This window comes from Niabella beijingensis, from assembly GCF_020034665.1.
In the GTDB taxonomy this organism is placed as follows: domain Bacteria; phylum Bacteroidota; class Bacteroidia; order Chitinophagales; family Chitinophagaceae; genus Niabella; species Niabella beijingensis.
Genome location: NZ_JAIQDI010000001.1, coordinates 2,875,337 through 3,106,022, shown reverse-complemented (window position 1 = coordinate 3,106,022; position 230,686 = coordinate 2,875,337). Strand labels below are relative to the sequence as shown.

At 47.4% G+C, this 230,686-nt stretch carries 204 protein-coding genes (2 of these 204 cut by a window edge); 84 read left to right on the top strand and 120 right to left on the bottom strand.

What is annotated here, in order from left to right:
* Positions 1-749: the 5' portion of a polysaccharide deacetylase family protein gene (locus tag K7B07_RS13025; protein ID WP_223710261.1), read on the bottom strand. It extends 25 nt beyond the left edge of the window; only the first 749 of its 774 coding nucleotides appear in the window; the start codon lies at positions 747-749; its stop codon lies beyond the left edge, outside the window.
* Complete coding sequence (locus tag K7B07_RS13020) at positions 743-1,828, bottom strand: beta-ketoacyl synthase N-terminal-like domain-containing protein (RefSeq protein ID WP_223710259.1); 1,086 nt, start codon at positions 1,826-1,828, stop codon at positions 743-745. The genes K7B07_RS13025 and K7B07_RS13020 overlap by 7 nt, the downstream gene beginning before the upstream one ends.
* A 239-nt stretch (positions 1,829-2,067) precedes the next feature.
* Here K7B07_RS13020 and K7B07_RS13015 point away from each other — a divergent pair, with 239 nt between their 5' ends.
* Entirely contained in the window at positions 2,068-3,354 is a 1,287-nt protein-coding gene (locus tag K7B07_RS13015) for a glucuronyl esterase domain-containing protein (RefSeq protein WP_223710257.1), read from the top strand.
* Positions 3,355-3,378: 24 nt separating this feature from the next.
* Here K7B07_RS13015 and K7B07_RS13010 read toward each other — a convergent pair whose 3' ends face one another.
* From K7B07_RS13010 to K7B07_RS12950, 13 genes are all read right to left on the bottom strand, one after another.
* A complete protein-coding gene (locus tag K7B07_RS13010) occupies positions 3,379-4,575 on the bottom strand; it encodes a beta-ketoacyl-[acyl-carrier-protein] synthase family protein (RefSeq protein ID WP_223710255.1) in 1,197 nt (398 codons plus the stop codon).
* A gap of 41 nt (positions 4,576-4,616) precedes the next feature.
* Positions 4,617-4,889, bottom strand: coding sequence for a phosphopantetheine-binding protein (locus K7B07_RS13005; protein ID WP_223710254.1), 273 nt, complete (start codon positions 4,887-4,889; stop codon positions 4,617-4,619).
* Positions 4,879-5,466 carry a hypothetical protein gene (locus tag K7B07_RS13000; protein ID WP_223710252.1) on the bottom strand — a complete coding sequence of 196 codons (588 nt, stop codon included), beginning with the start codon at positions 5,464-5,466 and terminating at the stop codon, positions 4,879-4,881. The genes K7B07_RS13005 and K7B07_RS13000 overlap by 11 nt, the downstream gene beginning before the upstream one ends.
* Positions 5,467-5,513: 47 nt before the next feature.
* Positions 5,514-6,785: an NAD(P)/FAD-dependent oxidoreductase gene (locus K7B07_RS12995; RefSeq protein ID WP_223710251.1), complete on the bottom strand. Its 1,272-nt coding sequence runs from the start codon at positions 6,783-6,785 to the stop codon at positions 5,514-5,516.
* A 142-nt stretch (positions 6,786-6,927) separates the two neighbouring features.
* Positions 6,928-8,025: a class I SAM-dependent methyltransferase gene (locus tag K7B07_RS12990; protein ID WP_223710249.1), complete on the bottom strand. Its 1,098-nt coding sequence runs from the start codon at positions 8,023-8,025 to the stop codon at positions 6,928-6,930.
* A 74-nt stretch (positions 8,026-8,099) separates the two neighbouring features.
* Positions 8,100-9,230, bottom strand: coding sequence for a beta-ketoacyl-[acyl-carrier-protein] synthase family protein (locus K7B07_RS12985; RefSeq protein ID WP_223710247.1), 1,131 nt, complete (start codon positions 9,228-9,230; stop codon positions 8,100-8,102).
* Positions 9,231-9,234: 4 nt separating this feature from the next.
* Positions 9,235-9,654, bottom strand: coding sequence for an acyl-CoA thioesterase (locus K7B07_RS12980; RefSeq protein ID WP_223710245.1), 420 nt, complete (start codon positions 9,652-9,654; stop codon positions 9,235-9,237).
* On the bottom strand, positions 9,654-10,292 hold the full coding sequence (locus tag K7B07_RS12975; protein WP_223710243.1) for a hypothetical protein: 639 nt from the start codon (positions 10,290-10,292) through the stop codon (positions 9,654-9,656). The genes K7B07_RS12980 and K7B07_RS12975 overlap by 1 nt, the downstream gene beginning before the upstream one ends.
* A gap of 33 nt (positions 10,293-10,325) precedes the next feature.
* Positions 10,326-10,742: a hotdog family protein gene (locus tag K7B07_RS12970; RefSeq protein WP_223710241.1), complete on the bottom strand. Its 417-nt coding sequence runs from the start codon at positions 10,740-10,742 to the stop codon at positions 10,326-10,328.
* Between the two features lie 167 nt (positions 10,743-10,909).
* Positions 10,910-11,800: an LpxL/LpxP family acyltransferase gene (locus K7B07_RS12965; RefSeq protein ID WP_223710239.1), complete on the bottom strand. Its 891-nt coding sequence runs from the start codon at positions 11,798-11,800 to the stop codon at positions 10,910-10,912.
* A gap of 261 nt (positions 11,801-12,061) precedes the next feature.
* Positions 12,062-12,313: a phosphopantetheine-binding protein gene (locus K7B07_RS12960; protein ID WP_223710237.1), complete on the bottom strand. Its 252-nt coding sequence runs from the start codon at positions 12,311-12,313 to the stop codon at positions 12,062-12,064.
* An 18-nt stretch (positions 12,314-12,331) separates the two neighbouring features.
* Complete coding sequence (locus K7B07_RS12955; RefSeq protein WP_223710235.1) at positions 12,332-13,549, bottom strand: beta-ketoacyl-[acyl-carrier-protein] synthase family protein; 1,218 nt, start codon at positions 13,547-13,549, stop codon at positions 12,332-12,334.
* 277 nt (positions 13,550-13,826) lie between these two features.
* Complete coding sequence (locus K7B07_RS12950) at positions 13,827-14,342, bottom strand: DUF2911 domain-containing protein (protein WP_223710233.1); 516 nt, start codon at positions 14,340-14,342, stop codon at positions 13,827-13,829.
* Between the two features lie 269 nt (positions 14,343-14,611).
* Between K7B07_RS12950 and K7B07_RS12945 the strand changes: the two genes are divergently transcribed.
* A complete protein-coding gene (locus K7B07_RS12945) occupies positions 14,612-14,788 on the top strand; it encodes a hypothetical protein (protein WP_223710232.1) in 177 nt (58 codons plus the stop codon).
* Between the two features lie 62 nt (positions 14,789-14,850).
* Here K7B07_RS12945 and K7B07_RS12940 read toward each other — a convergent pair whose 3' ends face one another.
* Positions 14,851-16,569 (bottom strand): M3 family oligoendopeptidase, encoded by a 1,719-nt coding sequence (locus tag K7B07_RS12940; protein ID WP_223710230.1) that lies wholly within the window; start codon positions 16,567-16,569, stop codon positions 14,851-14,853.
* A gap of 161 nt (positions 16,570-16,730) precedes the next feature.
* Positions 16,731-17,321 (bottom strand): DUF5606 family protein, encoded by a 591-nt coding sequence (locus tag K7B07_RS12935; protein ID WP_223710228.1) that lies wholly within the window; start codon positions 17,319-17,321, stop codon positions 16,731-16,733.
* A 201-nt stretch (positions 17,322-17,522) separates the two neighbouring features.
* Here K7B07_RS12935 and K7B07_RS12930 point away from each other — a divergent pair, with 201 nt between their 5' ends.
* The 5 genes from K7B07_RS12930 to K7B07_RS12910 all read left to right on the top strand — a co-directional run bounded on the left by K7B07_RS12930 (position 17,523) and on the right by K7B07_RS12910 (position 22,416).
* Positions 17,523-20,414, top strand: a complete 2,892-nt coding sequence (locus tag K7B07_RS12930) for an outer membrane beta-barrel family protein (protein ID WP_223710226.1) — start codon at positions 17,523-17,525, stop codon at positions 20,412-20,414.
* A 50-nt stretch (positions 20,415-20,464) separates the two neighbouring features.
* A complete protein-coding gene (locus tag K7B07_RS12925) occupies positions 20,465-21,040 on the top strand; it encodes an RNA polymerase sigma factor (protein WP_223710224.1) in 576 nt (191 codons plus the stop codon).
* An 89-nt stretch (positions 21,041-21,129) separates the two neighbouring features.
* Positions 21,130-21,456 carry a hypothetical protein gene (locus tag K7B07_RS12920; protein ID WP_223710222.1) on the top strand — a complete coding sequence of 109 codons (327 nt, stop codon included), beginning with the start codon at positions 21,130-21,132 and terminating at the stop codon, positions 21,454-21,456.
* Positions 21,457-21,461: 5 nt separating this feature from the next.
* On the top strand, positions 21,462-21,947 hold the full coding sequence (locus K7B07_RS12915) for a hypothetical protein (RefSeq protein WP_223710221.1): 486 nt from the start codon (positions 21,462-21,464) through the stop codon (positions 21,945-21,947).
* An 82-nt stretch (positions 21,948-22,029) separates the two neighbouring features.
* Entirely contained in the window at positions 22,030-22,416 is a 387-nt protein-coding gene (locus tag K7B07_RS12910) for a hypothetical protein (RefSeq protein ID WP_223710219.1), read from the top strand.
* A gap of 13 nt (positions 22,417-22,429) precedes the next feature.
* Here the strand turns inward: K7B07_RS12910 and K7B07_RS12905 are convergent, their stop codons facing one another.
* The 6 genes from K7B07_RS12905 to K7B07_RS12880 all read right to left on the bottom strand — a co-directional run bounded on the left by K7B07_RS12905 (position 22,430) and on the right by K7B07_RS12880 (position 33,344).
* A complete protein-coding gene (locus K7B07_RS12905) occupies positions 22,430-23,587 on the bottom strand; it encodes a hypothetical protein (protein WP_223710217.1) in 1,158 nt (385 codons plus the stop codon).
* Positions 23,588-23,790: 203 nt separating this feature from the next.
* Positions 23,791-24,609 carry an HAD family hydrolase gene (locus K7B07_RS12900; protein ID WP_223710215.1) on the bottom strand — a complete coding sequence of 273 codons (819 nt, stop codon included), beginning with the start codon at positions 24,607-24,609 and terminating at the stop codon, positions 23,791-23,793.
* A gap of 111 nt (positions 24,610-24,720) precedes the next feature.
* Positions 24,721-26,760: a M13 family metallopeptidase gene (locus K7B07_RS12895; protein ID WP_223710213.1), complete on the bottom strand. Its 2,040-nt coding sequence runs from the start codon at positions 26,758-26,760 to the stop codon at positions 24,721-24,723.
* A gap of 88 nt (positions 26,761-26,848) precedes the next feature.
* Complete coding sequence (locus tag K7B07_RS12890) at positions 26,849-28,882, bottom strand: M13 family metallopeptidase (RefSeq protein ID WP_223710210.1); 2,034 nt, start codon at positions 28,880-28,882, stop codon at positions 26,849-26,851.
* A gap of 685 nt (positions 28,883-29,567) precedes the next feature.
* Positions 29,568-32,189, bottom strand: a complete 2,622-nt coding sequence (locus K7B07_RS12885; RefSeq protein ID WP_223710208.1) for an MGH1-like glycoside hydrolase domain-containing protein — start codon at positions 32,187-32,189, stop codon at positions 29,568-29,570.
* A 90-nt stretch (positions 32,190-32,279) separates the two neighbouring features.
* Positions 32,280-33,344 (bottom strand): N-acetylmuramoyl-L-alanine amidase, encoded by a 1,065-nt coding sequence (locus K7B07_RS12880; protein ID WP_223710206.1) that lies wholly within the window; start codon positions 33,342-33,344, stop codon positions 32,280-32,282.
* 162 nt (positions 33,345-33,506) lie between these two features.
* On the opposite strand from K7B07_RS12880, the gene gndA reads away from it, so the two are divergent.
* The 4 genes from gndA to K7B07_RS12860 all read left to right on the top strand — a co-directional run bounded on the left by gndA (position 33,507) and on the right by K7B07_RS12860 (position 39,082).
* On the top strand, positions 33,507-34,925 hold the full coding sequence (gene gndA / locus K7B07_RS12875; RefSeq protein WP_223710204.1) for an NADP-dependent phosphogluconate dehydrogenase: 1,419 nt from the start codon (positions 33,507-33,509) through the stop codon (positions 34,923-34,925).
* Positions 34,926-35,818: 893 nt separating this feature from the next.
* Positions 35,819-37,357 (top strand): glucose-6-phosphate dehydrogenase, encoded by a 1,539-nt coding sequence (gene zwf / locus K7B07_RS12870; RefSeq protein WP_223710202.1) that lies wholly within the window; start codon positions 35,819-35,821, stop codon positions 37,355-37,357.
* Complete coding sequence (pgl, locus tag K7B07_RS12865) at positions 37,354-38,079, top strand: 6-phosphogluconolactonase (protein WP_223710200.1); 726 nt, start codon at positions 37,354-37,356, stop codon at positions 38,077-38,079. Before zwf ends, pgl begins: the two co-directional genes overlap by 4 nt.
* A 67-nt stretch (positions 38,080-38,146) precedes the next feature.
* Complete coding sequence (locus K7B07_RS12860; RefSeq protein ID WP_223710198.1) at positions 38,147-39,082, top strand: hypothetical protein; 936 nt, start codon at positions 38,147-38,149, stop codon at positions 39,080-39,082.
* A 102-nt stretch (positions 39,083-39,184) separates the two neighbouring features.
* Here the strand turns inward: K7B07_RS12860 and K7B07_RS12855 are convergent, their stop codons facing one another.
* From K7B07_RS12855 to K7B07_RS12830, 6 genes are all read right to left on the bottom strand, one after another.
* Complete coding sequence (locus K7B07_RS12855; RefSeq protein WP_223710196.1) at positions 39,185-39,535, bottom strand: Rieske (2Fe-2S) protein; 351 nt, start codon at positions 39,533-39,535, stop codon at positions 39,185-39,187.
* Between the two features lie 1,785 nt (positions 39,536-41,320).
* Positions 41,321-42,508: a GTPase HflX gene (hflX, locus tag K7B07_RS12850; protein ID WP_223710194.1), complete on the bottom strand. Its 1,188-nt coding sequence runs from the start codon at positions 42,506-42,508 to the stop codon at positions 41,321-41,323.
* Between the two features lie 61 nt (positions 42,509-42,569).
* On the bottom strand, positions 42,570-43,784 hold the full coding sequence (locus K7B07_RS12845; protein WP_223710192.1) for an alanine dehydrogenase: 1,215 nt from the start codon (positions 43,782-43,784) through the stop codon (positions 42,570-42,572).
* A 70-nt stretch (positions 43,785-43,854) separates the two neighbouring features.
* Complete coding sequence (tsaE, locus tag K7B07_RS12840) at positions 43,855-44,280, bottom strand: tRNA (adenosine(37)-N6)-threonylcarbamoyltransferase complex ATPase subunit type 1 TsaE (protein WP_223710190.1); 426 nt, start codon at positions 44,278-44,280, stop codon at positions 43,855-43,857.
* 133 nt (positions 44,281-44,413) lie between these two features.
* The gene (locus tag K7B07_RS12835) at positions 44,414-46,870 is read right to left on the bottom strand and encodes a TonB-dependent receptor (protein ID WP_223710188.1); all 2,457 of its coding nucleotides are present in this window, start codon (positions 46,868-46,870) and stop codon (positions 44,414-44,416) included.
* 299 nt (positions 46,871-47,169) lie between these two features.
* The gene (locus tag K7B07_RS12830; protein ID WP_223710186.1) at positions 47,170-49,608 is read right to left on the bottom strand and encodes a TonB-dependent receptor domain-containing protein; all 2,439 of its coding nucleotides are present in this window, start codon (positions 49,606-49,608) and stop codon (positions 47,170-47,172) included.
* A 293-nt stretch (positions 49,609-49,901) separates the two neighbouring features.
* Here K7B07_RS12830 and gcvH point away from each other — a divergent pair, with 293 nt between their 5' ends.
* On the top strand, positions 49,902-50,279 hold the full coding sequence (gene gcvH / locus K7B07_RS12825) for a glycine cleavage system protein GcvH (RefSeq protein WP_223710184.1): 378 nt from the start codon (positions 49,902-49,904) through the stop codon (positions 50,277-50,279).
* 94 nt (positions 50,280-50,373) lie between these two features.
* Positions 50,374-50,763 (top strand): VanZ family protein, encoded by a 390-nt coding sequence (locus K7B07_RS12820; protein WP_223710182.1) that lies wholly within the window; start codon positions 50,374-50,376, stop codon positions 50,761-50,763.
* A 206-nt stretch (positions 50,764-50,969) separates the two neighbouring features.
* Here the strand turns inward: K7B07_RS12820 and K7B07_RS12815 are convergent, their stop codons facing one another.
* The 3 genes from K7B07_RS12815 to typA form a co-directional block, all read right to left on the bottom strand.
* Positions 50,970-51,566 (bottom strand): hypothetical protein, encoded by a 597-nt coding sequence (locus K7B07_RS12815; protein ID WP_223710180.1) that lies wholly within the window; start codon positions 51,564-51,566, stop codon positions 50,970-50,972.
* Positions 51,567-51,625: 59 nt separating this feature from the next.
* Complete coding sequence (locus K7B07_RS12810) at positions 51,626-51,847, bottom strand: hypothetical protein (RefSeq protein ID WP_223710178.1); 222 nt, start codon at positions 51,845-51,847, stop codon at positions 51,626-51,628.
* Positions 51,848-52,000: 153 nt separating this feature from the next.
* Positions 52,001-53,806, bottom strand: a complete 1,806-nt coding sequence (gene typA, locus K7B07_RS12805; RefSeq protein WP_223710176.1) for a translational GTPase TypA — start codon at positions 53,804-53,806, stop codon at positions 52,001-52,003.
* A 307-nt stretch (positions 53,807-54,113) separates the two neighbouring features.
* Here typA and K7B07_RS12800 point away from each other — a divergent pair, with 307 nt between their 5' ends.
* The 6 genes from K7B07_RS12800 (at position 54,114) to K7B07_RS12775 (ending at position 59,107) form a co-directional block, all read left to right on the top strand.
* Entirely contained in the window at positions 54,114-55,163 is a 1,050-nt protein-coding gene (locus K7B07_RS12800; protein WP_223710175.1) for a 3-oxoacyl-ACP synthase III family protein, read from the top strand.
* Between the two features lie 10 nt (positions 55,164-55,173).
* Positions 55,174-56,070, top strand: a complete 897-nt coding sequence (locus K7B07_RS12795) for a diacylglycerol/lipid kinase family protein (protein WP_223710173.1) — start codon at positions 55,174-55,176, stop codon at positions 56,068-56,070.
* Positions 56,071-56,072: 2 nt separating this feature from the next.
* Complete coding sequence (locus tag K7B07_RS12790) at positions 56,073-56,714, top strand: ribonuclease HII (protein WP_223710171.1); 642 nt, start codon at positions 56,073-56,075, stop codon at positions 56,712-56,714.
* Between the two features lie 24 nt (positions 56,715-56,738).
* Positions 56,739-56,981, top strand: coding sequence for a hypothetical protein (locus K7B07_RS12785; RefSeq protein ID WP_223710169.1), 243 nt, complete (start codon positions 56,739-56,741; stop codon positions 56,979-56,981).
* Positions 56,982-57,075: 94 nt separating this feature from the next.
* Positions 57,076-57,504, top strand: a complete 429-nt coding sequence (locus K7B07_RS12780; protein ID WP_223710168.1) for a hypothetical protein — start codon at positions 57,076-57,078, stop codon at positions 57,502-57,504.
* 64 nt (positions 57,505-57,568) lie between these two features.
* On the top strand, positions 57,569-59,107 hold the full coding sequence (locus K7B07_RS12775; protein ID WP_223710167.1) for a sulfatase family protein: 1,539 nt from the start codon (positions 57,569-57,571) through the stop codon (positions 59,105-59,107).
* A 47-nt stretch (positions 59,108-59,154) separates the two neighbouring features.
* Here K7B07_RS12775 and K7B07_RS12770 read toward each other — a convergent pair whose 3' ends face one another.
* The 8 genes from K7B07_RS12770 to K7B07_RS27805 form a co-directional block, all read right to left on the bottom strand.
* The gene (locus K7B07_RS12770; RefSeq protein WP_223710166.1) at positions 59,155-60,033 is read right to left on the bottom strand and encodes an NAD kinase; all 879 of its coding nucleotides are present in this window, start codon (positions 60,031-60,033) and stop codon (positions 59,155-59,157) included.
* Between the two features lies 1 nt (position 60,034).
* The gene (locus K7B07_RS12765) at positions 60,035-61,525 is read right to left on the bottom strand and encodes a POTRA domain-containing protein (RefSeq protein WP_223710165.1); all 1,491 of its coding nucleotides are present in this window, start codon (positions 61,523-61,525) and stop codon (positions 60,035-60,037) included.
* 25 nt (positions 61,526-61,550) lie between these two features.
* Positions 61,551-62,210: a CBS domain-containing protein gene (locus K7B07_RS12760; protein ID WP_223710164.1), complete on the bottom strand. Its 660-nt coding sequence runs from the start codon at positions 62,208-62,210 to the stop codon at positions 61,551-61,553.
* Positions 62,211-62,243: 33 nt separating this feature from the next.
* Complete coding sequence (locus K7B07_RS12755) at positions 62,244-63,026, bottom strand: alpha/beta fold hydrolase (protein WP_223710162.1); 783 nt, start codon at positions 63,024-63,026, stop codon at positions 62,244-62,246.
* 128 nt (positions 63,027-63,154) lie between these two features.
* Positions 63,155-63,670, bottom strand: coding sequence for a CvpA family protein (locus K7B07_RS12750; protein WP_223710160.1), 516 nt, complete (start codon positions 63,668-63,670; stop codon positions 63,155-63,157).
* Between the two features lie 10 nt (positions 63,671-63,680).
* Positions 63,681-64,133, bottom strand: coding sequence for a GatB/YqeY domain-containing protein (locus K7B07_RS12745; protein ID WP_223710159.1), 453 nt, complete (start codon positions 64,131-64,133; stop codon positions 63,681-63,683).
* A gap of 66 nt (positions 64,134-64,199) precedes the next feature.
* The gene (gene gldC / locus K7B07_RS12740; RefSeq protein WP_223710158.1) at positions 64,200-64,547 is read right to left on the bottom strand and encodes a gliding motility protein GldC; all 348 of its coding nucleotides are present in this window, start codon (positions 64,545-64,547) and stop codon (positions 64,200-64,202) included.
* Between the two features lie 41 nt (positions 64,548-64,588).
* Entirely contained in the window at positions 64,589-65,641 is a 1,053-nt protein-coding gene (locus K7B07_RS27805; RefSeq protein ID WP_223710156.1) for a glycosyltransferase, read from the bottom strand.
* A gap of 129 nt (positions 65,642-65,770) precedes the next feature.
* Between K7B07_RS27805 and K7B07_RS12730 the strand changes: the two genes are divergently transcribed.
* Together K7B07_RS12730 and K7B07_RS12725 are read left to right on the top strand one after the other, a co-directional pair.
* Positions 65,771-66,463 (top strand): DUF4290 domain-containing protein, encoded by a 693-nt coding sequence (locus K7B07_RS12730; protein WP_223710154.1) that lies wholly within the window; start codon positions 65,771-65,773, stop codon positions 66,461-66,463.
* Between the two features lie 121 nt (positions 66,464-66,584).
* On the top strand, positions 66,585-67,064 hold the full coding sequence (locus tag K7B07_RS12725) for a hypothetical protein (RefSeq protein WP_223710152.1): 480 nt from the start codon (positions 66,585-66,587) through the stop codon (positions 67,062-67,064).
* 103 nt (positions 67,065-67,167) lie between these two features.
* Here the strand turns inward: K7B07_RS12725 and K7B07_RS12720 are convergent, their stop codons facing one another.
* Genes K7B07_RS12720 through K7B07_RS12710 form a run of 3 tightly spaced genes read right to left on the bottom strand, consistent with a single transcriptional unit; the run spans position 67,168 to position 70,041 of the window.
* Positions 67,168-68,184: a hypothetical protein gene (locus K7B07_RS12720; RefSeq protein ID WP_223710150.1), complete on the bottom strand. Its 1,017-nt coding sequence runs from the start codon at positions 68,182-68,184 to the stop codon at positions 67,168-67,170.
* 26 nt (positions 68,185-68,210) lie between these two features.
* Complete coding sequence (locus K7B07_RS12715) at positions 68,211-69,320, bottom strand: hypothetical protein (RefSeq protein ID WP_223710148.1); 1,110 nt, start codon at positions 69,318-69,320, stop codon at positions 68,211-68,213.
* Positions 69,321-69,327: 7 nt separating this feature from the next.
* On the bottom strand, positions 69,328-70,041 hold the full coding sequence (locus tag K7B07_RS12710; protein WP_223710147.1) for a hypothetical protein: 714 nt from the start codon (positions 70,039-70,041) through the stop codon (positions 69,328-69,330).
* A gap of 213 nt (positions 70,042-70,254) precedes the next feature.
* Here K7B07_RS12710 and K7B07_RS12705 point away from each other — a divergent pair, with 213 nt between their 5' ends.
* The 4 genes from K7B07_RS12705 to K7B07_RS12690 all read left to right on the top strand — a co-directional run bounded on the left by K7B07_RS12705 (position 70,255) and on the right by K7B07_RS12690 (position 75,449).
* Positions 70,255-70,773 carry a DUF2975 domain-containing protein gene (locus tag K7B07_RS12705; RefSeq protein ID WP_223710145.1) on the top strand — a complete coding sequence of 173 codons (519 nt, stop codon included), beginning with the start codon at positions 70,255-70,257 and terminating at the stop codon, positions 70,771-70,773.
* 30 nt (positions 70,774-70,803) lie between these two features.
* Positions 70,804-70,989: a helix-turn-helix domain-containing protein gene (locus K7B07_RS12700; protein ID WP_245562268.1), complete on the top strand. Its 186-nt coding sequence runs from the start codon at positions 70,804-70,806 to the stop codon at positions 70,987-70,989.
* A gap of 77 nt (positions 70,990-71,066) precedes the next feature.
* Complete coding sequence (locus tag K7B07_RS12695; RefSeq protein ID WP_223710144.1) at positions 71,067-71,939, top strand: ABC transporter ATP-binding protein; 873 nt, start codon at positions 71,067-71,069, stop codon at positions 71,937-71,939.
* Positions 71,940-71,942: 3 nt separating this feature from the next.
* Positions 71,943-75,449 carry an ABC transporter permease/M1 family aminopeptidase gene (locus K7B07_RS12690; protein ID WP_223710142.1) on the top strand — a complete coding sequence of 1,169 codons (3,507 nt, stop codon included), beginning with the start codon at positions 71,943-71,945 and terminating at the stop codon, positions 75,447-75,449.
* A gap of 98 nt (positions 75,450-75,547) precedes the next feature.
* On the opposite strand, the gene K7B07_RS12685 is transcribed toward K7B07_RS12690, so the two are convergent.
* The 13 genes from K7B07_RS12685 to K7B07_RS12625 form a co-directional block, all read right to left on the bottom strand.
* Entirely contained in the window at positions 75,548-77,905 is a 2,358-nt protein-coding gene (locus K7B07_RS12685) for an outer membrane beta-barrel family protein (protein WP_223710141.1), read from the bottom strand.
* 118 nt (positions 77,906-78,023) lie between these two features.
* Positions 78,024-78,926 carry a DUF4097 family beta strand repeat-containing protein gene (locus tag K7B07_RS12680; RefSeq protein WP_223710139.1) on the bottom strand — a complete coding sequence of 301 codons (903 nt, stop codon included), beginning with the start codon at positions 78,924-78,926 and terminating at the stop codon, positions 78,024-78,026.
* Between the two features lie 26 nt (positions 78,927-78,952).
* A complete protein-coding gene (locus K7B07_RS12675; RefSeq protein ID WP_223710138.1) occupies positions 78,953-79,648 on the bottom strand; it encodes a hypothetical protein in 696 nt (231 codons plus the stop codon).
* A complete protein-coding gene (locus tag K7B07_RS12670) occupies positions 79,635-80,183 on the bottom strand; it encodes an RNA polymerase sigma factor (protein ID WP_223710136.1) in 549 nt (182 codons plus the stop codon). Before K7B07_RS12670 ends, K7B07_RS12675 begins: the two co-directional genes overlap by 14 nt.
* Before the next feature lie 244 nt (positions 80,184-80,427).
* A complete protein-coding gene (gene tsf / locus K7B07_RS12665; protein ID WP_223710135.1) occupies positions 80,428-81,264 on the bottom strand; it encodes a translation elongation factor Ts in 837 nt (278 codons plus the stop codon).
* 199 nt (positions 81,265-81,463) lie between these two features.
* Positions 81,464-82,366, bottom strand: a complete 903-nt coding sequence (gene rpsB / locus K7B07_RS12660) for a 30S ribosomal protein S2 (RefSeq protein ID WP_223710133.1) — start codon at positions 82,364-82,366, stop codon at positions 81,464-81,466.
* Positions 82,367-82,447: 81 nt separating this feature from the next.
* Positions 82,448-82,837 carry a 30S ribosomal protein S9 gene (gene rpsI / locus K7B07_RS12655; protein ID WP_223710131.1) on the bottom strand — a complete coding sequence of 130 codons (390 nt, stop codon included), beginning with the start codon at positions 82,835-82,837 and terminating at the stop codon, positions 82,448-82,450.
* 39 nt (positions 82,838-82,876) lie between these two features.
* On the bottom strand, positions 82,877-83,320 hold the full coding sequence (gene rplM / locus K7B07_RS12650) for a 50S ribosomal protein L13 (protein WP_223710130.1): 444 nt from the start codon (positions 83,318-83,320) through the stop codon (positions 82,877-82,879).
* 199 nt (positions 83,321-83,519) lie between these two features.
* The gene (locus K7B07_RS12645; RefSeq protein ID WP_223710128.1) at positions 83,520-83,819 is read right to left on the bottom strand and encodes a protease inhibitor I42 family protein; all 300 of its coding nucleotides are present in this window, start codon (positions 83,817-83,819) and stop codon (positions 83,520-83,522) included.
* A gap of 92 nt (positions 83,820-83,911) precedes the next feature.
* Positions 83,912-84,280: a hypothetical protein gene (locus K7B07_RS12640; RefSeq protein WP_223710127.1), complete on the bottom strand. Its 369-nt coding sequence runs from the start codon at positions 84,278-84,280 to the stop codon at positions 83,912-83,914.
* A gap of 27 nt (positions 84,281-84,307) precedes the next feature.
* Positions 84,308-85,423, bottom strand: coding sequence for a C1 family peptidase (locus tag K7B07_RS12635; protein ID WP_223710125.1), 1,116 nt, complete (start codon positions 85,421-85,423; stop codon positions 84,308-84,310).
* A gap of 141 nt (positions 85,424-85,564) precedes the next feature.
* Positions 85,565-86,344, bottom strand: coding sequence for a C1 family peptidase (locus tag K7B07_RS12630; protein WP_223710123.1), 780 nt, complete (start codon positions 86,342-86,344; stop codon positions 85,565-85,567).
* Positions 86,345-86,472: 128 nt separating this feature from the next.
* Entirely contained in the window at positions 86,473-87,333 is an 861-nt protein-coding gene (locus tag K7B07_RS12625; protein ID WP_223710121.1) for an AraC family transcriptional regulator, read from the bottom strand.
* A 125-nt stretch (positions 87,334-87,458) separates the two neighbouring features.
* On the opposite strand from K7B07_RS12625, the gene K7B07_RS12620 reads away from it, so the two are divergent.
* On the top strand, positions 87,459-88,289 hold the full coding sequence (locus K7B07_RS12620) for a phytanoyl-CoA dioxygenase family protein (RefSeq protein ID WP_223710120.1): 831 nt from the start codon (positions 87,459-87,461) through the stop codon (positions 88,287-88,289).
* A gap of 102 nt (positions 88,290-88,391) precedes the next feature.
* Here K7B07_RS12620 and K7B07_RS12615 read toward each other — a convergent pair whose 3' ends face one another.
* The 4 genes from K7B07_RS12615 to K7B07_RS12600 all read right to left on the bottom strand — a co-directional run bounded on the left by K7B07_RS12615 (position 88,392) and on the right by K7B07_RS12600 (position 94,837).
* Positions 88,392-89,423, bottom strand: coding sequence for a SusE domain-containing protein (locus K7B07_RS12615; protein ID WP_223710118.1), 1,032 nt, complete (start codon positions 89,421-89,423; stop codon positions 88,392-88,394).
* 10 nt (positions 89,424-89,433) lie between these two features.
* A complete protein-coding gene (locus K7B07_RS12610) occupies positions 89,434-91,017 on the bottom strand; it encodes a RagB/SusD family nutrient uptake outer membrane protein (protein WP_223710116.1) in 1,584 nt (527 codons plus the stop codon).
* A 20-nt stretch (positions 91,018-91,037) separates the two neighbouring features.
* Entirely contained in the window at positions 91,038-94,004 is a 2,967-nt protein-coding gene (locus tag K7B07_RS12605; RefSeq protein WP_223710114.1) for a SusC/RagA family TonB-linked outer membrane protein, read from the bottom strand.
* 128 nt (positions 94,005-94,132) lie between these two features.
* Positions 94,133-94,837: an NUDIX hydrolase gene (locus K7B07_RS12600; RefSeq protein ID WP_223710112.1), complete on the bottom strand. Its 705-nt coding sequence runs from the start codon at positions 94,835-94,837 to the stop codon at positions 94,133-94,135.
* Between the two features lie 185 nt (positions 94,838-95,022).
* On the opposite strand from K7B07_RS12600, the gene K7B07_RS12595 reads away from it, so the two are divergent.
* The 5 genes from K7B07_RS12595 to K7B07_RS12575 all read left to right on the top strand — a co-directional run bounded on the left by K7B07_RS12595 (position 95,023) and on the right by K7B07_RS12575 (position 104,108).
* A complete protein-coding gene (locus tag K7B07_RS12595) occupies positions 95,023-96,273 on the top strand; it encodes a 6-bladed beta-propeller (RefSeq protein WP_223710110.1) in 1,251 nt (416 codons plus the stop codon).
* On the top strand, positions 96,270-99,143 hold the full coding sequence (locus tag K7B07_RS12590) for an outer membrane beta-barrel protein (protein WP_223710109.1): 2,874 nt from the start codon (positions 96,270-96,272) through the stop codon (positions 99,141-99,143). The genes K7B07_RS12595 and K7B07_RS12590 overlap by 4 nt, the downstream gene beginning before the upstream one ends.
* Positions 99,144-99,227: 84 nt before the next feature.
* Complete coding sequence (ligA, locus tag K7B07_RS12585) at positions 99,228-101,324, top strand: NAD-dependent DNA ligase LigA (protein ID WP_223710107.1); 2,097 nt, start codon at positions 99,228-99,230, stop codon at positions 101,322-101,324.
* A 143-nt stretch (positions 101,325-101,467) separates the two neighbouring features.
* Positions 101,468-102,136: a DUF2461 domain-containing protein gene (locus K7B07_RS12580; protein WP_223710105.1), complete on the top strand. Its 669-nt coding sequence runs from the start codon at positions 101,468-101,470 to the stop codon at positions 102,134-102,136.
* A 124-nt stretch (positions 102,137-102,260) separates the two neighbouring features.
* Positions 102,261-104,108: an amidophosphoribosyltransferase gene (locus K7B07_RS12575; protein ID WP_223710103.1), complete on the top strand. Its 1,848-nt coding sequence runs from the start codon at positions 102,261-102,263 to the stop codon at positions 104,106-104,108.
* 245 nt (positions 104,109-104,353) lie between these two features.
* On the opposite strand, the gene K7B07_RS12570 is transcribed toward K7B07_RS12575, so the two are convergent.
* Together K7B07_RS12570 and K7B07_RS12565 are read right to left on the bottom strand one after the other, a co-directional pair.
* Positions 104,354-106,078, bottom strand: a complete 1,725-nt coding sequence (locus K7B07_RS12570) for a RagB/SusD family nutrient uptake outer membrane protein (protein WP_223710101.1) — start codon at positions 106,076-106,078, stop codon at positions 104,354-104,356.
* A gap of 24 nt (positions 106,079-106,102) precedes the next feature.
* A complete protein-coding gene (locus K7B07_RS12565; protein WP_223710100.1) occupies positions 106,103-109,345 on the bottom strand; it encodes a SusC/RagA family TonB-linked outer membrane protein in 3,243 nt (1,080 codons plus the stop codon).
* Positions 109,346-109,567: 222 nt separating this feature from the next.
* On the opposite strand from K7B07_RS12565, the gene K7B07_RS12560 reads away from it, so the two are divergent.
* Positions 109,568-110,059, top strand: a complete 492-nt coding sequence (locus tag K7B07_RS12560) for a SixA phosphatase family protein (protein ID WP_223710098.1) — start codon at positions 109,568-109,570, stop codon at positions 110,057-110,059.
* Positions 110,060-110,075: 16 nt separating this feature from the next.
* Here K7B07_RS12560 and K7B07_RS12555 read toward each other — a convergent pair whose 3' ends face one another.
* Positions 110,076-111,167 (bottom strand): glycosyltransferase, encoded by a 1,092-nt coding sequence (locus K7B07_RS12555; protein WP_223710097.1) that lies wholly within the window; start codon positions 111,165-111,167, stop codon positions 110,076-110,078.
* Between the two features lie 109 nt (positions 111,168-111,276).
* Here K7B07_RS12555 and K7B07_RS12550 point away from each other — a divergent pair, with 109 nt between their 5' ends.
* Positions 111,277-111,519 carry a hypothetical protein gene (locus tag K7B07_RS12550; protein ID WP_223710095.1) on the top strand — a complete coding sequence of 81 codons (243 nt, stop codon included), beginning with the start codon at positions 111,277-111,279 and terminating at the stop codon, positions 111,517-111,519.
* Positions 111,520-111,609: 90 nt separating this feature from the next.
* On the top strand, positions 111,610-112,104 hold the full coding sequence (locus K7B07_RS12545; RefSeq protein WP_223710093.1) for a YqgE/AlgH family protein: 495 nt from the start codon (positions 111,610-111,612) through the stop codon (positions 112,102-112,104).
* An 11-nt stretch (positions 112,105-112,115) separates the two neighbouring features.
* Here K7B07_RS12545 and K7B07_RS12540 read toward each other — a convergent pair whose 3' ends face one another.
* The 3 genes from K7B07_RS12540 to K7B07_RS12525 all read right to left on the bottom strand — a co-directional run bounded on the left by K7B07_RS12540 (position 112,116) and on the right by K7B07_RS12525 (position 115,286).
* A complete protein-coding gene (locus K7B07_RS12540; protein ID WP_223710091.1) occupies positions 112,116-113,669 on the bottom strand; it encodes an Rne/Rng family ribonuclease in 1,554 nt (517 codons plus the stop codon).
* A 340-nt stretch (positions 113,670-114,009) separates the two neighbouring features.
* Complete coding sequence (locus K7B07_RS12530; protein ID WP_223710088.1) at positions 114,010-114,885, bottom strand: tetratricopeptide repeat protein; 876 nt, start codon at positions 114,883-114,885, stop codon at positions 114,010-114,012.
* A 65-nt stretch (positions 114,886-114,950) separates the two neighbouring features.
* The gene (locus K7B07_RS12525) at positions 114,951-115,286 is read right to left on the bottom strand and encodes an HU family DNA-binding protein (protein WP_476739338.1); all 336 of its coding nucleotides are present in this window, start codon (positions 115,284-115,286) and stop codon (positions 114,951-114,953) included.
* 166 nt (positions 115,287-115,452) lie between these two features.
* On the opposite strand from K7B07_RS12525, the gene mutY reads away from it, so the two are divergent.
* The 6 genes from mutY to K7B07_RS12495 all read left to right on the top strand — a co-directional run bounded on the left by mutY (position 115,453) and on the right by K7B07_RS12495 (position 120,229).
* Positions 115,453-116,502: an A/G-specific adenine glycosylase gene (gene mutY, locus K7B07_RS12520; RefSeq protein ID WP_223710085.1), complete on the top strand. Its 1,050-nt coding sequence runs from the start codon at positions 115,453-115,455 to the stop codon at positions 116,500-116,502.
* Positions 116,503-116,644: 142 nt separating this feature from the next.
* Complete coding sequence (locus K7B07_RS12515) at positions 116,645-117,049, top strand: single-stranded DNA-binding protein (protein ID WP_223710084.1); 405 nt, start codon at positions 116,645-116,647, stop codon at positions 117,047-117,049.
* Positions 117,050-117,093: 44 nt separating this feature from the next.
* Entirely contained in the window at positions 117,094-118,443 is a 1,350-nt protein-coding gene (gene gldE / locus K7B07_RS12510) for a gliding motility-associated protein GldE (RefSeq protein ID WP_223710082.1), read from the top strand.
* Positions 118,444-118,504: 61 nt separating this feature from the next.
* The gene (locus K7B07_RS12505; protein WP_223710081.1) at positions 118,505-119,101 is read left to right on the top strand and encodes a DUF3109 family protein; all 597 of its coding nucleotides are present in this window, start codon (positions 118,505-118,507) and stop codon (positions 119,099-119,101) included.
* Positions 119,102-119,111: 10 nt separating this feature from the next.
* Positions 119,112-119,861 (top strand): ABC transporter ATP-binding protein, encoded by a 750-nt coding sequence (locus K7B07_RS12500; protein ID WP_223710079.1) that lies wholly within the window; start codon positions 119,112-119,114, stop codon positions 119,859-119,861.
* 140 nt (positions 119,862-120,001) lie between these two features.
* On the top strand, positions 120,002-120,229 hold the full coding sequence (locus K7B07_RS12495) for a YtxH domain-containing protein (protein WP_223710077.1): 228 nt from the start codon (positions 120,002-120,004) through the stop codon (positions 120,227-120,229).
* Between the two features lie 148 nt (positions 120,230-120,377).
* On the opposite strand, the gene K7B07_RS12490 is transcribed toward K7B07_RS12495, so the two are convergent.
* Genes K7B07_RS12490 through K7B07_RS27645 form a run of 3 tightly spaced genes read right to left on the bottom strand, consistent with a single transcriptional unit; the run spans position 120,378 to position 123,256 of the window.
* Positions 120,378-121,631 carry a DUF1501 domain-containing protein gene (locus K7B07_RS12490; protein ID WP_223710075.1) on the bottom strand — a complete coding sequence of 418 codons (1,254 nt, stop codon included), beginning with the start codon at positions 121,629-121,631 and terminating at the stop codon, positions 120,378-120,380.
* Between the two features lie 10 nt (positions 121,632-121,641).
* Complete coding sequence (locus K7B07_RS12485; protein WP_223710073.1) at positions 121,642-123,117, bottom strand: DUF1800 domain-containing protein; 1,476 nt, start codon at positions 123,115-123,117, stop codon at positions 121,642-121,644.
* 10 nt (positions 123,118-123,127) lie between these two features.
* On the bottom strand, positions 123,128-123,256 hold the full coding sequence (locus K7B07_RS27645; RefSeq protein ID WP_262903505.1) for a hypothetical protein: 129 nt from the start codon (positions 123,254-123,256) through the stop codon (positions 123,128-123,130).
* A 46-nt stretch (positions 123,257-123,302) separates the two neighbouring features.
* Between K7B07_RS27645 and K7B07_RS12480 the strand changes: the two genes are divergently transcribed.
* Positions 123,303-124,079 (top strand): enoyl-CoA hydratase/isomerase family protein, encoded by a 777-nt coding sequence (locus tag K7B07_RS12480; RefSeq protein WP_223710072.1) that lies wholly within the window; start codon positions 123,303-123,305, stop codon positions 124,077-124,079.
* Positions 124,080-124,103: 24 nt separating this feature from the next.
* On the opposite strand, the gene K7B07_RS12475 is transcribed toward K7B07_RS12480, so the two are convergent.
* On the bottom strand, positions 124,104-125,129 hold the full coding sequence (locus tag K7B07_RS12475) for a WG repeat-containing protein (RefSeq protein ID WP_223710070.1): 1,026 nt from the start codon (positions 125,127-125,129) through the stop codon (positions 124,104-124,106).
* Positions 125,130-125,282: 153 nt separating this feature from the next.
* Between K7B07_RS12475 and fumC the strand changes: the two genes are divergently transcribed.
* Positions 125,283-126,680, top strand: a complete 1,398-nt coding sequence (gene fumC, locus K7B07_RS12470) for a class II fumarate hydratase (RefSeq protein ID WP_223710068.1) — start codon at positions 125,283-125,285, stop codon at positions 126,678-126,680.
* 81 nt (positions 126,681-126,761) lie between these two features.
* On the opposite strand, the gene K7B07_RS12465 is transcribed toward fumC, so the two are convergent.
* From K7B07_RS12465 to K7B07_RS12445, 5 genes are all read right to left on the bottom strand, one after another.
* Positions 126,762-127,112, bottom strand: coding sequence for a DUF6370 family protein (locus K7B07_RS12465; protein ID WP_223710066.1), 351 nt, complete (start codon positions 127,110-127,112; stop codon positions 126,762-126,764).
* Positions 127,113-127,121: 9 nt separating this feature from the next.
* Entirely contained in the window at positions 127,122-127,835 is a 714-nt protein-coding gene (locus K7B07_RS12460; protein WP_223710064.1) for a lipoprotein signal peptidase, read from the bottom strand.
* A gap of 114 nt (positions 127,836-127,949) precedes the next feature.
* Positions 127,950-130,433 carry a bifunctional UDP-N-acetylmuramoyl-tripeptide:D-alanyl-D-alanine ligase/alanine racemase gene (locus K7B07_RS12455; RefSeq protein WP_223710062.1) on the bottom strand — a complete coding sequence of 828 codons (2,484 nt, stop codon included), beginning with the start codon at positions 130,431-130,433 and terminating at the stop codon, positions 127,950-127,952.
* Between the two features lie 2 nt (positions 130,434-130,435).
* Complete coding sequence (locus tag K7B07_RS12450; RefSeq protein ID WP_223710061.1) at positions 130,436-131,407, bottom strand: TerC/Alx family metal homeostasis membrane protein; 972 nt, start codon at positions 131,405-131,407, stop codon at positions 130,436-130,438.
* Between the two features lie 41 nt (positions 131,408-131,448).
* Complete coding sequence (locus tag K7B07_RS12445; RefSeq protein ID WP_223710059.1) at positions 131,449-131,814, bottom strand: HesB/IscA family protein; 366 nt, start codon at positions 131,812-131,814, stop codon at positions 131,449-131,451.
* 315 nt (positions 131,815-132,129) lie between these two features.
* On the opposite strand from K7B07_RS12445, the gene mqnC reads away from it, so the two are divergent.
* The 5 genes from mqnC to K7B07_RS12420 all read left to right on the top strand — a co-directional run bounded on the left by mqnC (position 132,130) and on the right by K7B07_RS12420 (position 137,651).
* Entirely contained in the window at positions 132,130-133,254 is a 1,125-nt protein-coding gene (gene mqnC, locus K7B07_RS12440; RefSeq protein ID WP_223710057.1) for a cyclic dehypoxanthinyl futalosine synthase, read from the top strand.
* 88 nt (positions 133,255-133,342) lie between these two features.
* The gene (locus K7B07_RS12435) at positions 133,343-134,635 is read left to right on the top strand and encodes an NAD(P)/FAD-dependent oxidoreductase (protein WP_223710055.1); all 1,293 of its coding nucleotides are present in this window, start codon (positions 133,343-133,345) and stop codon (positions 134,633-134,635) included.
* 223 nt (positions 134,636-134,858) lie between these two features.
* Positions 134,859-136,466 carry a Na+/H+ antiporter gene (locus K7B07_RS12430; protein WP_223710054.1) on the top strand — a complete coding sequence of 536 codons (1,608 nt, stop codon included), beginning with the start codon at positions 134,859-134,861 and terminating at the stop codon, positions 136,464-136,466.
* Entirely contained in the window at positions 136,463-136,969 is a 507-nt protein-coding gene (locus tag K7B07_RS12425) for a GNAT family N-acetyltransferase (protein ID WP_223710052.1), read from the top strand. Before K7B07_RS12430 ends, K7B07_RS12425 begins: the two co-directional genes overlap by 4 nt.
* Before the next feature lie 193 nt (positions 136,970-137,162).
* Complete coding sequence (locus K7B07_RS12420; RefSeq protein WP_223710050.1) at positions 137,163-137,651, top strand: asparaginase domain-containing protein; 489 nt, start codon at positions 137,163-137,165, stop codon at positions 137,649-137,651.
* A 6-nt stretch (positions 137,652-137,657) separates the two neighbouring features.
* Here K7B07_RS12420 and K7B07_RS12415 read toward each other — a convergent pair whose 3' ends face one another.
* From K7B07_RS12415 to K7B07_RS12380, 8 genes are all read right to left on the bottom strand, one after another.
* The gene (locus K7B07_RS12415; RefSeq protein WP_223710048.1) at positions 137,658-138,083 is read right to left on the bottom strand and encodes a hypothetical protein; all 426 of its coding nucleotides are present in this window, start codon (positions 138,081-138,083) and stop codon (positions 137,658-137,660) included.
* A 94-nt stretch (positions 138,084-138,177) separates the two neighbouring features.
* Positions 138,178-140,745 (bottom strand): glycoside hydrolase family 3 C-terminal domain-containing protein, encoded by a 2,568-nt coding sequence (locus K7B07_RS12410; protein ID WP_223710047.1) that lies wholly within the window; start codon positions 140,743-140,745, stop codon positions 138,178-138,180.
* Positions 140,746-140,958: 213 nt separating this feature from the next.
* Positions 140,959-142,719, bottom strand: coding sequence for a SusD/RagB family nutrient-binding outer membrane lipoprotein (locus tag K7B07_RS12405; protein WP_223710045.1), 1,761 nt, complete (start codon positions 142,717-142,719; stop codon positions 140,959-140,961).
* A gap of 33 nt (positions 142,720-142,752) precedes the next feature.
* Complete coding sequence (locus K7B07_RS12400) at positions 142,753-146,082, bottom strand: SusC/RagA family TonB-linked outer membrane protein (RefSeq protein WP_223710043.1); 3,330 nt, start codon at positions 146,080-146,082, stop codon at positions 142,753-142,755.
* Positions 146,083-146,392: 310 nt separating this feature from the next.
* Entirely contained in the window at positions 146,393-147,598 is a 1,206-nt protein-coding gene (locus K7B07_RS12395; RefSeq protein ID WP_223710041.1) for an ROK family protein, read from the bottom strand.
* A gap of 178 nt (positions 147,599-147,776) precedes the next feature.
* Positions 147,777-149,426 carry a SusD/RagB family nutrient-binding outer membrane lipoprotein gene (locus K7B07_RS12390; RefSeq protein WP_223710040.1) on the bottom strand — a complete coding sequence of 550 codons (1,650 nt, stop codon included), beginning with the start codon at positions 149,424-149,426 and terminating at the stop codon, positions 147,777-147,779.
* A gap of 39 nt (positions 149,427-149,465) precedes the next feature.
* Entirely contained in the window at positions 149,466-152,915 is a 3,450-nt protein-coding gene (locus K7B07_RS12385) for a SusC/RagA family TonB-linked outer membrane protein (RefSeq protein ID WP_223710038.1), read from the bottom strand.
* 28 nt (positions 152,916-152,943) lie between these two features.
* Entirely contained in the window at positions 152,944-154,167 is a 1,224-nt protein-coding gene (locus K7B07_RS12380) for an ROK family protein (RefSeq protein WP_223710036.1), read from the bottom strand.
* A gap of 210 nt (positions 154,168-154,377) precedes the next feature.
* Between K7B07_RS12380 and K7B07_RS12375 the strand changes: the two genes are divergently transcribed.
* Positions 154,378-155,607: a TCR/Tet family MFS transporter gene (locus K7B07_RS12375; protein ID WP_223710034.1), complete on the top strand. Its 1,230-nt coding sequence runs from the start codon at positions 154,378-154,380 to the stop codon at positions 155,605-155,607.
* Here the strand turns inward: K7B07_RS12375 and K7B07_RS12370 are convergent.
* Positions 155,594-155,953 (bottom strand): arsenate reductase family protein, encoded by a 360-nt coding sequence (locus K7B07_RS12370; RefSeq protein ID WP_223710033.1) that lies wholly within the window; start codon positions 155,951-155,953, stop codon positions 155,594-155,596. The two genes, K7B07_RS12375 and K7B07_RS12370, sit on opposite strands and share 14 nt — an antisense overlap.
* A gap of 209 nt (positions 155,954-156,162) precedes the next feature.
* Between K7B07_RS12370 and K7B07_RS12365 the strand changes: the two genes are divergently transcribed.
* The 4 genes from K7B07_RS12365 (at position 156,163) to K7B07_RS12350 (ending at position 158,844) form a co-directional block, all read left to right on the top strand.
* Complete coding sequence (locus K7B07_RS12365; RefSeq protein ID WP_223710031.1) at positions 156,163-156,759, top strand: NifU family protein; 597 nt, start codon at positions 156,163-156,165, stop codon at positions 156,757-156,759.
* Positions 156,760-156,812: 53 nt separating this feature from the next.
* Entirely contained in the window at positions 156,813-157,421 is a 609-nt protein-coding gene (locus K7B07_RS12360; RefSeq protein WP_276225266.1) for a M23 family metallopeptidase, read from the top strand.
* A gap of 45 nt (positions 157,422-157,466) precedes the next feature.
* Entirely contained in the window at positions 157,467-158,003 is a 537-nt protein-coding gene (locus K7B07_RS12355; RefSeq protein ID WP_223710029.1) for an AAA family ATPase, read from the top strand.
* Between the two features lie 67 nt (positions 158,004-158,070).
* Positions 158,071-158,844 (top strand): M48 family metallopeptidase, encoded by a 774-nt coding sequence (locus K7B07_RS12350; RefSeq protein ID WP_223710027.1) that lies wholly within the window; start codon positions 158,071-158,073, stop codon positions 158,842-158,844.
* 355 nt (positions 158,845-159,199) lie between these two features.
* Here the strand turns inward: K7B07_RS12350 and pdxA are convergent, their stop codons facing one another.
* Both pdxA and K7B07_RS12340 read right to left on the bottom strand, forming a co-directional pair.
* A complete protein-coding gene (pdxA, locus tag K7B07_RS12345; protein WP_223710025.1) occupies positions 159,200-160,285 on the bottom strand; it encodes a 4-hydroxythreonine-4-phosphate dehydrogenase PdxA in 1,086 nt (361 codons plus the stop codon).
* Between the two features lie 106 nt (positions 160,286-160,391).
* Entirely contained in the window at positions 160,392-160,874 is a 483-nt protein-coding gene (locus tag K7B07_RS12340) for a YcxB family protein (protein ID WP_223710024.1), read from the bottom strand.
* A gap of 158 nt (positions 160,875-161,032) precedes the next feature.
* On the opposite strand from K7B07_RS12340, the gene K7B07_RS12335 reads away from it, so the two are divergent.
* Complete coding sequence (locus K7B07_RS12335; protein WP_223710022.1) at positions 161,033-161,473, top strand: DUF1572 family protein; 441 nt, start codon at positions 161,033-161,035, stop codon at positions 161,471-161,473.
* Positions 161,474-161,522: 49 nt separating this feature from the next.
* On the opposite strand, the gene carB is transcribed toward K7B07_RS12335, so the two are convergent.
* The 3 genes from carB to K7B07_RS12320 form a co-directional block, all read right to left on the bottom strand.
* A complete protein-coding gene (carB, locus tag K7B07_RS12330) occupies positions 161,523-164,381 on the bottom strand; it encodes a carbamoyl-phosphate synthase large subunit (protein WP_223710021.1) in 2,859 nt (952 codons plus the stop codon).
* A 136-nt stretch (positions 164,382-164,517) separates the two neighbouring features.
* Positions 164,518-166,125 carry a S8 family serine peptidase gene (locus K7B07_RS12325; protein ID WP_223710019.1) on the bottom strand — a complete coding sequence of 536 codons (1,608 nt, stop codon included), beginning with the start codon at positions 166,123-166,125 and terminating at the stop codon, positions 164,518-164,520.
* Positions 166,126-166,166: 41 nt separating this feature from the next.
* On the bottom strand, positions 166,167-166,841 hold the full coding sequence (locus K7B07_RS12320; protein WP_223710017.1) for a proline and serine-rich protein 1 family protein: 675 nt from the start codon (positions 166,839-166,841) through the stop codon (positions 166,167-166,169).
* 142 nt (positions 166,842-166,983) lie between these two features.
* On the opposite strand from K7B07_RS12320, the gene K7B07_RS12315 reads away from it, so the two are divergent.
* Both K7B07_RS12315 and bcp read left to right on the top strand, forming a co-directional pair.
* Positions 166,984-168,828 carry a M23 family metallopeptidase gene (locus K7B07_RS12315; protein WP_223710016.1) on the top strand — a complete coding sequence of 615 codons (1,845 nt, stop codon included), beginning with the start codon at positions 166,984-166,986 and terminating at the stop codon, positions 168,826-168,828.
* A 22-nt stretch (positions 168,829-168,850) separates the two neighbouring features.
* Positions 168,851-169,318 carry a thioredoxin-dependent thiol peroxidase gene (bcp, locus tag K7B07_RS12310; protein WP_223710014.1) on the top strand — a complete coding sequence of 156 codons (468 nt, stop codon included), beginning with the start codon at positions 168,851-168,853 and terminating at the stop codon, positions 169,316-169,318.
* Between the two features lie 30 nt (positions 169,319-169,348).
* Here bcp and K7B07_RS12305 read toward each other — a convergent pair whose 3' ends face one another.
* Together K7B07_RS12305 and K7B07_RS12300 are read right to left on the bottom strand one after the other, a co-directional pair.
* A complete protein-coding gene (locus K7B07_RS12305; protein WP_223711366.1) occupies positions 169,349-169,663 on the bottom strand; it encodes a Uma2 family endonuclease in 315 nt (104 codons plus the stop codon).
* Positions 169,615-169,767: a hypothetical protein gene (locus K7B07_RS12300; protein ID WP_223710013.1), complete on the bottom strand. Its 153-nt coding sequence runs from the start codon at positions 169,765-169,767 to the stop codon at positions 169,615-169,617. The genes K7B07_RS12305 and K7B07_RS12300 overlap by 49 nt, the downstream gene beginning before the upstream one ends.
* Positions 169,768-169,830: 63 nt before the next feature.
* Between K7B07_RS12300 and K7B07_RS12295 the strand changes: the two genes are divergently transcribed.
* Positions 169,831-170,172, top strand: coding sequence for a DUF4157 domain-containing protein (locus tag K7B07_RS12295; protein ID WP_223710011.1), 342 nt, complete (start codon positions 169,831-169,833; stop codon positions 170,170-170,172).
* Between the two features lie 18 nt (positions 170,173-170,190).
* Here the strand turns inward: K7B07_RS12295 and K7B07_RS12290 are convergent, their stop codons facing one another.
* Positions 170,191-170,799: a zinc-ribbon domain-containing protein gene (locus tag K7B07_RS12290; RefSeq protein WP_223710009.1), complete on the bottom strand. Its 609-nt coding sequence runs from the start codon at positions 170,797-170,799 to the stop codon at positions 170,191-170,193.
* 51 nt (positions 170,800-170,850) lie between these two features.
* Positions 170,851-171,618, bottom strand: coding sequence for a biotin--[acetyl-CoA-carboxylase] ligase (locus K7B07_RS12285; protein WP_223710007.1), 768 nt, complete (start codon positions 171,616-171,618; stop codon positions 170,851-170,853).
* A 91-nt stretch (positions 171,619-171,709) separates the two neighbouring features.
* Between K7B07_RS12285 and rsfS the strand changes: the two genes are divergently transcribed.
* Complete coding sequence (gene rsfS, locus K7B07_RS12280; RefSeq protein ID WP_223710005.1) at positions 171,710-172,123, top strand: ribosome silencing factor; 414 nt, start codon at positions 171,710-171,712, stop codon at positions 172,121-172,123.
* A 68-nt stretch (positions 172,124-172,191) separates the two neighbouring features.
* Positions 172,192-174,264 carry an ATP-dependent zinc metalloprotease FtsH gene (gene ftsH / locus K7B07_RS12275; RefSeq protein ID WP_223710004.1) on the top strand — a complete coding sequence of 691 codons (2,073 nt, stop codon included), beginning with the start codon at positions 172,192-172,194 and terminating at the stop codon, positions 174,262-174,264.
* A gap of 1,036 nt (positions 174,265-175,300) precedes the next feature.
* Here ftsH and K7B07_RS12270 read toward each other — a convergent pair.
* Together K7B07_RS12270 and K7B07_RS12265 are read right to left on the bottom strand one after the other, a co-directional pair.
* Positions 175,301-176,008, bottom strand: coding sequence for an SIMPL domain-containing protein (locus K7B07_RS12270; RefSeq protein ID WP_223710002.1), 708 nt, complete (start codon positions 176,006-176,008; stop codon positions 175,301-175,303).
* A 93-nt stretch (positions 176,009-176,101) separates the two neighbouring features.
* The gene (locus K7B07_RS12265; protein WP_223710000.1) at positions 176,102-176,695 is read right to left on the bottom strand and encodes a hypothetical protein; all 594 of its coding nucleotides are present in this window, start codon (positions 176,693-176,695) and stop codon (positions 176,102-176,104) included.
* Positions 176,696-176,815: 120 nt separating this feature from the next.
* Between K7B07_RS12265 and K7B07_RS12260 the strand changes: the two genes are divergently transcribed.
* Positions 176,816-177,457, top strand: a complete 642-nt coding sequence (locus K7B07_RS12260; RefSeq protein WP_223709998.1) for a LutC/YkgG family protein — start codon at positions 176,816-176,818, stop codon at positions 177,455-177,457.
* Positions 177,458-177,466: 9 nt separating this feature from the next.
* Positions 177,467-177,883, top strand: a complete 417-nt coding sequence (locus K7B07_RS12255) for a gamma-glutamylcyclotransferase family protein (protein ID WP_223709996.1) — start codon at positions 177,467-177,469, stop codon at positions 177,881-177,883.
* 30 nt (positions 177,884-177,913) lie between these two features.
* Here the strand turns inward: K7B07_RS12255 and K7B07_RS12250 are convergent, their stop codons facing one another.
* A complete protein-coding gene (locus tag K7B07_RS12250) occupies positions 177,914-179,440 on the bottom strand; it encodes a sulfatase family protein (protein ID WP_223709994.1) in 1,527 nt (508 codons plus the stop codon).
* A 196-nt stretch (positions 179,441-179,636) separates the two neighbouring features.
* Here K7B07_RS12250 and K7B07_RS12245 point away from each other — a divergent pair, with 196 nt between their 5' ends.
* The 3 genes from K7B07_RS12245 to K7B07_RS12235 all read left to right on the top strand — a co-directional run bounded on the left by K7B07_RS12245 (position 179,637) and on the right by K7B07_RS12235 (position 182,413).
* On the top strand, positions 179,637-180,416 hold the full coding sequence (locus K7B07_RS12245) for a UDP-2,3-diacylglucosamine diphosphatase (protein WP_223709993.1): 780 nt from the start codon (positions 179,637-179,639) through the stop codon (positions 180,414-180,416).
* A complete protein-coding gene (locus tag K7B07_RS12240; RefSeq protein ID WP_223709991.1) occupies positions 180,413-181,222 on the top strand; it encodes a hypothetical protein in 810 nt (269 codons plus the stop codon). The genes K7B07_RS12245 and K7B07_RS12240 overlap by 4 nt, the downstream gene beginning before the upstream one ends.
* A gap of 84 nt (positions 181,223-181,306) precedes the next feature.
* The gene (locus K7B07_RS12235) at positions 181,307-182,413 is read left to right on the top strand and encodes a mechanosensitive ion channel family protein (protein WP_223709989.1); all 1,107 of its coding nucleotides are present in this window, start codon (positions 181,307-181,309) and stop codon (positions 182,411-182,413) included.
* Positions 182,414-182,415: 2 nt separating this feature from the next.
* Here the strand turns inward: K7B07_RS12235 and K7B07_RS12230 are convergent, their stop codons facing one another.
* Both K7B07_RS12230 and K7B07_RS12225 read right to left on the bottom strand, forming a co-directional pair.
* Entirely contained in the window at positions 182,416-182,937 is a 522-nt protein-coding gene (locus K7B07_RS12230; protein ID WP_223709987.1) for a thioredoxin family protein, read from the bottom strand.
* Positions 182,938-183,064: 127 nt separating this feature from the next.
* On the bottom strand, positions 183,065-183,766 hold the full coding sequence (locus K7B07_RS12225; RefSeq protein WP_223709985.1) for a MerR family transcriptional regulator: 702 nt from the start codon (positions 183,764-183,766) through the stop codon (positions 183,065-183,067).
* Positions 183,767-184,367: 601 nt separating this feature from the next.
* Between K7B07_RS12225 and K7B07_RS12220 the strand changes: the two genes are divergently transcribed.
* From K7B07_RS12220 to K7B07_RS12205, 4 genes are read left to right on the top strand one after another with little or no spacing between them, the layout of a single operon-like run.
* Positions 184,368-185,078 (top strand): hypothetical protein, encoded by a 711-nt coding sequence (locus K7B07_RS12220; RefSeq protein ID WP_223709983.1) that lies wholly within the window; start codon positions 184,368-184,370, stop codon positions 185,076-185,078.
* A 12-nt stretch (positions 185,079-185,090) separates the two neighbouring features.
* Positions 185,091-185,729, top strand: a complete 639-nt coding sequence (locus K7B07_RS12215; protein WP_223709982.1) for a hypothetical protein — start codon at positions 185,091-185,093, stop codon at positions 185,727-185,729.
* Positions 185,711-186,520 carry a sensor histidine kinase gene (locus K7B07_RS12210; protein ID WP_223709980.1) on the top strand — a complete coding sequence of 270 codons (810 nt, stop codon included), beginning with the start codon at positions 185,711-185,713 and terminating at the stop codon, positions 186,518-186,520. The genes K7B07_RS12215 and K7B07_RS12210 overlap by 19 nt, the downstream gene beginning before the upstream one ends.
* Positions 186,510-187,142, top strand: coding sequence for a response regulator (locus K7B07_RS12205; RefSeq protein WP_223709979.1), 633 nt, complete (start codon positions 186,510-186,512; stop codon positions 187,140-187,142). Before K7B07_RS12210 ends, K7B07_RS12205 begins: the two co-directional genes overlap by 11 nt.
* 67 nt (positions 187,143-187,209) lie before the next feature.
* On the opposite strand, the gene K7B07_RS12200 is transcribed toward K7B07_RS12205, so the two are convergent.
* The 4 genes from K7B07_RS12200 to K7B07_RS12185 all read right to left on the bottom strand — a co-directional run bounded on the left by K7B07_RS12200 (position 187,210) and on the right by K7B07_RS12185 (position 192,263).
* Positions 187,210-188,139: a hypothetical protein gene (locus tag K7B07_RS12200; RefSeq protein WP_223709977.1), complete on the bottom strand. Its 930-nt coding sequence runs from the start codon at positions 188,137-188,139 to the stop codon at positions 187,210-187,212.
* Positions 188,140-188,150: 11 nt separating this feature from the next.
* Complete coding sequence (locus K7B07_RS12195) at positions 188,151-188,435, bottom strand: hypothetical protein (RefSeq protein ID WP_223709975.1); 285 nt, start codon at positions 188,433-188,435, stop codon at positions 188,151-188,153.
* Positions 188,436-188,637: 202 nt separating this feature from the next.
* Complete coding sequence (gene polA / locus K7B07_RS12190; RefSeq protein WP_223709973.1) at positions 188,638-191,484, bottom strand: DNA polymerase I; 2,847 nt, start codon at positions 191,482-191,484, stop codon at positions 188,638-188,640.
* A gap of 104 nt (positions 191,485-191,588) precedes the next feature.
* Positions 191,589-192,263 carry a TapB family protein gene (locus tag K7B07_RS12185; RefSeq protein WP_223709972.1) on the bottom strand — a complete coding sequence of 225 codons (675 nt, stop codon included), beginning with the start codon at positions 192,261-192,263 and terminating at the stop codon, positions 191,589-191,591.
* Between the two features lie 175 nt (positions 192,264-192,438).
* Here K7B07_RS12185 and K7B07_RS12180 point away from each other — a divergent pair, with 175 nt between their 5' ends.
* A complete protein-coding gene (locus tag K7B07_RS12180; protein WP_223709970.1) occupies positions 192,439-194,493 on the top strand; it encodes an OmpA family protein in 2,055 nt (684 codons plus the stop codon).
* A 114-nt stretch (positions 194,494-194,607) separates the two neighbouring features.
* On the opposite strand, the gene K7B07_RS12175 is transcribed toward K7B07_RS12180, so the two are convergent.
* The 4 genes from K7B07_RS12175 to K7B07_RS12160 all read right to left on the bottom strand — a co-directional run bounded on the left by K7B07_RS12175 (position 194,608) and on the right by K7B07_RS12160 (position 198,223).
* The gene (locus K7B07_RS12175; RefSeq protein ID WP_223709968.1) at positions 194,608-195,024 is read right to left on the bottom strand and encodes a hypothetical protein; all 417 of its coding nucleotides are present in this window, start codon (positions 195,022-195,024) and stop codon (positions 194,608-194,610) included.
* A 116-nt stretch (positions 195,025-195,140) separates the two neighbouring features.
* Entirely contained in the window at positions 195,141-195,533 is a 393-nt protein-coding gene (locus K7B07_RS12170) for a DoxX family protein (RefSeq protein WP_223709967.1), read from the bottom strand.
* Between the two features lie 46 nt (positions 195,534-195,579).
* Positions 195,580-197,616 (bottom strand): excinuclease ABC subunit UvrB, encoded by a 2,037-nt coding sequence (gene uvrB, locus K7B07_RS12165; protein WP_262903504.1) that lies wholly within the window; start codon positions 197,614-197,616, stop codon positions 195,580-195,582.
* Between the two features lie 145 nt (positions 197,617-197,761).
* Positions 197,762-198,223, bottom strand: a complete 462-nt coding sequence (locus tag K7B07_RS12160; protein WP_223709965.1) for a methylglyoxal synthase — start codon at positions 198,221-198,223, stop codon at positions 197,762-197,764.
* Positions 198,224-198,605: 382 nt separating this feature from the next.
* Between K7B07_RS12160 and K7B07_RS12155 the strand changes: the two genes are divergently transcribed.
* From K7B07_RS12155 to K7B07_RS12115, 9 genes are all read left to right on the top strand, one after another.
* Positions 198,606-199,505 carry a hypothetical protein gene (locus K7B07_RS12155; protein ID WP_223709963.1) on the top strand — a complete coding sequence of 300 codons (900 nt, stop codon included), beginning with the start codon at positions 198,606-198,608 and terminating at the stop codon, positions 199,503-199,505.
* A gap of 137 nt (positions 199,506-199,642) precedes the next feature.
* Entirely contained in the window at positions 199,643-202,279 is a 2,637-nt protein-coding gene (gene alaS / locus K7B07_RS12150) for an alanine--tRNA ligase (RefSeq protein WP_223709961.1), read from the top strand.
* A gap of 31 nt (positions 202,280-202,310) precedes the next feature.
* Positions 202,311-202,964 carry a hypothetical protein gene (locus K7B07_RS12145; protein ID WP_223709960.1) on the top strand — a complete coding sequence of 218 codons (654 nt, stop codon included), beginning with the start codon at positions 202,311-202,313 and terminating at the stop codon, positions 202,962-202,964.
* Positions 202,965-202,994: 30 nt separating this feature from the next.
* The gene (locus K7B07_RS12140; RefSeq protein ID WP_223709958.1) at positions 202,995-203,867 is read left to right on the top strand and encodes an ion transporter; all 873 of its coding nucleotides are present in this window, start codon (positions 202,995-202,997) and stop codon (positions 203,865-203,867) included.
* Between the two features lie 115 nt (positions 203,868-203,982).
* Positions 203,983-204,984 (top strand): PDZ domain-containing protein, encoded by a 1,002-nt coding sequence (locus K7B07_RS12135; RefSeq protein WP_223709956.1) that lies wholly within the window; start codon positions 203,983-203,985, stop codon positions 204,982-204,984.
* A gap of 147 nt (positions 204,985-205,131) precedes the next feature.
* On the top strand, positions 205,132-206,616 hold the full coding sequence (gatB, locus tag K7B07_RS12130) for an Asp-tRNA(Asn)/Glu-tRNA(Gln) amidotransferase subunit GatB (protein ID WP_223709955.1): 1,485 nt from the start codon (positions 205,132-205,134) through the stop codon (positions 206,614-206,616).
* Between the two features lie 69 nt (positions 206,617-206,685).
* Entirely contained in the window at positions 206,686-207,873 is a 1,188-nt protein-coding gene (locus K7B07_RS12125; RefSeq protein ID WP_223709953.1) for a TlpA disulfide reductase family protein, read from the top strand.
* A 211-nt stretch (positions 207,874-208,084) separates the two neighbouring features.
* Positions 208,085-208,612, top strand: coding sequence for a YceI family protein (locus K7B07_RS12120; protein WP_223709951.1), 528 nt, complete (start codon positions 208,085-208,087; stop codon positions 208,610-208,612).
* Between the two features lie 257 nt (positions 208,613-208,869).
* Complete coding sequence (locus K7B07_RS12115; protein WP_223709949.1) at positions 208,870-209,928, top strand: hypothetical protein; 1,059 nt, start codon at positions 208,870-208,872, stop codon at positions 209,926-209,928.
* Between the two features lie 619 nt (positions 209,929-210,547).
* On the opposite strand, the gene K7B07_RS12110 is transcribed toward K7B07_RS12115, so the two are convergent.
* The 4 genes from K7B07_RS12110 to K7B07_RS12095 form a co-directional block, all read right to left on the bottom strand.
* Positions 210,548-212,080 carry a S10 family peptidase gene (locus K7B07_RS12110; protein WP_223709948.1) on the bottom strand — a complete coding sequence of 511 codons (1,533 nt, stop codon included), beginning with the start codon at positions 212,078-212,080 and terminating at the stop codon, positions 210,548-210,550.
* A 95-nt stretch (positions 212,081-212,175) separates the two neighbouring features.
* Positions 212,176-213,084: a hypothetical protein gene (locus K7B07_RS12105; RefSeq protein ID WP_223709946.1), complete on the bottom strand. Its 909-nt coding sequence runs from the start codon at positions 213,082-213,084 to the stop codon at positions 212,176-212,178.
* Positions 213,085-213,159: 75 nt separating this feature from the next.
* A complete protein-coding gene (kbl, locus tag K7B07_RS12100) occupies positions 213,160-214,347 on the bottom strand; it encodes a glycine C-acetyltransferase (protein ID WP_223709944.1) in 1,188 nt (395 codons plus the stop codon).
* Positions 214,348-214,788: 441 nt separating this feature from the next.
* Entirely contained in the window at positions 214,789-216,321 is a 1,533-nt protein-coding gene (locus K7B07_RS12095) for a helicase HerA-like domain-containing protein (protein ID WP_223709942.1), read from the bottom strand.
* A gap of 259 nt (positions 216,322-216,580) precedes the next feature.
* Here K7B07_RS12095 and K7B07_RS12090 point away from each other — a divergent pair, with 259 nt between their 5' ends.
* From K7B07_RS12090 to K7B07_RS12075, 4 genes are all read left to right on the top strand, one after another.
* Positions 216,581-216,886, top strand: coding sequence for a hypothetical protein (locus K7B07_RS12090; RefSeq protein ID WP_223709941.1), 306 nt, complete (start codon positions 216,581-216,583; stop codon positions 216,884-216,886).
* Positions 216,886-217,953: a radical SAM protein gene (locus K7B07_RS12085; RefSeq protein WP_223709939.1), complete on the top strand. Its 1,068-nt coding sequence runs from the start codon at positions 216,886-216,888 to the stop codon at positions 217,951-217,953. The genes K7B07_RS12090 and K7B07_RS12085 overlap by 1 nt, the downstream gene beginning before the upstream one ends.
* Positions 217,954-218,092: 139 nt before the next feature.
* Positions 218,093-218,491: a hypothetical protein gene (locus K7B07_RS12080; RefSeq protein WP_223709937.1), complete on the top strand. Its 399-nt coding sequence runs from the start codon at positions 218,093-218,095 to the stop codon at positions 218,489-218,491.
* A 110-nt stretch (positions 218,492-218,601) separates the two neighbouring features.
* Positions 218,602-219,300, top strand: a complete 699-nt coding sequence (locus K7B07_RS12075) for a response regulator transcription factor (protein WP_223709935.1) — start codon at positions 218,602-218,604, stop codon at positions 219,298-219,300.
* A 167-nt stretch (positions 219,301-219,467) separates the two neighbouring features.
* Here K7B07_RS12075 and ruvB read toward each other — a convergent pair whose 3' ends face one another.
* The gene (ruvB, locus tag K7B07_RS12070; protein WP_223709933.1) at positions 219,468-220,505 is read right to left on the bottom strand and encodes a Holliday junction branch migration DNA helicase RuvB; all 1,038 of its coding nucleotides are present in this window, start codon (positions 220,503-220,505) and stop codon (positions 219,468-219,470) included.
* Between the two features lie 108 nt (positions 220,506-220,613).
* On the opposite strand from ruvB, the gene K7B07_RS12065 reads away from it, so the two are divergent.
* Complete coding sequence (locus tag K7B07_RS12065) at positions 220,614-221,096, top strand: hypothetical protein (protein ID WP_223709931.1); 483 nt, start codon at positions 220,614-220,616, stop codon at positions 221,094-221,096.
* Between the two features lies 1 nt (position 221,097).
* On the opposite strand, the gene K7B07_RS12060 is transcribed toward K7B07_RS12065, so the two are convergent.
* The 6 genes from K7B07_RS12060 to K7B07_RS12035 form a co-directional block, all read right to left on the bottom strand.
* Entirely contained in the window at positions 221,098-222,294 is a 1,197-nt protein-coding gene (locus K7B07_RS12060; protein ID WP_223709928.1) for an aspartyl protease family protein, read from the bottom strand.
* A 42-nt stretch (positions 222,295-222,336) separates the two neighbouring features.
* Entirely contained in the window at positions 222,337-223,515 is a 1,179-nt protein-coding gene (locus tag K7B07_RS12055) for a cysteine desulfurase family protein (RefSeq protein WP_223709926.1), read from the bottom strand.
* Positions 223,516-223,578: 63 nt separating this feature from the next.
* Positions 223,579-224,088, bottom strand: a complete 510-nt coding sequence (locus K7B07_RS12050; protein ID WP_223709924.1) for an LIC11966 family surface protein — start codon at positions 224,086-224,088, stop codon at positions 223,579-223,581.
* A 27-nt stretch (positions 224,089-224,115) separates the two neighbouring features.
* Positions 224,116-224,844: a ribonuclease III gene (gene rnc / locus K7B07_RS12045; protein WP_223709922.1), complete on the bottom strand. Its 729-nt coding sequence runs from the start codon at positions 224,842-224,844 to the stop codon at positions 224,116-224,118.
* 6 nt (positions 224,845-224,850) lie between these two features.
* A complete protein-coding gene (fabF, locus tag K7B07_RS12040) occupies positions 224,851-226,101 on the bottom strand; it encodes a beta-ketoacyl-ACP synthase II (protein WP_223709920.1) in 1,251 nt (416 codons plus the stop codon).
* 117 nt (positions 226,102-226,218) lie between these two features.
* A complete protein-coding gene (locus K7B07_RS12035; RefSeq protein WP_008587437.1) occupies positions 226,219-226,455 on the bottom strand; it encodes an acyl carrier protein in 237 nt (78 codons plus the stop codon).
* Between the two features lie 166 nt (positions 226,456-226,621).
* Here K7B07_RS12035 and K7B07_RS12030 point away from each other — a divergent pair, with 166 nt between their 5' ends.
* The gene (locus tag K7B07_RS12030; RefSeq protein WP_223709919.1) at positions 226,622-227,050 is read left to right on the top strand and encodes a GNAT family N-acetyltransferase; all 429 of its coding nucleotides are present in this window, start codon (positions 226,622-226,624) and stop codon (positions 227,048-227,050) included.
* A 3-nt stretch (positions 227,051-227,053) separates the two neighbouring features.
* Here K7B07_RS12030 and K7B07_RS12025 read toward each other — a convergent pair whose 3' ends face one another.
* Positions 227,054-227,530: a YcxB family protein gene (locus K7B07_RS12025; RefSeq protein WP_223709917.1), complete on the bottom strand. Its 477-nt coding sequence runs from the start codon at positions 227,528-227,530 to the stop codon at positions 227,054-227,056.
* 130 nt (positions 227,531-227,660) lie between these two features.
* On the bottom strand, positions 227,661-228,029 hold the full coding sequence (locus K7B07_RS12020) for a TraR/DksA family transcriptional regulator (RefSeq protein ID WP_223709915.1): 369 nt from the start codon (positions 228,027-228,029) through the stop codon (positions 227,661-227,663).
* A gap of 85 nt (positions 228,030-228,114) precedes the next feature.
* Here K7B07_RS12020 and K7B07_RS12015 point away from each other — a divergent pair, with 85 nt between their 5' ends.
* Entirely contained in the window at positions 228,115-228,687 is a 573-nt protein-coding gene (locus K7B07_RS12015) for a hypothetical protein (protein WP_223709913.1), read from the top strand.
* Here K7B07_RS12015 and ileS read toward each other — a convergent pair.
* Positions 228,658-230,686: the 3' portion of an isoleucine--tRNA ligase gene (gene ileS, locus K7B07_RS12010; RefSeq protein ID WP_223709911.1), read on the bottom strand. 1,358 nt of this gene lie beyond the right edge of the window; 2,029 of the gene's 3,387 nt are visible here — the last part of the coding sequence; its start codon lies off the right edge, out of view; the stop codon is at positions 228,658-228,660. The genes K7B07_RS12015 and ileS overlap by 30 nt on opposite strands.

Below are 230,686 nucleotides of genomic sequence, written 5' to 3'. Positions count from 1 at the left end.
AATTTATCCAGGGGTACCACTTCATACCCCTGCTCTTTAACATATTCTAAAAAACGGGGAAGTATCTGCACGGTAGCATGACTGGTGTCGTGAAACAAAAAAACCGCTCCCGGGCTCAGTCCCTTTTTCACCTTTGTCAATAATTTTTCTTCATCCCTGATCATCGTATCCAGCGAACGCACATTCCATCCCACAGCGGTATATCCCATGGCCTGCGCGGCCTTCCTTACATTGGGATTGGTGACGCCATAAGGAGGACGGAACCATTTCATCTGCTTCCCGGTTATATGATGCACTAGCACCTGCATCTGTTGCAACTCGGCCTGCATTCTTTTTGCGGAATGCATATCAAACCAGAAATCGTGATAATAAGAATGATTACCGATGATGTGTCCGCCGGCAATCATCTGCCGCAGCAGTTCTTCATGTTCCGCCACCCTGTAGCCGATGCAGAAGAACGTGGCAGGCGCCTGCTTTTCTTTTAAGATCGCTAATACTTCGGGGGTATATTTTTCAAGCGGTCCATCGTCAAAGCTGATGGAGATCTGCTTCCTGTCCGTTTTTCCCCGGCAGATCACCGGCATATAAAAACCGGAGCCGATGTAGAAGCTGCCATAGAAAAGCAGCAGGGTGTATGCAGAAAACCAGATAAAATATCCATACCAGGGCCAGTTGAGCCTTACCTGAAGATACACCAGTACGGCAAGCAGCAGGAGGAAAGCAACCGTGGTATTTCTGAACGTTAACATGCAGACAATAAGTAAAGCGATGGATAATGCTGCTTGTAATTATTGTAGATCAGGATCCTTTGGGGTGCAAGCCCTTCCAACCCGGGAACAATACCTTTGCTCAGGGCATGTGCTGCCAGCCAGAGCGCGAAGCCGGAGGCCGTCGGATATTCCCCGCAGAATTGTTTGTATGTAATGCAATTTGTTCCGGCAAAAACCGATTGTTTCAGCGCCGCATAATGGCGATCTGTAGCTGCATCGCCATTGTCACCGGTGATTACCAGGTCAGCCGGACCCAGCGATACCTGGTTGGTTTTCAGAAAGTCACCAATGAGCACAGCGATATCCGCAGCCGGTTTATAAAAAGTTTGCAGGGCATCCAGTCTGGCCAGCGCATCCGGCTGGTGGTTTTTTGTGAGTACAAAAAAAGCCGCACCCTCGCCCGCCATGGTGCCTTTTGTGTTGCTTCCGATCAGTGTTGCCGTATCTCCGTCCTTTTTATAGTGCCCGAACCGGTTCAGGATCGTATGGCTTTTTTCAATGATCTCATCAACCCCTCCTGCAAGCACGGTCCCGGCTTCGCCTTCCGCCATCAGTCCTATCCCATCCAGTAACGCCGCCTCAAAGGAAGAACCCCGGTGCACATAAGTGTTATTGTAGTGATGGCATTTCAGCATCAACGCGATCTGTGCGCCTACCGTATTGTGGGTAGACTGTATAAACGCGGTAGGAGACAGCAGCTCCTCGTTGAACTCGACCATACGGGTCAGGAACTGGTCCGTATCTGCCAGGCAACCGTAAGCCGTTCCGGTGATAATGGCATCCGTTAGGGGATTTCCCGCTGCGCGCAGGCATTCCGTCGCAGCTGCCGCACCCATTTTTATAATGCGGCTCATCCTCCGGATCAGTTTGGGATCAATATACGCGGAATAGTCCGGCTCCCGGCAAGCCAGCCGGTCACCCTGGTATTGTGCGGGGTGCTTCAGCAATGCATCAAACGTTTCCTGGGGCGATATTGCCCAGGCGGCCCGGATATATACCTGGCCCGTTCCGCTTTGCGGCATTGTTATAACATCCGCTGTATTTTTATTCTCCGACATTCAGGTTTATTAAATCGAGCTGCAGCTCTAAAGGTCAAAACTAATGTATTTCATGAAGAATCAGCGTGTATTGACCCGCCTCGTTCCAATACCCAGGCAGGGGTTTTTCCATTTCTTGTTTTTCATTTTTTATATCTTCGCACTTACCGGCAGCAGAAGGGGTTGTGTTTATTTTTCCTGCCGGGAATGACCTCCTTTGAGCCCGGCTCCAATCAGAAACCAACCATTCATTATCTTGTATGCGAACTTGCAACATAAAAAGAATTAGTGCCACATTGCTGGTTGTTATTACCAGTCTGCATATTTCTCTTGCGCAAAAGGCGGCAAATTATGAGGAGGCAAAAGTTCCGGCTTATGTATTACCGGAACTAATGCAGACCGCCAATGGCACTGCAGTTACCCGTATTGATCAATGGGAGAAACAACGCCGGCCCGAATTGCTGGAGCTTTTTTCCGGAAAAGTGTATGGACGGACGCCGTCAGAAAAGATCGATGTAACATACGAGCTGCTTCAGGAAGATAAAAAGGCGCTTTCCGGAAAAGCCACCAGCCGGCAGGTACGGCTGACCTTTTCCAATGGAAAAAAACAGGTCAATGCGCTGCTCCTTTTATACCTGCCCAACAGCGCCAAAGGGCCGGTACCGGTATTTATTGGTTACAATTTTAAAGGCAATCACAGTCTTACAACCGATACTTCCATCCGTTATTCCTATAACTTTCCGCTGGTACGGAAGCCCGGGCATCCCGACTGGCAGCGAGGCTGTCAATCGGGTCGATGGCCGGTGGAGCTGATCATCGATAGCGGGTATGCATTGGCAACCATGTGTTATCATGATATTTTTCCTGATGCTCCGGGATTAAAAGACCACAGCATCGTATCCTTATTTTCCGGTTATAAAACAGGGCCGGACCGGCCGGATGAATGGCAGGCCATCGGCGCCTGGGCCTGGGGATCGAGTCGTATTGCCGACTACCTGGAAACTGTGAAGGAAATTGACAAACAGGCCCTGATGATCATGGGCCATTCCCGGCAGGGAAAAGCAGCATTGTGGGCGGGGGCACAGGATAAAAGATTCCGGATCGTTATCTCAAACGATTCTGGGGCAGGAGGCGCAGCACTATCGAAACGGATATTCGGCGAAACAATTGATATCGTAACCGCCATCAAACCTGCCTGGTTCTGCCCGGCATTCGATCAGTTCAAAAATAATGAGCAGCTCCTGCCCTTTGATCAGCATGAGTTGCTCGCCCTCATGGCTCCAAGACCGGTTTACGTGGCAAGCGCGCAGGAAGATCTGTGGGCAGATCCGAAGGGGGAGTACCTGGCGGCCTATTACGCCGGGCCCGCTTACGCCTTGTATGGGCTGACAGGATTGCCATCAAAAGAACCGCCGGCGGTAAACCAGCCGGTGATGCGGGATGTCGGCTACCATATCCGCACCGGCAAGCATGATGTTACCAATTTCGACTGGACCGCATTCATCCGGTTTGCCGGCATGCACTTAAAAAGAGACGGGAAACATTAACCGATCCGGCCGCAGGCATACGCCTCAGGAATTTTTACTGAACACGAGCGAACTGCAGTTTCCGCCAAAACCAAATGAATTGGATAATACATGGCGGATGACTTTGCGCTCCTGTTGGGAAGTGGCTTTAAAAGGCAGGTCTTTTATCGGTGTCTGCAGCCGCAGGTTGGGAAACACGATCCCTTCTTTTATTGCCAGAACGGAATAAACGGCTTCGATGGCACCGCTGGCGCCCAGGGTATGTCCGGTAAAAGACTTGGTAGAGCTCATCGGGGGATAGGGATCTTTGAACAACGCCGCAATGGCGGCACCTTCCGAGCTGTCATTGTTATTGGTTCCGGTACCATGCAGGTTAATATAGTCGATATCCGAAGGTTGCAATCCGGCTTTTTTAAGCGCCCCTTCCATTGCCAGCAGGTTCCCCTTCCCCTCCGGGGAGGAGGCTGTCTGGTGATGCGCGTCATTGGCATTTGCCCAGCCATTGATAATGCAATCCGGTTTTTTCTCAAGACCGGCGGCAACCCGCGCCGATACCAGCACCAGGTAGCCCGCGCCCTCTCCCAGGTTCAGTCCGCGCCGGTTTTCATCAAAGGGCTGGCAGTATTCCTGGTCCAGGATCATCAGGGTATTGAACCCGTTTAAAGTAAACCGGGTCAATGCGTCCGTACCACCCGCCACCACTACATCCAGTGTTCCCTGACGGATCAGACGCGCCGCCAGAAAAATACTGTTGGCAGAAGAAGAGCAGGCCGTGCTGATGGTAGTCACAAAATCTTTGATGCCCAACGCATCCGCCACGATCTCGGTAACCGCACCACATTCATGATTCACCACCATTTGCAGATCGCCCGCAGCCTCATCCTGAAGAAATTCCGGGAAAAAATCTTCGGTTTTATCCATCCCGCCTACCGAATTGGCTGAAATAAATCCTGTACGCCATTCCGAAAGATCGATCCCTGCACTGGCAACAGCTTCGCGGGCAGCCACCGCGCTGAGCAGGGCGGTGCGGCTTACGGCAACAGGAAGTCCGGCAAGGGCTGCCAGTTCTTCGTTGGATCGTTTTACTTCTGCTACAGGAAGCGTTTCCTTATGAACAGACTGTAACCGCTGCATGGTTTGTATCCCGGCCTGCCCGGATGTTAATGCCGCCAGGTTTTCTGTCACGTTATTCCCGATCGCAGAAATAACCCCTGTTCCCGCTATGTAAACTGAATTTTTCAAAACAATGCCGTTTAGCCTGCCCCGGGGGCAGTTATCATTTTTTAATGAGCCGCATTCTGGTGATCCAGGATATAGTCTGCCATTGTACTTACCGAGCGGAACACATCCTGTCCTTCTTCGGCATTCTTTAATTTAATCTGGTATTCCTGCTGTAATAGTACGATCAGCTCCAGCGCATCGATGGAGTCCAGTCCCAATCCTTCCACAAACAGCGGATCGTGATCGCCGATATCCTCCGGTTTTTTATCATCCAGTTTCAGTTGCCGGATGATCTGTTCTTTTAACCGGGTTATTAATTCTTGTTTATTTTCCATAATCTTTATTGTAAATACCGTTTAAGTTTTCTGTGGTAAAGGCAGCACCCGCCGCCGCTCCGGCCTCCACCAGGAACAGGCAAACATCCAGTCGATCCCCTATCGCATCGATCCAGCCGCAGATGCAGGTCTTCAGCAGGTTGCGCTGCATCAGGTCCGTCACGTACCAGTGCATCCAGTCCGCATCAAAAGTTTCAGATACAAAAAAGGCATTCTCTCCTTTAAATTTATAACGGATGCTTATCTCCCCGATAACAATATTCGGCAACGTGTACACAAATAACGCGGGACTCGGATACTCTTTTGATGCCTCCAGGTATTGCACATCCGCCTCAATGCTTGCATTCCGGTTGCTGAATACCAGGCCCGTGGTTTCCGGCCGGGCGGCCGCGAGATCCATACTACCCTTCAACAGCGCATCCACTGCAACTGTTCCCGCCTTGCTGAGCAGGTCCATCTTATAGAACCGGGGATAATCGACCCCCAGTCCTTCATAGGCCTCCTTTAAGAAAACACCTCCCTTTTCATTGTTCCTGAAAACAACGGTATCATCTTTAACAATGATCCCATTGCGCAAAACAACTGCTGCTGTTATATTATTGCTGCCCTGACCCAACTCCTTAGCTACTTGCTGTCCCTGAAGCCATTGTTAATATACTCGATGCTGTCTCTTAACTTGATCGTTTTTGCCAGCTTGTGCAAAGCGGTATCATGTTCTTTTACATAAGGATTATCTGTATCCCATACATATCCGGCCAGTACGGAACAGATCATCTTCTTGATATCAGGATTCTGGTCCTTCGCAAAGAAAATAGTGTGCAGAGTGGTATCGTACCAGCCCATCACATAGCTGCGGAAGGTATTCACTCCCTGCATCATCTCTTCTGTATATTCTTTATCCCAATCGACAGCTTCCCCTTTTAAATGCCGCACTACCAGCTTACCGGCGATCTGGCTCGACACCGTGGCCAGGGTCACACCCGAAGAAAAAACAGGATCCAGGAATTCTGTCACATTACCGGTGAGCACAAACCCATTTCCGTAGAATTTTTCTGTGGTGCTGGACCAGGACTGTAATATCTTGGGCTCCCATAAAAATTCAACATCTTTCATCCGCTCTGCGATATAAGGTTCATCGGCAATCACCGCACGCAGCTGCTCCTCCGGTGTTCCGGTATATTTTTCAAAGAAAGCAGGATCGCCCACAAATCCGACAGAAGTAACGCCGGTTGCAAAAGGGATGACCCATACCCAGATATCCGGTTTGTGCACGATCACCGTAATACGATCGGGCTCATCATCCATCTGCCGGTTCACGTCATTAATATGAACAAACAATGCCTTGCGTGGAGAAAGATTGGACGGCTTGTCTAACCCGAACAATCGCGGTATCACCCGCCCGTAGCCGCTTCCATCGATAATAAAGCGGGCTTCTATCTTTTTTTCGTTCCCGTTCGCATCAGTTACGGTGGTTATGGAAGAACCATCTTCCCGGAATTCAATGCCCGTTACAGTTGTTTCATATTCAATAGGCACTCCCTGCGCTTCCAGCCCGTCGGCAAGTGCCTGGTCAAAATCGGCACGGGTCACCTGGTAAGCATGATCCCAGCCATCGGTAAACTGGTCGGCAAAAGAATAATCACAAATAACGCCATCACGTACAAACTTCGCACCCGTTTTCCGCTGAAAACCCATCTTCAGCACGCTTTCCAGCAGTCCGGCCTCTTCCAGGGCTTCCATACATCGGGGCAGCAAACTTTCTCCTATCACAAACCGCGGAAATTTCATTTTTTCCACCACCCTGACCTTGTAACCTGCTTTATTTACGATGGCTCCGGCTACGGTACCGGCAGGACCGGCCCCGATCACAAGCACATCTGTTTGTTCTGTTTGCATATTTTTATCTGAGTTTTTAATTATCCGTTTTCGATTCCGGATATACTGCCGGTTCAGTAGTGCTGCTGCTTTGTTTTCAATTCAGCGCATCCATCCTATTCAGCGGCCAAAGTTAGCGCAAGGCACAGACCTGCTAAAGTTTTTATTTTCGCTTTCTGCATTTCAGCAGGGTATGACTGAGCCCGATGCCATCGATCTGCTCCACGATATCAAAACCCGCTTTGTCCACACAGGCTTTAAATACCCTTGAGTCATACATCTGGCTGTTACCATTGGCGATAGCCGTAAAATAGATCGACAATTGCTGGATGCAGAAGGCGGAGGTCTCGAACCGTTGTGTATCCCAGAACGCTTCCAGTATCAGCACCAGTCCATCATCATCAATGGCTCCGGCACAACGTTTCAGGATCGATACGATCTCATCCTCTGAAAAGCAATCCAGGAACTGGCTCATCCAGATGGCGTCAAACGATTTGCCCGTAGCCGGACTGGCTTTGGGGAAAGGAATGTTTTCATCCAGGATATTGCAGGGATAAAAAGAAACCTTATCGATAAGCCCCAGCTCTTCGATCCGCTTCTTTGCCATCTCTGCCTGACCGGGGAGATCCATAATGGTTACATGGATGTCTTCCCCATGTGTTGCTGAAGCAGAAGCCCATTTGCCGGTATTGCCGCCAATATCCAGAAGCGTTTTTATATTTTCAGAATACACCTGTTTGATCACTTCGGGAAAGGCGATGTCAGAAAAAAAGTGATCGTATTCAAACCAGCTTTTCTGGATTTCAGGAGGCAGCTGGGACAATCCTTCATATACTGTTGACCACTGGCCCAGTTCGCGCAGCCCTGCAGGTTTGCCGGTTTCTATGGCCTCTTCCAGGTGAAACATCCCTTTATAACATACATCCTGTACAAAATTCATATTCACATTGGTAAGGGGATCGTGTAAAATAAAATAGCCTGTTTTTGTAAGTACAAACTTTTCATCTTCCGTATACCGTACCAGGTGCATACCCAACCCTGCCTCAAGCAATACGCGGGCAGCATAAACCGAAAGCCCCGTTTCTTCACACACATCCTTTATGGAAGCTCCGGTGGTACGCGCCTCTTCAATTACCTTTAGAATATTCTTATCACGCAATACCCTCGCTACCTGGAAAACAATTGGTCCATGCGCAATGATCTGTGCCAGATGTTTTGCCTCCATGGCCGTTTTCTGGTCTTTCTTGTAGAAATCTAACATCGATCTTTCTTTTATTTTAATTTTTAGGGTCAACAGCCGGTATGCGCTGTTAACGACAAATTTCAGACAGGGTTTCAGTTCTTCTGCACCACGATGGCTGCATTACATCCACCAAAACCAGATGCGGTTTTCAAAAATGCGGATACCGGTGTTTCAACCAGCGCACTGCAAACATTCAGTGGTTTTACCGTACCGGGCACTTCAAATCCTTTGGTAGGAATAATCATCCCAGCCCGTAATGATTCCAGTCCGATCACTGTTTCCAGCAATCCTGCAGCCCCCAGCGTATGCCCGTAGTATCCCTTAAGACTGTTCACGGGCACTTCCTCCAATCCGGCCAGATTAATGGCCCGGCTTTCCATATCATCATTATAAACCGTAGCCGTTCCGTGCGCGGAAATAAATCCGATGGCAGCCGGTTCAATACCCGCCTCCTTCATGGCATGATCGATGGCCATAAACAACTCCTCGCCCGTGCGCGATGGTCCGGATATATGATTGGCATCATTGCTCACGCCGCCGCCGCTCACGGTTAAAACGGTCCCGCCTTGTGGCCGTTCTGTTGACAATACCACAGTTGCCGCCGCCTCTCCGAGGTTGATACCGTTCCGGTGCGCATCAAAGGGTTTGCAAAGCACATCGCTTACGGCATGAAATGACTGGAAGCCGGATAAGATGAACCGGGTGATCAGATCAGCACCTGCTACTACGATCGTTTTGTACCTGCCCGCTTCCAGCATCCGCCTGGCCGTGATAATGGCCAGGGTACCGGAGATACAGGCATGGGATACAATTAACGGCCTGTTCTTAAACCCAAAATGCCCGGCAATCTTTTCCGCGGAAACAGTCATTCCTACTTCCTTCTTCAATTCAACAGTAACCGTATGATCTTCCAGCAGGCTGATATTGCCTTTGGTGGAAGAAAGGATAAGCGCTGTATCCGGATCGGCGGGGTCGATACCTGCAAGCCGTATCGCATCTGCAACAGAGGCTTTTAACAGGGATTCAAAAGGAGTAAATGCTGTGGCTTCCTCATTAAAAAAGGAGGGACCGAACAGGGCTGCACAAAAGGGCACGTCACTTCTTGCTGCATCCTGATGCACTTTTACTGCTGTTCTGTCCGCGCACAGCGCATCAAAGTTCTCCTGCGCCGTGCTTCCCAGCGGGGACACAATATTCTGTGATAAAACAAATACGCTCCTCATCCTTTTACTTCAAAAATTTTTGTTTCCATTCCTCAAAAAAAGGAGGATTATTCAATAAAAGGGTTTGCGTATCCTTATCCAGGAAAACCTGTGTGGTGCTTCCTGTGGCTACCAGCGAGCGGTCGGACACTTTATAAAGGCGGTACCTGAAAATGATCTTGGCAGCCTCGCAGGGTTCATAGATCGTTTCCACCTGCACCTCATCTCCGAATTTCAGCGATTTTTTGTAATTGCACTCCACATGCACAATGGGTACCACTATATTTTCCCGGAAGAAGTCGAGATACCCGATCCCGTAGCTTTTTCCAAAAGCTTCTCTTCCGTCTTCAAAATAACGAATGTAATGACCATGCCACACAATACCCAGCGGGTCCGCTTCATTAAAGCGGATCAGCACTTCGGTTGTATTTTTTAATTCCTTCATTATCTCATTTTCCAGACAGCATATTTGCTGCTTTTAATATTGTCGATCACATTTTTCATTCCTGCAGCCCAGTAGTTCCGGAAGCTGAAGGCCATACCCACTTTCCCTTCCATCTTATCCGCCAGTAGTATTTTTTTTGATTTGATGTCAAACAGGGTTACCCAAACAGAGATGGCTTTTCTTGTTTTACTCATGCCATCCACTACAAACAGCAGACCGGTACCGGTTTTATCGCCTGTATTAAAACCCTTCACCAGTTTTTCTACATCGCTTTCTTCCAGGTGATGAAAGTCATCGGAGTCGGAAGAAAGCAGCTGATCGGGATCTGTTTTCTGATTTCTTTTTGAAACAAAGCTGAGATTGCTGCTGACCTCCGCTTTTTTAAACGCCCCGGCGATATCGTACTTACCGGATTCATTGATGATGACGTCGTTGATGCCGTCAAACTGGCGGGCCACGATATCATCGCTTTTTGCAGTGGCATCGCCGATCAGCTTTGCCTTTGTAAAATCAATGCCAAAATAATAAATGGGCAGCTCCTTATCGGTCAGTACTTCATTCAGTGTTTGCGCCTTCAGGCCGCTGATCAATAAAAGCGTAAAAAAAAGAAATAGAACTTTGGTTGAGATTTTTTTCATGGTCTGTTTTGATTTAAAAAAATATTGGGAATTTCATTCGGAAACAAAGATGCGCATTTCACAGGACGCGATCACCTCGCCATTTACAGCGATGGCTCCGTCTATGATCGTAGCATTGAATACCTGGTTCCTGATCCGGATCGAGGTGTTCAGCACTTCACCCGTTGCAGGCAGCCGGCTGATCTTTAACCGCTGAACGGCACCGATAAAACCTACCGGTACCGGTTTATTTTCTTTGTTACAAAGGTATCCGATCCGTGCAGCTGCTGTTTGGGCAATGTTCTCCACCAGGCCCGGCTCTCTGAAAAGTCCGTCTTCCACCAGGATATTATCGTCGGTTACGGTAAACCAGGTGGCAGCTCCGTCATCATCCGAATGTTCCAGCGTTTGTACCATTACAAACGGCGGCCGTTGCGGGATATAGGGTAAGATATCTGTGGCGATGCTCATAATCAATAAACAGTTGGCATTTCACAGGGCCAACGCGCTAAAATTACAGAAACTTTGGTTTGCAGCCCCGGTTTTTCTGCCTCCCGGCAGTTTGTGCCGGCGCCAGGCTGGTTATGTCTTATACAAAGGTAAAAAGAGCATATCGCGAGGCCGGAAACCGGGCCGGTTCAGCTTTTATCTTCACCCCAAAAGGGGTAATAATTATACCATTGTGCGGGATACCGGCGGACCTTGTCGGTCATTTCCTGTACAAAATCGTCCAGGATGGCCGCCGGGTGGCCTTTTTCCGGGTGGCCACGGTAGACGGTCCCCTCAGTAGCAAAAAAATGATAATGTGTTGCAGATTCCTTCAGCGCAAATACAAAACTCACCGGAACCGGCAATTTTGCAGCTATTGTAAAAGGGCCGGCCGGAAACTGTGCCGGAGCCCCCAGGAACAACGATGCAAGGGTCTTGTTTCCTTCCATAAACCGGTCGGAATGCATACAAACCAACTCGTTATTGTTCAGCGCCTCCATTATTTCATAGATATGCGAAATATTATCCTTTATAAGGATCAGGTTGGCATTGCGCTCACCGGTTACCCCATCCAGGTAGGCCTTTACCTGCTCGTGCTCCCCGTCATACATTACGATATTTATTTTGGTATTGAGCCGTTTCAGCAAGTGGCCGGCAATTTCCCAGTTGCCGATATGGGCGCTCAGCAGCAAGCCGCCCTTCCCGGCAGCTACCATATCATGCAGGTGTTGTTCGCCATCAAAGTGAAAACTGAACCGGTTGCGGATACCGCTCATCATTACGATCCGGTCGATCAGGGCCTGTCCGAACCAGTAATAATTCTGGTACCGCAACCGTGTGGCCTTCCATCCGGAAAATTTCAGCCGCTGGTGCAGGTAGTAGCTGATGGCCCGGTTGGCCCCGGTGCTGAACAGAAAATAATACAGGCTCACAAAGCGCAGCAGGAAATAGGCCGGCGCAGTTCCCCCTGCCCTAAGCAGGGCGACGAAAATACTATAGCCCAGTTTATTTCCTTTGGAGCTTCCGTCCCAGTTTGCCATTTAAATAGATTACATTATAATACCCAAATATAATAAGCCTGTTACAATGCATGAGGCCTTTTACCAATTCTTGTGGAACGGGGAAACATGGGGGACATGGCGTACACCTAAACCTCGGAGGCAGATTGTTCTGCGCAGCAGGATGTAGTCCGGGTTGTCTCTTACACAATTCCTCAAACCGCTGCGTCCTTGTACAGGCGCACAAGCGAGCGTGGCAACAATGCTGAGATGTGTTCTGCAGCCGGCCCAATAATAAAAATCTTACGCTGCTTCCTTTTTGCGGATCTGTGCGTGTATATAATTGTAGAAGTCGTTAAAGGTCACCAGCGGTACAAAATCGCCGGGCTGTACCTTGAAATGAAAGTTGCTTTCCAGGGCTACCACAAGATCGATATAATCCAGGCTGTCCAGATCCAATACCTCTTTCAGGTTGGCATCCGGCTTTATCCGATCGGCATCCGCCTCGAATTCATCTACCAAAAATGTATTGGTCGTATTTATTATTTTCTCCATGCTTAGCATTAGCAAAAATTACCACTTTTTTACAACGAGGGTCGAGTTAGTGCCCCCGAACCCAAATGAATTGGACAAAAATACATCTATATTTTTATTCAGTGTATTTTTTACAATATTTAGAGCGGCCGTGTCGGCATCCGGGTTTTCAAAATTGATATTTGGTGCGATAAATCCATGCTCCATCATGATGCTGGAATATACAATTTCACTGGCACCCGCCATCCAGCATTCGTGGCCGGTCATTGATTTTGTGGAGCTTACAGGTGTATCGCATCCCTGGAACACTTCTGCAATGGCCTTCGCTTCGCTGGCGTCACCCGTTGGCGTACTGGTGGCATGTGCGTTGATGTAGTCAATGGTATTGGCTGTTACCCCCGCATCATTCAGTGCCATCCGGAGGGATTTTGCCGGGCCGGCCACAGTGGGGTTCGAAATATGCTCCCCGTTGGAGGAGAACCCATAGCCGATCACTTCCGCCAGGATCGGGGCGCCCCTTTTCTGAGCAGATTCCAGGCTCTCCAGGATCACGGTTGCCGCTCCCCCGCTGGGGATCAGCCCGTCGCGGTCCCTGTCAAAGGGACGGGAAGCTTTTTCAGGAGCAGCCTCTTTTATCGAAAAAGCGCCCAGCGCGTCAAAGGTTCCCATCGACAGATGGTTGATCTCCTGGGCGCCACCGGCTATGATGCAATCCTGCAACCCCATTTTTATGAGGATATAGGCCAGGCCGATCGCATGCGAGCCACTGGCACAGGCCGCACTTACCGTGAGGTTGATCCCCTTCAGTTTGAAGATGGTGGCCAGGTTCATGGTTACCGTGGAGTTCAGGGTCTGGAACACGGCAGCCGAACCCACCAGCATGGTATCTTTTTTTTCGCGGATCAGGTCAGTGGATTCGATGACCGCTTTTGCCGAGCTGTCGTTTCCGTAAAGGATCCCCGGTTCCAAACGTACCAGGTCTTCTTCCGAAAGGTTTGCTTCTTTCAGTGCTTCGAGGGTGGCCACATAGGCATACTCGCCCTCTTCGGGAAGCATAATACGGGAACGCCGGTCCAGCAGCCCTTTCAGCGAAGGGCGTTCTACAAAACCGGTCAATGCGGACCGGTATCCGAATGCTTTGCGGACCGGGTCAAAAATGATCCCTGATTTTCCCAGGTACAATGATTCCTTTACCTCGGCAAGATTTTTCCCTATGCAGGAGTATATGCCCCGGCCTGTTATCACCACTCTGTTCATTGGTGCAAAAGTATAAGGTTATTTTAAAGTTCGGATCTTTCTGTTTCAGTTAATGAAAATTTAGGAAATTTAAAAAGTAAATACCTTTTATTATACAAAATCAAAACAGCATCGTTATAGGAAGGCAAGCTGGTAGCAGCATTTATTTCCGGGGTCGACTTCGACAACCCGGGATCGCTGCCACCGTGCTATGCAGGTTTGAGCTGAACTGATGATCAAAAAAGCGGGCGACCGGTTTTTGTCCCGCCGCCCGCTTTTCACAATAATAACTCCGTTTTTATTTAACGCTGAAACCGGCTTCGTGATCACCCCATAAAAGCGCCACCTGGCCATCATCGCTGATGGTGTAGGTCAGGGCTTCGGAAAATTTTTCCGGCTTGCTGCTTTTCACCGTTACCCGCAGGGCATCATCCCCTTCGCTGTACTCCGTACCCCACTGATCCCATTTTTTACTGAAAATAAATGTCCAGTCGTCACCGGCGGTAAGCACATGCAGTCCGTATTTACCCGCAGGCAACGGTTTGCCGTCGATGGTAACATCCTTGCTTGCCTCAAACAGCGTGGTTTTATTGGCACCTGCGCGCCATACTTTTCCGTCCATAGGTTCCACATCCTTACCAATGGTACGCCCCTTAACAGAGGGCTGACTGTAATTTACGGAGATGGCTGCTCCCGATTTGATCGTTTTTGAAACAGAAGCCGGGGGGCTGGCCGGCTTTTTCTTTTCGCCGTTCTGGGCTGATACACCCACTACAAGGCAGATCCCCATCATAAGTACTAATAGCTTTTTCATATATTCCATTTTTAAAAATTGTGCAAATTGTTTGCCAATCGCTTTGCCGGAGGTCCTTAAAAAAATAAATAACAAGCAAATGATCCTTTCTGCCATCCGGCAGGTTCATTACAGAGCACTATAAAGATAGAAAAACAACCGCTCTTCCAATTACCTTTTTTTAAATGCCTTTTAACGATCGGGCACACCACCGGCTTTAAACCTTTTCCCTTTTCCGGACTCAGATAGTAGTATCCGTTTCTGAATGAAAAAAATAATCCGCTATGAAAATGATTACAACAATCGTCTGGGGAATGCTCATTGTCCTGTTCCTGTCGGCACTTGGTTCATGTACTGTCAGGGCCTATTCTCACACACCACGGCACCGCGTCTGGGTACCCGGCCACTGGTCTCCCGGTTATCATGGGTATAAACATTGGGTACGTGGTCATTATGAATACCGCTGATACCGGGGCATAAGAAAGCTCCGGTTAACGGAGCTTTCTTATGCTTACTGAACCGTACCGTCTCAAAGCCGGTCCAGTTCGTCTTTTACAAATACCATCAATCCTTTGATATGGTCCGGGGAAAGGTCGAACCGTAGTCCGGCAGCTTCAAAAAGCTGGGGCAGCGGTCGTGTACCACCCAGGCTCAATGCCTGGATATAATGATTCAGCGCTTCTTCCCGGTTGGTTTTATATTGCTGCCACAAACCGATAGCGCCCAGCTGGGCAATGCCATATTCGATATAATAAAAAGGCACTTCAAACAAATGCAACTGACGCTGCCAGCTGAAGTTCCGGTAATCCTCAAGCCCGCTGGTATCCAGGGTTTGTGGTGTAAAGCCGGCAAGAATGGTTTGCCATGCAGCCAGCCGTTCTTCACGGGTATGCGTCGGATGTTCGTAGATCCAGTGCTGGAATTTATCGATCGTTGCGATCCACGGGAAAATGGTCAGCACCCGCTCCAGCTGCTGTTCATGTGCCCGCTTTAGTTCCTCCGGCGTTTTAAAGAATTCCGTCCAGTGTTCCATACTGAACAGCTCCATGCTCATGCTGGCCACTTCGGCTATCTCTGTCGGATATTCTTTAAATGCGGATAATTCCAACGGATGGGATAAAAAAGAATGTATGGCGTGTCCTCCTTCATGTACCATCGTGGTCACATCATCCATCGTGCCGGCCGCATTCATAAATATAAACGGTGCGCCGGTCTCAGCCAGCGGGCAGTTATACCCGCCGGGAGCCTTCCCCTTCCGGCTTTCCAGGTCCAGCCGTCCCATCTCATTCATCTTCCGCAGACAGTCGCCAAAAAAGGGCTTTAATTCATTAAAGCAATGGATGGCCTTTTCTACCAGTTCGCTTCCTGTAGTAAAGGGACGCAGGGGTTCTGTTCCTGCCGGCTCTGCGTCTATATCCCAGGGCCTTAAAACATCCAGGCCCAGTTTTTCTTTTTTCTGCTGATAGATCTTATCCACCAGTGGCAGCACATGCTGCTTTACAGCATCATGAAACTGGAAACAATTTTCTTTGGTATAATCAAACCGGCCCAGTTCGGCAAACCGGTAATCCCTGTAATTTTCAAATCCTGCGTTCAGGGCCACCTGGTGCCGTTTCTTTAAAAGCCCATCAAAAAGATCATCCAGGGCCTCCTTATCCTGTAACCGGCGGTCGCCTATTTTACGGTATACGCTTTCGCGGAGTGTCCGGTCCGGACTTTCCAGGAATTTAGCCGCCTGCTGCAGGGTATATTCCTGGTCATTTACGGTAACGGACATTTTTCCGGCAATAGCGCCAAACTGCTGCGCTTCCACTGCCAGTTCCGATTGCAGGGAGATATTCGCTTCGCGGAACAATTCTATATTCTTCTTTACGTTCCGGAGATAGGTAAAATATTCAGGTGTGGTAAGCTCTTTTGAAAGCGGGCTTTCGATCAGCTTCCGGTTCAGGAGGTCTGCATAAGGCTGGATCCGGGGCTGGATCTCGGTCATAAAAAACGTAAAGGATTCCGCCAGCGCCGTATCCGTGGTATCCCTTGTCATATTGATCTGCCGCCAGCAGGCTTCTTCACTCACCACCGCTTCCAGCTCGCTGACATCCTTCAGCCATTGGTCCAGTGCTTTTTTGCCGGGCAGTTCCCGCCCGGCCAGGTCTTTAAAATAAGGTTCCAGGGCTTCCCAGCCGGAGATCTTAAAATCGGCGGGTAAAAAGCTTCTCTTCAACGGTTCGATGTTTGCATCCAGTTTCATATTCTTATTTTTTCTGCTGTACCCCTTCCTGTTTAACGAATCTGTTCTTTACAGGTCAGAGGAACAGGGAAACAGCAATATACTTTATAAAACTCAAATTGCTGTAAAAACGATCCGCCCCGGTTGAGCCGGGGCGGTCGAACAAAAAAAATTGTATCGGATTAGGCATCCTTCTTTTTAGCCGCAGCTTTTTTGGCAGCAGCCTTCTTGGCCGGGGCTTTTTCTTTCTTTTCCGGCGCTGCTTCAGCATCCTTCTCTTCCTTTGCTTTTGCAGGTTTCTTTTTAGCGGCCGGGGCTTCTGCTGCTTTTTCTTCTGCTGCTGCGGTTTCCGCTTCAGGAGCAGTTTCCGCTGCTTCCTCCTCTTCTGCCTGTGTTAATTTTACTTCAATATCATTCTGCTGCAGCTGATCGAACCATTTTACGATCTTTTTCATATCGGACACATATACCCTTTCAAAGTCCATATCGGGATATACCTTCTGGAAATACGCTTTAATGGCCTTGTCGTCTTTTACGTCCGGCAAAGAAGTGCTGTCCGCTTTCATGGCATTGAATACGTCTGCCAGGTTCACATTTTCCCGGATGGTATAAATTTCAATACTTTCCAGATGAGAAAACTGGTGAATACGGGAAGACGCAAATTTGGTGGTCTTGTCATTCAGTGAACGTACGATGGCTCCGTCATTCTTACTGTTGATCAGCTCAAATAAGCCCGATAATCCACTAACTGCAACTAACTTATTATACTCCATGGTCATTTTTTAAGAGCCGCAAGATAAATGACTTTTTTTAAGAATATACCTAAACCGCTTTTTTTATACTATTCTTTTAAGGTTTTTTGGCAAAACCAGGCAAACAAGTTCTTATTTATCAATATTTTTAGTGTTTATCAAACGTTACTACCGAAAGTTTGAACCCTTTTCATCGTCCAATGAACTTTATATCCCCTATTTATGAAGCATATCGGACTATTATTCGTACTTGTGATGACCGGAGTGATTGCCAGCGGGCAATCGATAAAAGGCACTTTAATGGATCCCGTGGAAGGCACAACGGTAAGCGGTGCCACCGTGGAACTGGAAAATGCAGCCGACTCTACCGTAAAAGCCTCTGTTGCTTCAGATAAGGAAGGAAAATTCAGTTTTACCAATCTCAGCCTGGGCGCTTATATTCTTAAAGCCACTTCTATTGGTTTTGAAACCCTGGAAAGCAATGTGACGCTGTCGGATACCCTGCGGGATGCCGATCTCGGAGAGATCTATATTCCCAAAAAGACCACCACACTGGAAGGCGTGGTGATCGTGGCCACGGCTCCTGCTGTAACACAGAAAGGCGATACCACACAGTTCAGCGCCAGTCAGTATAAAGTTAATCCCGATGCCAATGTGGAGGACCTGATCAAGAAAATGCCGGGTATCACTGTAGACCGCAGCGGGAATGTGACCGCACAGGGAGAGGCCGTGAAAAAAGTTACAGTGGACGGAAAAGACTTTTTTGGGGATGATGCCACCATGGCGCTGCGGAATCTTCCATCAGAAGTGGTGGATAAGATACAGGTGTTTGACCGCCTCAGCGACCAGGCCCAGCTGACAGGTTTTGACGACGGCAACTCCCAGAAGTCCATCAATATCGTTACCAAGTCCGGCATCCGCAACGGCCAGTTCGGGCGTATTTATGCCGGCTATGGCACAGACAGCCGCTATTCCGCGGGTGGCAATACCAGCTTTTTTAACGGAAGCCGCAGGATCTCCCTGGTGGGCAACTTCAATAATATCAACCAGCAGAACTTTGCCAGTCAGGACCTGCTGGGGATCAGCTCCGGCGGCGGGCGTGGCGGCCGCGGTGGCGGAGGAGGAGGAGGATACCGTGGTGGCGGCAATGCTGGCGATTTTATGGTAGGCCTTACCCCCGGCATCAGCAAGACCAATGCCTTTGGGGTAAACTATGGTGATAAATGGGGCAAGAAGATCGACGTTACGGCCAGCTATTTTTTCAATAACCAGTATTCCACCAACGAGTCGGAGAGCAATACCGAATACCTGACGAACTCAAGGTTCGTATACAACAAGGGATTTAATACCTCCAACAACAATAATCACCGCTTTAATATGCGGATGGAGTATAAGATCGACTCCAACAATACCATTTATTTTATACCAAGTCTGAGCTTTCAGAATAACAACTCCGCTTCGCAATCAGAGACAAGGACCTATCTTTTACCGGATGGCGGGGAGGTGGACTCGCTTAATAACGCAAACGGCAACTCCAGTTCTAACCGGAACGGTTTCAATATCAACAATAACCTGATGTACCGCCACTCCTTTGGCAAACCCGGAAGGACCTTTTCGATCGGCCTGCAAACCTCGCACAGCAAAAATGATGGTGATTCCTATAATTATAATATGCTGAATTACTATGATGCCGGTATACGCACAGACTCACTGGTAAATCAGTTCCGCGATAACAATACAAAAGGGAGTCAGTACCGCGCCCGTACCAGTTATACCGAGCCGGTCGGCCAGCAGGGCATGTTCCAGTTCGAATACAGCTACCAGATCCAGAAGAACCGGGCCGACCAGGAGACCTTTGATTATGACGGCAACGCATACAATGATTTTAATCAGCTGCAATCAAACAAATTCGATAACACCATCAAAACACATACGGGAGAAGTGGATTACCGCCTTGGTAAAAGCAGGGACAACCAGTTTTCCGTAGGTGTGGATTTTGAAAACACCCTGCTTCAGAGTGTGCGGGTATACCCCACCACCTCAACCGTTAATCAGACGTTCAATACCATTCTGCCCAACCTCCGCTGGATGAAAAAGATCGGCCGCTACAGCAATGTCCGGCTTTTCTACCGTATGCGGAATGATTTCCCGAGCATCAACCAGTTGCAGGATGTGGTGGATGCCAGCAATGCATTGAGCATCAGCAGCGGTAACCCGGAGTTAAAACAAACTACCACCAACTGGGGCTCCTTACGCTATTCCTATACGAATACGCGGAACAGTCAGAGCCTTTTCTTCAATCTTTTCGGGCAACTTTCCAATAACTATATCACCACCGCCACCTACTTTCCCACACAGGATTCGGTGATCAATGGCGTGGAGATCAAACAGGGTGCGCAGTTCAGCAAGCCGGTGAATATGAATGGTTATAAAAACCTCAATGCATTCATTACTTATAGTTTTCCGATAAAACCGATCAAATCAAACCTTAATATCAATACCGGGTATACCTTCCTGCAATCACCCGGCATGATCGATTATAAAAGCACTCAAACCACCAATCAGGGAATTTCGGCGGGTATGGTACTGGGAAGCAATATCAGTGAATATGTAGACTTCAGCCTTTCCTACAACGCACAGTTCAACAACACCACCGGTACCGACCAGCGCACCGGCAACAACCGGTATGTGACACAGACCGGGGGCTTTTTTGCCAACCTGCTTTCAAAAAACGGCTGGTTTGTGCAGAACGACCTCACTTATCAGAATTACTCCGGTTTAACCGCTGATATGAACCAGTCCTTCTGGTTGTGGAATGCCGCTATCGGTAAAAAATTCCTGAAGAACAAAGCAGGAGAGTTAAAGCTTTCGGTGTTTGATCTACTGAATCAGAATCAAAGCATATCAAGAGCTGTAAATGCAAACTATATCACCGATTCGCGGAATATGGTGCTGCAGCAGTACTTTATGCTCACCTTTACCTATAGTCTGCGCAATTTTGGCAAGGGAAAAGCACCGGCCCGTGAAGAAGGCGGCGAACACAGAAGAGAATGGCGCGGTGGCCCTCCGGGTATGATGCAGGGTGGCGGCCGTCCGGGCGGACCAATGTTTTAACGGGTACTATTTATTTTTTTTGTAATATCGCTGAATTAACCGGTATTACATTGCTTAACGAAGAAATATTAGTACAGGAATTAAAGCAGGGCAATGAGGCCGCGTTTAAAGAAGTCGTTGACGCTTACCAGAATATGGTGTACAATACCTGCCTGTCCATCGTTAAGAGCGAAGAAGACGCGGAAGACATTGCGCAGGATGTGTTTGTTCAGGTCTACCAATCGATTCATTCTTTTAAAGGAGAATCCAAGCTTTCAACCTGGATCTACCGGATCGCCACTACCAAATCACTGGACTTTGAGCGGAAAAAAAAGCGGAAAAAGCGCTTTGGCTTTGTACGCAGTATTTTTGGAGATGACAGCCAGATAGTGGTGAACCCTCCGGATTTTCAACATCCGGGAGTGGTGCTTGATAAGAAGGAAAATGCAGCTGTCCTGTTTAAAGCAATTGATCAGTTACCTGAAAATCAGCGTGTTGCTTTTTTACTGAACAAGGTGGAGGGGCTGAGCTACCAGGAAGTAAGTGAGGTGCTGGAAACATCGGTTTCTTCGGTTGAATCGCTGTTGCACCGGGCAAAAAATAACTTAAAAAAGATACTTGAGAAGGATTATACACTACGGAAATAAAAGAAAATTTCAAATTTGACGTCAAATAATTTTTAAGATATATATTTAGTCCATTATAACCATTGTAAATTACTAAAATCCGTTTTTTAATGAAGAAGCAAGAGCATATAGACGCGATCCTCGACAGCTTTGACGGGATAAAACGGGCTGAAACCAGGCCATTTATGTACACAAGGGTACGGGCCCGGATACAGGAGGAATCGAATTTCTGGATGAAAACAAGCAGTGTGATCACCCGGCCCCTGGTAGCGGTTTGCTGCCTGGTGTCGATCATTACTGTGAACGTTTACCTCATCATTGATGCCGACCACCGGCAAAAGGCAGAGACCATGGCCACGGCAGGCACCGAATCCGATATCCTGCAAAATGAAAATTTCATACTGGCTTCCAATACCGGCTACGATTTTAACAAATAAAAGGAATGAACAATACTGCACGTAACAGGACCCTTATCTTTATCATTGCCCTGCTGCTGATTACCAATCTGGCCCTGCTGGGCTACACTTTCTTTTTCTCAAGAAAGCAGCCTTTTGATAAAGAACGGGAAGGATTTACGGCAGCATTGAAAAATGAGGTGGGATTTACCGACAACCAGCTGGAACAGTTTAAAGAACTGAAGCAAAAGCACTGGGCCGGCGCCCGGGCTGATATGGAACAGATCCGCAAGATCAAACAAAAGCTGTTTGACCTTACCCGGCAGCAGGATGTTGCAGACAGCACCATCGCATTCCTGGCAGACTCCATCGCCACACTTCAGAAACATGCAGAAATAAAGACCTTCTATCATTTCAAGGCCACCCGGTCTATTTGTACTCCGGAGCAGCAACCCCGTTACGATTCGCTGATGACGCGGATCATCCGGCAGGGCCGGAACGGACGCCCCATCCCTCCGGGGCCAAATAAATAAAAATTAAATACCTTGCAACTTTCTTACGGGTACGATACCTCTTGTAATATATAAAAGGTATCAAATATTACAATTTTTTAACATGAGAAGCAGATTTATCCTGATTTTAGGCTTGTTCCTGGCATTGAGCACGTCCCTTTATGCCCAGAAGGAAAGCGTCGGGGATAAGGTAAATACCGCTTTGACAAAATTTGATGCTGCAATTAAACCCGATAAGACCAAAAGGAGCAGCCTGGAAACCATTTTTACTGATTTTTACAAGGCCCAGGAAAAACTGCGTGACAATATCCAGGGATCTTCCACTCCGCTGGCGCAGGGGTTGCAGCAGGATTATCAAAGTGTACGAAAACAAAATGAAGGACTCTTTACTGAAAGAGACGACCAGCTGAAAAAACTGCTGAGCGCTGACGAATACAAGAAATGGAAGGAAGAGATCGAACCCTCCCTGCGCAAAGGCGGGAAAAAATAAACATTCCGCTGTTTTAATTCACTGAAAAAAGATAGAGCTGATCTGTTCCGGGCAGGGTTTCATGATCCTGTACCACTGCCAGCTGCCGGCCCTTGTCTGCCCAAACCACCGAATGGATCTCCTTTTTGCCCAGCGGCAGTTTCATCTTTGAAAAATCGCTGATCCGGAGTATAAAAGATTCCTGGTCGTTGTTCGTATAAAACAGGAAACTTCCTTCCGGGCTCAGCCAGGCTCTTGTAAATTCAAAGCTGATAGGTTTACGCGACACCATTTTTCCCGAATGATAGGTGACAATGAAACTGGTATCTTCTGTCATCAGATGGTTATCATCCAGGTACACCAGCTGGTCCTGCGGCAGCAGGGCAAATTTGAAGTCGAGATTGGAGTAATGCCGGATGCCAAAATTGTGCAGCGTGTCGTTACCACGCATCAGCAGGTGCGAATATTCATTTGCCAGCCCCTGCGCAGAATCCTGCGGACTGTACACCGTGTAAGAATACTGCGCCCCGGAACCATACACTTCTCCCATAAGATCGTACAACCGGTGCTGAATGCGGGCTCCCCGCAACAAGGTATTGGTTTTTGTAACCAGATTATAGCTGTGGAGGGAGATACCGGCCGCATAAGGCCCATTTACGGCATCGCCTGTTTTATAGATAATGGTAGCAGAGTCGGAAAAAACAGGATCCATAAGAAATCCCCGCGGGACGCTGATCACATCGGCTGCTTTTTTTGTTTTCCATTCAAAAACACGGATGTTATTTCCCGTAAAGGTTTCCGCCACGATCCTGGTGCCGGTTACAGGCTTTAACTGATGCGCATAGGCAATACGCTGATCATTGGGAGAGAATCTTGGTGCCCAACCGTAATCCAGCAAGGTTTCCCGGCGGCTCTTCAGATCATATACCACCACTACCGGATCCCTTCTTCGGGCCGTATCTGCTTTCGGATTAAGAAGATTATCTACCCCCCTGTCATCCGTTGTGCCTGCCTCAATTGTATCGGTCTGCAACCTTTTTACAAAAGCGAGCTGATCTCCTTTGTTGCCAATGGCTACTCCCTGGATGATATATCCCGGCCGGAACCATTCGGCCTGTTTCTGGATGGTGGGTGTTTGTGCCTGTGAACCAATTGTAAAAAATGCCAAAAAAAGCGTAGTAATCAATTTCATCAATACTGAGTTCGTTTAATTGCAACCGTATAGACGTATGTCACCAATAAGACGCCCACATGGGCGATTTGTTGCTCATTTTAACCTCATTTAGTCTTTTTTTAGCATATGGTTGTATGCGATCGCCTACAGGTTACAATAATAACGGCAGGAGGGGCCGCTTATTGTCCTTCACTGCTTTATAAATAAAAGGAAGTGCTATTCTATTTGGCAGACTGCTCCTTTGGATTCAATTGTAATACATCCGCGATCGCCCGAACTACTCCGTTATGGTTGTTATCAAAATCAGTAACCAATGCCGCAGCAGCGATAATTCCGGGATGCGCGTTTTTCATAGCATAGCTGTATTTGGCTACCTGCATCATTTCGAGGTCGTTCATGTAATCTCCAAACACCATGGTCTGGTCATAGCCGATGCCCAGCTGCTCCTGCACCAGTTTTACCCCAACACCTTTGTTGACATCAAAAGCGGTGAAATCAAGCCAGCGTTCGCCGGCCACAGCGACTTTATAGGTTGTTTCATATTGTTTAAAATGCGGATAGCTGTTGGTTTCCGCATTGATCAGATCACAGAGCGAAACCTTTAAAACCGGCTCCTCAATCTTTGTAAGGTCGTCCACGATTTCATACTGCTGATAATACTGCAATGCCTGCCGGAGAAGGGTCTCCTCATTATCTTCCATATAAGCCCTGTCCTTACCGCAAAGGACAGGATATACCCGATCCAGCATCCGCGACTTTTCCACAAAGGTCTTCACCCCGTCCGGGTCCAGCATCTGCACCAGTAATTCATTGCCCTGATAGGTTACATAGCTGCCGTTGTCTGATAAAAAATAGGTGCGGTCTTTTATCGATCCGAAAAGTGTCAGCAGGTTGTGGTGCGGGCGCCCGCTGGCAATGCCCAAAACGATGTTTTGTTCGACCAGTTGTTTTTCAAGGTCCCAGAATTCTTTTGATAATTCTTTTTTGTCGTTTAACAGGGAACCGTCCAAATCCGTAACGATCAGCTTTATATCTTGCAAAATGCTCCTCGATTTTATGAATTAATAGGCTTCTTCCGGATGAAAGAAGGTGCAAAAATGGCGTTTTTTTATGAAAAGAAAAAAGGCCCGCTGACGAGCCTTTCAACTTTTTTACCAGATACGGATCCGGTCCTCCGGTTTTTTATACAGTTTGTCCCCTTCTTTTACATCAAAGGCGTTGTACCAGGCATCCATATTCACCAGGGGTCCGATGGTCCTGTAGGGGCCGGGCGCATGCGGGTCTGTTAAAATAAATTGCGCTGCGATCTCCGGAAGAATATTTCCGCGCCATACCTGGGCCCAGGAAAGAAAGAACCGCTGATCAGGAGTGAAGCCATCTGTTTTTTTTCCGGACTGCCCTTCTTTCGTCATTTTAAATGCCTCGTATGCTACATTCAGTCCGCCCAGATCCCCGATGTTTTCACCCAGGGTCAGTTTTCCGTTCACATGAATGGTATCCAATATGGTGTAGGCATCAAACTGTTGTGCCAGGGCCATCGCTTTTGCGTCAAATTTTTTACGGTCCTCATCGGTCCACCAGTTGCGAAGGGTGCCGTCTGCATCGTATTTGCTGCCGTTATCATCAAACCCGTGCGACATCTCATGCCCGATCACAGCGCCGATGCCGCCATAGTTCACGGCATCATCCGCATTCGGATCAAAGAAGGGGAATTGTAAGATGCCTGCCGGAAAAACGATCTCATTCAGTGTTGCATTATAATAAGCATTTACGGTTGGCGGTGTCATCCCCCAGCGCTCACGGTCCACCGGTTTTCCCAGCCGGTTGATCATAAAATGATAGCCCCAGTTGTTGGCGTTCCGGATGTTCTGGAAAAAATTGTTCCGGTCGATCACCAGTCCGTCATAATTCTCCCATTTATCAGGATAAGCGATCTTGGGCCGGAAGGCAGCCAGCTTTGTCAGGGCTTTTTCCTTGGTGGCAGCACTCATCCAGTCCAGGCTTTTTATCCGGTTGCCGAAAGCCGTTCTGAGGTTGGCCACCAGTTCCTCCATCCGGGCTTTTGCAGCAGGCTTAAAATACTCCTTTACATACAGCTGCCCCAGCAGCTCTCCGATATTGCCATCGGTAAGCGATGAAAGCCGCTGCCAGCGCGGAGTCTGGATCTTTTGTCCTGTCAGTGCCTGTGTAAAGGCAAAATTGGCCTGCACAAATGGCGTACTTAAATAAGGTGCCGCACCTTTAAGAATACTCCATTTCAGGTATACTTTCCAGTTATCCAGCGGTACGGTTTTCAGCAGTTCGGCCGCCGTCACAAAAAAGGCAGGGTTGTTTACCAGTATACTGTCCTCTCCTTTTATTTCCAGTTCCGAGAGGGTTGTTTTCCAATCCAGACCGGGAGTGGTTTTGGAAAGATCGTCCAGGGAAAATTTGTTATAGGTCTTATAAGCATCCCGCAGCTCCACCCGGCTCAGCTGTGCAGCGGCCAGTTGTTTTTCGATATTAAAAATGGTGGCTGCATTGGCCCGGGCCGCTTCGGCAGGTGTGGCCACCAGTTCAAAAAGCGTTGTAATATATTTTGCGTAGGCCTCACGGATCTGAACCGACCGCTGATCATCTTTCAGATAATTATCCCGGTCGGGCAATGAGGTGCCGCCCTGACTGAGCTGGGGGATCATCACGGTTACGTTCTTGCGGTCCTGCCCCACATAAAACCCGTACACCGGCGAAGCGGTACCACTGCTCCGCAATGCATTTATCTTCTGCAGCAGTTCCGGTAATGTTTTTATAGATTCTATAGCAGCCAGATCTTCTTTAATGGGGGCGTACCCCAGTTTTTCGATCGCAACGCTGTCCATCCCCGCGGCATAAAAATCACCCACGCGTTTTTCCACAGAGCCGGCAGCTGCGGATTTATTTGCCTGAGCCTTTTCGAGGATCGATTTTACAGCATTGATATTAAAATCGCGCAGCATGTTAAAGCTGCCCCAGCGGGTTTCTTTTGCGGGTACCGGGTTGCTTTTCACCCAGGCACCACTGGCATATTCATAAAAATCATTGCCCGGTTTTACAGAGGTGTTCATATTCGCCGGGTCGATAAACTTTACTTTTTTTTGCGCCAGCGCTGACTGACCCGCCAGCAGCAGGCAGGCCCCGGCGGCTACTATTCCGATTTTTAACGTTTGATTCATTTATCTGGTAAATTAGGCCATGAAAATAAATATTTTTCAATTAGCAACGCTTGCCTGTTTTAAATTTTCAAAACAGATCTACATTTCCTTACCAGATTCGTATCCGGTCTTCCGGCTTTTTATACAATTTGTCGCCCGGCTTTATATTAAAGGCCTTGTACCAGGCATCCATATTCACCAGCGGGCCAATGGTCCTGTACCGGCCCGGCGGGTGCGGGTCTGTAAGGATCATTTGTGCCAGGTAGGTCTCATCAGTATATTCCCTCCAAAGCTGTGCCCACGAAAGAAAAAAACGCTGGTCTGGGGTGAATCCGTCAACTTTTCTGGTTGATCTTCCATCCCGGGTCATCTTAAAGGCTGCATAAGCTGCATTCAGGCCGCCCAGATCTGCGATATTCTCTCCCAATGTCAGTTTTCCGTTTACATGCATGCGGTCCAGCACTGTATAGCTGTCAAACTGCTTTACCAGCATCCCAGCCTTGGCATCAAACCGTTTCCGGTCTTCCTGGGTCCACCAATCCCTGAGTGTGCCGTCTGCATCGAACCTGCTGCCGTTATCATCAAATGCGTGCGCTATTTCATGTCCGATCTGTGTACCTATCGCTCCATAGTTCACTGCATCATCTGCCTCAGGATCAAAGAAGGGCGGCTGAAGGAACCCTGCAGGAAAAACAATTTCATTCCGCATCGGATTGTAAAAAGCATTTACCGTAGGCGGCGTTGTTTCCCAGCGCTCCCGCTCTGCCGGCTTGCCAAGCCAACTGATCATTAAATGATAGTGCCAGCTGCGAGCATTTTGTATATTCTTAAAAAATGTGTCGCGGTTTATCTTCAGCCCGGCGTAATTTTCCCATTTATCCGGGTAGCCGATTTTAAGACGGATAGCCGCCAGTTTGGCCAGCGCCTTTTGTTTAGTGGCTGCCCCCATCCAGCTCAGCTCTCTTATCCGAATTTCAAATGCCTTTCTCAGGTTTGCCACCAGGTCTTCCACTCTGGCTTTTGTTGCCGGCTTAAAATATTCTTTTACATATAGCTGCCCCAGCAGCTCTCCAATGCTGCCATCGGTTAAAGAGGAAAGCCATTCCTCACGCGGAGTGTCTACCCCTTTGTCCGGTCCCTGTGTAAAAGCTGCATTTGCCCTTACAAACGGTGTGCTCAGGTAGGGGGCCGCTTCTTTCAGGATGTTCCATTTCAAATAGAGTTTCCAATGATCAAGCGGAACAGTTTTTAACAGGCGGGCCACTGCAATAAAAAATGCAGGGCAGTCTACCAGCACACTATCCTGCTCTTTTATTCCCAGCTCCGCCAGGACCGTCCTCCAATCCAGTCCTGGTGTGATTTTGGAAAGGTCCTCCAGGTAGAATTTATTATACGTTTTATTTATATCGCGCATTTCCACCGGGTCCATTTGAACCTCCGCCAGTTGTTTTTCTGTATCAAAGAGGATGGCTGCATTGGCGGACGCTTCCCGGGAAGAGGCACCCGTTAAACTAAAGAGTGCGGAGATATATTTTAAATACCTGTTGCGAAGCTCAACGGAGCGTTTATCCATCTTTAAATAATTGTCCCTATGCGCTAACGTAGTACCACCCTGCCCCAGGTAGGGGATCATGACAGCTGTATTTTTAGCATCCTGTATAACATAAAATCCATAAAGCGGGTAAGCAATGCCGCTGGTACGGAGGTGATTAATTTCTTTTACCAGGTCTGGCAGGGACGTTATAGCATCTACGGCCGCCAAATTGTATTTTATAGGTATATCTCCCAGTTTTTCAATCGTTACCGTATCCATTCCGGCTGCATAAAAATCACCCACGCGTTTTTCTGCTGAGCCAGCCGGTGCTTTTCTGTTGGCACAGGCTTGTTCCAGTATTGATTTTAAGGCCTTTTTATTAAAATTCTGCAGAAGAATAAAATTGTTTCCATACATGTCTTTACCCCAGGGAGTGTTTTGAACCTGGATACCAAAGGCATAATTATAAAAATCACTGCCCGGTTTTAAGGGGGTATCGTTGGTTACAGGAGTTACGGGAGGTTGTTTCTTTCGGATCAGCAAAGTTGCGATTGTAAACAAAAGGCCCGCTCCCGCTACCCCTATTACTATCTTTATAAAGCGGTTCATTTTGTGCGTTTGGTTTTGATAAAAATAGATAATTTCTGCCCAGAGGGTATCTGTTCACTTTGAATGTGCATTTTATTGTGCATAACCCGTTCAAAACCGTTTATTCCTGGTGGATAACCGCTCAGACCTGTGTGCAACCCTGTTCATAACAACTGCATAACAATTGACCAAAAAATTTGGAAACGGCTGGTTTCAGATCGTATCTTCAAAGTGCATTCGACGAAGTCTATATGATGTTGTCAGTTGCACCGACAGTTCTTTGATTCTTCAGGTTTTTGACAAGCAGCTTGAACAGACAGTAATGACTGGACAGGAAGCAGGTTATGGAACCGGAGATAGATAATTGTCTTAGCTGGATCGGAAAGATGTGGTCTCCTGTCGATAGTTGAACTGCGGAAATGCCCTAAAAAGCATGGAGGCGTTGAACGAAAGGCCGGAACAAAGACCCTTACGGAAGATTAAGCTTAAAAAGCGGAAGCCTTGCCGGTTGCCGGGGATCTACGTTTTAGCTGCATGGTCTGTAAAAAGAGCATACAACTGGTACGAAAATTCCTGACAGCAACAATGCAGAAGCTATTAAAAAAGCATCGGGTTAGTAAGTGAAAAACCGGGAAACCGGTTTGGAAACAAAAAAGCACGATGCTTTTTTATTTTAAACCTATCAGGTTTTTGAACCCTGACAGGTTTATTTTTCCTTATCCGCCAGCTCGCTGATCATTTCAGCAACCAGGGCAGACCAACCCGTTTGGTGACTGGCGCCCAGCCCCCGTCCCGAATCCCCGTTGAAATATTCATAGAACAGGATCAGATCCTGGTTCTCCGGCTGATTAAAAAACCAGTTGTATTCCCCGTAAATAGGGCGGTTACCCGCAGTATCCCGTTGAAAAAGGCTGATCACTCTTTTTGATAATTCCGTGGAAATATTGAACAGGTTCATCCGGTTCCCGGATCCGGTAGGATATTCCATCAGGAAGGAATCATGATAAAATTTACCCAGCCGCCGTATAGATTGAATGATGATAAAATTGATGGGGATCCAGACGGGTCCGCGCCAGTTGGAGTTGCCGCCAAACATATCCGAAGTGGAATCGCCCGGGTCATATTGAATGGAATGCACTTCCCCGTTAACGGTAACGGAATAAGGATGCGACTCATGGTATTTCGACAAAGCTCTTATGCCACCGTCCGACAGGAACTCGCTTTCATCCAGGAGCCGCGTCAGCAGCGCCTTCAGCCGGTCGCTCTGCACCAGCGACATCAGCATTTCCTCCCCGTCGCCTTTTTCTTCATTGGGCCAGAAAAGGTCATTTTTTATGCGGTAATTTTTAAACCAGTTGAACCGCTTTTGAAAATCGGGCAGCTTCTCAAACACCTCCCGGCTCATTACATTCACTGCATATATTGAGGTCAGTCCTACAATGGAGCGGATCTTCAGCGGCTGCGGCGGGGCATCGCGCATACAAAGCACATCATAAAAGAACTGGTCTTCTTCATTCCACAATACATGATCATTCAATGCTTCGGCGATCAGTACAAAATGTTCGAAGAATTTGGTTACCATGTCTTCAAAAGAAGGATCTACTACGGCGATCTCCAGCGCGATGTCCATCATGTTCATCGCGTAGATCCCCATCCAGCTGGTACCATCGGCCTGTTCCAGCTGTATCTCCCCTTTATCATGATAACTCCGGTTAAAGACCCCGATATTATCCAGTCCCAGGAACCCGCCTTCAAAGATATTATCCCCCTTCAGGTCTTTCCGGTTGATCCACCAGGTAAAGTTGATGGTGAGCTTATTAAATACTTTTTTCAGAAAATCAATATCGCCTTGTCCCTTTGTTTTCTTTTCGATCTCATAGATCTCCATCGCCGCCCAGGCCTGCACGGGCGGGTTCACATCACTGAAATTCCATTCGTAGGAAGGCAGCTGACCATCCGGTTTCATGAACCATTCGCGCATCAGCAGCAGCAGCTGGTTCTTTGCAAACGCAGGATCCACCACGGCCATTGAAATACACTGGAACGACTGATCCCATGCAGCATACCAGGGATATTCCCATTTATCCGGCATAGAGATGATGTCCTGGTTCTTCAGGTGTGTCCAGTCGCTGTTGCGTCCCGTCAGCCGTGATGGAATGATCGGCGTAATACCGTCTGATACACTCAGCCAGCGCTCCACATCATAATGATAATATTGCTTGCTCCACAACAGGCCGGCAAGTGCCTGGCGTTGTACCCGTGCCATACCGGGGTCTACCCCGCCGGGGAAAATGGCGTTATAGAATTCATCCGCCTCGGCCCGCCGTTTATCAAAGAGCTGCATAAACCCGTCATCAAACGGCTGGGCTTTAGGGTCATTGGTCAGCCGGCAGTAAATGGAAATGGTTTCCCCGGCATTTACCGTACGCCGGAACACAGGCGTAAAGCGGGTCCCCTGTTTCCGGTTGCGCAGGGCTTCTACATTTTTACTGTCGATAATGGCATCATGAAATGCATCCTTTACAAAAATGCTGGCATTGGGCCGTCCGAAAAGTTTTTCAAAATTGGTTTCGTTATCCGTAAAGAGCGCATCATCGGCATTCTGAAAATAAAAATAATAATCGCCGATGCGGTTGTGCTGCGCCAGCACGGTATGATCGTTTACCAGGGAGATATCCGGGATCACCGTATTGGATCCATGCGCCCAGCGGTTATAAAACCAAAGCAGCGGCAACACTGTTATGGGTGCGGCCTCACTGTAGAGATTGGTGATGTTGATCCTTATTCCAATATCTGTACTGTTCTCTTTTGCATAGGTAACATGTACATTAAAATACTGCCGGTTCTTAAAAACGCCGGTATCCAGCAATTCATATTCGGTTTCATTTTTTCCACGGGTACGGTTCTGCTCCCGCAGCTCTTCATAGGGGAATGCCTGCTGCGGATACTTATACAGGTATTCCATATAATAGTGGGTGGGCAGGTTGTCGAGATAGAAATACAGTTCCTTTACATCCTCGCCATGATTGCCTTCGTTATTACCCAGACCAAATAACCGCTCTTTCAAGATCTTGTCCTGTCCGTTCCAGAGCGCTACAGCAAAACAGAGGTTTTGAAAATAATCGGATATGCCGGCAAGACCATCCTCCCCCCAGAGGTAAGCGCGGCTGTTTGCATGATCGAAGGGAAAATAGTTCCAGGTATCCCCATTCTGACTGTAATCTTCCCGTACCGTTCCCCACTGGCGCTCACTTACATAGGGTCCCCACTGCTCCAGCGGGATGGATTTTTTTGCATTTGCTGCAAGGCGTTTATGTTCTTCTGTCATCAAATTTTCACTTTAACTAAAAGCCCCCATATTACTCAATATGGAGGCTGCAAAAATATCCTTTTTAAAATTAACGGGATCCCGTGCTGCTTAGTAGTACTTATATACGTTGTACAGCACTTTTTTATCATAATCCGTTAAACTGGGTGTAATATCATTCTGGATGTAATGCAGTTTAAATGCCGTGATGGCTGTTGCCTGGTTGCGGGTGTCGTACCCGATCACACGCAAGGCAAGGATGGCATTAAAATCTGCCGGTGGCTCCGCCAGGTTGGTGGAATCGTACCAGTAGCCAAAGCCCGCGCCTGCCAGCCGCTTCCAGGGGAAAAATTTACTGGGGTCATTCTTCCTGCTGGGTGCGATATCGGAGTGCGCGATAAAATTACCCTGCGGGATGCCGAATTTGTCTTTCAGGTATTCCAGCAATTTTAAAAGCGAACTGATCTGCGCTTCCGAAAAAGGTTCATTGCCGTTATTATCGATCTCAATGCCGATGCTGCAGGAGTTCATGTCGGTAATAGAACCCCATTTGCTTCTACCGGCATGCCAGGCGCGCATGTATTCATTCAGCATCTGATAAGTGACACCATCGCGTCCTACTACATAATGGGCGCTCACACTGGTACGCGAAATCGAGAAGGTGAATAAGGTCTGCTCCGCGCTGTTCTGTGCGGTATGATGAAGTATCACAAAGTTGGGCTTGCGGACATCAAAGTTCACGGTGGTGTACCATTGCGAATTTACAGCAGGATTCTTGGGGTCCGGCACCACCGTCATTTCCTTAAACAGGTTTTCCGTCATTTTATAATAGCTGGGCTTCGCGGCCACACGCTGGATGCTGTCTGTAATATTTTTATAGAATGCAGGAGAGCGATAGGTAGTGGCCGTTGCGGCCGGCGCTTCTGTTTCCGGCTCCTGCCTCCGCTCCACTTTTGTATTTACCACGGGGCGCTCCTCCGGCGGTCTTCTTTTGGTGATCTGCTCGGGTCTTGTAAACGTTGTCTGATCTGGATTGCGGCCGTTGTTTTGAGCCGGCTGCTGGTTGGCGGGTTTTGTATTGGATAATACATTCCTCCGGGCTGGCTGGGAGGTGCCGCAGGCATACAACACCACCATCAACAATGCCGTTCTAAATAATGCTTTGCTGCTAAACATTTCTGATCTTTTCGTTCAATGAATCTTAATAACTATCGCCGTTTCCTCATGTGAAAGTAACGAAAATCCTCGTAAAACGGACGTTCGCTGTTAAAATTGTGCAACCGAACAATTTATTTTATGATTTTGTTAATGCAGTATTACCTTTAACGAAAAAAAATTATGGCTGCAAGATTTGGAATGATCGGGCTCGGAACCATGGGTAGAAACCTGGTCCTCAATATTGCTGATCACGGGTTTGAAGTGTGTGGTTACGACCGTGATGAAAACCAGCGGAAGATAATGGAAGATGCAGGAAAGGGCAAACCCGTCTCCACTGCCGGCTCTTCTTCCGAGCTGATCGCAAAGTTGCAGGCGCCCCGGATCATTATGTTGCTGGTTCCTGCCGGTAAGATCGTGGATGCCGTGATCGGTGAGCTGGTGCCCCAGCTGGAAAAAGGTGATATTCTGATTGATGGTGGTAATTCCCACTTTATAGATACGGAAAGAAGATACCAGGAACTGCAAAATTCCGGGATCCATTTTATCGGGATGGGTGTTTCCGGCGGCGAGGACGGTGCCCGTTTTGGTCCCAGTATGATGCCGGGCGGAAACAAGGAAAGCTATGAGCTGGTACGCGATATCCTCGAATCCATTGCCGCAAAAGCCGAAGGCGAACCCTGTGTAGCCTATATGGGCCACACCGCAGCGGGCCATTATGTAAAAATGGTGCACAATGGTATTGAATACGCGGTAATGCAGATGATCAGCGAAGTATACGGCCTGCTGAAGAACGAAGGCATGATCAATGCGCAGTTTGCCGATCTGTTTGAAGAATGGAACAAAGGGGAACTGCAATCCTTCCTCATCGAGATCACTTCTGTGATCTTCCGTGAGAAGGACCCGGAAACGGGAAAAGACCTGATCGACCTGATCCTGGACAAGGCCAAACAAAAAGGCACCGGTCTGTGGACCTCTGAAAGTTCGCTGGAACTTAACGTACCCCTCCCCACCATTGATATCTCGGTTTCCATGCGTTACCTGTCGGCGCTTAAAGATGAGCGGACCGCTTTTTCAAAACTGTACGACCACCAGAACCGGAAGACCGATGCCAACCTGGAGGAGCTGAAGGATATCTGTCGCGATGCACTGCATTTTTCCTTTATGATGGCCTATGCCCAGGGGCTTGAGCTGTTGCAGGTAGCATCCGCCACTTATAAATACGACATCGATATTAAAACCGTGGTAAAAGTATGGAGAGGGGGTTGTATCATCCGCTCTGTATTGCTGAAGGACCTGTTCAACGCTTATGAAAAAGAGCCGGGATTAACCAATATCATCGGTTCACCGCATTTTGCCGGTATCCTGAAACAGGAGCGGAAAGCCATGGTACGGTTCCTGAAAACCGCCATGGATGCGGGTGTAGCAGCATCCGCAATCTCTTCCGTGTTGAATTATTTTGATGCCTATACTACCGAACGCCTGCCGGCCAACCTGATACAGGCGCAGCGCGACTTGTTTGGCGCCCATACGTATGAGCGCATCGACAAACCCGGGACCTTCCACACCGACTGGCCCTATACACCGGCGGAAGCGAAATAGGTTTTTGCGTTATTAAGAGATTTTTCGCCACTAAGACTCCAAGGCACTAAGACACACTAAGATTTTGAGGGCTGTACAACCCTTCGTGCATCTTCGCGGCTTTGTGCCTTTGCGACATTTTCGCCACTAAGACCCCAAGACTCTAAGACTCACTAAGATTTTGAGGGCTGTATAACCCCTTCGTGCATCTTCGTGGCTTTGTGTCTTCGTGGCATTTCGCCACCAAGACGCCAAGGCGCTAAGACACACCAAGATTTTGAGGGCTGTATAACCCTTCGTGTATCTTCGCGGTTTTGTGCCTTTGCGACATTTTCGCCACTAAGACCCCAAGGCTCTAAGACACACCAAGATTTTAGGGCTGTATAATCCCTTCGTGCATCTTCATAGCGTTGTGCCTTCGTGGCATTTTTCGCCACCAAGACGCCAAGGCGCTAAGACACACTAAGATTTTGAGGGCTGTATAACCCCTTCGTGCATCTTCGTGGCTTTGTGCCTTCGCGGCATCAGTCGCCACTAAGACTCCAAGGCACTAAGACACACTAAGATTTTGAGGGTTGTATAACCCCTTCGTGCATCTTCGCGGCTTTGTGCCTTCGCGGCATCAGTCGCCACTAAGACCCCAAGACTCTAAGACACACCAAGATTTTGAGGGCTGTATACCCTTCGTGCATCTTCGTGGCTTTGTGCCTCCGCGACATTTTCGCCACTAAGACCCCAAGGCTCTAAGACACACTAAGATTTTGAGGGCTGTACACCCTTCGTGCATCTTCGCGGCTTTGTGCCTTTGTGGCATCAGTCACTTTGTAGCAGAATACCATTTTTTTTAAACATTCCTTTGTGTAACTTCGTTACTTAGTGCCTCAGTGGCATTAGCATTCACTTAAATTGTTTATATGAACTTTAAAGAAACACCCGCCAATATTGTCATCTTTGGCGGTTTTGGAGATCTTTCCTGGAGAAAACTGATCCCTGCCTTTTACAACCTGTTCATCCATGGCTATATGCCGGAAGCGTTTGCCATTTATGCCGTGCATTACCAGGGCATGCCGGAAGATTCTTTTGAAAAGCACATGCTCGAAGGCGTTAATAATTTCTCCCGGAGCGGAAAGGCCAAACCGGAACAGTGGAATGAATTCATTAAAAAACTCTATTTCTTCCAGGGCGATTTTACGCTGGACGACACCTATACCCGGCTCAAGACCATTCTGAATAAAAACGATAAAGACTGGAAAAAACGGGCCACCCGCCTTTTCTACTATTCGGTAGCACCTAACTTTATTGATCCTATTTCCAAATCCATTTCCAAATATAAGCTGGCGCCACAACCCAATAAGGACCGTATTGTGGTGGAAAAACCCTTTGGCACCGACCTGGCATCTGCAAAGGCATTGAACAAGTTGCTCAAGGATAATTTTGAAGAAAACCAGATCTACCGGATCGATCATTACCTGGGCAAGGAAGTGGTGCAGAACCTGCTGGCCTTCCGTTTTGCCAACTATATCTTTGAACCCCTGTGGAACCGCAATTATGTGGAGAACGTACAGATAACCGTGGCAGAGCAGGTAAGTGTGGGCACCCGCGGCAGCTATTATGATAAAAGCGGTGCCCTGCGGGATATGATCCAGAATCACCTGATGCAGCTGCTTTCTGTAGTAGGTATGGATTGTCCCAAGGGTAATGACGCCGAAGCCATCCGGAATGAAAAAGTAAAAGTGCTTAAAAAAGTACGCCCGTTCACGGCGGCTACGGTATCATCGGATATCGTACGCGGACAATACACCTCCGGAGAGATCGACGGAAAACACCAGCAGGGCTATCTCCAGGAAACCAGCATCGGCAAAGGCTCGGCAACAGAAACCTATGTGGCCGCTAAATTATACATCGACAATGAGCGCTGGAAAGATGTTCCCTTCTATCTCCGTACCGGGAAGTGTTTACAAAAACAATCTTCCCTTATCGTTATCACGTTCAAAGATTCTCCCTATAAAATATTTAAGGATGATGTGATGCCCAACCAGCTCATCATCAGCATACAGCCGGAACAGGAGATCACATTGCTGTTTGAAGGAAAGGTACCGGGACCCCTGATGAAGTTAAAACCGGTTGAAATGGATTTTACTTATTACGAATCGTTTACCGAGCAGCCACCGGAGGCCTATGAAACCCTTTTGTTGGATGCACTGGAAGGTGATGCCACCCAGTTTATGCGTGCCGACCAGGTGGAGACCGCATGGAGCATTGTGATGCCCATTTTGCAGGAATGGAAAAAGAACGGCAAAAAAGGGCTGGAAAAATACCCTGCGGGAAGCTGGGGTCCTAAAAAAGCAGATCAGCTGATCAAAAAAGATGGCTTCCATTGGGTATTGCTGCCACCGCCTAATGGCAGAGACCGCTATATTTGCAAAGAACGCAGAAAAGAAATCAAATCATGAGTAACCCGATCCGACTTGTTTGGAAAGATAAAGAAGCATTAAGTCTGGCAGCCGCCTATCATTTTGTTACCGCCGCTGCAAAAAGCATTGCAGCCAACGGCCGTTTTACCGTAGCTTTTTCCGGTGGCAGCACGCCCAAAAGACTGTTTGAAATACTGGCCACACCTGCCTTCAGCAGCAATATCGATTGGAAGAATGTATTCATCTTCTGGAGTGATGAGCGTTTTGTACCCGCCATCAGTGATGAAAGCAATTACAGGATGAGCCGCCTGGCGCTGCTGGATCATGTTAAGATCCCCAGGAAAAATATTTTCATCACCCCCACAAAAGGCGAACCCGCAACCTGCGCACAGGAATATGAGGCCAGCGTAAAAGCCATTCTCGGACGGAGCGCGCAGTTCGATCTCACACTTTTAGGCATGGGTGATGACGGTCATACCGCTTCGTTGTTCCCCGGCACCACGATCTTAACAGAAACCAGGCGGCTGGTAAAGGAAGTATGGGTAGACAGCAAGCAAACCTGGCGCATTAGTTTTACCTACACTCTTATCAATAAAAGCAAAGAAGTAATGCTGCTGGTAGGCGATGCGAATAAATACCCCATATTGAAAAAGATATTTGTGAAGAATGCCAAACATCTTTATCCCGTGCAGGGTGTGGCGCCGCAAAAAGGACAAACCATCTGGATGCTGGATGAGGCGGCGGTTACGGGGAAGGGATAGCAGGTAGTCCGGATTTCTACCAGAGGCTTTGTCTTTTGTAAAATGCTGTTCAACCAAATAAAAAATAATGAACCGGAAAAACCGTTTGTTCCTGCTGCTGGTATTCCTGTTGCCCGCTACAGTGCCGAGCGCCCAGAACACCAATTCAACTACTGAAGGTAAAAACAGCACATCCGGTGAGCCGGTATATTATAGTCCGGGAGGCACTTACAGCGACTGGTACTTTCCGGCCAGCGAAGGCTATTCCAGTCTGGAATGGACCTTTGTGCCTGTTGCAGATCCTCCGTCCAGCCTTACAAAAGACGGACTTTTGCATTACTACGCCTATAATTTCTCACTTGTCAATGCCTCCGGCGGCACCGGTGGTGGCTATGCGGGTTTTCAGACAAACGGGATTTTTAAAGGTGCCTTCCAGGGAAAAGTGATCAACTTCTCGATCTGGGGCTCCAATGGAGGGAAGTCGAAAGGGATGGTCAATGCCGCCAATGATGAAAGCGGCGGCTATCAGATCATGTACAAATACAGCTGGCAACCCGGGCAGCAATACCGGTTTGAACTAAAACCGGGCCCCGGCGGTGAAGACAGTCTGGGCAAGTGGTGGGGATTGTGGGTAACTGATAAGAGCAATGGCATTACAGATTTTGTCGGAGAACAACGGGTGCCTGCGATTATAAAAGGTAAAAGCACCGTATTATGGAATATACACACCTCAATGTTTGGTGAAGACCTGCACTGGTGGCGGTCTTTAAATGGCCATACCAAATATAAGGACCAGTCCGACTTCCAGCCTTCGGCTATGGCTGCAATGGATATCACTGCAAACGGAGGAACAGTAAAACCGGTTAAGTGCACTAGCTTTACCAATTCAGGAGAGCCGGTAACAGGAAGTAGTGGTTTTAAATCCGTAAACTCCACGGTTTCTATTTATGAGGATGCGCATTTTAATGTGCAACACAACCTGGGGCACTGGGCCTCACCGGCACCTGACTTCCTTAAGAAATAAATTATTTCTCTTCCACTGATCTACGCTGATCTTTTTTGCAGATCTGAGCAGAAGCCTCCGCGGGCATTCCCGTTATCTGCGGGGCAATAAGATCCTGGGGAGCTAAAACCCAAACCATCCGCCTTTTTCTATACCCACATACCAGCCATCCTCCCGTTCCTCTACCGGGTAGGTTTTTAAAAAATACCCTTCGCCGGTAGTATTACGGCCGGTTTCCAGATTAAACTTATACCGGTGCACCGGGCAAACGATGTCACCCTGCACATTTACATAACCCTTCACCAGCGGAGCCGCCGCATGCGGGCATTTGGCCGCGCAGGCAAAAAGCCGTTCGTTAACCCGCGCGATGCATAAATGCCTGCCCCTTAGCTTTATTTCAGCAAGGTTTTCTTCGTTAAAATTCAGTTCATTCGGGTGCACGGCAACCAGGTGCCATTCCAACTCTTTACTCATGCTACTAAATTAAACTTTTAAGCGGCAGGACTAAGGAATTTTAGGCTTGGCCCAGGGTTAAAATAACATAGCATATAAAAAGGTCGCCCTCCGTACCTATATGGCGGGTCTGCCCACCCTTTACTTAAGGCCGCACAGCTTTTACCCAAACGCGCGAAGCAAAAACATAAACTGTTGAAGCTTTTTTACCAGGTAGCCCACCTGTACAGGTGGGGGTACCCGCCCCCTGTCCTTCAACATCAAAGCTTTTTTATACCCCCCACCTGCCTAAAATCTTCGCGCGCGCATTTTTTAGGCAGGTCGGTTTAGCTTTTTGCTTAAACGGCAAAGGTTTTCCCTTCGTCAGTTTAGGTTTGGGGTAGCCCCCTATACTTCCGGGTGGGGTAGCTGGTTTTAGGCGGCTTTTTATTGGCAGGACAACTGAGACCAGGGGACAGGTGTGCTTCTTTAAGCAGGCACGGCCTATAAAAGCATTTATCATCCCGGAATTTGTTCCTTTGATGGACCGAGCCTACGGCTCTCCGCTTTCTATAGATGATGCACAGCCAACAAACTGAAGTTTGTTGTTGGATAATGATGCGAGGCGCTGCCTCTTGCCGCTCATCTGGCACAGGTTTCCGGCCTGTGTTTGCGCGTTACTTAGCACTTATGGTGTAAGGACGGCTTTGTTGGCAGGGCGCTTTCGACCAGGGTGGGACAGGTGTGCTTCATTAGGTATACCATGACCTTTTCGCAAAGGCCGTAGGCCTGGCTTATTTTTTTACCTCCGGAATTTATTCGGGAGACCCAACATGCTACGGAGCACCGGAGTGCCGCAAGCACGACCCATAAAAGCATACATCATCCCGGAATTTGTTCCTTTGATGAACCGAGCCTATGGCTCTCCACGCTTTATAGATGATGCATGGCCAACAAACTGAAGTTTGTTGTTGGATGATGAAGTGAGGCACTGCCTCTTGCCGCTCATCTGGTGCAGGCCTCCCGGCCTGAGCCTGTGCGTTACTTAGCACTTATGGGCTGGGGCCTCCTTTTTATTGATAGGGTCTCTACGACCGGGTGGGACAGGTGTGCTTCATTAGGTATGCATACCATGCCCTTTTCGCAAAGGCCGCAGGCCTGGCTTATTTTTTTTACCTCCGGAATTTATTCCGGAGACCCAACATATTACGGAGCACCGGAGTGCCGTAGGCTCGGTCCATAAAAGCATACATCATCCCGGAATTTGTTCCTTTGATGGACCGAGCCTATGGCTCTCCACGCTTTATAGATGATGCACGGTCAACAAACTGAAGTTTGTTGTTGGATGATGATGCGAAGCACTGCCTCTTGCTGTTCATCTGGTGCAGGCCTCCCGGCCTGTGCCTGCGCGTTACTTAGCACTTATGGGCTGGAGCCACCTTTTTGCTGGTAGGCCCCCTACGACCGGGTGGAACAGGTGTGCTTCATTAGGTATGCATACCATGACCTTTTCGCAAAGGCCGCAGGCCTGGCTTATTTTTTTACCTCCGGAATTTATTCCGGAGACCCAACATGCTACGAAGCACCGGAGTGCCGTAGGCACGGCCCATAATGTATATCCACTTATCTCATCAGCCCTCCATGTCCCACCAATACAGATATAACACATCCACTCCAATCATCTTTAAGCTGGTGGCTATGTAACACAACATTTAACAATCATTGTTTCTATAAATAAAACTAAATAATACTGCAGCACAGGTTGGAAGGTCTGCGCCGGATAGTTAAAATGATTATTTAGAAAGCCTTATTTAACAACCGCCTTCCTTAAAAAAACATCGTTTTGTACGGATACCGGATCTGGTACAATTCTTTTACCTTATTCAGAATGGTGTCGCGCAGGCCTTCCACATTCCGTCTTTCGGTGGCAGCAACAAATACGGCATTGCCGCCGGTTTCATGGTTCCAGCGGTCGTAAAGATCCTGGAGGATCTCTTTTTTGGTGTCTTCCCCCAGCCACTCATCAAAGGTCTGCTGTTCGTAAAGATCCATTTTATTAAAAACGGTGATCATAGGTTTGTCAAAGGCCTTCAGCTCCTGAAGGGTTTTGTTCACCACTGCCATCTGGTCCTCATACTGAGGATGGGATATATCGATCACATGGATGAGTATGTCTGCTTCGCGTACTTCATCCAGCGTACTTTTAAAGCTTTCGATGAGGTGGTGCGGCAGCTTGCGGATGAACCCTACCGTATCGCTCAGCAGAAAGGGTGTATTTTCAAAAACCACCTTGCTGGTCGTAGTATCCAGGGTCGCGAATAACTTATTTTCCGCAAACACTTCACGTTTGCTCAGCAGGTTCATAATGGTGCTTTTGCCCACATTGGTATAGCCTACCAGGGCCACACGGATGAACTCCCCGCGGTTCTTGCGTTGGGTGGCAGACTGTTTGTCGATTTCCTTCAGCCGGTTCCGCAACAGCGAAATTTTCTCCCGTACGATCCGGCGGTCGGTCTCTATTTCCGTTTCTCCCGGTCCCCGGGTGCCGATGCCCCCTCCCAGCCGCTCCAGGTGCTTCCACATCCCGCGCAGGCGGGGTAAAATATACTGGTACTGCGCCAGCTCCACCTGGGCCTTGGCCTCTGCCGTTTTTGCCCGCCGGGCAAAAATATCCAGGATCAGGTCCGACCGGTCGATGGTTTTTACACCGATAGCGGTGGTGATATTATTGATCTGTGCACCGGAAAGCTCATCATCAAAAATGACCAGATTGACACCATGAGTGATGCAATACTGGCGGATCTCCTCCAGTTTTCCCTTGCCCACAAAAGTGCGGGTATCCGGGTGCTGTAATTTCTGAATGAAACGTTTCTTTGTTTCTGCCCCTGCGGTCTCGGCCAAAAAAGCCAGCTCGTCCAGGTATTCGGTCACCTGCTGCTCGGTCTGGTCCTTGGTGACCACACCAACGATCACCGCTGTTTCTGTTCCCTGTATTATGTTCTTCTTATCAAGCATGAAGGGGCAAAGTTAAGGCCTAAAACCTTAAGGTTTTTGAAACCTTACAGGTTTGCTTCGCTCATCGCTGGCTCGCAATAAGCAGGTTCAGATCCGTATACCGGAGATCAAACCGCTGACTGAGGTAAAAATTGGTGAGGTAACCCTTAAAAAGGTAAATGCCGTTCCGCAGGTGCAGCTGGTGCCATGCCAGCCGCTCAATGCCACCTTCATCGCCGGCCTCTATCAGCAACGGTGCCAGCACATTGCTGATGGCCTGGGAGGCGGTACGGGCAAATCCTGAAGGGATATTAGGCACGCAATAGTGGATAACGCCGTATTTCAAAAAAATAGGACTTTCATGCGAGGTTACTTCCGAGGTTTCAAAACAGCCCCCCCGGTCGATGGTGGCATCAATAATCACCGATCCCTGCCGCATGCCGCTTACCATTTCTTCTGTTACCACCAGGGGTGTTCTGCCCGATTCATTGGCCAGGGCGCCTACCGCCACTTCACAGGTCTTCAGCTGTTTGGCCAGGAGTTTCGGCTCCAGAACGGAGGTCCATAACCGGTGACCGATGGTATTTTCCAGGCGCTTTAAGCGCGAGATATTGCTGTCGAACAGCTTTACAGACGCCCCCAATGCCAGTGCGGCCCGGGCGGCATATTCGCCCACGATACCGGCCCCGATGATCACTACCTTGGTGGGGGCAATACCGGTGATGCCTCCCAGCAATACGCCTTTGCCATGATTGGCGGAGCCCAGGTACTGGGCCGCAATCAGCATCACAGCGCTGCCGGCGATCTCGCTCATGCTCCGGACAATGGGATAGGAATCGCTGTCGTCCTTAAGGTTTTCAAATGAAAGGGCGGTGATCTTCTTCTGCATCATGGTGTGCAGCACCTCCCGCCGGAGGGTGGAAAGGTGCAGCGGGGAAATAATGATCTGGTTGTATTGCAGCAGTGGCAGGTCTTCCTCCACCACCGGTGCACTTTTTAAAAGGATGGGCGCTTTAAAAACATCCTCCCTCGAATAAACGATCCTGGCTCCGGCCTCGCTGTAATCCGCATCCCGGAAATGTGCGGCCTCACCTGCATTATGTTCTACGATAACAGCATGGCCGTTATTGATCAAAACAGCTACGGCATCCGGGGTAAGAGACACCCGGTTTTCCTGAAAGGCGATCTCCTTGGGGATACCGATGGTCATGCCCCCACCTTTTACACGAATATCCAATGTTTCCTCCTGCGTTTCATAACTGAAGGAGGTACTCACTATGGTTTTTATCTTACTCATAAAAGACGGCGTCCGGAAAGAGCTACAAAAGGGTTTAAGTTATCTGATATGGTTTAAGCTGTAAAGCTACTTATTTTTTAAGTATTTCCAGCTCCCGCTGGTCTCCGTCAATTACGGTCAGCGATACGTACAATGTACCTTCCGGGAAAAGCTCAGGGGCCTTCTCCGGCCATTCCACAAAACAATAATGGCCACTGTAAAGACAGTCTTCCACCCCGGCCCGGACGGCCTCTTCCTCATCCCGGAGGCGGTACAGATCCATATGGTATACGGAGGCGGGTTTTCCCTCATCCGTAAAACGGTATTCGTTGATAATGGAAAAGGTAGGACTGCTGACCACATCCTCCACCTGCAATACCTGGCAGATGGTATAGATCAGCGTGGTTTTGCCTGCGCCCATCTGTCCGTAAAAAGCAATGATCTTTTTATCGTCCATCTGTTGCAGCAGCCACCCGGCAATCGGTATGATATCGTTTAATGAAAATATCTTTTTCATCCGGCAAAGATATATCCGTCAGCGGGTAAATGAAAAAAGAGGGCTGGTTTTCTCCGGCCCCGCATGCCGGTATAAAAAAAAGTTGCCGGCCTGCGCCAGCAACTTTTACCTATTACTAACAAAACCAAGATCCTTACTGACCCGGGGTGGAGCTGCCACCGCCGCTGGCCCGTTTGCTTTCATCGTCCAGACCGGTCTTGCGCTGACGGGCGGATTTCACCTGTTTATTACCAAATTTATAGGTAAAGTTCAGCTTGAACTGGCGGCTGTCCCACTTGGCGATCACATAGGTATAGGCTCCGGCAAAGTTCATATCCCCGGTAAACCGCATGGTTTTAAATAGATCATCCACACTGGCCTTTATGGTACCATCTCCTTTCAGGATGGTCTTTTGCAGTCCTGTGCTGATGAAGCCCATCGACTTTCCTCTGAATGTTCCGGCCCATACAAAGGGCGACAGATACAGGCCGGTCAGCTCTGCTGTCCAGGTTTTACCAAACTTCAGCGAATGCTGCATAAAATACTGCACATTGAAATTTTTTGTATTGATGACCTTTCCGTCTCCGAAATTCGCTTCGTACAAGGAGTAGTTGGCCGTAAGATTGGAGAAGAAGGTATAGGTTTTATACGTGAAGGGATAGGAAACATTCAGGCTGAATACATCCTGGTTGGCCAGGTTCTCATTTGTCTGGAACGATTTTGTTCTATCGATGGTATCGATCAGCTGTACAAACATGTCTTTTACATGGCTGTAGTTTAATGAGGTATTGAGCTTATACTTATAGGTATGGGTAATGCCGATGGTATTGGTATACTGCGGTCTTAAGTTGGTATTACCGCGGGCATACAAATAATCATTCAGCCGGTATTCAAACGGGTTCAGGTCATCATAATCCGGGCGGTCGATCCGGCGGCTGTAGCTGATACTCCACTGGTTCATCGGATTTTTATTATACGTGATGGACGCACTGGGGAAGAAGTCGGTATAATTCCTTTTTACCTTGCCTTCATAATCCTTATAGGTCTGACTTGCTTCATCCCATTGCTTTCCTGTGGAAATACCGTCGGAATTGGTATTTTCTGCTCTTAAACCCAACTGGTACGAGAAGGTTTTGTAAGCGCGGTTATAATTCACGTACAAGGCATTTACGTTTTCCTTGTATTTAAAGTAGTTGCTCTTTCCGTAATCCAGCGACTCGGAGGATCCGTTGGCATCGTAGTTTTTAAAATCGTTGCCGGTGTTTACAAAATTCAGTTTACCACCATATCCCAGCTTTCCTTTAAAGAACGGCTGCTCATAATCCAGTTTAAAAGAATAAAGGTCGATATCCGTAGCCGTAATGATCCGGTAGATATTGCGGTTCACCTCTGCCCCGTCGGAAGCGCGTCTGTAAATATTGGGCACATACTGGTTCCCGTCGATATTGAAATACCCGTAATCCAGGTCCACGTTCAGTTCCCGGCCGGAGGTATCCGCATAGCGGTAGTTGAGGTTACCATTATAATTGCTGCGGTCCCGGAGGGTTTGGGTATTGGTGTACAGGATCCGGTCTACGGTATTGGTAGGCTTGTAGGTAATGGGCATATCACCGGGCTCTCTGCGGTCCACATCGGAAATATTGCCGTTCACCATGATACCGATCGTATTTTTATCATTGATGAAATAGTCCATGCCCGCTTTGAAGTTGTGCGCTTTTGAGTAGCTTTTGGAGATCATGTGCTGATCGAACAGGCTATCACTTACATCCCGCAGGATGTATTGCTTGTTAAAACGCAGTCCCTGGCTGTAATTGTAGTTTCCAAAGAGGTTCACTTTTTTGTTGCGATGGTTAATGTTGAAGCCCCCGTTATAATTGGCATAAGTGGCCACGTTGGCGCCTGCCGTAATGGTACCGTTGGTTCCAAAAGCCTTGTTCTTTTTGAGCCGGATGTTAATGATCCCGGCATTGCCCGCCGCCTCATATTTTGCGGAAGGGTTGGTGATCAGCTCTATCGATTCGATATCAGAAGACTGCAGGGAACGGAGGTAACTGGCCAGGTCGGCACCCGTTAAGGGAGAAGGTTTGCCGTCAATGTATATGCGTACACCGTTCTTGCCGGCCATGCTGATGTTATCATCCTTATCCACCAGCACTCCGGGCGATTTGCGCAACAATTCCAATCCGTCGTTGCCAGTGGCATTGATCGTTCCTTCCACATTTACCACCATGCGTCCGGGTTTTACTTCCACCAGGGGACGTTTGGCAGTAACCACTACCCCCTGTAGTTGAGTACTGGCTTTTTCAAGCACCAGTTCGTTCAGTTTTATATCCGCTCCTGTGTAATCAAATGCCGCCGAATAGGCGGTATTGAAACCCACATTGCTGGCCATTATCAGGTACCGCCCGTTCCCGATTGTTTCGAACTGATAGGTACCATCGGCTTTTGCTGCATCCAGTTTTACAATAGAAGAGTCCACAGCATTTAATAAAGATACGGTGGCTTTCTCGGCTGGCTTTCCGGCGTCGTCTTTTACGGCTCCTGAGATCGTCTGCGCATGAGTTGCCGCATGGAAGAACAATAGTAGTGCCGGTGTTAGTAGTCGTTTCATAAAAAGTGTGTTGTTGTCGTTTTTGAAGCAGCAAACATATATGTTAAATCGAAGCCACGGAACCGATCGTCGTCTAATGGTAAAAAATATCCTGCGAATGGTTGTTTTTTCAGGTTAAAACAAGAGAGGACTGTTATCAGATGGAAGTAACAGTATTTGAGAGGTGAGAAGTGAGCTGTCAGAAATCAGCTATCAGCCATCAGCTTTCAGCTTCATCATTGACGGAGATCTTCAATCTCAATTCTGACAACTAATTTCTGACCAATGAGGGCTTACCGCTGCCTGCTGATAGCTTATCGCTAGCTTCCTCCTCCGCTTTTCACCCGGTTCTGTTCGTCGGAAGAGCCGCTCCGCCTGTTTCGTACAGGGGCGATATTGTTTTTGCCGAACTTATAGGTAAAGGATATATTGAACCTGCGGCTGTCACGTTCATTTCTGATGTAAATATCCACATCGCTGTAGCGGGAAGTGGCATCAAATACCTGGGTTCTGAAGATATCCCGCACCCCTGCTTTAATAGTAGCTTTTTTATTGAACAGCTGTTTCGACAGCATGGCATTGAGAGCACCCATATTTCTAAAGATCACCAATCCTCCGTCACCATCCTTTGCCACATACCAGCCGCTTAATTCCGCGCCCCAGGTTTTAAGGAAGGTAAAGGAGTTGGTCATATTGGAATTAAACCCTATATAGTCGATGGTAATGGGGTCATTAACTTTACCATTACTGTATATTCCCTTGTAATGATTGGTGGTGGCATTGGCAAATACATTCAGGGACCACCATTTGGTAAGCTGTTTGTTAAACATTACCGAAGCACCCCACTGCCGCATCGAGCTGAGGTTCTCCACCGTCTGGTAGGTTCTTTTTTCTTCCGTATTCTGCTTCAGGAACTGTGTAATCACATCATTGGTCTTTGTATAGTTGAGGGTGGTGGTCAGCATCCTTTTAAAGGTATGGCTCATTTCGATGTTATTGGTAAACTGGGGCATCAGGTAAGGGTTACCCTGACCATAGGTCAATGAATCGAGGAAAAATATCGCAGGGTTCAGCGACTCAAAATCTGGCCGGGTGATCCTTCTGTTGTAGTTCAGCGTTAACTGGTTGTTATCGTTAACATTTAAGGCCGCCCCTACGGATGGGAAAAAATTGGTGTAGTTCCGTTTGAACGAAGAATCGGTACGCAGTTCGTGGCCCTTTGCGATGGTATTCTCCACCCGCAGCCCTGCACTCAACTCCCATTTTTTTACCTTTTTTGTCAGCGTGGCATAGGCAGCATTAATATTTTCCTTGTAGATAAAATGATTGCTGATGGAATCATCGGGAAACCATCCGGCGCCCTCATCCCGCAGGTAGTTGGCGGCATTGTCGGTAGACGAGAAACTGCTTTTAAGACCGGCCTCCAGCTTCAGCTCTTTTTTAAACGGATGCACATAGTCGGTTTTCACACTGTAGATACGGATATCGGAGGGCGATTTTCCCAATAAGGTGGTAGCGGCTCCGTTATTTTCGCCCTGCGCGGTTTGCGGCTGGGTGATCAGTTTGTTGTTTCCTGTACTTTTATAATATGCCTGGTCGAGGTCAACTGTCCATTCCCTTCCGGCCGAATCAAAACTGTGCTTGTAATTGACATTGGTGCTGATATTATTGCCGTCTCCGCCATTAAAGCTCTGGGATTTCAATATAGATTTCACGGCCCCGGATACATCCCGCAGATTGGAGCTCAGTTCCTGGTTTTGGTTCCAGTTATAGAAATTACCATTTACTACCACGCCCGCCACGTCCTTCTTTGAGAAATAGTAATCCATGCCCAGCTTTACGCTGTGGTAATCCCCAAAACCATGACGGTGTGCCAGCTGATCTGAAGAACCATCGAATTTTCCCTCTTCATAAAAATTGCGGTCGATAAATTGCTTACTTTTATTCTCCCATTTTCCGCCATTATAACCTCCAAAAAGATTGACCTTTTCTCCGCGGTAATTGAAGTTGATGTCTCCGAAATAGTTGGGATAAATACCCTGGTTAAAGCCCAGGTTGGCAGTTCCGTTGATCCCCTTCACCACTCCCTTTTTGGTTTTAATATTGATGATGCCTGCATTACCAGCTGCATCGTATTTTGCGGGCGGACTGGTCATGATCTCGATCTGGTCCACACCATTGCTCTGGATGCTTTTGAGAAAATTGGCCAGTGTTTGTCCGCTCATATAGGTCGGCTTTCCGTCGATCAGTATTAATACGCCCGGCTTTCCCTTCAGACTTACATTGCCGTCATTGTCCACGGTTACACCAGGTGATTTTTCCAGGAGTTCCAGCGCGTTCAAACCCGTATTGGAGGGCATGGATTCCACATTGAGCACCATCTTCCCGGGTTTGGCCTCGATCATCGGCCGCTTGGCCGTCACTACCACACCTGCCAGCTGGGTGTTACCTTTTTCCAGCGTCATAACAGCCAGGGTGGTGTCTTTGCCGTCAAACTGAATGGCTTCGGAATAAGCAGGGGTATACCCTACATTGGAAGCCATTACCAGGTAGGTCCCGGCGTCTGGTTTTTCAAACCGGTAAACGCCGCTTTTATCAGCGGCAGTCACCTTCTGTACAGAGGAGTCTTTTATATTTAAAAGTGTAACGGATGCCTGTTCCAGTGGTTTAGTGTCGGCCCCTTCAATCCTGCCTGAAATACTCTGTGCCTGTGTTAAAGCACTCCAAAAACAAAGCCCGGCCAAAAAAATCTTTCTCATATTATTTTTATTGTACGCTACAAAGCTATGGGCCCGTCACTCCTTCATCCAGCGATTACCGGTAAATGGGGCAAAACACCGGTTAATTGTGACAAAAAGCCATTTAAGAGGACCTGCCATTGCCTGTATGCAACAAAAAACTTGGCGGCACCTGATACCATAAATCGTATCGCGGAGAAAAATGTTACAACTGTTTAACAGGTTTTTTAAAAATTAGCAATCCTTTAAAAATTCCATACTTAAAAATGGAATATTGGGTTCGTTTACTCATATTTGTACTCTAAAATATTGTTATGAGTTACCCAGAGACCTTACGTTATACCAAAGATCATGAATGGATCAGCCTTGAGGGCGACATTGCCACCATTGGCATTACCGATTTTGCCCAGAGAGAGTTAGGCGACATCGTATATGTAGAGGTGGAAACAATTGGCAAAGCATTGAAAGCCGGTGATGTTTTCGGAACAGTGGAAGCCGTAAAGACAGTTTCCGACCTTTTCCTTCCTGTTGATGGTGAAGTTACCGAGCTGAATGAAGCGCTGGGAAATGCACCTGAACTTGTAAACACCGATCCTTATGGCGAAGGCTGGATGATCAAAATGAAGGTTTCCAATCCGGCGGATGTTGCCAACTTGCTGGATGCTGCCGCTTACCAGGCACTGGTGGGTTAATCCGTTTTATTAAAAGGCGTTTGCAGCGCCCTATTCAAAATACTTACAGCCAATCACATCTCGTGACTGGCTTTTTCTTTATTTAAACTATTAAATGAAAAGAGGTTATATATTCGCCGGCGCCATTCTTTATTTTTTGATCACCCTTGTATTGCTCACCCTGCCCGGCGCTGCCTTTCCAAAAGAAAGCTTTTTTGATAAGATCCCCTATTTCGACAAATGGGTGCACACCGGCATGTTTACATTGCTGGTGCTGATATGGAATATCTGGTTGATGCGAAGTACAACAGTTGTTCCTGTTAACGGAAGACTTGTTGCCACTGCTGTTGCCGCTTTGGCATATGGCATTGTAATGGAGTATGTACAGAAATGGTACATCCCCAACCGCTCCTTTGATGTGTTCGACATCCTTGCAGATGGTGCTGGTGCTGCGCTGGGACTGGCCGCCAGCTTCTACCTGCTGAAAAAAAATAGACCCCTGTAGAAACAGGGGTCGCAACCAAAACTAACTGCTTATGAGAAAATTGACTATCTTTTTTAAAACTCTTTGTTCTTATATTTATAAACGCAATATCCTTGCCATTATTACAACCGGCCTGTTAAAAGAATGCTAAACCGATTTTTCAGAACTGCACTATATAAAGAACGTGTACATAATACATAAAGCAGAAACTATGCCAAACAGCTGCTCTATTTAAAAAATCCGGAAATTAAATCCGACAGTCCGCCGGATTGCTGCTGGCTTTGCTGGTGTTGTTGTGCATTCTGTGTAACCTGGCTGATGATATTGCTGATATCGGCATTACCGTTGCCACCGCTCAACTGTCCCAGCAAGCTTTGAAAATCAAATCCGTTGGTTCCGGTATTGCCACCGGTAAGACTTCCGATAAGGCCGTTCAGGTTAAAACCGGAGTCCTGCGGATCATTGCTTACGGTTTTTGTAACCATACTGTTGATCACATTGGGAATAATATTATTTGCAATGGAGTTGGCGGTTGCCGGGTTGAGGTTCATATTGGAAACCAGCCGGTTTGCAAGATGGCCAACCATCATACTTACGATCGGGTTGCTTAAAATGCCGTTGCTGCCTTGATTTTGACCACCGCCGGTGAACAGGGAAAGGATGTTTTGCAGTCCGCCGCCACTGGCCATGTTCTGAAAGCCATTGGTAATGGTGCTGGCAGCTTCGGTCATTACCTGGTTATTGTATTCATTCGGAACCTCCGGATTGTCAACCACGGATTGTTGTCCATACTGTTTTACCAGGCTGAGGATTTGATCTAACATTTTGTTTTCGTTTTAGGTGTAATTAAAATTTTATACAAAATAAGATCAATACCCCAAAATCAGGAATTTTTCTTTTCATTGCGCCACCAGCGGATGCCCAGGAACGCGATCAGCGCCAGGGGCAAAAATGCCAGATAAAGAATGCCGGTATTGAACCCTTTGGCCGGTCCGTCTCCCATTTGTTGCGTGGTTTTGGTACAGATGGAACATTGCGCAAAACTTTCCATAGCGCTCCATGTACCCAGGATCAATACAACAACCAGCAGAGCTATTTTTTTCATGTTGCAAAGGTATTATTATTTCACGGATTGATACAGCTGTCCGCCAGCAATGACTTCCCGGATAAAACAATAAAAGGACACCTATTGTTTCAGTAATTCCATAAAAAACGCCACTGATCATCTCAGTGGCGCATACTATTATTACCGAAGCTGTTAGGCTTCTGCTGCCATTTTTTTGGCGATCTTGTTCCGCTCAATTTCGTCCAGCACTACTTTACGCATCCGGATAAAATTAGGTGTCACCTCAATACATTCATCGTGTTGAATGTATTCCATGCACTCCTCCAGGGTCATCAGCGTTTTGGGGGCAATGCGGGTAGCATCATCACTTCCGCTGGCGCGGTGGTTGGTCAGTTTTTTCTCTTCGGTTGCGTTTACCACCAGGTCGCCGGGCTTGATGTTCTCCGCCAGGATCTGTCCGGCATATACTTCCTCACCCGGATCCACAAAGAACGTACCCCGGTCCTGTAATTTATCAATAGAATAACCGGTCGTTTTTGCCTGGTTCTTGGAGATCAGCACTCCGTTATTTCTTCCGGGGATCAATCCTTTCCAGGGTTGGTAGGACGAAAAGCGGTGGGCCATCACCGCTTCACCGGTGGTAGCTGTCAGCATCTGCGTACGCAGCCCGATCAGGCCACGGGAAGGGATCTCAAATTCCAGGTGCTGCATTTCGCCCTTGGTTTCCATTATCAGCATTTCCCCTTTACGGCGGGTAACCAGGTCGATCACTTTGCTGGCAAACTCTTCCGGCACATCCACCACCAGTGTTTCAAAGGGTTCGTGTTTTTTTCCGTCGATATCCTTGGTAATTACCTGGGGCTGACCTACGGTCAGCTCATATCCTTCACGGCGCATGGTTTCGATCAGTACCCCCAGGTGCAGGATACCACGGCCATATACCAGGAAGGCTTCCCCGCCTTCACTTTCTTCCACGCGCAGGGCCAGGTTTTTTTCGGTTTCTTTTTCCAGGCGGTCACGCAGGTGGCGGCTGGTAACAAATTTGCCATCCTTACCATAGAACGGAGAATTGTTGATGCCAAACAGCATATTCATGGTAGGCTCATCCACACTGATCCTTGGTAACGCTTCCGGATTTTCCGCATCGGCAATGGTATCACCGATATTAAAGTCTTCAATGCCCACTACAGCACAGAGGTCACCGGCCTGTACTTCTGTAACTTTCTTCTTACCCATCCCCTCAAATACATACAGCTCTTTTATTCTTGTTTTTTTAACCCCGTTTTCCTGTATCAGGGCGATCTGCTGTCCTTCTCTGATCACACCCCGGCTTACCTTACCCACGGCAATCCGGCCCAGGAAAGAGGAATAATCCAGCGAAGTGATCTGCATTTGCAGCGGACCTTCTGCCACTTTAGGAAGTGGCACATATTTTAAGATACCATCCAGCAGCGGGTTAATATTATCGATTGGCGTTAGCGAATCATTGAACCAGCCATTTTTGCCTGAACCATAAAAAGTAGGAAAATCCAGCTGCTCTTCGGTAGCATCCAGGTTGAAGAACAGGTCGAATACCGCATCATGCACCTCATCCGGGCGGCAGTTGGGCTTGTCCACTTTATTGATCACCACGATGGGCTTCAGACCCAGCGCCAGTGCTTTTTGTAACACAAATCTTGTCTGCGGCATTGGTCCTTCAAAAGCATCCACCAGCAGGATCACCCCGTCTGCCATTTTCAATACACGTTCTACCTCTCCACCAAAATCGGCGTGACCGGGAGTATCAATTACATTGATTTTTGTATCCTTGTAGGTAACTGCCGCATTTTTACTAAAAATGGTGATCCCGCGCTCGCGCTCAAGATCATTATTGTCCATTATCAGTTCTCCTGTAGCCTGGTTTTCGCGAAAAACCTGTGTGGCATGAAGGATCTTGTCCACCAGCGTGGTTTTACCATGGTCTACGTGGGCAATAATGGCTATGTTCCTTAAATTCATATTCTTATGTTGAAAGTTTATTTGTAGTTATGGTCAACAGGTTTTAAAATAAACAGGCGGTTCCCTTCCAATTTTCATCTTCGTTTCACACCAAAATCCCGTGTATCTGTTAACTGTTGAACTTGTCAGCTTCTTAAAAAGAGCGCAAAGGTACGATAATTGTACGCGGCAGCCTAACTTTTTGCTGATTTTGGCGGCTGAAATAACCAAAAAATAATCCGTATATAAATAATTTCTGCCAGAAACAGTTGTAAATAATACTTATTCCCATGAAATATTTATCTTGCTACTTACAAGCATTTGTTTTATGAATCGGACAATTATCGCCGGTATTGGTAGCTATGTGCCTGATAATGTGGTTACCAACGAAGAGCTGACCCAATTTATGGACACCAGTGATCAATGGATACAGGAGCGTACGGGTATCAAAGAACGGCGGTACGCCCGTCGTTTTGAAGAGACCACTGCAACCATCGGCGCCGCCGCTGCCAGGGTAGCCATGGAGCGTGCCGGTGTTACTGCAGCGGATATTGATTTTGTCATCTTTGCCACCCTTAGCCCCGATTATTTTTTTCCCGGCTGCGGAGTGCTGGTACAGCGCCTGCTGGGCCTGAAGGATGTAGGCGCCCTGGATGTGCGGAACCAGTGCAGTGGCTTTTTATACGGACTAAGCGTTGCCGATCAGTTTATCAAAACCGGTATGTACCGGAACATCCTGCTTATTGGTGCAGAAGTGCACTCTTATGCAATGGATTTCTCCACCCGCGGCCGCAATGTGTCCGTTATTTTTGGTGATGGCGCCGGAGCTGTGATATTGCAGTCCTCGCAGGACAAAGAACGGGGCATCTTAAGCACCCACCTGCACAGTGACGGATCGGAAGCAGAAGTATTGAGCATGCCCAACCCCGGGTTTCACTCCGGTGTACACCGTCCGGAATGGAAGCCCCCGGTGCCGGAACAAAAATATGGCGGCGTATTCATTACCCAGGACCTCCTGGATAAAGAAGATTTCTATCCGTACATGGATGGACAGGCCGTATTTAAGAAAGCCGTGATAAAACTGCCGGAAGTGATCCAGGAAGCACTGGGAGCCAACAATTATACCCCCGCAGATCTGCAGTTGATGATCCCGCACCAGGCCAATCTCCGGATCGCGCAGTTTGTACAGCAAACCCTGAAGCTCAGGGACGACCAGGTGTTCAATAATATACAGAAATACGGTAACACTACCGCAGCCTCCATTCCGCTGGCACTTTGTGAAGCCTGGGAAAACGGCAGGGTAAAAGAAAAGGATCTTGTTTGCCTGGCCGCCTTTGGCAGCGGGTTTACCTGGGGCAGCGCCTTGTTAAAATGGTAGAAAGCAGCCAATGAAAAGAAAAATCAGCTACATCATCAATCCCATATCCGGAACCAAATCAAAGGATGCGGTCTCCAATATTGTAGCAAAAGAAACGCTGAGGGCCGGGATCCCTTTTGCATTTTTCCCCTCTGTTGCCAATGGCGATTATTCGTTTCTGTATGATACAATAACCGGGGAACGGTATACCGATGTAGTGATCATCGGTGGCGACGGAACGGTGAACCAGGTGATCGACAGCCTGAAACACCTGCCGGTGCAATTTGGTATTATCCCTTCCGGTTCGGGGAACGGACTGGCCTTTGGCGCCGGCATTCCAAAAACACCACAGAAGGCATTGGACATCATCTTCAAGAACCACAGCATACCGGTGGATGGATTCCGGGTAAACGGAAAATTTGCCTGTATGCTCTGCGGGCTGGGGTTTGATGCCAAGGTGGCCCACGATTTTGCCAACCAGCCGCAACGGGGGTTAATGACCTATGTAAACCAGGTGTTTAAAAATTTCTTAGGTGCAAAACCCTATTCTTTTAACATAAAACTGGCCGAAAAGCGTTTTGAAACTGAGGCCTATTTTATCAGCATCGCCAACAGCAACCAGTTCGGCAATCATTTTACCATTGCCCCCAAGGCCAGTCTGAATGACGGGTTGCTGGATGTGGTCATTGTTACCGAACAATCAAAAATGGCCATGCTCTATAATACACTGATACAGGTAGGCGGAATGAATAAGGTACAGACCGTGGAAGAAGTGAAAAAAAAGCGCGGCATCATCTATTTTCAAACAGGCACTATCCGCATCAGCAACTGGAGCGAGGCACCCATGCATATCGACGGGGAACCGGTGGCTACCGAAAAAAAATTAACCATCGAAATTGAAAAAAGCAGCTTTAATTTGCTGGTTTAATCATGAAGAAAAACAAACCGGGTATTCCCGGCCTGCAACATACCTATCAGCAGGAATTCCTTGAGGCGGGCTGTGATGAAGCCGGAAGGGGATGTTATGCAGGCCCTGTTTTTGCAGCTGCTGTTATTCTTCCGGACGGTTTTCACCATCCGCTGCTTAACGACAGCAAACTCATACGGCCCGAGATCCGGCAGGAATTAAGAATTTATATCGAACAGCATGCACTGTGCTATGCTGTGGCCCATGTTAGTGTTGAGGAGATCGATACGATCAATATCCTCCAGGCCTCCCAGAAGGCCATGCATCAGGCCCTGGAGCAGCTGCAGCCGCAGGCCGCCTTTATTGCTGTTGACGGCAATTATTTCCGGCCTTACGGACGGCTGTCCCACGCCTGTATTGTTAAAGGTGACAGCAAATATGCCCATATTGCCGCCGCAAGCATCCTTGCCAAAACATACCGGGACGAGTATATGCAACGGATTCATGAGGAATTCCCTCATTACAACTGGAGCTCCAATAAAGGGTATGGTACCCTGGAGCACCGGACGGTTATCAGGGAAAGGGGGCTTTGCATCCACCACCGGAAAAGTTTTAACATTTTACCAGTGGACGACCCGGCCCTGAATGGCACCGATTTTGAATAGTTATAAATTAAAATCCGTAGAGGTATGAAAAAAATGTTCCTGCTGGTAATGATCGCAGTATTTGCCGTCTTTACCTCGTATTCGCAGCCAAGGCCACCGCATCCGCCAAGGCCGCATGCGCCCCATCATTACAAACCCAAAAAGCATGTTCACAAAAAGTACCATAAGAAAAAACATGCACATTACCGCCCGGTGCGCCATCGCCGCCCGCAACATCCGCCCCGGCCGCCGCTGCCTCCAAGGCCGCCGTTGCCGCCGCACCCTTAAAATATACCTATAATCAGGTAGACGGCGGTTACTGAATTCTTAATAATTTTGAATCTTGGGCTCAGTAATCTCTATTAATAAATTAAACAGATATATGAAAAAGTCATTTTTTCTTTTACTGCTCGGGCTGGGGTTGATTACAACTTCCTATGCGCAAAGCGACAAAAAAACGGACGATAAAAAAAAGGAAACAAAGAAGACCGACTCCAAAAAGGAAGACAAGAGCGAGACCGCTGAAGATCGCCACGAACGCCGCAAGGAATTCTGGAAAAAGGTCGGAACCGACCAGCGCGACTTCTGGAAAAACGAGCATGAGCGCCACGTCAAAAACAAGGATGCAAAAGACGGGAAAAGCGACAGCAAAGCGGCCACTTCCGATGATACAAAATCGGATAGTAAAGTAGAACAGGAAGACCGCCGTCCGCCGCATCCGCCCAAGCCGCCGAACCCATTCAAAAAGAAAAAGAAAAAAGACAAGGAAGAACAGAGCGACGAAACCGAAAGTACGGAATCAGGCTCCTGATCTGAAACATAAAATTAATTTTGAAGCACCGGAAATAAACCGGTGCTTTTTATATCTTTAGATCATGAAGCATTTATTAACGGCCCTTGTCCTCGTCACGCTTTGCCAGCAACTCTCAGCCCAATCTGCCCAACAACCCAATATCCTGGTGATCATATCAGATGATCATGCCTACCAGGGTATCAGTGCTTATGGAAGCAGGTTCGCGCAAACCCCGGGCATCGACCGGCTGGCCAAGGAAGGCGCCTTGTTTACCAGCGCCTATGTTACCAATTCACTTTGTGGTCCCAGCAGGGCTACTTTCCTGTCCGGCAAATACAGCCATCTGAACGGCTTTAAAGACAATACACAATCCGATTTCGACTTTAACCAGGACCTGTTTGTAAAACGCCTGCAGGCTGCGGGTTACCAGACCGCCTGGGTGGGGAAAATGCACCTGGGTGACCGCACACCGCAGGGGTTCAATTATTACGAGATCCTTCCCGGCCAGGGACAGTATTATAACCCTGATTTTATTGCCTCCGGAGGAGTCCGCAAACATTATGAGGGTTATGTTACCAATATCATCACCCGACTGTCTGAAAACTGGCTCAACAACCGGGAGCCTGATAAACCTTTTTGTCTTGTGGTAGGACATAAAGCCACGCACCGCACCTGGATGCCCGATCTGCAGGATCTGGGCGCATTTGATGGGCAGCAGTTTCCGCTTCCCTCAGATTTTTATGATACCTATGCCACCCGTAAAGCCGCACAGGTACAGGACATGACGGTGGAAAAGACTATGCGGCTGGCACAGGACCTTAAGATCTTTCCTTCCCGCGAAGCGGAAAACAAAATGCCGGCCATCAACCGGATGACACCGGCGCAGCGCAAGGTATGGGATGCCTATCACGACCGGATCAAACAGGAATTTGAACAACAGCATCTGACCGGAAAGGCACTTACTGAATGGAAATTCCAGCGCTACATGAACGATTACCTGTCCACCGCAAAATCGCTGGACCGTAATATCAGTGCGCTGTTGGACTACCTGGATCAACACGACCTGGCAAAAAATACGATCGTGATCTATATGTCGGACCAGGGTTTTTATATGGGTGAGCATGGCTGGTTCGACAAACGGTTCATGTATGAAGAATCATTCCGCACGCCCATGGTAATGCGCTACCCGGGAGTCATTCAGCCAGGAACAAGGATCACGGATTTTATTATGAACCTGGATCTGGCGCCCACACTGATAGAGGCCGGGAAGGGACAACTGCCAGATTCATTGCAGGGACGCTCTTTTCTTCCACTGCTGAAGCACCAGGCCTATACGCCGCATAAAGCCCTGTATTATCATTATTACGAAAACGGGGAACATTCCGTGTCTCCGCATTTTGGCGTAAAAACCGGCCGCTATAAGCTGATCCGTTTTTATCAGAAGGTGGATGCATGGGAACTGTTCGATCTTGAAAAAGATCCGCAGGAGTTAAAGAATATTTACAGGGACCCGGCTTCCGCCGCCATCGTTACCGATCTAAAAAAACAGCTGGCGCAACTCATCGACCAGTATAAGGACGAAGAAGCCCGTAAAATTTTTAATACCCCTGCGGCAGATTAGAACCGTCACGGATTAAAACAACAGCACGACACGGCCGGCGCAGGTCATTAATTCCTGCGGTCCAGTCCCCAGATCAGTTTGGTCTGCAGTGTTTGTAAAAAATTATTCTCGCTGAGGCGCACCAGCGATATGGTAAAGGATTCCTTTTTTACAGCAAGCGAAACATTCTTTGTTACAATTTCTTTTCGCGAATCCAGCGCGCAGATGATATCATCCGAGCGGCTTTCAATTTCAAATGAAATAATATCTTCATCATTCACCACCAGTGAGCGCATGTTCAGGTGATGCGGTGCCACGGGTGTAATTACAAAATTGCCGGAATCGGGAAAAACAATGGGGCCGCCACAGCTCAATGAATAACCGGTGGAACCGGTAGGAGTGGCCACTACAAGGCCATCCGCCCAGTATACATTCAGAAACTCCCCGTTGATATACGTATGGATCTTCAGCATGGAGGCGGTATCCCTTTTGTGAATTGCAAATTCATTTAGTCCGAACGGTTTATCGCCAAACAGCGGAACATCAGCATCAAGGTGCACCAACGTTCTTTGTTCTGTTACATAGGTTCTCAGGGCCAGTGATTTGATGGCCAGCCGGAGGTTATCGCGGCCGATACTGGACAAAAATCCAAGCCGGCCGAAGTTGATGCCCATGATCGCAATGGGCTTATCCATGATTAAGGCTACTGTATCCAGCAGCGTACCATCACCACCCAGGCTCACAATACACTCCACATCCGCTGAAAGATCAGCGGTTTGCTCAAACACCCGGGTGTCTGCACTCAGCCCCATTGCTGCTTTTATCTCTTCAAAAAAAGGCCGGAACACCGTATACCGGAGCCCATAGGCATCCAGCTCCCGGAAAAATGTTCTTACATCTTCGAGTTGCAGCTGATCGATACCACGACTGTAAACGGCAATTGTCATCTTAAAAAATATCCTTCTTCTGTAAATATATACCGTTTTCGCCTAAATGATTAAAGGAGAACTCTACTTTAAGCGTAAAATCATATCCCGTCAGGATATCAAAACCGATCCCTCCCCCCAGCAGAAATTTATTAGGCAGCCGGTTGGTAGGACCCGGATGCGGGTTATAAACATAACCGGCATTTCCAAATACCTTGCTGTAGATCTTTAACGGAATGGGAATCGGCGAGAACCACTTGGTACGCGGTATCGAGAAGCTGAAATTAGTAAGCCGTGTTGCAAGCGTGGCATTCACAAATCCGCCGGCCACACCATCAATGATGTAGTATTCATATCCCCTGAGGAACATATCACCATACCCAAGCAATTGCTGGTTCATATAGGGTTGCTTAAACGGTGCCTTAACCGTACCGGAAGCGCCGATACTGTAAAACGATTGTTTGCCCAACTGCCAGTATCCGACGCCTTTTGCGGTCAGCTGCCATAGATTCATACTGTTATTAAATCCCTGTTTGGACACCATCACCTCTCCGGCATAGCCTCTTGTGGGGTACGGGTTATAGTCAAGATTCTGATATTTCAGCCGGTAGTATATTTCCCCGAACTTTAACCGGGGGCCGGAGGTTTTCAGATAATCAGGGTTCAATAAAAACACACTGTCGCCATAGCGGAACGACTGGTAACCCACTCCAAAATAATGAGTGGTGTAAAATGCTTTCCGGTAGGATAATTCAAGTTTGGTATTAAAAAAGTTTTTCAGGTAGTCGTCCGTTTTTATAAACTGCTGTTTGTCGTCGATCGTGTTGTACATCACTTCGTGGTTCTTGCCCAATGCCACCTGGAAGTTGATGCCCCATTTCATATTCTTGTCGATATAAGGCCGCTGATAGCCCAGCGACAGCTGTTTGGTATACCCGGTAATAAAATAAAAACGGAGTTTATCATTGTTGCCGGTGATATTATCATACAACAGTTTTACACCATAGTCGATGCGGGATACGCTGGCCCCCTTTTCAAACAACCATTGGTTGAGGTTCCGGTCTACGGGCTTCAGATAAGGGAAAGGCCAGATATACCATCGTTCCTTTACGGATATACGAATATCGATATAAGGGGGATCAAATTGCTCTACAGATAAATTAGCCGTGTGAAACAGGCTCAGGTTCATGAGCTGTGTTTTACCCACATTAAAGAGTGTGGGGATATCCTTTATAAGGATCGAATCACCTTTTTTAAACGGCAGTTCCCGCAATAATATCGCTTCCCTGCTTTTTTTATTTCCGTCAAAGATGATATTACGTATAACGAATGCCTTTTCCAGCGAATGCGGCAGGCTGTCAATTTTCGGATCGTTTTGTGTTACCGGTGATGCCTTGTTGGCATCCTTCATTCCCGCGATCGTGGTATCAATTTGTGCTACTACAGCAGAACAGCACCCTGATAAAATGAGGATAAGAACTACAAAGCTTTTTTTCAGGGTTGAAATTTTCACATTTAAAGATAATTACGGATCGCTGTTATATATTGAGATAATTCATAAGGTTTTCGTAATTTTCTTTAAGCTCGTTTGTGTACAGTTCTTCCCCGAAATAATATTTTACTAAATAATCATACCGCTGGAAACTCGCCACAATATCGGAAACCTCCAGTTTATTAATGCGGATCGTAACTTCAAGCGCATTCCGGTCTCTTATAGCGCGTGTGTTTAACTGGGTGATCTGCGCATCATTTGCTTCTACGATCTTCGTAATCTCTGAAAAGGAGTATTGATTTGAATCAATTTCAAGAACCACCAAGGCGCCCGGCTCCTGAAGCTGCAGGAAATCGGCCACATAGGTGGCAAGCGTAGCCGCCTCGATGGCACCTACAAAGTTGTTTTCCTTGTCTACCACCGGCACTACAGTAAGGTGGTGTGCGCTGGCCAGGGAAAATGCCTTTAAAAAATGTTCATCTTCTTTTACTGAAAAAATGCTCAGTGGCCGCGGGATCTCTGCAAGAGAGAGTTCATCGTCCACATCCAGCAATGTCGTTTCATTGACGATCCCGGCCAGTTTGCCTTCATTGGTAACAGCAAGATCCATCACATGGTGCTCCTGCATCAGGTTCAGCACCTGATAAACCCTATCCGTCAATTTCAATTGCGGCAATGCTTCAAATGATAAATCTTTAACTAACATGATTACTGCTTGTCTTTACAAGTAAGACAGCACTTACAACACTTTTGTTGCAACGGCTCCCTGCCTTTGTAAAAAATTAAGCAAAATTTTATTAAACTCAGCCGGAACTTCCATCATGGGTGCATGACCACATTTATCAATAAAATGAAGTTCACTGTTTGGTAGTAGTTTTTTAAACTCTTCTGCCACAAAGGGCGGAGTAACATTGTCATTCCTGCCCCATATCAAAAGGGCCGGGATCGTGATCCTGCTTAATTCCTCTCCCAGGTTATTACGGATAGCGCTTTTTGCGAGTGCAATGATCTTGATCACTTTTAACCGGTTGTTGGTGATCTCAAACACTTCGTCCACCAGTTCTTCAGTAGCCATTGCAGGATCGTAAAAAGTGAATGCTGTTTTCTTCCGGATGTACTCGCGGTCGCCGCGCTTGGGGTAACTGTCGCCCATACCATTTTCAAACAAACCGGAGCTGCCGGTAAGTATCAACGATCTGACAACAGTTGGTTCGTTTCTCAACAGGTACACCAGTCCTACATGCCCGCCCAGCGAATTGCCCAGCAGATGCACATTATCATAGCCCCTTGTTTCAATAAATTTGTTCACGTACTTGGCCAGTCCGCTTACGCTGGTATTCAACAGATCCATTTCCAGCAGCGGAAGCATTGGTACCACCACCTTTACGTGATTTTTGAAAAAACTGATTAAATCACCAAAATTGCTCAATGCCCCAAACAACCCATGCAACAGCACCAGCGTTTGTCCCTCGCCTTCCTCAATGTACCTGAACTTATCGTGCTGTTTTATTTCGTATTCCATTCCTGATTTAATAGCAATATAGCTGCTAATATATTGATTTTAATAATGAATCAAAATGTTAATTTATATAAAAGTATTAAATTCTATAAAAAAAAGACCGGGAAAACAATAGTTAAATTATTAATTTTTCAATTAAAAAACGCTTCCAGCTGTTCAAACATGTTTTTAAATGCAGGAATCAGCACCCCCGTCGCATCGATTGCCTGCCTTCCCCAATGTTCCGTAAACGAAAAGGTAGCCGATTGTGCAACAGTTGCATCCGGGATCAGATGCAGCTGGTTGCCGTAAAACAGCAGCATCGCATAAACCGAAAGGTAAAGCAGCGTAAACAACAAGATGCCTCCCAGCCGGTTCACCCACCCCAGCATGATCTTTTCAACAGAGAACTGCAGCAGCCGTGCGCCCCATCTTACCAGAAGGGCAACACCCACCAGAACGAGTATAAAAGCAAGGACGGGCAGCCATTTGTCGGAAACCTTCACAATGGTTCCTATTTTACCGGCTACAACAGAGGAAAGCTTGATGGCTGCCGCAAGACCAATAATCACCGCCAGGTAGGAAAAAAGTCCTACTATCAGCCCTTTCCGGTATCCTTTAAAAACAGCGAGACCCAACAGGATAGCAAAAATCAGGTCAATGATCATCCGGTGCGCCTCATTTAGCCAGCAGCTCTTTCACCAGTGCTGCTATTGTTTTTCCTTCGGCCTTACCTGCCAGCTCCTTGGAGGCCAGTCCCATTACCTTTCCCATATCCGCCGGTCCGGAAGCTCCGGTTTGTTCAATAAAGCCGGCAATGATGGGCCTTAGCTCCGCCTCACTGAGTTGAGCAGGAAGATACCGTTCCAGCACTTCAATTTCTTCTTTTTCCTTTTGTGCCAGGTCCGGGCGGTTTTGTTTTTCAAAGATCTCCAGCGAGTCCTTACGCTGTTTTACCAGTTTCTGTACCAGCTTTATTTCATCATAAGCAGACAGCTGGTCTTTGGCGCCTTCGGCTGTTTTGGCCAGCAGAATGGCGGCTTTTATAGCGCGCAAACTGCGCAATGCCACTTCTTCCTTGCCCAGCATTGCTTTTTTTATATCCTCATTAATGGTTTGTTCCAAAGACATAATACATCTTTATTTAGTACGTTAAAAAAGAAGTTCCTGTTTATTGCTGCAGCATTTATCCCGGCATCAGGTGGCCTTTTGCTGCTCCAGCTGCTTCTCCTGGAATTTTTTATAAAACTCCTGGGCAAAATCCTTCATATCCTTTACCTGATCGTGGTATTGTGTGGCACGGCCATAGGCATCCGCCATAGTCATCAGCGACTGGTAAAAGAAATCGGCCATTTCATCCACCATCATGTGCTTTGTCCACAGGTCGATCCGCAGTGCTGCCTTTTCCGCTCCATCCCAAAGGGAAAGCATCACCGCCTTTGCCATCTTTTCCTTTTCGGCGGTGCTGACTGTTGCATTCCAGCTTATTTCCGACGGGATCTTATCCTCGTCCAGCTCCACATTTATTGTAATTGTCGATTTCATGTTTACTAAACTGTTAGAACCGCAAATGTAAGCATTCACCATCAGGCCTGCAACAGGCGTTTCCGGAGCAGCTCCAGTCCTGCTTCCGGGTCGGCAACCACGGTCTGTACAGCCAGCTGTTGCCGCAGGGCCTCATTCTTATACAGCTCCATCATGCATTTTCCCAGCGACGCATCGCTTGCGGCGTCAAATACGGTAATATCCGCTCCGATCCGGTGCTGCAGGGCCTCCGGTGCCAGTACCGGTGTATGGCAAACCAACGCTTCACAGGCAGCGGCGGGGAAACCCGCATCCTGCTGAAGGGTGATGGCAGCATAGGCAGCGCCGAGCACCAGGGCATAGTCACCAGGATTGCTTTCAGTAAAAAACTGCACATCTTCCCGGTACTTATAGGTTCCCAGGATGTCAAAAGCCGTTGCTGCGGCAGTTTTGGGATCATTTCCCCTTTGGGTGATCAGCAGCTTCCAGTTGGACTGCTGCATTTTCTTGAACCGCGAAAAGGCCTTTAACAGCAGCAACAGCCCGTCCTTGGTCCAGCTGGCGTCAGCACACAGAAAAAACTCCCGGCCCTGTGTTACCTGGTCTTTAAATGCCAGCTGCTCCCGGATATCTGCCGGCTTCAAACCCGGCGCCAGCAAGCCTTCCACCACAATGATCCGGGTTACGTCAACGCCTGCATTTTCGACCAGGGCGGTTTTCATTGCACCGGAACTTACCACAATGCCTGCGAGCTGCCGGAGTACCGGGTGCTCCTTTGCCGTGTAAACAGCCTGATCCTTCATCAGCAGGAACTGGGGTACGGATACCGGCAACCGGTCCCTGATATCCAGCAGCAGCAATGCGCTTACCTGCTGCTTTTTCAGGATCGACGGGAGCTTCCACCGTTTTGTCAGCGCCGTATTCAGAAAGCCCGGAAGCTTTTCTTCCAGTACTACCATTTTAACATCCCGTTTAAAGACCGGTGGGGTGCCGGATGCCAGAACAGTGAGGGTATCCGGGGATAAAATATCGATTATCTTATTGATTATTAAGAAACTAAAAGGATCCTCAAAAAGATCTTTTTTAAAATTCCGGCTGTAAATTGCTACTGACACGACGCTACCCTGGGTTAGATGAAAATTATATCCGGTTAAACGGTTTTTATTTATCTTTGTGATTAGCTGCAAAGGTATAACGTATCCAATATTGAACTTACATACATTTGAGCGATCCCAAATATTTTTATGGAATATAATACAACAAGGAATCATCTGATCATACGGGAGTATGGTCGTAATGTGCAGAAGATGGTGGAATATATCCTGACCATTGAAGACCCCGAAAAAAGAAAGAGAAATGCCCACGCAGTGATTGAACTGATGGGTATCCTGAATCCCAATTTAAAAAACGTAGAGGATTATAAGCATAAGCTGTGGGACCACCTGTTCCAGATCTCCGATTTCAACCTGGAAGTGGATGCCCCCTATCCCAAGCCGACCAAGGAGGAATTGAGCGCCAAACCGGCACCCATCCCCTATCCCACAAGAAGCTCCAAACTGGCGCACCTGGGCTCCAACCTGGAGGGCCTGATTGAAAAAGCGCTGGAAGAAACCGATCCTGATAAGAAACAGGGCTTTGCCAACAGCATTGCCTATTATATGAAACTTGCTTACAGCAACTGGCATAAAGAAATCGTACACGACGATGCCATTCAAAGTGAGCTCAGCGACATTACAAACGGGCAGCTGGCCTTTACCAACACTCCAAGTGTAAAAGCCTTCCGCCAGGAAACGCCCCGTGATAAAGGAAATTTCAACAAGCGGAATAAATTTCAGCAACGTAACGGGAACGGGGGAAACAATAACAACAACGGAAACCGCCGTAACGGAAACAACAACGGAGGCGGAGGTAATTTTAAAAAGAAACGTTTTCTTTAATACTGTGTAAAAAAAATTCAAAACCGGGCAAGCCCGGTTTTTTCATTTAACAGAATCTTTTCACCGGCCTTTGTAAAAACAATTATTTTCGCCGCATTATCTTTTAATCAAAAAAGCGAAAATGAGAAAACTACCACTGCTAATGACAATGGCCATCGGAATGGCCTTTACAGGTAATGCCCAACAGGATCTGGCAAAAAACAACATCGACCCTTCCCTGCTGCTAAAAGAAGCCCCCGCCACATTGCTGGGGCAGCAACAATCCACCGCTTTCAGGAGCACTAAAACAGCTGAGGACTGGAAACGGCTAAGAAGGGCCGGGATCGTATTAACCAGTGTGGGTATTGCCAGTGTTGCCGGCGGGATCACCCTTATCGCAGTAGGCGATCACCAGAATGGCAAGGGATACTGGACCACTTATGATGACACGCCTGGTGATGACAAGATCGTGATGGGCGTACTGGGTATCGCCGGAGGTATCACCGCATTGGGTGGAGGCATTACTATGTGGGCCATCGGCAACAACCGCCTGAGAAAGTATACCAACCGTATGTCTTTTGATGTGGGCGGCCGGTCCGCCCGGCTTGCTTACCGGTTCTGATCTGGCTCCTAATGAAAAAGGCTGTATCAAAAGCGGATCTCACATTTCCAAAACTTTTGATACAGCCTTCTCTATTGCGAAACAAATGATCCGCTGTGCAGATCTACTTCAGCGACAACAAAAAGCCAATGGTGAAATTCGCATCCCAATCGAAAACAAAGGTGTCGCAATTGGTCGCATCCTTTATGGCTTTATAAATATTTACACCACTTTTTGTTTTTACCTTATCCGATTTATAATCTTCCGGCGCCTTTAAAACGGTGTAACGTTCTTCCCCGTTCCTTATTTCTTTGGCCAGCTCAAACGGCACACCGCCCAGTATAAAACACACCTCTCTTTTATCCGTAGGTATCTTTGCCGCAGCGGTTTTTACTTCAGCATAAACTGCATCATCCTTCAGCCCTTTCTCGTAATACTTGGCACCAGGGGTTTCCACAGCCTGTACATTATCGCCGGCATCTGCCCAGGAGATCTTGGTATTACCGGAACCAATGTCCGCTACAAACGAGTTGTCACGGTAAGCATTGGGTAGTACCGATTTCAGCGCCAGCTTTCCCTCCTGGTCCGGGGTTACAAGATTCACCACATATCCCATTTTCTTCAGTTCGGAAGCGATGATCTTTGTTTTCGGTTCTTTCTGTGCGCCCGAGCTGATCACAAAATGCACATTCCTGGAGCGGACGCCCTTATCAAACATATCGCCAATGTATTTTTTCAGACCCGCACGAATGTCTTCAGTGGTGGCCATGCCTTCATAAGCAAAGGACTGTCCGAAATCTTTTGAAACGATCTCCCAGCGTTTTTCCTGGTCCATATTAATGATAAAGGAATTGAATCCCGAGGCACCTACCTCAACAACACCTTTTAATTCTCCGTTTACGGGCTTCTCCGGTTCATAGTTAAACGTTCTGCCGGATGCCGCAGTCCCTTTTTTTCCTTCAGAAGGATTACCGCCTTCAGTGCCGCCCCCGGGTTCAACGGTTGTGGTTGCTTTTACATCATCATGACTGTTAAATACGCCGCTTTTATATCCCCAGTAGCCAAGCAGAAAGATAGGGACCGCAATAATAAACGCCTTTACAGGCCAGCGTAAACGCGACCAGGTTGATCTTTGTTCCATAGTTTATGTGTGGTTTTGTTGATTGATTAATCCAGCAGGGAAAATCCCTTGTCGACCTTTTCTTCCGGCTTCAATTCATAGTTCGAATCAGCCATTTCAGTTACATTCAGTACTTTAAGGTTGCGCTCATCCACCTTCCTGATAAATGCTTCCAGTTCGCTTTGCGAAGGCGTACCGCCAACCGTTATATTGTTATTCTGATCCAGGAAGTCGAGATTGGAACGGATGGATGCAATGTTCTGGCTGATGGCGCCGGTGGCGGCATTCATTGCCTCCTGGAATGCCCATCCGTCTTTTATATTGAACACATCGGCCAGCCCTTCGGTAGCACTTTTCATTTTCTGGGTTGCCTCCAGTTTTTTTGCAATAATGGAAATACTGCTGTTCAGGGTGCTTACATAAATGCGGGCCGCACTCTCATTGTCTTTCAGCACTTCCAGCACTTTGCTGAACTGGTTGGCATATTGTGCATAGCTGCGGGCATTTTGTTCATCTGCCTCGCCTTCCTTGCCCAGCAAAAAAGCTTTCGTCCGGGTTTCCTTGGCATCGCGGTTCAGCTCATTGGATTTCTCATTGTTTCCTGTGCCCGCCGCCTGTTTGGCTTTCTCCTCCAGGCTGGCCGCTTCCGCGGTAAACCGTTTGGCATACTGATATTTTTCCTCCGCCGTTTTTTGTGCATTTTCACCGCTGGTGATCATATCGATGCGCACGCCATCAACATTGGCGATTTTATTTTTTACCCTTTTAAGTGTATCCTTGGCATCCCGTTCCAGCAACTGCAGCGTTTCTATCGGGTTCTTCCGGATGATCTCTTTCTCGCCTTTAAACAGCAGCACGGTACCCAGCCGGTGCAGCAGGGAAACGATCTTTGGAGCCAGCAGCAGCAATGTTACCAGCACAATTCCGAAAATAACCAGCAGTACGCTTTTTTGGGCATACTCCAGCAGTACCGGCAGGTATTTGAAAAACGCAAAGGCTCCTCCGATCACCAATGCCCAGAAAAAGATCGTGGAGATGGTCTTCTTTCCTTCAGGTGTTATTACCTGGGCGGGAAGCTTATCACCCAGCACCTGGAAAATCGGGAGCTGACTTTTTATCTCTGCGGGAATATTTATGACCTGTGATTTTTCTGCCATGTCAATTTTAGTTTATGTTTTGTTCAATAATGGAAATTGCTTTTTCAATATCACCCACCACTTCCTTTACAGCCGTTTTGCCGGTATGAATTTTTTGTTCGATATCTTTCAGCTGCTTGTCGTATTTGCCATCCAGGTTTTTATAGGCCTGTTCTTTCTCTTCAAGCTGTTTTTGCAGTTCACTGATCTTTGCATTCAGATCTGTGACCTCCTTTTGCAGGGATTGTTTTTCCCGTACAAGACCGCTTTGTATCCCCTGTTTCTGATTTTCTTTCTGCACCACATCCTGGTCGATCACCTCCTGTATCCGCACCGCATAGTTCCGGCCGCTGCTCAGCAGTTTATCTTTGCTGAGTGATTTGTCTACATATTTAAGTGAAGTGTATGCAGCTTTGATAGAAACGGCATCAATAGTACCCATTTCTGCTGCGGCATTCCAGACCTCAAAAAAATCAAGCCCGTCCTCATTCAGCTTTTCAAGCAGGTCCAGTACCTTCAACTTCATCTCTTTGAGGTCCTCAGCCTGCAGGTCTCCTGCCGGTTCCGCCTTTGGCGCAACAGGGGTTGGAGTGATAACAGTTACGGGGTCCGGTGCTTTTGTCACAGGCGGAGCGGGTATATTTTTTTCAGGCAATGAGTATCCTGTATCTCCGTCTTCAAAGATCAGTCGTTTAATACTGCGGAGAATTCCGAAAGAGCTCTTACCAGGCTTTGTATCCATATTCATTTAAAATCTAAGCTAAAATACAAAAACTACACAGAAAAAGCAGTACTCCGGCGGTGAACGGAATACGGCTACCGGCGAATTGATGAAAAGAGGCGCCCGCTTCCCGATCCCGGCCGGTCAGGCAGCTTTGCTTAAAAAAATTAAATAAAATAGAAATTAATTATTGTTTTACGATAATTAATTATACTTTTACAGAAAGTAAACAAAATGCAAAACGTTCGCATCGTTGCCACCGTGTTGTTGTACCTGTCCCGGCTGCTGGCAGTTCCTTACCTGGCCAGTGCATTGTATATAATGATCTGTTTTCTTTTCAGCAACCAGCTGGTGCATCCTATGGATGGAGGGCAGCGCTTTGTTCTGCATTATCCGTTCACATCAATTCCCTTTCTGATCGGGGATGAGTACCGGTTCATCTATATTTTTGAGATGACCGCATTCATCGGTTTATATGGCGTCTTTTTCTGGACGCTGGGCAATGTTTTCAAAACATTCCGGGCACAAAAATTCTTCACCCCCAAGGGAGTACAACGGCTGAAAGTATTTTACCTGCTCAATTTCCTGGCGCCGCTTCCCTTCCTGATAAGACACCTGGCAGATCATTACGAAGTGGCTACGATTGTCATTCTTACAGTATTGCATTGGGTGCTGGGCATTTTTGCCTATTTTATGGCCGTTATTTTCAGCCGGGGAGTGCAATTACAAAACGAACAAGATTTAATTTTTTAAACCATGCCAATTATCATAAACCTTGATGTAATGCTTGCAAAACGTAAGATGCAGTCAAAGGAATTGGCCGAAATTTTAAACGTTACACCAGCCAATTTATCCATACTAAAAACAGGAAAGGCCAAAGGCATCCGTTTCGATTCCCTGGAGGCGATCTGTAAAGCACTGAAATGCCAGCCCGGCGATATCCTGGAATATATAGAAGAGGAAAGCTAAATCCATAACAGTTCACACTATTAAAATCGCGGCCGTAAGGCTGCAGGGAATCCTATTGTCTTTAAACATTTCATCCGATGAACCGACTCATCATTGAACAACTCAGTAAAACCTATCCCGGCGGGGTGAAGGCCCTTAACAGCATTTCGCTGGAATTATCCGATGGCATGTTTGGCCTGCTGGGCCCTAACGGCGCCGGAAAGTCCTCCCTGATGCGCACCATCGCCGGGCTTCAGCGGCCGGACGAGGGGCGCATCATTTTTAACGACCACATCGCTACGCCGGGTTCTGTACTCATCAAAAAGCAACTGGGCTATCTTCCCCAGGATTTTGGTGTGTATCCCCGGCTATCGGCCCTCCGGCTGCTGGACCATTTAGCTGTTCTGAAGGGGATCACCAACCGCCACGAGCGAAAAGAACAGATACTGGCCTTGCTGCAAAAGACCAACCTCTACACGCATAAAAACAAGGCGGTAAGCAGCTTCTCTGGTGGTATGCGCCAGCGTTTTGGCATCGCACAGGCATTACTGGGCAACCCCCAGCTGATCATCGTTGATGAACCTACTGCGGGCCTGGACCCGGAAGAGCGCAACCGCTTCAATAACCTGCTTAGTGAGATCGGGGAACAGGTGATCGTGCTCCTCTCCACACATCTGGTTGAAGATGTACGCAATCTCTGCACAAAAATGGCCATCATTCAAAACGGTACCCTCATCGCAGCCGGAAGACCGGATGATTTTATAAAGGCGCTCGATGGAAAGATATGGTCAAAGCGGATCGATAAAAAAGACCTGCAGCAGGAACAGCAGAGCCACCGGGTCATCACATCGCATTTTATTGCCGGCAGGCTGCATATCACGATCTATTCCGAAAAAGATCCCGGAGGTGATTTTACGCCCAAACAGGCCGATCTGGAAGATGTTTATTTCACCCAATTAACTCTTGTATAAATTATGTTCCGGCAATTATTACAATTCGAATGGCGGTTCATCAGCCAAAGGCTGTCATTTTACCTCCTGCTGCTGTTCTTTATATTGCTGGGATTTATTACCGGCACCGTGGCCCGCTTTCCTTTTCCCAACACTTTCAGGAACGGCACTTATGTATTGAACTATGTTGTTGGGATCATGTCCCTGTTATGCATCTTCACTACCACGATACTGGCCGCACAAACCCTGTTCCGCGAAAAGGACAGCCGCTTTGATGCCATTCTTTATGCCACACCCATCCGCAAAGCCCCCTATGTATGGAGCAGATTCAGCAGTATTTTTCTTGTAAGCGCGGCCTGTTATCTGCTGTTAATCGCAGGTATGGTGGCCGGTCACCTGGTACCCGGAGCGTATCCCGGTGAAACCGATGCCATTCATCTCCTCCGGTACCTTCATCCCTTTTTCATCCTGCTGCTTCCCAATATCCTTTTTTGTACCGCGGTTGCTGTAAGCATCGGCTTATTTACCCGCAGCCGGATGCTGGTATATGTATCGGGCGTACTGATCTATTTTCTTTACTGGGGTGTATCATTTTATGCCAACTCCCCCATCATTGCCAACAGCACGCCGGTGCCGGCCACGGCGATGCATATTGCTGCATTAACAGACCCTTTCGGCATTGCTGCCTTCCTGGAGCAAACCCGTTACTGGAGTCCGCTCCAGCGCAATACCCAACTGCTGCAACTAAGCGGCAGCCTGCTTATAAACCGGCTGCTGTACATGACCGTATCGGGCCTGCTGCTTTTTTTTGCCTATAAACGATTTGCCCTGCAACCCCAACTATCAGGCGGGATCAAAAAGCAACGCCGGTCACCTGCTGCTCCGGAACATTCTTACCGGCCCATCACTACCCGTACCGGCACCTGGCGTTTTGATCTGCAATGCCTCCGGAGCCTGGTTTCCATCGAATGGAGCAATATCCTCAAAAGCATTCCCATCTGGCTGCTTCTTGCCGGCTGGGCAGGTTTTATGAGCATCGAAACATTCAGCAATATTAACGGGAACAGCCGGCTGCCGGAACACCTGGCCACCACTGCTATCCTCACAGAAGGGATATTGTCCGGCCTGCCGTTGATGGCATTAATGGTATTGGTATTCTACGGGAATGAGGTCTTCTGGCGAAGCCGCCAGACCCGGTTTAATGCCCTGGAAAGCACTACGGCCGTTCATCCGGCTGTAATGCTGTTTTCAAAATGGGTAGCACTGGCCCCTGTGGTGGTGGTGCTGTTGCTGGCAGGTATCGGCACAGGACTTATTATACAAGTCATAAAGCACAATGCCTCCGTTGACTGGGCACTGTATGCCTCCCTTTTTTATCTTATCGGACTGCCCTTATTCCTGAATGCCGGGCTGATCATCTGCATACAGGCACTTACGAAAAATAAATATACCGGTATTGTTCTTGCAGGATCGCTGATGCTGCTTACCCATACCAGCATCGGAACCATGATCGGCCTCCGCCATCCGCTGCTGCGTTTTGCCAATTCTTTCCAGGGCGCCTACAGTGAAATGAATGGTTTTGACAGCGGTCTTTCTGCCTTTCATTACAACATGCTGTACTGGTCTTCGGTTACCCTGCTGCTTTTCCTGATCACAATTGCCTTTACCCTCCGGTCTGCTGGCGCCAGCAGAAGATCATTGGTTTGGTGGAGTGCATCCGGCGTTCTTTTCTTTACAGCTCTTTATACAGGCAGCACGCTTTTTATCAACACCTCATCGCCTTCCCGGAACGCCCTCACCGATTGGCAAGCATCATATGAAAAAAAGTACGCGTTTATTGCAGACCGGCCGCAGCCCGTGATCACAGCCGTGAGCTCCTGTATTGATCTTTACCCGGAAGCATTGGGTTATAAGGTCAGAGGACATTACCGGATGGTGAATCAGACTGCCCTTCCTATTGATACCCTCTATATCTACGGCGATAAGGAAATGAGCTGGAGCAGGTTGCAGACCGGCAACGGGAAACTGATAACATCCGATTCAACCTATGGCTACTATATATTTAAACTGGCTCGGCCCCTGATGCCCAACGACAGCATTACCTTTCTATTCTGTTTTGAATACCGGGGGTCTCCCTTCAAAAAAGCAGCCGGGTTCAATACCATCGTCCGGAACGGAAGCTTTATCCGGATCAGCCGGTATTTTCCGGTTCCGGGATACAACAGCAGCAATGAAATTGAAGAAAAACAGGAGCGTAAAAAATACGGTCTGGATACTGCCGGCAGACTGCCGGTGTTGTCGTCGCCCCGGAAAACGGATGCCGGTTTCGTTCACTTCGAGACCGTAGTATCGGTGGGGAATAACCAGACCGCTATCAGCATTGGCGAACTGCAGCGGCAATGGAAAACCGGCGACCGCAGTTACTACCATTACAAAACGCCATCACCGGTGCCCTTCCGTTTTGCAGTAGCATCCGCCCGTTATGCCGTGAAAAAGCAACGGCAGGGCAGCACTTCGATTGAAGTGTATTACGATCCGCAACATCACCGAAACATTGACCACCTGATGCAGACCGCGCGCCGGAGCATCGCCTATTGCGAATCCAGCTTTGGCCCCTACCCGTTCCCGACAGCCCGCTTTATCGAGATCTCGGCGCTTACCAAAGGTTTTGCCGGAACGGCCTACCCGGGCAGTTTGTTCATCAACGAAGCTTTCGGATACAGCAATATTGTCGACAAGGATCCCGCCAGGGATATCCTTCATGAAATGGTAAGTCATGAAACCGCACATGCCTGGTGGGGCAATAGCGGCATTGCACCGGATGAACGGGAAGGCAGTTCACTGATGACGGAAACACTTGCTATGTACACAGAGCTGATGTGCTATAAAAAGGCGTATGGGCCCGCTGTACTTGCCGACCGGGTAGCAGTACACAAAGACCTTTACCTCAGCAGCCGCAACCAGGCTGATGAACCGCCCCTGTTCCGGCTGAACCCGGCCCAACCCTATCTTTCTTATGATAAGGGGATGGTGGTGATGTATCAGCTTTATCTGTTGCTGGGTGAAACACGCATCAATCAGGCGTTGAAAAGCTTTTACAGGAAACATGCCTGGCCCCAACAGGTGCCCGTTTCCACGGATCTGCTGGAGGCCCTTTATACCGTTGCGGGGCCTTCCGATACCGCGAAACTGAACGAATGGTTCCGCCAGGTGGTTACCTATGACCTGGTACTGGAAAAAGCGACCGCACAACAACCGGCCGGTCATATATACACACTGCAGCTGGGCGCAGTTACCCGCAAATTTCTGGAGGATGGAAAGGGAAATGCCCAAACCGTTCCCTTTGATGACCCCGTTGATGTACTGATATATCTGGCCGGAGGCCATACTGAAAAACGGATGCTGTATCCCTCCCGTAACCGTATTGATACGACCTTACCTTTTACAAAAAAGCCGACGCGGGTGGTGCTGGATCCGGATCTCAAATTCCTGAACCGCTCGGATGCATCGAAAGAGAAAACAATCCCTTAATATTTGCAATTCGACACCTTCAGCCTATATCCTGGGAGCCGGACCTACAAAAGATGATGGACCAGCGCCTGGGTAACAGGCTATTGACCGTATCTGTTTTAATTAGCCCGCTGCGTTTCTCTGAAGTCGACCCGCTTTCCATTCTCTTTTACTTTTGATTTTCCAAACAGGTAAGAGACATTCAGACTGAAAGTACGGTAGTGGTAATCGGTATTGGTGTATTGGGTAAAATCCTTGTAGTAAAGCCGGTATCGGTTTTGGGATCCATCGAGGAACGAAAGGCCAATCAGCAACTTATTATCCACAAACGATGCTCTGAAGCCGGAATTGACATAATACTGGCTATACGTATATACATTGCCTCTTGTATTGCCAGGCGTGTAAGAGGCGCTTAAAAAATAACGCAACCACTTCGTTATAACGAACGTATTATTCGTTCCGTAATTGAGTGCAGATCCATTCTTTACTACGATATCCAGCAGGGATGATTGCGAGCTGGAGCCGCTGTAAGAAACCGAGCTGTTGTTTTCCCACCATTTAAAAATTTTGCAATTGAAGGAGGCATAAGCCCCGAAATTGTTTTGTGTCAGATAATTTGCAGACGTAATGATGACCGAACTACCGTTTACTTTTACAATGCTGCCGGCCCCGTTCAATGTGCGCTGCCCGAATACGGTAAGCGACAACATACTTTTGTACAGGTATGATAATTCTATATTATGACTGTAGGAAGGCTGCAGCAGGGGATTTCCCATGTAGTAGCTATACGGATTTGTATAGAGTTTACGCGGGTTGATCTGTCCCAAGGAGGGGCGATTGATCCGTTTGGAATAATTCAGTGAAAATGTGTTTACATTATTTAATTTATAGGTAACATAGGCCGTAGGAAACAGCCTGCCGTACATATAGCTGTTGCCGCTTTTGGTTGTAGGTGAAAATCCATCAACAACGGTATATTCATATCTTAAGCCTGCCTTTGCAGACCATTGCTTACTGAAGTTTTTTTCGGCACTGATGTATGCCGCGATGTTTTGCTCCTCATACTGATAACGGTCGCTTTTTGCCGTATCCAAAATATAACCGGCTCTGGTAAGATTTAAATAGTCATTTGCTGCGATGTTATCAAAATAGGTATACTTAGCCCCCGTTTCCAGTTTGGCCCATTTATACGGCAATGTTACATCCGACTGCAGTGCCCAAACGTTATACCGTGTATCACTATTGTTCATTACCTGATCAATCGTTGATGATTGACTGGATGTTGTGGTAAAGGACCGCCTGCTTTCCGGTTCATTTGAAAAAAAGCTGAAGCTCGTATTTAACAGTTTACCCAGGGTATCAATCTTAAAATCATGATACACGTTCAAGGTGTGCGTTGCTGCCGGTTGCCGTGTATAGGATGGTGTAAATAACACTGAATCGGTGATATGATTGGTTTGATAGGTGGTGCTGCCCCGCTGATCAATTTTATAACTCGACTTATTGACATCATAAATAAATCCAATATTGTTTTTATTGTTCAACTTATAATCCAGGGTCAGGTTGGCTCCCACACCTGATGCGGATGTGGCCCGGGGGAAATTATTGAGTATCTGAAAGATGGTTCCTACCTGGTCTGCGGTTTCATCGATGATACCCCGCCGGGTATTCTGCCGGAGCTTAAGCGAACTGCTGATGCGTGCCGACCGGTAGTTCAATATAAAATTATCACTAAACCCCGCGCGTATCCCCTGGGAATAAGTAGCGCCAATAGAACCACTCCAGCCCAGTAAAGGATTCTTTTTTAGTATAATATTAATTAAGCCGCTATTTCCGGCAGCGGAATATTTAGCAGGAGGTGATGTTATAATTTCTATTTGGGCCACGTCATCGGAACGCAGGCTTCTTAAATAATGCATCAGGTCGGCGCCACTTAAATAAATCATCCGGTCGTTGATCATCACCCGCAGCCCGCCCTTTCCAATCATAGAAACACCACCTTCCCGTACCTGCAGCAGGGGCGTGATCCGCAGCGCCTCTTCCAATGAGCTGCCCCTGGCGGCAATGGAATTTTCTATATTAAACACCAGCCGGTCGACTTTCCGTTCCAGCAATGGTTTTGTGTTGCTCACCCTAACAGCCTGAAGTTCTTTTGCCGCTTTATACAACAAAATCGAAGGAATTGTTACGGTTTCATTTTGAACCAAAACCGGTCCTGAGAACTGCGTTCCGTAATTAGTGTGGCTTGCCCGGATGATATAATGTCCGGGCACTGTTTTTTCAAATAGAAAATGACCGGAGGTGTCCGTTATCGCATATTTAACAGCGGATGAATCCTTTTCTTTCAACAAGGTTACCGTTACATCCCTTAATCCGCTGCCCCGTTCATTTTTTATAGCACCTGAAATATTCTGGGCAATCACCCCTGAAATGCCCCACAACAGCATCGCCAGCATACAGCCCCAGCCTTTGTTCATACGGTTTGTTTTATAATTTGAATAAATGAATTGCCAGGTTACGGCATACTTATCCCTTACAGTTTCTATTGCCTGCTTACAAAGCGGCGGAACAGCCCGCTACAAAAGGGTTTGAGCGCTATTCCAATATCACGTTTCCGAAATCGCTATAAATTCTTACCGGCACTTTGCCCGACCCCATACGTCCTGCATAAGCCCGTTTAAAGGAAAACCCGAATGATTCCTCCGAGGTTGTTTGGGGGATGTTGGCAGTAGTCTGGTTATCCAGTTTTCCATATTTTATTTCGATATTAAAATTGCCGTTAAAAGATGCGGGTAGCATAAATACCGCATTTTTTGAATAAGATAATTTGAGATCCAATGTTTTAAGTTGATCGGTCAGTCTCAGTTTTAGTTGCCTGCAAAGCAGGAAATCTCCATTGATCGTACCTGAAACACCTTTGATGTTCACTTCGGCATGACCAATTTTAATATGAACATCTTTCAATATACCTGTAACTACTTTGCCGAGCTTACTATCTATGTTCCCATTCATTAAGTCGCCCGTTGTCAGGTCTCCTAAAACCTGCGTAATGTTGGTAATACCGCTGCGGCTGGGAATAACGGTGTTACCTAACGTGTTGTTCACATCAAGCTTGTTCCCCTCTGGTAAATACACTACATAATCAACCGATATGCCTTTTTTCCCGATTACGGTTCCTTCCGCTATTTGCGTTTTAAATGTTATGAGATCGCCTTCCTTACTTTCAATAGTAGCTGCATCAAGAATGCTTTGTGCGGCAACACGGTCAGCAGCCCGGGCAGTGATCGTCACTTCCACCTTTACCTGGTTTTGGCTCCAGTTATAAATAGCTATGGTACCAAACCTGTTTGTAACAGATACCCTTTGATTTTTATTCAATGAATAGTGCTGTTCTATTTTTTTTTGTGCTTCATGCTCCTGTGCGTTTGCTGTGAATGAAAAGACCGGGATATAAAAAAAAATGATCAGAAGCAGGTTCCCTTTTATTGCGTAGTTCATATTCTTTACCTGTTGTTTTCTGGATGTTATAAAATCCGCGCATTGAACGAAAAAGATTTATTTTCTTTTAATGTGCTGTCCTTCCTGCGGCGCTCCTTATATATTTCCAATTGACTGTTCAATAATTCGGTCTGCATTTTCAGATTTTCAATCATTGCCTCCAGCAGCTGTTCTTTATCTCCATTTTGCTGAAACTGTTCTTTTAAGTCTTTGTAGGAATTCTCAAGGGTTTTCAGATCCCGTGTAAATGCCTTGTACAAGTGAGGTTCGGTAAGCAGTAATACATGGAGCTGGTTTTGCTTTATTTCGATCAATCTCGTGTAATGGTACAGTGCTTCATCCTCTTCTTTTTCCTCCGGGCCGTTGTTTATCTTTTTCTCCTGAGTTCCCGAATCTTCAGGCACCAGCATTTTTGTCTCCCGCCTGTTCGTATTGCTATCACGGTGTGCAAAAGGCTCCGTCTTTGCAACCGGTTGTTCCCTGCCGGTATCTGGATTTTCCTGCCTGGAGAAATAGAATATTCCAGAAACGATCAATATCAATATGGATGCCGCCGCTCCGTATAACCAGCGCTTCATAACAAAGACCGTAGCCCGTTCCTTACCCCGGGAATCGATCTCCTTCTTTACCCGTTGCCAGAGTTCCTCTGTTGGTTCCTGCGCATTAAAAAAGTCGTTGTTGCTGGTGATCCACTGCTCCAGCGGGTCTTTATCTGTATTCATTTTGTAAGCACTCCTTTATTTTGTTTTTCGCCCGGTGATAAATCGTGCGCACATTACTATAACTGATATTAAGCATTTTGGCAATTTCGTCCTGGGAAACATTGTCGACTGCATATAAGTTGAAAATAATCCGGTAATTTTCTGGTAACCGGTCAATAGCCGTCTTTACCTGTTCATTGGTAAACATATATTCGTCATGTGGGCTCCCTGCTTCCACCTCCTGCTCTATATCGGTCAGATCAACATCCACCCATTGCATTTTTTTTCTTTTACGCAGCAACTCAAGTGATTTATTGATAACTATGCGTATTAACCAGCCTTTAAAGGAGCTTTTATACGTAAAGGTCTCCAGCCTGTCAAACGCAATCGCAAAAGATTCCTGCACCATATCCGCCGCATCTGCCGGGTTATTGAGTATCCGCATGCTGCTGTTCAGCATTAGTTTTGCATAACGGTGATACACCTCATAAAAGGCTTGTTTATCCCCCTTACGGCAACGTTCCACCAATGCGTCCTGGTCAGTAGTATAATTCAAATGCGTCTACCTCTTATTTTGTAATGACAAAAACTGAAAATTGTTACAGTAGGAAGGCGGCATTTTTGAAGAATAAACAAAATTTCCGGCCGGGGGCAGTTAAAAAGCTCATTCCCGGTTTCGGGGGGTATTTCAGGTGATTATCCGCAACAAACAATATTTGCGATAGTTGTTGTTCAGAGGAATGCATAAAAAAAGCACCCCTTTCGGAGTGCTTAAAGCTATTTTACCAAAACGCTGCGGTTTATCCTAAAGCCACCCTTTTAAACTCAGTAACTTTTACGTCACCGTTCTCTTTCAGGTAGTCGCCAACAGATTTTCCGGCATCTTTTACAAAAGCCTGTGCGGTAAGGGTCTGCTCTTTAAAGAACGCACCCAGTTTGCCTTCAGCGATCTTGGCCAGCATTTCTTCCGGCTTACCAGCCATTTTCGGATCTTCTTTCATGATATCCATGATCACCGCTTTTTCGCGGGCAACCACATCAGCAGGAACGCTTGATGCATCCACCGCTACAGGGCTCAGCGCGGCTACCTGCATGGCTATATCCTTTCCAACTTCAGGAGCGTCCTTATCCAGACCTACAAGTACACCAATGCGATAAGCACCATGAATGTAAGAAGCCACATAAGGTGCATCTACTCTTTCAAACTTGGTGATACCGATTTTTTCGCCGATAGACGCCAGTTTATCGTTTACCAGGTCGGCGATTTTAGCGCCATCGATCGTTGCTGCATTCAGTTCATCAATGGTTTTGATATCATTGCTGATTGCGGCATCTGCAATGCTTTTTACAAAAGCAACAAAGTCCTCGTTTTTAGAAACAAAGTCTGTTTCGCAGCTTACACATACCACAATACCTGATTTATTATCGGCATTGGTTTGTGCAATCACTACACCTTCTTTGGCCTCACGGTCGCTTCTTTTGGCAGCAACTTTCTGACCCTGCTTGCGCAACCAGTCAATAGCTGCTTCAAAATCACCGTTGGTTTCTGTCAAAGCCTTGCGGCAATCCATCATACCAGCACCTGTTGCCTGGCGTAACTTATTTATATCCTGTGCGGTTATTGTAACTGTACTCATTCTTTTTTGTTTAAGGTTTAAGGTTTAAAGTTCAGCACATTAAATCTTAAACCGGACTTATTTATGAAATCTTATTGTTATCAATCCGGCTCTATATTTATGGGGCCGGGTCAAATTGAGTAAGGTTTAAGATTCAGCACCTGATTTCTAAGACCTTCGCCTTAAATTCAAATATTGAACCTTAAACCTTAAACGATGATTATCTTCTCGGGCCTCCGCTTCTTGCTCCGCCACCACCGGTTGTGGTTCTGCGGCGCTGACCGGCACCTGCACCGGTTCCGGTACCTGTACCACGGCCACGGTTACCACCACGGCCTGCTTCAGCTTCTGCTTCTGCCTGTATTTTTGCTGCCTGTTTTTCTTTTTCATCAGCAAAGTTGTCTTCTACTTCTTCATCTTTTGCGGCCTGTCTTTCGCTCAAGCCTTCAGCAATAGCGGCAGTGATGTAGTTTACAACAATGGCAATGGATTTGGTAGCATCATCATTTGCAGGGATTGCAAAATCCACTTTATTGGGATCACCATTCGTATCCACCACACCAAAAGTGCCAACACCCAGACGTTTTGCTTCTGCCAGAGCGATGTGCTCATGACCGATATCTACAATAAATAAAGCAGCAGGAACACGACCCAGCTGAGCGATACCACCCAGCACTTTTTCCATTTTTTCTTTATCACGTGTTAAAGTAAGGCGCTCTTTCTTTGTAATGCTGTCAAAAGAACCATCACCCAGCATTTTTTCAATGCTCTGCATTTTCTTTACAGATTTACGCACCGTGTTGAAGTTGGTAAGCATACCACCCAGCCAACGCTCGGTTACATAAGGCATCCCCACTCTCTGTGCACATTCTGTAACAATATCTTTTGCCTGTTTCTTTGTACCAACAAAAAGTATTTTTTTACCGCTGCGCGCTATTTGCTTCATAGCAGCAGCTGCTTCCTGTAAGCATTCGACTGTTTTATTCAGGTCGATGATATGAATGCCTTTTTTCTCAGCAAAGATGTAAGGCAACATTTTAGGGTTCCATTTCTTCTTTAAGTGACCGAAATGCACACCCGCTTCCAGAAGCTGTTGTTGTAATGATGTATTGTTATTTTCCATCTTATAAAATTGAAAATTAATTTTAAATGTTCATAGTTCATGGTTAATAGCTCATGGCAATGAACTATGAACCATCTGCCATTATCTTTTAGAGAACTGGTAGCTCTTTCTTGCTTTTTTGTGACCGAATTTCTTACGTTCAACAGAACGGGGATCCCGTCTTAACAGGCCTGCCGCTTTTAAAGCAGGGCGGAATTCTGCGTTCGTTTCTACCAGCGCACGGGCAATGCCCAGCATCGCAGCTTCCGCCTGGCCTTTTACACCGCCACCGGTTGCTGTGATCTTTACATCAAATTTATCAGCAGCTTCCACTGTTTTCAGCGGGCGCTCCACCTGGTTTTGCAGGTAAACCAGCGCAAAATAGTTTTTGTAATCTTTATTGTTAACGGTAATGGCACCAGTACCCTTGGATAAGAAAACACGGGTAATGGCTTCTTTACGGCGTCCTACAGCATTTTTTTGCTTTTCCATATTTATTTATTTGTTCCTTAAAGGAAGACTTTTTAATTATTAGAATTTAAGTTCTTTGGGTTGTTGTGCCACATGCGGATGTGTATCTCCGGCATATACAAACAATTTCTTGAACATTTTGCGACCCAGACGGTTTTTGGGAAGCATTCCTTTTACAGCTCTTTCAATAATTACTTCCGGACGGCGTTTTTGCAGATCTGATGCGGCTTCTTCTTTACGTCCACCGGGATAACCACTGTAGGTGTCATATACTTTCTGATCCATCTTGTTACCGGAAAGTTTCACTTTCTCACAGTTGATCACGATGATGTAGTCGCCGGTATCCACATGTGGCGTATAAATAGCTTTGTTTTTACCGCGTAAAATAGCGGCGATACGGGAACACATACGTCCTACAGTTTGATTAGTACCATCTACAACGTACCAGTTACGCTGCACGGTAGCCTCGTTCGCATGTTTCGTGGTGAAATGTTGTTTACTCATTTTTAATTTAATTTTTTAGTGATACCGGGCTATCCCCCGGCCCTTTTTATTAAGGGAGTGCAAAGGTAGATCACTCTTTCATAAAAAACAATGAAAAAAGGAACTATTTTTAATAGCTCCTTTACAATAAATTGATTTTCAGTAAAATTTTTGACCGGTTTAAAATTACCACCAGTTTTTCCCGTTATTTTTCCGGCAGTCAGGCCACCGTTACCCCGATACGGACGGTTTTTAGAGGCGGTTGATCCGCTTCCCAGGGTCGTTTTTGAACAAGTTTTATGGAGGAGGTTCCTTTCGACACCGCTGTAATCGTGACTGTTGTAATTGAACTTCCCCCAATGGGGTCTTTTTTACGGGGAGCCTGCCCGGCACCGGATAGCTCAACCCGGGTCGTTCTTTCGTCGTTCTGCTCCACGATCCAGGTGTAACCCGCCCCGCCCAGACTGTCCAGTTGCAGCAGGAAGGTTTCCCCTGCCTGTAATCGGATTTTCTTCTCCATAGTCTCAAAGTTACAACCGGTTTTTAAAAGAAATTGCCTTCCGCCGCAAGAGCAGCGGCAGAAAGCAACTCATTCCGTTCCGCCATTACGGCCTACCATGCATATAATTCGTATACCTTATTATCTGCTTCTGTACGCACATTTACAACACTGTTCTTATCCCGTGCATGGGCGCCGATCATTAAAATAGCCAGCAGGGCCTGGGTGTTGTTCTCTTTGATCTTCCGGAATCCCATGCCGCTGATGTTCAGCCAGGCATTATTATTTTCGGCAATGCCCCAGGTACCCACAACTTTTACATTGTTGTTCCAGGCGGTAAGTCCGCCTGCGCCCGGAGGCAGCAGGGTGGGCTCGTTTGCCTTTTTTGCCACAACGGTCTCCGTAGTTGCAGCCGCCGCAACCGGTGCGGTGGCACTTTTCCTTATTGATTTTTTGGCAGATGCCTTTTTAACTGCATTCATTGTATAATGATTTATTCAGGTTATGTATTAATTATAGATCTGGTCGATGACACCATTGGTGAGATGGATGCTTACCGCTGCACCACGGTTCTTTGCAGAGATGCATTGCGTGAGCAGGTTGAGGTGGATATTGTCGCTGGCCGGTGAGATCTTCCTCCATCCGAAACCGGCGATATAGGCCCAGGCGTTATTGGGGGAATCATTCGACCACAGGCCGATGACCTTCTGGGCCCCGGTCCATAAGGTTTCCACAATGCTGTTGATGCCATACATTTCCGCATCGATCCCGCACTGACCATAACCGATCCGGAAAAATCCCGACTCACCGAAGCCTGCCCCCCAGCTGTTCTTACAGATCCAGCACTGGTTCACATCATCATAGCCCACCACACATATGCAATGCCCGCCTTCCACATGGTTGTTCGCCCTCCGGTAAACTCCCGAACGGTAGCTGAAAAAGTCCGTATAAACTGTGAAACAGGCCACCAGGGCGCCCCGGGTACTGATCCAGTCCTTCATCGCAGCAGTGGTGGTTAAGCGGGTAAAGCCGCTGATCTTTAGCAGGCGGTCTGCCGCATTGCTACAGGTATTACAGGCCTGGTCGCCGGGGGTATAGGGGAAGCAGGCTTCATCTACCAGTCCTTTGTCCCGGAAGGCGATCAGGGCCCTGTCGGGCCACCAGCCGTTGGCGCAGTTGCGGCCTTCGCTTTTTGCATAACAGTAAAACAGCTGCGCCTCCGAAAAGTCGATGGCCAACGCCGCATTGCCTCTTTGAATGCGGTAAGCAATTTCAGCAGTAGCAACTGTACCAAAAGCCACGCAGGAGCCGCAGGAGCTCTGGTTTTTGATCGGTGTAACAAAGTTCTGTCCGCTGCGGTTCCTCCAGTCAAAAAGTGTGGGATAGCCGAAGGCCTTTTTCTTTTTGATGCCCTTTCCGGCAGCCGAGAGCTGGAATGATTTAAGTGCTTTTTCCGAAGCATCCTCCCGAGCGGCCAGGGACCGTTCTTTCGGTCCGGGTGTAAATCCCAGGAAATACTTGCGTTCCGCCTCCGTCATAGCGGTAAACTCATTGTTTGCAGCCTGCCAGGTTAAGCCGGATTCAGTGATGGACGACTGAATGGCTGCAACATTAATTTTTGACATGTGTTTGCTTTTGTTTATTTAAAAAATGGATTTGAATGATCGTGTACAGGACCTTCCGGCCGGCGCCGGCGGGCACAGGTATCCTGTTGCAGGTTCGGAGCGACTGAACCGTTGCTGCAATGGCTTGTTATAACGGATCAGCTATTCAACATCCCGTATCGTCCAGAAGTCCTGGCAGAATGTTGTATTGGAAATATAGGTATAGGGCATCCAGAAACAGCCACTGATACCCCAGGCCTTCCCCCAGGAATTACGCACCAGTACCATTTGTTTTTCGTCGCTGTATCCGACGGCCAGCACCGCATGACCGCCTACCAGTGTTTCCTTCGAAATATCGGGCAGCGGCATAATGCCGGTGGCTGAAACTTTTGCCGATAAAAAACTTTCATAAACGCTGAAGCCGAAAGAAAAGGGATAGCCTTCTGCCAGACAGCCTTTAATGGAGGTAAGATTTACAGGGATCCTCCAGTAAGACAATACCTGGTTCTTTAACGCGGTTTTGTAACAGGGGGCAGGGGGCTTTTGAGCAAAAGTTTCTTCGCGATACGGCCAGTCTTTTTCCGGGCAGATACCCTGTTTGTTCAGCGATTTAATTCCGTCGCGCAGGTAAGCACCGCTGTCGGACAATACAGTATTCATCAGCACCCGTTCATTGTAATAAAGGAAAAGCCGGGAAGGGCGGAATGTTTTCTTCCGTTTCTTTTTCTTTCCGAACTCGAATGCCGCACCCAATGCATTTGCGGTACAGCTTCCCAGGCTGCCCTGGTCGTATACCGGCGGACATGTTTTGCGGAGATCAGTTTTTACCGGCAGGCGCTGCATTATTTTCAGCGGAGCTGCATACATAAAATCGCGGGCATCCGGCAGATCCGGTATCCAGCCTAATGAGCGTTTGGGAGATGATGAAGCGGGCTTTGCCATGGCATTTATTTTTGGTGTTGCTCTGTTTTTGATACCACAATATTACACCGCTCCGCAGGCGTTGCAAATACCTGAAATGAGCGAAAGTACTATTACGTAACCTGGGGTAGTATTTTTACGGATGGCAGTTAATCCATTTTCCAGTGTGTTTTCAGTTGCATCCTGAACGTTCTTGGAGTTGCTTTTTTCTTCCGGAAAAAGACCCGGTTAAAATAAGTAATGCTTTCAAACCCCACTTCATAGGCGATCTGCGTTATATTCCGGTCTGTTTCCAGCAACAGGGTACAGGCCTTACCAATGCGCACATCATTTACATAATCCGAAAATGTTTTGCCCGTTGTATTTTTAAAGAATTTGCAGAACGCACCGGGCGTAAGGTGCACCAGCTTTGAAAGCGTTTCTATCCGCAGGGGCTTTTTATAATAGCGGTAGATGTGTTGAAATACGTTGTTGATGCGCTCCTCCGCGGCACCTGCAGGTATCGTGCTGATTGCTGAGGTGCTGATAAATGTTGTATTTAGTTTGCTCAGATCCGCCAGCACAGTTATCAGTCCCAGCAACTTTTCAATACCGTCTGCCCCGGACAGCAGTTTGATTTTTCCGATGGTGTCGCGTGCCGGGCGCGCTTTAAAAGATACTCCCCGCTGCGATTTGCCCAAAAGGGCCGTTATGCCTTTACATTCGGGGTATTGCAAAAAGGGTTGTATAAAGGCAGCAGAAAACTGGATCACAACAGCTGCAGCCTTTTCCCGCCCCGGCTCGCTTACCCAGGTGTGCGGCAGGTTACAACCCAGCAACACCAGGTCTCCCGGAAAAAAATCGGAGTAGTTGTCCCCTACCATCCGCTTTCCGCTACCCGAAGTAATCAGGGTCAGTTCATACTCCGGATGATAGTGCCATTTAAAAGGAAAATGTGTTGCTTCATAATCATACACTACAAAGCTCTCATCCATCCGTATGCGTTCGATATTTTCAAAAGCGGGTTTCACTGATACAATGTTGCACGGTTTATCTGCTAAATTTACGTAAAAGGAAAATATAGTGCTGATCTTGTCAATATAGTGATGAATCAGGGCGGCAAAGCCATTTAATTTTATTTTTTAAACAATCAACGATGGCAATACCGGCGCACATTCTCCAGGAACTGGACCAGCCTTACCAGCTGTCAAAAGAAGACCTTCACTTCTACAACACCAACCGTTTTATAAAATTAAAACAGGTACTTTCAGCGGATGCTATTGCCTGTTTCAGCAAAATCATTTCCGAGCAGGTAGCTGCGATGAATACCGTCCGTACTTCCCTGGAGGAACGGGACACTTACGGGAAGGCCTTTCTGCAATTATTTAACCTGTGGCGGGAAAACGGGGAAGTACGGTCGCTGGTATTCAGCAGGCGCCTGGGTAAGATCGCAGCAGATCTGATGCAGGTAGAAGGCGTGCGTATGTACCACGATCAGGCCCTGTACAAAGAAGGCGGCGGGGGCATTACACCCTGGCATGCCGATCAGTACTACTGGCCGCTGGAAACGGATAAGACCATCACTGCGTGGATCCCATTGCAGGAAACACCGCTGGAGATGGGGCCGCTGGAATTCAGTGCCGGCAGCCATCAGATCGTTGAGGGCCGGGAACTGGCGATCGGTGATGAAAGCGAAACGCTGATCCAGCAACGGCTGCGTGTAACAGACTTTCAACATGTGGTCGAAGCCTTTGACCTGGGTGAGGTCAGCTTCCACTCGGGCTGGGTCTTTCACCGGGCCGGAGCCAATACCACCGGCAACACACGCCGCGTGATGACCATTATCTATATGGACCGCGATATGCGGCTGAAAGCGCCGGAGAACAAGAACCAGCAAAACGACTGGGACACCTGGTGTCCCGGTGCGGAGATCGGTGCGGTTATCGACACACCGCTGAACCCGGTTTTATATGAGCCGGAGGGATGATATACCGGGATTCCGGTAACCAATAAAAGAGCTGCATTCTTTGTAACAGAAAATGCAGCTCTTTTAGATAGCATTATTTCAAGATCAGGCCGGTATTCCGACCTATTGTTTTATTACTTTCCAGTAAGGATCCGAAGGCACGCGCATGTCCAGGAGGATCTTGTAGGTACCCGCTTCAGTTATCGTTAGATTGTCTTTAGGAAAATCTCCACCGCTCCAGGCATGATTTTTCCGGAATTTCCATTCGCCTGCCTTCATGGGCAGTTCTTTGAATAAAGTTTGTGTGGCCGGATCAAATTCGAGTTCCACATCGGTATCCCAGCTGATGGCGGCATCGCCGATAATGGAATAATTGCTTAACGAGGCTTTCCATGTTTTGGCTGTAAGATCCAGATCGACCTGATAATATCCTTTATCTTTTATGCTGAAATTGCCACCGCCGTTATATTGCAGCGTACCCGCATTTCCTGTGTTGGTGACGCTTCCATAGGAGTTGTCCCATTGGGGCCCCGGTGTAAATTTAAATTCATTAACCGGGTCTGGCATGTAAATGGATCCGGTAAGTTGGCCAGCTACCTTGTCGCCTGCTGTAACATACATTTTAGCAATTTTAGCTGAGGCAGGATCCCATCCCTGATAGGCACCAGGAGTATAAAGAAAGTCCTGCTCAAGTATTCTCGGCCAGTCTTCATAAGTGGTTATTGTAATGGGTACTGTATTGGAAATAATTTTGCCGGGACTGGTTATTAGACGTATTTCAAAATTTATAGTTTGGCCTGCCGGTGAAAATTCGTTGAGGAGTAATTTATTCAGCTCTGCACCGGTGAATTTTTTTTCTCCCGCTTTCCGATCTAAACTAAACTGAATCATTGAGTCCGCTTTAAAGTCGGTCCCGGCTGGTGCAATTTGCAATAGATATGCCAGTGTTTCGTTTATACCAAAATCTACATTATCATAGGACAGGGTTAAGACCATATTATTTGCTGTTTCAACGGACAAAGTCAATGGTCCTTCAGTCGAGAGGCTTAGAGTGGGTTTTGCATTATTTATCTGGGCAAGTTGATCCTTTTTTTTGCAAGATGCCAAGCAACATGCAGCAGCCATAATCATAAACAATATAAGCGTACTTTTCATACTTCTTTTTTTAATAACCAGAATTTTGAGTAATACCGGGATTTGATGTGATATCAATTGCAGGAATAGGGAACAGGTTGTATTTGGGATCAACTGCTGTACCACTGCGTATACCTCCTTTCCAGGACCACAAATACGTGTTCGTTGTGAATCTCCCATAACGAATCAGGTCGGTTCGTCTGTGGCATTCCCAAAATAATTCACGTCCTCTTTCATCCAGGATATAGTCAGCGCTTAAAACAGCCGTACCGCCGGCATTGGGATTGCTCGGACGCGCTCTTTTTGCAAGAGCCTGCAGGTAATTTAGAGCAGTGCCATTCTCTCCGCTGCTCCCTCCCCGCACAACGGCTTCCGCATAAATCAGATAAATTTCCGCAAGCCGGAATACAGGAAAATCAACATCGACAAATGTACCTCCTGCATCCGTACCCGGGCCTATCTTTCCGGTCTGCGTCAGGTTTCTGAATTTAGAAGAAGAATAACCGGCCCTTGCATCTCCCAGTAAAACATCCATTTCCCTTCGTTGATTCTGGGTCCAGAATTGACCTCGTACATCCTGTGAGTTGAATTTATCCACAAATTGTTCGGTCATGCGGATACAATCCCAGGAGCCATTGGTACCAGTCATGGCTGCCGGAACACCTGCCTGACCATGCACCAGAAAAGTTGTTCCGCTGTATGACTGTGTATGTGTTCCATCAAATCGTATGGTCCAGATAAACTCGTTTGTAAGCCTGTCATTATCTGCTAGCAAGAGCTGGGTATAATCATTATGCAGCGTATACCCGGCATTAATTACCTGTTTCGCATAAACAATTGCTTCTGTATATTTTTCCGAACCGGAGTAGACAACTGCGTTTAGATACATTCTTGCCAACAAAGCCCATGCAGCAGCCTGGTCAGCCCTTCCATTTTCATTGGTCCGTGGTGCCGCCAGTTCTTCATCAATAGCTTTCAATTCCGCCTCGATATAATTAAAAAGGGTCGCACGGGTCATTTGCTTTGGCGAAACACCGGATCCGATTACATAATTTTCATCCGTGAACGGCACATTTCCAAAATTATCAAGAAGCACCCAGTAGCTATACGCCCTTACAAATCTGGCCTCGGCCCGGTATCTTTTTATATCTGCTGCGTCAGTGCCTGATATTCCCCTTGAAGCCACTTTATCTTCAGACGATTCTTTAATGAAATTATTACACAGTGTTACCAAATAAAAACAACGGAAATACAATCCTGCGATTGTCTGGCTGCTCGCAGTCCAGCTCATCTGATGCATTCCTATAGGATCCGTGCTTCCGGAATAAGTCCACCCCGCCTCATCGGTGGTAAGACATTGTAAATACCACAATTGACGCAAGAAGCCTGTACTTCCTTCATCAAGTACGATTTCTGCCGGTATATCCCTTCCATTGGTACCGGTAACCGCCAGTGAAACATATATTTTTGCCAGAGCCTGCTTGTATCCAAGAGGAGTGGCAAAAACCTTTTCCGCTGTCAGATCGTTTGTCGGAAATAAATTCAGTTTCTTCTCACATGACAAAAGTGTAACGACATAGAATATAAAAATGAATCTGATAACAATAGTTTTCATTTTACAGTGTGTTAATAGTTTTAAAAATCCAGGTTGAGTGACAGGGAAAATATTCTTGGACGCGGATATAAATTATTATCTGTACCGCCAGACAATTCGGGATCCAGTCCTTTGTATTTGGTAATGATAAAAACATTTTGGATCCCTGCTGTGGCTCTTAGCGAGTATATACCTCTGATCTTGCCAAAGTTGTATCCAATAAATAAATTATCCATCCTCAAAAAAGAGGCATTTTCCACCCAAAGATCACTTAAAGGTTGAAGGTCAGTTCCTCCTGTAAATTTTGTATTCAGGTAATTTTTGGAAGCGTTACCGATAATATAATTGCCGGTAATTACGTTGAGTGCACTGGCCTTGCTATAAATATTGTTGTATACATAATTATTCAGTGATGCGCGGGCTACAAAACCCGCACTCCAATTTTTTATAGTGAGATTTGTGCTCAACCCAAAAGTATGATCAGGAACAGCGCTATGATTCAGGTATTTATCCGCCGCATTGATGATACCATCATTATTCCGGTCTACAAAAACTCCCTCCAGTGGCTGCCCATTTGCATCATAAACTTGTTGATACAAAAAGAAAGTGCTTCGGGGATGTCCTATAGCATGCAGCATAATCTGGTCACTGGCACCTTCAGCCCCTCCTGTCGGCACTCCCATATATGCTGAATCAGGGTTTACCGTTAGTTTTTCAATATTGTTATGATTGTAAGCATAATTGAAATTTACTTCCAATGTGGTGGTAGCGGTTCTTATCGGTTGCGTATTTAATGTAAATTCGATGCCCTTATTTGTCAAATCTCCTACGTTCGCCAGTATATATGCACTAAAATTTGTCCCCGCAGCCTGGGGAATAGCATTCAACAAATCCTGCGTTTTACGTATATAAAACTCAATGCTGCCGCTGACCCTGTTGTCCGCAAAACCATAATCCAATGCAAGGTTATACGATTGCAACTTTTCCCACTTTAAACCCGCGTTATATCCAAAAGGCCCTACACCATTATAAAACGCATCACCAAATTCATAAGAGCCAGACAGTCCGCCAACGCCATACCGCGCCAAATAATCATAGTTACCGATACCATCCTGCTGCCCCGTAGAGCCATAACCAAAACGCAACCGGAGATCTGATAATTCCGTACTATTTTTGAAGAATTCATTCTTAAGACTCCAGGCCAGTCCTATTGAAGGGAACCATCCCCATCTGTTTTCCGGCGAATATCTTGAAGAGCCGTCTCTTCTTAATGATGCTGTCAGGTAATATTTCTCATCAAAATTGTACAGTAACCGGCCCCAATAAGAGATCAGTGTATTCTCAGGAATATCAAAGGAGAAAACAGGAGCCGTGGACCCCGACAATGTATCCCTGTTGGCATTGAGGGAGCGAAAATTGTAATTTTTGGCCCTGAAATTATTATAGGAATATCCAACTGTTGCGTCAATACGGCTTTTGATGCTCATAAGTTTCTTTGTATAATTCAAGTATGCATCCAATAATGTATTGTTCCGTTCCTGTTTGCTTTCCTGATACAAACCGCCTCCTGCAGCGCTATCTATCACATAATTTGATGCCGCATTATTCGGAATAAATTTTGTCCCGTTATTTCGGCTGATATCATACCCGACATTGATATTTGCCCTGAGCTCAGGTAAAAAATGAAATTTATAATCGACTTGTAAGTTGCCGATGCTTCTCATGGGCTTTTGGTTATCAAAAGTCTGTTCCAGCAGACCTACCGGGTTATTCGCCCTGTTTAATACCAGTTTTCCATTTGGTTCCGTCCACTGATAATAACCACCATAAGTCTGGTCTTCCATATAGGTTGCCTGAGTAGGGTCAAAAGTCACGGCAGCCCCTATCGCATCACTGTTTGCAAACCGCGTTTTCTGGAAAGAGCTTTTTATATTCAGATCTACCTTTAAATGATTATTAAAAAAAGTAGGATTTAAGGCAAGTCCTATACTTGTCCGCTTCAGATTATCCGTTTTTAAAATACCATCCTGATTTAAAAAGCCAAGACTTAAGCGATAGGGAAAGTTCTTAATCCCACCTGAAAGTGTAAGATTATTATCTGATGCAAATGCTGCCCTGTAAATTTCCTTCTGCCAGTTTGTGGATGCAGTTCCCAATTGTGCCTTTTGTTTTGTAGTTCCAAATTCCTCAACGATTGCCCGGATCTGCTCACCGGTCAATACATCAATTGTTTTGCTGATCACTGCAACGGAATTTGTTGTGCCATAGCTGGCTTTGAAAGCACCGGATTTGCCTTTCTTTGTTGTAATCAGCAATACGCCGTTATTTGCTCTGGCTCCGTATATTGCAGAAGCAGATGCATCTTTTAAAATAGTAAAACTTTCTATATCATTGGGATTGATAAAACTCAATGGACTGGCAGCACCGGATACAGAGCCATTATCTACCGGCACTCCATCAATAACAATCAAAGGATCGTTACTTGCATTCAGCGAAGAGCCGCCCCGTATCCGGATGGTACTTCCTGATCCCGGACGGCCCCCGTTTGGCGTGATAGCAACACCCGCCACCTTTCCGGCTATCAACTGGTCTGGCGTTGTAATATTTCCTTTCTGAAAATCATCAGCATTTACTGTAGCCAACGAACCCGTCAGGTCTTTCTTCCGCGCCGTACCATACCCGATCACCACCACATTTTCCAGGTTGGAGATCTCCGGAACCAGGGAAACATCCAGCTGATCCCCGGTTATTCTGATCTTTTGGGATACATAACCAACAGATGAAAACTCAAGTGTGCCGGTGGCCGCTCCGGGAAAGATGCGGTAACTGCCGGCGCTATCCGTTAATACAGCCAGGGAGCGCCCTACAACCGAAATGGTCACCCCCGGAAGCGGCTGGCCGGTTCCTGAATCCGTTACCCTCCCGCTGACGGCTTTCGTCTGGGCATGGATCATTCCGGGAAACAGCAGCAGTAAGGTGACAGCAGATGCTGCAAACAATCTTCTCATGTACATAGACAAACAATTATTGTTTTAATATCAATCGTGTACTTAATACACGTTAGTGAAAAAATACAAAAACAAAATTAAGTACATTTATGTGTACAAAGTACACAAAGTGTATAAAAAATTATTGTTTATCCTAACTTGTTGTTTTTTATCAGCTTAGGCTTGAATTTGTAGAGTTTGCCGGGGCGGTGGGAAACATTATCTTCCATTTCATTAAGATCGATCAGCCAGCTTTTCAGCGTGATCTTTTTCCGGAAGTTCCGGCGGTCGAGGGGTGTATTGAGAATGGCTTCATATACCTCCTGCAGTTCGCGCAGGGAAAACTTTTCATTCAGCAGGTTATGCGCCACCGGGTGTTCTTCGATCTGCCCCCGGAGGTGTTCCTGACAGGTGTTAAGGATCTCTTTATGGTCGAAGGCCAGCTTATGGATATTTTTTACCGGATGCCATCGCAGATCATTATTATCGATCTTCAGCTTATGACTGTTGATGTTCACCAGTGAGTAATAGGCGGTAGATACGACCCTTCCCGAAGGGTGACGGTTAACCGTGCCAAATGTATGCACCTGTTGCAGGAATACATCATCCAGATCGGTACGCTCTTTCAGCACCCGGTAAGATGCTTTGTCCAGATCCTCATCAGGTCTTACCAGATCGCCCAGCAGGGAATACAGACCCGCAAATTCTTTCAGATCTGATTTGATCAGCAATACCTTCAATTCCTTTTCTTCATATCCGAAAATAACACAGTCCACAGATACAGCGATCCTGAAATATTCCAGATGGCTGCTTTTCTCAATTGCTGCCGTTTTCAGATTAGAATTTTTACCCATTGCTTTCGTGATGGGTACAAAAGTACAATTTGAGTTTATAAACCAGCACCGTTTCTATTGATTTTCGCAGGATTATTCAACACCGCACAACCAAACGTTCGTACCACAAGGTTGCTAATAAAACGTTAAACACATTACGAATATTTCGTAGAATTTAAATCCTCGTTATCTTTCCTAAAACTTTTATGAGACGATTGCTGATCTTGGCCTGCCTTTATCTTTGTATGCTGCCTGCCCGGGCACAGGAACAGGCTTTATACATCTCCCCAGATAATGCCCTGGGCATAAAGGCGGCCAACCTGTTTTCAGAAATCCGGTTCATCCCGCTGGAGACCACTGCTGCCAGCTACTTTAATAATATGGCGGATTTTCTGATCACACCCGACCGGCTGATCTTTACCGATAACGCATCCAATTCCATACTGGTGTTCGACAAACAGGGCAAATTCCTGCATAAGTTTAAAAAGAAAAAATATAAACTGGGACCGCTTCAGTATGATAATGCAAAGAATGCCGTCTTCTTCACCAGTACCAATAAAAATTATACCATCCCCCTGCCCAAAGTTCAGCAGATGACACAGACACCGGGCAACAGGGATTTTTCCAGGTATAAAAATCATGAACTGATGTACCTGGATGAAAAGGAAAATTACAGGATAGAAAAACTACCGGTACCTTATTATGCCCTCAATGACCTGTACTATATGAATGGCCGGTACCTGCTGCAGAACAACCGCTATAACAAATACGTAAAAGATACGGTATTGTATCACCTGGATATTATGAGCGGTAATGAAAAAGTGATCGCTTATTTTCCTTTCCTGAACGTTCCGCGGCTGCCCACCGATTTTGATGATGTGGATGTTAACATCGACCGCACCCTGAACGATACCACCGTCTACATCCAGAAGAATTATGACAACACAGTTTACAGGCTGGTTAATGATTCCCTGACACCTGCATACCGGTTTGTATTCCCCGCTGCGAACACCATGCCTGCCGACTTTTACACCACGGCCTTCCGGAATAATATCGACTTCACCAGCTATAAATCAAAATACGGAAAAGCCGTCAAATCCTTTTTCAATATCATCGACCTGCCGGGTGTTTTATTTTTTGGCACCAACGACAATTCCTGGGGCTATAAGCGTTATGTATTCAGCAAAAATTCCGCTTCCTTATATGATCTTTCAAAAACCACTTCCGACAGCAGCACCTGTTATCTGCCCACTTCCATTTTTATGAAGATAAGCAACTACGATACCGGTTATGTATACACTTCTATTTCCGGCAGCGACCTGCTGAAAGAAAAAGCAGCCATCCTTGCCCGGTACAAAGATGGTCCCCCGCCTTTTTTAAAGCAGCTCCTGGATACCATTACCAGGTTCAGCAACCCGGTTATCATTCAATTAAAAATCAATCCTGCTGCAAAATGAAACACCTTAGCTTTTTGATCTTCCTCCTTGTTCCGTTCACGCTCTCTGCCCAGAAAAAAGCCGGCGCGCTGAAGGGGATCCTGTACGATTCCATCAACGACTATGCCCTGCAGTCGGCCTCTGTTACCGTATACCGGCAAACCGATTCCAGCATTGTGGATTTTCAGCTGGCCAATACCCAGGGAGAATTTGATATAAAAAACCTGCCCCTCAATACCGGTCTTTATTTTATCGTTTCCTATACCGGGTACCGCCCGCTTCTAAAAGATTTCCGGCTGGATACGCTGCACCTGATCACCGACCTGGGGAAACTGTTCCTTGTCCGGCAGGGTAAGGATGAACTGGAAGAAGTGATCGTTAAAGCAGTACAGCCACTGCGTATGAACGGCGATACGCTCGAGATAAATCCGGATGCCTTCAAACTTGATTCCAACGCCGTTGTGGAAGACATGCTGCTGCGGGTGCCCGGGCTCACCGTGTGGGGCGATGGCACCATTACCATGAACGGCAGGAAACTGGAAAAAGTATATGTGGATGGCAAACCCTTCTTCGGCGGAGCGGCACAAACTGCCACACAGAACCTGCCCAAGAATGCGATTGAAAAGATCCAGCTTTACCAGGAAAAAGATGTTTCCAAACTCACCAATACCGAAGAAAAAACGGACTCGCTTTATTCCATGAACATCAAGCTGAAGGAGGATAAGAAGAAGGGGCTTTTCGGAAAGATCGGTGCCGGTTATGGAACAGACGACCGATACAGCGGAGATGCGGTGCTCCAGGTATATGATAAAAAGAACCAAGCTGGTATTGCCGTCGGTATCAATAATATCAACAAAGAAGAAGGAACGGGTGAAAACGCATTTATGGAAAACACTTTCAAATCCAATTTCAGGTTCTTTTACGGAGGCCGGGGAAGTGCCAATGACGGCATTACCCGGAGAACCTATGGCAACCTGAAATGGCAGCACAATTTTTCCGAATCGGACAATTCCCAGTTTTACAACCGCTTTACCACCGATTACGGTTACCTCAATACAACAAAAAATTTTATCTCGAACGGCAACAGCATTCAAACCATCGATGACTATAAGCTCACCAGCATCAATAACAGCAGGAGCACAAACGACAATACCTCCAACACGGTGAAATTCCTGTATGAGAACCGCAAAAAGTTCGGGAACTTTGTAAACATCAGCGCCAATTATGTGAACCAGTACAGCACCGGCACCTCCGAATCGAACACAGATGTGTTCCGGAATGCCGTTACGCCCGTGAGCCGCACTTCCAGCAGCAGCTATTCCAGTTCCAACAGCAACAATTTCTATATGTTCGGCTGGCTGCGCTCGAACGACTTCGAACTGCGCGATGATCCCCGGAAAAATTATTCCATCAACTTCGGCGGCGGATACAATGAAACCCAAAGCAACCGCGGTACCGTGAATACTTTTGAATCGCTGGCAGACAGTCTATACAGCAATACGATCGACCGGAAATACAACAACAGGAACAAGAGTTACAATGCCAATATCGGCCTGAATTATGATGGCTTCCGGCAGTTCCTGTTTGGGATCTATAATTTTTTCAATATCAATATGTCGCTGATCAACAATGTCAATTTTTCAAGAACAGAACAGGATGCCACGGTAATGGACCTGGATACGCTGACGCATCAGTACAAAGCAAACAGCCTGCTGACGAATACCAATACCCTTTCCAACTTCTCCTATAACCCGGCACTTAACCTTAACCGTTCCTTTAATAAATCCGTCTGGGGAAAATACTATTACTGGCTGAACTTCGGGCTGGACCTGCGTTACCAGTTCCTGAACCAGCAAAACGAATCCAGCATCTTCAACCGGAATATCGACCGTTCTTTCCGGTCTTTTGTGCCTTCACTCAATGCTAATTTCAACTATCAAAAGGATAATGCATTCCGCCTTTATTCCTATATCTGGGCCAATATAAACATGCAGCCTCCTACCATCGATCAGTTGTATCCGATCATCGACAGCACCGAACGTTATTATGTGGTTTCCGGTAACCCTTTCCTGAAGGCTTCCAACTCAAAAAAACTGAATTATAATTTTGACATCAGCAGGGCCAAACTGAACAGCAAAAGCAACTATGGTGCGCGCCTGGGTTTTAACTTTAACAATACCAACCGGGCGGTAGGCGACAGCCTGGTATATCTGCCGGACAGCTCGGGGAGAAGCATCCGTTACCTCATCAATATAGACCAGCAACGGACGCTGGGGGGCAATATCAATCTCAATTTCTCTCACAATCTTACCAAGGCAAGCAATATCGGGATCACCTATTCCTCTTCACTGAGTAATAACGTCCAGCCGGGATATATCAACGGGCAGCTGTCAACCTCACGCAACAATACGCTCACCAATAACATTACCGTTCAGTACAACCTGATCGATCGCTTCAACATCAGCGTCAGCGAGATCCTTTCTACCAACCGGAATGCCCAATCGAACAGCCAGCTCCCGGTTTCATCCATCCGTAACTACACCACCAATGGCAATATCAATTACTTCATTACAAAATCCATTACCCTGAACACTTCGGTGAATTATCAGACCAATAAGGCGGCCAACCGCGATGCGGCTACTGCTACCATCTGGAATGCCAATGCCATCTACCGCTTTATGCAGCAGAAAGCAGAATTGAAATTGACGGCGTTCGATCTGCTGCGTCAGAACAAGAACATCACCAATTTCCTGGACCGCAACTCTGTGGGCACCACTATCACCAACGGCCTGCAGCAGTATTTTATGATCAGTTTCTCCTATTATCCCCGGAAATTCGGAGGCGGCAACCGGCGTCCTTCTCCGCCGGCAGGGATCATTATCATGAAATAAAAAGTTTTATACCGGCGCATTTTTCGGAGTAACAACCATTCCGTTTCGTTGTTTTTGAATACTTTTAAATCCGAAATTGCATCTATGTATACGAAAAAAGAGATCCTGGAACAGCAGGAACAGACGCGGGCATTTTTAAAAGAGGGCCGTAACCTGCCGGCAACCCCTGAAGAGCTGGAAACCCTGCGGAATGTGTTGCGTTTTCATGAACACCGGTACTATGTTCAGGACGATCCCCTGCTGGCGGACACGGAATACGACCACCTCTTCAAAATGCTGGAAGCGGTTGAAAAGGACCAGCCGGACTGGGTGACCAAGGACTCTCCCACCCAGCGTGTCGGTAAAAGCCTGAACGGAAATTTTGTGACGGTTCAGCACCTGGTACCCATGCTCTCGCTCGACAACTCCTATAACAGTGACGATCTCAAAGACTTCGACCGGAAAGTACTGCAACTATCCAAAAAAACCAGGATCACCTATTGTGTAGAACCCAAATTTGACGGAGGAAGTATTTCCCTGATCTATGAAAATGATCTGCTGACCAGGGGTGCCACCAGGGGAAACGGAGTGGAGGGGGACGACATCACCACCAATATCCGGCAGATCCGAAGTGTGCCGCTATCCGCCGCATTCAGCAGGTATGGCATTCAGCAGATTGAGATAAGAGGTGAGGTACTGATCAATAAAAATAATTTTAAAAAATACAACGACGAACTTACCGAAAAAGGACTGCCCCCCCTGGCAAACCCACGTAACGCGGCCTCCGGCACGCTCCGGATCAAGGACCCGGCAGAAGTGCGGCGGCGGAACCTGGAAGCCTTTGTATATCATATCAGCGACTATACCCTGCTGCCCGGTCATGAACTTCCCGAAGCACTGCAAACCCATGAAGGATCGCTGAAACTGTTATGGGAGCTGGGTTTCAGAAGTCCTGTAAAAGAGCTGAAGACCTTCAACCACATAGAAGATGTTATTGATTACTGTGCCCGGTTTGAGGAAGGCAGGGACACGCTGCCCTATGAGATCGACGGCATGGTAATAAAAGTGAACGATATTGAAGCACAGGAACAGCTGGGTATGACCTCCCATCATCCCCGCTGGGCCATTGCCTTTAAATTCAAGGCCCGCCAGGCCACCAGCAAGCTGCTGGAGGTAAAATTCCAGGTAGGTCGTACGGGATCCATTACACCCGTTGCCAAAATTGAGCCGGTGTTTATCGGCGGTGTTACCGTCAGCTCTATTTCATTGTTCAATGAGGAGGTGATCCGGGAAAAGAATCTGAAAATAGGAGATACCGTTTTAGTGGAACGGGCCGGTGATGTGATCCCCTATATAGTAAAATCGCTGGATGAGTTAAGAAACGGTGATGAAAAGGAAATCACTTTTCCAAAAGAATGCCCCGTTTGCGGCAGCCCGTTGTTTAAAGAAGCAGAAGAAGCGGTCTGGCGCTGCATCAATATCGAGTGCCCCGCACAGGTAGTGGAACGGATGATCCATTTTGTAAGTAAGGATGCCCTTGATATCCGTGGTTTTGGAGAAGCCAACGTCCGCAAGTTCTATGAACTGGGCTGGCTGAAGGATATTCCCGGCATCTACAAACTGGATTATGAAAAACTGGGCACACTGGAAGGATTTGGTAAAAAGTCGATCGACAACCTGCAGCAGGCAATTGAAAAAAGCAGGGAGCAACCCCTGCACCGGATCATTTTCGGGCTGGGCATCCGTTTCGTTGGTGAAACAACTGCAAAAGTGCTGGCCGGCAATGTAAATCACCTGCTCGACTTAAAGGACTTTTCGCAGGAAGCACTGCAGAACCTGGAAGACATCGGCCCCAAGGTAGCCGGCAGTATCGTGCATTTCTTCAGTAATGCTTCCAATATAGAAATGATAAAAGAGCTGGAAACACTTGGTGTACAGCTGACCAATACCCACAAACAGCTGGCTACGGCGGGTGCGCTCGCGGGTCAGACCTTTCTGTTCACCGGTACCCTGCCCACCTTGAAACGCAACGAGGCCGAAGCCATGGCCGAAGCCCAGGGCGGAAAGATCGTAAGTGGTGTAAGCGCCAAGCTAAATTACCTTGTGGTAGGCGAAGACGCCGGAAGTAAACTGGAGAAAGCCAAGAAGATCAATACAGTAAAGATCATTACGGAAGCGGAGTTTTTGAAGATGGTGGAGTAAGCCACAGGAAACGGGCGCCACTAAGACACTATCGCACTAAGAAGCACTAAGATTCTGGGCGCTGTACAGCTCCTTCGTGAGTCTTTGTGGCTTTGTGCCTTGGTGGCAATAGCTTATTTAAGGAATCGCTTAACTTTGCAGCCATGATCCAAAAATCTACGCTCAAGTTCCTGGCAACCCTGAAAAATAATAACAACAAGCCCTGGTTTGATGCCAACCGGAAAGCCTATGAAGCCGCACGGGCGGACTATGCCGGTTTTATCGAAGCGCTTATCGCAGCCTTTGGAAAAAGCGAGCCGTCCATAACGCACCTGACCGCAAAGGACTGCCTGTTCCGGATCAACCGGGATGTACGTTTTTCCAAGGACAAAAGTCCTTACAAATCCAACTTCGGCGCCTATATCAATCCCGAGGGTAAGAAGTCGCTCAAAGCCGGCTACTACCTTCACCTGGAGCCGGGCGGCAGCTTTATTGGTGGCGGGCTCTGGCAGCCGATGCCCGCAGAACTTGCCAAAATACGCCAGGAGATCGATTATAACCTGCCGGAATTTGAAAAAGTACTCCATTCCAAAAAGTTCAGAGATATTTACGGGGGTCTTACGGTTGAAGAGGGCCAGGTATTATCGAGAGTGCCCAAAGGATATGAACCCGACAACCCCGCAGCAGCTTACCTGAAATACAAAAGCTTCACCGCCCTTGCCAATCTGCCGGATACAGAACTGACCTCAGCGTCGTTGCTCACCACGGCAGTGAAAGCATTTCAGACATTACAGCCCCTGGTCCGTTTTCTGAACAGCGGCATCAGCGAGTAACAAACGTTTTTTAGGAGCATAAATACCTGGGAAGCAACGGCTTTAAAAAAGTAAGTCCATTAACCTACATTAAGCGTTCTTTCGGCTGCAAAATCGTAACTTTGCATTTCTTTTTTGTATTGTTATGAGTGATCCTATAAAGCATGAATGCGGTTTGGCTTTTGTACGGCTCCGCAAACCTTTTTCTCACTATCTAAAACAGCATGGAACCGTAATGTGGGGGCTGAACAAGCTTTACCTCCTTATGGAAAAGCAGCACAACCGCGGACAGGACGGTGCCGGCATTGCCAGTGTAAAGCTGAATGTGGAACCGGGCTATCCTTTTTTGCACCGGATGCGCAGTGCAGAGCCGCAGGCGATCTCTGGTCTGTTTAAAACCATTGCAGAGGAAGTAGATGAGTTATGCCGCTATAACCCGGATGCCCTAAAGCATCCCGGCCTGATGAAGGGGCATATCAAATTCCTTGGAGAGTTGCTGCTCGGGCATCTCCGCTACGGTACACAGGGGAAGAACAATGCCGATTTTTGTCATCCGTTTATAAAAAGGAACACGGTCCCCGGAAGGAACCTGGCACTGGCGGGGAATTTTAACCTGGTGAACACGACCGAACTCTTCGAGAAGTTAAACATTGTTCCGGGTAATTTCCAGAAACAGAGCGACCTGGCCGCCATGATGGAGATCGTGCACCATTACCTCATTGAAGCCGATAAGAAAAGCCCCGGTAATGTCGCGATCAAAGATGTATTGCAGGAAGTGATCCCGATGTTTGACGGCGGATTTACGGTAGGCGGTATCACGGGTGAAGGCATCGGATTTGTATTCCGGGATCCGCATGGCATACGCCCCTGCTATTATTATATTGATGATGAGGTGATCGTAGCTGCTTCTGAACGCGCCGCCATCCGCACCACGTTTAATGTGGGGGAAAACGAGGTAAAAGAATTAATGCCGGGCAATGCACTCATGGTTAACTCCGACGGCACCTATGAGATCGCTGAAGTGGTAACACCCGGCGAACGCAGGGCCTGCAGCTTTGAACGGATCTATTTCTCACGCGGCAGCGACGAAAAGATCTATAAGGAACGTAAGGCACTTGGATTTAACCTGAGCGAACAGGTACTGAAAGCCATTGACTTTGATTTAAAGAACACGATCTTCTCTTATATTCCCAATACGGCAGAAGTGGCCTTCCTCGGGCTTCACAAAGGCATGCAGCTCTATCTGAACAAAATCAAGATCGAGCGGATCATGAGCTGGGGTAAGGACTATGATGAGGAGAAGCTGAGTGAGATGATCAATCGCCGCATCCGGATCGATAAGATCGCCATCAAGGATGTAAAGATGCGCACTTTTATAACAGAAGATGCCAGCCGGAACGAGATGGTGCAGCACGTTTATGATATCACCTACGGTACGGTGCGCCCGGGCATTGACACAATTGTGGTTATTGACGACTCTATTGTAAGAGGCACCACGCTGAAAGAAAGCATCATTAAAATGCTTTCCCGGCTGCAACCCAAAAAGATCATTGTGGTCTCTTCCTGTCCGCAGATCCGTTATCCCGATTGCTATGGCATCGATATGAGCAAGATGGGCGATTTTATCGCCTTTAATGCTGCAGTAAATGTGCTGAAGGACAAAGGCAATGAATCGCTGCTGGATGAGCTGTGGCAAAAATGCAAGACACTGAAGGAGCAAAACCTGCTGGATACAGAAAATGTGGTGCAGCAATTATATAAGGGCAGCACCGTGGAAGAGATCACCGACAAAATTGCCGAGATGATCACTCCTGCCGGGTTAGACATCCCGGTACAGGTGATCTTCCAGAGCATTGAAGACCTGCATAAAGCCTGTCCCAATAACCTGGGCGACTGGTACTTTACCGGTAACTATCCCACACGGGGAGGTAACCGCGTGGTGAACCAGGCATTTATGAACTATATGGAGGGAAAGAACGAAAGGGGATATTGATCTTTACCTCTCCTTTTTCCTCCGGCACCGGGGATCGGGCATTGTTATTCCAGAAATTATGACGCTGTCTGCAGCATGCATTCATGCAGTAGTCAGTTACTGCAGGTATCATGACGCTGAACACATCCCTGTTTTACCTTCTTTTTGTGACCGGAACCGGTCACCATACCTCAACTAAAAAGAGGATGTTCCGGAATGAAACACCCTCTTTATTTTTTAACCGGCCAATGGCCGCATTGTGGCTATTAATTCTGTGTCAATATCCCCTGCGCGCGATCGATCTGTTCCTGCGGAATGGGCAGGCCCTTATCCCAGTCGGGGTAGGTGAACCCTGCAGGCTGAGACGCAGATACGTATTGCTTTTCGAAGGTCATATATGACTTCAGCACTTCTTCAGCTGTGCCCCAGCGTACCAGGTCATAATAGCGATGTCCTTCCAGCGCCAGTTCCAGCCTTCGTTCAAACCGCACTGCATTCCGCGCATAATCCTGGTTGGGGAATGAGTTATAGGTTTTTATCAGATACTTGGCAGCGGGGTTCCCGTAGCCTGTTAACACCGGATCTAAATTGGCAGCGCGCAGCCGTACCGCATTCACCCAATCCTTTGCATCCCCCAGGGCGCTTGTTTCTACCGCACACTCGGCGGCCATCAGGTACACATCAGATAACCGGATGATATTTATATTCTGCGCATTAAGATAATTTGTTCCGGTGGCCACATTGCCGCTAAAATCTGACTGGTTGATCGATTGTTTTACTGCTACAAAGGGTCCTCCGAATGGCTGATCGCGTATCCATCCGGGCACCACCACACCCCAGTCGCGGTATCGTACCAGCCTCCGGCCCACCGTATAGTCCAGGCGCGGATCAAAGCGAAGGGTGGTGTCCAGCTTATATGCATCCGCCGCACCGCCGCTCAGCCCCTGATCTGATTTGTAGGGGTTGGTCCGGTAGCTGCCATCCAGGTAGGGCAATCCATCGGTACCCACCTTAAAGGCATTCACCAGGTCTACGGACGGCTGGAAAAAACCGCAGCATCCACCAGGTGAATTTCCATAGAGGCCGGCCAGCATGTCGCCTACATTGGCGTTATCCCCGCTTCCATCGGGATTAATGATGCTTTGGGAAACAAGTATCCCTTCCTGTCCGTTCTTTGTTTTGACATTAAAATTGGCCTCGAATGCCAGGTCCGTCAGGGCAGGCTTGTTCTGAATTACCTTTTTAAATTCAACCAGTGCTTCCGGATATCTTTTCTGGTAGAGGTATAATTTTCCCAGGTAAGCCTCGGCAGCATATTTGTCTACCCGGCCAGCCTCATTCAACGGCTTTTTATAATCGCCGGGCAATCCCTCCGCAGCCGCTTTAAAATCAGCTTCGATCATCGGGAACACGTCCTTATCATTTTTTACCTGCGCTGCCTCCTGAACGCTCATATTCTCGTCGATATAGGGAATGTTTTTAAACACTCGTGCCAGGAAAAAATAATAGTGGCCCCGTAACAGTCTTGCTTCTGCAGCTATTTCTTTAGCACGGTCCTCGCTGAATTTTTCGCCACCGCCACTCTGCACCACACTGAGCAGTTTGAGCGTGGTATTACAACGGATGACCCCTTCATAATACACCCGCCACATGGTGGGGAGGTTATCGTTGGACGGATTTACTTTGTGCAGCTCGATATCATTCATCGGCGACTGGTCCGTACTGTTACTGCCTTTATGCGCATTGTCTGCTGCCACCTCTCCATACAGCCATTGACTGGGTCCGCTGGAATAGTTACCCCAGGTGCCACTGATATTTCCGTTCATAATACCATAAGCACCGATAAGGGCAGATTCCACTCCCTTCGTATTTGCCAGTTGCGGCTCTGCAAGCGCACCCTGGGGTTTGGCATCCAGGAATGATTTTCCACAGGAATATACCGTGACCAGAATGAAAAGAATAAATACAGCGCTATATAATTTCTTTGCCATACAATAATATTTTAAAATCAATATTTAGAATGTAACGTTTAAACCAATCAGGTACTGACGAGACATCGGATACATACCCAGGTCCACTCCCGGAGCTGCATAGGTTCCCGGAGAAGAAGTAACTTCCGGATCCAGTCCGCTGTACTTGGTAATGGTAAACAGGTTAGTGCCGCTTACATACAGCCTCAGATTCTGAATTCTATCCTTCAGGGCGCCGTTCAGTTTAAAATTATAACCGATCTGCGCCAGTTTTAATTTCAGGTAGCTGCCGTCCTGTATAAAATAGCTGTTGGAGAGCAGTTCGATAGCGGGCCGGTTCCGGTTAGGCGCGGGTATATCGCTGTCGGGATTCTCCGGGCTCCAGGCGTTCAGCATCCGGTCGCTTACCGATCCGTCAAACAGGCTGAGATCTGTGTACAGGCGTGTAAAATCAAAGATCTTATTTCCCTGGGATCCGTTAAACGCAAGGGAAATGTCAAAGTTGCTATAGCTTGCATTCAGGTTCAGACCATAAATAAATTTCGGATGCGGGCTGCCGATAAAGGTCAGGTCGTTATCATCAATGATGCCGTCAGGTGTGCCATCCGGCCCGGATACATCCGCATAACGGAATCCACCCAAATGGGCTCCTGTCTGCTGTGCAGCACTGGCGATTTCCTGGTCTGTTTTGAATATCCCCTCAACTTTGTATCCATAAAAAGCTCCAAAGGGAAGCCCGGCCTTGATCACAGAAGGTATTACAGAACGGTTGGTGAGCATGTTTACTTTCTGAACCCCTTCTCTCAGTGAAACCAGCTTATTGATGTTTCTTGAAAAATTCACACCGGCATCAAACGTAAAGGGCCTGCTGCTGACATGGCTGCTGTAGTGGTAGTTCAGCACCAGTTCAAAACCTTTATTGCTCATCTCGCCCAGGTTTATATAGGGAGACGAACCTCCGCCGATGGCCTGTGCAGGCAGGTCCAGCTTATAAAGCATGTCCACCGTTTTTTTATTGTACCAGTCAAAAGACCCGTCTAATTTATGTTGCAGCAGGGTAAAATCAATCCCAAGGTTTAAGGACTGGGCCTGTTCCCATTTTATATCCGGGTTATCATAGCTGTAGGTCCATACCCCACTGCCAAGACCGGTGCCGTTAACGGGATAGTTGGCGTTATTAATAGACGCCTGCAATAATTTCAGGTACTGAAAATCGGGGATGGACTGATTACCGGTAACACCCCATCCGGCGCGTAATTTCAGGTCATCCACCCAGCTCACGCTTTTCATGAATTCTTCGTTCGATACCCTCCAGGCCAGGCTCACAGCCGGGAAATTACCATATTTGTTATTAGGCCCGAACCGTGAAGAACCATCCCGGCGCAGGGTTGCAGAGATCAGGTACCGGTCCAGGTATCCGTAATCCACTCTTCCGAAAATCGAGAACAGCGAGTTGGGTTGCGTAATAGGATCATTATTCTTGGCAACAGGAGTGGAGGTTGCCGTGTTCATATAATAATAGTTCATATCTCCCATCAGGAAGTAGCCATTTGCCGACCCGGTCAGATAACGCCCCCAGGCCTTTACTGCCTCGGTACCTACCATCGCTGTCAGGTCATGTTTTTCACCAAACCGCGTTTTATACGTAAGGGTATTGGACCAGGTCCAGTCTGTACCCCAGCCCATATTCTCACTGAAGGTATGGTTATCATAGCTTCCTTCGGCACGTTCCGGATTCGGATAACCTACGGATACACCATTATACGTCTCGTACCGGACACCGTAAGTGGATCTCAGGTGCAGGGACTCAAGGATCTTAAGATCAGCATAAGCGCTTCCGAAAAACTGGTTAGAAGTGCCCACATTGTCCTTGGCCCGGTAGAGCACGGCCAGCGGGTTCTCCGCGTTTCCCAGCAGATTACCCCGGCTGCCTGCAAAGTTGCCCATGATATCATAAACAGGAATGATGGTTTGAACACGATACGCCCAGCCGATAGGTGACCCCTCACCCATATAGCTTCCCGCAGTATTTACATTCGTGGAAAAACCCTGGTTCTCTGTCCTGGAATATTGCATATTCTCACCCAGTTGCAGGCGGTCGCCCAATAGTGTAAAATTGGTATTGGCACGGATGGTGTAGCGTTTAAACCCGGTGTATTTCACAATACCGTCCTGGTTCATATATCCCCCGCTTACTGCATAATTGGCTTTTTCCCCACCACCGCTTAATGTAAGTTGATAGTTCTGAATGGAAGCATTCTGGGTAATAGTCCGGTACCAGTCTGTACCCGCCTGGTTGGCCCTGGTGATCTGGTAGAACGTTTTCCCATCCATGGAATAATTATACAGCGAAGGGTTTACCATATCCGAAGTGATTTTCTGACCGTAAGTGCCGCCCGCCAGCAAGTATTCCGGTAGCGTGGGATTGTTAGGATCCGATCCATAATAATCATTTGTTATAGGCAGGTTGGCATTTTTATATCCGGCATACAAAAATTCAGCAAACTGCTGAGGGTTCAGGTATTTGGGAAACCGCCCCCTGTTAGGGTTCTGGCTGCCGTAGTACACATCCAGGTTCAGCTTCGGCGGACCTGATTTTCCTTTCTTGGTTGTAACGATCACCACCCCGTTGTTCGCCCGGGAACCATAGATGGAAGCGGCAGAGGCATCCTTTAATACCTGCATGCTTTCAATATCATTGGCATTCAGCCAGCTCAGCTTACCCTGGTAAGGCATCCCGTCAATAATATATAAAGGATCATTGTTGCTGATGGTACTGAAGCCACGGATCCGGACCTGGGGGGTGGCCCCTGGTGATCCGTCGTTCACGATCTGCACCCCTGCCGCCTTCCCCTGTAAGGCTTCCAGGGGACTGGCTGCGGGCTGGGATTTCAGCTCCTTCATGTCCACTACAGCTACAGAACCCGTAAGGTCCTTTTTTCGCGCAGTTCCGTAACCGATCACTACCACATCCGTAAGACTGGTAGCATCGCTCTGCATGCTTACAGCAATCGTGCTTTGGTTACCCACCGTAGCATTGGTGTTTTTAAATCCGACACTGGAAAATTCCAGCACATCTCCTGTTTTGGCTGTAATCGAAAATTGTCCTTCCGTGTTGGTCGAGGTGCCGGAAGTGCCCCCTTTTAATACAACAGAAACATTTGCGACAGGGGTTCCCTTGTCGTCTGTAACCGTTCCTGTAATTGTTTTTGTCTGACTAAAACTGTCAAGAGTAAAGCCTAGACAAAAGAGCATGAATAACAAGCAAAAAACGTTCGTTCTTTTCATACGGCTTTTCGTGTTTAGAAAGTTAAAAATTGAGGATTGTAATGCTGAAGGTAACATTTCTTTAACAAAAAAAATTTTTTTATTATGTACCAAAAACACGATATTTCTTAAGCAGAAAATCCGGCTTAAAAACAGCTAATCCGTTCAAAAAAAGAAGATTGCCATACCCTTTTTATTGCTTAAACTTGTAAAGATTTTTTAGCTCAATCCGAAAACAGGTTCATGAAAACATTGATTATCATCCGGCATGCCAAAGCAGAACAGGGCTTTGGAAAAGATATTGAACGCAGACTGACAGAACGGGGACTCCGGAACGCGGCGGCAATGGCAAAAAAGCTGAAGGATAAAGGATATACTGTCGACAAAATCTTTTCCAGCAACTCCGAAAGGACCATGCAAACCACCCGCATCTTTGCAGAAGTACTGGGAATAAAAGGCAATAATATCCGCTATTTTGAAAGCCTCTACCTGGCGGATGTGCTGGGGATCACCGAAACCATCGGCTGGCTGCGCGAAAATGAGAACATCAACACGCTGGCCATAGTGGGCCATAACCCAGGCGTCACCAATTTTATAAACGACCTCACACATGCAGGGATCGACAGCCTGCCCACCTGTGGTGTGGCCGTAATGGAAGTGGCCATGGACGACTGGAGCAGTTTTGAAACGGCAAAGAAAAGGTTTATCGAATCGTTTTCACCAAAGGATCAGTAGCAGTACCCATTCCGGCCTATCCTGTAAGAAACTCCTGTACGGCTTTTTCCAGCAGCGCCTGTGCCTGCAGAACCGGACCCACCGGTTGCAATGCCTTTGCTTTTTCAAGCAGAACAGCCAGGTCGAAACTGTCCTGCGTTCCGGTTACTGCTTTTTTCTGATCACCGAGCAGCGCTGCCAGATATTCCTGCTCCGTTTGGCCGGGAGTAGGTATCAGCACCGGCGTTGCGCCGATAGCCTGCAGGTCCATTACCGAACTATAGCCGCTCCGGCATACCACCACATCCGCCTTGCATAATTCCAGGTTCAGGGTAGCTGCAGGCAGGTGATCGTAAACCACAACGGACGAAGGTACAGCCAGCTCGGGGCCATTGCCCTCCGGCAGCCCCCGCACCAATACGATATTCCCCTTAATATACGGCAGCTGTTCACAGATGATCTTTTCAAAAAGCGAACGCTGCGGTTCAGGACCAGACAGCAGCAATAATATCCGGTTCTTTATCCCTGGCACGGCCAGCGGCTGCATTCTTGAAAGCGGTCCCAGGTAGGCGCAGGGGATCCCTGGCATTTTATCCGGGTGCGACAGGTCTCCGGCAAGTCCCGGCGCCTGCGGATAATCCGGGATCCAGCAGGCCGAAAAACGGCTGATCCACCGGTAATTGATCTTCCGGGAAACTGTTTCCATAAACGCGCCTAACGGGTTTTTTATTTTTAACTGGTGCGTAATAAAAACGGCAGGCAGTTCCGGATGATGGAGCCCAAAACGGTTATCGCTGATCACACCATCAATGGCATATTCCTTTACAATACGGCGGAGCCAGCGGTGTTCCTGCCGTATCGCTTTCAGCAGTCCGGGCAGCTGGCGCATAAGATGGCTTACAAAGCGATTCTTTTGCGTGGTGTACCGCACATTGTAACCCTCCAGCGGCAGGTAGATCAGCTGTGAAAACTCTTTTTTCAAAAGAAGCTGCTGTACTGTATTGCCCGCCACCAGTACGTTCGCTCCGTTTTTCAGCAATTCATTAATTATTGGTATACATCTGGTTGTATGACCTAATCCCCAATCAAGAGGTGCCAGTAAAATATTTTTTCTGCGCGGTTCAGACATTCCGGAATGATTGTTTTTTTACGTCCTGCAGGTACAAAAATATTCTTGTATCGGATTGAAAAAAAGCTTATTTTTATAAAGGTTCATTTTAAGCCGGAGTGGAAACAATATGAACGATTATAGCCGCGATATTATCTTCTTATTAAAAGAAAATGAATGCACTCCTGAGGCAATTGATCAGGAGGTGCAGTTTGTGCATAAGGTCATAGCCTGCGTGGATACGGATGACAATTTTTGCGCCGCCCATGAACTGGTTATCCGCAACCGTATCACCACCAAAAAAAGAAAATTGCTGAAGGCGATCCGCCGCCCTCACCTAAAGCCCTTTTATTTTCTGATCCCCAAAAACTGACCGGCGGTTCCGGTTTTTTATCCTTTTTTATTTACAGGGCCTAGCTTCCCCGGTCAATACGGAAGTTTTGTTTCCTTTATTCTTAAGAACATGACTCTTCTTTCACCTGGTATGCTGTTGGTCAGCACTGCAATAATGGACGATCCCTATTTTAAACAGACGGTGGTACTGATCACGGAATATAATGACAGCGGTGCCATGGGCTTTGTTTTAAACAGGCGCTTTCCAAGAGTATTCAATGAACTGGTGGAGTTCCGGAGTTATCCGCCCCTTCCGTTATATGAAGGTGGCCCTGTCGACCAGGAGCATCTCTTTTTTATTCACCGCTGTCCGGATCAGATCTCCGGCGGAACGGTGGTATCCGGTACATTATCTGCCGGCGGAGACTTTAAACAAGCCCTCTCTTATATGAGCCGGGCCGGCCGGGCCGAACAGGAGGTCCGTTTATTTATCGGCTATTGCGGATGGGATAAGGACGAGCTTGAAACCGAAATATCAGCAGGCTATTGGTTGGTAATGCCGGTGCCGGGAAACACATTCATTTTTTCCGATCCGGAACATATCTGGAAAGCGCTGCATAATTAAGATCCGCCCGCTTACATTTTAATTTCTTCCTCATCGCTGTTGAAAAAGCGGTATTCGATCAGCTGATAGGCATTGTTCTGCTCCAGTTTGATTTTTTGTCCGAATTTCTTATTCCATTTTGCCAGCTTGCTGTTGAACCAGAATCCTTTTGTAAGATAGGCGTAAATAATGGGGTTCACCACCAGCTTCAGGCCGGAATGTTTATGAGTGATTAGATAACTAAGGTTCTTTTCGATCTCATCTTCAAGGATCAGGGAAGAAGCGATCTTGCCGGTACCATGACAGGTAGGGCAGATCTCCTGTGTATTGATATTCACCTCCGGGCGCATCCGCTGCCGGGTGATCTGCATGAGGCCAAACTTGGATATGGGCAGCACCGAATGCCGGGCACGGTCGGCCCTCATAAACTCCTCCATTTTCTCATAGAGGGTCCGTTTATTCTCGGCCAGCTTCATATCGATGAAATCCACAACGATGATCCCCCCGATATCCCGCAGCCGCAGCTGTCTCGAAATTTCTTCGGCGGCCTCCAGGTTGGTGGCCAGGGCATTCTGTTCCTGATTGTTACTTACATTTTTATAGCCGCTGTTCACGTCAATGACATGCAGTGCCTCCGTGTGCTCAATGATCAGGTAGGCCCCGCTGTTGAGGTTCACCGTTTTTCCGAACGAGGATTTCACCTGTTTGGTAATACCAAATGAGTCAAAAATGCCCCCCGGACTCTGATAAAGCGAAACGATCTCCGATTTTTCCGGTGCAATTTTCTGGATGTACTGTTTGGTTTCGGTAAAAATATTTTTTGAATTGACGATAATACGGTTGAAGTCCGCATTCAGCAGGTCTCTTAAAATGCTGTTGGTCTTATTCTGCTCGCTCAGGATCTTGGCAGGCGCCACAGCGCCTTTCAGGTTCTGTTCGATGGTCTTCCAGGAAGTTACCAGGTTGGTAAGGTCCTCGTACAGTTCAGCAGTATTCTTACCCTCAGCAGCTGTACGTACAATCACTCCAAAGTTTTTTGGTTTCACCGCCTCCACAATTTTCTGCAGCCGTTTACGTTCTTCAGAAGAGTGGATCTTCTTGGATACAGCTACAATATTATTGAAAGGGGTAATAACAATATACCGCCCGGGCAGGGAAAGTTCGCAACTGAGGCGGGGGCCTTTTGCTGCTATCGGCTCTTTTAGTATCTGCACAAGGATATGCGGCTTTCCGCTCAATACTTCGGTGATCTTACCCGTTTTAATGATCTCGGGCTCGATCTCGAATTTGGAGAAATCCATTCCCTGTTCGCCATTCTGGTTCATCGCCTGCTGGGTAAATTTCAGCAGCGACTTCACATAAGGGCTCAGATCGGTGTAATGCAGGAAGGCATCCTTTTCATACCCCAGGTCGATAAATGCCGCATTTAGTCCCGGCATCAGTTTTTTTACTTTGCCCAGGTAAAGGTCACCTACGGCGAAACGGGAATCCGTTTTTTCGCTATGAAGCTCTACGAGTTTGTTATTTTCAAGTAGGGCGATATCCACCCCTGTAGGGGTGGCATTAATAATAAGGTCTTTATTCATGAGAAACCACCATGAGTACTCATCTTGATAGTATTATAAAAAACCGGCTAGCAGAATAATGAGAGGCAAAATAGTAGTATGGCAGCAAACAAAAAAGGGATGCGCACTTCATTATTTAAAACCGATAAACGACAAAAGCAATAACAGGTAATTTCTATTCTCAACAGAACGTTACCTGTTATTTCAAATGTCTTAAAAGAAAAACGTTATCTTATTTTCTTTTCTTATGACGATTTTTTCTCAGTCTTTTTTTACGTTTGTGCGTCGCGATTTTATGACGTTTTCTTTTTTTACCACAAGGCATACTCAATAAATTTTTTAAAAATGAACTTAAATATTTTTATTTCTTTAATGCGTCTATTCGCTTTTCCAGTTCAGCTTTAATATCCGCTCGTTGAACCAGCTTCAATGCTTTGGAATACCATTGCACTGCCTGATCCTTATTCCCATCCTTTTCATACAGATCCCCAAGCATCAGGGTTGCCTGGATGTTCTGCGGCTGCAGTCTTAAAACGGTCTCCAGCCGTTCCTGCGCTTTCTGTTTCTGACCACTCATAAGGGAAGCTGTGGCCAGGGTCATTTGCGCATAAACGTTGGTACTGTCTTTTTCTACAACAGCTCTTATTTTTCCGATACCCTCCATAGGAGTACCCAATCCTCCGTAAAGGAAGGTAGCTCCCAAACCAACCTGAGCAGAATCATTTGCCGGATTTACGGACAATGTCTTCTCAAACAGGTCCTTTGCCTGTTCGGCCATCCAATGACGTGTCTGCTCATTTTCGACCTGGGGCAACTGGTTCAGGAATATTTGGGCTGCAAAGTTGAGGCTTTTTTCGGAATTTTCCAACCGCGCAGATTCGGCGGTGTACCATGCATAGGGTATGAAAGCTTTGGCCGTATCCCTCCAGAAATGTGCAAGTTGATGATACACATCAAGTTGCTGCTTTTTCACATCTCCCCGGGTAATACTTTGCTCCAGCAGATCCAGCCGTAACACCTGATCTGCAGGCAGCTCTTTTTTTGATAATGCAAGGATGGTGTCAATTGAAAAAGAACCGGCCTCGTTGGCATGATCATGATCACCCGCAGCCTGCTCCTGCACAGCTTCGCCGGAAGCCTGCTTGGCTCCGGGTCTGGGTGTGGTGCGGCCAAAAGCCAGCAGCAACACTACCGCTACCGCCGCCACAACAATGGTTATTATCTGAGGCTTCTTCAAATGTCCTTAATTGGACGGCAAAGGTAACAGCAATCCGCTACAAAACGAAGTTTTTTTCAACAATTCTAATCATCAGCGTCTTCGCCCGGACCTGCGTCAGGTTTCGGTTCAACGAGTTTTTTAACTTCGGCAGTGAACTCTTTCGCGGGCTTAAAAGCGGGGATATAGTGCTCAGGTATATGAACAGCTACATTCTTTTTTATGTTCCTGCCGATTTTAGCAGCTCGTTTTTTGGTGATAAAACTGCCAAACCCTCTGATATAAATATTTTCACCAGAGGCTAAGGTATCTTTAACTTCCTTGAACATCGTTTCCAATGTAACAAGTACGTCGACCTTGGGGATACCCGTTTTGTCGGAGATCTTATTTACTAAGTCTGCTTTTCGCATAGTTCCTGATATTAAAATAGTTTAATGATTATTGCCGTATAAAGTTACAGCAATAAGTGTGCAAAACTTTAATAAATAGTTTACAATCAATTATTAATCCAAATTTTATAAAATTGAAGAATTTTAGGGTAATTTACGACATTTAATTGAAAATTTCCGCTTTTTAATTCATAAAAAATTGATTCATAGTCACTTTTCACAGACCCTGCTTTTCTGGAACCGGACCGAAAATAAAAGAATCATGCCCTGGAAAGGGATCCGGGACCCTTATAAAATCTGGTTGAGCGAGATTATTTTACAGCAGACACGTGTAGATCAGGGCCTAAAGTATTACGAAAATTTCATTACCCGGTTCCCTTCCGTTGATGATCTTGCCCGTGCGGAAGACCAGGAAGTGTTCAAACTCTGGGAAGGTCTGGGTTATTATTCCCGGTGCAAAAACCTGATCCTCACAGCCCGCAAGATCAGTTTTGAACGAAATGGCCGATTCCCGGACACCTACGAAGAGATCCTGAAGTTAAAGGGCATCGGCCCTTACACGGCGGCTGCGATCGCCTCCTTTGCCTTCCGGCTTCCCCATGCCGTTATCGATGGCAATGTCTTCCGGGTGCTGGCCCGGATCTTTGGCATCCGCGAGCCCATTGATACCACGGCAGGTAAAAAACAGTTCACCACCCTGGCGAACCAACTGCTCGATAAAAAAAATCCCGGGATTTACAACCAGGCAATTATGGACTTTGGTGCAGTGGTTTGCAAGCCTGCAGCTCCGGAATGCGAACAATGCCCTTTTAATACGGTATGTGTTGCTTACAAAAAAGAGCTTGTCAACCTGCTGCCGGTCAAGGTGAAAAAAACGGCAGTACGCACGCGGTATTTTTATTTTTTCCTTCCGGCCCACAGGAATACGTTTCCGGTAAGGGAGCGGCTGAACAGGGATATCTGGCAGCACCTCTACGAATTTCCGCTGATCGAAGCTGCCGCTGAAATGACTCCGGAAGCACTGCTCCGGGCAGCGGTCAAAAACGGATGGCTTGAAAAAGGAGCTGCCGCCGCGATCAGCCCCGTTTTTACCCAGAAACTGAGTCATCAATTGATAAAATCGGTCTTTGTTTCCTGCCGGCTTCGGGCAAAAGGAACCGGTTTTAATGATTACCGATGGGTGAAAAAGGACCTGCTCCAAACATTACCTTTTCCAAAGACCATTACACGTTATCTTGACAATTTCTGATTTCTGCTTCTTAATTTTGTTTATCCGTTCAAAAAAATTAATTTTAGTTGGGTTTTAGCACCACCCGGATCATTGGTGTTTAATAAAGCCGGTGAAAGTTGCAATAACCTTCGTAAACAAAAATTAGGAAAAATATATAGTTATGAGAGGCGTTAATAGAGTTATGTTGATTGGAAATTTAGGAAAAGACCCGGATGTTCAGTTACTGGAAGGCAACATTGCCGTGGCAAAATTTCCGCTGGCTACCACGGAAACCTTTAAAGACCGCACGGGTAAACTGATCTCGCAAACCGAATGGCACACCGTAGTATTGTGGCGCGGACTGGCAGAACTGGCGCAAAAATTCCTTCGCAAGGCCAGTCTGGTTTATATTGAAGGACGGCTGCGCACCCGCAGCTGGGAAGACAAGGATGGCACCAAGAAATATGTGACCGAGGTGGTGGGAGAAAACCTGATCATGCTGGACAAGAAAACCGAAGGTGTGCCGTCGCCGGATGAACATTCAGGCGCCGCCGGACCCGAAGGTTTTGACCTGCAGCCCTTTTAAACTACGGGACCGGTGTAAACATCTGCATCACGAAAACTGAAATTTTGAAAACCCTATCTGACGCATTCGTTCTATTAGATGTTGTACAGGGCCAGCTGCCCGTTGGCATCCAGAATGCCACCTTCCTGGTGGCAGCACTGGTGATACTGGTCATCATCTCATTTTCCATTGCCGGCTCGCAGGCCGCTATCTTCTCACTGGATGAGAAGGATATCGATGTATTAAAGACCAAACAACAGCCCTCTGCAAAAAGGATCCTGAATCTGCTGGAAGAGCCCAAGGAGGTTTTTACATCAATGCTCATCGCAAAGACCCTGGTGAACATCTGCACGATCGTGCTGGCCAACTATCTTATTAATTTTTATGTACCGGCAGCATATCTTGATACGACGCTGGGGATCTTTATAAAATTTGCCATCATTGCATTTGCGATCCTTTTCCTTGTTGAAATCTTTCCGCGGGTGTGGGCCACACAGAACAACCTCCGTTTTGCCTTTGAATGGCCGGTACTTATTATGATCGTGGAGGCCATTTACCTGCTGCTGCGCAGAATAAGCCGCTGGACGGTGGCCCTTGCAGACAGCTTCGGTCGTACTGTTGGTGCCAATAAGGTGGAAGAGACCAATATCCAGCAGATCGATGAAACCATCGATATCCAGACCGACGAGGTAAGCCCCGAGGAAAAGAATATTATGAAGGGCATTGTGAAGTTTGGAAAGATCTCCGTTAAAAAAGTAATGCGCAACCGTCTGTATGTAAGCGGTGTGGACTATAACACTCCGTTTGAGGACCTGATCCGCGAAGTGGGTGAACTTCATTACTCCCGGCTCCCGGTTTATAAAGGCAGTCTGGATGAAATTGCCGGGGTACTGAATATCAAAGACCTTGTGCCTTACCTAGATGACGGCATGGAGATCAAGGACTGGCATACAAAAATCCGCGCTCCTTATTTTGTGCCGGAAACCAAGCTGATCGAGGACCTGCTGCTGGATTTCCAGAAAAAACGTATTCACTTTGCTGTGGTGGTGGATGAATTCGGAGGCACCAGCGGCATTGTGACCATGGAAGATATCATCGAAGAAGTGGTAGGTGAAGTGAAAGATGAGTTTGATGATGAAGACCTGCTGATCAACCGGATCGATGACAATAATTACATCTTTGAAGGCCGTACGATGCTGCACGATATGTGCAAGGCCTTAAAGCTCCCCATCGAAACATTTGATGAAGTGCGCGGTGACAGTGAATCGCTGGGCGGCCTCATCAATGAACTTTCCGGAGAACTGACGCGCGCGGGCGATGTGGTAAAAACAGGCGATTTTGAATTTACGGTTATGGAAACAGAAAAGAACCGGGTAAAAACAGCCAAGGTCACCATCAATAACAGCACCCGCTGACCCTTTTTAGAAATAATATCCGCATCCCGGCCCGGGTGCTTAATTTTGCAAAAAAATTCAAGTGATCGTTATTGACAATAAACTCATCAGCGATGATGTGATTGAAAAACAGTTCGTATGTGACCTTTCCAAATGTAAGGGAGGTTGCTGTGAAGACGGGGACGCCGGAGCTCCGCTTGATAAGGAGGAACTGGAGCTGGTGGACAACTATTATGAAGTAATTAAGCCCTATCTTACAAAGCCCGCGATCGCCGAGGTTGAGAAAAAAGGGAAATATATTTACGATGAAGAATTTGGATGGGTAACCCCTACCCTGCCCAGGGATAATGAGATCTGTGTGTATGCCTATCGTGAACCGGACGGATTGATCAAATGTGCTTTTGAACAGGCCTATAACGAGGGAAAGATCCCCTGGAAGAAACCCATCAGCTGTCACCTCTATCCCATTATTGCCTATAAAGGCAGGCATGGCGATTATGAACGCCTGAACTACGAACCCCGCAAAAAAATGTGCAGTCCGGCATGTAAACTGGGCAAGTCGCTGGAAGTGCCTGTTTACAAGTTCCTGAAGGAACCCATTACCCGGAAGTACGGGCAGGAGTTTTATGATGTGCTGGACCAGATCGCCAACCGGAATAAGGATCATAATGTAGAATAAACAGCAACGGATGCAGAACGGAGATGCCTTACATATTGCCGGCCTCAGTTATGGGTATAAAGGAATGGCGCAACCGGTCATTCAGCAGCTTGACCTTACCGTAAAACAGGGCAGCCGCTTTGGTTTGTTCGGACCGAATGGCGCAGGCAAAACCACTTTAATGAACCTGATGACGGGATTACTGCCTTATAAGCAGGGTTCCATTCAACTTTTTGGAAAGGAAGTACGGGGCAACAGCGCTTTTGTTAAAAATACGATCGGGTTTGTACCACAGGATTTTTCTTTTTATGAAGAACTGACGCCGGCGGAAAACCTTGAGTTTTTTGGCGCCTGGTATGGATTAAATGGCAGGCAGATCCGTGAAGCCACTGCAAATCTCCTGAAAATAATGGGGCTGAGCAATGTTGCCGCCAAGCCGCTCAAAGAATTTTCCGGCGGCATGAAGCGGAGGATCAACCTGGCCATCGGCGTTATGAACAACCCCCGGGTCCTTTTCCTGGACGAGCCTACCGTAGGAGTTGATGTGCAGTCGCGCAATGCTATTATTCATTTTCTGAAAGAGATCAACAGCAACGGAACCACGCTAATCTATACTTCCCATCAGCTAAAGGAAGCGGAAGACCTTTGTACAGAAGTAGCGCTGATCGATGGAGGAACGGTGATCAGCCAGGGCAGTTTGACGGTGCTTAAAGAGAAACACGGACAGGATGGTCTGGAAGGATTGTTCCTGCAATTGACCGGGAGGGCCTACCGCGATTAGCATTGCAGCTGATTTCCAGTCAAAGCTTTCGTTAAACTTCAGACTTCATTTTCAATTAATGGTTCATTTCTTTTTTTGGCATAGTTATTTATGTACCTTTATATCAGAACCGAATTTTAAACCTTAAAAGTTAAAATATTATGAATAAGCTAGTTACAGGTTTCGCCCTTGGCCTTATAGTAGGTATCTTGTATGCACCGGACAAAGGAACAACTACCCGCAGGCGAATTGTAGACAAAGGAAACGATCTGAAAGATCAGTTTGCTGATTTCATAGACAGTGTTGCCAGCCGTTTTGAAGACCGGGCCGATGATCTGGAAGAATATGTGCATGAAGAAACTGAAAACCTGAAGGCCGAAAGCATCTAATCAAAAAATGACATTGTAAAACCCTGTTCTCCCGGGAACAGGGTTTATTTTTTGCAGGGTATTAATAGCCGGAATGTCCTGAGGGCTAAAAGCGGCGCGGGTGCTGCCTGTCCGCTGAGGAAGTGATTCCAGGTCCTTTTAAAATCTGCTAAATAAAGTCCATGGTATTGTACCGGGCTTTGAGAATCTTTGATGAATCCGCTGCCAGCCATTTTTCAAGTACTGTGGCATAAACACTTTTAAAATCGATATTGTATTTCAGGTCTCCCTGGTTGAGGTCTTCCAGGTCGGGCATCGCGTTTAAGATGCCTTTTTGTTTTAATCCGCCACTGATCAGGAACATATTGTTTGCCGTACCGTGATCGGTTCCGTTGCTGGCATTTTGCGCCACACGTCTTCCGAACTCAGAAAATGTAAACAGCAATACATCTTCCATACGGCCATTCTTTTTTAGATCATCCGTAAATGCTTTTATGGCTTCACTCATCTGTGTAAACAGCCGCCCCTGCTGGGCATCCTGTCCCACATGGGTATCAAAGCTCCCCAATGAAATATAATATACCTTGGTGTTAATATCAGAAAAAATAAGCGAGGCGATCGTCTTTAATCCGCTGCCCAGTTCTGTATTGGGATAAGTGGCCGACGACGGATGCAGGCGGCTTTGCTTAAAGATATAATCTGCCGAGGACATGGTTTCGGCCAATGTCTTGTAAAGATAGTCCACCGGTTTTTCATCATGATGATCCCCTCCGCCGGTTTTGTTGATCTCGCGAAAATATTTTTCATTGGAGGTCCCGAACAGGCGGCGGGGATCTTTTACCGCTAATGCATTGTTTTGTTCTCCCTTCAGTGCCAGGCTTAACACATCATCCACTTCAAGTGCCTGGGTGGGTTTATCACATCCGTGGCACTGCGCATCCAGATAACGCCCGATCCATCCGTTGTTCCAGTACTCGCTGCTCTGGCTGGCCGAGTGCCAGATATCCATGCTCCGGAAATGCGACCGGTCCGGATTGGGATACCCTACATTATTTAAGATGGCCATATTCCCCTCATCATAAAGCCCCTTTAATGCGGAAAGCGATGGATGCAGGGCCACTTCATCCGTCAGCGAAAGGGTTTTATTTTTCTGGATGCCTAACCCCGGGCGCAGTTTGTAGTAAAGATCATTCCGTACCGGTATCACGGTATTCAGCCCGTCGTTACCGCCGCTCAGCTGCAGTACCACCACCACCTTATTTCCCGCAGGCACGGCGGCCTGGTTTTCCAGTGCTTTCAGAAATTTGGGCATCATCAGCGAAGCCGTGGCCAAAGAGCCCAGCTGTATAAATTCTTTCCGCCTGATCAGCAGCCCCGGGCCGGTTTGTTTTTTATTGAAAAAGGATGCGCTTTTTTTGTTCATGGCGTTGGATTTAACATAGCTGATATTCGGGTGTACTCATTAACTGTATCGTAACGGACCGGATATAGGCCGCCCTGTCGCTGCTGTCTACAAATTTGGCAGCTACCGTATCGATCTTACCGGCATTCACCTGGAACAGGTATGCAGAGATCGAAGGAAAGAGCGCCTCTCTTTTTACTTTTTCAAATTTGGCAACATATTGCGGCCAGTCGATCTTTGCATTGATCAAACCCGCTCCGGCAACAGGTTTCGGCACTTTCTTTGCTGCCGGCTTTACGGGAACATTTGCCATTCCGTCTGCCTTTCTGCCCATCATTACATCATCATCCTGTTTGGGTTTTACATTCAGCAGGTCCTTATCATTAAACAACTGTGGTATCCGGAGCCGCATCATCAGCGTGCTGCTGTCGATCCAGGATCTTCCGCCCGGCCAGCCGGCCACATTGGGGGGATACAGCAACTGCTGCCCCAGGATGCGTTGCAGGTTCATTAAGGCATTGTCATTGTCCAGCCGCATCGGTATCATCCGCTGGATGCCGGCCAGCAACTCAATGGGCGATTTAATGCGCGCGCCGATATTTTTTTCCGTATAAAACCATTCGGCGGTAAAGATCCGCTCCATCAGCCGGCCGATATCGTAATCCTTATAAAAAGATTCCGACAGTGATTGCACCAGATCTTTATCAATCGTATCGTTTACAAAAAAGCGGTAGATCTTCTCCGTAATAAAAGTGGCGGTCTGCCGTTTTTCCAGGATAATATCCAGAACTTCTTCTCCGTTAAAATTGCCTTTTTTCCCCAGGAAATTTTTGACACCCTCATCGTGTTGTTTTTTGTTAAAAACAAATTCGCCCCGGGCATTGGCGGTCCATCCGGTAAAAGCCCGGGCGCCTTCCTTGATATCGTTCTCTGTATAATGTCCGCGCCCCAGTGTGAACAGCTCCATTACCTCCCGCGCAAAGTTTTCGTTGGGATGCCCTTTTTTATTCTGCTGGTTGTTGAGGAAATACAGCATGGAGGCCGACCGTGACACTTCTTTTAACAGGGTACGGAAATCACCCAATGCATTTTTACGAAGGGTATGCAAAAACAGCTGATTGTAAAAAAGATTGCCATTGCGGCTGGCAAAATGGCCATGCCAGAAGTAGGCCATCTTCTCCCGCAGCTGGGCCGAACTGCCGATCATTTCTTTCAGCCAGTACAGGTTGAGGTCTTTTACGGCCGCCTGTTGCTTCCGGTTCAGTATCCGGCGGTCATCAGCCGTCAGGGCCGCCCGTTTGGCAGGTGTCAGATACGTTTCGTAAAGGTTCAGCAGCTCATCACTGGCAATATTGATATATCCCGGTTCTTTGGCAGATGCCTTTACCAATGCCCTGTAGTACTCCTGCGGCGTGTATTTTTCAAGATCCTGTAATTGCTCCACGGCCGGTCCAAACCCGGCACGCCATAAAAGATGCTGATTTTTGGTTTGATTGGAAACGGCCATCACACAAGTTTTAATTATTGACCCGGAGCGTTTCAAAAAGTTTAATGCGTTTTGTAAAAAGATTTCCGGTTTCAACTGTTTCTTTAAACGAACGGAGGCGCAGATCTTCTTTTTCCGCTTCAATTACTTCAATAACCATTCCGTTTATGCGGTATCTTTCCTATAGATTTGTAAAAAGGATCTTTATGAGTTACCAGACCATTTTGACATCCGTCAGCGACGCCGTTTTAACCATCACCCTTAACCGGCCGGAAAAGCTGAATGCACTTAACCAGACCGTGCTCTCGGAACTGGAGCAGGTTGTAAATGATTTTATTGCCCGGCCGGAATGGAGATCGGCCATCATTACCGGCAGTGGCGAAAAGGCATTTATTGCGGGTGCTGATATCTCTGAATTTTCCGCGCTCGATAGCACGGGCGGCACGGTGCTTGCGCAGAAAGGGCAAGCGCTTTTCCGCAGGATCGAAACAGCACCGAAGCCCATTATTGCCGCCGTGAACGGTTTTGCATTGGGTGGCGGTTGCGAACTGGCAATGGCCTGTCATTTTCGTTTGGCCAGTGAGAACGCGCGGTTTGGTCAGCCTGAAGTAAACCTGGGCTTACTGCCGGGTTATGGCGGCACACAGCGGCTGACGCAACTGGTGGGAAAGGGCCGGGCACTGGAACTGCTGCTTACCGGAAATATGATCGATGCGGTGACCGCATTCAATTACGGACTGGTAAACCATGTGGTGCCGCAACATGAGCTGCTGACCAAGGCCAGCGCACTTCTTGCGGTTATCAATACAAAAGCACCCCTGGCAGTTGCCGCATGTATCGAAGCCGCCAATCTTGCAGCAGCTGGCGATGCGGGTTATAAGAATGAGGCCGAGAGCTTTGGAAAACTGATCGCTTCTGATGATGCCCGCGAAGGCATTGCCGCCTTTATGGAAAAAAGAAAAGCTGCATTTAAGGGGAGGTGAGATTTGGGAATTGAGATTTGAGGTTTATCGGGATGGACCGGGGCTTTTTACTTGCTCCTGGTACTTCGATACATCAAAACGGTTGGGTGCATCGGGATGTTTTTCAAAATATGCGGCACAGGATTCCAGTTGCTCCTTCAGCCATTGTTTAAACGGTGTTCGGTCATTGCCGTCCCATCCTGCATGAAAATATTCGCCTTTAACGGAGCGGTAAAACAGGAACGGGTCCTCTTTGTTAAAGCTTCCATAACGGTAGCCCTGTATCTTATAATATGGTGATATCGCTGAGGGGCGGCCTACTATTTCAAACTGGAGCAATGCATCTTTGCCTTCCCGTTTTTCAGAATAGTTGGCATTCCGGATCTTTGACAGCACCTCCATTGCCGATACTTCTGTCAGGATCTTTTGTTCGCCGGCCGTATATCTGAACGGGTAAGGCAGGTAGCCGCCATCCACGGAAAGGTCTTTTTCTGTTTTTCGCTGCTTCATCAGGGAAACCGTTTTCCCCTCTCTGTTGATATAAAAGGTTTGTGCATTCGCTTTAAACGCCATTGGCGGATGTTCAGCATCCTTGTCCCGGTCCCAGTAACAGCCGTTACAGGCAAAGGCATAGCCGTAGTTGAATGGAGAGACCCAGTCCCATTGCGGACGGATCGCGATTTTACCCTGTTCATTTACAAATCCCACCTTTCCTTTCTGCACACAGCGGGCCAGGCCTTCTTCAAAATAATCCGGTCCGTTATCATAAGCCAGCGGACGGTACAGGAATTTTCCTTTTCGGTTATAGGTACTGCCAAAGGAAAGGGCGGTTCCGGTATCTGTAGTGTCCATATCAAACAGGTTGATCAGCGAATCGGTGATCGGCTCGTCCGGCTCAAAATACATAATGGGCGCACCTTTGGGCGGAATGATCACCCGGCCTTTGTCATCTTTTACACCGATCAGCGAGTCCTTCGGATCCATAAAAAAATACAGTTTCTGCTGCGCACACGCCAGCAGGGGCATCCATAGGGCGAACAGTAAACAGGAATAAAGCAGGACCTTCTTCATATTCTTACACTTTACATCAACAAACCGGAAAGAGTACAACAATAGCATACATCGCGTTTTCCATCGTTTTCGCATTTAAAACCGGGCCTGAAGGTAAATAAAGTTTATTTAATGATACCTTTGTAACCCAATATTCTACTTAAAAAAAATTATATGGAGTACAGAATTGAAAAAGACACAATGGGTGAGGTAAAAGTGCCTGCGGACGCGCTCTATGGCGCACAAACACAACGCTCGATTGACAATTTCAGGATTGCCGCCGATATTAACAGGATGCCGAAAGAGATCATCAAAGCATTTGCCTATCTGAAAAAAGCTGCCGCCAACACCAACGCAAAAGCAAAGGTGCTGGAAAAGAAAAAAGCCGTACTGATCGGGAAAGTCTGCGATGAGATCCTGAACGGAAAACTGGACGACAGTTTCCCGCTGGTGGTTTGGCAAACGGGCAGCGGAACACAAAGCAATATGAATGTGAATGAAGTGATCGCTTACCGCGGGCACGTGATCAACGGCGGTCAGCTTACAGATAAAACCAAGGTATTACACCCCAACGATGATGTAAATAAATCGCAGAGCAGTAACGATACCTTCCCGACTGCCATGCATATCGCAGCATACAAAATTCTGATAGAAGTAACCATTCCCGGTATTGAAAAGCTGAGGGATACCCTGCAAAAGAAGAGCAAACAATTTATGAAGGTGGTGAAGATCGGCCGCACCCATTTTATGGATGCCACACCACTAACGCTGGGCCAGGAGCTGAGCGGATATGTATCCCAGCTGAATCATGGATTGAAAGCCATTAAAAACACCCTGCCTCATTTATCGGAGCTGGCATTGGGCGGCACCGCTGTAGGCACAGGCATTAATACTCCCCCGGATTATGCAAAAAATGTTGCCGATGAAATTGCCCGGCTGACCAAACTTCCGTTTAAAACAGCTGAGAATAAATTTGAAGCACTTGCTGCGCACGATGCTATTGTAGAGGCTCACGGTGCTTTGAAAACAGTGGCTGTAAGTCTGATGAAGATCGCCAACGACATCCGTATGCTTTCTTCCGGCCCGCGCAGCGGCATCGGGGAGCTGTTCATCCCGGACAATGAGCCCGGTTCTTCCATTATGCCCGGAAAAGTAAACCCCACTCAATGCGAGGCACTGACCATGATCGCCGCGCAGGTACTGGGAAATGATGTGGCCATTAATATCGGAGGAGCTACCGGACATTTTGAATTGAACGTGTTCAAACCCGTTATGATCTACAATTTCCTTCACAGTGCCCGTCTGATCGGAGATGGCTGTGTTTCCTTTAACGATAAATGTGCTGTTGGGCTGAAGCCGATCGAAGAAAATATTAAAAAGCACCTTGATAACTCGTTGATGCTGGTTACTGCATTAAATCCGAAGATCGGGTATTACAAAGCAGCGGAAATTGCACAGAAAGCGCATAAAGAAAATACGACCTTAAAGGCAATGGCCCTGAAACTGGGTTATCTTACCGAAAAGGAATTTGATGAATGGGTGATCCCTTCTAAAATGGTTGGAAAGATCTGATCCTGTTCCATATAAAAAAGCGATCGCTTCCGGAAATGAAGCGATCGCTTTTTTTTGAATACCGGGTATGAACCGGTTGCTTTATTTCTTTTGTTTTTTATTATTGTCCAGCAACCTGAAGTAAGTAGCCTGAAATCTTCCGTTTACGATCGCTCCCTGTACTGCTGCTTTCCGGACGCTGTTACAAAACCCATCCTTTGCATGGGCATCCCCATGATCATCAATGGAGGTTCCGTCAACGAAATAAGGCTTGTCTTTTATTTTTACCGCCAGGTCGCAGCTTTTTCCGTCCATCCCAAACTGGCATTCACCGCAGGCCACTTCCACGATTCTTGTTTTTTTCGATCTGTCAGGTACATTGGTTTTGATGGAATCCTGCCCCTGTACCAGGGAGACGAGGAAAAGAAAAACGGCAACCAGGAGCGCTTTCATATCCTGTGTTTAATCAGCAGAAGAAGTTTCACCTGCATTGCTGGTAATCGTTTCATTGGTCTGGGGCACTTCGGTCCTGCCCGCTTTTTTATAAAACCGCTTTTGAAAAACCAGCAGGGCGATCACCCCGGTAGAGATCGCCATATCGGCGATATTAAAGATCGGGGCAAAGAATTCGAAAGGCTGTCCGCCCACCCAGGGAAACCAGGAGGGGTAATGGGTCTTCACCATCGGGAAGTACAACATATCCACCACGCTCCCGTGTAAAAAAGAAGCATAGCCCTTGCCGCCCATTTTTGCGATACCGTCATATCCCACATAATCCCCGAATGCGGGGTCAAAGTGCAGCCCTTTGTCAAAGATCATCCCGTAGAACATACTGTCGATAAGATTGCCCAGCGCTCCCGCATAGATGAGAGCCACACAAACCATGAACCCTCTTGTATAGCGCTCCCGGGCAAACCGTACCAGCAAAAAGGAGCCGAAAATAACAGCTGCCAGCCGGAACAGGGTCAGGGCGACCTTTCCTCCCTCGTTGCCGAACTTCCAGCCCCAGGCCATGCCGGAGTTCTCGATAAAATGCAGCCGGGCCCAGTTCATTCCGAAAATGCGGGTGACTTCCCCGATGGGATAATGCGTTTTTATATAGATCTTCACTACCTGGTCTACCAACAGTACCAGGAGTATAATCGCTATTGCTGTGCTTAATTTTCCTGCTTTCATGCGGCAGCAAATATACGAGACTTTGGGTTGTCTGCTATGCCGTTGTATTTTTCAAATTTCCGGTCCTGTTGCTGTTATTTCTTATCCGCAACGGCAGGTTCCGGTTAAAAACGGCTATCCTTCACCGTAATATACCCGTTTTACTCTTTGTGAAATACCGGTCATGATCTCATACGGGATCGTTCCGATCCATTCTGCAAGCTGCTGTACAGGAACCGGTCTGCCAAAAATGATCACATCATCCCCTTCCTTAACACCGGGGATATGGGTGATGTCGATCATCGTCATGTCCATACAGATCGTTCCGATCACAGGAGCCAGCTGCCCGTTCACCCAAACCCTTCCCACTCCGTTCCCCAGCCGGCGTGAATAACCATCCGCATAGCCGATACGCAGGGTAGCGATCACCGAGTCCTCTTTGGCCACCCCTCTGCGGTTATAGCTGACGGTTTCGCCTTTCCTGATCTTTTTTATCTGTGAGATCGTCGTTTTTAAAGTAGCCACCGTTTCAAGCGGTACCTGGTCGCTGCCGGAGATACCATACAGACCAATACCCAGGCGCACCATATCCAGCTGCAGCTGCGGAAAGCGCAATATGGCAGCCGTGTTGGCGATGTGTTTAATAAACGGATACCCGATCTCTTTTTCCAATTGCGCTGCGGCCGTTTTCAGCAAGTGGTACTGATGCCTGGTGAAGGCATCCTCCACGTTGTCTTCGCTGGCTGCCAGGTGTGAAAAAACAGACCGGACCTTTATCCACTCATTATTTTTCAAACAGGTGCCCAGCGCTGCAATGTCATTTATAGCAAACCCCGTCCGGTTCATCCCTGTCTCAATCTCAATGTGCACGGGGTACTGTTTCAATCCCGAATTCCTGACATGTTGTTCAAAAGCCTCCAGCAATTCAAAGCTGAAGAGGTCGGGTTCCAGGTGGTAATCCGTCAACGCGTCAAATGCACTTGCCTCGGTATTCAGCACCATAATGGGGATGGTGATCCCGGCTTTCCTCAGCTCCACTCCTTCATCAGCATAGGCCACACCCAGGTAATCCGCTTTATGAAACTGGACCACGGCGCCTATTTCCGACGCTCCGCTTCCATAACCAAAGGCCTTCACCATCGCCATTATTTTAACACCCGGGTTTAAGCGCTGCTGTATGATTTTGAGGTTCTGTGCCACGGCATCCAGGTTGATCTCCAGCACCGTTTCATGCACTTTATGTTCGAGCAGTGTAACAATACGTTCGAAACCGAACCTGCGCGCGCCCTTCACCAGGATGTATTCATCATGATACCGGGTACTTTGAAAATGCTGCAGAAACTCACGGGTGGACAAATAAAAACTACGTTCCGGGATGGCTGCGGCTTCCGGAAGTGCTGCCAGAAACGATTGCATCCGCTCTCCGATACCGATCAGCCGGTCGACGCCATACCGCTGCAATTGTGCAGCAATCGTCCGGTACAGTACCTGTTCCTCTTCCCGGTTCTCCGGAAGATCGGAAAGGATCACGGTTTTCTTACGTCCTTTCGCCTGTTGCTGAAGAAACTCCAGTGCTACCGTAAGCGAGTTCAGGTCGGCGCTGTAGCTGTCATTGATCACAATGCAGTTATTGATCCCCTGTTTGAACTCCATCCGCATGTTCACCGGCTGCAGTGTCTTCATTCCATTGATAATCGTGGCTGGTGCCATTTGTAACCATAACAAAACTGCAGCACAGGTAACAGCATTCTCCGCGGAGGCCTGGTCAGTAAATGGTATGACTATCTCAAAGGGATCCTTATTTTGTTCTTTCAGCCGGACCCTCGTAGCATCCTCCCCCACAACCGTTTCCAGCACCTGAACGGCATTGCTTTCATTTGTTCCCCAGGAGAAAAAAACAGCAGGGTATTTCCTTACTCCGGCAGCGATGAGCGCATTATCGCCGTTCGCAATGATCACCCCGGCGTTTTTGAACAACTTCAGCTTTTCGTCAAGTTTCGCAGTATCGCTTTCAAAGCCCTCGCTGTGTGCGGGACCAATATTGGTCAGCACCCCGATGGTCGGTGCAATAACCCGCTCCAGCCGCTCCATTTCACCGGGCCGGCTGATGCCTGCTTCAAAAAGGGCCAGGTTATGATCCGGGTTCATCTGCCATACACTCAATGGTACCCCCAGCTGGGAGTTATAACTCTTTGGGCTTCTTACAATATTTTTATAGGGTTGCAGCAACTGGTAGATCCATTCCTTCACCACTGTTTTTCCATTGCTTCCTGTAATACCCACCACCTCCATTGTATACTGACCGCGGTGTGCCGCAGCAAGCTGCTGCAGGGCCTCCAGTGTATCTTTTACCTTCAGAAAGACCGCACCGGGATAAAGGGTTTCATCCACCGGTTGTGCCACTACAAAATAGCGTACTCCTTTTTTATATAACTCGGGAATAAACAGGTGCCCGTTACGTTGCGGGCCTTCTAATGCAACAAACAGGGAAGTGGCGGGTGCCACCAGTTTACGGCTGTCGGTAAGAAGGGTGTCTATAATGCCGCTGTCCTGCTCCGCCGGCAGGCGGACCCCCAGCAGTGAAGCGATCGTTCCGACGGAATATTGATGATTTGCCACTCCTACAAATTTATGCTGCCATCTTCCACTTCATCCGGCACCCCCTTCTTTTTTTTATAAATGGAAAAAAGAATGCTGCCGACAATACAAAGTATGATCACACCGAGAGAAATGCCCACCTGTTGTTGCTTATTGAGCCACTGGTTGATCCAGTGTTCGCCCAGCATTTTCAGGCCGATGAACACCAGTACAATGGCAATTCCCTGCTGGAGATAGTCAAATTTATTCACTGCGCCTCTCAGCAGGAAGAAAAGCGAACGCAGACCGAGGACGGCAAAAATATTGGAGGTATAGATCACCATGGGATGCCGGGAAATACCCATTACCGCAGGAATGGAATCCAGGGCAAATACCAGATCGATCCCTGCCAGCATCAGCACCACCACAAAAAGCAGGGTATATTTCTTTTTTCCGTTCTCGATCACGGAGAATTTACCATCCCCGTCGTGCGGCACCAGTGGTATTACCTTTTTGATCCATTTATAAATGGCATAATCGTGCGGATCTTTTTCATTTCCTTCTCCCGAAGAGAACATCTTGATACCGGTATACAAAAGAAAACCCCCAAATACGTACAGCACAAAATGGAAGCGTTCCACCAATGCCACCCCTACTGTTATGAATATGATGCGGAAAACAATGGCCATCAGGATGCCCAGCAGCAGTACCCGGCCATAGTGTTTTTCTTTGACTCCAAAGGAGGAAAAGATCAGGATAAACACAAAGATATTGTCCACGCTGAGGCTCCATTCCATCAGGTAAGCGCTGATGTACTCCAACGCAAAGGTTTTGCCATCCTCAAACCATACAAATCCGAAAAAACACATGGACAGTGCCACCCAAAAGATCGTCTGGAGCAGCGCCTGTTTGATCGTAACCACTTTATTCTTCTTACTCAGCAGGCCCAGGTCAAAAATCAACGCCAATACTATTACGATCCCGAAAACCAGGTAGGTAATCTGCTCTTGTGTCATTCGTTGTATTATAGTTTAAATTGTAGTAGGTGAACCAACGGCTAAACGGCAAAACTTTCCCCGCAGGCGCAGGTCCGGGACGCATTGGGATTATTGAAATAAAACCCTTTGCCACTTAACCCGTCGGAAAACTCCAGGGTGGTGTCTAAAAGGTAAAGAAGACTCTTCATATCGGTAACAACTTTAACGCCATTGTCCTCGAACACCTGGTCCATCGGTTTTTGTTCGCTGTCAAAGTCCAGCTTATAACTCAGCCCGGAACAACCGCCGCTCACCACGCTCACCCGTAAAAAATACGCTTTGTCGTCTTCAGCTTCTTTTTCAGCCAGGATCTCCCGGATACGCTTTTTTGCGCTTTCGCTTACATAGATGTTGCCGGGGATCGTATTTTTTATGCTCTCTGTCATTTTTGTTTCATTTAGAAGTAACTAAAACAATCTCCACCACCTGAATGTTCGCGTTCCGGCTACCTCTATCCGATATTTGCAAAGATACTTTAGAAAACCCGCTTTTACCAATTGCTGTGCAAAATAAAAGTTGCTTTCCGAATGCGCAGGGTAAGTTCCTGCGGCATACCGGCTTATCCCGTACCCCGGCAGATTGTCCGGATCTGTCTGCAAACAGGGTTCAGGGCCTTTTATCGTAAAATAATCCGAATCAATGGCTATAACAACTTTAATTAGAAGGATCTGTTGTATTTTTGCATATTATTCCGGAAGTATATGGTTTTACAAGATCTTTATAAAAAAGCAGCCGCATTTGAGTTTTTGAGTGTGGAGGAAGGCATGTTTCTTTATCATCATGCGCCGCTGGCCGACCTGATGTTTATTGCAGATGAGCTGCGGAAACAGCAGGTGCCTCATGGAAAAGTTACCTGGCAGATCGATCGTAATGTAAATACGACCAATGTATGTATCGCCAACTGTAAGTTCTGCAATTTTTTCCGCATCCCGGGGCATCCGGAGGCCTATATCACTGATATGGATACCTACCGCAAAAAAATTGAGGAAACGATCCGGTATGGCGGCGACCAGTTATTGTTACAGGGCGGACACCATCCCGAACTTGGTCTTCAGTTTTATGTGGACACATTCCGGCAGCTGAAAGCCGAATTCCCTGATATCCGGCTGCATGCCCTCGGACCACCTGAAGTGGCCCATATCACCAAACTGGAAAAAAGCACACACCGGGAGGTACTGAAGGCGTTGAAAGAGGCCGGACTGGATTCCCTTCCCGGAGCGGGGGCGGAGATCCTGATCGACCGGGTACGCCGGCTTATCAGCAAAGGAAAATGTGGCGCACAGGAGTGGCTGGATATCATGCATGAGGCACATAAGCTGGACATCACCACCTCCGCTACCATGATGTTTGGCCATGTGGAAACCATCGAAGAACGTTTTGAACACCTGGTAAAGATCCGCGAAGTGCAAAGCCGCAAACCGGAGGGAACCAATGGATTCCTGGCCTTTATTGCCTGGACCTTCCAGGATGTGGATACCCTGCTGACCCGTATACGCGGTGTGCACAACCTTACCACCACGGAAGAATACATCAAGATGGTGGCATTGAGCCGCATCATGCTGCCGAATATCAAGAACATACAGGCATCCTGGCTCACCGTAGGGAAGGCGACGGCGCAGCTCTGTCTTCATGCAGGAGCCAATGATTTCGGAAGTATTATGATTGAGGAAAATGTGGTAAGTGCCGCGGGAGCTCCTCACCGCTTTACTTACAAATCCATACAGGAAGCGATTCGTGAAGCAGGGTTTGAGCCTCAATTACGTACCCAGAAATACGAATGGCGGAAAATACCGGAAACCATCGTGGAGCAAGTGGTGAATTACTAATACAGCAGGTCCGCAGAAGCGGTATTCCTGTGGAACGGGTGAACAGAAGGGCCAGACGAAATTGCCATGAACCGATAAATAAAACATCATGGAAAAGACATCCGCAACAAAAAAAGTAGTCGTAATCGGCGGCGGTTTTGCCGGGCTTAACCTGGTAATGCAGTTAAAGAACAAACCGGGTTTTGAGGTAACGCTGGTCGACAAAAACAATTATAACTTCTTCCCTCCCCTGCTCTACCAGGTAGCTACGGGCTTCCTGGAACCCTCCAGTATCAGTTATCCCTTCCGCCGTTTTTTAAGAGGCAAGTATAACGTGCGCTTCCGCATGGCCGACCTGCTGAAAATAGTGCCGGAAGAGAACAAGGTCGTGCTTTCAAACGGAACACTTTCCTACGACTACCTGGTAATGGCAACCGGTGCCGAAAGTAATTTTTTCGGGATGGTAAATGTGGAGCGCAGCGCGATACCCATGAAAACCCTCAGTGATGCCCTGTACATGCGCAATACCCTGCTCGACCGTCTGGAGGAAGCTACCCGGATCAATGATATGGACCGGATGAAAAAACTGGCCACCATTGTAGTGGCCGGTGCGGGACCCACCGGGGTGGAGCTGTCGGGAATGTTTGCGGAAATGCGCAGTAAGATCATCCGCAAAGATTATCCGGAACTTTCCGGCCGACATATCGGGGACATATACCTGGTGGATGGCGGCAAGGCGGTGCTGGGCCCTATGTCTGTAAAATCACAGCAATACTCCAAAGAATCCCTTGAAAAGCTAGGCGTAAAAGTAAAACTGGGTGTTACTGTAAAAGAGTTCAAGGATGACACGGTGTATTTATCGGATGATACCACTATTTCAACCGCCACACTTATCTGGGCGGCAGGGGTTACAGCAAAAACATTCGCTGGCTTTCCCACGGAAATATACGGCCGCAGCCGTCGTATGATCGTGGACGCTTTTAATAAGATCGAAGGCTTTTCCAATATCTACGCGCTTGGAGATACCTGCTTCCAGACAACCGACCCGGCCTTTCCGAATGGCCATCCCCAGCTGGCGCAGGTAGCGATCCAGCAGGCAAAAAACCTGGGAAAGAACCTGGTATTGCCGAAAGAACGCTGGAAGCCCTTCCGCTATGTGGATAAGGGATCCATGGCCATTATCGGCCGGAACAAAGCCGTTGCGGATATTGAAAAGCCCAAGCTGCATTTTAATGGGTTTATTGCCTGGATGGTTTGGCTGTTCATTCACGTAATGTCCCTGCTCAACTTCCGCAACCGGTTGAGGACCCTCTATAACTGGGTGGGTGCTTATTTTACCATGGACCAGTATTTCCGTATGATCATCAAACCGGAAGACCGGGAGCCGGAGCCGGAAAATTAGGAACCGTTTTAAAATCTTCGCTGTCCCGATGCATCGCGTGTGCCGGAAAACACCGGTTTAGGGTGTTTTACTCTGAAATGGCCTTGCTTATCCTGACGCATAAGCGATGCGCCGGAACAGGAGGACAGTTTACTTTTAGACTGTTGTGCGCACCCCCAACGGTATTCTTCATTCTTTCGTTTTTAAACAAGGCGCTTCGTTCTTATTTTTTGTATCTTAAAGCATGATTGAAAGTCGACTCTTACTGATCCTTACGATGCTTTTTGTGATCACCATGCTTACGATGCTGGGCAACAAGCTTAAAATATCCTACCCGATATTTCTGGTGATCGCCGGGCTGATCATCAGCATGGTGCCGGGTACACCGGAAATAAAGATCAATCCGGAGATCGTATTCCTGATCTTTCTTCCCCCGGTGTTGTTCTCAGCTGCCATGCAAATGCCCTGGATCGACTTCTGGAAATTAAGACGGCGTATTGCCCTGCTGGGCTTTGGACTGGTCTTTTTTACCTCCACCATTATTGCATTCCTTTCGCAGGCGCTGATCCCGGGTTTTACGCTGGCACTGGGATTTGTACTGGGGGGTATTATTTCGCCGCCGGATGCTGTGGCGGCCACATCCGTGTTAAAAGGACTTAAGGTTCCGCGCGGTGTGGTGAACCTGCTTGAAGGTGAAAGTCTGGTCAACGATGCCTCCAGCCTTATTGTATACCGGTTTGCGTTGCTTGCTGTGATCTCCGGTCAGTTCAATGCCTGGGATGCCACCCAAAGTTTTTTTATCGTGGCCGGGATGGGAGCGCTCATTGGTCTGGCAATCGCCGCAGTCATCTACCTGATCCACCGTTTCTTTCCTACCACTACCGCGATCGATACTGCTTTTACGCTGATATCTCCTTACGTGATGTACCTGGTAGCAGAACATTTTCAGTGCTCGGGGGTGCTTTCTGTGGTGGCCGGCGGATTGTTTTTAAGCTATCACTCACACCGAATGTTCACTTATCAATCGCGGATCAATACCACCAGCGTATGGAGTACGCTCACTTTTCTGCTCAATGGCTTTATATTTATACTTATCGGGCTTCAGATGCCGTTTATTGTTTCCAACTTTACAAAGAACACCGTCAAGGAGGCACTAGTATACGGGCTCATCATCAGTCTGGCCGTGATCGTCATCCGCATTGTATGGGTGTATACCTCCAATTACATCCGGCTGCGCATAAAAAGAAAATGGGGCCCTTCGGTGGTGGTTCCATCCAACAAGGAAACCTTTCTTGTTGCCTGGTGTGGGATGCGTGGTGTGGTATCACTGGCTGCGGCACTGGCCATCCCGTTTTATCTGAAGGAAGGCGTTGAATTTCCTTACCGGTACCTGATCCTTTTTATCACTTTTGTGGTCATCATTGTTACCTTGGTATTGCAGGGGCTTACCATTTCGCCACTTATACGGCTGCTAAAGATCAAAGACGGAAGTGAAGACAAACTACAGGAGGAAAACCAGCAACTGAAACTGGAACTGGCAACACGTGCACTGGAGTATATCGACAGGAATTACAAGAAAGAACTGGAGCACAGCGAGCCGTTCCTGCTGACCCGGAACCGCTACAGTCATATGATCGATGCCGCAAAAAGAAAACTGGGAATGGCCGCTGAATTGCCCGCCACGGAGGACCCGATGCCAAAATTCCGCCAGTTGCTGCTGGAACTGATCGATCTTAAAAGAAAAGAACTGACCAATTACCGCATCAACCGGCGTTTTAGTGAAACACTTATTAAAGAAAAGGAATGGGAGCTCGATCTGGAAGAGGCCCGGTTAAGAAGCAGAAAAAAATGATCCGATTACGACCTTTTATCCAAGCTGATTTTGGCACTTTTATATCCTGGATGGATAGTGCGGAAACGGTGATGCAGATCGCCGGCAGCTGGCTCCGGTTTCCGGTAACACCAGCACAGCTGGAAGCTTCCGCCGCCGACCCCAACCGGCACTCATTCGCTGTTACCGACGCACAAACAAATATACTTATCGGGCACTGTGAACTTTATCAGCAGGAACATTCGGTAAAGATCGGGAAAGTGGTTATCGGCAACAGGGCCTATCGTGGTCGTGGTCTTTGCACACCGTTGATGGAGCAACTGTTGCAGGTCGCCTTCGAACAGTTCCGGGCTCCGCTGGTAGAGCTGAACGTGTTCGACTGGAATACTTCCGCCATCCGATGCTATGAACGATGTGGCTTTGAAATAAATCCCGGAGCAGAAACCCTGAAGGAAGTGAACGGTAAAACCTGGCGGACCTATAACATGATCCTTTCCCGTGATAAATGGCGCAGCACTATATAATATAAATAATTTTCGATCCTCCGGTCAGATCTGTTCAAGTAACAGGCCCATTGACTATTGAAATTTTATCTCAAAAACAATATCGTTAGAAAATATCTGCTGACTGCTTTTACCAGTTGCGGGTAAAGGCCAGGTTTTGTACTTTTATGCGCGCAGCTGTTGCTGCAGAACTCCTAATCAGTCAGATACAAACATGGCAATACGTATTTTTATAACCGGCGGCACTTTTGACAAGGAATACAATATGCTGAACGGGGAACTTTATTTTAAAGACACCCACCTGCATGATCTTCTGGAGAAAGGCCGTAACACGGTCCCGGTTGAGATCCGGACGCTGATGATGGTGGACAGTCTTGAAATGACCGACGAAGACCGCCTTCTTATCGCCCATCAGTGCGAACAATGCGAGGAAGAACAGATTGTAATCACTCATGGTACCGATACCATGTCGGTTACGGCCCAATTGCTGGCCAGCCGGATCCAGGACAAGACCATTGTTCTTACGGGAGCCATGATCCCCATTAAATTCGGCAGCTCCGACGGCCTCTTTAACCTCGGCAGTGCGGTCGCCTTTGCACAATCCCTTCCGCATGGTGTTTATGTTGCCATGAATGGCCGCTATTTCAAAGCGGATAATGTACGTAAGAACCGACAAACCGGTGTGTTTGAAGAAGTGCGGTAAAACCCGTTATTTTATTTTCCGGAACCGGTAGACACAGCCTTCAATGCAGAGGCCGGCCAATTCCAGGGTGTCTTGGTTTACCCGTATCGGGTAATAAAATGCTGTGTCACTTTTCCCATTCGGAAGAGCATAGGTTAGTTTCCTGTCCCACTTTTTTGTTGCTCCCAGTTTCCCGCTTTCCAGCAACTGACTGTAGGGCCAGAATTTAAAGTCGGTATTTTTAACCAGATAGCTCGAATCTTCATGAATTATCAGAAAAGCACCGTTTTTTACAGATGCCCAGTCTACAGGGCCGCCGGGTGAAATGTAGGACGCGGTATGCTGCCATTCACCAAAAATGCGATTACCCGGATTGGGAACCGGTTTATCTGAATGTTTTGAACAGGCGCCCCCCAGCAAAACTATCGTCAGAATAAAGATTGTATTACGCATAAACAGATTGTCATTAAAAAGTTCGCAGCAAAAGATATTGCCTTAACCTGTGAAACGTAAAGGATGGTATTAATGCAACAAGGGTGAACGGTATTTACTGAACCTTCAATGTTGTTCTTAACCGGATATCCGCTGATGAAGCACCGATCATAATACTGAAGTTGCCGGGTTCCACAACCCACTGCATCTGCCCGTTCAGTATTTGTAATAACCCGGGGCGGATCAAAAAATCCAGTTCCCGGGTCTCGCCCGGCTTCAGAAGCACTCTTTTGAACCCTTTTAAAGACAGCACTGGTTGTGCCAGGGAAGATTCATCATCCCTGATATATAATTGTGGGACTTCCGCCCCGGTTTTACTGCCTGTATTTTTTATGGTAAAACGTATATAAACAGAATCGGAGGAGCTAATGGTTTTCCGGTCCAGCCTCAGATCACTATATTCAAATCGGGTATAACTTAATCCGAAACCAAAAGGGAAAAGTGGCCGGCCGGATAAATTTACATAATCATCACCGCGGCCGGTTGGCTTATGATTGTAAACCAGCGGCAGTTGTGCTTCATTTAATGGAAATGTAACCGGCAATCGCCCGGCAGGGTTATAGGCTCCGGTCAACACATCTGTTATGGCATGTCCGCCTTCCTCACCCGGATACCAGGCCATCAGAGCAGCATCCACCTTATCGATCCAGTTATTCATAGTGATGGCACTTCCTCCGATCAATACTACAATAACCGGTTTACCCGTTTCTGCCACTTCTTTTATCAATTGTTCCTGCATCCCCGGCAACGATAACATCGCCCTGTCGCGGAATTCCCCTTCTTCAATGCCCGCTACTACTACCACGGCATCAGCTTTTCCTGCCAACGCCACCGCTTCTTTTACTTTTTCTCTGCGGTCATCTGCCGGTTCAAAAACCAGCTGAAGTTTACCATTGCCCACAGGCTCGTAATACTCTATTTTTATTTTATAAGAATGGGCTTTCTCAAAAGAAACGGGAGTGAGCATTGTATTGAACGAACCTTTTTTCCAGTTATCAATCACCAGCAGGTCATCTAAGTATAGGCGGAAACCGTCATTGCCGCTGAGTCCTATTTTATAGCTGCCCGATACGGACGGTTTTATCACCCCAGTCCATTGCACGGAATAAAAGTCCTGCTGTAATTGCGCTGCGGGTCGGGACAAGGTCCACAGTTTGTCCACTGTTCTATCAATGCCTTGGGTTACCGGCTTCCCCTCCATGCGGATATTGTCAAATACCACGAAGCTTAATCCCGGTTTCAGTTGCTTTCCCTCGCTGTGCCACAACCAGTTTTCCGGAAAAAGCTCCCATGCCTGTTCTTTTCTGCCTGGCCCCGGGGCATACAATAGTTCCGTAGCAGGTGTCAGCTTTTCTTTCAATCCATCCAATATCGAGACCTTATTAATACCCGGGCCGCTGTATCCTCCCAGTCTTGCTTCAATGGCGTCCGTTCCGATTACCGCCAGTTTTTTAATACCTGTGGAAAGAGGCAGCCGGTTCTTCTCATTCTTTAGCAACACCATTGACTCCATGGCCGCCTGTTTTGCCAGCGGCTTGTGATCCGTTTTTATTGCCGCAGCCTTTTCGTTCACATAGGGGTTTTCAAACAGACCCAGTTCAAATTTAGCCCGGAGCACCCGCGCCACTGCATCATCGATCCGTTCTGCACTGATCCGCCCGTCATAAAATGGCGTATCAAATAATTTATAATGCTGGTAATCTGTCTGGAAAATAACATCCAGCCCTCCGCTGATCGCCTGTGCTCCCGATTCGGGATAATCCTTTGCCGTATGATGCAACACCAGTGCCCCACCTGTCGCTCCGGCGTCTGAGATCACAAAACCATTAAACCCCCATTCTTTTTTCAACTTTGTATTCAATAACCAGGAATTAGCAGTACAGGCAGTTCCGTCAAGGGAATTATATGCGGTCATCACGGACCGGCTGCCACCTCTCGAAAAGCAGGCTTTAAAAGGCAGAAAATGAGTTTCCTCAAGATAATGTTCGCCAAAATGAATGGGATAGCTATCCCTCCCTCCTTCACCCACGTTTGCCACAAAATGTTTGGGCGTGGTAATAATATTTTTCTTTTCAAAGGCACTTACAAATGCCACGGCCATTTCGCTGGTCAGAAAAGGGTCTTCTCCGTAGGTCTCTTCCGTTCTGCCCCAGCGTACATCGCTCGCGAGGTTTACTACCGGGGTCAGTATCTGCCGTATGCCCCGTTGTTTTGTTTCGTCTGCAATCGCATTCGCCACCCGTTGCATTGTCAATGTATCAAAGGTTGCCGCCAGGGCAATTGCCTGGGGGAAGGCCGTGGCCTCGTCCCGGATCAGACCATGAAGGGCTTCATCAAAAAAGATCAGAGGGATCCCCAGTCTTGTTTTTTCAACAAAATACCGCTGAATACCATTGATCTTTTTTGCCAGTCCCGCTGCATTTTCCTTTCCGCTGTTATAGCGGAGCAGTTGTTGTGCAGCATCACCATTTCCGGAGGTGGCAGCGTTTACCTGAAAGCCAAAGAGTCCGTTTTTATATTGACCCGGTGTTGCTTTTTCCAGATCACCGGGTATCATAAACAACTGCCAGAATTTTTCCTCCGGCGTCATACGGCGCAGCAGGTCCTGAACCCGTTGTTCCACCGGTAATTTGGGATCTTTATATGGGAGTTGCTGGGCGTTTACTCCTATTCTAAAGAAAAGTAATAAACAAAAAAACACTGTATATATACGACTTAAACGAATCATTAAAAAAATTAAGAAGATCGCGTAAAATTAATAAACAAAGTAAAGTATCTGGTCTCATAATATATAAGGCCACCATTACAGGTGGCCTTATACCTTTCTTCCTTCTATTTATTCGTAATTGTAATTATCCCAATATGGATTTACAGTTCTTAGATTTTGAGGTACCCAAAATATAGGGCTGGTAAAATTATCCTCCCCTTTTACTGTATTATAGTTATCAGGATTGTTTTGTTGTTCTGCTGTGGGATATCGCAACCTCTCAGGGAACGGTTTCATTACCTTTGTATTGAAAGTGAGCGGTTCCAACTTCGGATGTCTGGTTCTTCTTTGCTCGGTCCATAATTCATATGGACACATCACATTTAAGTGAATAAATTTTTGCTGCATAATCAGCTCCATTTTTTCTTCCAGGGCCCCTCTATTATTCACTCTTGCGGACAAGGAATCGGCATACATTGCTATAGTTGCTGAGGAAGGTTTGCCCGGATGTAGCACAGGCACATTTGTTACATAACTACTTTCTGCGTTTCTGGCATACCAAAAGTCTGTGGAATGGGTTATAGCGTCCTTAACATGCTCTCCCGCAGATTTTCCCGTTGACCCCAGGTTTTTTGCAGCAATTTCAGCCAGTAGCAAATCGACCTCTGCCAATGACATCATATAAACCGGAAATTTATCATTAAGCGTGATGGTTACAAAATTATAAAGCGACCTTGAATTTTGTGCGAGATGTTCATTAATATCCCCAAGAATGCCGCCTGTATAATAACGTTCGCCGCCATCATATCCGGGTTTCTGCCCATCTGCATTCATATTCACCCCTTGATAAGCCCCAACAGCAGGAGTCGCTGTCAAATTACTTTTATTCGTAGGAAAGGCAATAACAGGCAAGCGGGGATCATCAGTCCCTGCTTCATACAAGACATTATTCTTATTCATGCGTCGCATGATAATGTCTGGAATAAAGGTTCCCGGCCAGCCTTCATTAAGCCCTCTTACCCATTCTCCGCCATTCCTTGGGTCCAGTGCATAAGGCATTACAAAAACCATATCAGCAGCGGGTAAATTATTTTTAGATAAAACATCCTGTATATGCGTTTTTGCAGTCTGCTCTTCCACACCTGAAATCCGAAGCGCATATTTAAGCCGGATCGCATTAATATATTGGATCCATTTATTTAAATCACCCTTGAACGCTATGTCCTGGGTATTAAAAGTCGCTTTAGCAGATGCCGACATTTTATCATAAACTGCAGGCAATTCTTCGGATATACGTTTTAGTTCATCTAAAACACCTACATAGATACCTTTGGGATCATCGTACTTGGGGAAAAAAACCCGCTCAGAGCCCTTGAACGCCTCTGAATAAGGGATTGAGTTATAAAAATCAACTGCAAGTAGTGCAGCATAATCTTTTATTACTGAAGTAAGCTCGAAATAAATCTGATTGTCATCCAGCTCCTGCCCCGAAACCTTTGTCAGATTATCCTTCATTACTGCCCATGTATTTAGTCCGGTGTAAAATGAGCCCAGTCGGCCCTGCCATAAAGAAGTAGCATTTCCAAATCCGTTTGTTCCGCTCAGGTCATCATAACTGCCAAACCAGTCGTATCGATTCGTGATATATCGTTGAGACACCTGAGTGTACCCCAATACACCCATAGCTCCACTACCGGCAATTTCCCACCAATATTCACCATAATCCTGCACATAGATTTTCCAGTTAAACATGGTACGTGTAAAGAGTCCTCCAAAAAGATTTCCCGTTTTATCGTAGTTTTCTGGATTGAAAAATTCATTATCTAAATTCTTCTTACAAGAAGAAAATAATAATGACATCGTTATCAATCCTAATAATATCTTTTTCATTTTTTAAAATTGAATTGTGAATGCTACAGTTGATTAAAAGCTGACATTAACGCCGAAAGAATACGAGCGAATGGATGGGTAAAAGGAATTTTCAATATACCCCTGAGCTCCGAGCGCACCTTCCGGATCAATATTCGGAACTGTTTTATAAATGTATCCGAGATTTCGGGCAGCAGCCGTAAGTGTCAATTTTTGCAACCCCACACGCTGCACCAGTCTTACTGGTAATGTATATTGCAAAGCCAACTCTCTGATTTTTATATAATCATTTTTAAATAACCGGTCTGGAGGCCAGGAAGTGCTTAGATCATTAACATAGGTCTGATAATAATTAGGTGCAGCAACGATAATATCATTTTTCGCGTAGGTTGTCTGTCCTCCGCTTGCAATCTCTTTTACGCCATCAAGTATAATTCCATCATGATACACAACTCCATTCCTTGCATTAGACGGTGCCGGTTTATTATGTTCCCATTGTACTTTGTTCCCATTGTCCTTGTCGATATAGTAGGCAACACCCCCATGCTCTTCGTCTCTTCCTGGCAGGCTGGCTTTGATGACTCCGGTACCCATCAAGTAATTATTTGTATAAGAGAAAATCGTACCCCCGAACTTGTAATCCAACCCAAAATGCAGGTTAAATCCCTTTAGGAAGAAATCGCTGTATAACCCTCCAAACATTTTAGGGTTCACATTCTTACCGGTATAGGTAACCTGATCTTCCAGTTTATATAACCCATTACTACCAACAACTTTATTGCCATTCGGATCTCTCTGATAATCATACGCCTTTATTTCTCCGATTCTTTTTCCTTCTTCAGCAAAAACCTGGAATCCGGAATTCCCATCAATATATTTCTGTTTGATCCCCGGATACAATTTTAATACCTTCGAAAGTTGATTGGCCCCTGTAAATGTCACCTCCCATCTGTATTTTTCTGTTACCAGCGGGGCTGCTTTTATAAACAGTTCATACCCCCAGTTTTTCAGATTTCCAGTATTGATCTTAGCAGTTTTATAACCAGTTGCCTCTGACAGAGGTTGAGAAACGATCTGATTGTAGGTATTATTAGTATAGAAGGAGAAATCAACTTCTAACCTGTTTTGTTCAAACCATCGGGTATTAAAACCAACTTCAAATTCCCTTTTTCTAAAAGGCTTGATCATTTCAAGAAACAAAGAACTTGGAGGTGTTACCACCACGGGACCATAAGAATAAGGTAACTGACTTACACTAAAGGAATTATTCGCAAAATATCGGTCACCTGTTGCTGTACTGGGTCCTCCACCCACATCTGCCCAGGCGAATCTCAATTTACCATACTTCAATTTGGGCAATGTAAAATCATTTGTAAAATTCCAGGTGAGCGAGAGCCCGGGATAGAAGTAAGAATTGTTTGGAGATTGCAGAGTCGAATTCCAGTCGTTTCGAGCTTGTGCTTCAAGATAATAGGTGCTTTTATATGATAATGTAGCAGATCCCAAAACACTGTATAAAACATCCGATCCCCTTGTCATTCCTAATACCTGGCTCATCCCGCCTGCTGTTGGCCATCCCCTGATATCTGCATTGGCCATAGAAAACCAATCAGGATAAATGAGTCCCATATTCCCGGTAGAAACATAGCTATTATTAGCAGTAATTTTCTGATACGCCCCTCCGCCGTAGAAGAAAAAGTTCAGATCATTATTAAAGTCTTTTTCATACTTTAATAATCCCTGATAATTTTGAACTGTCGTATTACGTTTTGTCCAGCTATATTTGCCTCCGGTTCTGGTCGGAGACATTCTTGTTATCTTGTTTTCCGTAATAAAGTCTGTATTCGTATAGTCAATAGAAGCTTGTCCAATAAACGAAAACTCTTTAGTAAATTGCAATGTTGACTTAACGGCACTTACCAGGTGAAATTTATTGTCCTTATCCAGGTTGTCATTTTGCTCCCACAATATATTTGCAATAGCATTTGGCCAGTAACCTGGTGAACTTCCGGCCAATCCGTAAGGGTCCAGATCTTTCCGGAAGCCATCAGCGTCATGATAAAAACTTCTCATCCAATTGTAATCATAATCTCTGTTCAATCCTGTTGCAACCAACTGTTGGATATTAGGACGACGATTCCTCGTATTTACTGTATAGAGATTATTGATGAACTCAAATGTTGCAAATGGCGATACTTTAAAGTTACCATTAAAACTGAATGAATTTTGCTTCTGTGTAAAGCCGTCTAATATATCCTCATAGTTATTTCTTGTGTAAGAAGCCCGAACACTTCCCATACTACCTCCCCCTGCGACAGCGACATTTGTGCGATTATTGATCGCGGTCCGGAAAAAATCAATAAAATTATTAGGTTGCGCTGCATAGGACCCCATCGTACTGTCGTAAAGCATTATTGGGCTACCATCAAATTTAGGCCCGAAGCTGAACCTGCTTAATGGTAATTTTCTTACCTGCTTGCCATTTAAGGTCGCGTATTGAATTGCAGTTATGCTGTCCCCTGAACCATATTCATTCTGAAAATCGATAAAGGTAAATGGTTTGTCTATCGTGATTTGGTGAGATAATTGTACACCCAGACCTCTTGTTTTTCTTCCGGCCTTTGTCGTTATAAGTACTACCCCGTTTAATGCCTGGCTACCATATAGTACTGTGGCCTTTGCCCCTTTTAATATTTCAATAGACTCTATATCATCGGAGTTGATATCATTGATTCCAGATCCATAGTCAAAGGAATTTAAGGGATCGTATCCTCTGCTGTCCATTGATGTCTTCTCATCATACATAGGCACACCGTCCACAACAAATAAAGGTCTTGTATTCGTCCCTGATTCTAGTCCGGCAGCACCTCTTATCCGAACGTTAACTCCCGCTGTTGGACCACCAGAGCCTATATTAACCCCAACACCTGCAGCCTTACCATATAAAGCAAGAAAGGGGTTTTGCGTTGCTCCCGCCTTCAGCAGCTCATCTCCGTTAATTGTTGATGTAGCGTATCCCAATGATCGCTTTTCCCGCTTTATACCCAATGCTGTAACTACCACCTCATCCTCTGATTTTCCACCTGTATCGTCTAATGCAATGTTTAAAGAACTTTCGGTGGTCACTTTTACATTCTTACTTATAAACCCTACAGATGATACTTCTAATACAGCATTATTGCTTGTAACTTCAATGCTGTAATTCCCCTGTTCATCAGTGAGTGTTGCTTTGTCTGCACCCTTGATCGATACAGTAGCACCCGGCACCGGCTTGCCTTCGCTGTCGGTAATTACCCCGGTAATGGTACGTTTTACCTGGGCAAGCAGCGTTGTGCTACTGAGCAGCAACGCAATCAATACAATGAATACTTTTGTTCGGTTCATTTTTTCTCATTTAAATAATTAAAAAATTTTGGCTTGGTGGATTATCTGAACAATAACGATCTGTTCCCGCCGTAACCGGTGGGCACATTTCTCATGAATACGGAGTCCTGCTGGCAGGATTTAGCCATTGCCTTTAGCAACAGGGATTGTTTTCATTCGCGAAAAGGATACTAGGGTTCTGTACTGACCATGCAACACCCTCAGCTCCTGAAAAGAACTGTTGCGCAGGCCTGCATTTAATCAGATATTGACCAAGAAGATACTTTTGCCTGGTTCATTCTTTCTCATTTAATCATTAAAAAATCCTGGTTTATAAAACAGCCATTTTATGCTTTTCTTTCATTCTGGCCTGGTTTTCGAGTACCAACGCAGCAGCACCTACCAGTTCGGCTTTGTGCCCTAATGTGGACATTTTAACCAGCGTATTACCCACCAGTCGTGGTATGCAATGTTCGGCAAGTGCCTGAAGGACGGGTGCCTGCCACAAACGGCCGGCCTGCGAACCGCGACCACTCAATACGATCAGATCCGGGTTGAACAGATGGATCAGCACCGCAACACCACGACCTATATCATATCCCGCCCCTGTCAGCAACCTCACCACATACTCATCGCCCTGCTGGGCCGCCTTTACAATCGCCTGCCAGTCCCTCTCCATCGAACCCGTGCGGAAGTCCTTCTTCAGAAAAGCCGACGATGCCCTCTTTTTCAATCCCTGCTCCGCCTTATCTATGAGCACCTTTAATGAAGTCTCCGTCTCCAGACAACCCCGCTTGCCACAGGAACAAACTTTGTTGTTATCAAAAAAAGGAATGTGGCTGAACTCTCCCGCAAAACCATTACCACCCCGGTACAGCTGGTTGTTCAGGATCAATCCCAAACCAATACCCCAGCCGATATTCACCACCATCGCATTCCCAACACCCATGGCCGCTCCAAAATGCTGCTCCGCAAGGGCGATGATACTGGAATCATTATCGATATAAACCGGAACATCCAGCTCTTTTTGCAGGTAACCGGAGATGCTGTTATCATCAACAGAAACAAAAGAATAATTGATCCCTTTTTGCGGATCTATAAAACCCGGCATCCCGATACCCACACCAAGCACTTTCTTTTTTGAGATCTTCGCTTTCTTTATCGCGCCTTCAATCAATACTTTTAAATGCAGCAACACTTCCGGGTTATCAGCCAGTTTCAGCTCCTCCTGCAACAGCGGCATTACCGGTTTATTGTCAAAATCCATCACCGCCACACGCGTCACCATCTGGTCCATTGCCACTGCTATGATGTACATCGCTTCCGGCTTTACCGAATACATTACCGGCCGGCGACCTCCATTGGAGGGTGCCAGCCCATCTTCCACCACTACACCTTCTTTTGCCAGGTCGCTTAATAGCTGGGTGGTAAACGGAATGCTTTTACCGATCCGGGTACTCAACTCTGCACAGGAAAGAGAGCCCGCATAATAAAACTCTCTTAAGACCAACTTTTTATAGTGAATTTTCTTTTGCATAGCAACATTGTTAATGCAAATTTAACAAACTTATTAAATAAATTAAAAAGTTTGTTAAAAAAAATTTATTACGCAATAACCGTTACACGTAGAAAATGCTTTAAAACAAAAAACCAGACACAACGTTTAAAAAAGGGCCCAGATTTGGGCCCTTTGTTTCCCTAGAGTACGACATCTATTACGGCATCCAATATACTTTCTTTGTAGCCTGGGCATCCGGGGTTTCGCCGTTGGTCACCTTCATCCAATTATCCCGGTTATTTACTTCTTCATCATTGGGATAGGGCAATTTGTTAAACACTTGTGGTGCATATACTGCATCTTTAGGAGTAAGCCCTGTTCTGCGTACAATAGCCCAGGCCTCCGGCTGTTCCCAAAGGGCAGCCAGCCACGCCTGCGTAATGATCTTCCTGAGATTTCCAACATTATCGCCCGCTTTCAATGCTACTTTAGGATGAGCCAGAAAATTCGAAATAGCAGCTGCGGCCAGTACCGGTTTCGAAGAAGGCCATATGCCACCGGTGGTCGTCTTCACATAGGTGTACCAGAAATTAACCGATGCCGTCAATCCGGCCCTGTATTCCTGGTTGGCCTTTCCAAAATCAGCTGATACGCCCATACCGCGCGCATAGATCTCCGCCTTCAGTAAATGCACGTCCGCCCCGGATATAATAATGTAAGGCAATGCAGTATGATCTCTTACCAGGTAAAAGTTAAACCCGGAAAATTTATTATCCTTCAATGTATTGGGCTCCGCCGGTGCATTCGTACCGGTATTTGGATAAAGAGAACTGGACCCTTCTGCCACCGACTTGTCCTGCGGCTGTGGGACCCATTTTCCGGCATTGTTGGGCATAAACCAAACATAGGTACGGGGATCAAAGATACCGGAACCATTGTTGGCATTGGTGGATGACAGCTGGTTCCATACATTGCTGCTCAAACGGATATTGCTTACCGAAACCTCCCGGAAGGCATACCACAGGCGGTCGCCATAATCGGGATTCTGGGGGACGACGATCTGCGGATAGTTGCCGTAGTTATTTTGCCGCATGGCTTCCATATCTGCATAGGTGGTTGCATCGGGCAGCGGCTTATTCCCGTTCAGGATATCAGTAATGATGGTGCCCGCCAGCGCTGTTTCTTTTGAATAAAGCCGTACTGCATAGCGCAGACGCAATGCATTACCGAATTTTATCCAGGAAGTATAATTACTTGCCAGAAACGATTCACTGTTGCCGAGGGCTACCTGGCCGGTGGCTTCCGCACCGATTTTTATAGCATTTACAGAAGTTTCCAAATCAGCTAACACCGACTTATAAACTGATGCCTCATCATCATATTCCGGGCGATAGCTGGTGGCTCCATTTGTTGCTTCTGCTGCCTTGGAATAGGGAATGCTGCCATACCGATCCAGCATAGATAAGGTTTTAGATGCCATCAGGATGGTGGAGATGGATTTCAGATTGGTATAGGCGTCCGGACTGGTGCTTTCACTGATCAGTTTAATGATCAGCTTATAGTCCGCCAGGTCCTGGTAGTAATTGTTCCAGAAGCTGGAGATATAGTTGGTGTAAGGGGTCGTCACATTCTGCACACCCTGCTGGTTGGTGATCGGCATAAGCAAACCCGTATGCAGGGTATAATCCTCATTGGTGGCATTACGGGAAAGCTGGTTGAAAAGTGCCGCCGGAGATGCTGTATTAACAGTTACATCTTTGTAAGGAGCGTTGAGCTCTTCAAAGCCCTTTGTACAGGAGGTGGCCGTAAAAAACAAGGCAACCACTGTCAGTCTGCTTACAATCTTAGTAGTTATATTTTGTATCATGATCGTCATCTTTATTAAGTTAATAAATCCTTCCTTAAATCAGAATGCAGTTTTTATGGTAAACCCAAAAGAGCGGGTTTTGGGCATAGAAGCATATTCAATGCCCTGAATATTTCCGATACCGTTTACTCCTTCGGGGTTCAGTCCTTTGGGTATAGTGGTAAAGATGTAGAACAGATCGCGTCCATAAACCGAAAGATTCAGGTTCTGCAGGAATTTTGTCGCTTTTACAATGTGCGTTGGCACCTGATACGATAATGACAGCTCTCTTAACTTCATCCACGAATTTTCAAACACCGCTGCAGAGCGGGGTACACCGATGTGATTCCAGGCAGAATAAGTGCCGGCATAATACCAGAGATAATGTACCACATCGGTATTGGGTGTGCCATCCGCAAATACACCTCCGAAATTCACGCCTACGTTACCTGTTGTACCATCGGGATAGGTATAGGGCAAACCGCCGCCGTTACGTTCTTTCAGCGTTTCCTTTAAGGTGCCGCTTCCCATCGCTGCTGCGTAGGATCCAAAGTAAGTATCTCCGCCAATTTTCGCATCGGTCAGTACATACAGGGAAAAATTCTTGTACCGGAACGTGTTGGTAATACCACCGGTTACAAAAGGTTGTGAATTGCCAATAGGTACTTCATTGGGCGTTAATACCCATTGTGTACCAGCATAATAGGTTTGGCCGTTGGCCGTATATGTCAAGGGTTTCCCGTCGGTACCTTCAGCGCGCTTTACTACTTTTTGCCCGTTCAGATAGGTATAGTCCTTACCATATAATGTTCCGTAATATTCACCCACCTTTACCCGCTGGGAAATACCGGCACCACCAAAATAGTTACCAAGATTTAACTCATCAATACCATCTGCCAGCTCCAGTACTTTCGTTCTTGAATTGGCTGCATTCAAACCAATATTCCAGGAAAAGTTGTCGGTTTTCACTGGTGTGGCATTCAAGATAATTTCTATACCACTATTTCCCAGGGATCCGGTGTTAATAGAAATGGAGTTATACCCTGAAGTGTATGGCAGCGGGTTGTTCAGGATCTGGTTAAAGCTCTTCATCCAGTAAGCCGTAACATCCACTGTTAACCTGTTCTGAAGCATTCCCAGATTTAAGCCCACCTGAAATGCCCTGCTCCGGGCCGGTTTTACATCATCTATTTTCAGCGCCAGCGGCAGACTGGAAGCCAGATCCCCGTTATAAGTATTGCTCTCCAGCAGATTGTGGATGTAATAAGGGTCGGTATCACTTCCTGTTTCAGCATAAGAAAGCTTAAATTTTCCAAAGTCCAGCCAGGGCAGGTTTTCTTTTATTCCGCTGATACCATCCGAAAACACGTACGCCAGGTTTACAGAAGGATAAAAATAACTGTTATTGGCAGGAGGTAATGTACTCGACCAGTCATTGCGTGCGGTTGCCTCCAGAAACAATAAGTTCTTATAAGAAAGATTTAAAAAAGAGTAAACAGAGTTGATCTTCTTGGCATATTTTAATTCCTCCGCAGGATCGTTGGGCGGTGTGCCATTGTTCAGGGCGAAGATAAAGGGCTTTACAAACGGTGCCCTTGTAGCATTGCTGATACTTTTATCATTTCTGTAATAGCTTTCCCCTCCCACTGTGATGCTCGCATTAAAATTTTCGTTGAAAATACCCTCTTTATGTGCTCTTAAAAATGCGGTCAGTGTCCGGCTCTGGTTCCTTCCCATTGTCTCTTTATAAACACCGTCCGCCTTTCCCAGCACATCTGTGGGATAGGTAATAAAAGTAGCCGCATCATTCGAATTGTCTACCCCTCCCTGTGCAGTTACACTCAGAAAATCGGTCAGCTCTGCTGTAAGTTTTAAACTACCCAGAAACTGGTTCCGTGTAAAATCATTATTGTTCTTTAACAGACCCCAGTACTGGTTATTCAGGTATCCGGTATTATAAGGATAGGCCGGAACATCTGATCCTGGGTAGGTCCCGTTCCCGTCTGTAATGTTCATCCGTTCGCCGTTCGGGCCAAATGCCTGTGAAAAAGCCAGTTGCGGGTTATAATCACGTGCCATGGAATAAGTGGCAGCTGCCTGCCAGTTACTGCCGATCTGCGGTGCATTCAACCGGTAGAAGTTAACATAGCTGGAAGTTACCTCCCCCGATACTTTATTACTTACCTTAAACGTGGATCCCAGGTTAAATGTATTGGAATACATTTTACTGTTGATCATATTGGGCTTTGTATTATTTCTTGAGTAAGATACACGGAAGGTCGCTTTCTCCCCACCTCCGGAGACGGATACATTGTGTTGTGCAACCGAGCCATCCGGGAAAAATGCTTTCCAGTTATTGGGCTGTGCCGAATAAGGACGTAATACGCCGTCGTAATTCATGATCGGCTGATCGTCGAATCGCGGACCCCAGGAATAGCTGCCCGGATAGCTGAAGTACGTATAAAAATCGTACGCTTTGGGATAGGGCATCGGGCCATGAGAATTGTCTACATAATTATCTGCGGGATTGGTATTATTGCCGATCTGCATGCGTTGTCCTTTTGTATTGTACGGGAACCATTTCGACTGATCCGCCGTGGTCATACTGGCAACACCACCCTGACCGTACTCATTCTGGTAATCAAAAAGCTCCCAGGGCTTTGTTGCCCGGTAGGAGAAGCTGTAATCCACGCCCAATCCGGGTTTATCCCCTCCTTTTTTACGGGTGATAAGGATCACGCCATTCGCACCTCTTGCTCCATATAAGGCAGCGGCTTCAGGTCCTTTCAGTACTGTGATGTCTTGTATATCTTCCTGGTTGATGAGGTTCATACCGGTACCCCAATCGTTGTTTCCCGAAACATCTGCCCCCACAGCTCCCAGTACGGATTTACCATTGCCTCCGTTATTGTTATTGACATTGACCGGGTCATTATTGATCGCCACACCATCTACAATAATCAATGCGCGGTTGTCTCCTGTAAGTAATGTATTTCCTCTTACCACGATCCTGGAAGAAGCTCCATCAGCACCACCACCGGATTGAGAGATCTGCAAGCCGGCTACTTTACCCATCAGCCCCTGTGCTATGGTAGGGGCTTGCGCAATAGTAAGGTCGCTTCCCTTAACCGTCTGTGCGGAGTATCCCAGCGATCGGGCTTCCCGCTTAATTCCAAGGGCGGTCACCACTACTTCTTCTTCTGATTTACCTTCAGCCGTAGCAAGCGTAATATCTACAACTGCCTGGGCACCCACTGTTACCTCGCCGGGGGCAAACCCAACAGAAGATACTGAAAGAACAGCCTGATCGCTGTTTACCTGAATACTAAATTTCCCCTCGTCGTCGGTGGAAACAGCAGTTCCGGCGCCTTTTACAGCTACGGTGGCACCGGGAACGGGCTTCCCCTGAGCATCTTTTACGGTACCTGTAATGGTACGTGTCTGCGCCAATAAGCTGTAACAACTTATCAGCAGCAATACAACGGTTGCAATCAATTGTTTTTTCATCATACTTGCAATTTTTAAATAGTAAGAGATTTTATTGTAGTTGCCTCAGGGCAACGGTTTTGTTGTTTATAAGACGTCGCTCTGTTATCAGGTTTTCTGCTACCAATGCCGCTGCGCCAACCAATGCTGCCTGATATCCTATTTCCGATACCGTTACCATCGTATTCTTTGTCATCCTGGGAATGCAATGTTCGGCAAGTGCCTGAAGGACGGGGGCCTGCCACAAACGGCCGGCCTGCGAACCGCGACCACTCAGTACGATCAGATCCGGGTTGAACAGATGGATCAGCACCGCAACACCACGACCGATATCATATCCCGCCCCTGTCAGCAACCTCACCACATACTCATCGCCCTGCTGGGCCGCCTTTACAATCGCCTGCCAGTCCTTCTCGATGGAGTCCGTACGGAAATCCCTCTTCAGAAATGCTGATGTGGTCTTCCGTTTCAGCCCCTGGGCTGCTTTTTCGACAATCACTTTCAAAGAGGTTTCCGTTTCCAGGCATCCCCGTTTACCGCAGGAGCAGACCTTATTATTATCAAAAAAGGGAATATGGCTGAACTCTCCCGCGAAGCCATTACCACCCCGGTACAGCTGGTTGTTCAGGATCAACCCCAAACCAATACCCCAGCCGATATTCACCACCATGGCATCCGGAACGCCCATTGCGGCACCAAAATGCTGCTCCGCCAGGGCGATGATACTGGAGTCATTGTCGATATAGGCCGGTATGTCCAGTTCCTTTTGCAGGTAACCGGAAATACTGCTGTCTTCTGTTGAAACAAAGGAATAATTAATCCCTTTCTGCGGATCTATAAAACCCGGCATCCCGATACCCACACCAAGCACTTTCTTTTTTGAGATCTTTGCTTTCTTTATCGCGCCTTCAATCAATACTTTTAAATGTAGCAACACTTCCGGGTTATCGGTCAGTTTCAGCTCCTCCTGCAACAGCGGCATTACCGGTTTATTGTCAAAATCCATCACCGCCACACGCGTCACCATCTGATCCATTGCCACTGCTATGATGTACATCGCTTCCGGCTTTACCGAATACATTACCGGCCGGCGACCTCCATTGGAGGGTGCCAGCCCATCCTCCACCACTACACCTTCTTTTGCCAGGTCGCTTAATAGCTGGGTGGTAAACGGAATGCTTTTACCGATCCGGGTACTCAACTCTGCACAGGAAAGAGAACCCACATAATAAAACTCCCTTAAGACCAATCGCTTATAGTGTACCCTTTTTTGCATAGCTAATCGTTAATACAAATTTAATAAACTTATTAAAATAATTAAAAAGTTTATTAAAAAAAATTTATTTAGTTTTTGAAAATTCTTTTATGTGAACCGGAAAAATTACTCATCTTTGCTGCCCTTTTTTTGAACCGGGATCAGCAATAAAAAGTGCGCCTTTCTTTTATTACGATCCCTGTTCTCCGCCAAACCATTAAACAAATCAAAATGAAACAGCCGCGCAGTGCCGCCATTGGTTTTATATTCATCACCATGACCATCGATGTGATCGGGTTTGGTCTGATCATTCCGGTAATGCCGAAACTGATCGCCGAACTGAAGCATATTTCCGTAAACGAAGCCAGCCTCTGGGGCGGGTATCTTATTACGACCTATGCGCTGATGCAGTTCCTGTTCTCCCCGCTGCTGGGTAATTTAAGCGACCGGTACGGACGCCGTCCGGTTATCTTAATGTCGCTCCTGGGATTTTGTATCGACTACCTGATCCTGGCATTCGCTCACAACTACCTGTTACTTGTGGTAGGGCGGGTGCTTTCCGGCATAACCGGTGCCAGCTTTACTGCAGCTACTGCATACATCGCAGATATCAGCACCAATGAGAATCGCGCCAAAAATTTCGGACTGATCGGGGCGGCTTTTGGCCTGGGCTTTATCATCGGACCGGCATTGGGAGGATTATTGTCTGTATGGGGCATCAGGGCGCCGTTCTTCGCTGCCGCAGGACTGTGTTTTGTAAACTTCCTTTACGGTTACTTTGTGCTGCCCGAATCGCTGAAACCGGAAAACCGGAGACCGTTCAGCTGGGCCAAGGCAAACCCCGTGGGATCGCTGCTCCTGTTTTTAAAATATCCTGCCATCCTTGAACTCGTAGTGTGCTTTTTCTTTGTATTCCTCGGGGGGCACGCGGTTCAAAGCAACTGGAGCTTCTTCACCATGGACCAGTTCCGGTGGTCTGAAAAAGAAGTGGGCATTTCGCTCGCTATTGTGGGTGTACTTGTCGGGGTTGTTCAGGGGGGTCTGATCCGCTATACCAGCCCGAAACTGGGAAATGAAAAAAGCGCTTATACGGGACTGTTCCTGTATGCGCTTGGCATGATCCTTTTTGCCTTTGCATCGCAGGGCTGGATGATGTACGCCTTCCTGGTTCCTTATTGCATGGGAGGGATCGCAGGACCCGCATTACAGTCCATTATCTCTGAGCAGGTGCCCTCCAATGAACAGGGTGCCTTGCAGGGGGGCTTAAACAGTGTGATGAGTTTAACCTCGATATTCGGACCACTCATCATGACGGGTTTGTTCTATTATTTTAGTCATGATAAAGCCCCGGTTTATTTTCCGGGTGCGCCTTTTGCACTGGGTACCGCACTGATGCTTGTCAGCGCTGTTATCGCGTATTATGTATTGCACATAAAAAAGAAGAGAGCTATCGCTTCGTAACGGCGGTCAACGCTTCTATGTTCTTCTTTTCGCTGCCGATAAAGATCTTGTCGCCGATGACCACCACCGGGCGCTTTAGAAATGTATCGTGTTTTAAAATGTAATCGCGGTAATCTTCTTCTGTAAGCTTTTTGTCCTTTAAGCCCAGCTCTTTGTATAAAAGAGCGCGGCGGCTGAAGAGGGTCTCATAGCTGCCCGCCATTTTTTTCATTTCCGCCAGTTGGGCGGGCGTGATCTTTTCGGTACGGATATCCTGTAACTCAAATCCGCTTGCGGTGCTGATACCGGCATCCTCCATAATCTTTTTACAGGTATCACAGGTTCCAAGGTAATAGATCTTCTTCATTGTTTTTATTTTCAGGATATAATCCACCCGGAAATCATATCCGGTTAATTTCCAATATTTTATACTTCTGACTTTCGAAACCCGCGGGCGCCGGATGTTCTAACCCCGGGGCCACTGTTCAAAATCACTGCAATATATCCGTTCCGGATCACTCTTTTCAACCAATACGGTCAAATATTGTTAAATTTGTAAATTAATAGCAGAATATCATGATAAAAACAGGCAATCCCGTGATTAGTATTTATACAGAAATGACACCGAACCCGGAAACGATGAAATTTGTGGCCAATAAATTATTGTACCCGGGCAAAAGCATCGATTTCCCGGACGCAGAAGCTGCAAAACCCTCTCCCCTGGCTACGGAATTATTTGGTTTTCCTTTTATTAAGGCGGTATTTATTGCCAGCAATTTTGTAACACTCACAAAAACTGCAGATGCGGAATGGCAGGATGTTACCCCTTCCATCCGTCAGTTCCTGAAGGATTACCTGGAAGAAGGAAAAGTGGTGATCAATGAAGATGAAGTCGTTACCGTTAAAAAAGAAAGCAGCAATGAAGTTGCGGCAGATGATGATGATGTGGTAAAACGGATCAAAGAGCTGCTGGAAAATTATGTAAAGCCTGCTGTGGAAATGGATGGCGGGGCGATCCAGTTCCGGAGCTACAATGAAGGTGTGGTAAACCTGATGATGCAGGGAAGCTGCAGCGGCTGTCCTTCTTCTATGATCACATTGAAGGCGGGCATTGAAGGAATGATGAAACGTATGATCCCTGAGGTAAAGGAAGTAGTGGCTGAGGCCGAATAATGGATCAGAATCAATACATTTGTTAGCGTCACCAATAGGGTGGCGCTTTTTTAATGCGCTTTATCTGTTTCATATCCATCAGCATCACTGTATTGGTTACGGGTTGCGGCTATATGAATAATCCCCTGCGCCGGGAGACGCACCGGCTGCAACGGGGCAGGATCATCGACACCAGTTCATTTGTTTATGACCTGCCCTATCCCAAAGGCACTTCACGAACGCTGGTACAGGGTTATTTTACCCAGTTCACGCATAAACGCAGGGCTGCACTGGATTTTAAAATGCCGATCGGATCGCCTGTATGTGCAGCAAGAGAAGGTGTTGTGGTGCGCACAAAGGAGGATGGCGACCAGGGAGGCATCCGCAAATCGAACCGCCCTCATGCCAACTATGTGGTGATCCAGCACGCCGACAGCTCCCGTGCAGGATACTGGCACCTGAAAAAAGAAAGTGTACTGGTAAACGTGGGGGATACGGTAAAAAAGGGACAGCTTATTGCTTACAGCGGAAATACAGGGTACACGTATTTTCCCCATCTGCATTTTATTGTATGGACCTTCGACCGCAACGGCCGGTTCAAACAGATGCCCACCCGTTTCCACACGAAAAAGGGCGCCAGATACCTGCGTGCCATACGCAGGTACCGGAATCCCCCGGAGTAGCCCGGTATTTTAAATCACCAGCCCGTTTGTTAATATAAAGATATCATGCTGAAAAAAATTGTGATCATAGGACCTGAAAGCACCGGTAAAAGCAATTTGTGTGCAGCACTGGCGCAGCACTATCACACCGGCTGGTGCCCCGAGTACGCACGTAGCTATCTTATCGAGAACGGAAAAGAATATAACTACGAAGATCTGCTTGTCATCGCCAAAGGCCAGCTGGCACTGGAGGACGAGCACAGCAGCCGGCTTCAACGTGCCGGTACATCCCCGCTTTTTATCGACACGGATATGTATGTAATGAAAGTATGGTGCGAATTCGTTTTTAATAAATGCCATACTTTTATCCTGGATGCAATCGCTTCCCGCCGGTACGACCTCTACCTGCTTTGCAATACCGATCTTCCCTGGGTACAGGATGAATTGAGGGAATACCCCGACCCGGAGACGCGGGATGAGCTGTTCCGGATCTACAGAGCCCTCCTGATCGATCAGGCCACCCCCTGGGTGGAGATCAGGGGATCGGGCACCGGGCGGCTGCAGGCTGCTGTAACGGCAGTAAATCAACTGCTAAATTCCTGATTTCGTAACACTGCTTTAACAAAAACCACTTAGCTTTGGCGCATCATTTATAATTAAACCGAAAAACATGAAGAAAGTAGTTTTATCACTCGCTATCCTTTCCACACTGAGCACCACCTCTTTTGCTCAATTCAAACTTAACTCAAAAACCATCGGCGCTGCGGAAAAAGGCGTAAAAGCTGCCACTTTCAGTGATGCTGATGCCGCCAAACTGGCCAAACAGGCTGTAGACTGGATGGACGAAAACAATCCGGTAGCCAAAGAGGATGATCCGTATGCGATCCGTCTGAACAAGATCTTCGCCAAGCATAAAAGCGAGGACGGGCTGAACCTGAATTACAAGGTATATATGGTTAAAGACATCAATGCCTTTGCCTGTGCAGATGGCAGCATCCGTGTATTTGCTGCATTAATGGACCTGATGACCGATGAAGAGATCCTTTCCGTGATCGGGCATGAGATAGGACATGTAAAAAATAAAGACACAAGAGATGCCATCCGGGCAGCGTACAAAAGAGCGGCCATCACCGATGCAGCGGCTTCCCAGTCCGGAGCTGTAGCCCAGCTCAGTGAAAGCCAGCTGGGGCAGTTTGCCAGCGCAATCCTTGAATCCAAATACAGCCGTAAGCAGGAATCGGAAGCAGATGATTATGGCTATGAATTCCTGAAAAGAAACGGGTACAATGTGATGTCCATGGCCGGCGCATTTAACAAACTGGCCGATTTAAGCAGCGGGGCCAAGGCCAGCAACACCGAAAAAATGCTGAGCAGCCACCCGGATAGTAAGGACCGCGCTGCCAAAGTGGAAGAAAAAGCAAAAAAAGACGGATTATATAAATAACCGCCTCCTTATTCTATAGAAAAGCGGCCCCTGAGGCCGCTTTTTTAATGCGCCTGGATCCGTAAAAAAACACCCAAATGATCAAAAAATCACCAGCAAATTTTATTTCACCTTTTTTTCTCCCGCTTCCGGCTTAAAAATCGGGGCATTCATCGAATAAATTTAAAACTCATATTTAAGCATACTACTTTTATGTCGGTTTAGAGGGCTTAAGAGTGGGCTACCGGATCTTTCCAGGTCATCGTATCCCCTCTTATTTTTTTATACCCCTTTCTAATTGTTAATCAGCCTTATACGCAAAAAATCCTGCCGGCAATACCAACAGGATCTTCTTATTTCAGCTTATTTAAAATAGTTATTCCTCTATTTTTTCATCCTCCAGCCGGGAAACCACATCCGGCGAAACCTTACGAAGCGGATTAACGCGTTGCTCCCCGTATTCCGCACGCTGGCTGATGATATCGGCGCAGGAGTAGACTGCCTGTAAAAATGATCCCGCATCTGCCCGGCCCTTACCCGCAATATCAAATGCCACCCCGTGATCCGGTGAAGTGCGGACAATCTCCAGTCCGGCTGTATAATTGATCCCTTCCCCCTGTGCCAGTGATTTAAAAGGGATCAGCCCCTGATCATGGTACATGGCCAGCACCGCATCAAATTTTTCATGTTGGCCCCTGGCAAAAAAGGCATCCGCACTATAAGGGCCGAAAGCCAGTATATTGTTATTGCGTGCCTGCTTTACTGCCGGCGCAATGATCGTTTGTTCCTCATTGCCCACCAACCCTTCATCCCCTGCGTGCGGGTTCAGTCCCAATACCGCGATACGTGGCTTACTGATGCCAAAATCCCGTTGCAGACTGCTGTGTATGATCGCAAGTTTACTTAAAATAGCTGCAGCAGTAATGTTTTGAGCTACCTCACTGATGGGAACATGTTCTGTTACCAGCGCCACGCGCATGTTTTCAGCGCACATCATCATCACCACATCTTTGGCATTAAAGCTGGTTTTGAGGTAAGGTGTATGTCCGGTATAGGAAAACTGCTCCGACTGTACATTGGTCTTGTGGATGGGAGCGGTCACCAGTCCGTCGATACGCTTTTCCTTCAGCGCTTCCACGGCGGTTTCCAGGGATGTGACCGCGTAGCGTCCCCCGGTTTCATTTAGGGTACCCGGGGTTATATTCACCTCTTCCTCCCAGCAATTGAAAATGGTCACCTGCTTGGGGTTGATCTTGTCAAACTCACGGGTATGATAAAAACTGAAATTACTTTCAGGGATCGTTTTCCGGTAAAAATTCACCACCTTGTTGTTCGCAAAAATAACAGGCGTGCAGATATCCAGCAGGCGTGCATCTGAAAATGTTTTAACAATCAGCTCAATACCAATGCCATTCAAATCACCACTGGTAATACCGATAACCGGTTTTTGTTTATTTGTCATAAATTTGATCGCACTAATTAAGCTGTGAAAATACGATAAAATTCCCGGACATCCCGGCTGCTTACGGCTGACACGGATTACAAAACGAGTCTGTTCCTGTGCCCGGTCAGGATGCAACCGTCCGTACCCTGGATTTTATAAATGCCAGTTGTTCCGGGGTGAACAGTGACTTCAGAAGAAAATAGGCGCCCTGCCTGGTTTGGTAAAGTATCAAAAATACCGCCGTTTCCCTGCCGGCGATAAATCCATCCCATTTTATGAAGCCTTCTTCAAACCGGGTCTTCATGATCACGCGGTCTTCCAGAAAGGTCATTTCAGCAGGTGGTATCGGTTCTTTCTTAAAGGCACGGCGGGCCTTAAGGATCCTGTTCACCGGATTCTGAATAAAAAGAAGACCGATCAGGAAGAGGTATCCCGCGCGTTCCACGTCGAGATCTGTCCCGGAGTCGCAGACCACGACGGCCAGCACCCAGCAGATCAGACCAAAAATAAGATAGAGCAAGCCGGGAAGATGATTCAGGACAGCGGTGGTCACATAGGTGTTGTATGCTTTTTCCGGAACAATACTTTGAATCGTAAAGGGTTCCATTTTTATTTAAAAATAAGCAACTCCTCGTTTTTTGTCCGGCAGCAGCAGTTAAATATTTATTACTCCTCATTATTATTTTTATCCCCAACAATAGAAGTCACCAATGATCCGGTACCCGCAGTGGTTCCGATGCTGTAATTTACAGGGAAAATAATACGATGTTAAACAGTGTACTGGCTGATTTTTACGAGCGGGATCTCCGCCGGCTGCTGGAGGAGATCCATTTATTTAAAAGAGAAGAAGATCTGTGGAAATTATACGGATCGGTGAAAAACCCGGCAGGCAATCTTGCTCTTCATATTATTGGAGGGTCGAATTACCTTTTTGGTACTGTACTTGCTAAAACCGGTTATATCCGTGACCGTGATGCCGAATTTTCAGGGAAACATGTGGCCAGAACCCAGCTGGTAACAGAACTGGAAACACTGATCCCACTGATCACTCAAACAGTGCGCAAACTGGATATGGATGCGGAATACCCGATCGCTTTTGATGATGCGAAACGGCCCAATCATTATGTAATGGTGCAGCTGCTGGCGCATTTGAATTATCACCTGGGGCAGGTAAATTATTTGCGCCGCATGCTGGAACCGGCTTAAATGTCAAAGACCCGCTTTCGCGGGTCTTTGAATCATTATCTTTCCTGTATTATTTACTCAGGAACATGCTCCGGTCTTTATATAATTGTCTGAAATAAGGATCTTTCAGGTCTTTGATAAAGCGGATCGCTTCACCCGTGCTCTTCATTTCGGGGCCCAGCTCTTTGTTGACACCCGGAAATTTACTAAAGCTGAATACCGGTTCTTTGATCGCGTACCCCCTGAGCTTCTTTTCGAATTTGAAATCGGTCAGCTTGTTTGCCCCGATCATTACCTTGGTGGCAATGTTGAGATAAGGGATCTGGTACGCCTTGGCGATGAACGGTGTGGTACGGGAAGCACGCGGGTTGGCCTCGATTACATATACGGTTCCGTCTTTGATCGCGAACTGGATGTTGATCAGACCGCGGATGTCCAGTGCTTTTGCAATCTTCTCCGCGTAATGCTCCATGGTGGTCACTTCCATCGGAGTAAGATTGAAGGCCGGCAGTACCGCGTTACTGTCACCGCTATGAATACCTGCGGGTTCAATATGCTCCATTACCCCCATTACGTGAAAATTTTCTCCGTCATAGATTGCATCCACTTCTGCCTCCTGGCAACGGTCGAGGAAATGATCGATCAGGATCTTATTGCCCGGGATGTGTTTCAGCAGGCTGATCACCGCTCTTTCCACTTCATCATCATTCAGTACGATCCGCATCCGTTGCCCGCCCAATACATAGGAGGGACGCACCAGTACGGGATATCCCACCCGGTTGGCGATCTGCACCGCTTCATCAACCGTCCATGCGGCACCGTATTCCGGGTAAGGGATCTTTAATTCCTTCAGCATATCGCTGAACCGGCCGCGGTCTTCTGCGATATCCATATTGTCGAAGCTGGTGCCCATGATCTCCACACCCATATCCTTGATCTTCTCCGCCAGCTTCAGGGCGGTTTGCCCGCCGAGCTGTACGATCACTCCAGCAGGTTTTTCGTATTCGATCAGTTCCCGCACATGCTCCCAGTACACCGGCTCAAAATACAATTTATCCGCCATGTCGAAATCCGTACTCACTGTTTCGGGGTTACAGTTCATCATGATGGCTTCATAGCCGGCCTCTTTAATGGCCAGTAATCCGTGCACGCAGCAGTAGTCAAACTCAATGCCCTGGCCGATACGGTTGGGACCGCTGCCCAGTACAATGATCTTTTTCTTATCAGAAACGGTCGATTCATTATGCACCAGGTCGCCTGCGCTCAGGTCCGATTTGGCAGGTGCGTCAAAAGTGGAATAGAAATAAGGGGTTTTTGCTTCAAACTCTGCGCTGCAGGTATCCACCATTTTATAAACCCGGTTGATGCCCAGGTCTTTTCTGCGAGTGTATACGGCTTCTTCTGTATTTCCATGCCCCATGATCTCGGCGATCTGGGCATCGCTGAAGCCGTTCACCTTGGCGTCCCGCAGCAATTCTGCCGGCAGGGTTTCCAGGGTGTACTCCGCAATTTTCTTTTCCAGCACGCAAAGTTTCTGGATCTCGGAAAGGAACCAGCGGTCGATCCCGTTGGTCGCTTTTGAAATGGTGCCTACAGAAATACCCGCCATCAGGGCATCCTTGATGCGGAAAATACGATCCCATTTCGGTGTTTTGATGTATTCCAGCAACTCTTCCGCATGCATCATGCTTTTGCCATAATATCCCAGGCCGATGGCATTATTTTCCAGGCTCTGGCAGGCTTTCTGCACCGCTTCATTAAAACTGCGGCCAATGGCCATTACCTCGCCCACGCTTTTCATCTGCAGGCCAAGGGTATCGTTGGCCCCCTTAAATTTATCAAAGTTCCAGCGGGGGATCTTTACAATTACATAGTCCAGCGCCGGTTCAAAATAGGCCGAAGTGGTTTTGGTGATCTGGTTTTCCAGCTCATCCAGGTTATAGCCGATGGCCAGTTTGGCGGCGATCTTCGCAATGGGATAACCAGTGGCTTTTGAGGCAAGGGCCGAAGAGCGGCTTACCCGGGGATTGATCTCGATGGCAATGATCTCCTCGGTTTCGGGGTTCATGGCAAACTGCACATTACAACCTCCGGAAAAATTGCCGAGATCCCGCATCATACGGATGGCCGTATTCCGCATCAGTTGCATCCCGGTATCGCTCAGTGTCATGGAAGGTGCCACGGTAATGGAATCCCCCGTGTGCACACCCATCGGGTCAAAATTTTCTACGGTACAAATGATACATACATTATTGGCAGAATCCCTCAACAGCTCCAGCTCAAACTCCTTCCAGCCCAGCACTGCTTTTTCCACCAGCACTTCATGAATGGGGGAAGCCTGTAACCCCCGGTTCAGCGCTTCATCCAGCTCATCTTTATCATGTACAAAGCCGCCACCGGTGCCTCCCAGTGTAAAAGAAGGGCGGATCACCAGCGGGAACCCGATCTCCTGGGCAAATTCTTTACCTTCCAGGAAGGAGTTGGCCGTTTTTGCCGTGGCTACCTGGATGCCCAGTTCGATCATCCACTGGCGGAACAATTCCCGGTCCTCTGCTTTATCGATCGCTTTGATGTCCACTCCGATCAGCCGCACATTGTATTCTTTCCACAGGCCCAGCTCTTCGGCTTCCTTACAAAGATTCAGCGCTGTCTGACCTCCCATTGTAGGTAATACCGCATCAATCTCATTTTCTTGCAGGATCTGTTCTATACTTTCTGTGGTCAGCGGCAACAGGTATACACGGTCTGCCATCATCGGATCGGTCATAATGGTGGCAGGGTTGCTGTTGACCAGGATCACTTTTATCCCTTCTTCCCGCAGACTGCGGGCCGCCTGGGTGCCGGAGTAGTCAAATTCACAAGCCTGGCCGATCACAATGGGGCCGGAACCAATAATCAATACCGTTTTAATGGAAGTATCTTTGGGCATCTTTTAGTTTTCTTTAAAAAAAATAAATTGCGCAAAGGTATGCCTAAAACAGGAAAAAGAAGGCGTAAATAATGAAGAATTTCCTGTGAACTTTTATTTTATGTAAAACGAACGGTAGTAAGAGCGCGCAGCGGCATTACCAGCCTCCGTTCTCACGATCGAGTGCCATCTTTACCGCCCCCGCGGCATTTACGATCCTTCCGGAACTGCATAATTCGGAAAGCGGTACTTTTTTTCCCCCGGATCCCGGTTTATCTACAGGCTCTTCTACCGTGGTCCCGGATCTGCGAATGATATCAACTACCTCAGCAGCCTTCAGTTTTGGAAAATAGGAACGCAGCAGGGCAGCAATGCCCGCTACCACCGGACTCGAAAGGCTGGTACCGCTCGCCATCTGTGTACCATTGCCGGCAATGGCGCAATGAATGTCGAGGCCAGGGGCAAATACATCTACTTTTTTCTTTCCGTAGTTGCTGAAACCCGCTACCAGCGTGCCCAGGCTGGCATCCCCGCTGGCACCTACCTGGAGCAGGTTGGGCAAAAAACGGTTCGCGACGGTATAGGAACTGGGATAGTGATCCTCTGTGTCAGTATCCGTCGCATCATTCCCCGCTCCGTGAACAAGGACCACATCCTTCGACAGGGCGTATTCAATCGCTTCATCCACCCACTTTTTATCCGGGGAAATGTACTTGCCAAAGCTCATATTGATCACTTTTGCACCATGATCCACGGCATACCGTATTGACAGGGCCACGTCTTTATCAAACTCATCCTTGCCCAGGATCCCCCGGATCATCATGATCTTTACGTTGTCTGCGATCCCATCAATGCCTGTCCCGTTATTCCGGACGGCCCCTATCACGCTGCTGACGCTGGTTCCATGATACCCGGCAAACCCGGACAGGTTGTGATTCCCGTATTTTGTTTTTGTTATATCATAGTCATCATCCTGCAGCAGCTTACCCCGGTAATCCTCGGGAGCCGTCGTCCGTTTTACAAGATTATCTTCCTGCTCCTTTTTGTAATCTCCGAACCCTTTCATAAAACCGGCATTGCTCATGTCCTCCTGAGCGAGTATCCGCTTCCAGATCGTCAGCAGCTCCCTGTTGGCGATCGAAACCGGGACACTGTCCAGGTCTTTTCCTGTAAAAACTTCCTTGTTCAGTATTTTCTTCAGCTGCTCATTGGTGCTGTTTGCCAGCTCCCAGTTTGCACGCAGGTTATCAATGACCGCTGAAGCACTGTCAAAATCCGCCGTCAGCGTCCTGCCGGCCCGTTGCCACTCCCGGTAATGCCACTGCTGGTCTTTGGGGATCGCGGCACTGTCTTTACCTTCAAACTGTGCTTTAAACCGATGGTAGGTGCGCCAGTCGTCACTGATGCTTACCGAAAGATTTTCCCCGTCCGGCGCGCCCAGGTAGTTCCATCCATAATAATCATCAGTCAGCCCGTTGCCATCATCATCTTTATTGTTATTGGGGATCTCCCCGGGGTTTTGCCAGAGCACCGGTTTCAGATCCGGCTGCAAGGTGTCGATGCCACTGTCGATAACCGCTACAATGACAGGGATGCTTTTGCGCCCCTTCAAAAGTGCATAAGCCTGTTTTAAACTGATGCCACGGTAGCCGTCCGCTTTATAATCCAGATAATGCCAGTCTTTTATTTTTGGTTTCACCTGCTGCGCCGTGACAAGGTTTAGCAAAAAAAAGAAAACGCAAACCGTGGTGATGATCTTCTTCATACTTTATTAATAGGATCATGAAAGTAATTCATATTGCTGATTTATTGCTGATTTAAAAATTTAAGGAAATCAGACTGCCACCCTATATATTGAAAACAATCTTTTAGCTGGTGGTAGTTCTGTTTGTCCTGCACCTGCGGAAATATCAATTTTGCCATTTTCAGTTTGTTCTCTTCAAACTGAAAGCTGTTGATCAGCTCCCGTACCTGCGCTGTTGTAAATGAATTGTACTTTGTTCCTGCACGGAAAATGGCCTCTTTATCATTATCAAACACCTTTCCGTTGATGGAGGCTGCAAGCGCGCGGGCATCCTGGTCTTTCATTTTTGGCAACCTGTTATAAACCGGCAACTGCGGGCTTACCGGCTTTTGAACAGAGGGTATATTTCCTGTGGGTCTTGTTTTCAGCATTTCTACTGTCTGTTCCAGCTTCATATTTTCCCGGACCCATACCGTTACCCGCTGACCGGACCGGATATTAATTATAGTTTCACAAACAGATGCTTCCGCAAAATAAGGGTCCCATATTTTTAAATAATAGTTACCGGGCACCAGGTTGGCAACCGCTATTGTTGCCCCGCTTTCCTCAAAATAGGCTTCTTCATTTTCCAGAACGATATTAAAGCTATGGTTCAAGGTATTTTTTACCTGGATGGTGGACTGTGTTTTTGCGATCAGCGGAAATAGCAGCAGCAGATAACAGAGCTTGTGTTTCATAAAATAACTTTTGGTAGTTATTTAAAAGAGGCAGCAACACCGCAAAAGGTTTAGAAACAACTGTTAAGAATTTTACAAATACCCGTTACCGTTGCTCCAATACCGCTTTATCACTTAAATAATAACTATTATATTTGAGCCGATGGCAAAGTTTTTTTTCCTCTCCGTACTCTTGTTAACCGGTGCTGTTTCACAAGCCCAGCTCTACAAAAAGCCGGCGTACCCCCAGCAATATTTCCGGTGGCCGACGTTATTGAACCCGGACATTGTTGCAAACATGGGGGAACTGCGTTCCAATCACTGGCACATGGGGCTGGACGTGCGTACCAATCAAAAGGTGAACCAGCAGGTGGTAGCTGCCGCAGACGGCTATATTGCCTTTGTGGGGATTGAACCGCTGAGCTGGGGTCGCTGGATCATCATCAACCATCCCAACGGATTGTCCACGCTCTACGGCCATCTGAATGATTTCCGCCCCGATCTTGAAGCATATGTAAAGAATTATCAGTACCAGGAAGAATCCTGGGAAACGCATCTCACCATTCCCCCCGGAAAATTCCCTGTAAAAAAAGGTGACTTTATATCGTACAGCGGCACTACCGGCGGCTCACAGGGGCCGCATGTTCATTGGGAGGTCATTGATACCAAATCCGGCAGGCGCCTGAACCCGGCATTGTTCGGCACACCGTTTTCCGATGCCTATGCGCCTACATTGGTGAAGCTCGTCATGTACGACCGCAATAACAGCAGTTACGATCAGTACCCGGGAACATTTCCCCTTCATAAATCGGGGGAGACCTACTCCGTGCCCGGTGGCATGATCAATACGGCCTATAATCATCTCAGCTTTGCGATCCAGGCTTATGATACCTGGAACAGGGCGGGCAACCGGGATGGTATTTACAGCGCCCGGCTCTTTTTTGACGGGGAAGAACTTTCCGCTTTTTATATTGACAGCATCGGCTACAATAGCACCCGCTATATGAACTGCCAGGTCGATTATAAAATGAAGGCCAATGGCGGTGCATGGGTACAGCATATATCCAAACTTCCCGGCGACCGTGGTGGCGTTTATTATGATCTCGGCTGGAATAATAATACCATTAAGCTGAACGATACCAGCACACACGAAGTAAGCATCCTTGTAAGCGACACTCATGGCAATACCTCCACCCTTTCCTTCCGGCTGCAGAACAATGGTGCAGCCCCGCCGGCTGTCAAAAGCTATGAATGGCTGCCCAACCGGCTCAGCCGCATTTTCAAATATGATTTTGAGGCCTACCTTCCCATGTTTGTTCTCTATGATAAAATGAACCCGGGGTATGCAAGACTGTCTTCAAGCGGCGGCGGCAGCGTTTCTGCCCGGCATAAGCTGGGGGAAACCAATATCCCCGTGCACAGCGATTTTGAGGTACGCATCAAACCCGAAAAACCCATAGCTCCTGAGCTCCGGGACCGTGTGGTGATCAAAAGGACCGGCAGCAACAGTACGGTTAAAAAAGCCAGCTGGAACGGCGATTGGGTTACTGCACTGTTCCGGGATTTTGGTACGTTCGAAGTATTTACAGACAACATTCCACCCTCCATTAATTCATTGGGAAGCGGTGATGTGGTGGATCTCAGCCGCGCGTCACGCATTGCGTTCACACCAACGGACAATTCCGGTATCGCCGATTTCCGGGCGGAAATAGACGGCCGCTGGATCCGGTTCACGAATGACAAAGGCAGAACCTACCTCTATTATTTTGATGAAAAAGTGACCCCGGGTGAACATACGCTTTTTGTAACTGTTACTGATATTGCAGGCAACAAAACCGAAAGAAGCTGGAAGTTCAGAAGAGGGGGAGGCGCAGCCGCCGCAACCCCGGTGAAAAAAGCAAGCTCCGGTAAACAGACAGTCACTAAAAAGACTACTGCATCCCGGTCAAAAACGGCTGTCAAAGCTTCCGGAAAAAAACCCACATCCGGAAGCAGGAAGAAAAAATAAGGATCAAAACTGTTTGAAATATATGGCAACACATTTGAAAGAAGGAGATAAAGCCCCCTTTTTTACCGGTACGGACCAGAACGGAAAAAAGATCGCGCTAAAAGATCTTAAAGGTCAGAAAGTGGTCCTCTATTTTTATCCTGAAGATGATACCCCTACCTGTACCATACAGGCCTGTAACCTGCGCGACAACTATGCATTACTGAAAAAAGAAGGTTTGCAGATCCTGGGTATTAGTCCGGATGAGGTCAGCAAGCATAAAAAATTTGAAGCAAAATTCTCATTGCCCTTTTCACTGATCGCGGATCCTTCACATGCCATTATTGAAAAATATGGCGTCTGGGGTGAGAAGCAGATGTTTGGGAACAAATATATGGGCCTGCACCGGACCACCTTTGTTATTGATGAGAATGGTGTGATCCGAAAAATATTTTTAAGACCCCGCAGCGCCAAACATGCGGAGGAAATCATCAAAAGCCTGAAGAGCTGATGCTTTCTGAGTCGATCAGTATGTCTTCTTTTAAAGAAGGGATATCACGGCACAGCCTGAATTTTCCGCCGCGGTCATAATCTTTTGCAGCGGGGGTAGGATCTCAATCAATACTGCCGGCAGCACTGCGGTGTTTTCATCTTCGGCAGGAGCAACCATATCCCCGCAGATGATCGATATATCCGGGTAGGTAAACAATGTATTTTCGGGTATATGGATGCGCATGTCGCTGCCATAGGGCTGACAGTCATTTCCGCTAAGGAGCATGTATAATTGCCCCAATGTGTTTTTAAATATTATATGATGTCTTCGCCCTGCACCAGCCGTAGCAAAAACGGCTCCCAGATAGTATTCGTGCTTTTCCGGTGATGCCTTTCCATCTCCAGGTATTCTGCAATGGTATCGTGTTCGTTTTTATATGCTGTTGCCGGTTCGTTTACAGTATCCATAGCTGCGATTTACATCTTTTCTTAAACCTGTTTTTCTGTCGTATTTTTGACGGGACGCGCATTATGACCCCTTTCCGCATCAAAGAAAATTCATGGATCGCCCGGCTGGCAGCCGGAAAGCTGAAATCAAAAAATGTGGCCCTGGTCATTGGTCGTACCATTTACCTGTACGGAGCCACAAAAGCAGCCTTCCTGGCCGATGAGCGCTGGGTACGGCATGAGCTGAAACATATCGAACAATACCAGCGTTATGGGCTACTGCGTTTCCTGTTTAAATACCTTGTTGAGTCTGTAAAACATGGTTACTATAACAATGTATTGGAAAAGGAAGCCCGGGCTGCAGAGCGGGATGAGTTGATCGCCACACGGTTCACACTTAAAAACAAAAAATCCGGAATGACGTAGAACAATCCTTAAAGCCGATCATTCTCTTTTTACATTCAATATTTGCTTTCCATCAAACATCGACTGTAACTGGTTCCTGGAAAACGAAATCGTTTCGCTGCCATAATCCGTTCCATGCGTCCGCCTCAGTTTATATAAAGCGGATGACCGGTCGGCAGCATAATTATTGACCACCAAGGCCACGGAATCCGCAGTAACAGCCGTTACCTTATATAGCGTGAATTTATCGGGTTGCTCCTTTACTTCATATACATCCCCTATTTTCGGATCTTTAATATACAGCTTATTATTTTTTGAACTGGTATACCCGGTGTACATCACAAACAATGCGAATACTCCTACCAGCAACAAACCTGTATAATATTTTAAAGGTGTTTTTATTTTTTGTTTCTCGGAGTAAAAGACCGGTCTCAATGCAGTTGGCAACTGGTTTTCATACAGTACCTGTTTACAGTGGGAACACTGTGTCATCCCCTTTTTCCCCGTTGGAAAAACCGGTATCCAGAAAATATGAAAATAACGTACTGCAAAACTTAGATACACGCTGTTTTTTGTTCCACAGTGATCGCAGTTTATGGGAGCAGCATTCGTTCTAAGTGTTTTTCCCCTGGTGCCGAAGATGATCATAGCCGGAGTGTTTTAGTTTAAAAGCAGCTAAGCTGTCTTTGTATTGCTAAGCTAAACGATCCATTTAATTTCTCCAAAATCGAAATAATTTCTTTTTTCTGTCTGGACAACCAGCTGCCCCTCTCTGGTCACTTCAAGTACCCTGCCGGTTCTTACCGCCTCATTTTCTTCAAAATTTATTTCCTCATCTTTCATAAAAAGATGGGCATTGTATTCTTCCAGGTTTTCCCTGACGGATCGCTCAACATCCGATTTCAGTGCCGCCAGGGCATTGAAGATCCGCCCTGCCAGTTCGGTGGCCAGTACCAGGCAATCGTAATTTTCTCCGCTTATCATTTTTAGCGAAACGGCCCGTTTCAGGTCTTCAGGGAAGCGGTCCTGGTTCACATTTACGCCAATGCCCGCCACCGCCCACTTCCAGTTCTGTCCGTTAATGATGTTCTCAATCAGCATTCCCACTGCCTTTCTGTCCTGAAAATAAATATCATTGGGCCATTTTATAAACCAGTTGCCCGGCACTTTTTCTGCCAGAAACTTCCTGGTTTCCACCGCAACAAGTGCACTCAGCACAAATAAATCAGTTAAAATCAAGGGGTTTGGGCCTATAATCAGGCTCAAATAGATATTCTGATCAGGCAGGGAGAGCCATTTCTTTCCCCGTTGTCCTTTGCCGGCGAGCTGCTCGTGGGCAAAAATGCCCATGCCATGATATGCCAAACCTTCACGTATCCGGCTAAGGGCATAGTTATTGGTACTGTCTACCTGCAATAGTTCAACAATGGCAGGAATTTGGCCGGCGGCTGCCTTTTTTTGAGTCAATATTTGCTATTTTTGAACAAAGTAAAACAAGTTTAGGAAATGTGCCCTTTTTGAGGGCTTGTTGCCGTTAAAAAAATATAAATTCTTCTATTTGGAACCCTTAGCATCGCTAACGAAACGTAAAATTTCAGGTACAGCCAGGCTTACAAGAAATTCTAAACTTTTCAAGACTATTATTTCCGCAATCAGGGAAAAAAAAGGGGAAAACATCGTTTCCCTTGATCTGAGGCAGATCCCTGAAGCCGTATCCGATTTTTTCATCATATGTGAAGTTTCCAGTTCTCCACAGGTAAAGTCTGTAGCCGATAATATCGAATACCGGGTAAAAGAAGCCACAGGCGAAAATGTGTACCAGCGAGAAGGTACCCAGACCCTGCAATGGGTATTGATGGACTATGTAAACATCGTGGTACATATCATGCTGCCGGAGCAGCGTAAATTCTACAGCCTGGAAGAAATGTGGAGTGACGCCAGCATCAAAGCACATAATGAAAAGGATATTTAAGAAAAAATAGTAATACATCTCATAAACATTTCAATAAAAATTGCCTTATAGTATCATAATTACAGAACATGTCTCAAAATAATTATAACAGACAAGAAAAACAGCGGAATAACCCGTTCTCGCCAAAGCCTTCCGGTAATGGCGGCGGTAATGAACCCAAAAAGGTAAAGTTTGGCAGCTATTGGGCATTTATTATCATTCTGGCTATCATGCTGGCCCTGCAGTTCCTGAATCCGTTCGGGTCTTCCAGCAAAGAGATCAGTATCGATGTTTTCCAGGCCATGGTTCAAAAAGGCGATGTGGATAAATATGCGATCGTAAATAACCGGAGTGTAGTAAGAGTCTGGATAAAAAAAGACAGTCTTTCCAAATATCAGGAGGCCGGCAAAGGGAAAAGCGGCAATACGCTGATACCGGCCAATAACGATCCTCAGATGTTTTTTGAAATTACCAGCGGGGACAAGTTTGTCGACCAGATGAAAGACTTTTACAAAGAGCATCCTCAGACAGCACAACCTCCAAAAACCGTAACCAATGACAGCGACTTTATCGGCCGCTCCATCAGTTTTATCCTCCCGTTCCTTTTGCTGATCGGTGTCTGGATCTTAATGATGCGTAAAATGGGCGGTGGCGCCGGTGGTGGTGCCGGCCCTGGTGGAATATTCAATATCGGAAAATCCAAGGCCACCCTTTTTGATAAAGGCACCCGTGTCAACATCACATTTGCGGATGTGGCCGGACTGGATGAAGCAAAGGTGGAGGTAATGGAGATCGTCGACTTTCTGCGGAATCCCAAAAAATACACCAGCCTTGGCGGTAAGATACCAAAAGGAGCCTTGCTGGTAGGGCCTCCGGGAACCGGTAAGACATTGCTGGCAAAAGCCATGGCAGGTGAAGCACAGGTTCCTTTCTTCAGCCTCAGCGGATCTGACTTTGTGGAGATGTTCGTGGGTGTTGGAGCAAGCCGCGTGCGGGACCTCTTCAAACAGGCACGCGAGAAAGCACCCTGTATCATCTTTATCGATGAGATCGATGCCATCGGCCGTGCCCGTGGTAAGAATGCCATGATGAGCAATGACGAACGCGAAAGCACGCTGAACCAGATGCTGGTAGAAATGGATGGTTTCGGCACCGACACCGGTATCATTGTACTGGCTGCTACCAACCGCCCGGATGTACTGGACTCTGCATTGCTGCGCCCCGGCCGTTTCGACCGGCAGATCACCATCGACCAGCCGGACCTTGCGGGACGCGAAGCCATTTTTAAAGTGCACCTGAAAGAGATCAAAACCTCCGAATCACTGGATATTCACAAACTGGCGGAGCAGACACCCGGTTTTGCGGGTGCAGACATTGCCAATGTTTGTAATGAAGCAGCCCTGATCGCTGCACGGAAGAATAAAACAGGCGTGGATATGGCCGATTTCCAGGACGCCATCGATCGTGTGATCGGCGGCCTTGAAAAGAAGAACAAGATCATTGCCCCGCATGAAAAAGAAGTGATCGCCTATCATGAAGCCGGTCATGCCGTAGCAGGCTGGTTCCTGGAGCACGCATATCCCCTGCTGAAAGTAACCATTGTACCAAGAGGTACCGCCGCATTAGGATATGCACAATACACGCCCAAAGAGCAATACCTGTACCGGACAGAGGACCTGATCCACCGCATGTGTATGGCTTTAGGCGGAAGGGTAAGTGAGCAGATCTTCTTTGGGAAGATCTCCACAGGTGCCGGCAGTGACCTGGAAAATGTGACCCAGATCGCATATTCCATGGTGACGGTATATGGCATGAGTAAGAAGGTGGGCAATGTAAGTTTTTACAACCCGCACCAGGATACTTCCTTTACCAAACCTTACAGTGAGGAGACTTCCAAACTGATCGATGAGGAAGTACGGGCCATTATTGCAGAATGCTATGATAAGACCGTGGCGCTGCTGACTGAAAAGAAAGAGCAGGTGGAGATCATCGCAAAGGCGTTGCTGGAAAAAGAAGTATTGTTCCAGGCCGATGTGGAAACCCTGATCGGCAAACGTCCTTTTGAAGAAAAGAAATTGCTGGCAGATGAGCCGCCCGTAGTACCTATCGAACCGGTACCCGGCGGAGTACCTCCCACCAATCCGAACCCAACGGCGAATTAACCGCTGAATAAATAAATGAAAAGAGCGTCTCAAAAATCAGAGGCGCCTTTTTTATTTGGAAAAGTGATAAAGCTTTGCACCGATCAGAGGCTAACTATCCGGGACAGGATACAAGCCCGCGGCGCGGACCTTTCGTCAGGGTGATGATCAACTTTCTTATGTTGGGAGCAGGTGTGAGAAGCAGGTATCTTTATGGGTCGTGCCTACGGCACTCCCGTACTCTGTAGCAGGTTCCGGCTTCCGGAATAAATTCCGGAGTTGCAAAAATGAGCCAGGCCTATGGCCTTTGCTTTTATAGCGACAAGGCAGACCTACTCCTAAAAATGGTTTTTTAAACCAACGCCGTAATAGCTTAAAGGGCGTAAGAGGCAGCGCCTCGTTTGATCTTTCAACAACAAACTTCGGTTGCTGATCAGCGCCATCCATGAAACGTAGAGAGCTGTAGGCTCGGCCTGTAAAATGCAGCAATAAAAATCCCAGGACTGTAGCACGCACGAGCGCCGGGGCAGATGGTGTGTAGGCCTGTGCATCGATGGCAAAGAGGGTTCATGGGACATCTGAACGCCCTTATGGGTCGTGCCTACGGCACTCCCGTACTCTGTAGTACGTTCCGGCTTCCGGAATAAATTCCGGAGTTGTAAAAAATGAGCCAGGCCTATGGCTTTTGCGTTTATAGCGACAAGGCAGGCCTACTCCTAAAAACGGATTTTAAACTAACCCCGTAATAAGGCGTAAGAGGCAGCGCCTCGTTTGATCTTTCAACAACAAACTTCAGTTGCTGATCAGCACCATCTATAAAACATAGAGAACCCTAGGCCCGGCCTACGGCCTTTGCTTTTATAGCGACAAGGCGGGCCTACTCCTAAAAACGGATTTTAAGCTAACACCGTAATAGGGCGTAAGAGGCAGCGCCTCGTTTGGTCTTTCAACAACAAACTTCAGTTTGTTGACCAGCCCCCATCCATGAAACGTAGAGAGCCATAGGCTCGGCCTGTAAAATGCAGCAATACGAAAAGGGTATTGCTGTACAGCAGGGTCAGTTTTTAATGGCAAATTCGGATGTGATGTTCCGCCGGAACTCGATCACCTCGGGGGAGATCTTAAAGCCCCTGCCACCATAGGCCTTGGCATAGGTATTGATTCGTTCTTCGCTGGAATAGCCATTATCATTATAGCCGGCAATCGCTTCATTATTGGATACATAAAGCAGCTTTCCCAGCTTCACTTCCGCCCTGGCACATAATTTCCGGGCCGATTTCAGTGCATCGTCGTAGGCCAGCAGATCCGCCTCCCGGAATATACTGTCTGCCCTGGAATGACTGAATTGTATCCGGGCGATACTGTTGATCCTTGTCTCCAGCAATCTTCCGGTAAGCGCAGTAAACCTGTTGATATCATTCAATACAAAATCAATGGTCTGCTCTGCCTGGTAACCCGTAAAGCGGGGCGTTCCGCTGTTATAGTCATAACTTTTATTTGCGGATATGCTGCTGGTTTTAATATCCTGTTCCTTTTTCCCGAATTGTTCCAGGATCGCGGATACAGAGTCCACTGTTTCCTGGGTCATTTTAACAGCATCGGCCATCCTGGGTTGGGTAAACAGCACACTGATAGTAAGGATAACCTGGTCCGGCATTACGCGTACCTTTCCTTCGCCCGTCACCCGTATCTTATCCTGTTGCGGAGTAGTGTTGCAGGCAGCAAAAAGCAATGCTGCGGCAGCAGTAAACGTTATGTATCTCATTCAAGTGTTTTGCAGATAAGATACCGGGAATGTACTTTTCCATAAGAACAGGCGATTTTTTAAAGACAACCCTGCAGATCAGTCAGCAACTCCTTATTCGCAGGTAAGGATTTTGCTGATGGTGTTACTGTCTGCTGCACCATATAACCGGCCGGCGATCCTGATCATATCGGCGATCCTGTCCTGCTCCAGGTGGTATTCCGGGTTGGTGGATTCCAGCTTTTTGATCAGATGATTATTGTTAAAATAATACCGATTTTGATATTTATACGCTGTAGGATTTGCCGCACCCCCGTAGGCATTGTCAAGGTAAATAAAAATCAGCTGCCCCTTCCTGAAATAATAATCCTCTTTCCACTCACCATGATCTTCTGCACCCTGGTTGTGAATTTTCACAAGGGTACCCTTATCGTAATAATAAGTAGCTGTACCTTCCTGGTAGGGAGGCTGACATTTTTCGGAACTTTGCCAGTTGAACTGCTTTGATGTAAGCGGCATTTTATTGATGCGCTCAAATTCAGCCCGGATGACCGCCACCAGTACCGTGGTGTCTTCCACAACCGGGGCCGGACCGGCGGCAACTGCGGCAGTATCCTTTACGGGAGGTGCTTTTGCTGTTCCCGTCTCATTGGAACCGCAGGCTCCCAAAAATACAATTATCCAGAAAACAGAAAAATAGTGCTTCATGCTGTTTCATTTGTTATTACAAGGTATCACATCTTACCCAGAAATCGTGCTGGATCAGCTTTTTAAAATATTGTAACAGGAATCCATCCGCTACGTTGGCTAAATTATTAAATTCGCACAGTGATCCGATCGGCCAAAGATACCGTACTAAAAAAGATCCGGGAGGCGCTGAGCCAGCCCACACCGATCCCTTTTCCCAAAAGTGAAGGACAATCAATGGTATATGTTCCCCTGCACCAGGAGCTGGAAGTGGAATTTGCCGAGCGCTTTACCGCGCTTCAGGGGCGGTTTGCCTTTTGCCTGAGCAATAAAGAACTGGTAAGCCAGTTCAGTACCCTGCTTTCCCATACAGGATGGCAAAAGATCTATTGCCAGGAACCGGAACTGGCCGTGCTGATCGGGCAGCAGCTCGAAATCAGCAGCAACCCCGCCGATCTTGCTAACTGTGATGTGGCCATAACCGGCTGCGAATACCTTGTGGCCCGTACAGGCAGTATTGTAATGAGCGCTGCACAACTAAGCGGACGTAAAACAAGCGTGTATGCCCCTGTCCATGTTTGCATCGCCTATACCAGTCAGCTAGTTTTTGATGTAAAGGACGCCCTGGAAGGCATCAAAGAGCGTTATGGCGACACGCTTCCGTCGCTTATCACCTTTGCCACCGGACCCAGCCGTACCGCGGATATAGAGAAGACGCTTGTGGTAGGAGTACACGGACCGAAGGAAGTTTTTGTTTTTTTAATAGACGATACCAGCGAATAACACCTCGATATGCAAAGCAATTATCTTTTTGTTTACGGCTCCCTGTTAAGCGGGTTCAAAAGTCCCGCATACGAATACATGGCACGCTATTTTGAATTGGTCGGACCGGCCACCGCATCCGGCACCCTTTACGATCTGGGCGATTACCCCGCAGCCATCCCGGACAATTCGGGCAGGACGATCACCGGGGAACTGTACCGGATCCGCAGCAAACACGAGTTGTCTTATGCCCTTGCCCAGCTGGACGGGTATGAAGGCCTCAACCCTGAAGCGGGAGAAACGGCCGATTATAAACGGGAGTTGTGCAGCATCCGACGCAATGACGAGCAGGTGGAGGCCTGGGTATACTGGTTCAGCCACGAGATAAAAGATAAACCTGTTGTTGAATCGGGCAATGTGCTGGATTACCTCAATTCCCGGCGATAACGAGCAGGTTAGCGATTCCTGTTATTTTATTTACCTGGCCGTATAAACCTTTTTCCAGAGATCCACCGGCGTGTCATTTTTCTGGGGTGTGCCGGGTGTGCTTCTTCCATTATCGATATATCGCTGTAACAGTTTCATTAATTTTTTCTCCACTTCCGGATAAGCTGCCTGTACATTGTGTTGCTCGCGGATATCCTGCGACAGGTCATAAAGCTGTGTAACAGGTAATCCCTGTTTAAACGCTTCCGCATTCCGCGGTGCGGTCCAGCCACCGGAGCCCGGACAAAGCTCCAGCTTCCATTTTCCCTGGCGGATGGCGAAATTGCCGTCAATCGAATGATGAACGGTGGCTTCCCTGATTTCCCCGGCAGAACGGCCGGTTAAATACGGCAGGATATTATAGCTGTCTTCAGCGGCATTATCCGGCAAGGGTTTACCAAGGATGCCGGCCACCGTTGCCATAAAATCGCTCAGACAAACCGTATTGTTACAACTACTTCCTGCTTTGACGCTTCCCGGCCATTTCACCAGAAACGGGATCCGGTGTCCCCCTTCCCATATATCCGCTTTATAGCCCCTGTAATTCATACTGGGATAATGTCCTTCTGCTTCCACATTCCATGTTTTTAATACATAAGGAGCAAACCCGTTATCACTGGTGAAAACGATCATCGTATTGTCTGAGATCTTTCCATCATCCACTGCTTTTAACAATTCGCCCACTGCCCAGTCCGTTTCCATCACATAATCCCCATATTCCGTCACCCCGCTTTTTCCTTTGAACTGATCCGACGGAACAACCGGTGTATGCGGGGAGGGCATAGTGAAGTAAAGAAAGAACGGCTTTTGTCCCTGTGCCTTCTCCCGGATATAGGTTACTGCTTTTTTTGTAAGCTCCGGCAAACAGTTCACCGCCTCAAAGTCAGCAGCAGCAGGCCCTTCCCTTCCCCATTTTTTTATCGTGTCCGGAATACTGATGGTATGATCATTCTCAATAAAAACATAGGGCGGCATATCCAGTGAAGCGGCGATGCCGTAGAAATAGTCAAACCCCAGCGCATTCGGACCACCGGTAATTGGTTTGCTGTAGTTCACCTGCGGCGTCTTTCCGTCCTTTATAATATCCCAGCCCAGTCCCAGATGCCATTTACCGATACAGGCGGTCGTATAACCATTTTGTTGTAGCAGGCGGGCAACCGTTAGCCGTGAGGAGTCGATCAGCGGTTTATCAAAACCATGCAGTACGCCCTTTGCCAGGCGGCTGCGCCAGGCATACCGCCCTGTAACAATACTGTACCGGGAAGGAGTACAGACTGCCGAGGATGAATGCACATCGTTGAAGACCATTCCCTCCTGGCCGATCCTGTCAATATGGGGGGTGTTGATCCTTCCCTTTGCATTGTAATATTTTACATCCCCGATCCCCAGATCATCTGTCAGGATATAAATGATATTGGGCCTGGTACCCGCCCGTTGCTGTGTGCATGCCTGCCTTCCGGCAACAAGCAGAAGACAACACAGCGCGATCTTTTTTAATAGCATGGTAACGATCCTCACTGGATTTAATGTTAGTAACAGCCGTCATTTCATGTATGTAAAAATAGCCGCAGATGATGCTCCGCAATGCCACCTGCCTTGCCGATCAGTAAGCTATTTTAACCTGCGGAGTACAGGATCGCTTTAAAGGAACGCCCCGAACACAACCGTTATTTTCGTATTTAAGGGCTACCTTTGCTCAAATTGGTACATCAACTTGCAGGCAGGTAAAAATATTTATTTTCTTTCGGATTTCCACCTGGGCGTTCCGTCCTATGAAAGCAGCCTGGAGCGGGAAAAAATGCTGGTCCGGTTCCTGGACGAAATAAAGGGCAGCGCGGATACCATTTTCATCGTGGGCGATATGTTCGATTTCTGGTACGAGTACCGGCATGTAGTGCCCCGGGGTTATGTGCGCATTTTGGGAAAGCTGGCCGAGCTGGCAGACAGTGGCATCCGGCTGCATTTTTTTGTGGGCAACCACGATATGTGGATGAAGGACTATTTTCAGCAGGAGCTGAACATGCCCGTTTATTTTGAGCCGAAAGAATTCGCCTGGAATGGCAAACAATTCCTTATAGGCCATGGCGATGGTCTGGGGCCGGGCGATCATGGTTATAAACGCCTCAAAAAGGTATTCCGGAACCCCGTCTGCCAGTGGCTATTCGGCGTACTTCCTCCCGTGATCGGTATTGGCGTAGCCAATTATATGAGCCGTAAAAGCCGGGCCAAGACCGGCACTTCAGAAGAAGTATTCCTGGGTGCGGACCGTGAATGGCTGATTACTTACTGTAAGGAACAGCTGCAGAAAAAACAGTACGATTTTTTTATTTTCGGACACCGCCATTTGCCCATCGACTTTCGTCTTACCAGCAGCAGCCGTTATATTAACCTGGGCGACTGGATCACATTTTTTACCTATGCGGTGTTTGACGGCCGGGATGTTCAGCTGCGCTCCTATATACCTGGTAAAGAAGAAAAAATAATCCGAGGATGATACGCCGGCTATTCATACTGATGGTTTGCTGCATTTCCCTGAATGCGGTAAACGGGCAATTGACCACAGAAAAGATAAAGACCATTCCCGGCAATTATGTTGCTGTTGCGGCTGATAACCTGGAGAATATTTACCTGCTGACGGCTTCCAACCAGCTGAAAAAGCTGAACGAAAAGGGCGACTCGGTTGCCGTATACAACAACGTAAAAAAACTGGGTGAAGCTTCTCTGCTGGATGTTTCCAACCCGTTGCGGGTACTGTTGTACTATCGAAATTTTGCCACACTGGTGATGCTGGACCGGCTACTGAATGCGGTCAACACCATCGATCTGCGCGCGCAGCATATCTTTAACGCGGAAGCCGTAGGACTCTCTTACGACGGAAAGATATGGCTGTACGACAATATGGAGAACGTGTTAAAAAAGATCGATGACAAGGGCAGTGTGCTGTTTAAAACGCCGGACTTCCGGCAGTTATTTAATGACGCTCCGGCGCCACAGCAGATCATCGACCGAAATAAACTCATTTATATCTATGACTCGGCCCGCGGCATTTATATTTTTGACTACTACGGTACCTATAAGGGAAAGCTTGCCATCACCAACTGGCAGGACCTTCGCATTACCGACAAATATATCTTCGGGAACGACAATAACCGTTTCTACCGCTACACCCTGAATACACTGAAGTTTGAAGAATGGCCCATCCCCGATGCCCTCAAAAATGCCCGGCAATACATCCTGGGCGAACAAACCCTTTATGTATTGAATAACGACGAGCTCTCCCTGTACTCTTTCCGCCTCTGAACGATATCCTAAAAAGCAGCATCCGCTCCTGTTCCATTGGCCACACCTTGTTGTTTCAGGGTTTTTATCAGTAATTTTGATCGTATGAATGAATTTCTGAACCAGGTTTACTTTGATAATTCAGTCAGGGCCTATATTGCTGTAGGTGTTACCATCCTTATTGTTATTCTGTTTAAGAAATACATTGCGCATTACCTGGCGCTGGCTATTTTCAAGATCCTGAAACTCCGGTGGAAGAATATTGATTTTATTGCGTTCCGTTCACTGGCAGTCAAACCCCTGGGTCTGTTCTTTGCCGTACTCATTACCGTAACGGCGCTCGACAAGCTCACACTTCCGGCTGAACTGGAATTCAGTCTTTATAAGGTCACCTTCCGGGAATTGCTGCGTATGACCGGTACCTTCCTAATCATTTTTACATTTTTTCAGTTTGTTATAAAAATGATCGATTTCATCATGCTTATGGTGCAGGGTGTTTACATGAAAGGGCAAACGGGGGCGGGAAGCCATCAGCTGGTTTTCTTTTTTAAAGATCTTATTAAGGTCCTGGTTGGACTGATCGGCTTATTGTTTATACTGAAGTATACGTTTAATTACGATATAAAAGGCCTGCTGACCGGCCTGAGTATTGTTGGTGCCGCGGTTGCACTGGCCTTAAAGGAAAGTCTGGAAAATCTTATTGCTTCCTTTATTATCTTTTTCGATAAGCCCTTTGCCACCGGCGATGCGGTAAAACTGAACTCCGTTTCGGGTGTGGTGGAAAAGATCGGTTTAAGAAGTACGCGCATCCGCTCTGATGCCAAATCCTATATTACGGTGCCCAACAAACAGATGGTAGACAGCATCCTCGATAACCAGTCGAGCCGGGTTCAGCGGCGGGCAGAATTAAAGCTGGAACTTTCTTCCTCCACCACTCCGGCAGCGGTTGAAAAATTGCTGGGCGGTATCCGTGAAATCCTTACCGGAGGCGGTGTTATTGCTTCTTCCGCCTTTGTAACCGGTATTACCGCTAATGCAATACTTATCAACTGTGAATATTTTACCGGCGCAAACATCAGCGAATACAACAGGATCCGGGAACAGAATACCCTTAAGATCCTGGGATTGCTGGAAGAACTGAACATTACCACCGCACAAAGTGTGAGTGATATCAAGATCATCCGGGATGAACCGGCGGGTCCGGCAGTTTAGAGTTATTTTGCCTTTTTTATAATATCGGCCAGCTCCGTATCAAACCTGCCGGTTGTTCCGTATTCCACCACACGGCCCAGTTCGGTATCAAACTGGTAAACGATAATGGTCGGTACATTGGTCACCTTCAGCCCTTCGGTAATTTTTGCTTTATCCACCTTACTACGGTCCACCGCCAGCAGGGATGCCTTGTTTTTATCCACACCGGCCGCTTCCAGCAGTTTGTAAAAACGCGGAATGACGTAATGTGAGTCGGGGCACCAGGTACCCATAAATACCTTGAACCAGATCTTATCCCTGTTCTTTTTTACGGTTTTCACTGCTTCCGGAGATGGATTATACACTTTTTCTCCTTCCGCGAACCAGCTAAAGGCGGTATCCGCTCTCAACAGGCTGTCCGTAATATGTCCCAGCAGCATTTTATGTTGTTTGCCGTTATGGTCATCTGTAGCTACCTCATACTGTTGTGCAAACCCGGTCAGGGAAGAAAAGGCGATAAAGCCCGATAACATAATTTTTTTCATGTGTTTCAATTTCACATTACAGGGACGCGCTTCATCCCTTCAGCGATGCAGCACTATAAACAAAAATAACACGGTTCCGGTTGCGCTCAATAAAAAAAGGTTCGTAAAACGAACCCTGTTACTGTTTTTATATCCCTGCTTTCAGCTCCAGCAGAAATCCCTTAAGCCGTTGCAGCGACTGGACCGCGGCAAACTTCTCATCGGCTTTTTTATTGTTTTTCAGGTATTCCTTGGCTCCTTCGATGGTAAATTTCCTGCGGCGCAGCAGGTCATAGATCAGGAAAAGGTTCTTTACATCCTGCGGACGGAAAAAGCGGTCGCCTTTGCCATTCTTTTTTGGCTTGAGGATATCAAATTCCGACTCCCAGTAGCGGATCAGTGAGTGGCTCTCTTTGAACATGGCCGTCACCTCCCCCATACTATAATAATGTTTTTTAAACAATACTTCCTCATCGGGCATTTCCACGGCATCTGCGGCAATGCTGTTTTCCCGCACGGACCTTCTGCCCCGGGTTCCCGGCGGACGGCGCTCTGCTACCGGACCGGCGGTTTTTTCTTCCTCCTCATCCGTCTCCGGTACTTCGTTGTTTTCAGGCTCCTGCTGCAATACAGTTTCGCTCCCGTTGGCAACAACCGGCTCTTCTGTTGACACCGGCTCCTCCACATCTTCCGCAACAGCATCTGCCGGAGTCGCTTCTTCCGCTTCGGTTTCCAGCTCAATCGTTGCCGGAGGCCGCAATGTATTCCTTTTGGGTTTGGGTAAGGGGTCTAACTTTTCTACTTCATCCAGAAATGAAAATGCGCCCTGGGGTTGTGCTGTTTTTGCCATGAGTGGTACAAATCTGGTAAATAAAACAAAAAATAAAAGTAAACAATGAAATGTTAAGCATCTCAAAAAATACCCTCCCCTGCAATTTAGCGTTTAAAACAGGTACCGCCAAGTATTTTATCTGCTGAACCTGTATGAAAAAAGGCCATCCCGCTAAGGCGGAATGACCCGTTGGAGTTTTGACAGTTTAGCGGGTGATTGAATTTCCAATAAGCCAGGAGGTTACTCTCTTGCAGCGTTTCAGCGAATGATGAATAGACTGTTATTGTTTATGCTGTATTGTATTCTTTTAAATTGCTGTTCCTGCTCTTTTGTATATTCCTGCAATTCCTTTCGTTCTCCTTACAAAGATGCATTGTTGCAGCTCCTTTTATCAATGGGATAAATACCCTATTTTAGGGGGATTTTCCCTGTGCGGATTACCGTAGTTTTACGGATGGGCATTTTTAGACCCTTTTATAAAAAAGACATTTATTTCGTTGATAATAAGAGTATAACGGGGTTTTCACTGCACTTGGTTCAAACTAATTTTTTATTCATGCGCATTTGATTTTAGATTTATACTGCCATGTTCAAATGATAACAACTAAAACAGATTTTTATGAAACGATTCCCCTCTGTACTGCTTTTTCTGATCCTGATCGCCGGTATCATTTATTTATTCCTGGAGAACCGCAGGCTGCGGGAAGCCGGCTCCAATGAAACCCGGTTCTTTGTTTCGGAAGGAAGCGTAAACCCCAAAGACATCAAACTTAATTATGTGCGTCTCGACAAAGCACTGGAAATGACGGGAACATTCCGGGCCTTTCAATACAGGTACATTACGGAAGGGCTTAACCGTTACCTGGGCAATAATCCGGACAGCACAAAAAAAACATTCTGGGATTCGCGGCTGACCACTTTTTCACTGGACAGCATCAAAAAGCTTGTTTACACAATGGATGAGCTGATCAAGAGTGGCAAACTGGTAAAACCGGACGGATCAAAGGTCAGCAGCTCGGAGCTCGGGATCAAGATGTATGACGCCGCCTATCCCGGTCTGCAGCCGCAGAATGCCGACTATGCCGGTCATACAGGCCGCCACACCCTCATTCTTGTACCGGCCTATAAGGACCGCGGAACAGCCGAGTATCATGATTTTCTGCCCTCCGGCGAGATCCCCGACAAAGGCAAACGCACCCATACATTGTTTGCGCCTGCCCAAAACGGTAGAACCATGACCACCATGGGCTTTCTGCCTCCGCCCCTTGCTGTAGAGGTAGGATTGAACCAGGGAGGCGCATGTCCGCCGCCCAGTGTGGAGGGCAATTAACAGGCGGGCCTTATGATCTCCTTTTACATCCTGATTTTCCTGGAATGGATCAGCTTTCTGACCGGACTGTTCTTTTTTAAAAAACGGGGCGGGGGCTTTGTAGTGGCTTTTCTGGCGGCTGTGGTGATTACAGAAACAGTGGTGTATTTTGCACGGCTTTATTTACCGGATACCGACCTGGTACACGTTACCAATATGTGGTACAATTGTATGCTCCCGGTGCAGTGTACCTTTCTGCTTTTGTTTTTTTATAAAAAAACGGGGCTGGCTTACTGGCGGGTATTGATAAAGGGCTTTATCGGCATTGTACTTTTTATAGCCGTTCTGCAATTTTTTGCAGGTGGCGTTACGCAGTTTAATACCTTTAATTACACACTGGAAGCGATTTTTATTTCAGCCTGCAGTCTGCATTATTTGTTTGAGCTGATGAACAGCGAGAAAATAGAGGAAGTAACAAGAGACCCGTTTATGTATATTTCAATAGGGTTGCTGCTTTTTTACCTGGGCACGCTTCCTTATAATATCACCAAGCTTTATTTGTTTGAAACCTACCCGCGCCTGTTCTATCCTTATTATTACCTGTTCTTTGCGTTCAACTATTTTTTATACGGCATTATAATCTTTGGCATCCTATGGGCGAAAAAGAAATAAATGTATTCTTCCTGTCGGTCATCCTCACCGTGCTGCTGCTGGTAATGGCGGTATACTTTATCATCATCAGCATCCGGCGGCGTAATATCCTTTATAAGAAAGAGCGGGAAGCCAATGCCATCCTGCATAAACAGGAATTGCTGGAAACCCGGCACGAGGTACAGCAAAAACTGATGCAGCACATCGGCGGCGAGCTGCACGATACAGTAGGCCAAAAGCTCACCCTCACCTATCTTCAAATGGAGAATACGTTGCAGTCCGACGATATGGAGGCCATCAAACACCAGATCTCTTCCCAGAATACGCTCATACAGGAGTCGCTGAACGAGCTGCGGAGTATCAGCAAGATGCTGACCACACAGGATTTTGCCAACTTCAGTTTTGTGCACTATCTGGAAAAGGAGATGCAGCGGATCAATGAGAGCGGGCTCTGCCACGCGATCTTTTCCTGTACGGACCGGTCATATGATTTTCTTACGGAACACCTGAATCTGTCCATTGTACGGATCTGCCAGGAATTCATCCAGAACAGTTTAAAACACAGCGGCGCCGGCCGCATCGAGGTCTATGCCATGGTAACGGATGGTATATTGCAGATCACCTGTGCAGATAACGGAAGGGGGATCGACTGGTCGAAGGTTTCCGAATACCGCATCAGCAGCGGCAGCGGGCTAAAATCGATCGAACGCAGGATCCAGAGCATTGGCGCCACCGGCCGCTGGGAGAACAACAACGGAACACAGCTGTACATTTCATTACCTTTAAATAAAATACCGGATTATGAGGCATAGCATCGTCATTGTGGATGATCATATTCTTATTGCGCAGGCGCTCTCCACCATGATCAGCTCCATCCCCAACTTTGATGTGTTATATGTCTGCAGCAGCGGAACGGATCTGATGGAACGGTTCACTCATCCCAAAAACATTCCCGATGTGGTGATCCTCGATGTGCAGATGCCGGTAATGAATGGTTATGCGGTTGCCCAATGGCTTACGGAGCACCATCCCAACGTGATCGTGCTGGCGCTGAGCATGCAGGATGATGATGAAAAGATCATAAAGATGATCCGCTCCGGCGCAAAGGGATACCTGTTAAAAAGCATTCAGCAGAAAGACCTGGCCCATGCCCTGAATACCATTGTAAAAGAAGGTATTTTTTATGATGCCAAAGTGAGTAAGGCACTGGCCAGTGATTACATTAAAAAAGAAGTGACCCAGCAGGCCCTCAGCGCCAAAGAACGGGAGCTGATCCCCTGGCTGTGCTCGGACGCCACCTATAAAGAAATAGCCGCCTCCGTTTTCCTGAGCGCCCGTACGGTGGAAAGTTATGCTACCAGCATTATGGAAAAGCTGGAAGTACGCAACCGTGTCGGGCTGGTACTGGTAGCCGTAAAAAAAGGCTGGATATGAACCTCCGACCTTATCCAGCCCTCCGTTGTTCGCTGTTTTTTATCTGACAGGAAGCCTCTTTTTATTGTTAAGGCGCGGTAATATTTGGCCCTTGGTTTTCATATGGAAGTGATCCTCCGCCGGGAAAAAGAAACTGATTATCCACACCGTTGATCTTTGTTTCGTCGAACTTGTAGAAGTTAAAAGCATTCATATCAACAATCCAGCGAATGGAACTTGAATTATACTCTTTTTCAAATAAATATACCTTTCCGTCTGTATCTCTCACAAGTGCAGCGCCCTCTCCTAAGGAGATCATTCCCCAATCATTACGAGCAATTCTCTTTACTCCAATATCAGCACCAATCGGAGAAAAGGTGGAATTCGAATTTGTATGATACATGGCGACATCTGCAGTGGATTTTTTAAATAATACATAATCTGTCAGATTTGTCGCATTAGCTAAGGACACAATTCTTCTATAAGTACCTCCTAGACCAACAAAAACCTCGCCTGTTGCATCATTTTTTATGAAGGCTCCTTCCGTAAAAGTAGCTGGTGGGGGTAAGACACCTAAAGTAGTTGTATAGATAATTGGAGAGTATGTTGCCTGAGACTGTATTCCTCCAGTATGATCACATTTGTAGAAATATTTTAATTTAATTTGACCTCCTGCTTTTCCTGCAGGTATTGTTACATCATAGCTATTTGTCAATCTTCCGCCCCATCTTTGAAAATCTGCATCACTAAACGTAAACACTGTGCCTAACGTCTCTTCAATTCCATTAGCAAAATAGACAACTTGTGCTGACACAGAAGCGTATTCTATTGTTCCATTTGTTCTCAATGGCGTTGAAAATCCAACTACCACTCTAATATTTGTAGAATTAGAATTCGAAACATTAATTGTATTATTGTTAGAAGGGGAGATAAGAAAACTAGTTGATGTTGGTGTAGCTAAAGACACTAACGAGTTCATCAGTGAAAATATAATTATTAAAACAAGTATCTTTTTCATAGTTATTTAATTTATTGTTTTTCATAAACTATTTTGTACGCATTGGCAAGCGAATATTCCTTCTCAATAATTGCAATTTTACTTCTAAAAACAGTATTAGGAACATAGAATTCTTGAGCACGTTGATCAATCTTAATTGACCCAACTGGAACATTCAATGTAACAGATAAATATTTAAGCACGTTTTGATTATCATAAGCGATAATCTCAATAGGCGCTTCTTTTTTCTGACACCCTGAAAGGAAAACTGTAACGCATACTAAGATGAGCATGCCGATAAGCAAAAGTTTTTTCATAAAATGTTTTTTATTAGATTAAGTATAAACAAGAATGCTAATATAATATATTAAGAGTAAAAACATCTATCTTTTAAATATTTTTTTTTTAGATATGACATTTTCATATTCTTTGATGCGCTTTTCAACTTCAGACTATACTAAGAAAAAGTATCCCAGTCTCGAATTTTGGTTTTCTATATCTGTATTCCATGTAGCTATCTCAATGTGCTTCCAGCCAGTTGCTGCCTTCACCGCATTCCGCGATCACCGGCACTTCAAAAGGCAGCGGTAATGCCGCCTGCATGTTCTCTATGATCAATGGCTTGAGCTCGTTCACTTCCTCTTTTCGTGCATCGAAGATCAATTCATCGTGTACCTGAAGGATCATCCGGCTTTTCATGCCCGTCTTTTTCATAGCATTGTGTACTTTCTGCATAGCCAGTTTGATCATATCCGCCGCGGTACCCTGGATGGGTGAATTGATCGCGTTGCGCTCTGCAAAACCGCGGACCGTAAAATTTCCGGAGTTGATATCCTTCAGCCAGCGCTTGCGTCCCATCAGGGTTTGCACATACCCGTGTTCCCGGGCAAAATTGATCATGTCATCCATATACCGCTGGATGCCGGAAAATTCCTTTTTATAGCTGTCGATGATGCCTTTGGCCTCCGTGCGGGAGATCCCCAGGTTATCGGCCAGTCCGAATGCGCCCTGCCCATAGATGATCCCGAAGTTGACGCTTTTTGATTTATAACGCATTTCCCGGGTCACGGCATCCATCTCCACATTAAACACTTTGGAAGCTGTTGCCGTGTGAATGTCGGTGCCCTGTTTGAAGGCATTCACCATATTGGGATCGCCGCTCATGGCCGCAACAATGCGCAGCTCGATCTGGGAATAATCCGCAGACAATAAGATATGGTTATCGTCCCGGGGGATAAAGGCCTTGCGGATCTCTTTTCCACGCTCCGTTCTTACAGGGATATTCTGAAGGTTGGGATTATTGCTCGCCAGCCGGCCGGTAACCGCTACTGCCTGTCCGTAAGTGGTATGTACCCTTCCGGTTTTCAGATTGATCAGCTGGGGCAGCGCGTCCACATAGGTGGAGCGGAGTTTTGTCAGCTCCCGGAAGGCAATGATCTCATCAGCGATCGCATGCCCTTTGGCGGCCAGCTTTAACAACACGTCTTCTCCCGTCTGGTACTGACCGGTCTTTGTTTTCCGGGCGCTGCTGTCCAGCTTCAGCCGTTCAAACAGTATTTCTCCCAGTTGTTTTGGAGAGGCCAGGTTGAATTTAACGCCTGCGATCTCAAATACTTTTTTCTCTGCTGCTGCGGCATCCTTCTCCAGCTCTTTTGAATAGTTCTTCAGGAATTCTTCGTCAATACGCACGCCTTCAAATTCCATATCGGTGAGCACCCGTACCAGCGGGTTCTCCACTTCATCAAAAACTTTCTGAACCTGGCGCTTCTCCAGCATGGGCTGAAATACTTCTTTTAACTGCAGGGTAATATCTGCATCCTCCGCGGCATAGTCCTTTATCTTTTCTATTTCCACATCACGCATCGTTCCCTGGGTCTTTCCCTTTTTGCCGATCAGCTCTTCGATATGGATGGGCTCATATCCCAGGTATTTTGCGCTGAGCTGATCCATACTGCGTTTGCCATCCGGCTCTATTACATAGTGTGCCAGCATGGTATCAAAGATGGTCCCTTTGGGTTCCACGCCGTACCATTTTAATACCAGCAGGTCATATTTCAGGTTCTGTCCGATCCATATTTTTGTTTCATCCTCAAACAACGGCGCCAGCAATGCCAGTATCTTTTTTGTCGCCTCCTGGTCTGAAGGGCAGGGAATATAATACCCCTCGCCGGCTTTGACGGAAAAGCTCAGCCCCACCAGTTCTGCAAGATTGGCATCGATATTCGTGGTCTCAGAATCAAAGCACACTTCGGTCACGGGCCGGAGGAGTTCCACCAGTTCCTTTATTCCCTTTTCACCGGTAACAGCCTTATAATCGGGATGGAGATCTTTTATCGTTTTGAGCGTTGTAAAAGAACTACCTCCTTCTTCTTCCGGTTCGGCAATAAGTGGTTCCGCCTCGGCCCCGCCGATGACATTACCAAACAGATCGATCTGCACCCCCTTCGCCGCCGGGGTTTTGGAGGCTGCCGAAGACACCGACGCTCCCGCAGTTTCTTCACCCAGCAACCGTTTGGCGAGGGTCCGGAACTCCAGTTCTCCAAAGACCTCTTTCAGCTCTTCCTTATTCCAGTCCTTTAACTGGAAGTCCTCTTCATGAAATTCAACAGGTACATTGGTAATGATGGTCGCCAGTTTTTTTGAAAGAATGGCCATCTCTTTTCCTTCCTGTACTTTTTTACCCAGTGCTCCTTTTATATTTTCGGCATTGGCAACCACGTTCTCCAGGGTTTCATATTCTGCGAGCAGTTTTGCTGCTGTCTTTTCGCCCACACCGACGATCCCGGGGATATTATCCACGGCATCCCCCATCAGTCCCAGTACATCAATCACCTGAGATACATTCTTTATATTCCATTTGGCACAAACCTGTTCCGGCCCCATGATCTCCACATCGCCGCCCTGGTAGCCGGGTTTGTATATTTTTATTTTATCCGAAACCAGCTGGCCATAGTCCTTGTCGGAGGTGACCATGTACACATCATAACCGGCTTCAGCCGCTTTTTTACTCAGTGTGCCGATGATATCATCTGCCTCATATCCCGGAGCCTCAATGACAGGAACATTAAACCCTTTGATGATGCGCTTGATATCCGGAACAGCGATCAGGATATCCTCCGGTGTTTCCTGCCGGTTGGCCTTGTAATCTGCAAAATCGGTGTGCCGTTCGGTCAGCTCATGCGTATCAAAACAAACGGCCATATGGGTGGGTTGCTGTTTGGTGATCAGCTCTACAATCGTATTGGTAAACCCGAACTGGGCATTGGTATTTTTGTTCTTACTGGTAATTCTGGGACTGCGGATCAGCGCATAATACGCACGAAAGACAAGCGCATAGGCATCTAACAAAAACAACTTTTTCTCCATACCGCTAAGGTAGGGATTTCGGGTTTCAGATCGGCTATTTGACGTTATTTCCTCCGGCTTTCGCCGGAAAGAACTCCTGCCGGCAGTCGCAGGTATCCTGCTGTTTATTCGATAGAAAGCAGCTCCGTCCTTCCAAACCTGGACGCTGATTTTACAAATCCGAATTCGGGGACAAACCATTCGGTCATCTGCATTTTTATGGGGACCGAAAATCCCATGTTCATCACCATATTAGAGGTGTAGCTGATCTTATAGGCCTCCCATGTGCCGGCAGGTGTGGTTACTTTTTCCCGTGCCAGTACTTTACGGTTTATGATGTCCACTTTCATGGATACGGGTACCCCGCCGGAAAGTTCCATATCGATCTCAAAATTTCCGTCCGGCAGTTCCTGCCCCTCCGAAAGCCCGGAAGGGTACTCCAGAAAAAATCCCTTTCCTTTTGCCCTGGTTTCCCGCATCTGGCTGCTCTGCTGGGGCGACAGCATCATTTTCATATCCACCAGCAGCATTCCTTCCCGGCACTCCGCTTCTGAAACGGCATTGCCTCCGGGTTTGTTCTTTTTATCATAGAATGCAGCGCTGATGGTGGCAACCGTCGCTCCGTCTTTTTGCGAAACACCTGTTGTTTTGTACACTACTTTCCCATCCTGGCTGCCGTTTTTGCCAAAGATGCCCAGGGTAATGGTTTTATTATTCTGAAAAAAATAGTACTTACATTGTGCACGGCTGTTATTACAGATCAATAATAACAGGAGCAGTATTGCTGGTTTTGCCTTCATCCTTTACAATTTTTATCTGACCCTGTAAAATTATCCGTTTCCCCGGGGCCGGTCAATCGCCGAAATAGGGGGTTCCGGCTACGGTGCTTTTGAAACAGGTTTTTATACATGCGGCATTTCGGCTATATTTACCGCAAATCTGACCTCAATCTATCATCAACGTATTTAAACTACCATGAAAAAGAGAACATTACTGCTTTTCCTCATCTGCTTTTTAACTGCTGTTCCATCCGTATTTGCCCAGAACGATACGATCACCAGCACGGCCAGCACCGATGACCCGGGTTATCCTTTGTATCAAACGGGTTTTTATGCGGGCATCCGCGGGGGATACCTTTTAAAAAACAAATCCCTTTACGACAATCCGCTCTACCACCTGGGAAGCGGTCTGTTTGCCGAAGTGAATGGTGGCTGGAGAAAAAATGCCTTCGGATGGGAGCTGGCGGTGGGTATGCTCAACATTAAAAGGGACCATCCACAGATCCGCAGCTACTCCGCAGCCGCAGAGGATGTACTGAGAAGCATGGGCAGCTCCGGTCAGTTTCAGAATGCATTGGATTCGGGTCAGGCCCGCGGCCAGTATTTCAATTTTCCGGAAAACACACAGCAGGTAACCGCTGTTAAAGATTTTAAAGGCTACTACGCACTCACCGGACCGCGGCTCTGGTTTGGCCGGCAAAAGCTGCAAGGCTCCGTTTATGCGCAGGGCGGGGTTGCAATGAGCCGCTTTGGTTATTATTACCTTAAAGGGAACGGGGCCTCACCCGACAGTTATACCTACAGTATCAATAACACGCTGGTATCCACAGCCCCTGCAGCAAGGGCTGCTGCTGCGGCCGGGAGCCCTACAACAGGTACAGCCACGGTTAATGTGGAAGGCAATTATGAAAAATACGGCATGAGCAGCGCCTTTTTTGATGCCTATAAAGCCAGCGGGGCCGCCAGTCCTGTGGATATCAAAGAAAAGAACAAGATGCAGTTCCTTGCCCGGGGCGGAGCCAGCCTGGAGTTCTTCTTTTCACCAAAAGCCTCGCTATCGCTGGGTGTTGATTACTGGTACATCCCTTCGCCTGAAATGAAGGGCCAGAGCGCATCGGATGGCACCGCCAGCGGGGTGATCAGAACCATCCCGTTAAAAGACGATCCCACGGTACAGCGGGATCAGCCCTATAGTGATAAATATGCATTTACCAACCCCTATACGGAAAAAAAGAATCTTGGATTCTTAAGTGCCAGTCTCGGATTGAAAATATGGTTTGGCAAAAAGCGGCCGGCACCGGTACCCGAAATTCCGGAAGCCCCGGTGGTGGTGGCGCCGGCGGAGAAGAACCTTGCGGTAAAAGTGATCGACAAACCAACAGGCAAACCACTGGATGGGGTAAATATTAAAATTGAAAAAGAGGGCGATGAATCCATTATCGAGACCATGACGATGGAGGACGGCAGCATTCCCCTGCAAAAAGCGCTGCCTGCGGGTAACTATCAGATCACGGGGATCAAGAACGGGATCAAAACAACCGATGCGAGTGTAGCCATTGCCGAATTTTCGGCACCGGCCGTCACTATCTACCGGGAACTGATCCACAATGATATCCGGTTCACCCTCGCAGGGAAAACCATCAATAAGGCGGATATGACGCCGCTGCCTTTTATCCAGACCTCGCTTACCAATGTCAGCAAAGGAAGCGCCGAACAGCAGACCTCCGACTCCATCGGCCGGTTCAACTACCAGCTGGACCAGAATACCGACTATAATGTGATCGCCCAGAACAAAGGTTATTTCTCCAACCGGGAAAAGGTGACCACCAAGGGATTGAACCGGAGTGAGGTGATCTACGTGAACCTGGCACTGGAAGTAATGGAATTGAAAAAAGATGCCTCGATCGTCCTGAAAGATATTTATTATGACTACAACAAGTCGGATATCCGCCCGGATGCCGCAATGGTACTGGATAACCTGGTGCAGGCATTACAGGAAAATCCCACGATTAAAATAGAACTGTCATCGCATACGGACAGCCGTGGTGGTGATGCCTTCAACATGACCCTTTCCCGTAAACGTGCAGAATCGGCGGTGCGGTACCTTGTCGGCAAAGGCATTTCAGCAGACCGGTTAAAAGCCCGGGGCTATGGTGAAACACACCTGCTGAACGATTGCGGCAATGATACTCCCTGCAGTGAAGAGCAGCATCAGCTCAACCGCCGGACGGAGATCAAAGTGATTGAGTAAGGGAAGGAGTAAGAAGTGAAAAGACAGGGGTATCAGTTATCTGGTGCCCCTTTTTTTTGATTGCCGGGGCGAAGCATCTTGCGGCAGTTCAGACCATCAACCATCCGGCTGATCTTATTCCTTTTTTTCGCCATCCGGCAACCATCCGCCGATCGTGGCTTTGAATGGTGCTAACAGGTCCCAGAACCAGCGGTTGGTATCATGCTCTTTCTCTCCGCAATCGATCACCGCGCAATATTTCTGAACAGGATACAGGAGCTTCCGGACCAGTTTCAGATCCGTCAGCCGGGCAATATAGCCTGCAAACTGCTCTATATATATATGCCCCCAGATCTCTACAACAAAAGAGTCAGGAGCGATCTCCAGTTTGCGGTGGTATTGTGCTTCATACGCCCGTAATATTTCTTCTGCCAGCAGTTCCGTATGCCGTTCCGGATCCCGGCGCAGTAGTTGCCACAATGCCTCATCATTGTGAATGTGCACAGCATGTAATTCTATGTCAACCGTTACTCCGGATAAGATGATCTGCATAAAAGAAGAAATACTTTTTACCAACTAATAAAATGTATGAGGCAGGAACCCGGCCAACAGGGAGCAGCATCTTATAATACCGCTCCGGATTTAACAGTGAATTCTTTATCTGGTATTCAGGATTTTTGTTTTCTGAAAGCGCCGATCCCCCCGGGAAACAGGATCGCCAGCAATACGAAGATCAGCAGAAAATTAAACTCCATGCCGTTCCTGCCGCCGCCTACAACAAACCATCCTTCTTTGTAATGCACCATGATAATACCCATGACCAGGATAAGAATGGTAATACTACAGGCTATCGTCACCCATTTATTCATAAGAAGACAAACAGCGGCTCCGATATGCGATAATTTGATGACCCAGGCAAGCGGCACGCCCAGGGGTGCAAAACCACTTTCGTTCAGATAAAGTCCAAACCCATTGACCCCGCCGTCGAACATGCCGGGTACGCTGTGCACCAGTAAAATAACGGAGACCGCAAAACGCAGCAGGAAAGTACTGTTCAGCATGATGTATTGTTTTTAACGCTTTAGTGAAGCAGATCAGGCCCCTTTATCACTTCATCTCCTCCAGCTCCTTTTTTAAACGGAACATTTCATCCCGCAAACGCGCGGCTTCCATAAAGTCGAGGTCTTTTGCCGCCTTTTCCATTTCTTTTTTGGTCCGGGTAATGGCCTTCTCCACCTGGGGAATGGTCTTGTACTCAGCTGCATCTTCTGCGGCTACCGTTACCAGCTCCTCATCAAAGCCAATGGCGTATTTATCTTTTTCATCAAAGCCTTTGATGTCGAGCACCGATGTCTGTTTGAACACCTGTTCCTTGGATTTTTTCACCGTGCGCGGAGTAATGTCGTGTTCTATATTATAGGCGATCTGTTTCTCCCTCCTGCGGAGGGTCTCATCGATCGTCCGCTGCATGCTGCCGGTCATTACATCCGCATAAAAGATCACTTTTCCGTCGACATTACGTGCAGCACGGCCCGCCGTCTGTGTCAGCGATTTTTCATTGCGCAGGAACCCCTCCTTATCGGCGTCCAGTATGGCCACCAGGCTTACCTCCGGAAGGTCCAGGCCTTCCCGCAGCAGGTTCACCCCTACCAGTACATCAATTTCACCCAGGCGCAGCTGGCGCAGGATCTCCACCCGGTCCAGCGTATCCACCTCGCTGTGAATGTATTTGGATTTGATATTGATGCGGTGCAGGTATTTGTCCATTTCCTCCGCCATGCGCTTGGTCAGGGTGGTCACTAAAACGCGGTCGCCTTTTTTCACTGTTTTATCAATCTCATCCAGCAGGTCGTCGATCTGATTGACACTGGGCCGCACTTCGATGGGAGGATCCAGCAATCCCGTCGGGCGTACCACCTGTTCCACGATGACCCCTCCTGTTTTTTCCAGTTCATATTTATCCGGGGTAGCCGAAACAAAGATCATCTGGTTCTGCAGGTTCTCAAATTCATGAAAATTCAGGGGGCGGTTGTCCATTGCGGAAGGCAGCCGGAATCCATAGTCTACCAGGATCAGTTTCCGGCTGCGGTCGCCACCATACATACCGCTGATCTGTGGCATGGTCTGGTGGCTTTCGTCAATAATGGTAATATAATCCTTCGGAAAATAATCCAGCAGGCAGAACGGGCGTGTACCGGGGTTACGCCGGTCGAAGAACCGCGAATAGTTCTCCACACCATTACAATACCCCAGCTCCCGGATCATTTCCACATCGTATTCCACCCGTTCTTTCAAACGCTGCGCTTCGATCACTTTATTCTGCGCTTTAAAATATTCCACCTGGGCATTCATCTCATCCTGTATCTCAAACAGCACCTGGTTGATCATATCCTTGGGTGCAACATACAGGTTCGCCGGGAAGATGGCGGCATTGTCCATTTTGCTGATCCGTTTCCCGGTCACCACATCAATGCTTTCGATCTGCTCGATCTGATCACCAAAAAAAGTCACGCGGTAGCCAAAGTCAAGGTAAGGCAGGTTGATGTCCACCGTATCGCCCTTTACGCGGAAGCTTCCTCTTGTAAACTCCAGCGTGGTGCGGGAGTAGAGCGAGTTCACCAGGGCATGCAGGAACCCCTGGCGGGAGATCGTCTGTCCCTTATCGATCCGGATGATCCCGTTTTCATAGTCGGTAGGGTTTCCCATACCATAGATACAGCTCACCGAAGCCACCACGATGATGTCCCTCCGGCCGCTCAGCAGACTGGTCGTGGCCCGCAGGCGCAGTTTATCCAGCTCTTCGTTGATCGCCAGATCCTTTTCGATATAGGTGTCGCTCACCGGCATATAGGCTTCCGGCTGGTAGTAATCATAATAAGATACAAAATATTCCACCGCGTTATCCGGAAAGAACTGGCGGAACTCGCCGTACAACTGGGCCACCAGGGTCTTATTATGCGTAATGATGAGTGTTGGCCGCTGCACGTTCTGTATCACATTGGCCATGGTATAGGTCTTACCGCTGCCGGTAACACCCAGCAGGGTCTGGTATTTCTCTCCTTCCAGCACGCCTTCCGTCAGCTGGCGGATGGCTTCCGGCTGATCACCGGCGGGAGGAAAGGGCGTATGTAAGTTGAACGGCATGTGAATTTATGATTTGAGGTCTTTATCCAATGTTTTACGTGCACAAGTTAAAAAATAACTCTTTTTAAAATGCTCCCTGTAAAACCATTTCTTATAACATATAAAAAAATACAATGTTGGATAAGATACCGGGCTCCTGTACCAGCTACAAATTGACTTCCGGCAATTTCCGTTTCAAATAGGTCGAATAGTCCGTTTGCAGCGCTTTGTACTCCGTGGTCATAAATGATGCTGCAAACATAAAATCGGCAGTGGCTGCGTTGCAGGCCACCGGAAGGTTATAGGTGGCCGATAGCCGCAGCAGGGCCTTTACATCCGGGTCATGGGGCTGTGCTTCCATCGGATCCCAGAAAAAGATCAGTATGTCCAGCTTTGCTTCCGCGATCATGGCACCGATCTGCTGATCGCCACCCAGCGGCCCGCTCAACAGTTTCGTAATCGGCAATCCCAGGGCCTGCTCCAAAATGGTCCCCGTTGTTCCGGTTGCAAACAGCGAGTGCTGTATCAGTTTTTTTTTATTGGCAACCGCCCATTCCAGCAATTCATCTTTCTTATGGTCATGTGCTACCAGCGCGATGCGTTTCTTTGCTCCGAGAGTCCGTTCCATGTATCCTTTTTGTCTTTAAAGATAAGGCAATAACCATTTCGGCTTCAAAGATCAGTTGCCGGGTGGTACGCCTGGGCAAACGCATTTAAATTGTAGCAAGAGGCATCGCCTCGATCTGGTCTATAAAACGGTGTTTTAGCACAGTTTTACAGGACTTTCGCTTAATAGAGTGGCATCGGCACGACCCATTATGTACCGAGCCAACAGCTCTCTGTATTCACTCGATCTTTTTAAGCAGCTAAAACCCATTTTTAAAATTTTTTTGAGGCGCGGCCCTTCTTTTATCTGTTTATCAATTTAGATGCGTTTGCCCGGGGTGACATACAGTAATCCGGCCGAATATGATCGAAAAACCATAATTTTAATTGTTAAAATCAAAACGATGAACCGACCTGTTTACCCGATTGTGGCGCTTGCTGTTATTTTTTTTCTTGCTTCCTGCAGCTCCACCAATCCGCGTTATATCAATAGTCCTGCGGTACACAATGCTTCTTTTTTCCGGCAGAAGGGCGATCTGAAGCTGAGTGGTGCCTTTGCGGCCAATCCGGATAACCTCTTCAGCAGTCTGGACCTCGACAGCAACGACAACAGCTCTTCCCGCAGCCTGGGATTTGATATACAGGCGGCTTATGCCATTACCGATCATTTTCTGATCCAGGCTTCCGGTTTGCGCCGGTTCGAGAAAGACCTTTTTGATAATGATGATCTTATGGATGTGAACAGCGACAGCAAGATCACCTATACCCGTTCGATGATCGATATAGGCGCCGGTTTTTATACTGCCATGGGCGGTTCTGGAAAGGTTTATTTTAACGGGGTACTGGGTGCGGGTTTCGGCTCTTCCAAATCTACTGACACGGGGATACCCACCGAGCGCCGGCGTCATATTGATTTCGATTTCATCAAATACCGGCTCACACCTTCCTTTAATTTCTTTTTTACAGAGAATGCCCGTTTGTCTGTTGCCCCGCAGTTCTCGATCCTTACCGCCAACAGTTTCCGGACCAACTATTCTGAAGAGGAGCAGTCGCGTCTGGGATACAACAGCATAAAAAACAGGGGACGGCTGTTTTTTGAGCCCAGCATGCTCTTTCAGGCAGGTTTCCCCAAACTTCCCTGGATGAAATTTGATGTAGGGGCGCATTTTGCTACCAACCCGCTGGCCGCCAGCTCCAATGATGATAATCCTCCTACGGTATATGAAAACCGTGAGGTCCGCTCCAGGAGATTCTTACTGTCGTTGGGATTATCATTTTATCCTTTCGAAGGAAGAAGCAATTGAGGAAAGCCCACAGAGATACGACAACGCGGAGCATTCTGAGATCCTGTGTCTCAGCAGCATCCGCTGTTATTGCACCGCAGCAAATCAGCTGAATCAACTAAATTTGCAGCCCACCGCCTTAATTACGGTGATTTTATATGATGACCAGTACTGAGATCCGACAGGCTTTTTTAGACTTTTTCAAAAGTAAGGGACATGAGATCGTGCCCTCTGCTCCCATCGTGGTAAAGAATGATCCTACACTGATGTTTACCAACGCAGGTATGAACCAGTTCAAGGATTATTTCCTCGGTAACAAACAAAGCCCGTTTCCGCGGGTGGCCGATACCCAAAAATGCCTGCGGGTAAGCGGCAAGCATAACGACCTGGAAGAAGTAGGGGTGGATACCTATCACCATACCATGTTTGAAATGCTGGGCAACTGGAGCTTTGGAGATTATTTTAAGGCGGAAGCCATCGCCTGGAGCTGGGAATTACTGACAGAAGTATTAAAAATTGACAAGGACCGCCTCTATGTTTCTGTTTTCGAAGGAGACGAAAAAGAAGGGCTGCCCTATGACGAAGAGGCCGCCACCGAATGGAAGAAATGGATCAGCGAAGACCGCATCATCAGGGGAAATAAAAAAGATAATTTCTGGGAAATGGGGGATACCGGCCCTTGCGGTCCCTGCTCCGAGATCCATGTCGATTGCCGTCCGGATGCCGAACGGCAGGAGGTGGACGGAAAGACCCTGGTGAATGCAGATCACCCGCAGGTGATCGAGATCTGGAACAATGTATTCATGCAGTTCAACCGGCTGAAGGATGGCAGCCTGCAACCCCTGCCCGCCAAACATGTGGATACCGGCCTGGGCTTTGAGCGCCTGGTGCGGGTGCTGCAACAAAAAACATCCAATTATGATACCGATGTTTTTTCCGGGACCATCAGCACGGTGGAAAATATCGTGGGTAAAAAATATGATTTCAGCGACAGTAAACAGGCGGTCGCCTTCCGTGTTCTGTCCGATCATATCCGGGCCATTGCCTTTACCATTGCCGATGGCCAGCTGCCGTCCAACACCGGTGCAGGCTATGTGATCCGCCGCATCCTGCGCCGCGCCGTACGTTATTATTATTCTTACCTGGATTATAAACAGCCGCTGCTGAACCAGCTGGTGCCGGTTATCGCCGGCCAGTTTGAGCAGGTGTTCCCTGAATTAAAACAGCAGGAAGCATTTGTTGCAAAAGTGATCAAAGAGGAAGAAGAATCCTTTTTACGGACCCTTGAAAAAGGACTAAAACGGATGGATGAATTGATCGGTGCGGATGGCACGGCACATCTTGCCCCGGCAGGAACCACCATTTCCGGTAAAGATGCTTTTGAGCTGTATGATACCTACGGATTTCCCATTGATCTCACACGGCTGATCGCATCAGAAAACAACATTACGATCGACGAAGCCGGTTTTGAAGCGGAGATGCAGCAGCAAAAAGCGCGCAGCCGCTCCGCAACTGCTGTGGATACGGAAGACTGGCAGCAGGTGCACGAAGAAGTACCCGTGACATTTGTGGGCTATAATGACCTCAACGTACCAACAAGGATTACCAAATACCGCAAGGTAAAAGCAAAAGGAAAAGAACAATACCAGCTGGTGCTGCAAACCACCCCCTTCTACGCCGAAAGCGGCGGCCAGGTAGGCGATACCGGTGTATTGCAGTTTGAGGGAGAGACGATCCAGGTGACCGACACCAAAAAGGAAAATGACCTCATCATCCAGTTCGTTGATAAACTGCCGGCAGCGATCGATGCCGAAGCCGGTGCGGTGGTGGATTTTGTAAAACGCCTGAACACCACCTACAATCATACCGCCACGCATTTGCTGCATGCCGCTTTACGCCAGGTACTGGGAACCCATGTGGCACAAAAAGGTTCACTGGTTTCCCCGGACATCCTGCGCTTTGATGTTTTCCATTTTTCCAAGATCACAGATGAGGAAATCCGCCAGGTGGAGCGTATCGTTAACGAAAAAATCCGTGAGAACATTCCCGTTGTTATTAAGGAAATGCCCAAAGAAGAGGCCCTGAAACTGGGTGCCATGGCGCTTTTTGGCGAAAAATACGGCAACACCGTGCGCGTGGTGACCATTGACCCTTCCTTTTCGGTAGAACTTTGCGGGGGCACCCATGTGCAACAAACCGGTATGATCGGTATGTTTGTGATCACCTCCGAAGCCGCGGTGGCTGCAGGCGTAAGAAGAATAGAAGCCCTCACCGGTCCGGCAGCCTTCCGCTTCCTCAGCGAAAAGGTAGCTGAATACAAACATGTGGGCGAGCTTTTAAAAAGCGCCAACCCGTTAAAAGCAATTGAAAAATTAATCACCGATAAAGCCGCCCTGGAAAAGAAAGTGGAGCGGCTGGAAGCAAAAGAGCTCGTGGGCATCCGTAATCAACTCCTTCAAAAGGATGAGATCATCAACCAGGTGACTTTTGTGGGCGATATTGTGGAGGTAAGCACCCCCGACGCGTTGAAAAAACTTTGCGGAGACCTGAAAACGCATCTGCGTGATGCAGTGATCGTGCTTTGTGCCAATATCGGTGGCAAAGCTGCAGTAGCTGTTGCGATTGCCGACACCGTGGTTGCCGCAAAGGGGCTGGATGCCGGACAGATCATCAAACAACAGGTAGCGCCGCTGATCAAGGGAGGGGGTGGTGGTCAAAAAACCCTCGCCACTGCGGGCGGACAGGAAGCCGGTAACCTAGACAAGGTGATCGATGCTGTTAAAAAACTGCTCTGATATATTATAATCCTTTGAAAAAATACAAATAATGGTTATGAAACCCCGGCTGGAATTAAGTTTTAGCATCCTGTGCTTTCTGATGGTATTGTTTTCCTGTACCCCAAAGCCGGTCGAGCTAAAAGAAGATTTCAGTTTTGTTTCCGATATGAAGCCGTATCCTGAAGGGAAGGCTATGGAAACAGTGCTGGGTTCCATCCTGGACGTGGCCAACCGCGATCAGATCGGAAAGGGAGCCGATTCCGTCCTGGCCTTTCACCAGGAGGATTCCGGAAATAAGCGGCCCGATTTCCAGGACCTGGCATTTATGCCCGTGTTAAATGCAGTACATTTAAAGGAACTGAGCAAGACCGGGTTCGGAAATACCGCTCGCAGTGATTACGAATCCCGGATCGACCAGATCGATTTTACTAAAAACTTTGTGCTGATCACCGCCTTCCCGGAGCCAAAGATTGATCTTCAGAACCCATCGGCATATTCTGTTGTCTTTGATAAACTGATGGATAAAGGCGTTAAGGACAAAGCCCGGAAGTTATTGCTGGACTGTTCCCGGCTGGGAGAAATCGCACCACTGGCGGTTTTGGGCAGCAAATGGAACAATAAGGTCTATATCCTGGACAAAAATGAATGCGGGAAACTGGAAGTGGAACTCTACAATGAGACCTATTCCTTCCCCCTGAAATGATAAAAATCTCCGATTTGTTATATTTGGGATATGTCTTTATTCCGGCTCATCCCAGACAGACCCGATGTAGTACAGGATCAGAATAAACCTGATGAAAAAGGTACTTTCCGGGAATGGCTGTACATCACGATCTTCCAGGCCACCACTACGGCGGGCAAGCTGTTCGATATTGGCCTGTTCGTTCTGATCCTTTCCAATATTGCCTTACTCATGCTGGAAAGCGTGCAGGGCATTTCTGCAACATATGCCGGTCTGTTCAAAATACTTGATATTGTTTTTCTCATTATTTTTTCCATTGAATACCTGCTGCGTCTTTATTGCGTACGTTCTGCCAGGCAGTATGCCTCCAGTTTTTACGGGATCATCGACCTGCTGGCCATCCTGCCCTCCTATATGGAATTCTTCTATCCGCAGTGGCATGTGTTCATGATCGTGCGGAGCTTCCGGTTGCTGCGCATTTTCAGAATTTTCCGTATGGTGCGGTTCCTGGATGAGAGCCGGGTGCTGATGTTCGCCCTGATCAGGGGATTCCGGAAAATTATCGTATTCCTTTTCTTTGTATTGCTGCTGGCTATTTTTATGGGCTCGCTGATGTACATCGTGGAATTCCAGCACAATGACGGGTTTCATTCTATTCCCCAAAGTATTTACTGGGCCATTGTTACCATTACCACCGTGGGTTATGGGGATGTTGCCCCGGTTACTGCGGCCGGTAAGATCATTGCCTCCTTCATCATGATCCTGGGTTATTCCATTATTGCAGTACCTACCGGGATCATGTCGGCTTCGGTTATTTACGAGGAAAAAAGGAACCGGGGTAAGCCCTGTCCGCATTGCCAGGCCACCGGTCATACCGCCGATGCGGTGTACTGTAAAAGCTGCGGTCAAAAATTAAAGGAATGACCCGCCGCATTTTAACATTTCCGAATATTTTCGTATTTCACAAATCACTTAACTTTGAACTACGAAAAAAAACGTATTTCTGAAACCTGATTGAATTTTCTAAAATAATTGACACATGAAGCCGTATTATGTACTCTTTGCACTGCTGATGCCCGCCCTGGGCTTTGCGCAGAACCGTAACCAGAACAAGGAAGCAGAACAAATCATTATCACAAAAAAAGGAGCGACCGATGGCAGGATGAACATCGTAGTGGATGGCGACAATATTACCGTGAACGGCAAGCCGGTAGATACAGACAAGGATGCTGACATCACTGTAAAAAGAAAAAAGATCAAAGACCTGGATGTGTACAATGAGGACGGGCAGTTTGGCCGGGGTCGCTCTTTTAATATTCTGGGAGACAACGGATTACAAAAGTTTCAGGCACCCAACAAGGCTATGCTGGGGGTAGTGACCCAGAAAACGGAGGAGGGTGTCACTGTTGTGAATGTCAGTGAAGAAAGCCCGGCGGATAAGGCCGGACTGAAGGAAGGTGATGTCATTACCACTGTGGATGACAAAAAGATCGGTGCCCCGGATGAGCTTTCCGCAGCGATAAAGGATAAAGACCCGGGTGATAAGGTGTCGATCGCCTACAAAAGGGATAATAAAAGTTATACCACCCAGGCCACCCTTACCAAATGGAAGGCCCCGGAAGGCATGGGTTTTAACCAGGGAGGCGGCAATTTTTATTCCGCACCGAATATTGATTTTGACGATCTGATGCGCCAGCTGCCCAACCAGGGGAACGGGAACCGCAATTTCAGGTTCTATGGTACTCCCGGCCAGGAATTTGGCAGCAGCCCTAAGATCGGTATCCGCATCCAGGACCTTGAAAAAGGCGATGGTGTAAAAGTGCTTGATGTGGATAAAGATTCCGATGCCTCAAAGGCCGGATTGAAAAGCGGGGATATCATCCAGGAGATCAACGGCCAGGCAGTAAACAGTACCGACCAGGCTTCCCGTATGATCCGCGGCAGCAGAAAGGCTTCCCTCGACTTTAAGATCAACCGGAACGGAAAGAGCCAGACCCTTACCCTTACCCAGTCTGCCCGGATAAAAACCGCAGATTTATAATTTTTTTCAACCTTTTTTCTCATAAGGCGTTATACCTATAGCATATCTCAATATGCTGATAGTTTTTAAGTTTTCGTGATTTAGGGTTTAAAGGCCGCCGCGATCCGATCGGGGCGGCTTTTTTAATGCCCTGAAAAACCGATATGCTTGCGTATCTTCGCGGACCTGAACAACTTTATACGGCACATGGAACGGAGTGAAAAATATGAAATTGTGATCGGCCTGGAGGTACATGCCCAGCTGTTGACAGAGAGCAAGCTTTTTTGTGGCGACAGCATCGCATTCGGAGCCGACCCCAATACCCATGTAAGTCCGGTTACACTGGCCCACCCCGGAAGCCTCCCAAAAATGAACCGGAAGGCCATTGAGTTTGCGGTAAAACTGGGGCTGGCCTGCCATTGTGAGATTGAGCAGAAAAATTATTTTGCCCGCAAAAATTATTTTTATCCCGACCTTCCCAAAGGATACCAGATCTCCCAGCATACAACGCCCATTTGCAAAAATGGTCATGTCACCATTAAAACATCCGCCGGCACAAAGGACGTCCGCCTGAACCGGATCCATATGGAAGAGGATGCGGGAAAAAGCATTCATGATGTAGACCCCTATAATACAGCGGTGGATTATAACCGTGCAGGTACGCCCCTGGTAGAGATCGTAACCGAACCGGATCTGCGCAGCAGCGAAGAAGCCTTTGCTTATGTAACCGAATTGCGCAAACTGGTCCGCTACCTGGAGGTTTGCGATGGCAATATGGAGGAAGGCAGTATGCGCTGCGATGCCAATATTTCGGTTCGCCTTAAAGGAGCTGAAAAACTGGGAACCAAGGTAGAGGTAAAAAACCTCAATTCCATCCGGAATGTAAAACGTGCCATTGATTTTGAAGCTGAACGCCTGATCGGTTTACTGGAAGAAGGCGCAACCATCCGCCAGCAGACCCGGAGCTTTGATGCAGGAAACGGCACTACCTTTGCCATACGCGATAAAGAAGATGCCGAAGATTACCGGTACTTCCCGGACCCGGATCTCCCCCCTTTCGATCTGAAAGATGCATTCATCGAGGACATCCGCCGGTCCATCCCGGCCTTACCCGCTGAACGCATTCAACAATATATTACCGCCTATCAGCTGCCGGAATATGATGCCCAGGTGATCACCGAAGAACGGGACACTGCCGATTATTTTGAGGCGATATTACAGCACACAGAAAACTATAAAGCAGCAGCCAACTGGATGCTGGGGCCTGTTAAAACCTGGTTGAATGAAAACAATGAGCCCATCGAGGCATTTCCGTTAAAACCCGCTCAGGTAGCAGATCTGATCCAGTGTGTGAACAATGGTAAAGTGAGCTTTTCCATTGCCTCCACCCGGCTTTTCCAGCTGCTGCTAGCACACCCGGAAGAACAGCCCCTGGCACTCGCGGAAAAGAATAACCTGATCCAGCAATCCGATGCCGCAGACCTGGAACCGGTCATTGATGCGGTACTCGAAAAGCTGGCACCCAAGGTGGCGGAATATAAAAAAGGTAAAAAAGGCCTGCTGGCATTGTTTGTAGGTGAAGTCATGAAGCAAACAAAGGGCAAGGCAGATCCAAAAAAGACCAATGCCATTTTACTGGAAAAACTCAGCTGACAGGCGGTTTTTCAAAAACAATTATGAATCCTGCGGTGATCTTTTAAACCCGCATTTTAATTTAAAGGAATGAAGCAGTTATTGTGGATGGCCATCGGGGTCGTTATTCTTGCAGGATGCAAGGATGATCATAAAAAACTTTTTACAGTAAACGGAAATGTCGTCAACACACAGGCAAAAAAAGCCTACCTGGAGGAAGTTCCCGTTGCCTCCATGCAACCGGTGATTGTGGATTCCGCTGATATCGGGAACGGAACCTTCACCCTGAAGACGGAAGCGCTGGAAGATGCCATTTATAATATCCGGCTGGATGAACTGGACTTCCCGGTTGCTTCGGTGATCAATGATGTCCCTGAGGTGGATCTGAGTATAACCATGGGCAGCAAAAACCCCCAGCTGCCTGAAAAATTTGACGTAAAGAATTCACCGGCAAGCGAAGCCATGAAAACCTTTATGCTGGCCTTTAATGAAAAAATGATACGGCTGGTAAATACAGCACATAAAGCCGACAGCCTGCGCGCTGCAAACAATCTGAAGGCAATAAAAGGGGCCGACAGCAGCATCACCGCTTTACGTCAAACTGCTAAACAGGAAGGAACAGCACTTAAAGAATTCACGGTAGGTGAAATCAAAAAGGCCGTGAACCCTGCGCTTTCCATGTTTGAACTGGGTTATTACCAGTCTACAGCAAACGGACAGGGACTGGGACTGGACCCGCTGGATAACAAACAGGTAATTGCACTGATCGACGAAGTGACCAAAAAATTCCCCAACCACGTTGCGGTAGCAGGATTAAAGCTCAACCTTCAGCAGGAGATACAAGCGGCAGAAGACCGCACCTGGATCGGGAAACAGGCGCCGGACTTTACCCTTCCGGACGTTTCAGGCAAACCGGTGTCCCTGAACTCCTTTAAAGGACAATATGTACTGGTGGATTTCTGGGCCAGCTGGTGCCGGCCCTGCCGCGCAGAGAACCCGAATATCGTAGCAGCTTTTAACAAGTATAAATCAAAGGGATTTGCCATCCTGGGCGTTTCACTGGATGATGATGCCACCTCCTGGAAGAATGCCATTCAAAACGATAAGCTGGCCTGGACCCAGGTGAGTGATCTAAAAAAATGGGAATCACCCGTAGTGCCGATGTACAAATTCGGGGGTATTCCCTTTAATGTGCTGATTGATCCCCAGGGAAAGATCATCGCAGAAGGATTGCGCGGCATCGATCTTGAAAACAAGCTGGCCGCGATCTTCCCCTGATCCCGGCTCTTTTTAGCCTGTTCCGTCCAAAAGTACCCGCTTACAGCACAGCAACCGATCCTGTGAAGCGCGGGCTGTTTACCTGTGCTTACCGGATATCTCGGAACCAGGACCTTTACAAAACCTTAACCCACCATCTTAACCTAGATTATTTTCAGTCTTTTGTTCCGGTACTAATTTTGTGCTATCAAATCACAAAACAAATACAACTATGGCTACATGGACAATCGATCCGATGCATTCGGAAATAGGTTTTAAAGTAAGACACCTGGTAATCTCAAACGTATCCGGGAAGTTCAACAGCTTTGAAGGTACTGTTACTGCAGACAAGGAGGATTTCAGTGATGCAAAAGTGACCTTTAGTGCAGATATAGACAGCATCTCCACCGGACCCGCACAACGTGACGAACATTTAAAAGGACCCGATTTTTTTGACGCAGCTAACCACCCTAAGTTAACTTTTGAGTCGACCGGCATTACGCCCAAAAGCAGTGATGAATTTGAAATGACAGGAGACCTGACCATTCGCGGAGTGAAAAAGAACGTAACCCTTACAGTAGAGCTGGGTGGTATCGGACCCAATGCATATGGCCAGACCATTGCAGGTTTTGAACTGAACGGGAAGATCAACCGTAAGGACTTTGGCCTGAGCTGGAGTGCGGTTACCGAGACCGGAGGTGTTGTGGTAGGTGATGATGTGAAATTGCATATCAACGCTGAACTGGTAAAACAGGCATAGTATTTTGAGCGATGCTCCTGAAAGCGGTTCCGGCGGGGCCGCTTTTTTATTGCCGGCTGCAGCAGGCCGGCCTCCGGTCCTTGCTATGACGTTATAAAGGTTGTTGCGGCCGTATAAAACCATTAAAAGTGAAGGCGGGTTAGGCCCTCTCCATACAGAACAACAAAATTTCTGCCGGATCATTTATTTGAGATGAAATAACTACATATTTGCATGGATATGCTATCGAACAGTAGGGCCTATTTGTAATCATGCACATGAATAAGAAAATTATTTTACCGGTACTGCTCTTACTTACATTTTCCACGGCAGCCGCGCAAAGCAGGGACACGCATAAAAGCATGCAGGGCCGGTATGGCGGCACCTCCGATGGTATCTGTCTGTTTGCAGACAGCACATTCCTGCTGTATGGTTATGCCACCATGGTGTTTGGAAAATATGCTCTTGAAAAGGAATTGCTTTCTTTTTATCCCGACAGGCCGGAGCAGGTATTTTCTGTATACGCGCGCAGCGACCAGTCCATAAAAGGTATCCGGATGGCCTTTGGCGGTTTTGAAGAAGGTGCCACTTTTATCCGGTTTGATGATCACCCGGTACAGCGGGTATTCAATGAACATGCCAATTGCTTTGCTGCACCTTTTGTATGGGATACTACTTATCGCCCCGGGCAGATAGGGCTCAGTCACAGGATGGATGCGCCCTGGCGCGGGGAGCAATCCGAAAAGGAACCCGGGTCCTACAGGATCCCCGTAAAAGAGAATGACTATATTCTGGTATATAACAAACCGGACCGGCACCATGATCCTTTTAAAGGCCGCATCACTACCAAAGAAGGGATAACACTGCTGCAAACCACGCTTACAAGCCGGTCATTTGAAAAGCAGGAGGAAGCGGATAATAACTGGCAGGAGATAATGCAGCAGAAAGCTGCGTACGATCCCACCGACCGGAATGACGCGATCATATATGTCAATAACCACTACCGGCCGTCGGAAGAAATAGATACCGCTGCCTATATCTACGATACAGCATCCAACCAGTACATCAGCAGGCAGGTGTTTGACAAAGAACAGAACTACCGGCTGTATGAAAACAATGATTATAATTCGGATGACGTATTAAGAAAATATACCCGGGTAAGGCTTATTCCTGTTGAGCAGAAAGACCCGTTGCCGGGAAAAACAGATACCCGTTCGCTGTTTTATACCACCTGTGAAGAACCGGAAAAATCCTACAGGTATAAAGGCATTAAGGAAATACCGGATGAAAACAAGCAACTACCTGTTCCTACCACTGCTGCACCGGTTATTGAATGATGCTCCTCAGTGCGCCACAAAGTTCCTCGAACCCTTAATGACCCTTAATGCCTTAATGTTTTATGAACTACCCGCCACGAAATCCCAGGCACTAGAAAGTCACTCTTCATGTTTCTTTGTGGCTTCGCGTCTTCGTGGCCCTATTTATTCCGCCACCAAGACACCAGGGCTCAAAGCGCCACAAAGCTCCCGGAACCCTTAATGGACCTTAATGCCTTAATGTTTTATGAACTACCCGCCACGAAATCCCAGGCACTATAAAATCAACCTTCGTGTTTCTTCACGGCTTTGCGGCCCTATTTATTCCGCCACCAAGACTCAAAGCGACACAAAGCTCCTGGAACCCTTAATGGACCTTAATGCCTTAATGTTTTATAAACTATCCGTCCCGGAATCCCAAGCAATAGAAAATCAACCTTCGTGTTTCTTTGTGGCTTCGCGTCTTCGTGGCCCTATTTATTCCGCCACCAAGACACCAAGGCTCAAAGTGACACAAAGTTCCTGGAAGCCTTAATGGACCTTAATCCCTTAATGTTTTATGAAACCACTCCCAAATCCCAGGCACTATAAAGTCACTCTTCATGTTTCTTCGCGCCTCTGTGGCCCAGAACTCTCCGCATTAATATTTTGCCGCCCTGCTGGGAATAGACGCTTTGATAAATGTCCTGATCTGCTCGGTACTTGTTTTCAGATCATCTTTGCGCAGGTACATCATGTGCCCGCTGCGGAAACCCGCCCACTGGATACGGTCCTTTAATTTACCCGAAGGGTCCATTTGCCACAGGTTGTATTTAGCATTAAAATAATCACAGGCCCCGTCATAGTAGCCGGATTGTACCAGGAGGTGCAGATACGGATTGATGGACATGGCACTTCTCAGGTTTTCACCCGTACGGTCATTGTTATTATCCCAGGGATAGACGGGTCCGAAAACATTGTACGGGTAATCCGTCTTATAATTCAGGTCGTTCCGCAGGTACATATTTATGGGTGGTGTAAAGGCATGCAGCCAGGCAGTAAGCTCGGCATTAAAATCCGGCCGTTCCCCGCCGTCCCGTTTATCAATACCCTTGTAGCGCGAATCCAGCCGGCCCACGGTGAATCCTTCATTGCGCAGCAGCTCCTTCCAGAACAGGTTGGGGGCAATATCCAGGTTGTTCTGCAGGATCACCTGCTGTGAGAGTCCGGAGTAGGCCGCCATTTTTTCCGCTATGGATTTTTTGGTGCCCTCATCCAGCAGACTGCCCTTATTCAATGCCGGCAGCAACTGGTTCATGGTAAAGTCCTCCACCTCCGGCAGAAACGCTTCCAGATCTTTTTGCAGGAAATTCGCCGCCAGTTTTTTATGATACCAGGCCGTAGCTGCAAAATAAGGCAGGCGCAATGCGGCATCTGTTGCGGTTCCCCGTTCAATACCAAGTGTGGTCGGCGATACCAGGATCACCCCGTTCAGGTACATCCAGTGTGCCTGTTGCAGTTCCAGCGCCAGACCGGAAACCCGGGTGGTGCCGTAGCTCTCCCCGATCAGGTACTTGGGAGAGCCCCAGCGTTCATAACGCGTTACGAATGTATTGATCCAGTCGCCCAGGTATTTGATATCCGCATTCACACCAAAGAATTTTGTCTTGGGCACTTCTTTTCCCACGATCCGTGAGTAGCCCGTATTCACAGGATCCACATATACGATATCTGCTACATCCAGGATCGAATAAGGGTTCTCTTTATAGCCGTAAGGCTGCACCGGGTAGCCCTCTTCATCAATGTTCAGCAGCACCGGCCCCGTATAACCGATATGCATCCATACCGAAGCAGAACCCGGTCCGCCGTTGAATGAAATAACCAGCGGACGGCCCGCCTTACCGGCATCGGTACGTTCATAATAGGTATAAAAAAGACCCGCAATCGTTTTCCCGTCTTCATCCCATACCGGCAGCGTGCCTGCAATGGCTTTATAGGCCACTTTTTGTCCTTTAATGGTAACTGTATGATCGGTGGTTACCGCAGCATCCGGGTTAAAGCTCAGGTCCGCAGAAGCATTTTTCCGCTCTTCAGCTGGTTTTTCAGCTTTAGGTGTGGCGGTTTTAGAGGGCTGCCCGTAGCTGATAACGGGACCCAGCATTACAACCAGGCAGCAAAAAATAAATTTATTCATGACAATTTTTTATCGGGACAAATAAGCCATTCAAACCTACTGATTTTTTCTAAAGGGACAGCGGTCATTTGTATCAATGGTTAAAGAAGCCCCAGCTAAAGCAGCCGGCTGAGAAAGAAAGGCAGCCCGTGAAAATGATCTATATGATCCGGAGCCGAGTTCCCGGCAAATCCCAGTATCGTAAAATGGCCCTGGCTGGCTTCGCTGATCTGCTGCATCCCCACCGGTCCCTGCTTTAAAACGGGAAGCGCTTTTAGCTTTAGCTGTTGCAGCAAGTAGCCGGCAGCCTCCGTTGTGCTTACAAAAGTGCCGGGAAAGATCTCCGAATGGGTGAACAGCATTTGTTTGCCGGTAGCCGGACGGATGGCCTGCCGGGCAAACGCAAGAAAAGGCTCCAGGCCCGTGGTATCGATCCGGCCACCTTCAGCCAGTACCTTTCTATCCGGGATATAGCTGGTATGCAAACCATCCAGCAATAGCACGGCATCTACAAGCTCCGCACCTCCCGGGTCAGACAGGATGCTTCTGATGGCGCCATACCCGGCGCTGAAACCGCTTAAGATAACCCGGTTCCGCCGGATCTTTTTTCCCAAGTGCACATCCACAGCGGTCCACACAGCGGTCAGCAGCTTTTTAAACGCTGTATCATTCTGGAAGGGCCGGGAATAGGCGCCGGACCCGGAACCCAGGTTCACCGATACCGCAATAAGTTTGGTTTTACATGTTTCAGCAGCATAGGCCGCCACATAATCCATTCCGTGAAAATGGATCAGCAGATCTGCCTGTGTTGTCTTTTTCAGCCGTGCCGGGATGTATACAGATACCGGCCGGGGCAGGATACCCTCCAAGGTATAAGCAATCCCCTGCTGCATATCAAAAGAGATCCGTTCGTGTTTGCGCACGGTTTCCTGCATGGGCGAGGGATACTGATCGGGTATTTTTACGGATTGCCCCGCCGCTGCCGGAGCGAAGAACAGCACGATCAAAACAGGCAGATATTTCACATCGTTATTTTTAAAAAGGTCCACAAAAACCTTGCGCAGCTTTTGTGAACCTTCTGTTATCAGCGGTACATTTTCTTATTTCAGTACACCCAGTTCTTTCCCCACTTTGGTAAAGGCCGCGATCGCTTTATCCAGGTGTTCCGATTCATGACCGGCACTCAGCTGCACTCTTATCCGCGCCTGCCCCTTGGGCACCACGGGAAAGAAGAACCCGATCACATAGATCCCTTCTTCCAGCAGTTTTGCTGCGAAGTCGGCCGCCAGAACCGCGTCATACAGCATAATGGGTACAATGGGATGATCGCCTGGCTTGATATCAAAGCCGGCCGCGGTCATTTTTTCGCGGAAATATTTTGTGTTGAATTCCAGCTTATCCCGCAGTTGCGTGGAAGAAGAAAGCATATCCAGCACAGCGATGGATCCGCCCACAATGGAGGGCGCCAGGGTATTGCTGAACAGATAGGGTCTTGATTTCTGACGCAGCATATCGATGACCGCTTTCCTGCCGGAGGTAAATCCGCCGGAAGCACCGCCCAGCGCCTTCCCCAGCGTTCCGGTAATGATGTCGATCTTTCCCATTACACCGCGGTACTCATGGGTGCCGCGACCGGTCTTTCCCAGGAATCCGGAAGAATGGCATTCATCGATCATGATCACGGCGTCATATTTCTCTGCCAGCTCCACGATCTTGTCCAGCTGGGCAATGGTACCATCCATACTGAAAGAACCGTCGGTTACAATGATACGGCTGCGGGCGCCGGAAGCCTCTTTCAGCTTTACTTCCAGGTCTTCCATATTATTATGTTCGTACCGGTAGCGCTGTGCTTTACAAAGCCGTACTCCATCGATAATGCTTGCATGATTCAGCGCATCGGATATAATAGCGTCCTGATCGCTGAACAGCGGTTCAAAAACACCGCCATTGGCATCAAAAGCAGCCGCGTATAAAATGGTGTCCTCAGTGCCCAGGAATGCGGATATCTTTTGCTCCAGTTCCTTATGAATGTCCTGCGTTCCGCAGATAAAGCGCACGCTGCTCATTCCGTAGCCACGGACATCAATGGTTTCATGTGCGGCTTTGATCACATCCGGGTGCGATGACAGCCCCAGGTAATTGTTTGCACAGAAATTAATAACCGTCTTACCATTCACCTGTATTTCCGCACCCTGTGCGCTTTCGATGATGCGTTCGGTTTTATACAAACCGGAAGTTTTTATTTCCTCCACCTCGGCTCCGATGCGTTTTGCAAAATTCTCGTTCATATTGAAAATAGTTTAGCTGTGCCGGAAGCACCCGGAACACTCCGCAAAGGTGTTGAAAAAAGCCATACAAAAGCGTGTTTTCGCCTGCTTTGTTCAATCGGTTGTGCAGGAGACGGGCAGCAACGTCTCCGTCTTATGCTGAGTAATTTGTCTCTGAACCGCTTTTGAATTATATGCCAGCGGAGACAAAGGTGATCTGAGAATACCGGATAACCGCACTACGTTGCTGTGGAAACCGGATATCCAGCTGAAAGCTAAGGAACCCCTGAAACTGGATTGTTTTACCTCTGATTTTAAAGGCGCCTACAAAGTCGTACTGCAGGGTATTTCCAGCGGGGGAACACCTGTCTTTTCTCAAACAACGTTTACGGTGAAATAGCCGGCAATCCAGCCGGTTTTCCGGCATACGATCCCCTTCTGGCCGAGCAGCAGAGGCACCTGCTAAAAGAATTTCTTCTTCCTGCCACCCAGGCCGATGGCCCCCAGCAGGGAGCGCACGATGGTATTGCCTGCGGTACGTGCCACGCTTTTAACAATAGGGTTATCAAAGAATCCTTTTTCTTCCGCCGCGCGACGTTTCGTGGTATTCTCTTCCGCCGCCGCTGCGCCTTTTTCGGCAGCCTCATTGAGCTTTTGTGTCAGTATCTCATAGGCGCTTTCATTGTCGATCACTTCGTTGTAGTGCGATGCAATCTTTGATTTTGCGGTGATGCTGTCGATCTCTGCATCTGTTAAAACATCCATCCGGCTTTGAGGTGCCCGCACCATACAATGTACCAGCGGGGTTGGTACACCTTTTTCATTGAGCATCGTAACCAGGGCCTCCCCGATGCCCACCTGCGTCAACAGCTCATCTGTTTTATAAAAAGTGCTCAGTGGATAATTCTCCGCCGTTTGCTTGATCACTTTGCGATCCGCTGCAGTAAAAGCCCTCAGGGCATGCTGAACTTTCAGACCCAGCTGTGCCAGTATGGAAGCCGGAACATCCATGGGATTCTGCGTACAGAAAAATACACCAACGCCTTTGGAGCGGATCAGTTTTACAATGGTTTCCAGCTGGTTGAGCAATGCGGAACTGGCCTCGTTAAAGATCAGGTGTGCCTCATCAATAAACAATACCAGCTTGGGTTTATCCGGATCTCCTACTTCGGGCAGGGTGGCATACAACTCTGCCAGGAGCTGCAGCATAAAAGTTGAAAACAGTTTGGGACGGTCCTGCAGATCTGTGACCCGCACAACAGAGATCATCCCACGCCCGTCATCACTTACACGCATCAGGTCTTCCACATCAAAACTCCGTTCCCCAAAGAACAGGTCCGCACCCTGCTGCTGCAATTCGATCACCTTTCTTAAAATAGTGCCGGTAGACGTGGTCGAAATCTTCCCATAGGTCTTCTCCAATTCCGCTTTTCCTTCATCGCTTACGTACTGCAACACCTTGATAAAATCCTTCAGGTCCAGCAGCGGCAATTTATTATCGTCGCAATATTTAAAGATCATGGCCACAAAACCGCCCTGTGTGTCATTCAGCTCCAGGATTTTGGAAAACAATACCGGCCCAAACTCCGTTACCGTGGCCCTCAGGCGGGTGCCTTTCTCCTGGCTCAGCGTTAAAAACTCGATGGGATAGGCTTCTGGTTTAAATTCAATGGCCAGCTTCTGACAACGTTCGGTGATCTTGTCATTGGCAACACCTGCCGCACCAATACCACTCAGATCCCCTTTAATATCCATCAGCAAAACAGGAATGCTGGCATCGCTGAAGCCTTCGGCCAGCACCTGCAATGTTTTTGTTTTTCCTGTTCCGGTAGCACCGGCGATCAGGCCATGACGGTTCAGTGTTTTAAAAGGGATGTTCACATCCGCGTCCGGTACCACTTCTCCGTTAAAAATGGCCCGGCCTATTTTATAGCTTTCTCCTTTAAAAGTATACCCGTCTTTTACGGATTGAAGAAATTGTGCTGCGTCTGCCATAAATCGTTTTTATAAAAATACAGATTGATAACTATTTCTGAAAAGATACTGTAAAATAAAGTAATCCTAACCATATTAGGCGATTGTTTCGGGCAAATAGTGCTTCTATCTTTGAAAAACCGAAAAGAACCTTAAACCCGGAAAAAACCATCACCTGGCATTATAAAAACCTTGACGGAGCATTCTGAAAATCCATAAAAGAGTAAGACGTGTACGCTGAAAAACGAAAGGAGTAAGTATCCCCCCAAAAAATTATCTCATGGAAAATTCAAAAGAATTTGAAACAGCCCTCCTTAAAAAACTGGAGGTTAAAAACCTGGACAAGACCGTAATCCGGAACATTTCCCGGGAGATTGTGAATCTTAAAAAGAACGGACTGTTAATCGACCAGGTATTTGTAAAAGGTCAGCCCAGGATTGACCGTTATATTATCAATGGCATCATTGATCCTGAATTCTGGAAAAAATTCAATTCACTCGGCAGCATCTTTTCCCGGTTCGAGGTATTCCCTTATGGCGTCATTGCCCACCAGGGGTTCCGGTTCAATGCTGAAATCGAACATTGATGAAAACCTGTACCAACAACGGGAGCAGCATCAAAGCCGCTTCCTTCCGAACCATTCAGCTGCATCCCACCCGGAGATGCAACCTGTGCTGCCGGCATTGCTATTCAAGCTCCTCACCTCATTTGAAGGACACCATAGACCTCGATGCACTGAAGCGGTTCCTGAAATATGCGTATGGGCAGGGATTCAACAACCTTTCTCTTTCAGGTGGAGAACCGCTCCTGTACAGGGACCTGGAGCCCCTGCTTCGCTATTCAAAAGAGCTGGGCTATAAAAACAGTATGGCCACCAACGGCATGCTGCTGCGATCGGAAAAGAACAAAAACATACTCCAGTATCTCGACCTTGTCGCTGTGAGTATCGACGGGCAGCCTCCGTTACATGATTACATCAGAGGGCAGGAAGGTGCTTTTGAAAAAATGATGTCCGGCGTAGCCGTGCTGCAACAACTGCAAAAACCATTCGGGTTCATTCATACGGTTACCCCTGAAAGCTGGAAAGATCTTGTATGGCTCGGTTCATTTGCCTTTGAGGCCGGCGCCAAATTACTGCAACTGCATCCGCTGGAAATGTACGGGCGGGCCCAACAGGAGCTGGCACATTTTGCCGGTGACGACCTTAACCTGCACCGCACCTTTATCCTCGCCAGTTACCTGAGCAGCAAGTATCAGAACAAAATGATCATCCAGGCCGACCTGCTGCACCGGGATTATCTTGAAACATTCCCCCAGATCGTAAACGGTTTTGCAAGATCCTGTAGTAATAAGAACCGCCTTGCAGACGTCATGGACACGATCGTAATTGATGAAACCGGTAATATTGTCCCGTTTGCATACGGCTTTAACCCGCATTTTGCAATCGGCAATATCGGATCGTTTGACACCGCTCTTTTTGAGAACTACATGCGGAAAAATGGTCCCGGACTTGAATGCCTGCTGGAGCAGACACTGGCCGGGGTTTTTATGAACAAAGAAAAAGATGTGATCAACTGGAACGAAGTATGGGTTTACCAAAGTAAAAGCACAGCTCGTGGCAATACCTGTTTGCCGGATAAGTGCACTGCGTAAAAAGCCTGCGGCTGTTTAGCCCGCGGCAATCAGTTCAAGCCCCCTGGACAATATCAAAGAGGACGCAGGCCCCGTCCCGGGACAACCCCGGACAGGCCTTACCAGAACATATTTTATTAACAACGCCAAATCACTTATTATGAAGCAACTGTTATTTACAGGTATGATCCTGTTATTATTCCTTGCGCCCGCCTGCAAAAAAGATAAGGACGAAACGCCTCCGCCCAGTGTTGTGGGTTTCTGGGAGGGAAAATATGGTAACGGTAATACCGTACCCGGTCTTCCTTACTTTTTCCTGTTCCGATCCAACGGTACCGTACGGGTTTATGCAGACAACAGCGACACCACCGCTGCAGGCAAAGCAGAGGGCACCTACATTGTTACCGGTGCTACGGTAAAAACCACGTATACTTATCCGCCCAGTACTTCCTATTCAACAACAGCCTCTGTTGATGCCGGTTTTTCCGCCATGGACGGCACCTGGGGTTCGGGTGCCAATACCAGCGGCAACGGTACTTTCCGCATCTTTAAGAAATAATTTTGTTTTCCCGGATACCGGCGGACTTTTAACAAAATATTCGTTTCCATTTGTTAGTGTATTAAAAAGCATTAACTTTATTTGCCATCTAATAACTTAAACACAGCAACATGGAAACAAAAAAACCCAGAATATTATTGTGCGAAGACGATCCGAACCTAGGCAATGTGCTGAAAAATTATCTGGAACTGAATGATTATGATGTGACCCTGGAACGTGATGGCCGGTTGGGCCTGGCTGCTTTTCAGCGTGAAAAATTTGATCTTTGCCTGCTGGATGTAATGATGCCGCACATGGATGGGTTTACACTTGCTGAAGAAGTACGCAATGTAGACCCGGATATTCCCCTGTTTTTCCTGAGTGCCAAAACCATGAAGGAAGATATCATACAGGGTTATAAACTGGGCGCAGATGATTATATCACCAAACCTTTTGACAGTGAAGTGTTGCTTTTAAAGATCAAGGCCATCCTTAAAAGAAACGAAGAGCTGAATAAAGAAACGGAGAATAAGGAATACCAGCTGTCCAGTTATCATTTCAATCCCAAGCTGCGTCAGCTCATTCATAATGAAAATACGCAAACGCTTTCCCCCAAGGAGAACGAATTGCTGAAAATGCTGGCGGAACATCTGAATGACCTGCTGCCCCGTGAGCAGGCGTTAAAGAAGATCTGGGGCAGTGATACATATTTTAATGGCAGAAGTATGGATGTGTATATTGCCAAGCTGCGCAAGTACCTGAAAGATGATGAAAAAATTGAGATCGTGAACATCCACGGAAACGGATTCCGCCTGGTAGTGCAGGATTAATTTTTTTGCCGGATATCAATGAGGTACCCGCTCTGTTTTTTTCAGGGCGGGTTTCTTTTTGCCTGAGGAAATTATTGATACCCCATTAAGCACTTAACTCGGATCTTCTGGTAAAATTACTTTTATGAACCACTAAGAAATTGAGAACCATTAGGCGCTGCAGCAAGCTAGAGCCCCAGCTCCAGGTTCACCGCACCGCGGCTTCCCGGCTTCTTTCCCAGGTGCTCATATGCTTTATGCGTTACCTCGCGCCCCCGGGGCGTCCGTTGCAGAAAGCCTTCCTGTATTAAAAAAGGTTCATACACTTCTTCAATGGTACCGGGCTCTTCACCTACGGCAGTGGCAATCGTGGTAATGCCTACAGGTCCTCCCTTGAATTTTTCAATAATGGCCAGCAGGATCCGGTTATCCATTTCATCCAGTCCGTATTCATCCACATTCAGCGCCTTTAATGCATGCCGGGTGATGCCGATATCAATAATCCCGTCGTTGAGCACCTGTGCAAAATCCCTTACCCTTCTCAACAGGCCGTTGGCGATCCGGGGGGTAGCACGGCTCCGGCCGGCTATTTCAGCCGCGGCCTCCTTTGAAATTTCCACACCCAGTATCTGGGCAGAGCGCAGCAAAATTTTCTGAAGCGTAACGGCATTATAATATTCCAGCCGGGCCTTTATTGCAAACCGCGATAACAACGGAGCGGTGAGCAGCCCGCTTCGGGTGGTAGCGCCAACCAGGGTAAAAGGATTCAACGAAAGTTGTATGCTCCGGGCATTGGGACCGCTGTCCAGCAGAATATCCAGCCGGTAATCTTCCATGGCAGCATAGAGGTATTCTTCCACCACCGTACTCAGCCGGTGGATCTCATCAATAAACAATACATCATTGGGCTCCAGTGATGTCAGCAACCCCGCCAGGTCGCCCGGCTTTTCGATCACCGGTCCGCTGGTCTCTTTTATATTCACACCCAGCTCATTGGCAACGATCCGCGACAAGGTGGTTTTTCCAAGACCCGGAGGTCCGTGAAAAAGAATATGATCCAGTGCCTCTCCTCTCATTTTTGCCGCCCTGATAAAAATGATCAGGTTTTCCACCAGCTGCGGCTGGCCGGAAAAATCCTTTATCTGGCCCGGACGAATGGTATTCTCAAAATCATTATCCAACGCACTGAGGCCCTGTTTTTCTTTATTTAAATTGGGATTGCTCATTCTTGATCAAAGATATCATAAATAAAAATGGGTGAAGGCGCCTTTGCTAAATTTGACCGCGGCTGTTTCGTTTTTTGTATTTTCCCCGTCTCTAATAAAAAAGCCGCTATGCGATCTTTATTTAGTTTATTACTGGTTCTTTTATTGCTCGTACAATGCACAAAAAGCGAGGACAATCCCTCCTATCAGGAGGCCCTGACGGGAGACTGTGCCGGTCAATCCTGCGCTTCCACCAGCTTTGTTATTGAACTTACTGATAAAACTACAGGCGCCAACTATATCAGTTCCAACAAAATAACGGTTCCCGACATCGATATCCGGAATACATCCGGCCAGCAGGTCACTTCCAATATTTCGATCGCATCTCCTGATGATCAGCTGCAACATGTGGTGATCCTTCCTGTGCCGGACCGGAGCCGTTTTTTTCTCAGGATCAAAAACAGCCTTGTGCTGGAGATCGCTTACTCCTCCAGGATCAGCGGTGGCAAAAGCTGCTGTCTTCAGTATGAGATCACTGGTTTAACAGTTAAGGACCGCTCTTATACCTTTACAAAAACCAGCAACGGCTACTTAATCAAGATCAAGATATAGATTATTTCCGGGTGATATTAATAACATTCATTACCGTAGACGACAATTCCCCGTTGCGTTTGTAAATGATCTTTACCTTGCCGTATGTAGATTGAAGCGCCTGCTTCAGATCATCCAGCTGCAATCCGAACCTGTTGTTGATGGCAAGGATCTCATCGCCTTCCCGCAGTCCCGCTTTTTCTGCAGGTGAGCCGGGCGGGATCTTTCCGGTAACAGCCGCACCATTGACCAGGTATAACTCGATACCGGAATACGCATAGTCAAAAGGTGTATAAAAAAAGCGGTTGGGGGTAAGGTGGATCTGTTGTTTATCGTAATTCAGGATCACATTAAACCTTCTGAAAATCTCGTTCCCGATCAGTCCGCCCAGCGAGGGATAAGAAGTAACATTGTACTCATCACTAAAAATATTTACCGGAACATTCCTGAATTTATACGGCCCTACACGCAGCGATTTCATTACGGTCAGATACATATCCACTCTTCCCCCCAGTCCCTCTCCCTGTTTTAAAAACCTCCGGCGTTTTGTTTTTAAAAAACTGCTGTCATTCATAAAGTCGTCTGAAAATAAAACCGTAAGACCGGCACCCAGATCAAAAAGGTAATTAAAACCCCGCTTCCGGTTATCATCGATCGTTGCCCGTGAATACGGCAGCATTCTTATGTAAGGCCGCATCAGGTAGCCGCCTTTGGGATACTTTATGATACCGGGAGTACAAAAGCTGATCTCCTGTTTTTCATAGTTGATCTTTAGAATATAACGGCTCAGAACAGAGTATCCGATGATCCCGTCAATTTTCTGACCATATAAAGAGGTAAGCACTTCGTAATCGATAACATGAAAATTAAGACTGTCGATCTTATAATCCCCCACCTGCAGCACCCGGTTCTTTAAAAACCCTACCTTTCGTACACCGCCGATCCCGCGGATGATACGCTCCGGCGGACCGGGCTCCAGCCCAAGCGTTTTTACCGTTGTGGAATCCAGCGAAATTCCCCCGCTTCCGGTATCCAGGATAAATGTAAGCGAGTCCTTAAAATCATCCAGAAGCGCTCGGAATACGATTACCCCTCCGGTAAATTGTATGAATGGAATGGTAACAAGAGGTTTGCTGGGAGGGTCAATAAATTCCTCCTGGGCTTTTACAGAAAAAACGCAGCATTGAAAGCATATGCAGAGTAGAAGCAACCGTACCATCCGGATGATTATAAAGTACCTTTATTAAAGTTACTGAAAAAATCAGTCCCGTAGCTGCCAGGCCGGGCTGCTCTTTCGCAATTCGGAGATCGTACCGGTCACCAATCCGATCGTGTCATTGATTTCTTCTGCCGTGGTATAACGGCCGGGACTGAACCGGATCGCGGCTTTTGCCAGCTCATCCGGCAGCTGCATCGCTTTTAAAACATAGGAGGGATCCAGTGATCCGGAGGTGCAGGCAGATCCGGAGGATACCGCGATCTGCTTATTCAGCACGGATAATATCTGGCTGCTGTTGAGATAACTGAATGATATATTGGATACCTGTGGCAGGCGGGCGGATGCCTGTCCGTTTACGGTTGTGCCGGGGAGCTGTAGTAATGCATGTTCCAGCGTATTCCTGAATGACAGCAACCGCTCCTGTTCCTCAGGCAGTTGGTCCATACAAAGGGCTGCGGCCCTGCCCAGGCCCACAATGCCCGGTACATTCAATGACCCGCTGCGTACATTATGCTGCTGGCCGCCGCCGGTGATCTGCGCGGCAACTTTTACCCGCGGGTCTTTCCGGCGGATGTATAAGGCCCCGGCACCTTTGGGGCCGTACAATTTATGTGCGCTTAATGCCAGCAGTCCCGTTCCGGCATCGCGGACATTTACCGGTATCTTTCCTGCCGCCTGTGTGGCATCGGAGAAGAAAAGTACTCCATGCTCTTTTGCAATGGCGCCGATCTCATTTACGGGCATGATCACACCGGTCTCATTATTGGCCCACATCACTGCAATGAGAATCGTAGATGGGCGGATGGCATTCCTTAATGCTGTGAGGTCCGGTTGCCCGTCTGTACCTACATCCAGGTAGGTTATTTCCATGCCACCCTTCTCCAGTACGCGGCAGGTATCCAGTACGGCCTTATGTTCTGTCTTTACTGTAATCATATGATTGCCCTTCCCTGCATACAATGTGCTGATGCCCCTCAATGCCAGGTTACAGCTTTCGGTGGCGCCGGATGTAAAAATGATCTCACCGGGTTCGGCACCGATCAATGCCGCCACCTGCTGTTGGGCCTCTTCAACAGCGGCCTGCGCCTTCCAGCCAAAAGCATGGCCCCTGCTGGACGCATTGCCGTAATGTTGTGTAAAGTAGGGCAGCATTGCTTCCATCACCCGGGGGTCGCAGGCCGTGGTGGCACAATTATCCAGATATATCGGTAGCCCGCGCATTTGTTGTAAATATAAAAAGGCACTGCCGTTTATTCCGGACAGCGCCTTACTAAGTTACAGGATTTATTTAGCCGGATCTTCTTCCAGCTTTATATTGTTTTTTGCAGCAAATGCCTCCCGTTCTTTAATAAAAGCATCATCTGCAAGGGTCTCTTCTTCCTGAAGCTTTATGATCAGTTCATTCACCTTATTGTCCGCCAGTGTGGAATCCTTTACCTCTTTGTAGATCCTTCCGATCTCGGCATAAGACCCGCTGACTGATTTTTTATAAAAGTCTGCCAGGCGCACCGCCGCATCGCGATACCCGGTATTGCCCTTGTAGGCGGGCAATTCCTTCAGACTTTTTGCAACAGAGTCGATCTGGTTTACGAACCGTCCCAGGTCTGCTGTAGCAGAATCATCTGCGCCGGTAACTTTTTGAACGGCAAACAATGTTTGCTGCATCTGATCGACACGAGCTGTAATTACACTGTCATACGCTCCGGCGTCAGCAAATTTTTTCTCACCGGGGCCGCCGCATGAAATAAATCCGGCAGCCAGGCATACTACAGCCACAATAAAAAAGTGTTTCATATGTATGGATTTTACGGGTGTGCGTTCTTAAACGCCTTCCTCATTATTATTGATCCCCAGGGAACCGACAGCAAGACTTGCTGCTATCTGTGATGCATCTTTTTTATTAAAAGCCTTACCCTGGGCTATTATTTCTCCATCAACAACTGCACCAATTGTAAACAACCGCCGTCCATTTTCCAGTTTTTCCTCAATTGTAACAAATTCGAGTGCCTTGCCCTGCCGGTTGGCCCAGCCGTAAAGTTTATTTTTGTGATTGATCTCGCGGGATTCCAGCTCATCCATAAACATATGTGGGGCAATAATATAATTGTATACCCATTTGCTGGCTTTTTTGTAACCCAGATCAAGGTAAATAGCGCCTACCAGCGCTTCCAGCGTATTTCCGAAAATATGGCTGCCCCTTAATGTATGATCCTGTTTATTAAAGTTGGCGATCTTTTTCAGGTTCATCTTCAATGCCACTTCATTAAGCTGTTGCCGGTTCACCATCTTGCTCCGCATTTCGGTCAGGAACCCTTCTCCCTGATAGGGGTATCGTTTAAAAAGGTAGTCGGCCACCAGGGCGCTTAGCACAGCATCCCCCAGGTATTCCAGCCGCTCATTGTTCTCATCTACATTCTCACGAAGGGAGCGATGCGTAAGCGCCGTTTTGTATAAAGAGATATTATCGGGAGCGAATCCCAATATGTTCCGTAACTGCTTTTTTAAAGCAGCATCATTTTTCTCCCTAAAAATCTCTCTTATAAAATTCACAGATGACTATGAATATTTTTTTACTATTACACAGGCGTTATGCCCTCCGAACCCAAACGTGTTGCTCAGCGCAATCGCTACAGGACGCTCCTGGGCCTTGTTAAAAGTAAAATTCAATTTTGGGTCCAGTTCGGGATCGTCTGTAAAATGGTTTATAGTGGGAGGCACGATATTGTGCACCACGCTTTTGATACAGGCAATGGCTTCAATTACACCGGCAGCACCCAGGCAATGTCCCGTCATGCTTTTTGTAGAACTGATATTCAGTTCATACGCATGTGATCCGAATACCTCAAGGATCGCTTTCGTTTCAGCAGTATCCCCCAGGGGGGTAGAGGTGCCGTGTGTATTGATATAGTCTACTTCTGAAGCCTGGATGCCGGCATCTTTTAAGGCCTCGATCATTACATTTTTTGCACCCAGTCCATCCGGGTGCGGGGCTGTTATATGATGCGCGTCGGCAGTAGCGCCGCCGCCGATCACTTCGCAATAGATCCTGGCTCCGCGTTTTTTTGCGTGTTCCAGCTCTTCAAAAATCAGTACGCCTGCGCCTTCACCCATTACAAAGCCATCACGGTCTTTATCATAAGGGCGGCTGGCAGTAGCGGGGTCGTCATTGCGCTCGCTCATTGCTTTCATGGAATTGAAACCGCCAACGCCTGCTTCGCTGATAACAGCTTCGCTTCCCCCGGTAACAATAATATCCGCCTTTCCCAGGCGGATGAGGTTCATGGCATCGATCATTGCATTTGTACTGCTGGCACAGGCGCTTACCACGGCATAGTTGGGGCCGCGGAAATTATGCCGCATACTGATCTGGCCGGCAGCAATATCAAGGATCATTTTCGGGATAAAGAAGGGGTTGAACCGGGGCGTTCCGTCACCCTTTGCGAAATCCATTACTTCGTTCTGGAAGGTGATCAGCCCCCCGATACCACTGCCCAGTACCACTCCTATGCGGTCCGGGTTGATATTTTCTTTGGTCAGACCGGCATCGGCAACAGCCTGATCGCTGGCTACCAATGCAAACTGGGTAAACCGGTCTACTTTACGCGCTTCTTTTTTGTCAAGAAACAGCGTCGGATCAAAATTCTTTACTTCGCAGGCAAATCGTGTTCTGAATTTACTGGCATCAAATAAGGTAATCGGTGCTGCACCTGAAACTCCATTAATCAACCCGTTCCAATATTCGTCAACCGTATTGCCCAACGGTGTTAATGCACCCATTCCAGTTACAACGATCCTTTTTAATTCCATAAATTGGTTGTCCTTATTATTTTATGATAAAACCGCCTTTGTATATGGAAGACCACAGTCAAAGGCGGTGTATTTGTTGTTTTTACTTTACCAAAGCCAAGTTGGCGAGCCAATAAACTACTTGGCGTGCTCTTCCAAATAAGATACAGCCTGACCAACAGTAGTAATTGTTTCGGCTTGCTCATCTGGAATAGAAATATTGAATTCTTTTTCAAATTCCATGATCAGTTCTACCGTATCCAACGAATCGGCACCCAGATCATTTGTAAAAGAAGCTTCATTCGTTACTTCTGCTTCGTCAACGCCCAGTTTGTCAACGATGATTTTTTTAACTCTTGATGCAATGTCTGACATATCTTATTAATTTAGTTATTGGTGCAAAAATAGAGTTTTTGACCAAAAATGCATCGGAAAGAAAAAAAAAACTAAAATTGGCCCGGAACACCCAAAAATCCTTAATTTACAATATAAAACCCAGCTTTTAGCCACCTATGATTTTTACTTAAAAGTAAACCGATTTATGGCATTAAAAATTATAGATCATGGTTCAAAAGAGTACCAGCAAATGGTAGACCTTCGTAATGAAATTTTACGAAAACCACTGGGATTATTGCTGACTGAGGAAGATATTAATTCCGATAAGAACCATATCCTGATCGGAGCCTTTGAGGATGAAAAAATGCTGGGGTGCTGTATGCTGGTAAGACAGCCGGGCCAGGTGGTGCTACTCCGGCAGATGGCCGTGATCTTTGATCTTCAGGGAAAGGGCATCGGCCGCGCTCTGATGCAGTTTGCCGAAAATATTGCCCGGGATATGGGATACCGGGAAATTTCCATGCATGCGCGCAAAAATTCAGCAGGCTTTTATGAAAAAATGGGCTACCAGGAGTCCAGCAATGAATTCACCAATCTCACGATCCCGCACATTGTAATGAAAAAGTACATCTGAGGGTTACCTCCGGATCTTGTCCATCAGCAGGTTTCTGAATTTTGATACTTCGTCACTGTCGGCAAAGGCCGATTTGGGCACCAGCAGGAAGGAGCGTTCGTCAAAATACAAATGAAAAAAATGGGGGCTTTCCCGGTAGGAATGCAGGATGGTATACGGCCAGCTCTTTTTTCCCCTGGTATGCTCCAGTGTAAAATCCACATCACTGAAATACATGGTAAAGTGATGTTTGAAGGTTTCTGCCCGCCGGTATACAACACCCGGAAGGATGAACCAGAGGCTGATCATTAAAACCAGCCACAAAAAGGAGTTGATCAGGAACGCTACAGGAGTGATCTTATGCAGCGCATACAATACAAGGGAGAGCAGGGCAAATACATTTACCAGGATGATCATGATCCTGATCTCTTTTTTGGATATAAAATGATACCGTAATGCCTGGATCACCTGCTTTTTATCATAGCCAAATTGTATTGTCATCTCCTGTTTTTTTATATGTTGTCCGGCCCTAAAGGTAAGAAAAGCACCCGGCGATTCCGGTGTTCTCCTTAAAAATTAAAAGGCAAACCCCGGTCAAGGTTTGCCTTTTTTTATTTTATAACAGCTGTCCTTAGCGGTTCATCATGGATTTTGCTTCGATGCTTAATGTAGCATGCGGCACAGCACGCAGCCGGGCTTTATCGATCAGGTGACCGGTTACACGGCAGATGCCATAGGTTTTATTTTCCACACGCATCAACGCTTTTTCCAGGTGGTCGATAAAGGTGATCTGACGGCTTGCCAGCTGGCTCAGCTGTTCGCGTTCCATGCTCACACTGCCATCTTCCATGGTCATGTAACGGCCTTCATCCATATCACCACCCTCATCCCTGCGGGTGATCAGGCCCTGCAGATAGGCCAGTTCTTTTTTTGCCGCATCGAGTTTCCTCAAAATGATCTCCTTGAATTCTGTCAGGTCATTGTCGGAATAACGGATCACTGAAGCTGCTTTTTGTATTGCGGGTGTATCCAGCACGCTTTTGGTGAAATCGGGTTGATATTTTACCGCACTTTTTGTAGACAGTTTGGGAACTACTACCTTTTTAGGAGCTTTCGCTGCTTTTTTATCTTCTTTTGTTTCTTTTTTTGCCACGCTTTTTTCTATTACTGGTACCAATTCTTTAACTGCAGTTTTCTTTACCGCTGCTTTTTTCTCGTTCGCGGGTGCCGGAGTTGCTTTACCGGCCGGTTTGGACACTGCCTTTACCGGGGTCTTTGCTGCAACTTTCGACGTCTTTCCATTGGTTGCGCTTACAGCTTTTACCGGCGTTTTTGCCTTTTTGGCGGCTGCCGGTTTTGGAGCCGTAGTACGTGCGGCAGTTGATTTAGATGCTGTTTTGCTGCTGGTTGCAGATTTAGAAGCGGCTTTTGCCGGCGTTTTTGCTGCTGGTTTGCTGGCTTTGCCGCTGGCCTTACCGGCAGCTTTTACCGGGGCCTTTGCCGTTTTTCCGCCAGCAGTCTTTGCAGGAGCTTTTGCAGCAACAGCTTTGCCGCCGGTTGAGCGTCCACCCGAACCATTGCGGGCGGGGGCAGGTTTTGCTGCGGTTTTCTTCTTTGTAGCCATTGTGTTACCCTTTTTTTGTTACAATCGTATATAACTTATGTTCGTTCACTTCAATTTCGACTCCAGCTGCTGAAATTGGACGAAATTCCAGTTCATCTGCCAAAATTTCTGCGCAAATATAGTCTTTATACGTGGTTAACGAATTTTTTAATGTAGGATTTGTGTCAATTTGTACAGTGATCCTGTCAGTTACATCAAAATTGCTGTCCTTCCTAATTTTCTGGATCCTGTTTACAAATTCACGGGCATCTCCTTCCTGTTTCAGGTCATCGGTTATGGTGATATCCAGGGCCACGGTTAGCGCGCCTTTATTGGCCACCGTCCACCCGGGAATGTCTTCGCTGCTGATATCCACTTCGTTAAGAAGTATGGAGGTTTGCTCCCCGTTAATATCCAGTTCTACCAGTCCGTTCCGTTCCAGGTTGCTGATATCTTCCTGGGTAAAGGCTGCCAGGGCTCCGGAGACCGCCTTCATTTTTGGCCCCAGTTTTTTGCCAAGGGCAACAAAGTTCGGTTTGATCCTCTTTTTAATAAACCCTTCTGTATCAACAAGGTACTCCACTTCCTTAACATTCACTTCGGATTTGATCAGCTCCTCCACTTTTTCCAGCTGTTCCTTCATTTCCGGGTTCAGAACGGGGATCAATACTTTATGTAACGGTTGACGGACTTTAATGTTCACTTTTTTACGAAGGGAGAGGATCAGGGAGGAAGTATCCTGTGCCAGCTGCATCCGTTCTTCCAGTTTTGTGTCGATAAGCGCCTCATCTGCTTTTGGAAACAGGGCATGGTGCACCGATTCCAGCTCATAGCGGTGTGCAACTTCGTTCAGGTTACGGAAAACCGCATCACTGAAGAAGGGGGCTACCGGCGCCATCAGCCGTACCACTGTTTCCAGGCATTCAAACAGGGTCTGATAGGCAGCTATTTTGTCCGTTTCATATTCCCCTTTCCAGAAACGACGGCGGCAAAGCCTTACATACCAGTTACTTAAATGCTCATCCACAAAGTCTTCGATCAGCCGGCCGGCCTGTGTGGGCTCATAATCATCCATAGCAGCCGTAACTTCCTTCACCAGTGTATTTAAAGAGGAAATGATCCATTGGTCAATTTCCGGGCGCTCCTGCACCGGGATCTTTGCTTCATCATAGGTAAAGCCATCCACATTGGCATACAGTGCAAAGAACTGGTAGGTATTATATAAGGTACCAAAGAATTTGCGTTGCACCTCTTTGATGCCATCGATATCAAACTTCAAATTATCCCACGGGGAGGCATTTGTGATTAAATACCAGCGTGTTGCATCTGCCCCAAAGGTTTCGATGGTTGCAAAGGGATCTACCACATTACCCAGGCGTTTACTCATTTTATTCCCGTTCTTATCCAGCACCAGACCGTTGCTGACCACCGTCTTGAACGCCACACTGTCAAACAGCAGTGCGGCTATCGCGTGCAGGGTATAAAACCATCCGCGGGTCTGATCCACACCTTCGCAGATAAAGCTGGCGGGAAAATTGGTATCAAAGGGCTGGTTGAACGGCCGGGGATCACCTGCTTTTAATTTTTCATAATTCAGCCCCCACTGCGCATAAGGCATGGCGCCGCTGTCGAACCATACATCTATCAGGTCCGGCTCCCGGTGCATCGGTGCTCCTGAGGCACTTACCAGCACCACTTCATCCACATAGGGTTTATGCAGGTCCAGGATACCATCGTGCAGGTAGTTTTTATTCACTTCACCTCCCAGCACTTCATTGGCCTTCCGGATCTCGCTGTTCAGCTCTTCAACAGAGCCGATGCATTTCATTTCGCTGCCATCCGCTGTGGTCCATATCGGCAACGGCGTGCCCCAGAAACGGCTGCGGCTCAGGTTCCAGTCCACCATATTCTCCAGCCAGTTGCCAAAACGTCCGTCGCCGGTCGATTTGGGTTTCCAGTGTACGGTCCTGTTCAGTTCCACCATACGGTCGCGCAGCGCCGTGGTTTTGATGAACCAGGCATCCAGCGGATAATACAGAACCGGCTTATCCGTA

Coding starts and splice junctions, on each gene's coding strand:
- K7B07_RS12220 (WP_223709983.1), top strand. CDS start 184,368: ATGAAACGATTCCCCTCTGTACTGCTTTTTCTGATCCTGATCGCCGGT.
- K7B07_RS12845 (WP_223710192.1), bottom strand. CDS start 43,784: ATGAGTAAGATAAAAACCATAGTGAGTACCTCCTTCAGTTATGAAACG.
- K7B07_RS12835 (WP_223710188.1), bottom strand. CDS start 46,870: ATGAAACGACTACTAACACCGGCACTACTATTGTTCTTCCATGCGGCA.
- K7B07_RS12645 (WP_223710128.1), bottom strand. CDS start 83,819: ATGGAGAAGAAAATCCGATTACAGGCAGGGGAAACCTTCCTGCTGCAA.
- K7B07_RS12325 (WP_223710019.1), bottom strand. CDS start 166,125: ATGAAGAAGATCATCACCACGGTTTGCGTTTTCTTTTTTTTGCTAAAC.
- K7B07_RS12580 (WP_223710105.1), top strand. CDS start 101,468: ATGATCCAAAAATCTACGCTCAAGTTCCTGGCAACCCTGAAAAATAAT.
- K7B07_RS12375 (WP_223710034.1), top strand. CDS start 154,378: ATGAAACAGCCGCGCAGTGCCGCCATTGGTTTTATATTCATCACCATG.
- K7B07_RS12570 (WP_223710101.1), bottom strand. CDS start 106,078: ATGGCAAAGAAATTATATAGCGCTGTATTTATTCTTTTCATTCTGGTC.
- gldC (WP_223710158.1), bottom strand. CDS start 64,547: ATGAAATCGACAATTACAATAAATGTGGAGCTGGACGAGGATAAGATC.
- K7B07_RS12880 (WP_223710206.1), bottom strand. CDS start 33,344: ATGTTTAGCAGCAAAGCATTATTTAGAACGGCATTGTTGATGGTGGTG.
- K7B07_RS12415 (WP_223710048.1), bottom strand. CDS start 138,083: ATGCGTAATACAATCTTTATTCTGACGATAGTTTTGCTGGGGGGCGCC.
- ligA (WP_223710107.1), top strand. CDS start 99,228: ATGTATACGAAAAAAGAGATCCTGGAACAGCAGGAACAGACGCGGGCA.
- K7B07_RS12370 (WP_223710033.1), bottom strand. CDS start 155,953: ATGAAGAAGATCTATTACCTTGGAACCTGTGATACCTGTAAAAAGATT.
- tsaE (WP_223710190.1), bottom strand. CDS start 44,280: ATGAAAAAGATATTTTCATTAAACGATATCATACCGATTGCCGGGTGG.
- K7B07_RS12560 (WP_223710098.1), top strand. CDS start 109,568: ATGAAAACATTGATTATCATCCGGCATGCCAAAGCAGAACAGGGCTTT.
- K7B07_RS12115 (WP_223709949.1), top strand. CDS start 208,870: ATGAATAAGAAAATTATTTTACCGGTACTGCTCTTACTTACATTTTCC.
- K7B07_RS12885 (WP_223710208.1), bottom strand. CDS start 32,189: ATGACAGAAGAACATAAACGCCTTGCAGCAAATGCAAAAAAATCCATC.
- K7B07_RS12705 (WP_223710145.1), top strand. CDS start 70,255: ATGCAAAACGTTCGCATCGTTGCCACCGTGTTGTTGTACCTGTCCCGG.
- K7B07_RS12035 (WP_008587437.1), bottom strand. CDS start 226,455: ATGTCAGACATTGCATCAAGAGTTAAAAAAATCATCGTTGACAAACTG.
- hflX (WP_223710194.1), bottom strand. CDS start 42,508: ATGCTTGATAAGAAGAACATAATACAGGGAACAGAAACAGCGGTGATC.
- K7B07_RS12360 (WP_276225266.1), top strand. CDS start 156,813: ATGCGCTTTATCTGTTTCATATCCATCAGCATCACTGTATTGGTTACG.
- rpsI (WP_223710131.1), bottom strand. CDS start 82,837: ATGGAAAAGCAAAAAAATGCTGTAGGACGCCGTAAAGAAGCCATTACC.
- K7B07_RS12615 (WP_223710118.1), bottom strand. CDS start 89,423: ATGAAAAGTACGCTTATATTGTTTATGATTATGGCTGCTGCATGTTGC.
- K7B07_RS12730 (WP_223710154.1), top strand. CDS start 65,771: ATGGAATATAATACAACAAGGAATCATCTGATCATACGGGAGTATGGT.
- K7B07_RS12320 (WP_223710017.1), bottom strand. CDS start 166,841: ATGAAACACAAGCTCTGTTATCTGCTGCTGCTATTTCCGCTGATCGCA.
- K7B07_RS12950 (WP_223710233.1), bottom strand. CDS start 14,342: ATGAAAAAGCTATTAGTACTTATGATGGGGATCTGCCTTGTAGTGGGT.
- K7B07_RS12915 (WP_223710221.1), top strand. CDS start 21,462: ATGAACAATACTGCACGTAACAGGACCCTTATCTTTATCATTGCCCTG.
- K7B07_RS12225 (WP_223709985.1), bottom strand. CDS start 183,766: ATGGCAAAAACAGCACAACCCCAGGGCGCATTTTCATTTCTGGATGAA.
- K7B07_RS13015 (WP_223710257.1), top strand. CDS start 2,068: ATGCGAACTTGCAACATAAAAAGAATTAGTGCCACATTGCTGGTTGTT.
- K7B07_RS12970 (WP_223710241.1), bottom strand. CDS start 10,742: ATGAGCATCGCCACAGATATCTTACCCTATATCCCGCAACGGCCGCCG.
- K7B07_RS12025 (WP_223709917.1), bottom strand. CDS start 227,530: ATGACAATACAATTTGGCTATGATAAAAAGCAGGTGATCCAGGCATTA.
- K7B07_RS12450 (WP_223710061.1), bottom strand. CDS start 131,407: ATGACACAAGAGCAGATTACCTACCTGGTTTTCGGGATCGTAATAGTA.
- K7B07_RS12590 (WP_223710109.1), top strand. CDS start 96,270: ATGAAACACCTTAGCTTTTTGATCTTCCTCCTTGTTCCGTTCACGCTC.
- typA (WP_223710176.1), bottom strand. CDS start 53,806: ATGAATTTAAGGAACATAGCCATTATTGCCCACGTAGACCATGGTAAA.
- K7B07_RS12110 (WP_223709948.1), bottom strand. CDS start 212,080: ATGAATAAATTTATTTTTTGCTGCCTGGTTGTAATGCTGGGTCCCGTT.
- pgl (WP_223710200.1), top strand. CDS start 37,354: ATGAGTAACCCGATCCGACTTGTTTGGAAAGATAAAGAAGCATTAAGT.
- kbl (WP_223709944.1), bottom strand. CDS start 214,347: ATGAACGAGAATTTTGCAAAACGCATCGGAGCCGAGGTGGAGGAAATA.
- K7B07_RS12935 (WP_223710228.1), bottom strand. CDS start 17,321: ATGGAGTATAATAAGTTAGTTGCAGTTAGTGGATTATCGGGCTTATTT.
- ruvB (WP_223709933.1), bottom strand. CDS start 220,505: ATGAGCAATCCCAATTTAAATAAAGAAAAACAGGGCCTCAGTGCGTTG.
- K7B07_RS12960 (WP_223710237.1), bottom strand. CDS start 12,313: ATGGAGAAAATAATAAATACGACCAATACATTTTTGGTAGATGAATTC.
- K7B07_RS12255 (WP_223709996.1), top strand. CDS start 177,467: ATGCAAAGCAATTATCTTTTTGTTTACGGCTCCCTGTTAAGCGGGTTC.
- K7B07_RS12135 (WP_223709956.1), top strand. CDS start 203,983: ATGAAGCCGTATTATGTACTCTTTGCACTGCTGATGCCCGCCCTGGGC.
- K7B07_RS12175 (WP_223709968.1), bottom strand. CDS start 195,024: ATGCAGATCATCTTATCCGGAGTAACGGTTGACATAGAATTACATGCT.
- K7B07_RS12405 (WP_223710045.1), bottom strand. CDS start 142,719: ATGAAAAAGATATTATTAGGATTGATAACGATGTCATTATTATTTTCT.
- K7B07_RS12605 (WP_223710114.1), bottom strand. CDS start 94,004: ATGAGAAGATTGTTTGCAGCATCTGCTGTCACCTTACTGCTGCTGTTT.
- K7B07_RS12545 (WP_223710093.1), top strand. CDS start 111,610: ATGACTCTTCTTTCACCTGGTATGCTGTTGGTCAGCACTGCAATAATG.
- K7B07_RS12485 (WP_223710073.1), bottom strand. CDS start 123,117: ATGGCCGTTTCCAATCAAACCAAAAATCAGCATCTTTTATGGCGTGCC.
- K7B07_RS27645 (WP_262903505.1), bottom strand. CDS start 123,256: ATGGTTATTGAAGTAATTGAAGCGGAAAAAGAAGATCTGCGCCTCCGT.
- K7B07_RS12210 (WP_223709980.1), top strand. CDS start 185,711: ATGGGCGAAAAAGAAATAAATGTATTCTTCCTGTCGGTCATCCTCACC.
- K7B07_RS12995 (WP_223710251.1), bottom strand. CDS start 6,785: ATGCAAACAGAACAAACAGATGTGCTTGTGATCGGGGCCGGTCCTGCC.
- K7B07_RS12685 (WP_223710141.1), bottom strand. CDS start 77,905: ATGAACAAAGGCTGGGGCTGTATGCTGGCGATGCTGTTGTGGGGCATT.
- K7B07_RS12770 (WP_223710166.1), bottom strand. CDS start 60,033: ATGACAATTGCCGTTTACAGTCGTGGTATCGATCAGCTGCAACTCGAA.
- K7B07_RS12480 (WP_223710072.1), top strand. CDS start 123,303: ATGAGTTACCAGACCATTTTGACATCCGTCAGCGACGCCGTTTTAACC.
- K7B07_RS12635 (WP_223710125.1), bottom strand. CDS start 85,423: ATGTCAAAAATTAATGTTGCAGCCATTCAGTCGTCCATCACTGAATCC.
- K7B07_RS12975 (WP_223710243.1), bottom strand. CDS start 10,292: ATGAAAAAAATCTCAACCAAAGTTCTATTTCTTTTTTTTACGCTTTTA.
- K7B07_RS12860 (WP_223710198.1), top strand. CDS start 38,147: ATGAACCGGAAAAACCGTTTGTTCCTGCTGCTGGTATTCCTGTTGCCC.
- K7B07_RS12145 (WP_223709960.1), top strand. CDS start 202,311: ATGGTTATGAAACCCCGGCTGGAATTAAGTTTTAGCATCCTGTGCTTT.
- K7B07_RS12335 (WP_223710022.1), top strand. CDS start 161,033: ATGTTAAACAGTGTACTGGCTGATTTTTACGAGCGGGATCTCCGCCGG.
- K7B07_RS13020 (WP_223710259.1), bottom strand. CDS start 1,828: ATGTCGGAGAATAAAAATACAGCGGATGTTATAACAATGCCGCAAAGC.
- K7B07_RS12565 (WP_223710100.1), bottom strand. CDS start 109,345: ATGAAAAGAACGAACGTTTTTTGCTTGTTATTCATGCTCTTTTGTCTA.
- carB (WP_223710021.1), bottom strand. CDS start 164,381: ATGCCCAAAGATACTTCCATTAAAACGGTATTGATTATTGGTTCCGGC.
- K7B07_RS12465 (WP_223710066.1), bottom strand. CDS start 127,112: ATGAAAGCGCTCCTGGTTGCCGTTTTTCTTTTCCTCGTCTCCCTGGTA.
- pdxA (WP_223710025.1), bottom strand. CDS start 160,285: ATGACAAATAAACAAAAACCGGTTATCGGTATTACCAGTGGTGATTTG.
- alaS (WP_223709961.1), top strand. CDS start 199,643: ATGATGACCAGTACTGAGATCCGACAGGCTTTTTTAGACTTTTTCAAA.
- K7B07_RS12815 (WP_223710180.1), bottom strand. CDS start 51,566: ATGTTAGATCAAATCCTCAGCCTGGTAAAACAGTATGGACAACAATCC.
- K7B07_RS12890 (WP_223710210.1), bottom strand. CDS start 28,882: ATGAACCGCTTTATAAAGATAGTAATAGGGGTAGCGGGAGCGGGCCTT.
- K7B07_RS12490 (WP_223710075.1), bottom strand. CDS start 121,631: ATGAACAAAAAAAGCGCATCCTTTTTCAATAAAAAACAAACCGGCCCG.
- K7B07_RS12930 (WP_223710226.1), top strand. CDS start 17,523: ATGAAGCATATCGGACTATTATTCGTACTTGTGATGACCGGAGTGATT.
- rplM (WP_223710130.1), bottom strand. CDS start 83,320: ATGAGTAAACAACATTTCACCACGAAACATGCGAACGAGGCTACCGTG.
- K7B07_RS12155 (WP_223709963.1), top strand. CDS start 198,606: ATGAACCGACCTGTTTACCCGATTGTGGCGCTTGCTGTTATTTTTTTT.
- K7B07_RS12500 (WP_223710079.1), top strand. CDS start 119,112: ATGCAGAACGGAGATGCCTTACATATTGCCGGCCTCAGTTATGGGTAT.
- K7B07_RS12710 (WP_223710147.1), bottom strand. CDS start 70,041: ATGGATACAAAGCCTGGTAAGAGCTCTTTCGGAATTCTCCGCAGTATT.
- K7B07_RS12775 (WP_223710167.1), top strand. CDS start 57,569: ATGAAGCATTTATTAACGGCCCTTGTCCTCGTCACGCTTTGCCAGCAA.
- K7B07_RS12185 (WP_223709972.1), bottom strand. CDS start 192,263: ATGAAGGCAAAACCAGCAATACTGCTCCTGTTATTATTGATCTGTAAT.
- K7B07_RS12270 (WP_223710002.1), bottom strand. CDS start 176,008: ATGAGATACATAACGTTTACTGCTGCCGCAGCATTGCTTTTTGCTGCC.
- K7B07_RS12640 (WP_223710127.1), bottom strand. CDS start 84,280: ATGAATGCAGTTAAAAAGGCATCTGCCAAAAAATCAATAAGGAAAAGT.
- K7B07_RS12160 (WP_223709965.1), bottom strand. CDS start 198,223: ATGGAACGGACTCTCGGAGCAAAGAAACGCATCGCGCTGGTAGCACAT.
- K7B07_RS12095 (WP_223709942.1), bottom strand. CDS start 216,321: ATGGCAGACGCAGCACAATTTCTTCAATCCGTAAAAGACGGGTATACT.
- K7B07_RS12795 (WP_223710173.1), top strand. CDS start 55,174: ATGAAAAGAAAAATCAGCTACATCATCAATCCCATATCCGGAACCAAA.
- fumC (WP_223710068.1), top strand. CDS start 125,283: ATGGAGTACAGAATTGAAAAAGACACAATGGGTGAGGTAAAAGTGCCT.
- K7B07_RS12715 (WP_223710148.1), bottom strand. CDS start 69,320: ATGGCAGAAAAATCACAGGTCATAAATATTCCCGCAGAGATAAAAAGT.
- K7B07_RS12445 (WP_223710059.1), bottom strand. CDS start 131,814: ATGACAGAGAGCATAAAAAATACGATCCCCGGCAACATCTATGTAAGC.
- K7B07_RS12050 (WP_223709924.1), bottom strand. CDS start 224,088: ATGAAACACTTTTTTATTGTGGCTGTAGTATGCCTGGCTGCCGGATTT.
- K7B07_RS12595 (WP_223710110.1), top strand. CDS start 95,023: ATGAGACGATTGCTGATCTTGGCCTGCCTTTATCTTTGTATGCTGCCT.
- K7B07_RS12355 (WP_223710029.1), top strand. CDS start 157,467: ATGCTGAAAAAAATTGTGATCATAGGACCTGAAAGCACCGGTAAAAGC.
- polA (WP_223709973.1), bottom strand. CDS start 191,484: ATGGAGAAAAAGTTGTTTTTGTTAGATGCCTATGCGCTTGTCTTTCGT.
- K7B07_RS12695 (WP_223710144.1), top strand. CDS start 71,067: ATGAACCGACTCATCATTGAACAACTCAGTAAAACCTATCCCGGCGGG.
- K7B07_RS12140 (WP_223709958.1), top strand. CDS start 202,995: ATGTCTTTATTCCGGCTCATCCCAGACAGACCCGATGTAGTACAGGAT.
- K7B07_RS12125 (WP_223709953.1), top strand. CDS start 206,686: ATGAAGCAGTTATTGTGGATGGCCATCGGGGTCGTTATTCTTGCAGGA.
- K7B07_RS12855 (WP_223710196.1), bottom strand. CDS start 39,535: ATGAGTAAAGAGTTGGAATGGCACCTGGTTGCCGTGCACCCGAATGAA.
- gcvH (WP_223710184.1), top strand. CDS start 49,902: ATGAGTTACCCAGAGACCTTACGTTATACCAAAGATCATGAATGGATC.
- K7B07_RS12700 (WP_245562268.1), top strand. CDS start 70,804: ATGCTTGCAAAACGTAAGATGCAGTCAAAGGAATTGGCCGAAATTTTA.
- K7B07_RS12170 (WP_223709967.1), bottom strand. CDS start 195,533: ATGCTGAACAGTACTTTCCTGCTGCGTTTTGCGGTCTCCGTTATTTTA.
- rpsB (WP_223710133.1), bottom strand. CDS start 82,366: ATGGAAAATAACAATACATCATTACAACAACAGCTTCTGGAAGCGGGT.
- K7B07_RS12910 (WP_223710219.1), top strand. CDS start 22,030: ATGAGAAGCAGATTTATCCTGATTTTAGGCTTGTTCCTGGCATTGAGC.
- K7B07_RS12830 (WP_223710186.1), bottom strand. CDS start 49,608: ATGAGAAAGATTTTTTTGGCCGGGCTTTGTTTTTGGAGTGCTTTAACA.
- K7B07_RS12295 (WP_223710011.1), top strand. CDS start 169,831: ATGACCCCTTTCCGCATCAAAGAAAATTCATGGATCGCCCGGCTGGCA.
- K7B07_RS12780 (WP_223710168.1), top strand. CDS start 57,076: ATGAAAAAGTCATTTTTTCTTTTACTGCTCGGGCTGGGGTTGATTACA.
- K7B07_RS12435 (WP_223710055.1), top strand. CDS start 133,343: ATGGAAAAGACATCCGCAACAAAAAAAGTAGTCGTAATCGGCGGCGGT.
- K7B07_RS12290 (WP_223710009.1), bottom strand. CDS start 170,799: ATGATCATCTTCGGCACCAGGGGAAAAACACTTAGAACGAATGCTGCT.
- K7B07_RS12350 (WP_223710027.1), top strand. CDS start 158,071: ATGAAGAAAGTAGTTTTATCACTCGCTATCCTTTCCACACTGAGCACC.
- K7B07_RS12905 (WP_223710217.1), bottom strand. CDS start 23,587: ATGAAATTGATTACTACGCTTTTTTTGGCATTTTTTACAATTGGTTCA.
- K7B07_RS12620 (WP_223710120.1), top strand. CDS start 87,459: ATGGCAATACCGGCGCACATTCTCCAGGAACTGGACCAGCCTTACCAG.
- bcp (WP_223710014.1), top strand. CDS start 168,851: ATGGCAACACATTTGAAAGAAGGAGATAAAGCCCCCTTTTTTACCGGT.
- K7B07_RS12475 (WP_223710070.1), bottom strand. CDS start 125,129: ATGAAGAAGGTCCTGCTTTATTCCTGTTTACTGTTCGCCCTATGGATG.
- K7B07_RS12785 (WP_223710169.1), top strand. CDS start 56,739: ATGAAAAAAATGTTCCTGCTGGTAATGATCGCAGTATTTGCCGTCTTT.
- K7B07_RS12265 (WP_223710000.1), bottom strand. CDS start 176,695: ATGAAGCACTATTTTTCTGTTTTCTGGATAATTGTATTTTTGGGAGCC.
- K7B07_RS12120 (WP_223709951.1), top strand. CDS start 208,085: ATGGCTACATGGACAATCGATCCGATGCATTCGGAAATAGGTTTTAAA.
- K7B07_RS12075 (WP_223709935.1), top strand. CDS start 218,602: ATGGAAACAAAAAAACCCAGAATATTATTGTGCGAAGACGATCCGAAC.
- K7B07_RS12420 (WP_223710050.1), top strand. CDS start 137,163: ATGGCAATACGTATTTTTATAACCGGCGGCACTTTTGACAAGGAATAC.
- K7B07_RS12395 (WP_223710041.1), bottom strand. CDS start 147,598: ATGCAAAAGAAAATTCACTATAAAAAGTTGGTCTTAAGAGAGTTTTAT.
- zwf (WP_223710202.1), top strand. CDS start 35,819: ATGAACTTTAAAGAAACACCCGCCAATATTGTCATCTTTGGCGGTTTT.
- K7B07_RS12965 (WP_223710239.1), bottom strand. CDS start 11,800: ATGGCAAACTGGGACGGAAGCTCCAAAGGAAATAAACTGGGCTATAGT.
- K7B07_RS12955 (WP_223710235.1), bottom strand. CDS start 13,549: ATGAACAGAGTGGTGATAACAGGCCGGGGCATATACTCCTGCATAGGG.
- K7B07_RS12365 (WP_223710031.1), top strand. CDS start 156,163: ATGATAAAAACAGGCAATCCCGTGATTAGTATTTATACAGAAATGACA.
- K7B07_RS13005 (WP_223710254.1), bottom strand. CDS start 4,889: ATGGAAAATAAACAAGAATTAATAACCCGGTTAAAAGAACAGATCATC.
- K7B07_RS12920 (WP_223710222.1), top strand. CDS start 21,130: ATGAAGAAGCAAGAGCATATAGACGCGATCCTCGACAGCTTTGACGGG.
- K7B07_RS12060 (WP_223709928.1), bottom strand. CDS start 222,294: ATGGTACGGTTGCTTCTACTCTGCATATGCTTTCAATGCTGCGTTTTT.
- K7B07_RS12940 (WP_223710230.1), bottom strand. CDS start 16,569: ATGAAACTGGATGCAAACATCGAACCGTTGAAGAGAAGCTTTTTACCC.
- K7B07_RS12945 (WP_223710232.1), top strand. CDS start 14,612: ATGATTACAACAATCGTCTGGGGAATGCTCATTGTCCTGTTCCTGTCG.
- K7B07_RS12820 (WP_223710182.1), top strand. CDS start 50,374: ATGAAAAGAGGTTATATATTCGCCGGCGCCATTCTTTATTTTTTGATC.
- K7B07_RS12540 (WP_223710091.1), bottom strand. CDS start 113,669: ATGAATAAAGACCTTATTATTAATGCCACCCCTACAGGGGTGGATATC.
- K7B07_RS12315 (WP_223710016.1), top strand. CDS start 166,984: ATGGCAAAGTTTTTTTTCCTCTCCGTACTCTTGTTAACCGGTGCTGTT.
- uvrB (WP_262903504.1), bottom strand. CDS start 197,616: ATGCCGTTCAACTTACATACGCCCTTTCCTCCCGCCGGTGATCAGCCG.
- K7B07_RS12195 (WP_223709975.1), bottom strand. CDS start 188,435: ATGAAAAAACTTTTGCTTATCGGCATGCTCATCTTAGTATGCGTTACA.
- K7B07_RS12385 (WP_223710038.1), bottom strand. CDS start 152,915: ATGATGAAAAAACAATTGATTGCAACCGTTGTATTGCTGCTGATAAGT.
- K7B07_RS12180 (WP_223709970.1), top strand. CDS start 192,439: ATGAAAAAGAGAACATTACTGCTTTTCCTCATCTGCTTTTTAACTGCT.
- K7B07_RS12550 (WP_223710095.1), top strand. CDS start 111,277: ATGAACGATTATAGCCGCGATATTATCTTCTTATTAAAAGAAAATGAA.
- K7B07_RS12600 (WP_223710112.1), bottom strand. CDS start 94,837: ATGGGTAAAAATTCTAATCTGAAAACGGCAGCAATTGAGAAAAGCAGC.
- K7B07_RS12985 (WP_223710247.1), bottom strand. CDS start 9,230: ATGAGGAGCGTATTTGTTTTATCACAGAATATTGTGTCCCCGCTGGGA.
- K7B07_RS12390 (WP_223710040.1), bottom strand. CDS start 149,426: ATGATACAAAATATAACTACTAAGATTGTAAGCAGACTGACAGTGGTT.
- K7B07_RS12755 (WP_223710162.1), bottom strand. CDS start 63,026: ATGGAATACGAAATAAAACAGCACGATAAGTTCAGGTACATTGAGGAA.
- fabF (WP_223709920.1), bottom strand. CDS start 226,101: ATGGAATTAAAAAGGATCGTTGTAACTGGAATGGGTGCATTAACACCG.
- K7B07_RS12065 (WP_223709931.1), top strand. CDS start 220,614: ATGCGATCTTTATTTAGTTTATTACTGGTTCTTTTATTGCTCGTACAA.
- K7B07_RS12690 (WP_223710142.1), top strand. CDS start 71,943: ATGTTCCGGCAATTATTACAATTCGAATGGCGGTTCATCAGCCAAAGG.
- K7B07_RS12030 (WP_223709919.1), top strand. CDS start 226,622: ATGGCATTAAAAATTATAGATCATGGTTCAAAAGAGTACCAGCAAATG.
- K7B07_RS12400 (WP_223710043.1), bottom strand. CDS start 146,082: ATGAACCGAACAAAAGTATTCATTGTATTGATTGCGTTGCTGCTCAGT.
- K7B07_RS12675 (WP_223710138.1), bottom strand. CDS start 79,648: ATGAATACAGATAAAGACCCGCTGGAGCAGTGGATCACCAGCAACAAC.
- K7B07_RS12215 (WP_223709982.1), top strand. CDS start 185,091: ATGATCTCCTTTTACATCCTGATTTTCCTGGAATGGATCAGCTTTCTG.
- K7B07_RS12380 (WP_223710036.1), bottom strand. CDS start 154,167: ATGCAAAAAAGGGTACACTATAAGCGATTGGTCTTAAGGGAGTTTTAT.
- K7B07_RS12085 (WP_223709939.1), top strand. CDS start 216,886: ATGAAAACCTGTACCAACAACGGGAGCAGCATCAAAGCCGCTTCCTTC.
- K7B07_RS12630 (WP_223710123.1), bottom strand. CDS start 86,344: ATGGCAAAGCCCGCTTCATCATCTCCCAAACGCTCATTAGGCTGGATA.
- K7B07_RS12080 (WP_223709937.1), top strand. CDS start 218,093: ATGAAGCAACTGTTATTTACAGGTATGATCCTGTTATTATTCCTTGCG.
- K7B07_RS12720 (WP_223710150.1), bottom strand. CDS start 68,184: ATGGAACAAAGATCAACCTGGTCGCGTTTACGCTGGCCTGTAAAGGCG.
- K7B07_RS12555 (WP_223710097.1), bottom strand. CDS start 111,167: ATGTCTGAACCGCGCAGAAAAAATATTTTACTGGCACCTCTTGATTGG.
- K7B07_RS12800 (WP_223710175.1), top strand. CDS start 54,114: ATGAATCGGACAATTATCGCCGGTATTGGTAGCTATGTGCCTGATAAT.
- K7B07_RS12460 (WP_223710064.1), bottom strand. CDS start 127,835: ATGAAAGCAGGAAAATTAAGCACAGCAATAGCGATTATACTCCTGGTA.
- K7B07_RS12610 (WP_223710116.1), bottom strand. CDS start 91,017: ATGAAAACTATTGTTATCAGATTCATTTTTATATTCTATGTCGTTACA.
- K7B07_RS12980 (WP_223710245.1), bottom strand. CDS start 9,654: ATGAAGGAATTAAAAAATACAACCGAAGTGCTGATCCGCTTTAATGAA.
- K7B07_RS12340 (WP_223710024.1), bottom strand. CDS start 160,874: ATGGAACCCTTTACGATTCAAAGTATTGTTCCGGAAAAAGCATACAAC.
- mqnC (WP_223710057.1), top strand. CDS start 132,130: ATGGTTTTACAAGATCTTTATAAAAAAGCAGCCGCATTTGAGTTTTTG.
- K7B07_RS12240 (WP_223709991.1), top strand. CDS start 180,413: ATGATACGCCGGCTATTCATACTGATGGTTTGCTGCATTTCCCTGAAT.
- K7B07_RS12790 (WP_223710171.1), top strand. CDS start 56,073: ATGAAGAAAAACAAACCGGGTATTCCCGGCCTGCAACATACCTATCAG.
- K7B07_RS12515 (WP_223710084.1), top strand. CDS start 116,645: ATGAGAGGCGTTAATAGAGTTATGTTGATTGGAAATTTAGGAAAAGAC.
- tsf (WP_223710135.1), bottom strand. CDS start 81,264: ATGAGTACAGTTACAATAACCGCACAGGATATAAATAAGTTACGCCAG.
- K7B07_RS12990 (WP_223710249.1), bottom strand. CDS start 8,025: ATGTTAGATTTCTACAAGAAAGACCAGAAAACGGCCATGGAGGCAAAA.
- ftsH (WP_223710004.1), top strand. CDS start 172,192: ATGTCTCAAAATAATTATAACAGACAAGAAAAACAGCGGAATAACCCG.
- K7B07_RS12425 (WP_223710052.1), top strand. CDS start 136,463: ATGATCCGATTACGACCTTTTATCCAAGCTGATTTTGGCACTTTTATA.
- K7B07_RS12090 (WP_223709941.1), top strand. CDS start 216,581: ATGGAAAATTCAAAAGAATTTGAAACAGCCCTCCTTAAAAAACTGGAG.
- K7B07_RS12300 (WP_223710013.1), bottom strand. CDS start 169,767: ATGGATACTGTAAACGAACCGGCAACAGCATATAAAAACGAACACGAT.
- gndA (WP_223710204.1), top strand. CDS start 33,507: ATGGCTGCAAGATTTGGAATGATCGGGCTCGGAACCATGGGTAGAAAC.
- K7B07_RS12575 (WP_223710103.1), top strand. CDS start 102,261: ATGAGTGATCCTATAAAGCATGAATGCGGTTTGGCTTTTGTACGGCTC.
- K7B07_RS12760 (WP_223710164.1), bottom strand. CDS start 62,210: ATGTTAGTTAAAGATTTATCATTTGAAGCATTGCCGCAATTGAAATTG.
- K7B07_RS12200 (WP_223709977.1), bottom strand. CDS start 188,139: ATGAAAAAGATACTTGTTTTAATAATTATATTTTCACTGATGAACTCG.
- K7B07_RS12205 (WP_223709979.1), top strand. CDS start 186,510: ATGAGGCATAGCATCGTCATTGTGGATGATCATATTCTTATTGCGCAG.
- K7B07_RS12810 (WP_223710178.1), bottom strand. CDS start 51,847: ATGAAAAAAATAGCTCTGCTGGTTGTTGTATTGATCCTGGGTACATGG.
- K7B07_RS12055 (WP_223709926.1), bottom strand. CDS start 223,515: ATGCGCGGGCTACCGATATATCTGGATAATTGTGCCACCACGGCCTGC.
- K7B07_RS12725 (WP_223710152.1), top strand. CDS start 66,585: ATGAGAAAACTACCACTGCTAATGACAATGGCCATCGGAATGGCCTTT.
- K7B07_RS12495 (WP_223710077.1), top strand. CDS start 120,002: ATGAATAAGCTAGTTACAGGTTTCGCCCTTGGCCTTATAGTAGGTATC.
- K7B07_RS12235 (WP_223709989.1), top strand. CDS start 181,307: ATGAATGAATTTCTGAACCAGGTTTACTTTGATAATTCAGTCAGGGCC.
- K7B07_RS12895 (WP_223710213.1), bottom strand. CDS start 26,760: ATGAATCAAACGTTAAAAATCGGAATAGTAGCCGCCGGGGCCTGCCTG.
- K7B07_RS12230 (WP_223709987.1), bottom strand. CDS start 182,937: ATGAAAAAAATTATGTTATCGGGCTTTATCGCCTTTTCTTCCCTGACC.
- K7B07_RS12430 (WP_223710054.1), top strand. CDS start 134,859: ATGATTGAAAGTCGACTCTTACTGATCCTTACGATGCTTTTTGTGATC.
- K7B07_RS12745 (WP_223710159.1), bottom strand. CDS start 64,133: ATGTCTTTGGAACAAACCATTAATGAGGATATAAAAAAAGCAATGCTG.
- K7B07_RS12680 (WP_223710139.1), bottom strand. CDS start 78,926: ATGAACTACGCAATAAAAGGGAACCTGCTTCTGATCATTTTTTTTTAT.
- K7B07_RS12750 (WP_223710160.1), bottom strand. CDS start 63,670: ATGATCATTGACCTGATTTTTGCTATCCTGTTGGGTCTCGCTGTTTTT.